A 230,686-nucleotide genomic window follows, 5' to 3' on the forward strand; every position below is an offset into this window, starting at 1 on the left:
TGCTTTATCTTGGGCTTCAAACCACTATAAGCACCATGCTAAAACAGATACAGATCAAGATCCGCATAGTCCTTTAAAATTTGAAAATAGGGTTTTAGGTTTTATTTGGTCTCATATAGGCTGGATGTTAGTTGGGCAAGGCAGCTATAAATCTATCGATCGTATTACTTGGGTTAAGCTTGGTAAAAACAGTTTATTAAAGTGGCAGCTAAGATATTATTGGCAGATAGCAGTCTTTATGAATGTAGCTGTACCATTAATTATAGGCTATCTAGTTGGCGGTACTCTACATTCGGCATATATGGGATTTTTATTCATGGGGCTTGGTAGATTCTTGCAACAACAAGCAACTTTTTGTGTAAATTCTTTATGTCACTTTGTCGGTAGTAAAAAATATTACAAAGGAACTGCTGGAGATATTTGGTGGATGGCTTTATTTTTACTTGGAGAAAATTGGCATAATTATCACCATGCTTTCCCTTCAGACTATCGTAATGGTGCAAAATGGTATCATTTTGATGTCCACAAATGGATAATATTCTTGATGAGTAAGGTTGGGCTTGCTTCAGAACTTGATCGTATTACAAAGGTAAGAATTCAAGCAAAAATGCAAGAAACATTAAGTTATCTTAGTGAAAAAGAGAAGCAAAAATTAAACTTAATGCAAGCTAAGGTAGAGCAGCTTTTAGAAAATTTATGTTTAAAAATAAAAGAGCTTGAAGAATCATCTACTACGATTAAAGAGCAATTTAGAAGATCCTTTATAGAAATACAAGAATCTCTTAAAAATTTAGCAGAACAAATAAGCTCTGCTGCACAAATAACTGAAGAGCCTTCAAAAAAATTATTGAAAGTAGTTAATAGAAAAATTAACGATGCTGAACAGTCTATTTACAAACTATATAATAAATTAAATGCAGTAAAAGTTTCTAATTAATTGCTTTATTTTCATTATTATCTAACAATTCTCTTCATTTACTAGTGGTTTATGCTGCTAATAAATGAAGAGTTGGCATATCCTTATCTAACTTTGTGCCAATTTTTCAAATTCTATTCAATTATAGAATCTCACACATCAATTCCACTTAATAAAACTATCAATTCAAGAATTATTTTATTTAATTTTTTTATATGATTCGAGCGGTTAAAAATTTTAATAATTTTTAATGCATACCGTAGATACTTCAAAGGTTAGAAATCAAGTGAGTGGTGAGTTAAGCTAGGCGTATAAAAATACGTGAGCAAACACGAATCCCAAATTGATTTAATAAATTTTGCAGTATCAAAGGTATAAATATATCAATGAAAAATATTATTAAACTATGAAACGAAAATTAACTGAAGAACATATCCGCAAATTAAAAAGAATCATGAGAGATCCAATATCATGTTTCAACGAATCAGATGAAGAAATACTGGCACAAGAGTTACCTAAAACATTAGAAGAAAGAAATAGACTTTCAGATGAAATAAACAAACATATTCCATTTCAAATATTTAATTCCACTGAAGAAATAATCTTTAACTACGGCACTATAGGAAATAAATTACTTAACCAAGGTAATATTCAAGAAGCAATGGCTGCTTATAAATTAGCTATAGAATACGGCAAAGATAATAAATTTTTTATAGATAATTATTATCCTATTCCTTACCTAGGATTAGGGCTTATTTTTGAAAATGAACAATCTGAAAAAGCACTAGCATTTTTTAACAAAGCTATAAATATGGCAAGTAATTTTTATATAGATACTAAAAATATCTATTATGAAGAAGAAATTAATAATTATAATGATGGACTTGCTAAAGCCTATCTGTATAAAGCGTATTTATTAGAAAAATTAAAACAATTTGATGAAGCTGCAATCAATTATGGTGAGGCTACTATTTACAATAAATATATGTATTCCGCTTATTTTGGTAAAGCAGCTTGTTTGGGAAAGTTAGGAAAGGCTTAAGAAGCTATTATGATTTATGATAAGCTTTTAACGCTTAATCCTCATCATTCACAAGATGAACATTGTATTTATGCTTATTATAAGAAAGCCCATCTTTTTAATACTCTCCAAAAATATGAAGAAGAAATAAACGCTTTAGATAAATTCATTAATTATAAAAATAAGTATGAAAAAAATGGTGAGCGGTTTATTAATATTAGCTTCGAAGAGAGTTATTTAGCTAAAGCAGCAGCTTTAAGCAAACTAAATAAAAATCAAGAATCTGATTATTGCAAAGGGCTAGCTGCATATTTTGCAGGAAAAAATGAAAAGGCTGTAGATTTTTTTGATCAAGCTTTAGAGCAAAATAGTAAAAATTCTAACCCCGATATTATTGCTGCCTGTTATTTCTACAAAGGATGTTCCTTAATTAGATTAAATGAACAAATAAAAGAAAATAATCTTAAAGCCATAGAATGTTTCAATAAGGCTTATGAAAATGTTAATTATCTTAGAGTAAAAGTATTTTTATTTGGATTTGTAAAAATTAACAAGGAAGTTGTAGAAGAAAAACATAGCCATGATCTAATAGTGGATAGAGATAATTTAATCAAAAAATTTATTAGCAATATAATGCTAGATGTCACTAGCTCAGATTCTAAAATTATCGGTAATCTCAATACACTTATTTGTGAAACAGTAAGCATTATTAAACAAACAGATATTATTACAGAGCAAAATAATGTTATAATTTCCGGTGAAGTTTCTGAAAATACATGACAGCGATAGCTTGTAGTGCGTTTCATATCTTATTCCCGCTTGCCTAGCGTGGATTAGTTTCCCGTCATTGCGAGCGAATGAAATGAGCGAGGCAATCCAGAAATAATAATAAAAAATGCTATAAGTTAGCATTTTTTAGCTGGATTGCGTACGTACAATTACTTCATAATTTCCTCGCAATGACGATTTGGTATCCACTCGGGCAAAGCCTACGGCATTGTTGCGTAGATCGAAAAACGTCCTCAGTGTCATCTAGTTACTTGACCACGGTAGTAAGTAAAAATAACTTTTAATACTAATAATTTTATTATTAAAAGCTGGATCACGTGAATAAATCACGGGATGACAACTGGAAAACTGATCTACGCAACAATGCCAGCTCATGACGACTTGGTATCCACGCAAGGCAAGCCTTACGCAGGATAACAGTACAACAACTTATTTCTTTTTCTTGCTTTTATTTTTATTCTTATTTCCGCCAGTAGTTTTATTAAATCTACCTAGGTTTTTAACGAATTTTTGTAAGCCATTAAGTTCAGTGCCGTATGTTTTCGTATATTCACTGATCGTTTCTATATCATGTCTATGTGAATCATCAATTACAACAACCTCTTGCATTAAATTATGGCTATCAAAGGTAATTTTTACTATTCTCTGTTTTACGATTTTAGGATTAAGCCAAGCTCTTTGTGACATCACTCGCTCAACATAATACCATGTATCTTGAGAATATTCTGGGATCATGGTAGGAGTGCCAATCAGCTCTACCACTTCTGTTTTACTTAGTTTTTTTGCTTCTAATTTTGTAAGTGCTGAGTCATCTATAGATTGCCCTCTATTTTCAATAGTTTGGCAACCGCTTAAGGAAAAAATGACGAATATACTGGAGACGAATATTAAGAAAAATTTCATAAGTTTAATTTTATCTAGATTTTATTATAAGATTATAATATACTGCTTCACTAATTTGACAAATACTTTTTAATAAAAGAGGTAAATAATGGCAGTTCCAAAGAAGAAAACATCAAAATCAAGACGTAATATGAGACGTTCACATTTAGCACTTGGTAAAGTTAATGTAATAGTTGACTCTCAAACTGGTGAATATAAACTTCCGCATCACGTTTCTTTAGTTGATGGTACTTATAATAATCGTCAAGTAGTAACGAAAAAAATCGAAGCTGAAGAAGAAGTAGCTTAAATCTAAATTTTTATGACCTGTAAAATTATTGGCTGCGGCGGGTATCTTCCGTCAAAAATTGTTAGCAATGATGAGCTTGCAAAATTTGTTGACACTAACGATGAATGGATTAGAACAAGAACCGGTATCTCACAACGTCATATAGCAGGTGATACTGAATATACTTCTCATATTGCTTTAAAAGCCGCTGAAAAGGCTATAGCAGATGCTGGCATTTCAGTAAATGAGATTGATTTAATTATTACATGCACTACTACTCCTGATAATAGCTTCCCATCAGTTGCAACTAAACTACAAGGTTATCTTGGTTTAACTAACGTTCCATCATTTGATTTACAAGCCGTATGTGCCGGTTTTGTTTATGGCGTGCAAGTAGCAAACTCTCTTATTTCTTCCGGTAAATATAAAACTATTTTACTGATAGGTGCTGAAAAGATGACATCTTTATTAGATTGGGAAGATAGAGCTACTTGTGTTTTATTTGGCGATGGAGCAGGCAGTGTAATCCTACAACGTAGCGATGATAACTCCGGTGTAATAGACAGTAATATTTTCTCAAGCGGTGCAGATTACGAAATACTATATACCAACGGCGGCGTAAGTATGAATGGCAGCAGCGGTAAAATAATTATGCAGGGGCAGAAACTATTCCGTCTTGCAGTAGAGAAAATGCACCAATCTATAGAGGAATTATTACGCAATAATAATTTCACTGTAAACGATATTAACTATTTTATCCCCCATCAAGCAAATGTACGTATCATTAATAAGCTTGCCGAGCTATTAAATGTCGAAGATCATAAAGTAGTAAAAACTGTAGAAAAACACGCTAATTGTTCAGCTGCTTCTATTCCACTTGCTTTAAGTACTCTCAAAGCTTCAAATAAAATTAAAAAAGGTGATATTATTTTATTCTCAGCTATTGGTGCCGGTCTTACTTGGGGTAGTGCTTTACTAAGATGGTGATATACTCGATGAATTTCAAAAATTGGCGTTGTCATTCTATAAGAGCTGTGATACTCACGTATTAACTATACGCTCCGTTCCTCGCCTTATGAACTCCTAGCTCTTTTGAAGTTGATCTTCGTCTATCTACTATAATTTAACATCCTTAAATATTGCTAATTCAAACCTATTATGACTTCTTTAAAGGGAGTTTTGGGGAAAGGTCAATGATATTTTTACCACATTTATATAGTACTATTTGTATTTTATAGTATTTTAGCCTTTAAACTCATAAAATAATCATATATACTAACCTCATAGTTTTAGTTAGTTTAAACTTGTTATCTAACTGAATAATTTAAATTTTAATAAATTATAACCTCAAGGAGTTTAATTATGAAAATAACAAAAATAACATTAGCTTTTCTTGCATTATTTGTGCTTGCAGGGTGTAATAAAACCAAAAGAGCGTCACATGGTTGTGGAATGAATCAATCAGAAGAAACATCTATAATGAAAGATTTTGAAAAGCAAGCAGGTAATGCTGTATGGTTTGCTTTCGATAGTTCTGCTTTATCTGAAAAAGCTAAAGAAGAATTACAAAGACAAGCTTGTTGGTTATCAAGACATCCTCATGTAAAAGCTACTGTCGAAGGACATTGTGATGAAAGAGGTACTAGAGAGTATAACTTAGCTTTAGGTGAAAGAAGAGCACAAAAAGCTGCGGAATTCCTAAAACATAAAGGAATCGAGCATCATAGAGTAAGCACAATATCTTATGGTAAAGATAGACCTGCTATGATGGGTAACACTGAAGAAGCTTTTGCTTACAATCGTAGAGCTGTAACAGTTGTACATCACTAAAAATCTTCTAAATCATTAGATTTAGTATTTATAGGAAAGGTCGAGTAATTATTACTCGACCTTTTTTATTTGTATACTCTTCTGCTTTGAAGAATTGGAGCTCTGCAAAACTTTTGGAAACTCACATGCTCACCTATTAAGTTAGGCTCTGCGTGTTCGCCTCTTATTTTATATTTCAATTTTCCAAATCATTTGAGTATACTACTAATAAATGAAGAGTTGGATAGACGAAGTTTTATTTGGAAAAGAGCAAGGAGTCCATAAGACAAGGAGCGGAGCGTATACTTAATACGTGAGCACCACAGTACTTATAGGACGACGTAGCCAATTTTTCAAATAAAACGAGTATATATCTATAGATAAATGAAAGCTAGTTTACTCGTAGCAAAAAATAGCTAAATTTAAAATATATATTAAAAAAATATAAAAATTTTGCTGGACTTATAGCCATAATAATTATATAAAATTCAGATGAACATGGGGCTGTAGCTCAGTTGGTTAGAGCACGCCGCTCATAACGGTGTGGTCGTAGGTTCAAGTCCTACCAGCCCCACCACACAAATTTATATGTGTCATCATAGTGGCTTAATCGCAGAACGGCTTTGTTGAGTATGTCAATTTTCTTGTCATTGAAGGAAATTACGAAGTAATTGACGAAGCAAGGAAATATAAAAAATGCCAACTTATAGTATTTTCTGGATTGCCACGCTCATTTCATTCGCTCGCAATGACGAGTTATATAAAAAATCATTATTAAATTGAATTTAAATGATTAATTTAAAAACACTTTCTTGGTATCTTGCTAAATTATATTTCAAGTGTTTTTTTATTATATTATCTATTTTAATTGGATTATTAATCATATCCAATCTCTTTGATCTCTTACAAAAATTCAAAAACATGTATGTGCCTTTTGATTTTTTTTGGCGATTTATATTATATAAAGTTCCATATCTTTTGAATCAAGTTTCTGCTTTAATCAGCTTTACTTCTATGCTTTTTTTCCTTAGAAACTTAACAAAAAATAATGAGTTAACTGCTATATTATCTAGCGGTATTCATATTTGGCAGGTATTGATAATTCCGTGTATCGTAACTTTAATTTTAGGTATAGTTTTTACGACTATATTAAATCCTATCGGGGCTTTAGGCTTACAAAAATATGATTTACTAGAAGCAAAGCTTACTAAAAAAACACATAATGAAGCAGTAATATCTAAATCAGGTTTACTATTTTTTGAAGCTTTAAATGGGAAAAATCAAATAATTCAAACGCAATTTATTAATATTTCTGAGAAAAAATTAAACAATATTACAGTTTTATTTATTGATAATAACAATAATTTTCTAAAAAGAATTGATGCATTATATGGCATCATTGAAAATAAATCACTGCATTTAAACAGGGTCAAAGTTTTTACAAAAGACAGTACCGAAGCACATAACAACTTAACTATACCAACTAATTTATCTGTTAACAGCTTGGTCAATAAGTTTACTCATCCTGAAATGGTTTCCATTTGGAATCTACCTAAATTAATCAATGAATTATTAAATTCAGGTCTACCTATTACTAATTACCAAGTTTATTATTATAAGCAACTATTTAAACCTGCAATGATGATAGCGACTATAATTTTAGCAAGCTGTTTTATTAGCCTAAAACAACGTGATAACTCGCAAGAAAAAATATTAATATTGGGATTATTTTCAGGTTTTATAGTATATTCATTATCAGAAATATTGCTTAAAGTACTGACCTATAATAATCTATCTTTAATTGCTGCTATTTTGTTACCAAGTATGTTAATATTTTTTATTAGTAACTTTATTATTTTACATTATAAAGAAATTTAAATTATACTCGTTTTATTTGAAAAATTGGCGGCGTTGTTTCATATTTTTTAATCCTCACGTATTAAGTATACGCTGCGGTCAAAAAATATGAAACGCCTTGCTCTTTTCCAAATAAAACTTCGTCTATAATTAATTTAGCATAGAAGAATTTTTAGAATTTAGAGAGAAAAAGAAAAATGATAATGAAATTTTTGGAAGGGTTTTCTTCCGGTATGGCTATTGATCTTGGTACGGCAAATACTATCGTATATCAAAAAGGACGCGGTATTGTTCTTCGTGAACCTTCAGTAGTTGCATTAATAAAAAAAGATGGCTCTTTTGTGCCTTATGCTTTTGGTCATGAAGCAAAAATGATGCTTGGTCGTACTCCAACTGATATTGAAGCTAAAAGACCTTTGAAAGACGGCGTGATTGCCGATTTTAAAGGTGCAGAAGAAATGATTAAGTACTTTATTAAAATGGTACATAATCGTCGTTCTTTTTTTGGTCCAACGATTGTTGTTTGTGTACCGTCAGGCTCTACCCCTGTTGAACGCCGTGCTATTCAAGAAGCAGCAGAAAGTGCGGGTGGTAAGGACGTATATTTAATTGAAGAGCCTATGGCGGCAGCAATTGGTGCAGGGCTTCCTGTAACAGAAGCAACTGGCTCAATGATTGTTGACATTGGCGGTGGTACTACAGAAGTTGCAGTTTTGTCACTAGGTGGCATAGTATATGCAAGGTCCGTAAGAGTCGGTGGCGACAAGATGGACGAGGCTATTATTTCATATATAAGAAGGCATTATAACCTGCTAATTGGTGAGGCTACAGCCGAAAAGATAAAGCAAGAAATAGGTACTGCTTATGTAGATCAAAATGCAGAACCAAGGGTTATGGAAATAAAAGGTCGTGATTTAATTTATGGTATTCCAAAAGAAATGGTATTGAATGAAAGGCAAATTGCTGATAGTCTAATAGAACCAGTAAGTCAAATTGTTGAGGCGGTAAAAGTAGCATTAGAGGCGACGCCTCCCGAATTATCTTCTGATATAGTGGATAAAGGAATAGTGCTAACAGGTGGTGGTTCATTACTTCGAAATCTTGATTTTGTTCTTAGTGAGGCAACAAAATTACCTGTGATAATTGCAGATGATGCACTATCATGTGTAGCACTCGGCACAGGAAAAGCACTTGAAGATTTTACAAAGCTAAAACATGTACTATTTAAACAGGATTAAAGATGGCGATACTTGCGAATAGAGTAAAAAATTCTTCAAGTTCCTTGGAGCTAGTAAGAACTATAATAGTTACTCTTAAACGCTTTTTTGTCATATTTTTTCTTGGATTATCTTTATATTTATTTCTTGTTTCACCTAAAAAAATATCCAATGTATCTATTGAAATAACAGGCAGCGTATTATCAGCTGGATTAGTATTTTATGAAAATATATTTGAAAGTGTAAATTCTATAAAACAAAAATTCGTTTATTTTCAAGATCTAGAAAAACGAAATATAGAGCTTGAGCTTGAAGTAGCAAGGCTCAAACATCTTCAGAGCGAAGTAGAATCAGTAAGGGCTGAAAATATTGCTCTGAAAGATCTCTTAACAGTTACCGAGGAAGAAGAATTTAAATATGTTACTGCTAAGTTATTAAGTGTGTCTTTTAGTCCTTTTTCTAAAACAGCATTAATTTCTGCTGGTAGAAAATACGGAGTTGAACTTGATCAAATTGTTACGACCAATTCACAAGGATTAGTCGGCAAAGTAATAGAAGTAAGTAATAATTATGCTAAAGTGATGCTAATTAGTGATGTTAACTCTAGAATACCCATTAAAACAAGTTCCTCGAGAGAACAAGGCATTTTAGCAGGTAATAATAACAATAGTAAAATTTTATACTTACCTAATAATCATTTAGTGCAGAAAGATGAAGAGATAATAACTTCTGGTCATGGCAGTACTTACCCAGCAGGTATCTTAGTTGGTTATGTCACTAAAGTTACAGAAAATGATGTTATAGTTAACATCGCTGCCGATCTATCTAAAACTGAGTTTGTGCAAGTATTATTGCCTAAAGAATAATGTATACTCGATGAACTTGAAAAATTGGCTACGTCGCCTTATAGGATCTGCGGTTCTCACGTATTATTATACGCTGCGATCCTTGACTTATAGTCTCCTTGCTCTTTTTAAAGTTGATCTTCGTCTACATACTGTAAATAATATTAAGAAAAAATATCTTGGTATTATCGCCGAATATATCTGTATAATAATCTATAAAATAAAATTTTATCAAATTCTTCATCATAGAAAACGTTATTATGTCGGTGAAATAGATATCATCGCATTGCGTAATAAAGAAATTGTTTTTATTGAAGTAAAAGCAAGAAGTTCTAACATTGATGATAGATTTGTATCTTTTAATCAGCAAAAAAGAATTAAGCGAGCAGCTGAAATGTTCTTAAGCAGCAATAGTAAATATAATAATTATAATATTCGCTTTGATTTAGTTATTGTCAGTCCGTATAAATTTCCTATAATTATAAAGAACTGCTGGTAAATGGCTCATATGTCATCCCGTGGCGGCATTTTTGTGTGGATCATTCTCCCCCTGTCATCCCGTGATTTGTTCACGGGATCCAGTTAAAAATACTAATAAAATTAGTATTTTTTATTATTTTCTGGATCTAGTTCCCAAGCCACGGTATGACACCGAGGGCGTTTTTCGATCCACGCAACAATACTACGCGGGGATGACACCAAAAGTGTTTTTCATCGTGATACAAATATTTAATCCAACTATTTGGAGCATAACAATATGGCACTTGCTACTAAAGTAAAAGAATTTTTAGAAGAAAAGTTAAAACAAGAAAAAATAGACCGTAAATATCTCGCTGAGGTTACCGATGTCCCTTACACTACCATTAGCAGAATTATGAGAGCGGAAGTAAATCGTGAATTTAATCCTGAAATAGATACAATTTTAAAAATAGCAAAATATTTTAGTTGTACTACTGATGAGGTAATAAAGAGAACTGTACCTAATACGAATAGTTAGTAAATATGACAAAAAATAAAGGGTTGATCATAATTTTATCTTCCCCATCTGGTGCAGGTAAATCAAGCTTAGCAAAGGCATTATTAGAAATCGATAATAATCTACGCTTATCAATTTCGGCAACTACTAGAAAACCACGACCAAATGAGCAAGACGGGGTGAATTATTATTTTAAAACTAAATCTGAATTTGAAGAATTAGTTAAACAAAATCAATTTCTTGAACATGCTAAAATATATGATAATTATTATGGTACCCCTAAAAAACATGTCGAAAATTTGCTAAATCAAGGGCTAGATGTTTTATTCGATATTGATTGGCAAGGTGCAAGGAGTATAAAGCAAAATGCAGTTAATGCCGTTTCTATATTTATTTTACCTCCTAACCTTGAAATACTGGAGCAACGTTTAAGAAACAGAGCTGCTGATAATGAAGAAGCAATACAACTACGCATGGCTTCAGCACAAGCGGAAATATCACATTCTAACGAATATGATCATATAATTACTAACGATGATTTTAACGATACTCTTCAACAAATACATGCAATTATTTTACAAGAACGAAAGAAGCGGAATTAAATTGCCATTCGCTTTAAAGCTGTCATCCAGTTGATTGTCCAAGGTATTTTAGGAGCAAACCACTGGGGGCGTTATTGCACGGATCAGTTTTTCCGTCTGAGCTAAGGAAATTACGAAGTAACTGACGAAGCAAGGAAGTATAAAAAATGCTAATTTATAGCATTTTTTATTATTTTTCTGGATTGCCACGCTCATTTTATTCGCGTAGCTCAGACGACTCTCAATCCACGTGGGCAATGCTGCTACGGGGTGACAACTAAGAAAGCATATTATATATTTCCTGCATATATTTATGTTTCAGCCAAAGCTCCGCATTACCGATAACATAGAGATTATTTTTAGCCCTACTAATACCGACGTTTAAGACATTCGGCTTGCTTGTCATGATGCTCCTTGCTCCCTTATCTTCAGGATGTTGAGCTCCTAGCATCATAATTACCGTATCGTTTTCTTTGCCCTGAAAAGCATGTATCATGCCGATATTGTTATTTCCAAATTCTTTAATTATTTTCTCAAATTTTGAATCCTCATATATTTCGCTCAATTTTCTACGGACAGATTCGCTGTAATCCTTATACATAGTTATAATGTAAATTTGTTTCAGTAAATTAGTCCAGTCTTTTTCTGCTAAAATCTGCATCAATATATGCAATAATTTTTGAAATTCGGCTTCTGATTCATATTTATAACGTTGGATTTTATTGTCCTTTACATCTATCCATTTTGAAACACCTAAAATATATCTAATGTCGGATTTACAGTTAGAAGTCGCAAAAATCATCTTATTGCCGTAAGCTATTTTATTACATATGCTGAACATCGGATTTTGACATCTTCTATGTACTAATAAAGGAAAGCCAACAGTTGTATCATCTATTTTGGTTTGATATAAAGAATTTCGATCGGCTAAATTTTGTAGCGAAACTTCTGACGGAGACCAATCATAATATGAAACTTTAAAATTTTCACATAATTTTTTGATTAAATCTTGTTTTAATATAGAAATAGGCTCTGTTTGTAGCGGATCACCAACCACTATAACTTTGTTTGATTTATAAATAGCACTAGCTGCATATTGCGGAGGTATCTGTCCTGCTTCGTCAATAAATAGCCACGGAACTTCGTTATGATCAGCAGTAGCAAACATTCTATCGAACGAGTGGAAAGTTGTAGACACAACAGGAATAACCATAAAAAAGTTTTGCCAAGCAATCTTGTTCATTTCAGGCTTACCTGAAGAATGTATAGCTACATCAAAAAAATATTTTAGACTATGCCAAAAAATATCAGCATTAGCATTAATAAATATCTCATGTAATTTAACGGCACTAATAAATAAATTTGATCTTAATATTTCAAACATGGGATTAAAATAAGGAGTGATTTTATTTAAATCGTTAAAATTTTCTTGCCAATTTTGCCAAAACCAATCTTCTTCAAAATTTTTGATATCAAAACCCTCTTCTTCTAAAAAATTATATGATACTGCTAAAGTTCCACATATAATTATCAATCTTTTGAAATCATCAATTTTTGTTATAATTGCTTTCTCGTGATTTATTTTTTCTTCTTGTTGATGCAACAAACTACTATAAGCAAGGTATTTCTCTGTTTTGAATAATTTATAAAAAACTTTGAAATAATCAAGATTATAATCATTAATTTTTGCCGTATTTATCATTATCTCGTTTCTTGTATGAGTTAAGATAGATTCTAAATAGGCTTTTTCGTCTTCGTACTCTTTTATATTATTTTTGTTAACAATATTGTGTTTTTTTAATATATCGTGCTTTTCCTTGTTAAGCTCAATAGCTGATGAAATATTATTGTAAATTTCATCATGTAGTTTTTTAAAGTAAGTGCAAGCTTCAGTCCATGCCTTATTTAGCTCTTCCGAAGAATTACAATATTTGGGTTTAAAATGTGCAGGTGCTTTATCCTTACAGCCATTATTATTTAGCAAGTTAAGATATTGCAGCATTGTGTAATCTTCATCTTTGCCGTTTTCTTCATCCTTATACTTCCAAAACTTTTCTACGAATCTTTTTTTATTTCTAAGATTACCTAAAGGCGTAGCAAACAAGCCCCAAATTTTTTTTTATCATCACCGCACACAAGTTTTTTAAAATAACTTAAATCTTCATGATATAATTCATATATTTTACTATATAGCGATATTTCATTAGAGATATTTTCAACAGCATTATTATTTGAAGATGCTACAACCATACCGTAATTCTGTAACTCCGGTATTAAAGAACTAATATGATAATCAAACTCCGGAGTACTAAGAGAAGTTTTTCCTTTTTGAAATCCACTTTTAGGATCTTTTAGACTTATTAAATTTAAAGCACGATCTACATAGATATTTGCTATAATATCAAAAAGTATGGTAGTTTTACCTGTCCCGGGTGGACCGTTAACGGCAAAAAGCTTTTCTGAAGTAGGAGACAATACTTCATTGATTGCAGCAGCTTGTAAAGCAGCAAGAGAGTTTTTAGGTGATGAACACCAACGTGTCGGCTGCATCTTAAGAGGTGATAATAGCTTTTGCAAAGCTTCTTTCTGCTTCAAAACATCTATAGAAGTAGGTTTATCTTCCTTTCCAAGATATTTTGCCGCTGCTGACTCTGGTTTGATATTTGTGTTATTAGTCCGGATAAAATCTAACGGCTTTAGAAAAAAACTATTAAACATTTCCAATGAGGGAGGAGTAAAATTATAAACTACCGGTTTATCTTTTTTCTTTTTATGCGAGGTAACTCTTCTTATGCATATTTCAGAGCGATTAAATAAATATTTTTCATTAATTTCTAACTTCTGTACTAAAAGGTCAATCATCAAATTAATCATTTCTAAATCTAGAGTTCTAACTAAGGAATCTTGCTTTTTATCCTTAAAATATATTTTCTCACTTTCAGAAAATACTTGATCTATTAAACTGTTATTATTATCTATAAAATTTGCTAAATCTTTTAACTCTTTTTCTTGAAAATCATCTTTCATGATTCTACCGAGAGCATAAGCAGCAGTGGAAATAACCATAGAACGTTCAACATATTTGCCGTTTTCATCAATAGTTAAGCCGGCAATAGGCGTGATAGTCGGTTGCTCTTGATATCCCTTAAAATTATTGTAATCATTTAAAAATTCTTGATCTAGCTTATTCATATTTTGAATTTTCTTTAAAATATCAATTTCTGCTTCCGACCATTTTAGATATCCTAAATAAATATGCCAATGAACAGCTACCTCGTATTTCTCAAGTTCAAACCCAAGTTTATTTTTGTCTAACTTTTCAAATGGTGCATCTTTTAAGAAAAAAAGAGTCTCTTTTTTATCAAGTTTGCAACTAAAACTACCTTTTTGGTCTGTATGCTCTCTGATAATCTCAAAATATCTATTTAAATTTTCATTTTTATTGGGAGTTAATACTTCAATAACTTTCCATACATCTAGAACATTTTTAACTTGCTCGTCCGATTGATTATACATAGACAAAATTTTATACTTAAAATAGAAAATATCCTAAGTATGAAAAGATAGGTTGTAAACAACTTTTTTATATTGCTATTTATAGTTCTAAAATTTGTGTATAATTCACACGCTTATCACTAAACTCTTAATAATTCTCAATAAATCTTTTTGTATTTTTCATAGATTCATTCAATATATTTCTTTTAATTTATTAAAAGGAGCAAATGTAATGGATAATAATAGGGAAGTCATTAAATATATAGCCTCTAGTGTCTGGTCTTCTTGGAATCCTATAAACTGGTCACCAACCATGCAATTAGCTGCCGTAAGTTATATATTTTCTTGTTTAATTGATGATACTAATGCATATCTGGTCAAGGATACGCACGAGCTGAGTAATAGTCAAAATTTTACTTTTCATAGCACAAAATATCCTGCTTCTCGTTATGTAGAGCTTGCTAAGGAAATACCTGTATGCTTAAAAATATTAAAAATATTTCATAAATTTGATCCTGAATATGTACCGGATAAATCACTAACTTCTCATAGATTCATCGATAACTTTTCTAATTTATTAGAGCATTTTAAGCTAACTTCTATTAAAGATTCTACTGATTCTAATCCTAACTATCTTATAGTGTGGAACTGGGCAAAAAATTTAGGAAATATTTTTGAGCATTTTGGTCAGAAGCTAAAGCGTGCTTGTAATAAAGTAGAAACAGCGGAAAATTATTGGGAGAATTACGAACCGGAAGCATTTTCTGATTTTTCTATATTTCGTGAGTCCATAAACATAATGACACACTGCGAGGATGCATTATTAGGTTGTAGAGATATTATATCAGATATATATTAAGATAGTTTATAGTCAATTACTGTTGAGTGTTGCTTATGTAGATTAGTTTTCCCATCATTGTGAGGAGATGCATAGCAGAGGGCGGAGGCAATCTCATAAAACAGTACAACACTCATGAGATTGCCACGCAGTCTCCGACCGTTTGCAAGGTTTGTTCGTGGATCGGAAAACGCCCTCGGTGTCATACCGTGGCGGCGTTGTTGCGTAGATCATTTTTTCCGTCATTGCCACGCGGGTCTACGACCGCTCGCAATGACGACTTGGTATCCACGCAACAGCGTCTCCCGTGGCTTGGGAACTAGATCCAGAAAATAATAAAAAATACTAATTTTATTAGTATTTTTTAGCTGGACCACGTGGACAAGCCACGGGGTGACAGGGGAAAATGATCCACGCAACAATGTCTGCTCGCAATGACGATACTGAACATCTAAAATGCTGATGCATCAAATATTATTTTCTACTTCTTGCTTCTTCTATGAAATATTCTTGAAGTTTATCAGCTATAAAATCATCTACCATAGAAATTTTTTTATTTTCACTTGGTTGATTTTTTATAAAAATTTTATGCATTTCATCAATCACATTATCAACATTTATGATACTAGTTTTCTTTTTATCAGTTTTCATATCCATATTTCAAGTAAATAAGTTTAGTATACGAAGATCAACTTGGAAAAGAACAAGGAGTCTATAAGCCGAGGAGCGGAGCGTGTACTTAATACGTGAGCACCGGAGGACTTACAAAGACGACGCCGCCAATTTTTCAAGTTCATCGAGTATACGCTTCAACGCACATAGCCATACCCATACCGCCACCGATACATAAGGTAACTAAGCCCTTTTTAGCCTTATTTCTTCTTAATCCATGTATTAAAGTAATAAGAACACGACCGCCACTAGCACCGATTGGATGACCGATTGCTATTGCTCCGCCATTCACATTAACCTTGCTCATATCCCATTTCATTTCACGATTAACATAAATACTTTGAGCGGCAAAAGCTTCATTAACCTCGATAAGATCTAAATCATTAACACTCCAGCCGGCTTTGCTTAAAGCTTTTTGAGAGGCAGGAACGGGAGCAGTCCCCATAATACTTGGATCAACACCGGCAGAAGCATAAGAGACAATACGAGCAAGCGGCGTTAGATTATGCTTTTTTAATGCTTCTTCGGATACTGCCATAAGACATGCAGCACCATCATTAATTGAGGAAGCATTACCAGCAGTAACTGTACCGTTTTTATCGAAAGCAGGGCGTAATTTACCTAAAATCTCAAGGCTGGTATCAGGTCTTACTGTCTCATCATGATCAAATAAGCTAGCAGTTTTTTTAATCGTCACTTCAATAGGTAAGATCTCATCTTTAAATATTCCGGCTTTTTGGGCTTTCGCAGCTTTTTGATGTGAGCTTAGGGCAAATTCATCTTGCTGCTCTCTAGTAATATTAAACTGCTTTGAAATATTTTCAGCAGTAATACCCATAAATACCCCTGAAAATACATCGGTTAACCCGTCATACTGCATGAGATCAACCATTTTAATATCACCAAATTTAGCTCCTGCTCTTATATAGCTGCCATGCATACCGAGCGACATATTTTCCTGCCCACCTGCTATCACAATATCGTTATCGCCAGTCATAATTGAGGCTGCTGCAAGTGCTACTGTTTTAAGACCTGAACCGCAAACCTTATTAATTGTATAGCCTGGTACTTCTTTAGGAATACCTGCATGAATTAGGGTTTGTCTTGCCGGATTCTGTCCACTACCGCCTGTGATCACCTGCCCGAGTATCACCTCATTTACTAAAGCTGGATCAATTTTACTATTCTGCAAAATATCTTTTATTAAGTGCGTCGCAATCATCGGTGCAGGAGTAGTACTAAGACTACCCATAAACGAGCCGAAAGCCGTTCTTTTCGCATGAGTGATGTAAACCGGTTTTATCATGATATATACTCCTTAAAATAATATTGAATTTAGCCTGTCATACCGCGGCTTGACCGCGGTATCTTAGGACATAATCTGTGACAAAAGACCCCGTGGACAAGCCACGGGATGACCTTAATGTTAAAATAAATCCGCTAGTTTATTATTTATCAAATAACTAATATGTCCGCCTGGTACTTCTATAAGAGTAGAGTTTTTAAACAATTTTTGCAAAGATAAAATAGAAGATTCAGGCACTATTTGATCATTTTTTGCAACTATAATATATACAGGGCAGTTAATTACGTTTGGATCAATTACTGTGTCATCTATTTTCCATTTCAAATTCACAAACATATTTTCGCCTAATATATTCTGCATAATCTGATTATAAGTGTCGCTCGGTATATCGTGACCGGACATTAGCCAGTTCTCAATTCTGAAAGCTAGTTCTTGCTCTTTTTCGGAGGTTAAGGAAAAAAATTTATCCAGCTTAACCTGAAAATAATCAGGAAATAGCAGAAAGAATAAAATTTGTATATGGATTTTAGGAATTAAGGGCAAATTTTCTACATAAGCATCTAGCTTCAAATATTGATGCAACATTTTTACATAAAAGAAGTGAGAAAAATCCCAAGGGCAGGTAAGTAAAGTTAAAGTTTTTATAGATTTAGATGCGATTATATTTGCAGCTATTGCAAGGTTACCGCCGATACAATGCCCTATCAAATTAATATTATTCACATTTAAATTATGTATTACTTCAACTATTTTATGTACATAATCATCTAATAAATAGTTTGATTCTTTAACCTCTAACCAATCTATTAAATAAACTTCACCTTGTTCTCTTAAATTTTCTATAAAGCTTTTATTGCGGCTTAAGAAAAATATTTCCGGTGAATTGAAAATAGAAGGGATGATTAGGAATGTTTTCCCGTCATTGCGAGGAGAGACGGAGTCTCGACGCGGCAATCTCAGGACATTTTTATGAGATTGCCACGCTTGTTTTTCTCGCTCGCAATGACGATCACCGGTCAAGCCAAGGGATGACATAGAGCAATAATACACCACCCTATAATATTTCGTTTCTGCTACTATTTCTCCCAGCTCTAAATATTTATTACCTAATTTATGATTTTTTGCGTAACTATTATATAGGTCAAAATATTTCTGATATTTATCGTTATTCTGCATCCTAACTTTCTTATATTATATTAATCTTTCTTGACATTGGACCAAAAATATTGTATAAACTTTCGCATCTTCAGAATGTAACAAAACAGTATATAGTCTCTAAATTTTTTAGAGAAAATAACTTTTCATAAAATCTCGAAGTGCTTAAATTTTTTTTTTGTCCCTAGGGCTTTATAATGCTAAGTACCTCATCATCGCGACCGTTTAAAAGCAAATTTAGAGCCGCTTTTTGGTCTATTCATAATTACGAACTCGGAAAATTTATTCCGATGAGTGCCTTAATGTTTTGCATTTTATTCAATCAGAATATTTTACGCATATTAAAAGATAGTATCTTAATTTCTGAAATTAGTGCAGAGATAGCTGGTTTTGCTAAAGTTTATTGTGTTACACCTGCAGCTGCTTTATTTGTAATTATTTATGCTAAAATGATTAATCATCTCACTTTTGAGAAGATTTTTTATTATTTAACTGCATTTTTTATCGGTTTCTTTGTTTTATTTGCTTTTGTTATCTACCCTAATATTCATGTTTTTCATGTACATCCGGACCATCTAGCTGATTGGATGGAACGTTACCCGCATTTTAAATGGTATATATCATTAATAGGCAATTGGGGTTATATAGTATATTACAGCCTTGCCGAACTTTGGCCTAATATTTTTTACGTACTATTATTTTGGCAATTCGCCAATGAGCTTACCACTACTGAAGAAGCTAAGAGATTCTATACGCTTTTCTCGTTATTCGGTAATTCATCTTTAATATTAGTCGGCTTCTTAATGATGAATTTATCATCTGAAGAAACTATTGTGAAGCATTTTATAAATATTTCTGACAGCAAAATCACTTTAGTACAAATATCAACTATTTTGGTTACAATCGTTGCAGTTATATGTTGTCTACTAATTCGTTTTATTAGCAGAAATGTTTTTACTAATCCTTTATTTTACGCTAAGGCAAAAAGTGGGCAATCAACTTCCGAGCGTATGGGGATCATTAAGAGCTTTAAATATATTGCAAAATCTAAATATTTATGGCTACTTTTAATCTGCTCGGCAGCATTTGGTTTTGCTATTAATTTGGTTGAAGCCGTATGGAAAGCAAAAATTAAGGAGTTATATCCAACTGTTAATACTTATGCTGAATTCAATAGTCTGTACATACTTTGGACCGGCGTTGCCATTATGGTTATGACTATTATCGGCAATAATGTTATGCGTATGCATAACTGGTTTGTTGCGGCTGTAATCTCACCTGTAATAATAATGGTTACCGGAGTTCTGTTCTTTGTGCTTATTGTATTTGATCAAAAAATCCTCTCATTATTTGATGGGGCAATTTTAATGTCACCTCTTGCACTCGCCGTATCTATCGGCGGAATCCAGAATATTTTAGCCAAAGGAACAAAATATTCTATATGGGATACTTCAAGAGAAATGCTATATATCCCTCTTGATCAAGAGTTAAAAACAAAAGGTAAAGCTGCTGTTGACGTGATAAGTGCAAAAGTTGGTAAATCATCAAGTGGGCTTGTACAATCTATTATATTTACCATAATCCCAACTGCAACTTTTACCTCTATTTCACCTGTTCTAATGGTGGTGTTTACTTTCGTATGTCTTGCTTGGATTTATGCGGTGAGAAAGATATATTTTGAATATCAAAAAATCGCATAGACTCGTTTTATTTGAAAAATTGGCTATGTTGTCTTTTGCTGATAATCCTCACGTACTTTTTGTACGCTGCGGTTATCAGCTTCAAGACGCCTTGCTCTTTTCCAAATAAAACTTCGTCTACTGTTCTCAATTGTAATGGCTTCGGTACTTCTTGCTTTTGATCCTCACGTATTAACGTATACGCTTCGGTCAAAAGCTCCGAGGTATCTCGCCCTTTTTCAAATTAAACTTTGTATGTCGATGAACTTCAAAAATTGGTGTCGTCTTCTTTGTCATCCCGCGAGCTTGTAGCAGGATCCAGTTAAAAATGCTATGCATTTTACTGGATTGCTTCGTCAATTACTTTGTAATTTCCTTAGCTCAGACGGAAAAAATCGATCCCTGCAACAAGACAGTTTTGGTTTTCTATAATTGTTTATCTAAATTGCAGTTAAAAGCTTACAAAATCAGATTGACTTATTTAAAGTTTTGTATTGTCATCCCGTGGCTTGTCCACGGGATCCAGTACTTAAAAAGCCTAAATACAGCAAATTTTAAAATTAAAAGCTCGATTTTTCTCGCTTTTTTCTGGATCCCGTGGACAAGCCACGGGATGACAACAAATGGCATAGATGCTTATTATACTCTAATTCGTAGTTTATTCAAATCGCCATGCAATAAGATTATACTTATAATTGATAAACAATTGCTAAAATCCTATTTAGGTTTATTTCGTTCTATTATTCTCGGTACTTTATCATATCTCAAGTTAATTAAAATTTTCATCTATGATGAAAATGATTTCGCTCTAGATATAAAAGCCTTAAAAAGTAATGAAAATTACTTCTGGTCTTATAAAATCAATTATTTTAAAAAGCTGATTAATGGGGAGTGATTAGTTTTGCCAGCATGGATCGAAAAACGCCCTCGGTGTCATGCCGTGGCTTGGGAACTAGATCCAGAAAATAATAAAAAATACTAATTTTATTAGTATTTTTAACTGGATCCTGTGAATAAATCACAGGATGACAGGGGGAGAATGATCCACGCGGGCAATGCCTTCCTGCGGAAGCAGGAATCCAGAAAAATAAATATAAAAGCAGCAAGTTTTTAAAATTAAAAGCTTAGGTATCTCGCTTTATGCTGGATTCCAGCTTCGGCATTGTTGCGTGGATTGAGAGTCGTCATTGCGAGGAAATTACGAAGTAATTGACGAAGCAATCCAGTAAAAAATGCTAACTCTATAACATTTTTTATTATTTTTTTCTGGATTGCCACGCTCCTTGCAGTCGCTCGCAATGACGATTTGGTATCCACGCAACAATGCCTCCCGCTTCCGCGGGAATGACATAAAAACTATCTGGTCTTATTGGTCAAGCAACTAGATGACTACCCTAGTGTGCTTTTTGATCCACGCAGGCAATGCAAAAAGTAAGGTGATGTTTATTTATAACTTATAAATCCCAGAGAATTCAGGGAGTTTACTGTTTCAAATAATGGTAATCCCATAACATTTGAATAAGAGCCGGAAATAAATGAAATGAAAGCTTCGGCGTAACCAGAGATTTTACATCCTCCAGCTTTATCAATCCCCTCATCTAGCGAGCAATAAAAATTTAGCTCTTCTTCGCTTAATCTTTTAAACTTAAGGACTGTTTGGACTATTTTCTGCCTAGTAACCAACTGATCTTTATCTTTTTTGATGATGCACAAACCGGTATAAACACGATGACGACGTCCGGATAATATATTCATACAATATCTTACTTCTTCAGGGCTACTTGCTTTTGGCAATATTCTTCTTCCAAGTGCCGTTACAGTATCTGCTGCTATGATAATAGCAGAATCTTCTATTTGAGAGGCAACTTTTGTAGCTTTTTCGTAAGCAAGCCTTGTCGCTAAATGATTTGGTGATTCACGTAGATTAGGCGTTTCGTCTATATCTGCTGGAATAATTTGTGCAGGTATAATTTTAATTCTTTTAAGAAGCTCAACCCTTGCAGGTGACTGTGATGCTAGTATTATAGGTAGGTTTTTTGATCGATATTGCATGCTTAAGATTGGTGACGAAGAATTACACGTCCCTTAGTTAAATCGTAAGGAGTCATTTCTACTGTAACTTTATCACCCAATAATATTCTAATACGATTTTTACGCATTCTACCAGCGGTGTGAGCAATAATTACATGACCATTTTCCAACTTCACTCTAAAAGTAGCGTTAGGTGCAAGCTCAATTACTGTACCCGTAAACTGAATGAGATCGTCTTTTGACATTAATTTATATTTATAAATGGTCGGGGCGGAGAGATTCGAACTCCCGACCCTCTGGTCCCAAACCAGATGCGCTACCAGGCTGCGCTACGCCCCGAGAGTTAATTTCTTATATTATATACTCCATTATTCGCAACAAATCAATTTGTTTATTTAAAAATATGTAAATATTAGCTTATTTAACAATAAAAACAGTAATTACTACCTTATCCACTCGACATCTTACTAAGTATAGATTAACTCATGTTAATAAAATTTTAACTATGGTTAAAATTAATTATATTTAAGCGAAAAAATTAAATTTTATTTAGGTTTTATGAAGTTATTACAAAAAATCTACAAAATTTAATTTTCTTTAATAAAAGAAAAACAATTATAAGTTGTTAATTGATTCTATAACTTCCTTTTAAATTCTAGCTTTATTTATGTATTTGTTACATATAATTAATAATTTTCAATTAAAAGTAGTGTGTTTTTTATAGAACAAATTTATGCACTAGGAAAATTTTATTGTTTTAACAATTATTAATTATTTCTGCTATTCCTTTTTTATTATTAATATTAATTAAAATACAGAGTAAAAATATTAATTTTATTATTAACCATTTCTAAGGTTAAACATAACAAAAACATTAACATTTTTATATTATCTTTTGCACGAAGTATTTACCAATCTTCACGCAATACAGAACAATATTTGCTGAGAAAATACAGATCTCAAATTTTAATTTAAAGATTAAGCAAACTTTAGGAGACGTTATGTCAAGTCAAAAAAATAACATAAAGGATTTCGTAAAAAAGGCACTAGTCAGTACCTCTATGGCTGCAACAATGCTCACAGCAGAAAGTGCTTTCGGTACATCAACGTTAATAAATCGTGATGTGACAGGAAGTACTGCAGATTTAAACAGCGGGGCGGGACTTGATGCAGGAGCACCACTTCTCCCTGGTCAAATGCTTACAGTTCCAATACAGTCCAACATCAATGTTAACACGCCCACGGTTAACGGAACATATCTAAGTGCTTCAGGTACTGTTATGACCTTTACAAATCCAAATACAACAATTGATGCTATTCAAAGCTCAAATGGTAACCCAAACGCATTAAGTATGGTTATAACGCCAGGAGTACACGTTACCCTGACAGGTGTAGGGTATCCCGCTGATCCAGATGCAAAAGATGCTTCTGGGAACTCAAATCCTTTTGCTGGTACTGCAACTAATCAAAGTGATATCGCAAGTATAGATTTCCAAAACGGTAATGGAATAATTGAGATGAATGCCAAAACTTCTGGCTTAATGGATTTTGCTACCGGCACTACACCTACTATTATTGCTAATGCTGCGGATGCTACTACAATAATCGGGGCTGGTACTACTATACAGGTAAAAGACAAAACTTGGACTAGTATGGGGACAATTGATATTGCTCCAGCTTTAACAGCAACAATAGGAACAGGATATAAATATATTAACGGCTTAACTGGTGATGTTAACGTATATCCAGCCGGGCAAACTTTTATATTTCGAGGTCAAACTTCTTCAGTTGATTTTAGTAATGAAAGCAGTCAAAGCTATGCATTTGTATCCGGTAAACCTATAGCACCTATCACTGATAACAGTGGAACAATAACAGACAGCTATGGGGCAGCAGCCTTTCACGTTTCTACCTCAGAAACAACTATTGCTGTAAATATCGGACTTAGCAATAAGCAAAGACTAAATACTTTTATTACTGATGGTAAGAATATAACAACTATTACCGGTACTATTTTTGCTCAAACTATTGGAATTAATCAAAACCCTTCAGACGTGCCTGCCGGTACTACACAGCTTAAATGGCAAACACCGATTGATACCGGAGCAGGAGGGGTAATAAAATTTGGTAGTTCTAGTATTTCAGAGTTCCAAGCAGCTATAACCTCTAATATGGATTTTAATGGAACGGGTGCAACAGCAATAATAGATTCCGAAGTTAATATAACGGGTAATATAATTAATTCCGTAGCAGGAGGAACTCAGAACTTGAATTTCGCTGGAGATAATACAGTTACCGGTAGCGTAGGGGGAAATGTTACAGGAAGTAATCCTATTTATGCGTTAAATATTCAAGGTGATAATAATACACTAGTTGATCTTCAGGGAGATGTGACTGTTGAAAATTTTAATTTTACTAGTGATGGTATGGCTGATGTAGGCGGAACATTAACTGCTATATCAGGAGTAAATTTTAATAACCAAAAAGGAACACTTATATTTGATGGGACAGGAGGATCTTATGTTTTTTCAAGCCCTGTTATTAGCCAATCAGCTGGTGGAATAACAGTAGCTACTAATCTTACAGTAACTGACCCTAGTATTGCTGACATTGGAGTTACTCAAATAGGATCAACAACGCTTCCTGGAGCACTGACTTACGCAATTAATCAACCAAATCTTACTCTTTTGGCAAATGGTAGTAAACTTACTTTTGCTCAAGCTAATTCTAGTCTAACTTTTGATGCTCCTACTCAACAAACTGTAGCCTTTGGTGATAGTATAGATGGTTTTACTGATGGTACTAGTAACATGGTCTTAAATGGTACTCAACCTTTAACTATTCAAGGAACTACCAATGATAAAACTATAGGGGCTACTAAAAAATTTAATAATTTAAATGTTATAGGAAATGTTACAGCTTCAGGTGGAGCAAGTCTAATTAATATTGGTGGCTTTACATCTCTTACTATCGCCGGGAATAGTAATCTTACAGATCAGGGTGTTACCTCGTCAAATATTGCTTCTATAATTATTGGTGACAGTAGTGGTGCTTCAGGCTATATACTTACTCCAACAGAAAATTTTAACCTTGCTTCAGACGGTCTGAAATTTGGTAATACCAATTCTCTATTAACTATTCAAAGTAATGGTGATGTAACAGCCAATTTAAATGGGGATTTAGATCCAGGTATCTCAGGCGGTGGTGCAATTTCATTAAATTCAACTGGTGGCACTTTAACAATAACAAACGCAAATAATTTAGGTATAGCAGGCTCTGGCAATCTTTTAAACACTATGGAATTTAAAGGGACAGGTAATATTACTGTAAATCCAACTATTAATACTGCAAATCCTATTACTACACTTTTAGATGGTCAATTAATACTCGGAAATGTCAATACTAGTATTAATTTTGCTGCTGCAACTAATCTCACAGTAAATATTAATAATAATGGAATAGTTGGCATTGTCACAAGTAGTATAGCTGGGACTCCTGCAGGTACTGTTAATTTTGTAGGAGCAGGAACAAGTACTGCCATTACTAATGTTACGGCAGTTAATTTTCAGGGTGCAGGTCTAGTTACCTTAACTTCGCCTTCCGATGCTGGTAATTTTACTGTTACAGCCTCAGGAGTACAAATTAATACAGCTGATGCCCCTGCTAATCTTACTACTCCTACTACCGGTATCGTTGCTGCTGGAGATGGAGCAGTGTTTGCTACTATTAACGGAAATGCTTCTGTTAATACCGGTTCAATAACTGGTAGTATAAGCAAGGATGCTACTATTACCGCTACTGGACAAATTACTGGTAATGTTGATGGTAATGCAACTGTAAACTCTGGTCAGCTTACAGGTAATACTGGCGGTAATGCAAGCGTAGGTGTAAATGGACAAATTATCGGTAATATAGGAGGTACTGCTACATATACGGGTGCAGGAACTATTAATACTACAACTATTGGCGGTCAAACCGATTTTGCAGGAAATGAGGGTAAATTAAATGTTAATGATGGAGGTAATTTAGGAATTATTACAAGTAGTATAGTTGGGACTCCGGCAGGTACTGTTAATTTTGCAGGAGCTGGAACAATTAATTCTATTCAGAACGCAGGAGCAGTTAATTTTAATGGACCTGGTCTAGTTACTTTGACTAATGCTTCTAGTGCCGGAACTTTTACTATCGCTCAAGGTGGAACAGTCGTTAATGATGGTAACGGAGTTACCGGTGATGTAGTTGCAGGTGACGGTGAATTTAATTCTAATATTGATGGAAATGCTTCTGTTAATGATGGAACAATAACGGGTGGTGTAAGCCAAAATGCAACTATTACAGGTGATGGACAAATTAATGGTAGTGTTGGTGGTAATGCAGCTGTAAATGCTGGTGAGCTTACAGGTGATGTAACTGGTAATACAACTGTAACTACAGGACAAATGACTGGTAATACTGGCGGTACTTTATCTTTAGGTGCAGGACATGTTGCCGGTAATGTTGGTAGTAGTGTCACGTTTACAGCTGCAGGAGGAGCTCTTGATACTACTACTGTTGGTGGACCAATCGATTTTGCGGGTAATAATAGTACAGTTACTGTTGCTGATAATGGTAGCTTAACAAGCGTTACAAGTAGTACAACAACTACTGCAGGTAATGTAGGATTTACAGCTAATGCCACTGTTACAGGTGCTATAAATAATATCTCGACAATAGTTATAGAGGGGGCAACAAATCAAAAAGTAACTTTTGGCTATGATATATCAGTAACCTCTCTTAGCTTTACTAACGGGGGAACAGCTGATTTAAAAGGATCGCTTACTGGTAGTCTTAATTTCGGTACTAATGGTGGTATTTTACAGTTCTCAGGAACAGATCCAGACGGCTATTCATTTAATAGTGCAGTTACAAATGGTCAGACTGGAACATTAAATGTTTATACTAATTTAACATCTACTGACGCATCTATTGGAGAGATAAAAACAATTAACATAGGTCAGCTAGGCACACCGAATGCTCTTAATATAGTAGTTAACCAACCAGCATTAAGTTTACTTGCTGCAGGTGGATCTATTAGTTTCAACGGGGTTCAACATTAAACATACTACCAGGACAAGCACAAGCTATAACTTTTGGAGGTAATTTAGATGGTACTACAGGAACAGGTGGCGGTATTTTAGACTTTGATGCAACTAATGGCGATTTAACGTTACAAGGTGCAACAGGTAATGAAACTGTAGGGGCGACTAATCAGTTAAAAGCTATAAATCTTGTAGGAGCTAATACTATTACATTACTTGGTGGAGCTAATCAATTAAGCTTTACAAACGGTGCAGCTGCTCTAACTATTGGAGCAGGTACAACATTTGTTGATCAAAGCGTTACTTCAGCTAGTATTCCAACAATAACTATAGGAGCTGCTGGAGCTACAGGTGCTGGTACTTATGTACTTGATGCAGTAAATGGTAATTTTAACATCACACCTGGCATAACTTTTGGTAATCAAAATTCTGTATTACAATTACAAACCAGTATTGGAACTAATGGTAGTAGCACGATTACTCTAGGTGGTGATATTGATCCTGGGACAGCAAATACTGGTATAATTAAAATAAGCTCAGTTAATGCTGGTGCAACCTTAACTGTTGCTGGTGCTTTTAATGTCGGTATCGCTGGAGGTAATACAGTACAATCAATAGACTTTAGTGGAGCTGGTTCAATAATAATGACCCAACCATAACTACACCTATTACTACAAGTGTAGCGGTATTACAACTTGGAACAGTTGGAGTTGGCGTTAATTATGCTGGACCTACTAATTTAACAGTAACTAATATTGCTGGAACAACTAATTTTGCAGGTCAAGCAGGTGCAGTAGTTCTTAAGGCAGGTGGTAGTTTAGCAACTGTTATGAGTAGCCAAGGAACAAATGTTGGTCTTTTATCTATAGCAGGAAGCGGAACAATTACAGGAACTGTAAATAATATTAATCAAATACAAGTTAACGGAATAGGTGGTACAACAGCAGAGTTCCAAAAAAATGTTTCAGTTGCATCAGTATTATTTGGTAATGGAGGAACAGCCGATTTTAAAGGATCTCTTAACACTGACCCTACTGGTAATATTGATTTTGGTCCTAACCCTAATGGCGGTATTTTACAATTCTCAGGAACAGATCCAAACGGCTACGAGCTTAGTAGCGTAATTAAAAATGGTGGGAACGGAACATTAAACGTTTTTACTAACTTAACAGCTATTGAACCATCAATCGGAACAATTCAAACAATCGCTATCGGTCAAAAAAATGCACCTAACACACTGACTGTAGACGTAACAAAAGGGTTATTAACTTTACTACAGTCACCTAGCAGCACTGTTACCTTTAATGATCCTGCTTCTACACTTGGTTTAACTACTAGTATTAATCAACAAGTTACTTTTAATAATAGCTTCCCCGGTATAGCAGGTGGTGGCGGTATTGTTGTTTTAGATAGCCAAAACGGTACTATACTTGAAATCCAAAGCTCTGGTGGTACTCAAACGCTTGGAACAAGTGCTGCACCTTTAGAGCAAATATATGTTACTGGTAATGTCGGAGTTATAGGAACTTCTACTAATAAACTCGATGTAAGTAATGCAAAAAATCTTACTATTGCAGCTGGCGGGATATTTGCAGATGCAACTCCAAATATTACTTCTGCTTTAATTCCACAAATTTTTATTGGTGATACTAGCGGTCCTGGTGTCTATGCACTTGACGCAGTAAATGGTAATTTCCCATTTGCTGCACCCGGTTTAGCATTTAAAAATGACTCATCAGTTTTAAAATTAATGACTAGTGCAGCAACTGGTATTACTAGTACTATACAATTAACAGGTGATATAACACCTCCTAATCCTAACACTGCTATAGTTGAAATAAATGCTAAAAATGCCGGATCTACATTAGTAATAGATGGTACTAGTAATGGTTACTCAATCGGAACATTAGCTCTTCCTATGAGTAAAATAAAATTCACTGGGGATGGAACAATAGAAGTAACAGCTATTAGTACTCCGGCTATAGAGGTGTCTGTTTCAAAACTTGCTATAGCGGAAGTGAATTCGGATGTGTTCTTTACTGGTCCAGCTACTCTTGCTGGCGTTCAAATTAATGGTGATATAGATTTTCAAGGTAATGCTGCAAATGTAGTACTTGCTTCTGATACAGTAAATAATTTACCGGCTCTTATTAGCGGTAATATAGCAAGCACCGGCACGCAAAACGGTACTATAGAATTTATGGATAATGGTACTATAGACACAGTAGATAGTAACGGAGTTTCAACAAACACGATTACGAACATTGCAATGTTAAAAGCTGGTGCTGATAATAGTACTGTTACAGTTAATTCCGGCGGTGATATGTCAATTGGTGAAATCCAAGGGACTGGTACTGGTACAATAGTACTTACGCAAGAAAACCCTACTATAAACACAAATATTAATGAGACAGGTGGTTCAGCCGTTAACTTAACTTTCAATAATGGTGGTAGTATCCTTGGTAATGTTGGTAGTAATACGCCGGTTGGAGATATTTTAGTTTTAGGAGGAACATTAAATCTTGGCATACCAAATAGTGTACCTGATAGTATTATGAACGGTAATACATTATATGTTGACTTCAATAATGCAAGTGTCGTTTTTAATACAAGCAATATTAATTTTCCAGGCGGAATAGCTCAAGCCCCTATTACTGCACGAGCCTTTATAGCACCTGCTCCAATAATTACAGGAGGAGGGGCATATTTTAAAGATTCCGATCCTGTGATAAATAATGATCCTATAGGTCCAACTGGTCCAATACCTATATATATTAGTGGTGGTGACGTAACCTTAACAAATGATACTATAAATATATCAGTTGTTAATTTTACTACTCCTAATGCTGATGATTTACACACAATTGCTATATCTGGTGACTTAACAACCGGTACTGCCCCATTTGGTGATCCTGTTAACAGCTTAAAATCTGTTCGATTATTAACAGGTGGTAAAATAAATATTCATAGTGAAGATTTCTATTCTGGTGTTACAACTAATACAAATAATATGGGTACTGTATTGTTTGATGCCGATAACGGCTTTACTGATGATTTAGGGGATAGCACTAACAGTCTTAAAACTGTACAATTTAGTAGTGTTGAGGGTACAGTTAAAGGGGATACCTATTCTGAAAATGTTACTATAGATTCAGGTAAATCGGCAATTTTCAGCGGTTATAATAGCAGAAGCACAAGTGTGCCTTCATCAACAGTTGGCGGGGTTACAGTTCCAAGATCAACACCACAATTTAATTATCAAACTGTAGTTTCTTCTAGTGATTTCCAAGGTACTGATAATACTACCTCTGCCAAGTTTACTAATGCTGCATTAGTACAAGCACCGATTAATAATGGTAATCTAACATTCGAAGATGACGTATGGCTACAAAAACCTGTAACAAATGTTAACACTATTACTTTTGCACCGCAGAAAAACGCATTGATAAGTGCAGGTGTAGGAGCAAATAATATAGTTGCTGATCAAACAACTATGGTGTTTGTTGGTGATAATGCAACTATTCCGGCACAAGGTAATATAACAGGAAGTAACGTTACCTTTGATCTTGGTAATAATACAGTTGTATATGATGGGACTGCTACTCCTACCGGTAATCTGATGTTTAATGTCTTATATGATACGACTAATGCAGGGAAAACAGCAAATACTAATAGTGGTAATATAGTTTTAGCAAATGGTGCTGTACTTGATTTATCAAAAGTAGACTCAATTCAAGTTATTCTAACTGCTCAGAATAACCCGAATGGTATAAGGCTCGGAAGTGCTTATCCTTTAGTCAGCTCAAAAGGTGGTAGTATAATACCAGGTGCTGCAGCAAAATTACCTTTCAATGTTATAGCTAATGAAAAGAACTTTGTCAGATGGGTTATAAATGATGATTCATTCATACTTTATACAGCAACAGCAGATATAATACCTACAATTTCAAGACCTTCAATTGCAATACATAGAATAATTCACAGCAATCCAAATATAATTATACCTGATATAGATATTATAAACCCAATCACTAATGGCTTTACTCCTGCAACTCCAGGCACAGGTAGCGTAACAGGTGGCGTATTTACTCCAGTTGATCCAAATTCCCAGGTAATAATGTTGTTGTAACTGGTAACAACCCAGTAATTGTTAATGGTGGGAATACACCATCAATAGGTAGTGGTGGCAATACTCCTAACGGACCAGTTACAGGCGGCTCTGTGATCGGTGGCGTATATACTCCAAGCAACCCAAGCAATAGCGTAGTGCCTAGCGGTCCGGGTACTGGTGGAAGCACTCCATCAATCGGCTCAGGTGGAAATACGCCATCAATTGTATCAGGTGGCAACACTCCGTCAATTAGAACAGGCGGTAATACACCATCAATAGGTAGCGGTGGTAATACTCCTAACAGTCCAGTTACAGGCGGCTCTGTGATCGGTGGTGTATATACTCCAAGCAATCCAAGTAATAGCGTAGTGCCTAGCGGTCCGGGTACTGGTGAAAGCACTCCATCAATAGGGACAGGCGGAAATACGCCATCAATTGTATCAGGTGGCAACACTCCGTCAATTAGAACAGGCGGTAATACACCATCAATAGGTAGCGGTGGTAATACTCCTAACAGTCCAGTTACAGGCGGCTCTGTGATCGGTGGCGTATATACTCCAAGCAATCCAAGTAACAGCGTAGTGCCTAGCGGTCCAGGTACTGGTGGAAGCACTCCATCAATAGGGACAGGTGGAAGTACAGGAAATAACCCATACACTCCATCCGTTGGAACAGGTGGCAATACTGGTAATAGTCCAAGCAACTACAACCCATCAGTTGGAACTGGAGGAAATACAGGTAATAGCCCAAGCAATTACAACCCATCCGTTGGAACAGGTGGCAATACAGGTAATAGCCCAAGCAACTATAACCCATCAGTAGGAACAGGTGGAAATACTGGTAATAGTCCAAGCAACTACAACCCATCCGTTGGGACTGGAGGAAATACAGGTAATAGCCCAAGTAACTATAACCCATCAGTAGGGACAGGTGGTAATACCGGTAATAGTCCAAGCAACTACAACCCATCATTGGGAACAGGTGGTAACACAGGCAATAGTCCAAGCAATTACAACCCATCAGTAGGAACTGGAGGAAATACAGGCAAAACAGCCCAAGCAATTACAATCCATCCGTTGGGACTGGAGGAAATACAGGTAATAGCCCAAGCAATTATAACCCATCAGTAGGAACTGGAGGAAGTGCGGGTAATAGCCCAAGCAACTACAATCCATCAGTAGGAAGTGGAGGAAATACAGGTAACAGCCCAAGTAATTACAACCCATCAGTAGGAAGTGGAGGAAATACCGGCAACAGTCCAAGTAACTATAACCCATCAGTAGGGACAGGTGGCAATACAGGTAACAGCTCAAGCAACTATAACCCTGCATCTGGTGGTAATATAGGTGCTACAGGTAATAATGCGTATGGTGGTAACACAGGCAATAGCTCAGGCAACTACAACTATAACTCATCAGCTGGTTCAAATGGTGGAGTAAGTAGCACTGGCAGCAGTCCGAACGGCTACAAATCATCTACTGGTTCAAGCTATAATGGTTCAGCAACAAATGGTGCAGTTGGTGTTGTTCCTGCTAACAATGCAAGCGGAAGCACTTACCAACCTTCAAATAATAATGGTTCTGCTTCGGATATATCTGCTATCGGTAGCAGCAGAGATAACCAAGTAGGTGCAGGTGGTAGTGGTAATGGCGGAAGTTCAAATAGTGGAATAAGTCGTTCTAATGCTAATGATGGCTTTAATGCTGCTAAAGATAATGCGAGCATTGGTAATCAAGAAATCAATAAGAGAATGGAAGCTGTTAAAAACGCAGACGGCACTAGCCCTGATTCGGAAGAAGCTGATTCACGTAAACGTGGTGCAGCAGTCGGAGGTGGTGATTGTGATGATTATAATACCGGTAATGTTTACGGTGTATGGATAAGTCCATATTACGGAAAAGCAGTACAAGAAAGCTCTAAGCGACGGATTTAGTGGTTATACAGCTAAATCTGAGGGTGGATCAGTCGGTGTTGATACTGTTATAAATGATAATATAGTCCTTGGTGCTGCTTATACTAGAATCGATACGAAATTACGTTATAAAGATTCAAAATCTGGTAATGTTACAAAAGTCGAAACTAATATGGGTTCTGTATACGGATTATACAATTTTGCAGATAATCTATTTATAGAGGGTATAACCACCTATTCACGTAGTAGAATTAAGACTAATGAGTTACGTGGTACTGTAGATGGTACTGAGAATGCGTATGGTAAATACAACTCAACTTCTTATAGTGCTCAAGTAGTAGGAGGTTATAACTACTTATGGAAAGATAGTTCTCTTGCACCAATGGCAGGTCTAAGATTCACTAGAATTAAAGATTCCGGATATCAAGAGCAGGGGACTACTTTCCAAAACTTAACTATTAAGAAGCGTCAATATAATAAGGTTGAGGGTATACTTGGTGCTGAAATTAAGACGACATTCTATAAGGATGATTTCATAATTAGACCACAAGCCCATGCGTTTATTAATTACGACTTTAGTGGTAAAACACCAGCAATCGTTGCAGAGCTTAATGGTATTAACGAGCCATTACCAGTACAAACACCTAAGGCTACTAAAATGTTATATGATCTAGGAGCAGGTGTAGTAGTTAAGAAAGGTAATATGGAGTATGGAGTACATTATGGTCTTAACTTTGCTAAAAAATACCATGCACAAAGTGGTACTTTAAGACTTAAACTAAACTTCTAAAAAACTAACCTCAAATAGATAAAGGATAAGATTTTTCAGATCTTATCCTTTACTTATTCTAAACGTAATATCCTGCTGAACTATTTTCTGCAAGCAACTCTATTACATCATCATGTCCATAATATTCGGCTAGCTTTAAAGGAGTTTGTCCTAAATAATCGGGTGTAAAATAATCAGCTTTTTTGGTTTGTAGTAATTTTATAGCAGGTATATGGTGACTATTTACAGCCCAATGCATAAGAGTAGAGCCTGATTTATCACAAGCATTAATATCAATATCAGCATTATCAATTAAGAACTCTATTAAATCTTTCCCCGCTCCCGCTTTAATTGCATGATGTAAAGAGGTGCGTCCAAGCAAGTCTTTAGTCCCAAGCTTAACTCCTTTATCGTGTAATGCTTTTACTAAATCTAGATCATTAGCATAGGTGGCTTTAATTAAAAGCTTCTGCCCAATTGTATTATCAATTTTAGTACAATCTGACTTCTCAATTAAAGTTTTAGCTAACTTTGTAATATTTATCTTCTTATCGTGGATTTGAACTATTTTCTCTAGTAGTGTTTGTTTAGAGTTTAAGTTTAAGAATTTATTAGTTAAGTACTCAATAAGGCTTACACTTTTAGAATCAATAGCGAGATTGAAAATTTGATATCCAAGCTCACTTTTAATGTCAAATTTAGCTTCTTTGCTAATTAATGTCTTAATTGATGAGATATTTTTAGATTCTACAGCAAGCTCTAATGGCGTTTTGTTATTATGATTTATATCAAAGAAAAATCTTTGTATCTGCTCATTACCAATTTTTTCTGCCCAATCTTGTAAGGTTAAACCATATTTATCAAACTTATTAAATTTAGTATTCTCATATAAATATTTTACTGTATCTAAATTACCAACTTTGATGGCTAAATGAATAGCAGACCAACCATGCATGTTAGGAGCAATTTGTCCGCCATTTTGAACTAGAAAATGTACCACATCTAAATTACCGCCAAGTATTGCTAGTTCTAAAGCAGTTCTACCTTTGGCATCTTTAATATTAATATTTTGCTTGTTACATACACTCTGTACTAACTCTATATTTTTATATCCTACTGCTAAATGCAAATCTGTCCATTTTTCAGAATCTATAATTTTGGGGGGTATTAAAGATTCAAAAAACTTTCTTATAGGAGTTTTTGAAATAGGCATATGCTTTGGTCTTAAATAGCTAGTATCTGGGCAATATTTGTGTCTGTAGTAGGCTGTAGTCATAGTTATTTTCATTAATTAATATATTTCGGGCGTAATTATTAAAATATATTAATGATAATGTCAATGAAAAACGTTATTGTACTAAGGCTAAATGATGTTGATAAGTAGAATAAAAATCTTCTCAATATAATCTTGTGTGCTTAAGCTTAAATATCATAGAAGACAGTAAAAAATATTAAAATTTTCAATATTTTATTTATTTTTTAGTATGGTTTTAGTAATATTAAGACAAGTTATGATTTAATTAGTAAAACCTCTTGTGGGTAGCATTATTGTATATATTAATTTTTTTATAGAATTATCTTATGTATTGGTTACTTCTTATTCTAGCAGGATTATTTGAAATAGCATTTGTTATTTCATTAAGATATTCAGATGGTTTGACAAAACTAAAACCTACAGTTGCCTTTATTTTTTTTGGAGCTTTAAGCTTTACCTGTCTTGCTAAAACCTTGGGTAAGATCCCAATGGGTACTGCATATGCTGTATGGACAGGCATAGGTGCGGCAGGTACAGTTATATTAGGTATACTTGTTTTCAATGAACCGGTATCTATATTATGCTTATTTTTTGTTACTACCTTAATAGTATCTATAATCGGACTTAAATTTTCTTAAAAATAATTATAACTTAATACCACTATCTTTTATTCAACTAATTTACCTTGTACGTAAAAATCGTATGCGGTTTGGTAAAAGCTAATTGCTTCCTCGGTAAGGCTAATAGAACTCGGGATTTCTTCTTTTTCTTCTCCTAATAATATATAGGTTTTTGGGTGTAGTTTAGGGCTTAAAATTACTAGCTTATCATCTTTTAAAAAGCCTAGTAACTGATAAGTGCTTATAAAAGCTCTATTTGCTGGATTATTTATTATATCCTGTCCCCATAATTTGCTTTTATATTCAAAGCCTAGCAAGCCGAAAATTGTTGGGGCTATATCTATTTGACTTGCTAGATTATCTATTTTTTTCGGCTTTAATATTTGTGGTGCATAGATAATTAGTGGTATATGATACTTCTCTACAGGTAGCTCCGTTTTACCGGCACTTGAAGCACAATGATCGGCAGTAATAACAAAGATAGTATCGTTAAACCATTCTTTAGTTTTAGCAGTTTCTAAGAACTTATTTATCGCATAATCAGTATATTTAACTGCTGCATTACGTCCACCACCTGATGGTAGATCAATCCTATTCTCAGGGAAAGTATAAGGTCGGTGGTTTGAGGTAGTCATAATTAACGAGAAAAATGACTTACCATTTTTATAATCTATATCAGCTTGCTCTATTGACTTGTTTAGAATATCCTCGTCTGCTACTCCCCATACATTTGCAAAGCTTATCTCTGAAGCTGTTAAGTTACCTCGGTCTATTATATTATAGTGATTACCGCCGAAATAATTACGTAAATTATCAAAATAGCTATAACCACCAAATATAAAGTTAGTATTATATCCTTGATTTCTAAACACAGTGCCGATATTAAATAAATTCTGGTTATCAGGTCTACGCACTATTGACGAGCCTGGAGTTGGAGGAATTGATAAAGTTATAGCTTCAAGTCCCCGCACTGTCCTTGTACCAGTAGCATAAATATTAGTGAAGAACATAGCTTTATTTGTTAATTCATCCAAGTAAGGCGTAATATTATCGCTATTACCAAAGCTTTGCATGAATTTGGCACTTAAGCTTTCTACTGTAATAAAGATTACATTATATTTTTGCTTATTCGAATTTTTAGAGATAATAATACGCTCGATAGATTCATTATCTACAAATTTATCACTATTATTTTGTAAGCTATCACGTACTATGCTTAAAGCCTGCTTATCATCTATAGTGGGATAAAAGCTATTATAGTTTAAGCTGTTATTAAGATAAGCCGAGAAAATCTCATAAGGACCGTTTTTAGCAAGCTCTTCTGCATATTTATTAGAGTGGAAATTTAGCTTTTCAGGGCTATAAAATTTAAATGCAATAAAACTAATTGCAGCTAGAATAATTGCTGTAGCTAAACAACATTTTCTATTTATATTATATGCTGCATCAATAACAGCTTTTCGTAAGATATAGGTAGTAATAGCACTAACTATCAGAATTCCGCTAATGATCTCTATATAGGGCATAGATTCTTTAACTGTGCCGATAATTTCATGAGTATATACTAGATAATCAACGGCAATAAAATTAAAGCGAGTACCAAACTCATCCCAAAAAGTAAGTTCAGCTGCTGTAATAAAGATTAGTGAGGCAATAAAACCGCAGTAAAATAAGTAACAAAGCGGCGTGTAGACTAGCCTAAATCTTGATAATGCTAAATTGCCTAGCAATATTAACACTAACATTATAGGCAAGAAATAAACTGTAGAAATAAGATCGTTAACTAATCCGAAAATGAACAGTAATGGCAATTCTATAAGCGAAACTTGTTTATAGAACAATGCATATATGCACAAAGCTATTCTAGTGATTGTTTGAAATATTAAGTAAGTCTTAGCAGTTAGTAATTTCATTGATTTTGTTTTAAATTGTTGATTCTATAATTTTTATATGTCATTCCCGCGTGGCATTGTTGCGTGGATCGAAAAGTACTTTCGGTGTCATGCCGTGGCTTGACCACGGCATCCAGAAAATAATAAAAAATACTAATTTCATTAGTATTTTTAACTGGCTCTAGTTTATAAATCACGGGATGACAGGGGGAAGAATGATCCATACAGGCAATGCCTTCCCGCATAGGAGACACATTCCAAACTCTACCTCTCCGGTAATAATATCTCTCTTTTACCCGTATGATTTGGTACGGAGACTATTCCTTCTTTTTCCATTTTCTCAACTAAATTGGCAGCTTTGTTATAACCGATTCTAAGCGATCTTTGAATATAGCTAATAGAAGATTTACGTTCATCACGTACTATCTGCACAGCTTTTTTATAAAGTACTTCGTCTGATGTACCATCACCGATATCAATACTAGTATCATCTTCATCAGGCTGCTCTGTTACAGCAGATATATATTCTGGTGTGCCTGTTTCTTTTAAATATTCCGTAATTTGCTCGATCTCAGATTCGTTAACAAAAGGTCCATGTACCCTAGTAATTTTAGAGGTATTACCCATAAATAGCATGTCACCCATACCAAGTAACTGCTCTGAACCCTGTTCGCCTAAGATTGTACGGCTGTCGATTTTAGAGGTAACCTTAAAGCTGATACGGCTTGGGAAGTTAGCCTTGATCACACCAGTAATAACGTCAACAGATGGTCTTTGGGTTGCCATAATAATATGGATGCCGGCAGCTCTTGCCATTTGAGCTAAACGCTGTATCAACATCTCGATATCTTTACCGGCAACCAGCATTAAATCAGCCATCTCATCAACAATCACCACTATGAACGGCAGCTTTTCCATATTCATTGCCACGGTTTCATAGATGGGTCTGCCGGTTTCAGGATCAAAGCCTGTTTGAATTGACTTCTCAATTATTCTTCCCTCTTTAACTGCTTCCTGAATCTTAGTATTATAGCCGGCAATATTCTTAACACCGATATTGCTCATCATTCTATAGCGGTTTTCCATTTCTTTAACTGCCCATTTCAGTGCCACCACTGCTTTAGCCGGTTCAGTTACCACGGGCGTTAATAAATGCGGTATTCCGTCATAAGCTGATAGCTCAAGCATTTTCGGGTCAATCATGATAAAGCGGCACTCTTCAGGGGTATAGCGATATAACAGCGAAACGATCATAGCGTTAATTCCCACCGATTTACCTGAACCGGTTGTCCCTGCAACAAGTAAGTGCGGCATTTTGGCAAGGTCTGCAATAAGCGGTTTGCCCGCTAAATCTTTACCTAAGACTAAAGACAATAAAGTAGATGTATCTTGGTATTCTGGTGTTTCTATAAGCTCTTTTAAGCAAAAGAATTCTCGCTGCTTATTAGGTAGCTCAATACCAAGCACATTTTTACCAGGTACTACTGCAATCCTTGTTGATAGGGCTGAGAGCGAGCGGGCTATATCATCAGATAACCCTACTACTCTTGAGGTTTTAGTGCCTGCTGCCGGTTCAAACTCATATAAAGTTACTACCGGACCTTGGCTTATATTAATTATTTGTCCTTTCACACCAAAATCATTTAGCACAGTTAGCAATTCTTCGGCTTTTTGCTTTAATTCTGACGATGAAGCACCTTTTATATGATGATTTTCAGGGTTACGTAGTAGCGAAATTGGCGGCAGTGCTGCTGCGTCATTTTGAGATATTTTAGGAGCAGCAGGTTTATTAAAGAATTTTATTGGATTTACAGGTGCTGGTTTAGCCATAATATGCTTTGGCTCTTCTGTAAATCTTATTTTTTCGCTTACCGGTTTTGTATAAGAAGGGGTAATCTTTATTTTATTATTTGCTTTACCGGAAAATAATTTTGGCAAAGTTAATTGTGAAAATAGATTATAGAAAAAAGTTTGTATTTTATATGCTAAGAATTTACCTAATTTAATGATAAAGCTGCTTAAAGAAGTAAATTTAATTTCAAATAAAACAACAAATATAATAAATGTAAAAAATACTAATAATAAATGAAGCTGATTTGTGAATTGTTTAAGAAAATGAAAAATAATTATACCGGCTGCTCCACCACCATTAGAGGGTACGAATTCTAAATCAAAATTAGATAGTAAAGCTGCGGTGCTGAAAAGAGCAAGTAGCATTACCGATATACGGATAAAGGATTTGCGATATTTCTGTTGCCAGCAATTCTTCCCCCAAATAAAACAAGAAAGCGGTATTATAAAAGCTGCTACCCCAAAAAATTGATATAAAAAATCAGATAAATAAGAACCAAAAATCCCTAATAAATTATTAGTATATCCAGTTGTTGCCGAATTAAAAGACGGGTCATCAAGCTTATATGATATAAGCACAAGAATAGTAGCAAGACCGATTATTCCTAAAATAACAGCTTGTACTTTACTATTTGAAAGAAATTTGTTTACGTAGTATAGCATTAGTTATTGATAAAAATTTACTATAACATACTATTTTGAAGTAAATTAAACAAGAAAATTTACACCTTGCGGAAAAATGTTATACTTAAACTCTATAAAAGGACATGTATTATTTTTATGATTTAAAAAAGCCTAAGCGGGAATGACGATGATATCCATTGAAGTAAAAAAATGTTACATGTAATATCTGTAAAATATATTGATGATTATTATTTACAATTGTCTTTTGATGATGGTACTAGAGGAAATATAAACTTATATAAGCATTTGGTTGGTTCAGTATTTGAACCTCTTAAGGACAAAAATTTATTTGCTAGAGTAACCCTTGACGAAGAATTGCAGACTATTGCTTGGTCTAACGGAGCAGATTTTGCTCCTGAATTCTTAAAAGCCCACCTAGAGAATATAAGGTAAATAGAATTTACACCTTTTAAAAAACTATGTTATAATATAGTTCTATAGAGAACACATAGTATAACATGACCATAAAAATTCATTCCGAGAAAGATTTTGAGAAAATGCGTGCAGCTGGCAGGTTAGCTGCTGAAACACTTGATTTTATAGAACCGCATGTAAAGCCGGGCGTTACTACAAATAGTTTAAACGATCTTTGTCATAATTTTATTATTTCGAATAATGCCATTCCTGCACCTTTAAATTATAAAGGTTTTCCAAAATCTATTTGCACCTCGATAAATCACGTAGTTTGTCACGGCATTCCAAACGATAAGCCATTACGGAATGGTGATATCATAAATATTGATGTTACAGTAATTTTAGATGGTTGGTATGGTGACACTAGCCGTATGTATTATGTTGGCAATGTAGCAATAAAGCCGAAACGCCTTATTCAAGTAACTTATGACGCAATGATGAAAGGGATTGAGGTAGTAAAGCCAGGAGCAAGGCTCGGTGATATAGGTCATGCTATTCAAAGCTATGCTGAGAAGCATAATTATTCTGTGGTGCGTGATTATACTGGTCATGGGATCGGTCGCGTGTTTCATGATGAGCCATCAATATTAAATTATGGTCGCAGCGGAACAGGGCTTGTTCTAGAAGAAGGTATGTTTTTTACTGTTGAACCAATGGTAAATGCCGGCGGATATGATACTATATTAAGTAGCCTTGATGGTTGGACAGTTACCACACGTGACAAGTCTTTATCAGCACAATTTGAGCATACTATAGGCGTTACTAAAGACGGCTTTGAAATATTTACATTATCCCCTAAAAAATTAGATCATCCTCCATATGTTAAACTATAAGCTAATGGAATTCTTTGACAGCGAACCTGAGATAGTTCCCGATATAGCTATAAAAGAAGAGGCAACCCCTCATTATATAGGTCATCGTAAAAGAGCGATTTGTGACTTCAGGAGCGGCAAATTTTTCCGATTATGAACTCTTAGAGCTGATGTTATTTTCTTCTATTCCTCGTAAAGATGTAAAGCCTCTAGCAAAAAAATTACTGGAAAGTTTTAATAGTATTACTGATTTAATCAATATTGATAAAGAAAGATTGCTTAGTATTAGTGGTACTAATGAGAATTTATATATCAATTTTGCTATAGTACGTGAATTAATAAATAGAGCATTAAAACAAAAGATAATAAATAAAAATATTATTGCTTCATAGGGTTCTTTGATTGATTATTTAAAAGTTAATATGGGTAATATGCGGCTTGAACAATTTCGGGTATTATTTTTGAACAAAAAAAATATTTTGATTGCTGATGAAGTTTTAAGCCAAGGAACTATTGATCAGGCTGCTGTATACCCACGAGAGATAATTAAAAGAGCGTTGTTTAATGAGGCGAGTAATATTATACTTGTTCATAATCATCCAAGTGGTAGCCCTGATCCTTCAAAAGCCGATATTGATATGACAAATATAATAGTAGATATGTGTAAAACAATAAATATTGTAGTGCATGATCATGTAATTATCAGTAATAATAAATATTTTAGCTTTAAATCTAACATGTTACTATGAATATAAATAGCTATATTGTATTATTTATTTTTTCTTTTATAGCAACTACTATATTAACATATATATTGACCAAATATTTTAAGACAATTGGTTTAGTTGATATACCTAGTCAGCGTCGTTCTCATAATAAGATTACCCCACGTGGTGGTGGTCTTGCTATCGTAATTGTTGTAATGATTGCTTTAAGCAGTTTTGAATATATAACAAGCGGTTTGCTTACTAACTCGGCAAAAATATTACCGCCATTATTTGTAATTGCGACAGTCTCTTTTTTAGATGATTTAAAACCTGTGCGGGTACTTATCCGTTTGATAACTCATTTAATTTGTTCTGCTTTTGCTATTTCTCTTTTAATTCCTCTAGATTTTGCTGTTAATATTCCTATCCCAATATATCTTATTTTCATTATACTAATTGTAGCTTTAAGCGGCTTCATTAATATATATAATTTTATGGATGGTATAGATGGCATGAGTTGTATAGAGTCTATTCATCTATCAAGTACTATACTTATATTATGTTTACTACAATTTCAGGTACTTGCTAATCCATATTTTATATTTAGTATGAATATTGTTATACTTGGTTGTTCTATTGGATTTTTAATATTTAATTGGCAGCCAGCAAAAATATTCTTAGGAGATGTGGGTAGCATTAGCCTTGGTTTTTTACTGGGTCTTTGTTTGTTAATGCTTGCTACTACAAATATTAACCTATTTATAGCTTGTTTTATCGCTAGCTTGTATTACTTAACTGATGCGGTACTGACTATATTAATTAGATTAGTAAATAAAGAAAAAATTTGGCAGCCTCATTTAAAGCATTTTTTCCAAAAAGCTGTCAAAAAAGGCAAATCCCATAAACGGGTAGTATCGATTATAGCGATTTGTAATGTATTTTTGATGATGTTATCAGTACTATCGTTATACTCACCTATAATATCTGTAATGCTTGCTTTAGGAGTAATTACTTTAACTGTCCAAAGTCTATTAAGATGAAGCTAATTAAAGATGATATTCATAAAATAGTTAGGCATATATTTGCAAGGCAGCATCCTTTGCTTCCTGAAATTATGTTTAATTGGAATAAAATAGTCGGATTTAAATTTAGCGATAAGGTATTACCTTTAAAAATAATTGCTGATACTAATAAAAAGCAAAAGATTAATACGCTATTTATACAAGCAGAAGATCATGCAACAGCTTTAGAAATATCTTTTTACCAAGAAATTATACTAGAACGTATCGCAGTTTATTTAGGCTTTAAGGCAATACACCAGATGCGGGTGACTGTCTATAAGCAAAAATAGTGGTGTTATGGCATTGACTGCGTGGACCGAAAAGCACCATCGGTGTCATCCCGTGGCTTGTCCACAGGATCCAGTAAAATAACTAAAAATATCAATAATATTGATATTTTTAACTGGACCCCGTGAATAAATCACGGGGTGACAGAGGTACAATTAAGCCACGTGGGCAATCTCACAAAATTGTATTAATTACAGTTTAGTGGAATATTTAATATATTATTCCAAACTGTATCCCAGCCTTTTGTATGGGTAATGTTAGGGAAGACCTTATAATTAACACAGTTAGATGAGCTAGCTTTTATATAAAGTTCTGTAATAAAAGTTGGAACTCTTTTGTCATCTGCTCCGGAGAGATGCAATTGAGGAATGTGGCTAATTTGCTTTGCGTAATTTATTGGATTTAATGATTTAGTTAGATAACCACGATAATTATGATGCTTGTCAAATTTCTCAGTATCTAAATTACCGGCAATCGTTATAATATCTTTCACATTACTATTTTGGCTAGCGATTAATATTGTAAGCCCGCCGCCACCTGAAAAGCCGACTAAGCTGAATTTCTGCCCGTTATTAATAGTATTTATAACATCATTAATTGAATTTACTACTTCATAGTTCATTCTTTTATCTAACCAATAATCATTAACACATTTTGCGTTCATCTCTAAAGGAGTATATTGACAAGGTCTTGCTATATAAACAATATTTGGTCGCTTATCGATTGTAGCAAGTCTTAACAACATTGGATTAACAGAGGTAGGGTTGTCAGAATTAACGCCTCCATCTGCAAGATGTCCATCCCCTTCAATGTAAAATACAAAAGGCTGATTACGATCAGTAACACGCTGATAAGTTGTAAGAGTAAAATCACCACCTTTTACAAGTTGTTGCTGAAAATTATTTTGTTTAGCTATGTCTTGCAAATGTTTCACTCTACTTGCCACATCATGGGTAGTAGAACAACCGGAAAGTAGAACAGAAACTAAAAATATTATCCAAATAAAATTTTTCATAATGTATTTAATGGTTATTTTCCTCGTCATTGCGAGCGACTATAAGGAGCGTGGCAATCCAGAAAAAATAACAAAAAATACTAATATTATTAGTATTTTTACTGGATCTAGTTCCCAAGCCACGGGATGACACCGTAGGCTTTGCCACTTCTCGCAATGACGTTACGATAATTAGAACGGTATTTCGTCATCTAAGTCGCTATGATCAAAAGAAGGCTTGGAATGCTTATATTCACTATGACCTGAATCTTGAAGACTAGAACTAGTAGAATTTTTGCTATCCAACAATATTAATTGTGAATTAAAATTTTGCAATACGATTTCTGTAGTATATTTTTCCACACCTGAACTATCATTCCATTTACGAGTTTGTAACGAGCCTTCAATATATAATTTACTACCTTTTTTAACGTAATTTTTTACAACAGATACTAACCCTTCGTTAAATATCACTACTCTATGCCATTCGGTCTTTTCTTTTTTTTCACCGGTAACACGGTCTTTCCAAATGTCGTTGGTGGCTAAAGAAAGATTCGCTATTTCCTTTCCTTCCCCCGTAGTTCTAATTTCAGGATCACGTCCTAAATTGCCTATTAATGTCACTTTATTTAAGCTACCTGCCATAGATTACCTATTTTAAAAATATTATTATTGCAATAATAAAATAAAAGAGCCTATAATACTACAGGTTTTTTAAAATATCCTAAAATTTTTCAGTAAGAGTGATATGAACCAAGAATATATCAAGGTACGTGGTGCTAAAGAGCACAATCTAAAGAATATAAATGTTGATATTCCAAGGAATAAATTTGTCGTTATAACTGGTCTTAGCGGTTCGGGTAAATCTTCCTTAGCGTTTGATACGATTTATGCAGAGGGTCAAAGAAGATATGTTGAGAGCTTATCTTCATATGCAAGACAATTTTTGCATTTGCAAAATAAACCGAATGTCGAGTCTATTTCTGGATTATCGCCAGCTATTGCGATTGATCAGAAAACTACTTCTAAGAATCCACGTTCTACAGTTGGAACTATAACCGAGATTTACGATTATCTCAGGTTATTATATGCAAGGGTTGGGATTCCTTATTCTCCGGCAACGGGTCTGCCTATACATAGTCAAACTGTTTCTGAAATGGTAGATATAATAAACGAATTACCTACGGGAACGAAGATATATTTACTAGCTCCGATTGTTAGAGGGCATAAAGGGGAATTCAAACGTGAGATTATGAATCTGAAAAAGCAAGGATTCCAGAAGTTAATTGTTAATGGGGAAACTTGTGAAATAGATGATTTGCCGAAGCTTGATAAAAATAAAAAACATAATATTGAAGTAATTGTTGATAGGATAGTTTTAGATGAGAATTTAGGCAATAGGCTAGCTGATAGTTTAGAGAGTTCATTAAATCTTGCTGATGGTATTACCTACCTAGAAATCGTAGAATTACCAACTGTAGCTAATACTGAATACGAAAAAAATCAGCGTATAACTTTTTCTGAAAAATATTCTTGTCCAGTGTCAGGATTTCAGCTTACAGAAATTGAACCAAGAATATTTTCCTTTAATAGTCCTTTTGGTGCATGTCCTAAATGTGAGGGAATTGGTAAAGAGTTTTTCTTCGATCGTGATTTAATCGTACCAGATCACAGAATATCTATTAAAGATGGTGCAATAGTGCCGTGGGGCAGTACGTCCTCAAAATTTATCCTAGAGACATTAAAAGCACTTGCTGAGCATTATAGATTTTCTATAGACTCACCTTTTTCAGCTTTATCTGATAATATTAAAACAATTTTATTTGAAGGTTCTGGAGAAGAAGCGATAAGATTTGAGTTTCATGATGGTTCTAAAACACAAGTAATTCATCAGCCATTCGCTGGAATAATACCGAGTTTGCAAGAAAAAGATCGCACTATAGAATCGGTTTTAATCAAGGAAGAGTTAGCTAAATTTAAGTCAGAACATAAATGTACGGCTTGTAATGGCTATAGGCTAAAAGATGAAGCTTTATGTGTTAAAATAGTAAATATTCATATAGGTGAAGTAGCAGATATGAGTATTGCAACACTGCAACAATGGTTTGCTCACCTAGAACAAAAATTAAATAAAAAACAATTATTTATCGCTGAACGTATCCTTAAAGAAATTAATGAAAGACTAAAATTTTTGATGAATGTCGGGCTTGATTACCTAACATTGTCAAGAGAGTCTGGTACTTTATCAGGAGGTGAAAGTCAGCGTATTCGTCTTGCTTCGCAAATAGGATCGGGCTTAAGCGGTGTTTTATACGTACTTGACGAGCCATCTATTGGCTTGCATCAACGTGATAATACTAGATTAATTGAAACGCTAAAAAGGCTAAGAGATCTTGGTAATACTGTTTTAGTGGTTGAGCATGACGAAGAAACAATGTATGAGGCTGATCATATTATCGATATAGGACCTGGTGCTGGTATTCATGGTGGTCGGGTTATTGCTGAGGGTAATGCCGAAGAAATAAAGAATTTTGAAGAAAGTATTACAGGAAGATATTTAAGCGGTCGTCAAACAATTAAAGTGCCAACACAAACACGAACAGGACATGATAATAGAGCAATAGAGCTTATTGGAGCTGTTTCTAATAATTTGGATAATGTCGATATAAAAATTCCGCTTGGTACATTTACTGCTATAACAGGGGTATCAGGAAGCGGAAAATCAAGTTTGATGATCCATACTCTATATAAGGCTGCTTTAAAGCACCTAGAGCCTACAGCAAAAGTATTTCCAGGAAAATATCAAAAATTAAAAGGGCTTGAATATATAGACAAAATTATCGATATTAATCAGTCGCCAATCGGCAGAACTCCGCGTTCTAACCCTGCAACTTATACCGGTGCGTTTACTCATATTAGAGACTGGTTTGTAGAACTGCCTGAGTCAAAAGCCAGAGGTTATAAGGTTGGTAGGTTTTCATTTAACGTTAAGGGTGGTAGATGTGAGGCATGTCAAGGTGATGGGCTAATTAAGATAGAGATGCACTTCTTGCCTGATGTATATGTAAAATGCGACATTTGTAACGGTCATAGATATAATAGAGAAACTTTAGAGATAAAATATAAAGGTAAATCTATTGCTGATATATTAATGATGACGGTAGAAGATGCGATGCAATTCTTTGAAAAAATCCCATTAATCTATGAAAAACTTATTACCTTAAATGAAGTGGGGCTTGGTTACATTAAAATCGGTCAATCGGCAACTACTCTTTCAGGAGGGGAGGCACAGCGTGTTAAACTTGCTAAAGAGCTATCAAGGCGTTCAACCGGTAAAACTCTTTACATACTAGATGAGCCGACTACAGGGCTGCATATTGACGATATCAATAAATTGTTAAAAGTACTGCATAAACTTGTTGATATGGGTAATACTGTTTTAGTTATCGAGCATAATCTAGATGTTATAAAAACAGCTGATTATATTATTGATGTTGGTCCTGAGGGTGGTGATAAAGGTGGTAAGATAGTGGTACATGGCACCCCTGCCGATATTGCTGCTTGCTCTGAAAGCCATACCGGTAGGTATCTAAAGCAGTATTTGAAATGATATAGTTTGTTAGATGCGTAGCATTGACGCGGCAATCTTAGGAATTTGGTACTATATTTATTAGGATTATATTAATTTTCGTAATAACGATTATTTTAATATTTTATCAGAGGAAATAATATTTTTGCAAGAGTAGTTTTCCCTGATTGTCTTGGTCCAGTAATACCTAAAACTGGGTAAAATTTAGAAAATTTTTCTAAAACTCCTTGTATAAAACGTTGATACATTTTAAATATTGCCTAATTGAATTCAGCAGTTTCAATTTAGCACTAATTAATTAAAAATTCAAGAAATTTAGTTTTTCTGTTTTTAGATATTACGCATTTAATATTTACAAACACCCTCTAACTTGGTTAATCATCTGTAGATATTGGTTCCGGTAGCTTTCGGAATCAATATTTTTGATATCCCAGTTTTCACTATTTAGTATTACTGTTTTAACATTTAATTTGTTATATAAGTTTGGATTTTGCTCAGTACTTAAAACAAGACATTTATTATTAGACTCTTTAATTAAAGAGTCTAATTTACTGAAATATCTTAAGCTTTTTTGACTGTCGCTATATAATTTTGTCGTACGGATATTTGTATCAACAAAAAAATACTCGCTACTGTCGCTTAATAAAATCACATCCTTTATATTAGCAAACTCGTTATTTTTAGCTTCTTGCAAATCTTGTAATTCTTTCATTGCTAGCTCAAGATTATTATTAATATCTTGTTGTAATTCAGGAAATTTTTCACTAAATATTTTAGTAAATTCCTGTAGTAAAACTTTTACGTTATCAAGATCAAGCCAAATATGCCAATTACCTTTTATGATGTTTAAATCTTTAATATCGCTGATTTTTATAATGGTGTTAGCATGATTATTAATTAACTTCTCAGCAAACCCATCAAATTCTTTATCTATATAAATAGCGATATTGGCGTTTTTGACTTTCGCTAGATCACTTGGTTTTAAATTATAATGATGCGGGCAGCCGTTACTTATGGCTAAACTCTCTATCTCCGCTTTATCTTTAACAAGCATTGCAGCTATACTTGCAATTGGAGTAATGCTCGTTACTATTTTAGGTTTAGCGTAGCTAGTAAAGCTGAAGAATATGAAAGAGAGAAGGATTATTGTCATCCCGCGGCTTGTCCAGCGTTGTGGAATGGATCTGATGTCATTCCCGCGTAGGCGGGAATCCAGAAAAAAGAAATTTTTATATTTCATAGTTTTGATTCCTAATTAATGACTGGATTCCCGCCTACGCGGGAATGACGTTATCATATCCAATAACTCCGACTTACTTAACTTAAAATCTTGATCTATCCAAATCTTTTTTAAGTAATTTAGTTTTTCGCCTATGTCTTTTTGTTCTATATTTATATTTAGTAAATCATGACCATTTATTGGGAATTTAGGTCGTTCTAATGAATCATATATATTTATAAATTTTGTTATTTGTGAATAATCTATTTTCCCTAATATACTTGCTGCTAATAAATATTCTTTATAGTTTTTATGCTCCAGCCAGATTTTTTTTATATCAAATTCAGTGATTATATTTTTATGAATAAAATCTAATATAGATAATATCTGGATAGTTTCATGTTTTGAGAATTTCCAATCTAGAAAATTTTTTAGGTTTAAATCTTTTTGATAATATAATAATAATGCATATCTAGTACTTAATTCTAGATTAAAGCTTTTGGCTTGCTCTGCAATTTTTATTTCATAATTTTGGATGGAAAATATCAATGCCAAAATCCTTATTTCAAACATGGCTTTTAAAACTTCAGGGCTATTACTAGAAACTATAATTCTATCAAATTCACTTTTTATGCGTTCTCGTGATAAACTCATTAAGCCGCTTTTTAGTTCATCGCATGCTTTAAATCCTTCTGGATCAAGCCTATTTGCATAATAGCTAGAAAAACGAAAGAATCGTAAAATACGTAAATAATCTTCTTTAATTCTTTGGTGAGCAGCTCTTATAAATACTACTTTTTGCTGCTTTAAATCTTCAAATCCATTGAAATAATCATATATTTTACCTTTAAAAGGGCAATAGCTTAAAGCATTAATAGTGAAGTCTCTTCTTTCTGCATCTTCAGCAAAATCATTTGTGAATACTACTTTAGCGTGTCTGCCGTTACATTCAATATCTTTCCGAAGAGTAGTGATTTGGAACTGTTCCTTTTCTAAAATAGCTGTAATTGTGCCAAATTTTAAGCCGGTTGGGATAGTTTTTATCTTAGCTTGGGATAAAATGCTTGTTACTTCATTTGGTAGTAAGTTCGTTGCTATATCAATATCATAGCTCTCTTTATCAAGTAAAGCATCACGAACTGAGCCGCCAATTAATCTTGCTTCTCCTTTTTTATTAAGAAGATTCAAGATTTTTTCATATCCTTTTGAAGGAATGTTTAATGTTTTATTAATAGTTTGCATGACTAGATTTTATTCTACATTTTTTAGAATTGCAAAATATAAGTATAACCGGACTTTTGCTTAAAAAATCTCTATTAATAGTCATCAGATTTCCCATGCATTTTGCTCTATGATTAAGATTGATATGAATTTCGGCTTCGTTGCAATAGTTATTTTTATTAAAGATAATTCTTTGCCCATAATTAGTTATGAAAAGATTATCTTGTAGCGGCAATAATATACTATCTTCTTGTCCAAACCAATTAGCCCAATAAATCCTATTAAATTTTGCCATCTTATCGGCATAAATTTCAAGCTTACCTTGCTTATTCTTAATACCAATTGCCATATTACTTGCATCAAATATTAATTCAGGTTTTGGCGAATAAAGCATAAATATAAAGGATATTACCATAATTACTAGTCCAAATAGTCGCCATGTAGTTTTCCATATACAAATCCAGAAAAATCCAAATAAAAAGAGTAAAATACTAAAATTTGTGATATAGCCGAAATACCAAACTGAGCCAGGTAAATTATTAAAATAGTGGGCTGATTTAATTATTATTTCAATAAAAAACCCTATAATCTCCAAAATATAACTATCAAACCCAATCATAGTAAAAGGCAAGGACAATAGAGCAAGAGGCATCAGAAAAAAAGACATTATAGGCACGGCAATAAGATTTGTCGGTACTGAGTAAGTAGAGAATATAAAAAACTGATTTATTACTACGGGGGCAGTAATGATGCTTGCTAAAAAACTAGAGTAAATATTTGATATGGTATAAAATTTTATTGCTCCAAAAATGCCTTTTTTCTCTCCAAGTAACCACGAATTTTTAAGATAAAACTCATAACCTGCCACAAGTGATAATACTGCAATAAAAGATAGCTGAAAACTCGGATGAAAAATATATTCGGGATTTAGCGATAATATTATAAATGCAGCAATAGCAAGAGAACGAATAGGAAAACCAGCTCTTCCTATAATAATCCCATAAATAAAAATCGCTGCCGTAATAAAAGCTCTGGTTGCTGCGATTTGCATCCCGCTTAGCTCTAAATATCCAAAGCTGCCGATTAATGCACAGTAAGCAGAAACCAATTTTATATTGTAATTATATGCCAAATAATTTGATATATTCAGCAAAAACCTTGTAGTAATGAAAATAATCATTACCACTAGCGACAAATGTAGCCCTGAAACGCATAATACGTGTGATATACCGCTTTGTCGCATATCTTGCATGATTTGCCTGTTTAAGCCTTTCGTCTCACCAAGTAATATCGCAGCTGCAAAATTTCCTTTATCACTACCAAGCTTATTTATTAAATTATTATAAATGAAAATACGTATTTTATAAATAAAGCTATCAATAGTAGTTTCATTGCGTGCTAAAATTTTAGGTTCTGACATCGCATAGCCATTTGCTCCTATATCAGCAAGATATGCATAAAACCCGAAATCATAGCCACCAGGTAATATACTATTTTGAGGTTTATAAAGCTTAGCAAGTAAAGTTATATAGTCATTTACACGAATTTCCTGTAAATATTTTTTCGGTATACTAATTTTTACCTTTTGTAAATCACGATTAATTTTCTCGATTTTTATTTCGCTTAATACTACTTGTCCTCCGATGATGGTTGGTTTGATAGATTCTATTTTGCCGCCAACTAGAGTAATTATAGGCTTATGAATGGTTTGACCATGCACACTTGCCGTGCGGTATTTTGCGACTAATAAACCAATTGCAAATGCAATAATAATACCATAAATAAACTTGATGATGATGCTATATCTTTTGCTAGTAGATAATATTAAAAGTACAAGTAAAATAATCCCAATAGTTGAAAATGAAAAATCAAAATTTAAAGAAAAATAAACTATAATTCCGCAGATGAAACTAATGAAATACCATAAATTAAGATGGTTATATTCGGCTTCAAAAATTGCTTTTAAATAATCTAGCATTTTCAATTATAAGTTAAAAACGCATTATACCCGCCCAGCGATCCTTTTTCAATAGCAAGATCAAATTATTAAAATAAATTAACTATATTATTGATTTTTATTAACCACATTACTATTATATGCGACTTTGGTAAGCATAACTAAATTTTAGGTATTCAAAATATGAGTAAAATAACCATAAATAATTCCGTAAAAAAACTAAGACTTTTAAAATATTCTTTACTTGCTTCTATATCAGCAGCAGCAATAATTGCAGTACCTTTTGAAGGAGTAGCAAGTAGCAAAGATACTTACCAAGATATAATGGAGTATAAGAAAGCATTAAATAGAGCTAGTAGTGTAAAACGTAGACCTTCAACAAAAAAAGGAAGAGAAAGCCTTAAAAGTAATGATTCAAGCCAAGATATAGAAGATTTTTATAAAAATAGCTCACCGGTACAACAAGAGCCAAACTCACAAAGTGATTTTAAGTCTGCACAGGCTAGCACGCCTAAAAAATGTGGAGTATTTTCTCGTCTTTTTGGTAAAGGTAAAAAAGATGATAATACATCAGCGGAAGAGCCAACAAAGCTTACAAAATCTCAAGAACAATTACAAAGAACTAAGGCTGCTAGGCAGGGTGTAGCTGATAAAAATAAAGCAACTACGGATGAAGTAAAAAGAAAAAGTGCAGAATATCAAGCACAGATAGAGCAAGATAATAACGAAAGAATAGAAAAAATTAAAGTTGATAAAGAAGCACAAAAAAAAGCACAAGAAGTACGAAAAAAACAGGCAGCTAAAGCATACGCAGCAGCAAAGAAAAAAAATAATATAGGAGAGGCACGGATACAAAAAAATCTATTAATGGTTGCATTAGGAGCGGAGATAGAAAAGAAAAGAGTATTATTAAATAACCAAGAGAGTGAACAGCAGGTTCAAGATGATTTAAACCAATTAGAAAAAATAAAAAAAATATTAAATCAAAATCCAGAATCTTTAGAGACTACAAGAGAAGGGATAGGACGAATAGAATCGTACGAAGATAAAACTGTAGCAGAAAAGAAATTATTAAAAATAGAAAAAAAACAAGAAAAGCAAGAAGACTTAAAACTAAAAATAATAGGAGAACTGGCTAAGGAAAAGCCAAATCATAATGATATAAAGAAATATTATGAGAAAGTAGAAAGGATTTCTGGAGAAATAAAAACTGAAATAGGACAAATTACTTTTCCACCGCAACTACCTGCTCGAAATAAAAATAACACTAATAATGTAAGCATTCCTGTAACACCTAGAGTGCAAAGGATTGTAGATAATAGCAAGTATGATTCAGGAGGATATTTAAAACCAAACCCGCCCTCAGTACAGGACTATATAGAAGTATTTCCAGATCCAGTTGTAAATGTGCAGCCTCAAAAAGAAGATCAGTCAAAACAATATCCTACGTTTACTCAAGCGGATTTAAACGTACGTATGTTGCCATTGGTTGAAACATATATGGAAGTAGGAGGACTAATAAAAAACCTACAAAAAACACCTAGTTCTTCTCAGCAAAAATTAATTGATACAAGTTTAGCAAGTATAAAAAAAGAGCAAAAAAACTTAGAAAATATAATTCAAGAATTAAATATATTAAGATTAAAGCTAGTTAACAAGCCACAAAATGAAATAAGCTATAATAGGCGAATTGAGGAAAAACTTGCTGAAGCAAAACAAATTGAAAGCAGGATAAATGGATACCAAGATAAGATAAAGACGAATGTAGGATTTATTGCAGCTAATAAAGAAGATACGCATATTGTTCCAAAAAATAATTTAGCTCTTTTAGGACATCAAAATATTGAGTACTCATTACATAGAATTAATAGTGCTAATAGTAATAAGCGTCCAGTATTGTTTGATAGATTACTTAAAGATTTAAATAAGAAAAAAGACGAAGCTAAAGCAGTATGGGAGCAATTTATTATATATAAAGAAAATAAAGATTTAAATGGTGATGAAAACAGGCAAATAGAAGCAGCTGAGGCATTATTAAAACAATATAATAATGATATAAAATTAGTTGAAGAAGCATTTGAAAATTACAAAGAAGATAGTAGAAAAAGTAATGGTATACAAAGTCCAGCATCATCTAATTTAGAATATTTAGCACTTGAAGAGAAATTTACCTCACTACGAAAACATGATGAGCTGGATGAAGAGCTTCAAAAAGTATCCACCAAAAAAAGTAATGTTGAAGCACAATATCATGAATTACGCCGAAAAAGATTAGACCCTGAAAATTCACAATCACTTCAGGATTTAGCCCAGGAAGCTCTAAATTTATCAAAACAAGAATCACAGTTACAACAAGATATAGAGGATTTAGGTTCAACTCCTAGCTCTAGTAATTCATCATATAGTGAGGTAGAAATAAAGGTTCAAGGATATAGTGCAAATCCACCTCAAAGATATGATTCAAGTTTTGAAAGTCTTAAGAATAATTCTGAAATACTAGAAAATGGAGAGATTATATCAGAAGTTAATGATGTAATAAAAGAAGCATATAAAAAGTTTGAAAAATTAGTAAAACCTACTCAAAAAGATTTAAGTATATTAGATTATTTAGATTTAGAGGATAAGGTTCAAAAGGCGGAAGAGAGCTATATTGCAGAACGTAGTGAGAAGCCCCAAAATCTGGAAAATGTTGAAGAGGATTCACGGCTTAAAAAGTTAGCTATGGAAGCACTTAATTTATCTGAGCAGTTGCCATTGCAAGCAGAGGTCAAGAGTCTAGAAGATGATAGCCTTAGTAATTCATCAGATAGTGATGTAGAAATAAAGGCTAAAGGATATAGTGCAACACCGTTAAAGAAATATGCTTCAGTTCATAGCATTAGTGATCTAGTTGGTAGTAAAGAAGACTTAAGCGTAGAATTTGAAAAATTAGTTGAAGCTGAAGGCTTAAACAATGAGTCTAAGATAGATAGAGATGCAGAATTTAAAGAAGTTCTAGAAGGCTTTGAAAAAATAACTGCAGATATAAATTCAGAACTTGAAACACTAACTGCAGCGAAAGGCTTAAACGATCAACCTAACGCAAATATTGGTACAAAAACTGAAGATGCTTCTGATCAACTATTATTATCAACTAATGAACATAGCTCCTTGGGAGTAAGTAATGGTAGAGAGGATAAACCTAGCTCATCAGAATCAAGTGATGGCGGAAAAAGTGAATATAACTTGTTAGGAGTAAGTGATGGTAAAGAGGAAGAAGATAGATTCTTAGGGCTAAGTGATGGTAGAGAGGATAAACCTAGCTCATTAAGGCTAAGTGATGGCAGAAAAAGTGAACATAGCTTGTTAGGAGTAAGTGATGGTAAAGAGGAAGAAGATAGGTTCTTAGGGCTAAGTGATGGTAGTGATGATGAGCATGGTCTTTTAGCATTAAGCGATGGTAGAGAAAATGAAAATGATTCTTTAAAATTAAAAGATGGTGATGATAAACGTAGTTTCTTAAGGTTAAAGAGTGGCGAAAAGGATGAAGATAGCTTTTTAAAATTAATAGATAGTGATGATGATTATGATTCAGGTATAGAAGAAGATTTAGAATATAGTAAACCGCTTAAAAAGATTGATGCAATTACAACTATCCCTCTTCCGCAAGCAGTAGAAGAAGTAAAAAAGAGTGTTGCAGCAATTGCTCCTACTACTAATCAACAAATTCAAACTGTTCAGAAAGTGACGAAAGATTCTATTTTTACTAGACTTGATTCTATTGCAGTAGTTAAAATTAATGAAGATAATAACGCTGCTATAGCAGCTGGTGATGAAGAGTCACCAGTTAAAAGAGGTCTATGGATGCGTACTATGTACGGTGTTAATAACCAAGGTAGAGTTAATAATATTAATGGCTATAGAGGTATTAATAAAGGTGGTACTGTTGGTTTTGACGTTGAGATCGATAATAATATTATAGGTATTGCTTATAGTAACGTTCATTCAGTATTTAAGTTTAAAAATAACAATAATAATGATAAAGAAATTATTAAAAGTCATATAGTTTCTATCTATGGGCAAAAAGAATTACCGAAAAATTTTGTATTGCAAGGTTTAGTTGTTGCTTCTAAGAACTTTATTAAAAATAAAACTACTTATTTATTTAATAATACTAAATTTAAGAGTAATGTAAAACATCGTAACCATAGCTATAACGCAGAAGCTTTACTTAATTATAATTATCTGGCTACAAATAATATAGTCATTACGCCAAATATCGGTTTAAGATACGGAAAATCACGAGATGGTGTATATAATGAAACAGGTATTAGTATTCAAGAAATAGCTCTTGCAACGAAAGAAAATAATATATTATCAGGAATTATCGGTGCTAAAACGAAAATACCTTTAAAAAATAATAATTTAGGGCTTACGCTGCATAGTTCCATAGAGCATAATTTCAATGAAAAAACTCAGAGAGTAAATAGAACTATTCAAATACAAGGTAATAAATTTACGCAAAATCATATAATACCGAAACAAGCAAAAACAGCCTATAATTTAGGAGGGGGTATTATAGGAAGTGTTAAGAATACGATTATTTCGTTGGATTATAACTATTATTTGAATAAACGTTATCATAGCCATCAAGGTAGTATTAAACTTAAAGTAAATCTATAATTTTGCTTGCAATACTTAAAAAGATATTGTATAAAACCTTTGAAGTTATTGTAATTAAAGTGCATTGTTATATTATCTGTTACTCCGTAAGGCTTGCTTAAGTGGATCGGTTTTTCCTCTGTCATCCCGCGACTTGATTGCGGGATCCAGAAAAAATAATGAAAAATACTAAAATTAGTATTTTTAACTGGATTCCGCTACAAGCTCATGGGATGACAAAGATAGGGCTAATACACCAAGGCAACGCCTTGCGGGGATGACAAATTATAATAATATTTCTTAAAGGTCCCTTCGTCTAGCGGTTAGGACACCACCCTTTCACGGTGGGAACACGGGTTCGAGTCCCGTAGGGGTCACCATCCTTATTTCTCGATTATTCCTTACTAAAAATATTGTTGTGCGACTCAAGAGTCGTTATTGTGAAAAAGTATTATTTGCGTATATAAGTTTTCCTTTGTCATCCCGTGGTGGCTTGTTCGTGTGCATCAGTTTCCCCGTCATTGCGAGGAGATACAAAGTATCGACGTGGCAATCTTGTCAAGCATCCTAAGATTGCGTACGTACAAGTTACTTCGTAATTTCCTCACAATGACGGGAAAATTGATCCATACGGCATGACACATATGTAACAAAAAACCTATATAGTTTGACTATGTAGGTTTTTTTGCTTTATAATGTACAAGATGACATTAAGAATCTTAAATAAAAAATTATGTTAAATAATATTAGAAAAACTGCCGATAGTTTTATAATGCGGGTTTTATTCGCAATGATCGTTTTTGCCTTTGTTGGCTTTGGCATTAAAGATGTATTACATGGAAGAGGTGGTGGCAATATCGTAACTTTTTCTCATGCGAAAAACATATCGCAAGAAGATTTTCTGCGGGCAAAATCTTTAGAAATTAACGCTATATCTAAACAAGTAGGAGTAAGCCTAACGGAAGAAGAAATAGCACAATTAAATATAGATAATAGAATCTTAAAAAGGCTTATTTTTGAGAATATCTTAGATTATCTAGTTAGCTATTATGATTTTGATATAAGCGATGATACTGTAAAAAATTTAGTAAAAGAATCACCGGTTTTTAAAAATGATCAAGGAATTTTCGATATAAAGCTCTTTAAAACTTATTTTAGAAATTCTTATACAGATGAAGAAAAATATTTAGTAAATTTTAAAGAAAAAGCCTTAAAAAATATTTTTGCTGGTACTTTTTTAGATAGCTTCTATGTTCCAAAAGCTATGACTGATAATATAGTAAATTATATGGCTGAAAAAAGAGAAGTAGAATTAGTGCAAATGAATCTACAAAACAAGCCAAAAGATTTACAAATTCCAGTTCCCTCTAATCAGGAATTAAAAGATTTTTACCAGAATAACAAATCTTCATTTGAAATACCTGAGAAGCGTAGCTTTTCATATATAAAAGTTACTACTGAAAACTTACAAAAGAAAATCCAAGTTACTAAAGAAGAATTATTAGAATTTTATAATGAGAATAAAGAGGAATTTGGAGAACAAAGTTTTGAGGATGTACAAAAACAATTATATGAACAAATAGAATCTCAAAAAATTGATATCCTAAATATGGAGCTTGCTAAAAACTTAGAAGATGATGTCGTAGCCGGTTCTAGCTTAGTTGAAATTGCAGAAAAATATGAGCTGCCTATTAACAATATTAATAATATAAGTTATGCCGATTTGATCGAAGACAAAATAATTGCCGAAAATGCCGATAGTATTTTTGAGCTTAGCGAGAGGGAATTATCTTATCCGATTGAGGCAGAAGATAAAAGCTATTTAGTACTTGTTGAATTAAAATCTATAAATCCAGCAAAAATACCTGAATTTGATAGTATTAAAGAACAGATAAATAGCACTTGGATAAAGCAATATCTTGCTGATCTTAATATAAAAATTATGAAAGATTTAGCAAAAGAAGATAATTTTGATACAGAAGATAACACATCAAGTGCTAAAATACGTAACAAAACTTATATAAGATCAGAAATGGAAAATGATCAGATGTTAACCCCTGAAATATTATTATCCATTTTTAACACTAAAATAGGTTCTAATACTCCTGTATTTCAAGTAGGCGATGAGCTATATTTTGCCCATATTAAATCTACAAATATAGATGAGCAGGTGGCTAAAAATATTAGAACTAATTCAGAAAAAAATATAGTACACACTATTAAAAATTCTATCATTGATGAATTGATTAACTATACGATCAAGCAAAATGATATGAAAGTGAAGACTATGTAAATGAGTTGTGTCGCCCTGTGACGGCATTGCCCGCGTGGATCGAAAAACGTGATCGGTGTCATCCCGTGGCTCGTCCACGGGATCCAGTAATAAAAAATACAAAAAGCTCGATTTATCTCGCTTTATGCTGGATCTAGTTCCCAAACCACGGGAGACCTTGTTGTTGCGTGGATACCAAATCGTCTGAGCTACGCGAATGAAATGAGCGTGGCAATCCAGAAAAAATAATAAAAAATACTAATAATATTAGTATTTTTTAGCTGGATTGCTTCGTCAATTACTTCACAATTTCCTCGCAATGACGGAAAAACCGATCCACGCAACAATGCCACCACGGGATGATGCCGATGCACACGTACGGTGAGGATTACATACGAGCTAAATAACACAAAATCTAATAAATAATATGAGCTTTAGAGATTTACCCGAGTTTTTGAAATTGTTAGAAAAAAACGGTGAATTAAAGCGTATTTCTGTTGAAGTTAAAACCGATCTAGAAATTACTGAAATCAGCAGAAGAGCATTGGAGCAAAATGGTCCTGCTTTGCTATTTGAGAATGTTATAAAATCTGACGGCAGTAAATCTACAATACCTGTTCTAACTAATCTTTATGCTAGTATCAATCGTATTTGCATGGGGCTTAAGCTTCAGAATATTCAGGAATTAAGAGAGCTTGGAGTTTTACTCGCATTTCTTAAACAACCGCAACCACCATCATCTTTTAAAGAAACATTATCGATGTTACCGCTAGCAAAGCGTATCTTTGCTATGTCGCCTAAAACTGTTTCAAAAGCCGCTTGCCATGAGATTATTATCGACAAGCCTGATCTTAATATATTACCAATCCAAAAATGTTGGTCTCTTGATGTTTCACCTTTAATTACTTGGTCTATAGTTGTAACTAAAGGACCAACCGATGAAAAGGTTGATAATTATAATCTCGGTATATATAGAATGCAGGTTATTTCGGAAAATAAATTATTGATGCGTTGGCTTAAGTTGCGAGGTGGTGCAGAGCATCATAAACGTTGGAAAGGAGCAAAAAGAGAACCTTTCCCAGCTGCTATAGTTATTGGGGCAAATCCGGCAATAACTATGGCATCAGTAATGCCGATACCGGAAAATATTTCGGAATATAATTTTGCTGGGTTGCTTGGTAATGAAAAAGTAGAATTGGTAAAGTGTAAAACCATTGATTTAAAAGTTCCAGCACATAGCGAAATAGTACTTGAGGGGTATGTTAGTCTAGATGAGTATTTACCCGAAGGTCCTTTTGGCGACCATACCGGATATTACAATGATGTTGAAGAATTCCCAGTATTTACTGTAACAGCAATAACGATGAAAAAAAATCCTGTATATTTGAGTACTTATACAGGCAAACCCCCAGATGAGCCATCAATACTCGGTGAAGCATTAAATGAGATTTTTATCCCTCTTATTCAACAACAATTTCCGGAAATTGTTGATTTTTGGTTGCCACCTGAAGGTTGTTCATATAGGGTTGCGGTAGTATCAATTAAAAAGTCTTATCCTGGTCATGCTAAAAGAATAATGCTTGGTGTTTGGTCTTATTTACGGCAATTTATGTATAGCAAATTTATTATCGTGGTCGATGATGATATCGATATTCGTAACTGGCAGGAAGTAATTTGGGCAATCTCAACAAGAGTTGATCCAAAGCGTGATACAACTTTCATAGAAAACTCCCCAATAGATTATTTAGATTTTGCATCCCCAGAGTCAGGGCTTGGCAGCAAAATGGGAATAGATGCAACAGATAAAATATACCCTGAGACAAACAGAAAATGGGGTAAAAAAATCGAAATGGATCAGGAAGTTATCGACAAGATAAATAGTATATGGGATAGTCTAGAGATATAGATGTCATTGCGAGCGACTGCAAGGAGCGTGGCAATCTCATGAAATAGAGTTATAAGATTCCTGAGATTGCTTTGTCGAAACTTACAGTTTCTCCTCGCAATGACTTAGTAACATCACCGGAACTAAAATATGTACAACATACCACATGAAACGATTATCAATAATTTTAAAGAAATAGCTGATAAATATCAAGAATTGATCATGCATTTAATGCAGGGCAAGGGTAGTATAATACCACAAAATTTAATTAATAGTGATAAGAATAGAATTATCGCCACCTTAATGGTAGAACAATTTTGGGCAAATCCTGAAAAATTTTGTAGTATTAATACCCAGTATATTGAAAAGCTAAGAGAGCTTACTACGAATGCCTTTGCGCAATTTGTTGGTAGTCCGGCGAAAGCTATATTTTCCCCAGATAATCGTGATAAAAGATTTAAAGATTCTTTATGGGAAGAGAATGCTTATTTTGATTTTGTTAAACAATATTATCTATTATCCGCTGAATGGCTTAAGAAAAATATCGATCAATATGAATTATCAGATGACCTTAAGCAACATTTAGATTTTTTAACTAGGCACTTTATTGATGCTTTTTCGCCATCAAATTTTGCTTTTTGTAATCCAAAAGTTTTACGTGAAACTTTGAAAAGTGGGGGGCAGAATTTAGTACAAGGGCTTGAAAATTTCCTAAGAGATATAAAAAATTCAGGTGATATATTAAATATTAGAACTACTGATAAATCAGCTTTTAAGCTTGGTGAGAATATTGCAACAACAAAAGGAAAAGTTATATTTCAAAATGATTTGATGCAGCTAATATGCTATGAGCCGAAAGAAAAAGTACATAAGATACCGATACTAATTATTCCCCCTTGCATAAATAAATATTATATTCTCGATTTATCCTCGCATAATTCATTAATATCTTTTTTAGTGGAAAATAATTTTCAAGTTTTCCTTATTTCATGGGTTAATCCGGATTCGTCTTTAGCAGAAAAAGGCTTTGATGATTATTTACAATATGGGATTTTAGCACCTATTGAATATATTAGAAAGCTTGGCTTTAAAAAAATTGACTTCGTTGGATATTGCATGGGCGGAACGTTTCTTGCCATTATTCTTGCATATTTAAAAGTAAAAAAACTAGATTGCACTAATAGTGCTACGTTCTTTACCACCTTGCTTGATTATACTAGTCCTGGTGAGCTTGGAGTATTTTTTAATGAAAATACGATGAAGTATATTAAAGAGGATATGGATTTGAAAGGATATTTTGATGGAAAATATTTATCAAATACCTTTAGTTTACTAAGAGCTAACGATTTAATTTGGACATTTTTTGTAAATAATTATTTACTTGGCAAAAATCCTATGCCTTTTGATTTGTTATATTGGAATGCTGATTCTACAAATTTACCGGCAAGAATGTATCAAGAATATTTACAAAATACCTATTATAATAATTTACTAAAAGAGCCTAATACTTTAGAAATATTAGGAACTAAGATAGATCTTGGTAAAGTTGATTGTAATTCTTTCTTTGTGGCAGCTAAGGAGGATCATATCGCACCTTGGCGTTCAATATATGATGGAATGAAATTGATAAATGGTGATAAGATTTTTTGCTTAACTGATTCAGGGCATGTAGCAGGGGTGGTTAATCCTCCAAAAACTACTAAATATAATTATAGACTTAATGATGATTTAAGTTTAAATAGTAGAGAATGGCTTTTGAAAGCTACAGAATATAAAGGCTCATGGTGTGGCTTGATTGGCTTATTAAAAATAATACTGAACTAGTAAAATCTTTGGATTATAAAAATTTAATAGCAATTGAAGAAGCACCAGGAAGTTACGTTAAAAAATAAAAAAGTTTGTGAAGAGAAAAAATAAAAAATTTACGGAAATATTTATTGCCTTTATTTTAGGCATATCAATAGGTGTTTTAGGATATTCAGATTATGGAACTGATCTAATAAATCAGTTCAAAATATCGCATACACCGCCTCCAAAAATAAAGCATTACAATATTTCGCAGCTTTCTAGAAGTAAAGTTAGTACATGTTTTACTCCCCCATCAGGTTGCATTAAATTTATAGCAGATCAAATTGATACAGCTAGAGAGTCAATTTATATGCATGCATATGGCATGAGCGATTCATTGATTACTGCCGCTTTAATTGATGCTCAAGCACGTGGTGTACAAGTGAAAATCTTACTGGATCGTAGTAATTTAAAGCAAAAATTTTCTAAGTTACACGAATTACAACGAGCAAAAATTGAGGTAGGTATAGATAAAGTTCCGGGTATTGCTCATAATAAAGTTATAATTATCGATAAAAAGAAAGTAATAACCGGTTCATTTAATTTTACTGCTGCTGCTGATAAACGTAATGCAGAAAATGTAATCGTTATAGAAGATGCTGAGCTTGCAGATTCTTATCTACAAAACTGGCTCAGTAGGAAAGCGAGGAATGGATAGGATTGTTATATGGTTTTTATGTCATTCCTGCATAACATTGTTGCGTGGATCGAAAAGCACTTTCGATGTCATGCCGTGGCTTGACCACGGCATCCAAAAAATAATAAAAAATACTAATTTTATTAGTATTTTTAACTGGATCCCGCGATCAAAGTCGCGGGATGACAACTGGAAAAACTGATCCACGCAATAAAGCTTTCCCGTCTACGCGGGAATGACATGTAGCTTAAAATCTAAGCAGGCTTTTTATTAAATACGTTTTTTTGTGCTTGCTGTGCCATATTCTGCATATTAGAAGAAGCTTGATGAACATTTTCAGAAATATTTTTGTTTACTGCTTCTAATATTTTTGCTGAAGATTCATAGGCAATATTTGCAATCTCTTTAGCATTATTCATAGATGTTTCATAAATAGATTTAAAACATTTTTGGTGACAATCGCTAGCTTGCTTAAAATCATTAGTACCCATTGCTTCTTTAGTAGAATTCAAAATGGTATTAACATTATGTTGTATCATTTCGGAGTTTTTCTTAAGCAAATTTTGCATGCTTTCAGTAGCTATTTGATTTGTTGTTACTAAAATATTTAAAGCTCTTTGCATTGTTCCGGTGGTAGATGAAAAATCTATATTAGGCATATTTTTTAAAGAACTCATATAAAGTTCAGGATTCATATAAGATTTCATAAAATCTAAAAATTGTGTATTATTTAACATTATTTTTCTCCTAAAAATAAATTAAACTTTGTAAAATATAAGTGACTGTGTGTTTTGTGGGTTTGTTAAGAACCCTTAACCCATTAGTCCATGCTAACATTTATAAAATTACGAGTCAATAATTGTTAGATGGTAAGTTAATATTAAAATTAATTAAGCTTTATAAATGTTAGATACACAAACACAAGAATTAATAATTAAGTGGCAAAAATACCTCAGCTTGCAAAAAAATTACTCTAATCATACCATGATTTCCTATAATAATGATCTTAAACATTTTCTTGAGTTCATGAATTATTATAATTCGGATATCGTCACAATGGATTATATTAGGGCAGCAGATATAAGATTGATGCGAAGTTGGCTTGCTAAAAGAAAATGTGATAATTTTGTTACTTCATCAATTGCCCGTGGTTTATCTGCCATAAAGAATTTTTATAAATTTTTAGAAAAGACGGCTGAATTACATAATCATGTGGTTTTTTCTATTAAATCTCCCAAAAAAAGTAAACTACTGCCAAAAGCCTTATCTGAAGAAGAGGTAAATATATCACTTGATCATATTGAAGAATATGGAAATAGTCAGTGGATAGAAATTAGAAATAAAGCATTACTTGTTCTTATATATGCTTCAGGTTTACGAATATCTGAAGCGTTATCGATTACAAAGCTTCATTTACAAAATTTAGAATTTATAAAAATAATGGGTAAAGGAGGTAAAGAGAGAGTAATTCCTTGGCTTGCTATTGCTAGAAATTTGATCACAGAATATTTAGAAAAATTACCATATGAATTGAAAGATGATGAACCAATATTTAGAGGGAAGCAAGGTAAGAAATTGCAACCTCCTGTATTTAACCGGGAGTTAATTAAGTTGAAACGGTTTTATGGTTTACCTGAGCGTTTAAGTGCTCATTCATTTAGGCATAGTTTTGCCTCGCATTTACTAGAAAATGGGGCAGATTTACGCTCTATTCAAGAGCTGTTAGGACATAAAAGTTTATCAACTACACAAAGCTATACAAAAACAAGTATAAAGCATTTAGAAACGGCATATGTTACCGCACATCCAATCAAAAAATAAAATGTTATTTAATATTAACAATCTTCTTGCGTTAATTTTAAGTTATATATTATATTAATTTAAAACCTTATAAGTATAGGTACTAAATAGATAATATTGAATTATGAATATGTTTAAAATTACTACATTGCCTGAAGAATATAAGCCGTCTAAAGACGAAGAATATATGTGTAAAAATCACTTAGAATATTTTAGGCAAAAACTTTTAAAGTGGAAAAATTCTTTACTAATTGAATCTCAAGAAACTTTAAATCATCTAAAAGAAGAAAATTGGAATGAATCAGACCCTAATGATCGTGTTACTACTGAAACAGAAACTGCTTTCGAACTTCGTACTAGAGACAGATATCGTAAGTTATGCGAAAAAATAGAGCAAGCATTAAAGCGTATTGAAGAGGGTGAATATGGTTATTGTGAAGAAACAGGCGATCCGATAGGTATAAAAAGGTTAGAAGCACGACCAATAGCTACATTATGTATTGAAGCACAAATGCGGCATGAAAATTATGAAAAAAATCATTTATACGAACCGCAGAGATAATATAAGTAGGTGAAATTAATTATAATGTCACCCCGTGATTTATTCACGGGATCTAGCTAACTAACCTTAGTTTATTGCAATGATTTCAGTTTGTCTAATACTTCCTGAGCATGTCCTTTAGCATTGACAGAACGCCAAATATGTCTAACCCCACTTTCTTTATCAAGTAAGAAAGTTGCTCTATCTATACCCATATATTTTTTACCAAACATGGATTTTTCTACCCATACCCCATATTGTTCGCATAAATTTGAATTTGCATCTGAAGCTAAATCGAATTCTAAGCAATATTTTTCTTTAAACTTATCATGAGAGTCGAGTTTATCTTTTGAAACTCCAATAATTACTGCGTTAAGCTTATCGAATTCTTGGTTTTAACTTATTGAAATCTTGTGCTTCTAAAGTACATCCTGGTGTGTCATCTTTTGGGTAAAAATATAGCACCACAAATTTGCCTTTTAAATCAGATAATTTAATTACTTTCTCTTTCCCTATTTCTAATGTCATAAAATTTCCATGTTTAATTATTAAGTTCAGAGGACTCAACTTAGTTAATCATCTTATATTAAAATATGCGTTTTTAAAATTATTTTTTATCATATTGCTTTTTTTATCGGATTATTTATTATGTAAATACAAAATATCTAGGTTTAATTTTTATTAACTATTTTTAAAAAAATAGTAAGAAATTTGAATGATATAATATAAACAATAACATTAATGATCGGAGAATATCATGAAAAAAATTTTAGTAACATTTGCAACTGCTGCTACATTATTAGTAACCCCTAATGCTTTTGCTGATGATGCTACAAAAAGTGAAATACAAGCACAAGAAGTAGCTCAGGAACAAACAAAAACAATTGCTCAAAAATTAGAAGAGCTAAAAGAAAATTTAAAAGATTTAGCAAAAAATGGTAGTGAAAAGTTTAATCAAACTTTAAGTGATACTTATAATCAAATGTCACAAGCTATTGCAGAAATAAAAGATGAAAAAGGTAAAGAGCTACAAAAAGCTTTAGATGATGCTAATGGAAAAATCAAAGAATATAAAAAAGCTGGTACTAAACAACAAGAACAAATGCGTCAAGCTATTATTGATAAATTAGATGCGTTAAATAAAAATATTAACGAACACAACGAAGAAAAAGCAAAATCATAAGTAATGTATTTCTAGTTGGACCTAGTTCCCAAGCCACGGGAGGCATTGTTGCGTGGATACCAAATCGTCTGAGCTACGCGACTGCAAGGAGCGTGGCAATCCAGGAAAAATAATAAAAATGCTATAAGTTAGCATTTTTTACTGGATTGCTTCGTCAATTACTTCATAATTTCCTCGCAATGACGACTCTCGATCCACGCAACAATGCCGGACTCAGTTAGCAAACCACGGGGTGACAGCGAGAAATAATCTCTACGCAGGAATGGCATAAAAACCGGCTAATTACATATATTTGACTTTAATAAGTTAAGCATGCTATAAGTTAATTACACTCATATAATTGATTCGTATGCTATGACTATTACTAAAGAAAAAATTGCTTTTATGCTAAACGCTGAATTAGGCTTTTCAAAAAGCTTATGCGAAGAGATAATTAATGCAGTTTTTACTAATATTTTAGATATCGCAAAAAAACAAAAATTAACTTTAAAAAACTTCGGTAGCTTTGAAGTTAAGCATAAAAATTCTCGTCCCGGAATAAATTTTCATACAAAATCTCAAATCACTATAGAGCCGAAAAATATATTACGTTTTGTCCCCTCTGCTAAGTTAAAAGCTTTGATTAATGAAAATGACTAAAAAATATTATTCAGCTAGCGAAATAACCAAGCTTTTAAACATTGCTTTATACCAGTTAAGGTATTTAGAAAAAAAAAATCTAGGCTTATCTAATTACAAAATAAAAAATAGAAAATATTACACTGCGAATGATTTTGAATTATTTCAAAAGCATTTAAATATTGATCAAAATATTTCTAGTTCCTTTCCAAATGTTAATATTAATGATAAAATAGATATACTGCTTATTAATTTCAATAATTTATCCCTCCAAATAAAAAAAATCCTTGCCGATGATTTTAGATTGTGTATTGTATTACAAATTTAATATTATATTCTAAGCAACTATGACTTTAGAGAAAGCTGTAAAACCTGTAATTATAGGCATATCAGATACTAAATTAACTGATAGAGAAAAAGCATTGTTACATGAGCATAGTCCGCTAGGGATAGCTTTATTTGCACGAAATATCAAAGCAGATGAAAAAGGAAAGCAAAATAAAGAAGCCCTTGCTCAGCTTATCACTGATATAAAAGAAATATTAGGGGAAAATTCTATTATTGCTATAGATCAAGAGGGTGGTAGAGTACAAAGGCTTACAAAACCAACTTTCTATAATGCACCTCCTGCTAAAGGTTTTGGTGATTTAGCAAAAGATCAAGGATTAGAAATTGCAATAGAAAAATGTAAACAAAATTACAGTAATATAGGTAAAGAACTTAAAGCATTTGGTATTAATTTAGATTTTGCACCGGTAGGCGATATAAGCCATAAAGGAGCACATGATGTTATAGGTAATAGAAGTTTCGGTGTAGAACCTGAAATAGTTGTGCCTTTATGTATAGCAGCTTTGGAAGGTTTGCAGCAAGAAAAGGTGCAAGGTTGTATAAAACATTTGCCGGGGCATGGTAGAGCTAAAGCTGATAGCCATAAAGAATTGCTGAAAGTAAGTAATAGTTTAGAAAAGCTAGAAAAAACTGACTTTAAGGTGTTTAAAGAACTTAGCTCTTTTGATCAAGTGAAGCTTGCTATGACAGCACATATAGTTTATGAGTGCATTGACCCTGATAATCCTGCTACATTATCACCAAAAGTTATTAAATATATTAGAAATGAAATCGGCTATAAAGGTCTTATTATTTCCGATGCAATAGAAATGAAAGCATTAAATGGCGACATGAAAGATATTGCTAAAAAAGCTTTAGAAGCAGGAGTAGATATAGTTTTAGAATGTACTGGTAAGTTAGAAAATATGATTGAAGTACTAGATAGTGTGTCTAAAATATCTATAAATAAATTCGCTAATTTACTACTAAACTAACACGTATAAGTTGCTTTAAGGAAACTATTTTATTAACTTAAGTTAAATTTAATTAAACAATATATTGAAAAAACTTGTTTTTAATATTTAGGTATGATAGCCTTATAACTTTAGTTTGAAAGCATTATAAGCTATTTACTAATAATTGAAGTTAAGAAATTCTTTTGTATATTTATTTAGTAAGTGGGAGAAAAGTGCTTGATTTATGATATAATTAATATAATTAAAGAGGACTTGCATAAAGCCGACATAGAGAACAAGATATTTATGCGTCTTAAAGAACCTTACTCTATTCTTAAAAAAATGAAAAGAAAAGAGGTAGCGGTTCATGAATTGAAAGATTTAATTGCATGTAGAATTATTGTTAAGTCTAAGGATCAATGCTATAATACTCTAGATATAATAAAGGATTCCCCGCATCTATCATTATTGCATACCAAAGATTATATTTGTAGACCGAAAAATAATGGTTATCAATCTATTCATAGTGTAATGCAGCTTCAATATTCTAAACGTAAATTTGAAATACAAATAAGAAGCGAAGAAATGGATAGAGATGCCGAACTTGGTAGAGCAGCCCATCTAAATTATAAAGCAGAACAAGATAAGCATTTGAAGAAAGTTTTTGATATTGCTAATGATACAATATTATATAGAGCTAGACAAATGGTAGAAAGCTTTAAAGGTTTAGAAGAGCAAATTATAGAATATGAAAAAGAAATTATGCGTGTTTGGCATACTAGATATGATGAAATGCTGAAATGGGAAAGTGGGGCTAAGTTATTAATATTTAGCCAAGAATAAATGTATACTCGTTTAATTTGAAAAATTGGCTACGTCGTTCTACAAGTACGCAGGTAGCCACGTATTAAGTATACGCTTCGCTCCTCGTCTTGTGAACTCCTTGCTCTTTTCCAAATTAAACTTCGTCTACCATATGGCAATCAATAGTATCGGACAGTTTTAAAAAAGGAATTGTCATTGCGAGAAAGTTATGTAGTAACTGACGAAGCAATCCAGTAAAATGCATAGCATTTATTAGCGGTATATATCAGTATCATTTTTCTCGCAATAACTTTTTCCCATCTCCAAAACCACAAAAAATATCATAAATTTTATCCCTGAAGGCTTTATTAACAACAATAAAGTTTAATAATTTATTAAGTTAAATTTCGTGATAAAAATATTACATTAGTTAAAACTTTATTAATAAAATATAACGCTTCTTTGTAATTGATTATTACCTATAATATAGTTAATCAGGTAGTTTAGTGGAGTTTCTTAACAAGCTTTAGTTTTTTCTGCGTTAGAAAATATACTTTTTTGTTTAATTCCAAATACTAAATTTTAACTTAAGAAATGGGAAAAAATTATGGCTCAAAAACCAAATTTTCTAAAAAGATTAATCTCAAAAAGGTTGATAAAAACAATTTCTACTGCAGCTTTTATTGCGGCTACCTCAAGTTCCGCTATGGGTGCTGGTGTTCAAAAAACTGTTAATGTTCCAACAGCAAGTTTTGGTACTGGAACAGATTGGCTTCCTGCTGTTGCTGTTGGGAACGGTGATTCCCTTTTATATAGTGCAACAGGCAACACGATAATAGGTAATGTTAATAATACTGTAACTATCAATAATAATGGTATTAATCCCATTTTACAAATAGGAACTGCTACTGCTGGTAATACTGTTGGAGTTGCAGGGGTTGTAGGTAGTAAGCAATTAACTATCATGATGATGAATGAAGCCTCTAATCTTATTTTAGGACCTAATGGTGTTGCTGCTGGAAATTTTGCTGTTGCTGGTGAAGTTGGTAGTTATGCTGGTTTATTAAATATAAATTTTTCCAATACAAATTCTAATATTTCAATTGAAACTGATGGCTTTACTTCAGATGTTACTTTTATTAGTAGTGGAGGTGTTAATGGTACTATTACCCTTAATGCAAAAGGTGTAACTCTTAATGGTAATATTACGAATCTTAAAGCTATTGATTTAAATAATAATAACTTAACATTTGGCGGTAATAATATTCAATTATTAGCTAATGGCAGTGCTATAACTTTTAGAGCTAATGAACAATTGACTCTAACTAGTGCAGCTGATATAGAAATTAATAGTAATATAGCTGTAACTAATGATCAGCAAGGTTCTATAGATGCGAGTGGTTTAGCAAGTGGACAAGGTTTAGTTATTAAGGGTGATATCGGTAATTATTCAACATCTGTAAGACTTGGACAGTTCAATATTGGTTCATCTGCAACTGATTTTAATGCTGGTAATGCTGCTATTGGTAACTTAATTTTTGGAAATAACGGAATAGCATTATTCGCTCACAATAACTATTTAATAACTAAAACTACAAATGCTAGCGGTCAAGGTACAATAATATTTAGACCTGTAGTTGCTGACAATACAAATCTTGTAGCTGGTACAAATTTGGGTAGTGCAGATAACCCGCTTGCAGAAATTAATTTTGCTGCTCCAGCTGGTACTAATACAGATACTATTCTTAACGTTGGTCAAGGCGTTAACTTATATGCTACTGAAATTACCATTGCAGGTGTTAACACTGGTTCATTTAACTTTAATGGTGGCGGAACAAGTATAGTAAGCGGTACTGTTGGTACAGATGCTAATAAATTTAACAATATAACATTAACTAATAATACTACTGTTAAATTCACAGATGATGTTATTTCTAATGGTGCTACTACAATCGGTGGTAATTCTACCTTACAAATTGCCAATGATTATATTGCAGATTCTATCCAAGCTAATGCTGCGGGTGATACAGGTACATTACAATTTGTTAATACTAAGGATATTCTTGTAACGTTAAAAGGTAATCCTAATCCTGATAACGCTTTAGCAGCATTACAAGTTTCAGGTAGTGCTGATGTAGCTATAGATGGTATCGTAAATGTTAACGGTGAAATTAGTCTTGGTGCAAATGTTTTAGGATTTACAAATGGTACTTCGACATGGGGAGATAATACGACTATTTCTACTACTTTGACATCAGATGAAGTTATGGGTAATATCGTTATCAGTGGTGGAGCAGACGTTAAGGTTGCAGGATTGAAAACCATTAAGGTACAAGATAATGCGAGTATAGACTTTATCGGTACAAGAGCCTATACTTTAATCCAAGGTGATATTAGTGCTGATAATGATGACATTGATCCTAACGTAGTTGGAACTAATCGTTATGTAATTTATGGTTTAAGCGGTAATAATGAAACATTAGTAACACGTACCATTGATATCGATAATATAGAAAATATACTTAATAATGATATTAGCGGTAATGGTAATCCAGTTATACGTCATAACCTTGTAACATTCTTAAATCCAAATAATACTGGTAATGCTGAACAAGCATATAACAATATCCTTTTAGCACAGAATACTAATGATGCAGCTACGTCGTTTGCTGCTACTCTTACCGATACAAGTACATCTGTTAATAATATAAATATAAATGTAGCGAAAGAAGAGCAGGGTTTAATTGGTTATAGAGTAGATGAGCTTAGATATCTTTGTACTCCTGAAAGCGATAAAATGGCATCAAGTGAAGGCGGTGTTGCTGCGGGTGATGAACCTATTGACAATGTAGCTTATGGTGTATGGTTTAAACCTTTATATGTAGATACGCATCAAAGCGAGAAAGGTGGTGTAGCAGGTTACAAAGCTAGAACTGTTGGTACTGTAATCGGTTTAGATACTCTAGCTAATGATAATTTAATGATAGGTGCTGCTATTGGTCTTGCTAAAACTGATGTAAAACACCAAAATTATAAAAGAGGTGACAAAACCACTATTGATAGCTTATCATTCTCTCTATATGGTGCACAGCAACTTGTTGCTAATTTCTTCATCCATGGTAATGCAATATTCAGCGTAAACCAAGTAAAGAACAGAAGCCAGCGTTATGTATTCGATAAGAACGGAAATAGAAGTACCCAAATTGCTTCTGCTAATTATAGCAATATGACCTTTGGTGGTAATTTTATGGTAGGTTATGATGCTAGTTTAATGGATGGTTACTCCAATGGCAGGTCTTAGTTACTTAAAATCATCAGATGAAAGCTATAAAGAAAGCGGTACAACATTTGCAAACAGACAAGTTTATAGTAAGTTTAGCGATAGAACTGATTTCATAGGCGGTGCTAAATTAATGGGTTACACCATGAATCTAACCGATCTTATAGTATATCCAGAAGCTCACGCTTTTGTGATTCAGAAAATAGGTGGTAGATTATCTAAAACACAGTATCAGTTAGAAGGACAAGTAAATCCATATATTACTCCATCAGATAAAACAGCCAGAACAACTTACAATCTAGGTTTAAGTGGAACAATAAGACCAGATACTAAAATGGAATACGGAATCGGTTACGATTTAAACATTGCAAAAAAGTTTATTTCGCACCAAGGTACTCTTAAAGTCCGCCTAAACTTCTAGTATACCTTTGATACTTCAAGATTTGAAAGCCAAATTTCGGGATTCGCCTGTGCTCACGTACTATTTGTACGCCTAGCTTAGCTCACCACTTATTTGACTTCCAACTCTTAAAGTATCTGCGGTATACGTAGATACAACTTCAAAAATTGGCTACATCGTCTTAATATATTTTTTAGAAAAAGTCCTCTTTGAAAAAAGGGGGCTTTTTTATTTAAAATAATTTTAAAAGAAGTGTATAATGATACGAAGAAACATAATTTTTTAGTATGATTAAACTTCTATATCCTAAATTTTGGCAAAAGCGGAATATTATAGCTTATATATTATTCCCTATAAGTCTGATATATCAATTTCTAGGATTTTTGCGGCATATTTTTGCACGTCCCATTATATTACCTGCTAAAGTTATTTGTGTCGGTAATTGCAGCGTAGGCGGTACTGGTAAAACGCAGATAGTTATGTATCTAGCTAATTTACTGAAGACCCAAAATATAGATTTTGTTATAGTCACTAAAGCTTATGGTAGTAACCTTAAAGAAGCAACTATTGTAAAAGCAGAGCATAGCACTCTAGAAGTAGGGGATGAGTCTGTAATACTTGCAAAGCACGGCACAATTATTGCTACTAAAAATATTAAGCAAATTTTACCTCTGATTCATGAACTTAAGCCCAGCATAATAATAGTTGATGACTTTCTACAAAATCCTTATTTTCATAAAGATATCACTATAGTTTCTGTAGATAGACAAAGGCTTTTCGGGAATGGATTTTTAATTCCTGCAGGTCCATTACGGGAATACCCAAATAGAGCTTTAAGTGTTGCTGATTTAATTTTTTTAGTGAGTAATAATTCTGATGAAATACCAGTTAGCTTAGCTTCTTATGCAAATAAGTTAATACAAGCACAAATAGTAGCTTCAAGCGATATAGACAAAAATAAAAATTATTTTGCTTTTAGCGGCATAGGTAATCCTGAACGTTTCTTCCTTACCTTAAAAAATCATGGTTTGAATATAGTAGGATATAAAATATTCCCAGATCATTATAACTATTTACAAGCAGATTTAGAAAATTTATATCTACTTGCTAAAACAAATAATGCTACTCTTATCACTACGAGAAAAGATTACGTTAAGATTGGTGATTCGAGTGATATTATTGTATGCTTAGATGTGAAGTTATCTATTAATAATCCTAATTTACTTTATGAAAAAATTTTTAAAAAAGATTAGATATCTAATTGAGTATGCTGTTGTTGTTATTTTTTTGAAGATAATTGGCATATTTGGTATAGATAAAGCAGCAGATATTTGTAGTTTTATAGCTCGCAAAATTGGTATATTATTTGCTGTTAATAAAATTGCCAGACGAAATATTAAAGCTGTTTTCGGTGATGCATTTGATGTAGAAAAAACTATAGACCAGACTTGGGATAATTTCGGTAGGTTCATAGGCGAGTTTGCTTATATTAATGAAATGGATGAGTTAGAACTAGAACGCCGGATTGAGATAATAGGTTTGGAAAATATTAAAAAGCTAAAAGGGCAGCCTTTTTTGTTTTTTACTGGTCATTTTGCTAACTGGGATATTGCTGTTAAAATTATTCATAAAATTTATCCTAAATTTGCTGTAATTTATCGTAAAGCTAATAATCCTTATGTTAATAAACTGATTAATGAGAGTCGTGCTAGTTCTAAGCTAAGACTTATTCCTAAAGGACCAGATGGTAGCAGAGCTTTAGTTAGAGCAATTAAAGGGCATGAATCTATTGCTATGCTTGTTGATCAGAAAATGAATGATGGCATCGAAGTGCCTTTTTTAGGTTATCCTGCCATGACTGCTAACGCTATTGCTAAAATAGCTTTGCAATATGGATATCCGATTGTGCCATGTCAAATTGTTAGGACTAAAGGTAGTTATTTTAAGTTAATAATCCATCCAAATTTAACCTGGGAGCAAACAGGCGATAGTAAAACAGATTGCTATAATATTATGCTTAATATTAACCAAATTTTAGAGGATTGGGTTAAGCAAAATCCTAGCCAGTGGTTCTGGTTTCATAATAGATGGAAAAAAATATAGTGAATTAAGAGACATCATTGCGAATGAGCGAAGTGAGTGCGGCAATCCAGGAAAAATAATAAGAAATGCTATAAATTAGTATTTTCTTACTAGATTGTTTCGTTAATTACTCGTAATTTCCTTGCAATGACAAGAAAAATGATCCATGCTGGCAATGTCTTCTTGTATAGGAATTGTTTTGCGGATCACCTCCAATCCTGTCATCTAGTTGCTTGACCGGCTTTGTTTTATGGATTATTTATGTCGTTCCTGCGGAAGCGGGAATCCAGGCTTTTATGTTGTCATCCCGTGGCTTGTCCACGGGATCCAGAAAAGCAACTTTTAATACTAATAATTTTAGTATTTTAAGCTGGATCCCGCGATCAAGTCGCGGGATGACAGAGGAAAAATTGATCCACGCAACAACGCCTTCCCGTGGAGGCGGGAATCCAGCATAAAGCGAGATACCTAAGCTTTTAATTTTAAAAACTTGCTGCTTTTATGTTTATTTTTCTGAATTCCTGCTTCTGCGGGAAAGCATTGTTGCGTGGATCGAAAGTCGTCTGAGCTATGCGAATGAAATGAGCGTGGCAATCCAGAAAAAATAATAAAAAATACTATAAATTAGCATTTTTTAGCTGGATTGCTTCGTCAATTACTTCGTAATTTCCTCGCAATGACAAGAAAAACTGATCCACGCAGACAAAGCCCCCATGAAGATGACAGGGGAATTTTATTCACCTGGGTAAAGCCAATTTAACACGTTATAAATTAATGGCAATTTAGCTTTAAAATTTCTATACTTCTTGGATGCTGTTCCCCAAATTTTTCTATATGATGATCACGGAAATTTTTATAAAAAGATTTGAGAGGTACATGACAACTTGCTTTAGCAGCGTTTAAATACATGATACTTATTGCATCTTCATTTTTATTAATTGATGCGAATGCATTTCCCTCAGCTACAAATGCTTTAGCTAAATATATGTCAGGTGAAGCAGCAACATCTTTATTGGATCTATTTGGATCTTTAAGGAAAGCTTCCACAGCTTTTTTAGCATATTCTAAAGCTTCATTATTATTTCCAAGTCCTAGTTTTACTATAGACATTTGGGTATAAATACGTCCAAATATCGGATATTCTTCTTTTTCTTTAGGTTTTTTCATATTATACACCTCTTCTAATAAAGGAAGAGCGTCATTATAATTTTTAAGGTTATTTAATATATCTATTTTAAGCAAATATAAGCCGGTAAGAAATACATCTTGAGGCTTCATGCCGTTATCAATACAAGCATCTATTGTAGCATTAATTTGCTTTAATGCTTCCTCATATTTACCTTGAGCAAGAAATAAGTGAGCTTTTGCATAATCTAATGTTGCAGCGTCTGTTTTATCTATTAGATTTTGATTAAACATATCTTGCATTATCTGGATATTTGCTTCTGCTTCCTTTAGATTTCCTAATTGAACATTAGATATAACTAAACCAAAAACTATATTACTTTTTGAGGTTCCATATTCTTTAACTCCCTCAAATACTTTTTTAGCTTTCATAAAATATTCAATTGCTTCTCTACTTTCCGAGTTCTTTGAATAATACCACCCTATGCGTCCTAAATAAGTAGCATACGCTCCTTTCTCGTCATTATCCATCATCAATAATTTAAAATTATTTTCTTTTTCGTTTTTGTCAAACCAATCAACTAATATTTTACTTCTTGTTAAATCACATGCTGTAACATATTGTATTAATAAGTTTAGTTTTAATTCTAAAATTTTATATATTGAGATATTATAATTTTCTGCATTTTGGGTAATTATTTCAATATTGTCCAACACAGTTTTATTTTTTCTAAAAACATTTCCTTTTATTAAACTTTTAGGGATAGTATTTAAAAGATTGGTGATAAGTTGATTGAGATTTTCTTTATTATCATTTTCATTAATCTGTAATATTTTTTCAACTATAACATCATGCATTTCAAATATTGGATTATTTTCATTTGGCTCAATATTAGTGATTAAAGCAAATTTGGAAATATTATAAATGTCATCATCTAAATGATCTTTATCCGAGGTGATAGAAATTAGAAATTCTTTTGAAAAACTTTGATTGTTAATTAAAGCTATTTCATTTAGTAATTTTTGGGCAGAAGGGCTTAACTCACTAATAGCAAGTGTAATATTTAGTTTAATTTTATCATCAGCTTCTTGTATTTTTTTCTTATATTCGTTTAAACTTAAACCTTGTACCTGATTCAATATTTGCGATCCTTGAACCATAAGAATTGGATAACCTTTAAATTCTTGGACTAAAAATTCTATCGATTCTGGATTATTACTTTCTAAAATATTTTCTACAAGCATTTTAGATTCTTTTTCCTCAAAAGCAGTAATTTTTACGATATTTGGTAATAATTCACTGTCCTGTGAACAAAATATAATATTGCCGTTATGTTCCCAATTAATAAAATTTGCTACTTTTTTATTCTGTCCTATTTTTAAATTATCAAATACTAGTAACCATCTGTTTTTACTGGTTAAATAGGTCATTAATTCTTTTCTTACTACATTGATATTTTCTGAAACTACCGCAGAATTTGCTTTTATATTAATAGCCTTTGCAAGATTTACTAATTGTCCATCAATATCTAAATTGCAATCTATAAACCAAATAATATCATAATCAGCCTTATTATCTTTATCATAAGCGTACATCCTAGCAATTTGAGTTTTTCCCATGCCACTGACACCTACCAAACTAGATTGTTTATATTTGATTAAGTTACTTTTAATCTTTTTTAGTTGTGATATATGATCTATAAAATAACTAACAGGTGTAACAAGATTGGATATTTGTTCCCTTGCAAACACATTATTGCTCATTAACAATATGATGATTATTGATATATATTTTTTCATAGTATTTTTGCTAATTATAATCCTTAGATGTAAAGGTTTAGGATTTTTTCGATCAAAAGTCAATAGAATTTTATTATGAAATGAAAAAGATAAGTATTTTAGATTAGGATTTACGGCAGTTAAATATAAAATCAAACGGATTTATCGGTTTATTATCTAATATAATTTCAAAATGTAGATGTTCACCTGTAGCATTACCGGTCTTTCCTTGAGTGCCTATAAATTGACCACGTGTAACTTTTGTTCCCTCTTTAACATGTATTTCTTTTAAATGAGCATATTTAGTGACAAATTTATGTGAATGTTTAATCTCAATGAAATTTCCGTAATCACGTACTCTAGCGGTCTTAATTACTACTCCGCTTGCTGATGCATATATCGGTGCTTCTTTTTTTGCTTGTAAATCAATGCCATTATGAAAACATTTTTTCTTCCGTTTCTTTTTATGCGGGCTTATTCTATTGCCATAATGGCTAGTGATTTTAGGTTCATATTCCGGCAACATAAGAGGTATTTTAGAAATTATTCTATCAAGTTTTGCTAACTCAGACATATTATTTCTGTGAGTGGTTTTTTTAGCAAAATAACTAGTTTCGGCGTTAGAAAGGAATTTATATTTTGAATTTAATTTCGTAACCAATTCTTTTATAGCAGATATTTTTAAACCAGCAGCGTTATTAAGTTCAGTAGGATTTTTGTTATGGAATTTCTGTAAGAAAATTTTATTTTGTTTAAGATCATTAATTATAACACCTAAATTTTTAGCATATAAACATTTATTGTTTTTATTTGTAAGATTATATTGAACTACTAATTCTGCATGATTTATATTATATTTTTTTTCTAATTGAGAAGAGGTAGTAGAAAGTAGGGTTTTATCATTAGAGAATTCAAGAGTACTACAGCTTTGAAGAAAAAAAAGGGTAATTAGTAAAAAAATATTTCTTCGGGTAAACATTAAAAGTCAATATAAGTAAATTTCAGATTTAAAGCATAACTTAGATATTTTGTTAACTCTTCTAATTCCTGTCTAATATTAGGCGGGTTAATCAACATCAATCCACATTTTACCATATTCTTATCACTAGATAAAAGTTCATATTCAATAATTAATGTTTCTTTAAATCCGATAGTTTTATAATTGTGGTAAAAATCACTTACTAGTAACAAATCCTTTATAGGATACCAAATCAAAGTAGAATTATTTAAAGCTGAAACTTTGATTTTTTTCAGTGCAATAATTAGTTTTTGAAACTCATTTTTTACTTCAAATGGTGGATCAAGAAATATTAATCCTCTATTTTCTTTAAAAGGCAGAAAAGCTTTTATAGCATTATATGCATCAATGCAGTGTGTATTATTTGGTAATAGCTTTTTTAAATCAAGGTAATCAGCCGGATGGAGTTCACAAGCAATTAAACGATCTTGAAGTCGTAATAATTTATTAATTATAAAAGGTGATCCAGGATAAAAATTCTGACCCACGGAATTTATTACAGACAGAAATATTTTTAATGATTTAGGAGTATGATCTAGAGCTTGTAATAATTTACCGATTCCGTTGTTATATTCTAAAGTTTTGGAAGCGGCTTCTGAAGCTAAATCGTATAGTCCAAGCCCTGCAAAAGCATCTAAAACGGCAAAAGGTTTTTCTTTGTTTTTCAGCTGCTCTAAAATCGTAATTAAAACTAGATGCTTAACTATATCGGCAAAATTGCCTGCATGATAAATATGACGGTAGTTCAAAGTTATAGACTATATTTTTATTTTAGTAACTTTTCTGCTTCTTCTGACGAGATGTAATAAATTATATCATATTATAATGTCTTATACAATTAATCATAAAAACTGTTTATTTCTTTACTTGATAAGTTATATTATTACCAGTGCTGGAATAATAAATTATTAAATTTAAATTATGAAAAAATTATATGTAGCATTATTAACTATAATACTAAGTAGTAGTGTTTATGCTAATAGTCCTCATAACCTTTTTAAAACCGCTCAATATATATTTGGTATTAACTTACATGGTATAATCCATATTGGAGCATTTTATGGTGGTGAAAAAGACTTTTATAAGACTCTAAATATAGAAAATGTATTGTGGATTGAGGCTGATCCAGATACATACAAAAAATTATTAGAAAATGTTAAGCCCAATGGTACTACATGTATAGCAGAAAACTTTGCTGTTACAAATGAAAATGGAATTACTAAATTTCATAGAACTAATAATGGGCAGTCTAGCTCTTTATTAGAGTTAAATTTACATAAAGTTATTCATCCAGATGTTTTGTTTAAAGAAACTATAGAGGTAACTCAAAAGCGATTAGATACATATTTTCAGGAATCGCAATATGATGTAAAAAAATATAATGTTATTTTAATAGATGTTCAAGGAGCTGAATTATTAGCTTTGCAGGGAGCGGTAAACACTTTAAAAACGATTGATTGTATAATAGCGGAGGTTAATTATGCGGAGTTGTATACAAATGGAACAAATAATATGGGATTTAGATAAATTTCTTGCTGATCAAGGGTTTTTAAGAATTGATACTGTTTCTGCAACATGTGGATGGGGTGATGCACTTTATATTAAAAGAAATTTATTATTAAAACATTCTGATTCTGTAAAATAAATTAAAAGCAGTGTACTCTCGTTATTAAAAAATTGACAACGATGCTTCCATATACCAATTATGTACTTTGCGGGCAAAAATCTGCATAAGGAGCAAAGACTTATTTTATTATAAAGTGTTGCTCTTTCTTATGCCTACATGATAGCTCATAAAATATATTTTTAGCACAAACTAATCACTTATGAGATTCATAATTAAGTTTATCATTAGCTCTTTTTGTTTAGGATCGCTTTCAGCAATAAGTAACGCCATTGAGATCATAGTATTAACCCCAACATTTTTTGTGCCAATTTTGGCTTTAGTAAGATAAATTAAAAAAAGTAGGCATCCTATTCGTTTATTGCCATCGTTAAACGGATGATCTTTTATTATGAAATATAATAAATGAGCTGCTTTCTCTTCTGCAGAATTATATAAAGATTTACCATCAAAAGTTTGGTCAATATTACCTAAAATTGCTTTTAAGCTACTACCTCTTTCAGCTCCAAATAAGTTACTTATCTCTGAATCCATTTGTTTGCTTAATTCTTGCTTTAACTTCATAATTGCTTCTAAAGATTCTTGATAGGTCAATAATTCATTACTTTCTGATTGTAATTTGATTGGTGGATTTAGCTTGTCTTCGTCATATTTAATTAATATATCCCAAGTTTTAGAATAATTTTTAATAAGATTAATTAACTCTTGTCCTGTACTATTTACTAAATTCTGATTTATTAAAGTATTTGTTAGAAGTTCTACCGTTTGATGTAGTTGATTTAATCTTTTTTGAGTGATTTTATCATGATTAATATTATAGCCTTTAATCAGATATTCTTTAAGCAAGTTAGTAGCCCATTTTCTAAAAGCTATACCTCTCTTAGAATTTACCCGATACCCTACTGATATTATCATGTCTAAATTATAATATTTGGTATTATATATTTTATCATCTAAAGCAGTATGTGCAAAATTTGCACATACTGTATTATCTAATTCTCTATCACTGAGAATTTTATTAATATGCTTTGTGATAACTGTTCTATCTCTATCAAAAAGTTTAGCTAATTGGTTTTGGGTTAACCAAACTGTATCATTATATAATTGTACATCAACATTAACTTCCCCATTCTCGTCTTGGTAAATTACTAACTGACTTTCTGCTGCTTTATTTATACTCATACTAGGTTCTGTAAACATTTCTCATTAATTTAATTTTAGTTCTTTGCAGCTAGCAGTTATAAGATTTTTTTGAAGTAATTACAACCTTTACTTTAATTTTTTTAAAAAATATGAATCGTAAGTAGAAACATTTATAGAACTTGAGCATTCCTTACGATTGTAAGCCATTCTGCTTCATCAATAATTTTAATTCCTAGCTCTTTTGCTTTTTTGAGCTTACTACCTGCATCCTCTCCGGCTATTACTAAATCGGTATTAGAAGAAACACTAGCTGCAACTTTTGCTCCAAGTTTCTCGGCAGTTGCTTTTGCTTCAGCTCGTGACAAAGTTGGCATGCTGCCAGTAAATACTACTATTTTACCTGTTAAGCTACTTTGCTCTCTAGTCTCTTTATAATCTTCAATATTTAATACTTCACTTAAATTTTTGATAAGCTCAATATTTTCCTTAACATCAAAAAAATCAATGATATCTACTAACATTTTGTCGCCGATACCGTCAAGATTGTTTAATTTTTGATAAATTTCAGGATCGTTTTCCTTTAGTAATTCCATTTGAGCTATAAAATTTTCATAGCTACCAAATTCTCTAGCGAGTAACTTAGCGTTCTGCTCACCTATATGCCTTATACCTAAGGCATATATAAACCTAGGCAAACTAACATTTTTTGATTTTTCAATATTGTTAAAAAGATTTTCTACGGATTTTTTACCCCACCCGTCCATATTTTCAAGCTTAGTTAAGCTAGCTTCGTTTTTTTCTTTTAAAAAGAATATGTCATAAGGGTTACTAATTAAACCTTTATCGATTAAAAACTCGACTTGTTTACGCCCAAGCCCTTCAATATCCATAGCGTTTTTTGATACGAAATGACGTATACGCTCATAATTCTGAGCAGGGCAGTTAAGACCATTATCACAACGTATTATAATATCTTCAGGAACATAATGTAATTTAGAATTGCAAGAAGGGCAAAATAAAGGAGGATCGAATGTTGTGGCATCAGCAGAACGTTTAGCAAGATCAACTCCGGTAATTTGTGGGATTACATCACCTGCACGTTGCAAAAATACATAATCGCCAACCCGTACGTCTTTTCGTGCTATCTCTTGATAGTTATGTAATGTTGCTCTGCTAACTATAACTCCACCGATTTCTATAGGCTCCAGCTCTGCTACTGGTGTTAATGTGCCGGTTCTGCCTACTTGTACTGTAATAGAAAGCAGTTTAGTTTGCCCTATTATAGCGGGGAATTTGTGAGCGGTAGCAAACCTTGGGGATCTAGCAATAAAGCCCATCCTATCTTGTAAGGCGAAGTCATTTAGCTTATATACTACTCCATCAATTTCATAAGGTAAATTTTCTCTGTTAGTTTTTAAATATTCGTAAAAGCTGAATATCTCTTCTTCGGAGTTTGCAAGTTTACCTATTTCATTAACGTTAAAACCAAGCTCTTTAAATTTTGCAAGTAGCTGATCTTGAGAGTTTGCTAGCTCCTCTTTTGCAGAACCTATAGCATAAACAAAATATTTCAGTGGTCTTTTTGCAGTAACGGAAGGATCAAGCTGACGAAGCGAGCCGGCAGCCGCATTACGAGGATTAGCAAATTTATCTTTGCCTTGCTGTTCTTGCTCTTGGTTTAAACTTGTAAAGTCGTTTTTTTCAATGTAAATTTCCCCCCGTACTTCTAAAAGTTCTGGAGCATTATTAATTTTGTGAGGAAAATCTTTTATTGTTTTGATATTTGCCGTTATATCCTCACCTATATAGCCATCGCCTCTTGTTGCACCTGTTATAAGAATGCCGTTTTTATAGGTAGCAGCAAATGATAAACCATCTATTTTAGGCTCGCAAAAGATAGGAGAGAATTGATTAAGACGTAAAAAGCTTTTAATACGGTCTAAAAAATCTTTCACATCCTCTTCATCAAATACATTACTAAGCGATAGCATCGGTACTTGATGTGTGACTTTAGCAAATTTATTTTCGATTTTAGCACCTACTTTTTTGCTAGGGCTATTTTCTAGTATGAGATGAGGAAATTTTTGCTCTAACTTTAGATTAGTGTTAAATAGCTGGTCATACTCGGCATCTGAAACTAGTGGCTTATCTTCTATATAATAAGCATGGTTATATTCTGCTATTTTATCAGCTAGCTCTTGTAATAATTTTTTTGCTTCTTCTTCAGATATTAAATCGATGTTTTGATATTTTTTGTTCATTGATTAGCTTATACTTCAAACGATCTTATAGGTATGATTCGAAAAGCCTACTCAGTGTCATCTAGTTGCTTGACCAGCGTTATTGCATGACGCCTCAATCGTCATTGCGAACGAACGAAGTGAGTGTGGCAATCCAGAAAAATAATAAAAAAATGCTAATTTATAGCATTTTTTAATTGGATTGCTTCGTCAATTACTTCGTAATTTCTTTAGCTCAGACGGAAAAATAGAGCCATGCAACAACGCCGATCCTATAGATCAATTATATCACCTGTTATTTTAGCTTTACCTTTCATTATGCCTATTATAGAGTTTTTAGATTTTTCTAAAGGTTCTAATTTTGCAATCGGTATATTTTTTTTTGTAATAATTACGGATTGATGAGTTTTGTGTAGATCTTCAATTATTTCTAAGCAATGTGATTGAAAATCGTCAATAGCCACTTTGTTAGACATATATAATCTGTTACGTTAAACTTATATTATATCATATAAATATGTAAAAGGATAAAAGATTATTTGAAATTTTTTTCTTCTTTTTTTCTAAGCAATCCAATCAAGAAACCGCTAACAGTAATGAATACTCCGAGCCAGATAAAGCTCATCATCGGTTTATAATATATTTTAGCATGAATTATATCGCCGTCTATATTGCTTAAGACAGTGTAAAGATCATATAGTAAATAAGAATATATATCGCTTTCTTGTGACAAGCCTTTCTCGACTATATAAAGCCTATTTTCTGGTTTTAATATGGTTATGTTATGGTTGTTATCCTCAAGCCAAAATTCAGCGATTTGCCTATAGTAATTTTTGCCTTGGGCGAACTTAACATTTTGCAAAGTTACTTTAAACTCATTAAATTTTGTACTTGTGCCAACGCTGCCGGTAAAGTCCATTTCACTTTGCAATAATGCATTCATAGTAATACTAAAAGCGATCAGTGCAAAGCCGAAATGCCCAAGGATCATGCTAGCAGTACTTGCTTTTAAAGATTGTCTAAAATAATTGGTTTTGACTATAAAATATAAAATGTTATGTAGCATTAAGAAGATAGAGGCGATCGTAGTTAAAACAGATATGACCCTAAAATTTACCCTAAGCGATATTAGATATGTTATTATTAAAGATAATATTAGGATAATAATATGTTTCTTAATTGAGCTTTTAGTAGTAAATAATCCGATAGTGAAAAGAATAGGTATAACGAAAATAAGAAAATTATTAATAAAGAATCTCTCATCGATAATAATAGGTTTATCGTCAAATAAAGAATAAGCTAAAGGATAAAGTGTGGCGGATATTAATACGATAAGGCTTAGAAAGAAAAGAGTGTTACCGATGGTTATACCCGTCATTGCGAAGCCACAATAGTGGCTGTGGCAATCTCGGACAACCTCCTGAGATTGCTTCGTCAATGCTAATGCACCTCCTCGCAGTGACAGCATAGCATACAACCCCAAAGCACCAATACCCATAATCAAAAATATAACAAGTAAATATATACCTCGCTCAGGTGAGAATGCAAAAGAGTGGATTGAGGTAATAAAACCAGATCGGACTAAAAAAGTACTGAATATTACTAATAAAAAAGTAACAATTGACAAAATCGACGTCCAGTTTTGCATATTTCCGGTTCTTGTCATGACTATTATAGAATGGTGCAGCATGATTCCGGATAGCCATGGAAATAGCGAAATATTTTCAACAGGATCGAAGAACCAGAATCCTCCCCAACCGAGTTCTCTATACGCCCACCATGAACCAAGAGCTATGCCGATTGTGGTAAATAAAATACCGATATTGGAGAATGTTTTAAGGAGGCTTATGTCATTCCCGCGAAAGCGGGAATCCAGTAAATAATTTGCAAAAGAACTGGATTCCCGCTTTCGCGGGAATGACATAGAGGAGCGGGATGACACTAACATTGCACAAACAATAGTAAATGGTACTACGTAGCTGACATAACCTAAATAAAGTAGAGGAGGGTGGATGCTTAGAGCGATATCTTGCAGCATCGGGTTTAGCCCCAGTCCTTCCTTAGGAGTAAAGGAAAATGTATTAAACGGATTAGAAGTGAAATAAATAAAGCTGCTAAAAAGTAGTTGTATAACTGACAGGATAATAATAGGTAATTTTTTATCTTCTTGGTTTTTAATTAGGAAGATATAACAGCAACTAACAATTTGTAATAAAGTAAACCATAATAATATTGAACCCTCATGGCTCGACCAACTACCGGCTATTTTATATATTAACGGCTTTAATGTACTGGAGTTTAAGAAAACATTTTGCAAAGAAAAGTCAGAAACAATAAAAGCATACACCAAGGTACAGAAAGCGAGCAGGGTGCATAAGATAGCGGTGTAGAAACAAATGTCATACCGCAACGTCATTGCGAGGAGAGGCAAAGCATCGACGCGGCAATCTCGTAAAGTTTTCTGAGATTGCCACGCTCCTTTTAGTCGCTCGCAATGACGAATGACAAGTGACAAGCCACTTAAGCACATAATAGCAATGAGGAAAAAATTACCAATTTCACTCACTGTCTGATATTTCCTCTATGGTAGGTAATATGATAATTCTTAAGCTATCGATTTTATTAGCGATTTTCTTTAAAATTATTATTTTGAAGTTAAATAACTCAATTACTTCGCCTCGATTTGGAATTCTAGCAATTTTATGGATTATTAACCCTGCTATAGTATTTGCATCATCATCCGGTAAGTTCCAATCAAGTTCTCGATTAACATCTCTAATAGTCGTGGTACCTTTTATAACATATTCAGTATCAGATTTTTTAATAATTTCATCACTATGCCTATCATGTTCATCAGTGATAGGACCAACTATTTCCTCTATAACATCTTCAAGAGTAATGATGCCTTGCAAATCCCCATATTCATCGACAACACAAGCAAAATGGTTATTACGCTCTCTGAAAGCATTTAGCTGATCTACAACAAGTGCATTTTCGGGAATAAACCATGGAGGTGTTAAAAGCTCATTAATATTAATCTTCTTTTGATCGTTATTATGTTCATAAAGCGATTTCAGCAAATCTTTTAAATTTAAAATACCGATTATATTATCTCGATTATCTTTCCATAAAGGTATACGTGTATGAGAACTTGATAACAAGGTTTTAATTATTACCTCGCTAGGTAGATCAATATTAATAGCTATAATATTACTCCTATGAGTCATAATTTCCGATACCGTCATATTACGTATATCTAAAATTCCGCCAAGCATATTACGATCGGTTTTATATACGCCGCCCTCTTGATGGTAATGCTCAATTACGCCTCTAACTTCCTCAGTACCGGATATTTGAGGATTTAAATTAATGTGGAATATGAAACAAAATATCCTTGTAATGTAATCAAGAGCAATATTAATAGGTTTAAAAAGCTTTAGAAAAATTACAATTGTTGAAGCCATTTTAAGAGCTAATTGCTCAGCTTTGGCAACAGCTATGGCTTTAGGTACTACTTCAGCAAAAACAATAATTATAAAAGCCATGACGGCAGAAGCAACCAAAGGACCATTATCACCAAGAAAGCTGATAAATAAAGTAGTCGCAATAGTAGTACAAACAGTGTTGATTAAACTATTACCGATTAGCAAAGTTCCAATTACTTTTTCTTTTTTCTTCAAAACCTGTAAAACAGTCTTAGCACGCTTGTCGCCAGCAATCTTAAGTTTATGAATCTTCCCAGGGGAAGAAGCAGTAATAGCAGTTTCGGTAGCAGCAAATAATGCAGATAAGGCGATCATTATTATAATAATGATCACAAATATAGTGGTCATTTGATGTTAAATTATAAAATTAACTATAAGTAATTATATTAGGAATTAAGCATTTTGCCTAATCTTTTTTGCATGCTTATTTTATTTGAAAAATTGGTGGTAAAGTTTTAGCTTTCAAAATTATAATCAACGTCGTATAGATGAGTCTCTTGTTTTTTGGCTCTTAATCATATCTTGGAATGTAGTATTCGATACGTTATTATTTGTTTTTATCTGTTGCCCGAGCCATTGAGCATCTTGTTTAAACATAGCGTCAGTTAATATCTGGGCGTGGTGTTCTCTTAATCTTAGTCCTTTTTCGCCTTTAGATTGTTCTGTGGAAAGTATTTCTTGCCCTTTAGCAATCTTGATACCATTATCTACAGTAAAAACACCACAAGCTGATTGATCGGTTTGTTGCTTCGTCTGCTCATCAATTATAATCGGCTTATTAGGAAGATTTCTTAAAGTTTTATCTATTAATTTCGGTAATTTCTGACCATCATAATTAATAGAGTTACCTAGTGAATCGTTAAAAGTTAATATTATTTGGTTATCTTTTTTGTTATATTTAGCTACTAAAACTGTCCAATGACCATAACCCATCTCAACAGGGATAACAGCAGCTTCTTTTCCATTATCTTTTATATCTTTAGTGGCTCTATTTAAAATATCTTCATTAATTTGTTGTTGAGCTTCTCCTCCTCTGATTAAATCATTTTTTAGCTTTTCACGTTCTGCATCTGAAAGTTTGAGTATTTCTTCCCTCTTCTTAGCATCACCTAATAATTTGAGTTCGTTCTGTTTTATCGGGAATAAGATTAGCAATCTTTATTGTGTCTTGAACCTCAGCTAAAATTTCATTCTTCTCTTCGCCTTTTGCTGTATAATCTTTAAGCATTTCTTCTGTTATAACTGTATTACGAAAAGTTATAGCTGGTTGCACTGAAAACTTTTTTTCATCTAGTTGTGCTGTTAAAAGATGCGTAATCTCATTTTCAGTATACCAATAATCTTTATTTTTTACATTTCTAATATTTTCTTCAGATATTTCATATTTAAAATCGTTTATATTGAAACTATTACTCATGTTAGGAGGATTTGCAGGAGCGTTATCTGATATCATTGCTTTATAAGCTTGCTCTGTCATACCAACTTTTTTCCAATCTTTTTGTGAGGAATTAGCATTAATTTGTTGTGCAGCTTGTTGCTGTGTTGCCGCTAAAGTTGGCGTAGTTTTTTCTTGTATTTGCTCCTTTGGTAATTTAATTAACTCTGCTTCTGTTTTTGTCGTAGGTTGTGGTTGAGGGGGTTGAGCTTCTTCTTTTGTACCAAAGTAACTAGTTATTACACTTTTAAAATAGTTAAAGACTCTTCTAAAAAAACTTGGCTGTTCTGGCTGTTTAGTTTCATATGATATGGTCGGTTCTTTTTTTGTATTATCAGGAATATTTTTCATAATTTGCTCTCTATCGAAATTAAAATCTATAGGATTTACTTCGGATTTTCCTAAATCTTTTTGAAATTGCCGTGATATTTGAGATACGTATTTTTTTAAATTTTCAGCAGCATTATTTGGATCTTTTAAAATTTCGGTAATTTCAAGTTTAAGACCATAAATTTGATCTTCAGAAGTAATACCAAATTTAGCCGTTATAAGATTTGCTGCTTGATCTAAGGATAAGGGCCAAGTTTTTACAATTACTCTTCCTCCTTGATTTTTAGTTGTTTTTATCAGCTTGTCTAATTCTGCTTTGTCAGGTATAGCACCGGAAAGTAATTTATTAACTTTTTTATCATCAGCAAGGTTGTTAAAAACCGATAACACGGAATCTATATCTGTAATAGTAGTAGCTTTACCTCTATTTATTGTATTTTCATTTATAGCAAGCTCCTTATCTTGCTCATTTGCAAAAAATACATGGCTGGTTTTTGTAAAAAGTTCTTTCCAATATGCTGCTAATGCAGGATTTTCTGCTAGTGAATTATAATGCTCGAAAGTAATAGTACTTTTTATATTTAAATTTTGTAGATTGATTAAATCTTGCAATTTAAAAATAGGGGCTGTGTTATTGTTACTGAGCTGAACATTAAAAATAGGGCTTTTATTTTGTTCTCTAGATTCTTTAAGTATTTCTGCAAAAATACGATCTTTATCTGGTATGCTTGATTCTTTATTAGTCTGAAGTGAGACAATTGTTGGTGGGTCTAGAACTGTTTCTTTTGATATTTTTTCTAATATTTGATTATTACCACCAAGTAAAAGAGTAAATATGATAGGTTCAGCCATCATTAACCTTTGTTAATAAAAGAGTTAATTATTATTATCCTTATTTTAAGGAGTTGGGTCAAGACATATTTAATGCTCCATGCTTTAACTTGTATAATTTATCCATTCTATGTGCTAATTCATGATTATGCGTTACCATTACAATAGCTGTATTTTGTTCCTTGGCTACTTTTAAAAATAAGTTAAATACTTCATTGGTAGTTTTAGGGTCTAAATTGCCTGTAGGCTCGTCTGCTAAGATAATTTTTGGCTTATTAATTAAGCTGCGTGCTATTGCGACACGTTGCTGCTCCCCTCCTGATAATTCACCTGGCATATTATGTAGCTTTTTGCCAAGATCCAAACTATTCAATATATTTTTTGCTGCTTCTATTGCTTCTTTTTGGTTAGAGCCATTAATAAGACGAGGCATAATAACGTTTTCAATTGCAGTAAAATCTTTTAATAAATGATGTTGCTGATAAATGAAACCCAAATAATTAAGACGGATTAGATGGTTTGTTTTATACTCGTTATTTGCAATAATAACTTCGCCGTTAGTTGGTTTATCAAGCAAGCCTGCAATATGTAGTAAAGTCGATTTACCACTACCTGAAGAGCCAATTACAGCAATTAGCTCGCCCTCGTTAATATCTAAATTAAGGTCGTCTAATACTCTGATAATAGAGTTGCCTTGCCTATAATGTTTAGAGACATTTTTTAAAGTTAGGATTTTATTACTCATATCTTAAGGCATCCACAGGATTTAATTTTGAAGCTTTGTAAGAGGGATAAATTGTTGCTAAGAAGCATAATATTATAGATAAAGAAGCGATTAAGATAATATCCTGACTTCTTACTTCTGATGGTAGGCTATAAAGAAAATAAACTGCTGCTTCAAAAATCTTAGTACCGGTTATATTTTCTAAAAAGTTTTTGATAGTCCCGATATTATAAGAAAAAGTAATACCAAGAATTAAACCAAGTATAGTACCAAGCAAACCAATAAACATGCCATTATAGATAAAAATTAGCATTATCTGATTTGTGCTTGCTCCCATTGTTCTTAAAATTGCTATATCGGAAGTTTTATCTTTCACTAGCATAAATAAGCTTGAGATAATATTAAAGGCAGCAACTGTAATGATTAAAGAAAGGATAGTAAACATGGCTGTACGCTCAACAGCCAAAGCACTTAAAAATTGTGAATTCAAAGTTTGCCAGCTAAATATTTGTAAACTTGTACCTAGTAATAGCTGCACTTTATGTGAATATGCAAGAGCCTTATCAGGATGCAGGGTATTAACTTCAATTAAGTTTATATTATTTCCAAGAGATAGAAAATTTTGTGCTGCTTCAAGTGGCATTAATATGGTTGCTGAATCATAATCATACATACCGCTATTAAAAATCGCTATAACTTTAAATTCTTTTGATCTTGGTACACTGCCAAAAGCGGTGGAAATGGAATTCGGTGAGATTAATTTAACTTTATCGTTAACTGTTACACCTAAATTAGCAGCTAAACCTTGTCCAAGTGCTATTACATTCTTACCGTGGAAATTATCAAAACTACCAAAATTAACATTTTTAAAGATTTCATTTTTTAATTTTAAATCATTTAAATCAATACCTTTAATAATAGCACCGCTATTATTATTTTTGCCTAGTGCTAAAGCTTGACCATTAGCAATAATATTTACATGTTTTACGTAATTTTGCTGCAATAATTTAGCTTTAATTTCTTCGTAATTATCAATACTGCTAGTTTGCGGGCTTATGACTATATCGCCGTTTAAACCGATAATATTTTTAGTTAGTTCTGTATGAAAGCCATTCATCACCGACATAACGACTATTAATGCCGCAACGCCGATCATTACTCCAAGCAGAGAAAAGCCTGAAATAATAGAAACAAATTTTTCATTTTTTTTAGCTTTGAAATATCTAAAAGCTACTGTAAAGATAAAGTTATTATTAATCATTTTTGTTGTTTTGTTATTTTGTCATTGCGAGGAGAATTACAGAGTAATTCGACGCGGCAATCTCAGGAAGCTTATACTACTTCATGAGATTGCTTCGTCGCTACGCTCCTCGCAATGACGATTATATCATCTACCCAACATTAGAAATCTCAAAGATTTTATCATATTTAAATAATTTAGGTAACGTTATTAAACTGAATGCTGTGATAACACATATGGTGATTCCAAGAGGAGCAAAAGTACCATTATATAACCAACCCACTAATTGTAATCCTACAGCAGTTATAATTAATCTAGCCGAGGTAAAAATAGCAGTCATACGGGCTTTACCGTCAGGGATTGCTTCTAGCAGCATTGGCCATAATATATTAATAGGATATATTACGCCAAGCGATAATAAAAGCGTCACAGCTGTTATTATTAATGGATCGTTTATGTTAAATATAGCTAATGTAATACTTCCAAGTAAAAACAATACTACACACATAATGCCAAAGTAAAAGCAGTGTTTAACACCAAATTTTTTAAAGCAATAGCCGCTAGTAAAGCTCATAATTGAAAATAAAGCTGCAATCGATCCTTGATATAACCCAAAATATTCTAAACTAACTCCTAAATCTTGCATATATAAAATAGGGGCAATTCCAATAAATATCCAATATCCTTGTGCAAGAAACATCATGGTAAGTATATAATATATGGCTTTTGGTGATTTGAAAATAGGATAATATTCTTTTAAGGAAATTTGTACTTTACTATTAGCTTGTCCTTTTGGAATAAAAAATATTGCAAGAACTAAGCTAATAAGCCCTAAAATAAATAATAAAACAAAATTAGCACGCCACCCCCAAAATAAATCAACATAGCTACCTATAACAGGAGCGGTTGCCATAGAAAGTGAAATAGTGCCATTTAGAATCCCCATTAATTTTTGTTGTTCCTGTACTGAATAAATATCAGCAAGTACTACATATACTAAAACAGCAACAGCTGATATTCCAGCACCTTGCAAGAATCTGCCAAATAATATGCTTTCATAATTATTGGAAAATACACAAAATAAACTGCCAAGATTAAAAATTAGTAATCCAAGTATGATTATTGGTTTGCGTCCGTATCTGTCCCCTAAATTACCAACTATAAGCGAGGTAATACAATAAGCAGTTAGATTTACCCCAAGTAGTAACTCTGTCATAAAGGGTGAGAGGTTAAACGTGTCTTGTATATCTGGGAAACTTGGAACAAACAAATCTACTTCTGCTCCGGCTAAAATTTCCATGATTATTACAGTAATAAATAGTCTCATAAAATTATATTATTAAATATTAGTTATAAGTTGTAACTTTGTTGTATGAGTCGCTTTTTTCCGTCATTGCGAGGAAATTACAAAGTAATTGACGAAGCAATCCAGTTAAAAAATGCTAACTTATAGCATTTTTTATTATTTTTTCTGGATACCGTGGACAAGCCACGGTATGACACCGAGAGCGTTTTTCGATCTACGCAACAAAGACGCCACGGGGTGAAAGAGAGAAATAATCCACGCAAACAAGCCTTAAGTGGGAATGATATTGAATGCTTTTGTAGAGCCGTACAATGATCACAGAACTCAAGAAATATCAAAATAGATGATATTACTTCTTTTTACAGTAAAATATAAGAATTTTTTATTATTTTTTGTATTTTTGTTTGCGGAAGTTTTTGGAGAAGAAATTATAAAAATAGGTTTAGAGTAAATATAAAACCACTCTAAACCTACCTAAAATTTAACTTTAATAAATCTAAAAGAATTATCAATTACATAGAAGCAGGCTTTGTTACTAATGCTTGAACTTCAGGTTTTAGCATATTATATTGATCCATTGTTAAACCGGTATTCATCCAGTTTTGTACATCTGATGGTAACTTACCATATTGATCAGCTGTTAAGCTTGCTAACCAACCATTTACAGCAGTAGGATCCATTGCTTTAATAGAATCTATAGTAACAGAAGCCGGATCAGGCATTTGTTGAGTTGTTGTTGAAGAAGCAAATACTGGTGCTGAAAAAGCTAGAATTAATAGAATTTTCAATAAATTTTTCATTTTATAAACCTTTTTTGTTTTGTAAAGTTGATTATAACAAAGCTATAACAGCTTTCAAGCTAAATTACACCAAACCTTTGAAAATTTTTATGTAAGCAAATTTATATTGTAGCAAATATATCATTAATTATAGATGTTGTTGTGTGGATTGGGTAAGGAGTCTGTCATTCCCGCCTATGCAGGAATGACATCTGAGCCTTAATTATATCAAACTAGCCAATGATAAATAATCGTTAGGGGTAAGGTTTTCTGCTCGGCAATTATCGCTTATATCTAGCTTAGCTAAAAGTTCAGATATGTTAGGGGCAAGGTTTTTTAGCGATGATTTAATCATTTTTCGGCGTCCTGCAAAAGCCATTTTAGTTATCAATTCAACTTTACTTATTAAATCACTGTTGGGAATATTTTCTAAAGGAGTCAACTTAACTATTGTTGAATATACTTTAGGGGGCGGGTAGAAAGCTGTAGGTGCTACATCAAAGCATTTTTCTACTGTTGCAATTAAGCTGCATATTACCGATAACCTGCCATATGCTTTAGTTGAGGGTTTAGCACAAATCCGCTCTACTACCTCTTTTTGCAACATCAATGTCATGCTAGTAACAAGGCTTGCTTCTTTTAACCATCTGATTACTAGTTCAGTTCCTATATGATAGGGTAGATTAGAAATGATAGTTATCTTATTATTATTTAAATCGCTTAATTTAAGTTTAAGAGCGTCCTGTTTGATTATATTTAGATTAGGGTGATATTGCTTAATCTCGTTAAGTAAAGGTATGCATCTTTCATCTGTTTCAATAACTGTTAAAAGTTTTGGATTTTTATGTAATATTGACCTAGTAAGTCCGCCTGTACCAGGACCTATTTCTAGAACGTTACTATTTTCTTCAAGTCCACTAGCTCGCACGATCTTATCACATAAGCTACTATCAAAAATAAAATTCTGCCCATGCTTTTTGAGAGGATGGATTTGATGACTCGCTGCATGTTTAGCAATTGATGGAAGCATATTTAAGTTATATAGTTTTATTTATTTTTTCGTCATTGCGAGGAGAAACGTAGTTTCGACGCGGCAATCTCAGGAATTTTATACTACTTCATGAGATTGCCGTGCTCCTTTACAGTCGCTCGCAATGACGATTTTAAGATGACTTAAAATTAGCAATTACCGGTATATGATCGGAGGGTTTTTCCTTAGTTCTTAAATTATAATCCATATAGCAATTTTCCAGGTAGTCAATGCTATTATTGCTACCAAGGATCATATCTATTCTCATACCTTTATTTTGTTCAAAACATCCAGCTCTATAGTCCCACCATGAAAATTCTTGTTTTTTGGGATGTAAGAACCTATAATAATCTTCAAATCCAGAATTTAAAATAGTCCGCATTTTCTTTTGTTCAATTTCTGTAAAGCAGGTAGTATTTGCAAGTGCTGTAGGTGAATATACATCAATATCAAAAGGTGCAATATTAAAATCACCACCTATAATGGTTTTTTCATCAAAAGATTTTTTGCTTGATAGATAATTAAAAAAACTATCATAGAATGCTAGTTTTGCCGTAAATTTATCGCTACCCACCATTGAACCGTTAGGAGCATATAAAGAAATGATATTACAAAATCCGATAGGTAATAATATTCTTGCTTCTATAAATCTTGCTTGATCAGAACAGTGATTATTTGGAAAATCCTTAACTATTTCATCAGCAGGAAATTTTGAAAGAATAGCAACGCCGTTATATGATTTCTGCCCATGAACATAAAAATTATAAGGTAGGTCAGATAACTCCTCGAAAGGGAATTTATCACTCTCGCATTTTAATTCTTGTAGTAATAAAATATCAGGATTTTCGTTTGCTAAAAAATCACGCAATATATTAATTCGCATTTTTATGGAATTAATATTCCAAGTAGCAATTTTCATTAAACCTCTCGTGCAAAACCTAATTTTTCTTTATAAAATAAGTTATGTAATAAGTCTATTTTATTTTTCTGCACCACTTTCTGCTTCGTTAGTTATTACTTCCTTATTGCGGAATCTCCACTCACGGAAACCAAAATGATAAAGTAAAAGATGGGTAATAAATGCACTGACAATTATTATGATCATAGAATATTTTATCGTATCGTAATTTGGATTAGCACCATACATATCTAACAATATACTAAAGACTAAAGCCCATATTAGTGTTATTTCAATACTAAGACCTTTTGGTACTCTTTTTACAGAATTTTCTCCAATAATAAAATCTCTAATTATAATTCCACCGTTAGAAGTAAGGAATGCGAATAATGGACCCCAAAAATTTAAAGGTTCAATTTTCTGAATAATAACCATTGCAACACCGATAATTATAAAAGCCGATTGTCCGAATGCATCACAAACTGCTATCGTATTGTTTAAAGAATTTTCTAAATAACTATCTTCGGTAATTTGTTTATTATAATAACTAAATAGTTTGACAGCGATAAAACCAAGTAGCACCACTGTAAATATATAATAAAAATAAGATGGGGTGAAATATAGATTTAAATGTCCTGTATCGTGATTTATTATTAGATCAAGCATTATACAGCTGCTAACAGATGGCAATATTGCCAATAAAAACGTACCGAATAAGGTACTATTATTTTTTATACCTAGAATAATTCCCGAAAAAGCAAAAGCAATGCTGCCAAGTAATCCTATTATATGACACCAATGTGAGTCGATAGATTTCGGCAGTAAAATATGATAAATGTAAGTTTTAACAATTTTTTTATATTCGTTACTTGCAAGAAAATCATCTATAGCAAAATTAAATTGTTCAACTACATTTAAAGATACGGTTTTTTTACTGAACATCAAATGTAACGGGGTTTTAATATTTAAAGGAACTTCTACTATTTTTCTATCTGTAGGTTTGCTTAAAATATTCACTGAACCGACTATTTTATCACTAATAAAACCATCAATCTCTTTTTTTACCATCCCATTTATTAATTCTACATTATTTTGATATATTTTAATTATATCTTGGTTTTTATCGTCAAATAAAAAATCTGTGAATTTTTGTTCTCCATATATTGTACCTTTTACTATTCCAATCTGAAGATTAAATAAGCGTATTTGTGCCATTAATTCATCACTATTTTGAAAACTTAGTTTTTTAGCTAATTGTTCGATAATAAATAAAGAGAATTCTTCCATGCGATATGGCTTTGAAAAATAAGCATAATTATTTCTCTCATCAGTATAAGTAGCACCTGCAGTCATGTCAGCAGCACCGCTTTGAATATCTAACTGATCTTGATACCAATTATCTTGGTGATACTCGATATTAATACCTATTTTTGCAGCAAGAGCATTAATTAATTCAATATCCATACCAGAAACATTAGCAGTACCGTTTGAAGTAACCATCCAGTATTGGTAAGGCTCATTTATATACCATGCAGTTGTTAAAGTTTTTTTATCAGGTAAGTTCTCGCATTCTAAAGCTGCTTCTTGTTTAGATATTGAATTGCTTAAGGAATAAAAACTTTTTAAAATAATTAGTATAAAAATAAAAAGTTTGAAAATTTTCATTTCTTCACACACCTTAAAATAAAATTAATCACGAACTGCTTTAATATTTCCATCAAAAAATTGTATATTTAAAACTTTTTCAGTAGTAGTTTTAGAAGATACAAAATTACCTGATTCCCCTTTAACTATAGCAAAGCCACGTTTTAGTACATTATGATAGTCTAAGCTTAATAGTAACAGACTATTTAATTCTAATTTATACTCAAAATTTTTCAAAGTATTATTTGCCGATTTTATGATATAAGCGGCTTTATGTGTTAATTCGAGTGTCTTATAAGTAATGATTTTATGAGGATGGATTCTTTCTTTTGAAAATGATTTAAGCTTTGTTTCTTTTAGACTAATTAGGCATGGTAAGGAGTCTAATAGGTTAAATCCCGTTTCATCGAGTAATTGTTGTTTATGATTCATATAATGAGCAAGATACCTATTTATTTTATCATAATTTGTAATAGCTTGTTCATGATTTTTAACTAACTGCTTGGTATTAGTTACTAATACTTTTTCATAAGATTGCAGGGTGCTATTTAAAATAGACCGCACAGGTACAGCAAATTCAGCGGCAGCAGTTGGGGTAGGGGCTCTTTTATCGGCTGCTAAATCTATCAAAGTATAATCTACTTCGTGACCTACAGCTGAGATAATAGGGATTTTGGAGTTGTAAGTAGCACGCACTAGTACTTCATCATTAAACGACCAAAGGTCTTCGATAGAACCACCGCCTCTTGCAACTATTATAACGTCCGGCTTATTTGCTTCTTCTAGCTTGTTAAAACCATCTATGGCTTCAGCAATCTCATTACCAGAATTCTCGCCTTGTACACTAACGGGCCATATTATTACATGAGTTGGAAAACGTTCACGGATTCGATGAATGATATCTTGTATAACAGCACCAGTTATTGAAGTTATAACGCCTATTTTACTAGGTAAAAATGGTATAGGTTTACGTATTTTGTTAAATAATCCCTCTTTTTCTAAACGTGCTTTACGTTCGTTTAGAATTTGTATCATAGCTCCGAGTCCTGCGGGCTGTAAATTCTCGACTGATAGCTGATAACGCGAATTGCCGGCATAACTCGAAAGCTTGCCGCTAATTACTACTTCCATCCCGTCATTTAACGGAAACTTGATTTTAGCAAGAATAGGACGCCAGCAAGTGCAAGCTAAAATTGCAGTGTTTTCTTTTAAGTTAAAATAAGCATGCCCTGAACTAGCTATTTTTAAGCCAGAAATCTCGCCTTTTACTTTAATATAACCAAAATTATTTTCTAATAATTCTTTAATTTTATTAGAAATTTCACTAACGGAAAATTCTTTAGTAGTTTGACTGGAAGTAAAATTATCTAGCATTTGGGTATTTTGTTTTTGGCTTATTCGTCATTGCGAGAAGAAACTGCAAGTTTCGACGAAGCAATCTCGGGAGGTTTATACGAGATTGCAGCAAGGCTTCGCTCCTCGCAATGACGTTTATCATCCCAATAGAATAACCCTCCAATACTCAAAAGAGCAAGCAAAATTTTTATTATTTGCTATATTAATAATAGCTTGCTATTATTTCCTACTATTTAAATATTTGGTTAATAGATAAATGCTACGGGTAATATTTCTATTTATTATCGTAATATCTCCTTTGTTTAGTTTCGCAAATAGCTTGACAAAAAGCAGCGGCGTTAAAATTAATAATTTAATTGCTGATTTTGTAGAATATAATGAAAATAAGGGATTAATATATGCTAAAGGTAATCTAAAAATTCTTACGGATGAGCATTTGCTAACAGCAGATAATTTACTTTATGACGTAAATAATGATATTTTATGGGTAGAGGGTAATGTAAGAGTTAAAGATAAAGACAATAGAATTACATTAGGTGATAAGGCAATCTTAAAAAATGAATTTAAACAAGGTGTAGTGTCTAAATTTATTATGCTTTTTAATAATAATAGCCTTTTAGTTGCTAAGCTCGCTGAAAGAATAGATGAAAATAATATACGGCTTCATTATGCTAAGTTTACTCCCTGCGAAGTTACTTGTAGTGGAAATCCCCTCTGGCAAATTTCTGCTAAAAATACTGATATTCATTCTGCAGAGCATAAAATAGTTTATAAAAATGTATTTTTCGAGGTATATGGTATACCAGTTTTTTACTTGCCATATTTTTTCCATCCAACTCCGTCAGCTCCTGCTTCCTCAGGGCTACTAGTGCCAGATGTGAAGAATGGAAGATTTGGAGTGCCTATATATTTACGGGCAAAGCCTAATATGGATTTTACATTAACTCCAAGAGTTTTTAATAAAGACCCAATTTTTGAGCTAGAAGGGCGTTATAGACCAAATAATACCGATAATATAAGTTTTGATGGTAGTTATGGTAGACTACCTTACCTTTTGGAAAAAAACGGAGATAAAATAAAGGATAAAAAAATCTCTTCCTATCATTATATTGTAAATGGTAATTTTTATAGTAGTGATAAAGTTTATAATTATGGTTTTAAAGCAGAGCGTACGTCTGATAAAGCTTATTTAAAAAATTATTATAATAACTATGCTTCATACCTAACTTCTAGGGTATTTTTAAATAAGATTCACAAGGCGGATTATTTTCAGATAGAAGCTTTAACTTCGCAAGGGTTAGGTAGTAATGATAGCAGATCTAACTATCCACTAGTATTACCAAAAATCACTACAAAAAATGTAATAAGTCTAAATGATGACGAAAGTAGGCATATCGTTATCGAAAATAACACTTTAATGTATAAAGAAAGGATAGGAAAGCAGCTTACTAGAACTTCTCTACAATTATCTTATATTCATAATCTTATGACTTCTTCGGGACAAATTTTTGAGTTTGTTGCTCGGGATAGAGGAGATTTTTATATAACAAAACAGGCTTATTTTGAGAGAACAAGAGCAGCTAAATCGCTTCAACGTAATATACCGGAATTTCAAACTTTATGGCGTTACCCATTCGCAGGTGCTATAACAAAAACAATAAATGTACTTATTGAGCCGATAGTTTCTTTTACTATAGGGCGTAAATTATCCAGTAAAGATATGAAGTTTGTTATAATTGACCCTATGAAATATGAGCTATCAGGAAAAAATCTTTTCTTATCCAATCGTTATAGCGGTATTGATTGCCATGATTTCGGTAATAGATTAAATTATGGTTTAAACGCTAGTTTTGCTAAAGAACAAAATTATTTAAGATTATTTTTAGGTCAGTCTCTTAATACTAGATATAGTGTATATCAGAAAGCAAGTGATACTGAAAATATTGGTAAAATTTCAGGAAATATTTATGATAATTTAGAATTATTTTATGATTTTCGAAAAAATAGATATTTTAAGCCTATACGTGATGAGGTAGGAGCTAATTTATATTATGGTAGAATAAGTTTAACCGGGAGTCTTATTCAGCTTACAAATCTTAAAAAGTATTATAGAGCAGAAGATATGCAGCTTTCAAGTAATCGAGCAAGACAATTTTACGGAAATGTCAATTACCAATTGACAGATAATTGGTCTGTTGGAATTGGTGGACGTATTGATCTTTCAAAAGGCTCAGCAGATTTATTGACTAGAACTATTAGAGTGACATACGCTAAAGATTGTGTTAGAATCGCAGCTAAGATTTATTCTGATTATTTATCCGATGAAAGTAGAGGAATTAAAAAAACTAAATCCTCGCTTACTATTTCTGTTGGTTTAAGAGTCCTGAATATGTAGTATACTCGTTTTATTTGAAAAATTGGCTACGTTGTCTTTTGCTGATAATCCTCACGTACTATATGTACGCTGCGGTTATCAGCTTCAAGACGCCTTGCTCTTTTCCAAATAAAACTTCGTCTACTAAATTGTATTAATATTACATAATATTACAGAGTTAAATATGAAAAAATTATTACTAATAATTACTGTTTTTTTTACATGTAGTGCGGTTGCTGAAACATCAAACATAGTGGCACTTGTAAATAATGAACCGATTACTCTTAATGAGTTTCGTGCCAGAAAAAAAATGATCATGGCATTAAACAATGTTGAGGAGGTAACACCTGCTCAGGATAAGCAGTTAAGTGATATAGCTATAAAAAGCTTGATTGATGAATCTTTACTTTTCCAATATTATGGTGATAAAGAAATTTCACAAGAAGAAATAGATAACGCTATCAAATCTATTGAAGATCGTAACAAAATGCCTCATGGTTCTCTTCTTCAATATTTAAAAAGTAGATCGGTTAATCCTGATAGCTTTATTTCCCAAATTAAGTCTGAACTAATCAAGATGAATGTTTTATCAGGTTTATCAAGGTCAGTACAAGTAAGTAATAAAGAAATAGATGTAGCAATTTTATCTAGCGACCAAAAAGAAGTAGAAGTGTCAATGCAGATTTTTACCTCTAAAGATAAGAGTGATAAAACTTTTGCACAGATGAATAATTTAAAAAGTAAGTTAAAGAACTGTTCAGATGTTAAGAAATCTCTTTATGAGAATTTCGCAACAATGACAGTAATTACTGATAAGCTTAGTAAAATAGAAGAAGCCAAGCAAACTATAGTAAAAGATTTGAGTCCTAATCAAGCAAGTAATGTTTTTGAAAAATATAATGAGTTTGAGATAGTACAGGTATGTACTAAAAAAATCTTAAACATTAGCGAAGATGAAAATAATTATGTGGTAAATTTTCTAACAAATAAAAAGATTTCTCAAAAAGCTCAGAAGTTTTTCGAAGATATGCATAAGAAGGCATATATAAAAATAACTCTTCCTTTGTAGGATTTGTGCGGTGTTATCCCGTGGACAAGCCATGGGATGACACCGAAGACGTTTTTCGATCCATACAAAAATGACATCAATAACCTCACATCAAAAGATAAAAATATGTCTCCAAAATTCATGAAGTTTTATGAAAAATACATGACTGTAGTAGGTACAGTTGGTAATTTCATGTTTTACGTACAAGCTCATAAAATTTTTACCTGTAAATCGGCAGCATCTGTATCACTTCCTGCTTTTACTATAAGTGCTGTTGCTTTAAGTAGCTGGTTATTATACGGTATTTTAATAAAAAATACTCCTATCATAATTGCAAATATAGTGGGCTTTATCGGTGCATTACTTGTTTTGGTAGCTATAATATTACATTAAATATAATGACTAAAAAGATTATTGCCTTAGTAGGGCGTCCAAATGTTGGTAAATCAACGTTGTTTAATCGCTTAAGTACACGTAAAAAAGCTATTGTTCATGATCTACCCGGTGTTACTAGAGATAGGAAATATACGGATGGTAGAATAGGCTCGTTTGAGTTTTCGCTTATTGATACGCCAGGGCTTGAAGAAAATCCTGATAGCTTTGGTAAAAGACTAATGGAGCAGACTACTAAAGCGATAAATGAAGCAGATTTAATTTGCTTTATGGTGGATAGTAGAAGCGGAATATTGCCTGATGATAAATTACTTAGCGATTTTGTTAGAAAATATAATAAGCCGGCGGTCTTAGTAATTAATAAATGTGAAAAGGCTTTTGATTTTGATAAGGAATATTACAAGCTTGGATTTGATAGTATGGTTGCTATCTCTGCCGAACATGGCACAGGAATGATTGATTTATATGATGAAATTATTGCCAAATTACCCGAAGAAAATTCAGAAGAAGCAGAAATAAATGACCCAATTAAAGGGGATTGTCTGCAAATAGTAGTAAGCGGTAGACCTAATGCCGGAAAATCTACTTTTATAAATGCTTTGATTAACGATGAAAGATTGCTAACTGGACCGGAAGCAGGGATTACTCGTGAATCAATTGAAATTGATTGGCAGTATAAAGGTAATCATATCAAATTGATTGATACGGCAGGGCTTCGTAAAAAAGCCGCTATTACAGAATCTTTAGAAAAACTATCAGCATCAGATGCCATTAATAGCATTAAATTTGCTAATACTGTGATTTTAATGATTGATGCTTTATCGCCTTTGAAACAGCAGGATTTAAACATTGCAAGCCATGTAGCAAATGAAAGGCGAAGTATTGTTATAGTAGTTAATAAATGGGATTTAGTTAAAGAATCCGAGAAAGAAGCGTTTAAAGAAGAGTTTTATTATCAGATTAATACTCATCTGCCTCAGATTAAAGGCGTTCCTGCCTTATTTATCTCAGCAAAAAATAAACAAAATATAGCCGATGTATTAGATAGCTGTATTAAGATTTACAAAACTTGGAATAAAAAAATAACTACCAGCAAATTAAATGAATGGCTTAATTTTACTACCGAAGCACATCCATTGCCTTTGCAAAAAGGTGGTAAGCGAGTGCGTGTAAAATATATGACGCAAACAAAAACTAGACCGCCTACATTCAAATTATTTTCCAACAACCCGGAAAAAATAACCGATAGCTATACAAGATATTTAGTAAATAATATGCGTGAAGCTTTCGACATGCCAGGCGTTCCTATTAGGTTTATCTACATAAAAACCAAAAATCCGTATACGTAGATAGAACTTGAAAAATTGGCTATGTCGTCTTTGTAAGTTTTTGGATGCTCACGTATTAAGTAACTGCTGCCGCTCCTCAGCTTACAGACCGATTACTCTTTTCCAAGTTGACCTTCGTATACTAACTTTTTATTTAATGAAGTGTATATTAAATTTGTTTTCAAAACAATAAACCATTCCATAAGTCTGATAAAAATTCTCTATTATTTTTTCTTTAGAAATATTTAATTTTAATACTAATTTAGCATGCCACTACAAATTAGTATTACTATTTTGTAGTATAGCACCAAATAGTATCCTAATATTTTACTTGCTCCCTTTTTGGGATCTTAATATTATAAGATACAATCGACTTTGCTGCATGGCTCGAGAAAATCTCACAATGTCATTCCTAGCTAAAAGCAGGAATCCAGAAAAAGTACAAATGAGCAAGTTTTTGAGGTTAAAAGCTCAATTTTATCTCGCTTTATGCTGGATTCCTGCTTTCGCAGGAATGACATCATAAGAACGTCTTCACCGAGCCATCCAGAAAACTAGGAAAACTGTCCGATACTATTGATTTGTAGGAACTCATGCAGAATATAGCTTCAATCGATAAGGTTTATACATGAAATTTTGCGAGTCTCGATTGTGCTCACGTATTTTTATACGCTCCGCAATCTCGCTCGGTATTGTTGCGTAGATCGAAAAACGCCCTAAGGTAGTCATACCGTGGCTTGGGAACTAGATCCAGAAAATAATAAAAAATACTAATTTTATTAGTATTTTTAACTGGATCCCGTGAATAAATCACGGGATGACAGGAAGGAGAATGATCTACGCAACAATACCATCTCGCTCGTAAATTTAATGTCTAAACCTTATTGCTTTTTGCTATATGATAAAATTAATGCTAGAGAGGTTTAAGTGGAATTACATATCATAAAAACAGAAGAAGAATATAATGAGGTTTTGAGAGAAATTGACAAGCTATTATATGCACCTGTAAACTCAGCAGAAACAGAAAAGTTAGAAATATTATCTTTATTAGTAGAAGATTATGAGAATAAGCATTATAAAATAGAAATTCCTGATCCTATCGAAGCTATAAACTTTAGATTAGAGCAATTAGGACTTTCTCGTAAAGATTTAGAAAAAAGCATAGGTTCTAGAAGTAGAGTATCAGAAATTCTTAACAAAAAAAGAACATTAACTCTACCTATGATTAGAAAGTTACATAAAGAATTACATATACCGGCTGATATTTTAATTCAAGAATGTGAAAAAAAACGAGCTTAAGTAAGTTGTAAATTGGGAAAATTATAACATATAAATTATTATCAACCTTGCAATTTCATAATAAGATTTTGAATTTACAAGGATAATTTTAACAAAATAATAACAAAATTAATTTTTTATGCTCCTCTACTAGTTTGCTTACCAACATTGTTTTGTCTTTCTTCTAATACCTTATTTGTGTGAGGTCCTACCGGTTTTTTACTAAGTGTACTTGTTCCTAAATTAACTATACTTTTTGCGACTAATCCTAGAACTTTTGGGTCTGCTAATAATTTAAACGCCGGTACTATAACCCCACCATATTCATGTTTATTTATCTTATCGGCAATTTTAATTAATTCAGGTGCATGTTTACCGGCTAGTTCTACTAACTTTTTACCTTCTAATTTTAGTTTTTGTCCTATTGGTTTTGTATCTAAAAATTCCTGTACAATAGGTCCTAAAGTTTTTGCATGTGTTGTTAATAAGTCAGGTATATCTTTCTCAATTATCTTATTTATTTCAGGGTTATTATTTTTTATTTCTATTAAAGTACGAAGTAATACTTTTTCTTCTTTTGGAAGTGACTTAATTAATGCAGCTTTTTGCATTATATCGGCAACTTTATCACTATCGGCAAGGGCGAAATTAGCAAGTTTAGTAATTGATGGCATAGCATCCTGTAAGAAAGGCATTGACGCTTCTGCTGCTTTATGTATAAATTCTGGATCTTTTCCTGAGGATTTTATTCTTTCTGTCACTGTAGAATGTTTTAAAACAGCTAATATATTTTCTTGATTATCCTTCAAATATTTTGGCAATTCTTTTTCTAAAACAGGAGATAAATTATCTATAATAATCTTAGCATTTTTAACCAATTCTACTACTTCAGGCTTTTTTGCTGCTAATAAATCTTTTTTGCTTGTAGTATCTAATCCTGCCATATTTAGGTTGGTATTAGACCAACGCTGATTTGCTTTAAATTGATTCAAAGCATCTATAGCGGCAGGGGCACTTTCGATGAATTTATCACTAGAATTTGCAAGTAATGCTACTGTATTTATAATTAATTCAGGCTTAGCAAATTTTTGTGCTTTATTATTTATTATATTTTCTGCAAACTGAGCTATTTCTTTCTGACTCTCAGGCTTTTTTAGAAAATTTACTAGATCTTTCTTAAGAACAGGGCTTAATTGATCTGAAGTAATAATCTCACGTATATTTTGTAATATATTAGCTTGGGATGATTCATTTTTTTGTTTAATATTCTTATATATTCCTTGCACTTTTGGATTTAGATCATTTTCTAATGCTTTAGATATTATATCTACTCCAAGTGTAGATAATTCTCTAATAAATTTAGGGCTGATGCCATCCAATACATTTATTTTTTCTGTTTCGGAAGTTTGAAAATTCTTAGTTATTTTACCAAATCGCTTATTTAAAATAGGCGTAAGAACATATGGAATAACAGTAGATTCTAAAATAGCTTCCTTAGAACTATTTGATATACTTGTTGAATGTAAAATATCAGCACATTTTTTTATAAGCGGTTCAGCATCTTGTATCATTTTGCTACCAGCTTCAATAGAGCCGGCACTATCAGCAGCGTTCTTGGCAGCTTTTAAGTTATTAAATTCTGTCACAAGATCAGGTAAAACTTGAGCCGCTTCCCAAGTAAATTGTAAAGCACTAGCACCATCACTAACAGCCTGGGTAACTGTTTGTATTATACCCAAATTACCCTTATTAAGATCTAAATATTTCTTATTTAATTCATCATATTTTTTATTACCGGTTTCGATCCCAAGAGCTGCCCAGCCTGTTTCTAGATAAGTAAGATTTTGATATTCTTCATCAAGCTGCTGCTTTATTTTATCGAGGGATTCCTGATCTTGGTTCTTAGACATTCCACAACCTTTGCATAATTTAGTTAATATTAGTTTACTATAATTATTTAAAGGTTTATAAAAATTTATATTTTAATTTTTATTAATCTTTAGGAGTATGGTTATATTACAATAGTTTAAATATTTCTAATTCAAGTAAGTTGTAAATCAGATAATTTTTCTATTCCGATTATGGTTATGTTTTCGGTTTTTTTATATGTGCTGTTGCCACTCGTTACTATATATAGATGTTCTAATTTTAGATCAGTAAGAGCAATATGCATAGATTTAGTAATTTCAGGAGTGTCAGAGTTTTTTACTTCAAAACCATATTTTTTACCATTCTTAATAATTAATAAATCTAATTCAGCTCCTGTTTGTGTTCGCCAAAAAAAACATTCTGCATCTATTTTAAATTTACGTATTAGTTCCTCTATTACAAATCCTTCAAAGGATAGACCTCGCTTAGGGTGAACATACCAATCATTTTCGTTAACTCCTAGTAACGCATGTAATATCCCACTATCTCGTATGTAAACTTTTGGTGCTTTAACTTGACGTTTTGAAATATTTTCATGCCAAGGTTTTAACAGTCTAATCATGAAAGTTTGTTCTAATATTTCAGTGTAACGTCTGATAGTCATATCAGTTAAGCCAAGCGATCTTCCAAGTTCGCTATAATTTAGTAACTGTCCGTGATTATGGGCAAGCATCATCCATAATTGCCTCATTAGATGCGGATTAAGGGATATTCCAAGAGCCGGTAAATCACGCTCGATAAAGCTAGTAATGTAGCTGTTACGCCATCTAAGGCTTAAATCATGATTTTTTGCTAAATATGATTTTGGAAATCCGCCTCTTAGCCATAATTCTTTAAAGTCAGTTATTTCTGTTAAACTGAACGGCGTAAGTTCTGTATATTCAATGCGACCTGCTAATGATTCTGAGGATTGTCTAAGTAATTCACCTGATGCACTGCCTAAAATTAAGAATTTTTTATTTGAATAATCAGCAAGAACACGTAAATAAGGGAAAAGTTCCGGCTGCCTTTGAATTTCATCGATAACTATTAATCCATCTAGTGGGTCTAGAGTTGCTTTAGGATTTTTAAGCTGATCTAAATGGGATGGATCTTCTAAATCAAAAAAATAATTTTTATCATTAAGTTGCTTGATATAGCTATGTGCTAAGGTAGTTTTCCCGCACTGTCTTGGTCCAAGAATGGCACATATAGGGAATATATCAAAAGAATCTTTGATGTATTCTAAGTAATAATTTCTTTCTATCATCCTTGCAATTTCATAATATGAATTTGAATTTACAATATAACTTTAACAAAATAATTACAAGATTTTTAGTCTAATTCATCTACTTTATCATATAATTTTTCTAAATGATGCTTTACTAGACGTAATATTTTTGCTTCAGGGCTAAGGTTTTTGATAGCCCATTTTTTAATCCAAGGTTCAGCAAGTTGCCACATATTAACGTTTTCGTCCAATTGTCTACCTATCCCTTCGACCATTATTAAAGTTTTTTGTAATAATAATAGATCCGGCTGCACTTCCATACCAAAATCCTCGGTGATTTTAAATAAATGAGCAAGCAACTTACCAACTGAAATATTTTTAGTAGGTGCACCCACAACCGGTTCGGTAACAGCTCTGCAACTTTGGGTAAATAAATCTAAATCGGTATTAATAGGGACGTAACCAGCTTTTAAATGTACTTTGGCAACTAATTTATAATCACGATTTAAAAAACCAAATAAGCTTTCGGCAACCGCTAAACGATCTTTTTCTTTAAGTCTACCCATAATACCGAAATCAAGCAGAATGAGCTTACCTAGTTTATCTACTAAAATATTTCCTAGGTGTAAATCAGCGTGGAAAAAGCCGTCTCTATAAGCTTGGTTAAAGAACATTACGGCAAAGTTTTGGGCTATTTTTGCAGGCTCTAGCCCCATTTCTTTTAATAGCGGAGTATCATATATAGAAGTGCCTTCTAACCACTGCGTAGTTAGTATATTTTCTGATGTTAGATCCCAATATATTTTAGGGATTATTACGTTATGATCTTTACGCATATTATCAGCAAGCTCTGAAGCAGCAGCAGCCTCGAGGCGTAAATCAAGCTCAAATTTCATAGTTTCATGAAATTTATCAACTACTTTAAGAGGTTTTAGCCTTTTTGCTTTAGAAAATTTTGAGGCAATTTTTGCAAGGAAATATAATAGCCTGATATCCCTATTATATTTTTTATGAATATTAGGACGCAATATTTTCACCGCTACATATTCACCTGTTGTAAGCTGTGCCTTATGTACCTGCGAGATCGATGCAGCAGCTATAGGCGTGTCATTGAAGTGTAAGAACGGGAGGGGGGCGTTATTGCGAGCAGTCGAAGACTGCGTGGCAATCTTTTTCTTGCTTGCTGAGATTGCTTCATCGACATAAATGTCTCCTCGCAATGACGTTACCATCCTCCTAGCCACCTTACTGTCAAATGGTGGTAATTTATCCTGTAACAATCTTAAGTAATCTGCTATTTGTGTTCCTACTAAATCAGGTCTAGTGGAAAGCGTTTGCCCAAATTTTATATAAATCGGTCCAAGGCTGCTTAAAGTTTCTATTAAGTGTTTGCCGTAATCTTCTTTTGATTTTCTAAATAACGATAATGGAGCAAAAAATAATGCTAATATATAGCCAATAAATCTAATATCTTTAGGTATTTTAACATTAGAAGTATTAGTCAAAATTTGTTTTTTGCTAATGATATGAAAAATACGTAATAAATTAAAAAAATTACAAATCATAACTTATATGCACTATGAATGGCAACAATGCCGCCGCTTAGGTTTTTATAGTTAATTTCTTCAAAGCCTGCCTCTTTAATCATTATTCTAAACTCGTCTTGCGATGGAAATAAGTCTATACTTTCAACTAAATAGTCATAGGCTTCTTTATTGCCGGTAATTATTTGACCAATTTTAGGGATAACATTAAACGAATAGAATTTGTAGAAATCTTGTAATAAACTTTCTTTTACCTTGGAAAATTCAAGACAGACAAACTTACCCATAGGTTTTAAAACTCTATAAGCTTCTTTTAGAGCTTTATTAATATCAGGAACGTTTCGAATCCCAAATGCAATGGTATAATAGTCAAAGCTATTATCAGGAAATGGTAATTCTTCGGCAGTTGCTACAGTAAATTTAAGATTCTGAAATAAGTTTAGATCAATTGATTTTTTCTTAGCCTGCCTTAGCATTTCTTCATTAATATCGCTTAAAGTTAAAGAGATGTTACTACCCCTATCTTTCGCTTTTTTAGCAAGCTTCAAAGCAATATCGCCGCTACCGCTAGCAACATCTAATATATTAGAGTTAAGATTTGGGACTTGTCTAATAAACTCATCTTTCCATAAGCGATGCATTCCAAAGCTCATAAGATCATTCATTAAGTCGTATTTATCAGCAACGTTAGAAAAAACGCTATTTACGAGCGATTGTTTTTCGTTTGCTTTTATTTTCTTAAATCCAAAATTTGTTTGGTTCATTTGGTTTATATGTTATATGGATCGGCTCTGTCATCCCGTGGCTTGTCCACGGGATCCAAAAAAACAATAAAAAATACTGACGTATTTTTAACTGGATCCCGTGGACAAGCCACGGGATGACATTAACAGTTCGCATAATAGTTTCCATTATGTATATTCAATTAAATATAGTATAAACATAAAATTATTAAAATAATAGTAAAAATGCCGGAACTTCCTGAAGTAGAAACTTTAAAAAATTCCCTAGAAAGTAAATTAATAGGGCTTGTTATAAAGAAAGTGGAGTTTAAAAGAGATAATCTACGTTATAAATTATCTGCTGATTTAGCTGACCAAATCGTAAATACGAATATAATAAATGTTAGGCGTCGTGCCAAATATTTAATAATCGACTTTGATAATAATCATTCTTTAATAGTTCACTTAGGTATGAGCGGTAGGTTTACACTGCAATCTACAGGCTACGAAGCCAAAAAACATGACCATGTAGTTTTTAACTTAAGTAATAATGAAAAGCTGATTTTTAACGATACTCGAAGATTTGGGATGATTTACAGCTTTCGTACCGAGCTTTTGGAGAAAGATTTTTTTGCTAATCTAGCGTTAGAACCTCTATCTGATTTATTTGAGCTTCAATATTTAAAAAGTAAGCTAATGAATAAAAAAGTACCGATAAAAAATTTACTCATGGATAATAGAATTGTCGTTGGAGTCGGCAATATTTATGCTTCTGAAAGTCTTCATTTAGCTAAAATTCATCCTGATAAATTCGGAAAAGATTTAAACGATGATGAGATAAAGAATTTAATTGCAGCAGTTAAGAATGTTCTATCTAAAGCTATAATTGCTGGCGGCACTACTCTTAAAGATTTTGTTAATGGTGATAATAAACCAGGCTATTTTACACAGCAACTTATGGTTTATGCAAGAGACGGGCAAGAGTGCCTAAGCTGCTCTAATAACATTATTAAGACAAAACACTCAGGAAGAAGTACTTTTTATTGTAAAATCTGTCAAAAAGCTTGACTTATTTTTTAAAGCCATCTATAAAGCCTGTCATTATTTATTCAATCAATAGTTGAAATCATATGAAAGTAAAGCCGGTTATTATGGCAGGTGGTAGTGGTAAGAGGTTATGGCCTCTATCTGCCAGTAATAAACCAAAGCAATTTAAAAAAATATTAGGTGATTTAACTTTATTACAGCAAACTTTAATCAGAAATAAATTTTTAGGGAAACCTACAATAATTACCTCTAACCAATATGAAGAAATTACTAAACAGCAAGCAGCAGATATAGAAATAGAATTTGAATTCATCACCGAACCGGAGCAGAAAAATACAGCAATTTGTGCAATTATTACGGCTCTGTCAGCTAAGGCACAAGGGTTCGATAGGTTAGTATTACTACCGGCGGACCATCATATAGAAGATGAAGAAAATTACTTCAATACTATAAATAAAGCTTTATGTTTTGTTGAGCAATATGGAATTTGTATTATCGGTATTCCAATAAATAGCGTAAATACCGAGTATGGCTATATAAAATCGGGAATTTCGATTGCAGAAAATATTTACCAAGTTGACAATTTTATTGAAAAACCTGAATTTAAGGAAGCAGAAAGATATTGTAGTAGTAATGAATATTTTTGGAATTCAGGAATTTTTATATATGATATTAGTTTTTTCTTAAGTTTAGCGATGGGTATACAACCTCAATTATTTAAAATTGCAGCTGCGGCATATGATAGTGCTATAAAAACTAAAAATAATATAGTAATAAACTCGCCTATATATAACGAAGCCGAATCTATTTCGATAGATCACGCTATAATGGAATATATTTCTCAAATGGTTATGGTCAAAGCGGATTTTATTTGGAATGATCTTGGCAGCTGGTCTTCTTTATTGGAATTAAAGCAACAAAACATACAGGATAATTACTGTGAGGGGAATGTAATAATTAGTAATACCACTAATTCTTTCATTAGTTCTAATAGCAAAGTAACGACAGTGATAGGGCTTGACAATGTGATGGTTATCAATACTATACAGGGTCTTTTAGTTGCCAATAAATCAAGAATGACAGAAATAAAAGAATTAGTAATGAAAATGGGAGAAATTTGAAGTGAGTAGATGTAGTAATTTGGAAGTATTTAATAATTTAATACATAAATCGTATAAGTTAAAGCCTCACAACAATATACAGCAAGCTAAAATCTTATTTAAAGCTCTTCTTAATGCCACTTTAGATTCATCCATGATAGATTATAAAAGTTTTGCAAATAACTTTATAGTAAATATTTTATCCCTTGAAGGAGAAGTTAATAAAATATTAGAAAGTTTTAAAGCTGATATTATGAATAAAAATACTGAAGCTTGTTATGTTCTTGCTAAGGTTTATGAGATAGGCTTTTTTAATCAGCCAAAAGATGAATATAATTCTATGTTATTAACATTGATAGGTTATAAATTAGGAAATAGAGATTGTAGAAAAATTATTGAATCTGAGCCATCAAAATATACAATATTAGAATATACAGCTAATAATTTTATTGAGAATTATTTAGGAAAAAATTTGCTTATTTGTCTTGATGATGCAATATCGTCAGCTCATTTACCTTCTTTATATAATTCAGCTATTAGCGATGGTTATGATAATAGTTATGGGAACGGATATAATTTTAGCTCACATGATTATATTCATTCTTCTGATCTACTGGGAAATTAAGCTTGAGAAGTGTAAAATAATCAATTTACTAATAAAATATTTATAATTTAATAGTTTAATTATTGACTTGTTTATATATTCCCTATATATCCCTAATAAATGAAAGGTATAAAAAATTAAAATCTTCTTTTAAAAGTAGCATGTAATGCTGTTTTTAAAAGAAAAAAAGTATGTACCTTAATTTGTTTAAAATAATGATGTTTAAGCTCCGTCATTAACATAAGTCTATTTATACGTTAAGTAACAGCGGAGTTAATTTAAATCACAGAATTGATTTCTATGTTACTAAAAAAACTAAATCATATTGTGAGTTATAACATGGAAAATACAACAGAAGAACAAATATTATTATCTGAATCTGAAATTGATGAAGAAGAGAAACGACTAAGAGCAGAAGATTCACGCAAACAACTCAAAGCAATATTAATAACTCTTGCAATTATTCTAACTAGTTTTTTAACTTTTACTTATTTCTTTTTTAATTATATTGAAGAAAAAGCAGAAGAATATAAAAAACAACAAGAGCAAGAAGCACCGCAAGTTGAAGCTCAAAAGATAAAAGAGACAAAATAAGGCTTAATGTCATTCCAGCAGAAGCGGGAAGGCATTGCCCGTGTGGATACCAAATTGTCATTGCGAGTGAGTAAAGCGAGTGCGGCAATCCAGAAAAAATAATAAAAAATACTAATTTTATTAGTATTTTTAACTGGATCCCGTGGTCAAGCCACGGGATGACATCGAGGGTGCTTTTCGATCCACCCAACAATCCCTTTGTAGGAATGACATAGAATAAAAACTGTCGGGTACTATTGAATGACATATATGGCATTTTTCGAGCCATGCAATAAAGCCGTAATTTTCTTGCAATGACGGAAAAATGATCCACACAACAAAACTAATTACTTTCCATTAATTAATTTTTTTAAGTAATTGATTTTATAAGACCAGAAGTAATTTTCATTACTTTTTAAGGCTTTTATATCTAGAACGAAATCATTTTCATCATAGATAAAAATTTTAATTAGCTTGAGATATGATAAAGTACCAAGGATAATAGAGCGGAATAAACCCAGGAAAGATTTTAGCAATTGTTTATCAATTATAAGTATAATTTTATTGCATGGCAATTTGAATAAACTACGAATTAGAGTATAATAAGCATAAGATTTATAAGGTTTCTTAGCTAAAATAAATTCTATCATTAAATCCCTATCTATCCCATCTGGATAGATTTCCCGCAATAATTCTTCGCTTTTAATAATAAAATCTAAATATGGCTCGATAAGGGCTATTCTTTTTTCTACAATATTGTTCATAACGGTTTAATCTCCTTTAAATTAATTTAATTTTGATCACCAAGAAGCAAAGCTTGTTTGGTGACCGGGGAGTTCGAAAACCGTCGACAAGAACAGCTGAGTAGCTTTTAGGCTTAAAGTATTAACTTTAAGCCCTGAACATGGCTACAACCTCCCCGACCCTGATATGATCGAGGAAAATCATTTAAAGGCTGATTTAAACCTCTTGCCGTTAGGGTTTCGACACCCAAGAACAGCCTTTAGCTGCTCCAAAATGATTCTAGGCAAAACTTTAAATAAGTCAATCTGATTTTATAGGCTTTTAAGTGCAATGTATAGTAAACTGATTTGAACGCATGTAGCAGGTCGCTCGTTGTCTCGCCTATTATTATAGGATCTACCATCATGCCTGTCACAAAATTCAATGGAATTGACTATAGTTTTATCTGTCATTGTGAGGAAATTATGAAATAATTGACTAAGCAAGGAAGTATAAAAAATACTAAATCATAGTATTTTTTATTATTTTTTCTAGATTGCCACGCCCTTTTAGCTATGCATATCCTGGCAATGACAAATTCTTTTTTAATAATTATCCGGTACTAATAAGAAAGTATTTTAGTTATTTTTTCTTTTTAGTTTTTGGTTTGTTTTTTTAGATTTTTTAAAATATGGATCAGGATCAAACCAACTAATGTCAGTTATACTTTGTTTTTTGTAAAATGTATCAAATTTATTTAGATAACTCTCAAAATCTTTATTCTCTTCAGCTAGTCTATTAGCTATGTTCCAATCAACCTCGGACTTTTCTTTAGCCGGAATTAATATATTACTATTTTTAGGATCTTTTTTGTCTAATAAAATGAAGCCTATATCATGCCTTGCACATAGCATTTCTAATTCATGTCGAGTATCATTTTGTTTACTTTCAATTAAATCAGCAGCAACCAAATACCCAAAGTGAGCCCAAGAGGAATTTGACAAAGCTTGAAAAAAAGACTCTCGTAAATTACTGCGTGTAATTTCTGTTTTTACTTCGAAAGACCAAAGTTTTGCTTGTTTTCCTACAGAATGTTTAGCACATTCTTTAATTATTAATCACTAGAATTTACGTAATTTATAAATTTAGAAAATAATGTTTTGAAGTTATTAGTAGTAGCATTTGCTACTTCTTTGGAGGGGATATTTTTGAGTTCGGCGACTTTCTCAGCAACATATCTAACGAAAGCCGGTTCGTTTTGTTTGCCACGCATAGGGGTAGGGGCTAGATAAGGTGCATCGGTTTCAATCAGTAACCTATCAAGTGGCACATATTTAACTATTTCCTGCAAATCAGTTGCATTTTTAAAAGTTATAATACCTGACATTGAAATATATAAACCGATATCTAGCATTTTTTCCGCTAGCTTTTTTGAAGAAGTAAAGCAATGTATCAACCCAGGAAATTTATTATTACGCATTTCCGAGGTTAAAATATCTATAGTATCATGGTCTGCTTCTCTTGTGTGAACAATAAGCGGTAACTTTGTCGTAGCCGCAGCTTCTATATGATGTAATAAGAAATTTTTTTGTAGTTTTTTATCATAAGGCTCGTGATAATAATCAAGCCCAGTTTCACCTATTCCAATGATTTTGGGGTGATTAGTAAGTTCTATAATTGTTGTAGCGTCATTGCGAGGAAAGGCGAAGCCTTGACGTGGCAATCTCATTAAAATTTCCTGAGATTGCCAAAGCACTTGCAGTGCTTCGCAATGTCGTTCTTTATTTACCTCGCACGGATGTACACCGACAGATGCAAAAATATTTTTATATTTTTCCGCTATTTCTAAAATAACCGGAAAGTCATCAAGTTTAGTGCAAATAGTTTGCATATATTGCACGTTATTTTCTATAGCTTGTTTGATTATGTTGTCTATTTCTACATCTTTTAGTAAGTTAAGATGGCAATGTGAATCTATTAGCATATGTGTTTCTAATAAGTGAAAGGGGGTAGAGACCGTCATTGCGAGGAAAAACTATAAGTTTTGACGAAGCAATCCAGTAAAAAATGTTAACTTATAGCATTTTTTATTATTTTTTCTAGATTGCCACGCTCCTTGCAGTCGCGTAGCTCAGACGATTTGGTATCCACGCAACAATGCCTTTGCGAGGAGAGGCAAAGCCGAGGGCGGAGGCAATCCAGTGAAGCATCCTGAGATTGCTTCGTCGAAACTTTCAGTTTCTTCTCGCAATGACGTGAAATATTACTCAAACCTTGGAAATACTATAACCGGTTCTAGAATATCGCTAGCTGGTGTTAAAGCAAACTCAAGCGATAAATGCTTAAATAAACGCTCTTCTGCGTTTACCCCTAGCTGATCAAGCATTTTACCAGCAGAACTTGGCATAAAAGCCTGAAGCATTATGGCGATATAACGCAAAGTTTCTAGCAGAGCATATAACACCTCTAGCATTTTCTCAGGGTCTGTTTTTTTCAAATTCCAAGGAGCTTCGCTATCAATATAAATATTTGCTTCTTCGGCTAAATTAATAATATTATCAAGAATCTTGTTAATTTCGGTTTTTTCCATTAGCAGAATATTCTGTTTAGCAGAGTTAATTGCTGTTTTTAAAAGCGGTAACTCATATATTTTATTAATTGCATCTTGCGTGATTGCCGGCACTTTACCATCATTATTTTTATAAACAAAAGAAGTAGTACGTTGCAATAAATTACCGATCTTATTGGATAATTCGCTATTAATACGGGTAATTAGATTGCTGCGGGCAAAGTTACCATCTGCTCCAAATGTTATCTCACGCATTAAAAAATATCTAACCTGATCAACACCAAACTCTTCTATCAGCTTAATCGGATCAATGGTATTCCCAAGTGATTTAGAAATTTTCTGTCCCTCATTAGTCCACCAACCATGTGCCATAATTGTCTTAGGCAGTGGAACTTCAGCAGCCATTAAGAAAGCAGGCCAATAAACGGCATGGAAACGTAGAATATCTTTGCCGACTACCTGTAAATTTGCTGGCCAAAACTTGCCGTAATTGCTATTTTGATCAGGATAACCAAGGGCTGAGATATAATTAGCAAGTGCATCAAGCCATACATAAATCACGTGCTTATTATCGTTTGGGACTTTGATACCCCAGTTAAAAGTGGTGCGTGATACGGACAAATCTTTTAGACCTGACTTAACAAAGCTGATGACCTCGTTACGTCTTGATATAGGTCTGATAAAATCAGGGTTTAGCTTATAAAACTCAAGCAATTTATCTTGCCATTTTGAAAGATTAAAGAAATAGCTAGGTTCTTTAACCCATTCCACAGTTGCACCGGTTGGGGCTAATTTGTCCGCTGTTAGCTCAGATTCATCATAAAAAGCTTCATCACGAACGGCATACCAGCCCTCATAAAAACCCTCATAAATAAAGCCGTTATCTAGTAATTTCTGCCAAAACATAGCTACTGCTTTTTTATGCCTTTCTTCCGTTGTTCTGATAAAATCATCATTTGAAATATGCATGGCAGTCATAAGATGACGAAAACTTTGAGAAGTCTGATCAGTAAATTTTTGCGGATCAATATTTTTATTAATAGCAGCTTTTTCTACTTTCTGCCCATGTTCATCAGTGCCTGTTAAAAACATGACTTCACGACCGCTAAGACGCATAAAGCGGGCAATCACGTCACTTGCAACGCTGGTATAAGCATGCCCAATATGCGGGACATCATTAACATAATATATGGGAGTGGTAATATAATAGGTATTATTCATATTAAATTTAAGTGTTTTTTTATTAACTTGTGTACTTGCGTAGGATCAAGATCGGAAGCCTTAATTGTTACTATTCTCTCAGGAAATTTTTTACTTAATCCTTTAAAGCAATCATAAATTTTATTGTAAAAATCTAACCCTCTTACGTCAAATTTATTGCTCATATTTCGTGAATTTACCCGCTCAATGGCAATAGAAGATTCTACATCAATAAAAAAGGTAATGTCCGGCATAAGAGGCGGCATTAAGTCTTTGTACAGATTATATACGAGTTCTATACCGTTTTCTAGCTCTAATCCTTGATAGCAGGCTGTTGAGTCAATAAACCGGTCGCATATTACTATTTTCCCTGCCTGTAAAGCCGGTATAATTTTTTTTACCATATGGTCATAACGTGCTGCCATAGCTTGCAGTAGTTCAGACATCGGCAGTAGATCGGTATGCACTAGGATCTCACGCATCTTTTCTGCTACGCTAGTGCCGCCAACTTCACGGGTTAAAATTACGGGAATATTTTGGGATTTTAGATATTCGTATAACATTTGACATTGGGTAGATTTGCCAATTCCTTCCCCTCCCTCAAAAGTGATAAATGTTCCTTGTTTCAATTTGCTCATTAATTGCAATTATTTTTAACTATAACTTTCTAATAATATCTTTTAAAAAAATATTTACAAGGATTGTATATCGCTAATAAATGAAAAGTGGATAGAGTAGTTTATACGTCGAGTATATGCTTTTTTCAAGGTAGAAAAATTACACCCCTAAAGTTTTTTTGCCTTTAGTTTGCTCTTGCTCTACAGATTGAGTATGGGATTTGGCATGAGGGATCGCCAGATCAACTATATGTTCATAGCGTGCTCCGTTTTCAAGTAAAACACGACCACATTTATTCACTAAAGTTATATCATCTTTAGTAAATTTATTGAGAATAGTTTCTGTAATGTCATAAAGAAATTTCCAAGATAATTCTATTCGTTCTTGTAAGGTGAGTTTTTTATTATCCTGATTTTTGTTATTAAGAGCAAAAGTTTCCTCAGAATTATTTTCTCCAGAAGTCGTAATATTTTTTTTACGTGATGCTGTTTTATATATTAAATATATTACTAATACTAATAAACATCCTATAGCAATTAAAATATGAGTATTAAGCACTTTTTGACCTGCCTTGTGTTTGATTTAAGTTTTGTGATTTGGAAAGCACTGTAATTATTGCCTTACCTACTTTAACTAACTCTGCTACCTCAGGAGCTAATTTAGCTATTGTTAAAATCGGCTTAGGTATTAGGTTAGTTGTTATTATCCCGCTTATAACGCTTTCTAATTTTTGTCCCCCTGGTATTACTCCTGCTATTTTTTTCACATCACTTGCAATTTTGGTAGCTGCTTCTGCTGCTTTAAATAAAGAAGTTATTTTATCAACAAAAGGAGTTTCAGGGTTTGCTGCTTTTAATAATTCTGTTTTTGTACTATTTAATCTATCACTAATAGTATTTTTGATGGAATGCAATTTTTCATCTTTTATCTCTTCAGGAAGTGCTTTTTCTACATCACTTTTTATTTTTGATATTTTTTCTTCTACCTCTTTAGTAGTTTGCGGTATAGCTTTGTTAGCTTCTATCACGTAATCTAACGATGATTCATTATTAGGATTTTTTGCTATTTTAATTACTTTCTCAATAGATTCTTTTGATATTTCTGAAACTTTTGAAATTTCAATAATTTTCTTAACAGGATCTTTGGATATTTCTGAAATTTCGGCAACTTGTTCAGCTTTTTTATAAACGTCCTTAAGGTTTTTATTATCCTTTATTTCTTGTTGCATATTTTTAATATCGTTATGCCATTTTTTTATTTTTGGCAATAGTTTTTCATGGTCGATGAGATTATTGACTTTTTCAAGTATACCGCTTGCTTTTATGAACGTTGAAAGAATAGGTAGTTGAGTTGCAATTACAGTAATTAATATATTTTCTAATGATGTTATAATTTTCTTAGAAGCACCAGGATAAACTTCATCTAATTCTTTTTGAAATTTTAGAACTTGTTCTAAAACACTTAAACATTTTTCTACGATAATTCCGTCAAATAGAAATATATCTTTTGTCTTTAACTGATCTTGATAATTCACTAAGAGATGTTTTTACTGTTTTGTTAAAAAGTTTTTCTATCTTCTCTAAATCTAAATTTTCAGTTTGTGCTAATTCTTTTAAGGAGCTTTTTAAAATAATAAGAATATTAGCTTCTAAATCTTTTATATTAGTTTTTAAAGAACCAGAAAAACTATTTAGTCTTTTTAAAAGGTTTAATAACTCTGTTTCTTGTTCTTTACTTAAACCAACAAACTGAGAAAAATCTATTAGAGTTTTAGGCATATATGTTATTTATTATCAATTATTAATTAATTGTAACGCTTTGTGTAGAAAAATGAAATATAAAATAGTTATCATTGCCCTTAGAATTAATTTTTGTTATATTACGTGCTAACATTGTTACATAGTATTATATTATCTAACTTAAAAATAGCTATATTCTTGAAAGATTAAACTAATCTTACTACCATATTACCAACTCATTTAAAAAATTTATGCGTAAGTTAACTATATTTATTTTCTCATTATTACTAACTTCTCCCGTTATTGCAATAGATTTGCAAGAAGCTTTAACAGAAGGGTATAAAAATAACAATGATCTGAAGACTGCAAGAGTTAAATTTGTTAATTCTATTGAGCAATTTCCTCAAGCTTTTTCAGGATTTATGCCTAATGCAGCGTTGAGTGTTAACAGAAATAATAGTAAAACCAAATATGCTAGGAGATATGCTCAACAACTTAACAGCCCCCCGGAAGTAGATAATAATCAAGCGACAGTGGTAATTGAACAATCTTTATTTAATGGTGGTTCAGATGTTGCTGCTCTTAGATCTGCACAGGCAGCTTTTAGATCGTCACGTGGTCAATATTATTCTAGTGAGCAAAAAGTATTATTAGATTTAATCACCGCTTATCTTGATTATTTTGAAAGTAAAGAGAAATATGATATTTCAGAAAGTAGAGTTCGTACTAATATCCAACAAGTAAACACTGTAGAAGAAAAATTAAGGCTTGGTGAAGCAACTGAGATAGATATAGCAACTGCAAGAGCAGGGCTTGCAGCAGCAGAAACGAATAAGCTAACCGCTTATGCTGATTTCCAAGCAAAAAAAGCAAACTTTATTAGGGTATTCGGTATAGAACCTACTGATATAGCTATGCCTATTTTACCTCAAGGATTGCCAAATTCATTAGATGAGCTAACAAAAAGAGCTGTTAATTTAAATCCTGATATTAATTCAGCAAGACATAGCGTAACTTCAGCAAAAGCACAAGAGTTAGTAGAAAAGGGAAAATTATTGCCGCAAGTAAGTGTAAAATTGCAATCTGGTAGAACTAATTATAATCCGCAAAATTTAAACACTGAGCAAATAAATACTAGAAATGTTACTACTACGTTATCTGTTAATGTTCCTATTTATCCAAATGGAGGAGCTCAATATTCAAAAATTAGATCAGCTAAAAATCAAACAAGAAATAGTGCGATACAGCTTGATGGTGCAATAAGACAAGTGCAGGCGTATGTTATAAGTATATGGGAGGGTTTTGAAGCAGCAAAATCTCGTATTATTGCAGCAGATCAAGGAGTAGCGGCAGCTCAGATATCTTATGATGGTACAGTACAAGAGGAAATAGTAGGTTCTAAAACAATGTTAGATGTTTTAAGTGCTGAAGAAAAGCTCTATGATGCAAAAATAACACGTGTTGATGCTTATAAAGCCTCTATACTTACTGCATATCAAATGAAATCATTAACTGGTGAGTTAACTGCTCAAAGTTTAAAGCTTAAGGTAAAATACTTCAGTCCTGAAGAGGAATTTAAGACTATTAAAAAGAAAATGTTTATAGGTTTCTAAGTGAGTAAGGAAAGCCAAGATATGTCGATAGAAGACATTCTAAAATCTGTTAAAGGAGTAATTAACGAGCGTAAAAATTTAAACAATGAGGACGAAGATATACTTGAGTTAACAGAAATAATAGACCAAGATGAAGAGGAGCTAATATCAACTAAATCTGCTGAAAAAGTAAATGATATTTTAAAAGATTTCACCTCAACTATTAAAGATAAAAATTTAGATAATAATGTTTCATCTAAAAATGCTCTTGAAGAATTAGTAATCGAAATGCTAAAGCCGGAACTTAAAACATGGCTTGATAAAAACCTACCTTCGCTTGTAAAAGAATTAGTAGAGAGTGAAATAAAAAAATTAGTACAAAATAGTAGGAAGTAGAGAATGTTAGGTTAAGCGTCATTGCGAGGAGAAACGTAGTTTCGACGTGGCAATCTTGTTAAACATCCTGTAATTGCACACGTACAAAAATTACAGTTTTTCCTCGCAATGACGGAAAAATTGAGCCACGCAGGTAAAGCTGCTACAAGATGATAAACTCAAATAACTATTTAATAGGGAAATATATGTTAAATAAATTATGCAGGATATTATTTTTTATAAGTCTATCCCTAGTTGCGTTGCAAAGCTATGCTGCTGCACCGCCGCCATTACCTATGCCATCACAAAATTCTGATATAAAAAGCAAAGATGAGCAGCCTACTTCTGACTCTAGATCATCTATGTCCATTTTTGATAAGATTAAACAATTTTTCCATAAATCACCAAAAAAAGCTCCATTGCCTAACCCGCAAGCACAACAAGATAAGCCAAGTGATAAATTAGTTTCACAAGAATCTAACAAAAACGAAGTACAATTGCCTAATGCAAGCAATGAAACTCATCAAACTGATACAAACTTAGTTTCACATAATGATACAAATAGCGAGAAAGAGGCATCTGAGCCTTTTATAGATATGGGTAGTGCAACACTGTCTAGTGCAAGCAATCAGACTCATCAAGCTAATGCAAATTTAGCTTCACATAATGATACAAATAATGAGAAAGAAGCATCTGAGCCTTTTATAGATATGGGTAGTGCAACACTGCCTAGTGCAAGTAATCAGACTCATCAAACTAATATGAATTTAGCTTCACATAGTGATACGAATAGTGAAAAAGAAGCATCTGAGCCTTTTATAGATATGGGTAATGCAACATTGCCTAGTGCAAGCAATCAGACTCATCAAACTAATACGAATTTAGCTTCTCATGATGATACAAAAGATGTGGCATCTTCTAATAACAAAGAAGCAAATAGTACGCCTTTGCCTAATACTGCAAATAATGAAGAAACACAGCCCGAGCTTAAAGTAGCTGGATCTCTTATATCTAATCCACCTCTTCGTCCAGGCAGCTATGTAGTACCACCTGCACCACGTACCCAAGTATATCAACCTATTGCTCTGCCACCTACGCATCAATATATAAAGCTTACTCCTCCACCAGAGGCGAATGAACAGCAAGATAATGTAACTGCACCGCCCCCTCCTCAAGTGGTAGCACCAACAGTAATGCCAGCTACTCCTGTTCCTGTAGTTAATCAGCCTACAGCAAGTGACGTAGTAACACCGCCAGTAACAACTCCTGCACCTGTACCGGCAACACCATCTACGCCTAATACGCCTGTACCTACAGTTAATCAACCGACAGCACCAACTGCACCTAGTAATACGCCTATACCAGCGGTACAGCCTGTAGTTCCGCCTGCAACAATGCCAACTACAACCGATTCTTCAGCCAAAACTGATAATTCGAAAGAAACATTTACTGCCGATGTAAATTCGCCGAAAAAACAAGATTGGAATACTCCATTAAAACCTGTTGAAGTGTTATCTGCAAATCAGAATCAAGGTTCTAATAATACTAATGCTGCTAACAATTCAGCTCCAGCTAATCAAAAACAGGTACAACCACAAAATACAAGCACTCCAGTAAGTTCTTCAAATGTAGTTGTTAAGAAGCAAGATAATATCGTTAATACAGAACTAACGGAATCAGCAACGAAATTTGCTAAAGACGAAAGCCAAATGTTATTATTACCTGATGATGATATTATACTTGGTAAGTTAACCGAGCAGGCTACTTTAGATCAGATGGATATATATTCATATATTAAGCTATTCCAGAAAAAAGCAGAATGGATAGCAAATGCTGATAGAAGAAAAGCTGTAGAAAGTTTCGTTAAATATGACAACGATCTAAATAAGAAAAAAGATATTACCGCTACCTTATCTTATTGTAGTGCAATAGATAACTCTTTTAGAGCAATCGATAGAAATAACCTTTCTAAATTACGTGTTTTACTTGATGTTTACCCTATATTACAAGAAAAAAATAATAAAGGTGATACATTACTTACTGCTGCTGTTTATAAAGATAATTATTATCTAGCAAAATATTTAGTAATACGCGGCATAAAAATTTCTACTTTAAACTCTGAATGTCAATATCCTCTAGATATCGCCATAGCACGTGGAAACACTAATATAGCGTGTATGCTGACCAAAGCTAAGGGTTACTAATACTCGTCTTACATTATTATTAATTATATATTTTCTTCAAACCATAATTGCTTTTCTATACTAAATAGTTTAATTTAAAGAAGTATAAAAAATTCTTTTTTAATCGTAATTCTAACTTATGAGCGATCTATTTAGCTTCAACAAAGAAAAAAAACCTAAGATAGTTAACAATACATATAGTGCAAAAGATATTGAAGTATTAGAGGGGCTTGAACCTGTTCGTAAAAGACCTGGTATGTATATTGGTGGCACAGACTTAAATGCTATGCATCATTTAGTCTCTGAGGTGCTTGATAACTCTATGGATGAGGCTGTAGCCGGTTTTGCAAGTATTATCACGATAAAAATGCATCAGGATCACAGTATAACCATATCGGATAATGGTCGTGGAATCCCTATCGATAATCATCCTAAATTCCCTAATAAATCAGCATTAGAAGTTATTTTAACTACGCTTCATTCTGGCGGTAAATTTTCAAGCAATGTTTATCAAACTGCTGGTGGGTTGCATGGTGTTGGGGTATCAGTAGTTAATGCCTTAGCAGAACATCTAGAAATTAAAGTATATAAGCAGGGTAAATTATATAAGCAAAGCTATGCAAAAGGTGAAAAATTAACCGAATTAATATGTGAAGAAACACCTAAAAGGCTAAAAGGTACATCGATAAACTTCATCCCTGATCCAGAAATTTTTGGCGAAAAACTACATTTTAATCCTAAAAAAGTTTATGAGCTTGCAAGATCGAAAGCTTATTTATATCGAGGTGTTACTATAGAATGGGAGTGTGAAATTGAAGCATCTAGCGATGTACCTAAGAAAGCATTAATAAACTTCCCAAATGGTTTAAAAGATTATTTAAGCTCAAAAATAACACCAGATGATTTAATTACGCCAGAAATCTTTTCTGGGAATGTTGAATCAGAGCAAGACGGCATAAAGCTTGAATGGGCAATTTGTTGGCAAAATAATGATAGCTCGGCATTTATTCAATCTTACTGTAATACAGTCCCAACACCCTTAGGCGGAACTCACGAACAAGGTCTTAAATCTGCTTTACTACGCGGACTTAAAGCATATGGTGAAATGGTTGGGAATAAAAAAACCGCTAATCTAACTATTGAAGATATTTTAGAAACTGCAAGTGTTGTACTATCTATTTTTATAGCCGAGCCTACTTTTCAAGGGCAAACTAAAGAAAAATTAGTATCTCAAGGTGTAAGCAAACCTGCTGAAAATATTATAAAAGACCATTTTGACCATTTTCTTAGTAGCAACAAAATTATAGCTAATAATTTGCTTGAGCATTTTATAGCCATTGCTGAGTTTAGATTAAATAAGAAAAATGAAAAAACTATTTCTCGTAAAAATGCTACGCAAAAATTACGTCTGCCCGGTAAGCTTGCTGACTGCACAAGAACTTCACCAGAAGGTACAGAATTATTTATTGTAGAAGGTGATTCGGCAGGTGGTTCAGCTAAACAAGCACGTAATAGAGAAACGCAAGCGGTATTGCCGTTATGGGGAAAAGTCTTAAATGTTGCAAGCTCTACGCTTGAAAAGATAGTTAATAACCAAGCTATACAAGATTTAGAAATAGCTCTTGCTTGTGGTAGTATGAAGAATTATAAAAAAGAAAACTTGCGTTATGAGAAAATAATTATTATGACTGATGCCGATGTTGATGGTGCTCACATAGCTTCATTATTAATGACTTTCTTCTTTTTAAGAATGCCAAAATTAGTAGAAGATGGACATTTATATTTAGCAAAACCACCACTTTATCGCTTAACGCAGTCTAATAAAACTTATTATGCAAATGATGAAGAGGAAAAAGCCAAACTAACAGATAAATTATCCAAGAGTAGTAAAGCTAAGATTGAAGTTGGTAGATTTAAAGGACTCGGTGAAATGATGCCTATGCAGTTAAAAGAAACTACCATGCATCCAGAAAAAAGATCATTATTAAAGGTTACTTTAGAAGATTTTCAAAATGTTGATAAAATAGTAGATGATTTGATGGGCAAAAAGCCGGAAAAAAGATTCCAATTTATTTATGAACAGGCTTTAGTTAAAATGGATAAGATTATTAACGAGTTGGATATTTAAGATAAGCGTCATTGCGAGGAGCGAAGCGACGAAGCAATCTCATGAAGTAGTACAAGACTCCTAAGATTGCTTCGTCGAAGCTTACAGTTTCTCCTCGCAATGACGGGATGACAATGAAAATGGAGTATTATGTATTTACGTTTAATTATAGCATTATTTTTTACTATAAATTTTGTTTCTGTATTTGCCGCTACTAAAGAAGAAACGAAAGAGCCTCAAAATAAAATAACAAACGAAGAAGCTTATAAGCAGTTTCAGGAAATATTTGAACGTGTTGAAAAAGAATACGTAGAAATACCAGATAAACAAAAAATGATAGATGAAGCGATTAACGGCATGTTAAATTCGCTTGATCCGCATTCAGGTTATTACACAGGTGAGGATTTTGAAGATATTTTTACATTTACTAAAGGTGAGTTTGGCGGAATTGGAGTTACCATAATGTATGATAGCGGGGCTATAAAAATAATATCTCCTATTGATGATTTGCCTGCATTCAAAGCTGGTCTAAAAGGAGGGGATTACATAGTTGGGGTGAATAACGAGTTAGTATCTACAATTGGTCCTAACAAAGCCGTGAAAGAAATGCGAGGTACGCCGGGGACTAAAGTTAAATTACTGGTTATAAAAGCCGATGAGGTAAAACCACAAGATATAGAGCTTACTCGTGAAATAGTGAAAATGAACCCAATAAAAGCACATTTGGAAAAAAATAATATTGCTTATATACGTATTATTACTTTTAACGAATCAACAATCTCTGAATTGAAAGCAGCAGTAAAAAAGCTTAAATCTGAAAGTAAAGACGATATTAAAGGTATTATTCTCGATATACGTAATAATGCAGGAGGTATACTAGAACAGGCAATTGCTGTTAGTGATTACTTTATTGATTCCGGTATAATATTGACGACAAAAGGTAGAGCTAACTTGATCGATACTGAAACCAAAGCAAATGAGTTTTCACTGAAAGCTCCAAAAGTTCCTATGATAGTCCTGATAAACGGCAATTCTGCTTCAGCTGCGGAAATAGTAGCAGGAGCGTTGCAAGATCATAAAAGAGCGATAATACTTGGGACTAAATCTTTTGGTAAAGGTTCAGTTCAGGCTTTGACTCAAATTAATCAAAGAGCAGCTGTAAAACTTACTATCGCTAAATATTACACACCAAGCGGTCGTTCTATTCAAGCAGATGGTATAGAGCCTGATATTATAATTGAACCAGCAAAAGTAGAATATCCAGAGGTTAAAAAAATAGATAAACGTTTTTCTGAAAGTTCTTTAAAAAATTATTTGAAGAATGATGCCGAAAAAGATAATTCATCCAAAAATAAAGATAGTAAAAAAGAAACAAAAGATAAAAATAACAAACAAGAAGATAACGAATTATCTGAATTATACAAAAAAGATTACCAATTTGCTCGTGCTTATGATGTAATTACAGGGTTAATTATTAATAAGAATCTGGAAACAAAAGGGGAAGTTAAATAAGAGTGAACCAGCCCCACCTATGTCACCCCACTAGGTCCAGTTAAAAATATCAATGATATTGATATTTTTAATTGTTTTTCTGGATCCCGTGGTCAAGCCACGGGATGACAGGGGGGGAGAATGATCCACGCGGGCAATGCCTTGCGAGAAGCGAAGCGAAGTGACAATCTTATGAAATAGTACAGGATTTTTGAGATTGCTGCGTCGATTCTACGAATCTCTTCGCAATGACGTGAGACATTACACTACTACTAAATGAAGAGTTGAGTAGACGAAGTTTAATTTGGAAAAGAGCAAGGCGTTTTAAAGCTTTTAACCGCAGCGTATACTTAATACGTGAGGATTAAAAGCAAAAAACAACGACGCCAATTTTTCAAATTAAACGAGTATACAGAAAAATAAGGTGATAATGAACCATAATAAATATATAGTCAGATTATCATTTGTTGTATTATTTCTTAATATTGTCATAAATATGATGTTTTATCGTTATTTTATGATAAAAGAGATGATAGTAAAACAGGTAGCTTTACAAAACACTAAAATTGCTTGTCTTTATACCCGCAATATTTGGAATGCTCATGAAAATGTAATTAATAAATTACATAAATTTGGCTATTTAAAATTATTACAAGATCAAGAATTCATTGATTTTGTCATTATTACTGCTGATTGGTTTACTAATCTTGATATTAACATTTCTCTGTATGATCTTAACGGTAATAAATTTATTACCAGTAATATGCTAAATATGTATAGTGTGGATAATTATCCAGATGATAGTTTAGTTGAAATATTCACCGCAAAAATTGATAAATATTTTTTTAGATCTCTTACTGCAAAAGCACCTTTGTTAAGTGCTCTTGAAGGTGTTACAAGTCATATATTACTTCCTAGGGTTATAATTCAGAATGAAAATGATTTAACAGAAAAAAAAGCTTCTTTTATTACTAGCTATATACCTATTATAGGTAGTGATTTAAACAATTTTCCAGTAGATGCAATACTTGAGATTAATACTAATATTACTAATCAGTGGCAAAATATAATATCTCTTGAGCAAAAAGTTTTCATAACTTTTATTATTATTTTTATAATATTTTGTACTATAATTGTTAGTAATACCAATTATGCTAGGCATATTATCGAAGAGCAGCTAGTAACAAATAGAAATTTAAAAGCTGAAATAATAAAGGTAGAAAAGACTAGCTCCTCAAATACAAAATTCTTTGCCAATATTAGTCATGAGTTACGAACCCCTCTTAACGCTATAATAGGCTTTTCTGAAATTTTAATGTCAGAAAAAGATCCAGAAAAAAGTAGAAATTATATTAAAGATATTAATGATGCCGGTAAGCATCTACTTAGTATGATTAACGATATTTTGGATCTTTCTAAGGCTTCTGCGGATAAGCTAAAAGTAGATAGTATTGATCTTGATTTAAATAAACTGGTTAGCTCATCACTTATACTTGTTAAGCCTCGTGCTGATCAAGCTGGAGTAGAATTAGTTAACAAGTCACCGAAAGAGCATATTGTTATAAAGGCAGATCCAAAAAGACTTAAGCAAGTATTTTTAAATCTTCTATCAAATGCTGTAAAATTTACAAATGCCGGTGGAAGTGTTACTATTACAATGGAAAAAGATGAGCTAGCTAAATTAGTATATATAAAAGTTATAGATACCGGTATTGGTATTGAAGAAAAAGATATACCAAAAACTTTGTCAACATTTGGACAGATTGATAGTGAACTTAGCCGCAAATATGAAGGTACAGGGCTTGGACTGCCGCTTACTAAAAAGTTAGTTGAGCTTATGAATGGTAAATTTGATCTGCAAAGTAAAATAAATGAAGGAACTACTATTATACTGACTTTTGCTTATGACGGCAGCATCGAAATATAAAATATACTCGATGAACTTCAAAAATTGGCTACGTCGTTCTATAAGTACTGCGGTGCTCACGTATTAAGTAACTGCTGCCGCTCCTCGTCTTATGAACTCCTTGCTCTTTTTGAAGTTGATCTTCGTATAGGTCAAATTTTAGGATCCGCCTGTGCTCACGTAGTTATCTACTGCTTGTGCAGGCTTACCACTTACTTGACTTTCAAATCTTAAAATATCTGCGGTATATGATAGATTATTGTAAGATTTTTAAAAACATGTGGAATGTTAGAAAATTTTCAGTATTATAAGAAACATTATTGTAAAAATAAAAAATAATATGAAGCTAGTTATTTTAATATTTACTCTTTTATTTTCATTATTAACGTTTGCAGAAAGTGGCACTATAAAGGGACAACCTTTAAAATATGCAGCAAGTAATGATTTTGAAAGTAGATTGGATGAACAAGAACAAGAAATTAGAAGATTAATTGGTAAAATTGAAGTTCTACAACATAAAATTGATATATTAAGCAAAAATTCTAATATTCCACAATTAAGTGAAAATGTTGAAGCCTCAGAAACAGAACATCAAAATACTCCTGATGTCTTTGACGTGAGCCTACTTAAAGATATGCCTAATAGCGTAGAGGAGGTAAAAACTGCTCCTGAACCTAACAAGGATGTTGCACCTGATAAACAAGCTTATGATTTAGCTCTTGCTTCTTACAAAGATAATAAGACTGATGATGCTAAAAATAAATTCAAAAACTTTATCCAAAAATACCCTAAGAGTTCAATGATTAGTAATGCTTATTTTTGGTATGGAGAATGCTTTTTTAAACAAAAAGATTATAATACAGCTGCTGTTAATTATCTAAAAGGTTATAAAGAATCGCCAAAAGGAGCAAAATCCTCTGATGGTCTATTAAAGCTAGCACTTTCACTTGGTGAATTAAAGAAGACTACAGAAGCTTGCAATATGCTTGATAAGCTGAATAAGGAATTTCCAAGTAATAGAACAGCTGCATCTAAAAAAATGGCGGAAGATGCTAAGTTTAAATTTGGCTGTACCACTAAATCAAAATAAAAAATATGACAGATATTCTAGACGAAGTATTAAATGATCAAAATGAAGAAAAAAGGCTGATTTTTTTTAAAAGACTTTTACCTATAGTAATAATTATTGCCTTAATAGCTATTACTATAATGGTCATTAACAATAACAATAAAAATAAGCAAATTGAAAATAACCAAAAAAATGGTGACATTTTTGTTAAAGCAGTTAATTTAGAAGTTGTGCAAGGTAATAGGGAACTTGCTATTAGTACCTTAGAAAATTTAGTTGGCATTAGTGATACTAAGATAAAAGAGATTGCTTTACTAGAGCAAGTTGCTATAAAACTTTCAGGGCAACAAAATTCAGAAGCCAAAGATTTACTTGGTAAGATTATTGAAAATAAGGAATATTCAGAAATCGTTACTTCATATGCTCGTATTGCATGGTGTAGTCTCGTTATCGATGATGAAAATCTAGATATTGCTGATAAAGAAAAATTAGTAAAATATTTAAATTATTTTGATGATGAAAATAAGCCTTTTTGGGCTACAGCAAATATTATGAAAGCTATTTGGGATATTAAGAGCAATATGCTTGCAGAAGCAGAAAAGAATTTAAGAATTTTAGTAGCATCAAATAACACTTCAGATTTACTAAAAGATCAGGCAAAAGCTTTGCTTGCAGGCTTAGATAGAGCTAAATAATAGAATTAAAGGAGAAATATGATCAAGAAAATAGTAAGTTTATTATTACCGCTCATTATTTTAAGTGCATGTAACGCACTTGGTCCAAAAAGAGTAAAAAATATAGTTGAATTAACTCCTAAATTATCTCTGCAATCTAACGAACCAATATATTTAGGAAATAGTGCAAATATATATGCATTTAATCCAAATATGTTAAAAAACAAGCGATATGATTTTGTTAAAAATAAAACCATTACAGAGCCTGTTTTTGTTGGTGATATGATTTATGCGTTAGACATTAGGTCAAATGTTTCAGCATTCTCTATAGAAAAGAATAAAGTTATTTGGTCTTATAATTTAAGCCGAAATAAAAAAGATAATTATATTGGTGGTGGCATCCTACATTTTAACGATAAGTTATATGTAACATATGGTTCAAGATTATTAGTAGTACTTGATGCAAAAACAGGTTATGAAATAATTAGAAAACAGCTTCCTGATATCATCCGAACAAAACCGGTTATGCTAAATGATAGCACGGTTTTAGTCCAAACAATCAGCAATCAAACAACAGCTTTAAATGCTGAAACTTTAAAAAACGTTTGGGAGCATGAGAGTTTAGCTGAAGTTCTATCAGCAAGCTATTTCATGACACCGATAGTACATAAAGATAGTGTAATAATAACTTATAATTCCGGACAAATACTTGCATTAAATACAAAAAATGGTGAAGTAAAATGGAATTTTGAATTTGCAAGTTTCGATCATGTAGCTATACCAAATTTTGAAGAAGCTAGCATTTTATGTACTCCTATTTATGATAATAATAATTTATATATAGCAACAGGACTCGGTAAACTTATTAAATTAAATCTCGATACAGGAGCAGCTATTTGGCAAGTAAATGCTGAGGATATTCAATCAACATCCTTAATCGGTAATAGTTTATTTGTCACAAATAATGCAAGGCAGATAGCTGCTTTTAATCCTGAAACAGGCTTAGTAAAATTTGTAGCTGATTTAAATGATGGAAAAGATTCCAAAAAACTCAAAGCTTCTACTTTCTTAGCACCTTTTATAGCAGAGAATAACGGCAGTCGCAGCCTAGATATTATTTCTATGAGTGGTGTTTTATATAGCTTTGATTTAGATAATAATGATCATTTAGGTACAGTGCCAAATATTACTAAAATCATTAATAATATCCATTATTATGGTTTAACTGCTAATAAAAACTTATATTTTTCTACCGATAGAAAAATAATATAAATATAACTTGACAAACTACTGGTATTAATGCTATTAAATATGGCTTTAGATCTTTATTCAAAAATTTTAATTAAAAAGATATTGTTGTGAAAACTTATTCTGCAAAACCATCGGAAATTGAAAAAAAATGGTGGGTTATAGACGCAAAAAATGTTGTACTTGGAAGACTTGCAAGTAGAGTTGCTAATATGCTTCGTGGTAAACATAAACCTAGCTTTACTCCTCATATGGATTGTGGTGATAATATAATCATAATCAATGCAGAGCATGTAACATTAACCGGTAAAAAAGCAAATCCTAAAGATGGGAAGATATATTATAGACATACGGGATTCCCAGGCGGTATTAAGGATACTACTGCAGGTAAAATTTTAAGTGGTAAACACCCTGAGCGAGTCATTAAAATGGCAGTTAAAAGAATGATTACAAGAAATGCTTTAGGTGCTAAGCAAATGAGTAATCTATATATTTATGCAAATAATGAACATCCTCACGCAGGACAGCAGCCTGTAGTTTATGATTTTGCAAGCCAAAATCCAAAAAATAAGAAGTAATCAACTATGACAACGTTAAAGATTAAAACAGACAAAGTAGAAAAGCCGCTAAATAAGGAAGCTTTAATTGCTGACAAACAAACAGTTAAAACTCCTAAAGAGAAAATGGATAATTCAGGTAGATTCTATGCTACTGGTAAAAGAAAAAACGCTATAGCACGAGTTTGGCTTAAACCAGGAAAAGGGCAAGTAATTGTTAATAAAAAAAGCTTAGATCAATATTTTGCTTCTGAAACGCAAGTCAAAACTATATTGCAACCTTTTACTTTAACGAAAACTAATAATCAGTATGATATAGTTTGTACAGTTAGAGGGGGTGGTATTTCAGGGCAGAAAGGTGCTATCTTGCATGGTATATCTAAAGCATTAGCACAATCAGCTCCAGACTTTCATGCTGTTTTACGTAAAGGTGGCTTCTTAACACGTGATTCTAGAGTAGTAGAGCGTAAGAAATACGGGCAACATAAAGCACGTAAGAAAACACAATTCTCTAAACGTTAATTTATTGTTTTATTTCGTTTTCGTGTAGGTGAAGCATTATTGCGTGGGTCGAAAAACGCCCTCTGCGTCATCCCGTGGCGGCATTGTTGCGTAAATCAAGAGTCGTCATTGCGAGCGACTGCAAGGAGCGTGGCAATCCAGAAAAAATAATAAAAAATGCTATAAGTTAGCATTTTTTACTGGATTGCTTCGTCAATTACTTCGTAATTTCCTCGCAATGACGAAAAAACTGATCCACGTGGGGCAAGCCTTAGGCGAGAATGACATTGAAGCCATGCAATAACTAGGTACAAGCTAACTAGGTGTCACCGAACACGCTTTTAGATTGGACGCAATTAAGACTAACTGAAGAACAATAAAATATCGCATTTACAGCAAAATCCACAATAAAAACACATCTTTGGCGGGGTAGCTCAGTTGGTTAGAGCGACGGAATCATAATCCGTGTGTCGGGGGTTCAAATCCCTCCCTCGCTACCATTTCTTCTTTTTTTAATATTCTGTCTACAGTAAAATAGCACTAGATAATTTAAAAAAATCAGTGCCATTGTGAAAAAAAATAATATTATTAGATAGCTTTTATATCATTCCCGCTTAAGGCTTGTCCCACGTAGAGCGGAAAATATTCTTGGTGTCATTCTTAGCTAAAAGTTTGGCTTTATTGAATGGCTCGATTTTTTTTGCTGTCACCCCTTGGCTGGATTATAATACCGGACAGTTATTATTATATGTCATTCCCGCGTGGTATTGTTGCGTGGATCATTTTCCCCTGTCATCCCGTGATTTATGAACTAGAGCCAGCTTAGTATTTTTTATTATTTTCTGGATCTAGTTCCCAAGCAACTAGATGACACCGATCACGTTTTTTGATCTACGCAACAATGCTTTCCCGCCGTTGCTAAGAATGACATATAAGGTCACCTACGCCTGATTAAAATATAACATTTTTTTAAAACTGTCCGGTATTATAGGCTCTGACCATGAGAGCCAGAAAGAACAAGATCAATCAAGCTTTTAAAATAACTAATTACTCATTGTGAATCAGGAATATCTCCTAACTGTAATACTTCAGGATTGAAAAATTTAAACATTGCAAGATGACAAGAATCATAATCCCCTGTTTTGTTATCATTATACTTTTTAATCGTGTTAATACTTTTAGAATCCTCTGCAATATTATACAAATTCCTAATCACTAAATCGTTACTTGGGGATGGATTAATGAATTTATAATTACTTCTATTATGAGTAAATTGTATTTTTGTTGCTGATTCTAGTGTTAACTCACTTATATCTAGGTCATTCTCAGTTTGTTCAAAGTTTTTACCATTTGCAATATTAATAGAATTCACTTTACTATATGCACATAAATTATCAAATATTGTATTGGCATTAACAAAAATATTTTCTAAATATGAGCACTGATTTAATATTAAAGGGTTATTGTTAGTCAAACTATTTTCTTCAATAATAAGGTCGATCGATTTTCCTCATGATTATATATAATAATTTCTGAGTCCAAATTAATCTGAGTAACAGTGCAATAGTTTCCGAATTTAACAGAATCCCCAAAACCATTAATATTAACCATACCACCCTGAATTTCAACAATAATTCCATTATCATAAGAAATCATAGTATAATTTAAATTGTGATTATTGTTATAGGTAATTTTAAAACCATCAGCAGGTATAATAGCTTCTTTAGTTTTGATCTTAAGCTCTCCTGCAAAGTTATTAAAAATAATTCCTTCATTATTAGTTTCAATCTCAACATTCTTACTGCAATCATTATAAAAAATTTTAGTATAACTCAAATCTCTACCCTTACTGTTATCATTAACAACTGTAACATTATTTTCTGGTATAACAGCAGATTTAAATGTAAATGTACATATATGTTCAGAATCACTAATGCTTATAGGACCTAAATCATTATTAGAATTAGTTATTGTTAACCTACTCATATTTTAACCTATTGTTAATTGTTGGTAGCAAAAACATTACACATAATAAAATTAATTATCAATTAAAAATTTAAGTTACCTACTAAAAAATTAATTGATTTTTTAATAATTTACGTATATTGATAGATTAACTTTTAATTAATCTTTATAAAATAAATGCCTAATAAAATTATACCTACCCCTTTTGAAGCTATTCAAAATAATGACATGAAAGCATTAAAAGCTTGGCTTGAGTCAGGAGGAAACCCTAATGCTGAAGACGAAAATGGTAATAGTCTTGTTGAATTGCTTGCCACTCGGCATAATTTAGAAGGGATAAAAATACTTTCACCTTATAACCCCGATATGAGCGTAAAACGCAATAGTGTTGGTGAGTTTAGTAAGAATATTGTAAGTTTAGTAAGTACAGGAAGTGAAGAGCTAAGAAATTTTATTGATCTCGAAGTAGCATTTTATGAGGAAGATTTTAGTTTAACTGAAATTGCATTTGGTGAATTATTTTTGCATTCAAAACCAGTATATAGACAAAATAAAAATTTTCATAGCCAATATAATCAGATAATAGACTTTATAAAGTATAAATTAACAACTTTAAATATTAATTCTATAAAAAACAATCTGAATGCTTTAGAAGAGCATATGAAAAAATTATATTATCTTCACGAATTTGTAAACGATAAGCAATATTTTACAAATAAACTTGTTACAATGTTTCTAGAAAAAAAAATTAATGAATATACAAATACACAATATGTAACTGATGAAAGTTTTGTAGATTTTGAAAATAACTATTACGAGGATGAGAAAATTAAATTATTAGGGTATAACATTCATTGAATTAAAAAAATATTTTTTAACTTATTTTCTTCCTAAATAATTACTTTTATTAGTATTAATATTATTAGATTTAATATAACTTTGCCATTTGTGAGTTGGCGTATAAACATATCTATTTACTACTCGATTACCAATCTCTCTTAAATTTTGTTGAGAGGTTTAGTATCCTATATTATTATTATTTTCTTGATTATTTAGTTTTAATTCTTCAGTAATAAAATTTATTATTCCTTTCTTATTAACTATTAAATTATTAATAGGTATTTTTTGTAATTCTTCTGATAAAATATTTTTTATTTCTCTACGTACTTCATTATTAATCGGGCTTACCTTATCGATCGCTTCTATTGCTGAATTTATTATCTCTTTTGATAATTTATTTTCAATTCCACGATTCGATTTAAAAAAATCATATTTAGGAGGGTTGATATTTGAATTAATATCTGCTGATAATACCCAAGCTTTTTTATTTAAGCTTTCTAATTTAGGTAAACGCGGCGGCTTTGGGGGAGGCAGATTATATGAGGAATTATTTTTATCAAGTTTATTTAATATTCTTTGAGCATTAATTTCTGTTTCTAAAAACACTTTTACTTTTGTATGAGCATAATGCTCTGCAATAGATAAAATAGTATTCCTACTATCTTCTATTTCTAAATTAGCTCCATTTCTACAAGCATTTTTACTAGTTCCAAATTACCGTTTTTGCAAGCTAAACGCAAGGGTGTATCATTCTTTACATTATATTCATTTATATTAGCTCCATGCTTTAATAATAGTATAGCTGTTTCTAAATCTCCTTTTTTGCACGTAGCCATCAATGGAGTAGTTCCATCAATATTAGCTAAATTAGGGTTAGCTTTATGATTTATTAAAAGCTGAAATATTTTTACATTACCTTCATTATATGCACTATACAAAAGAGTAGTGCCTGTTTTTCTATTTATAACGTCAGGATTAGCTCCTTTTTCTAATAACAAATTTGCTATACCTACAAGATTTTTAACACAGGCAATATATAAAAGTGATTCTCCATCAGCCTCAACAAAATGAGGATCTGCCCCTTTTTCTAGTAAAGTTTGTGCTATTTCAGAATTCTTATTATGAATTGCAATAAATAAAGGAGTAATACCTATACTGTGATTTATCAATTCAGGTTTTAAATTATCCAGAATATTATTTAGGGCTTTTGTTGTTTCATTTTTAAGTTTTATATCTAAGTTAAAAAGTGAATCAATTAAACCTATTATTGTAACGCTAATAAAATCTCTCGTATTTTCATTATCAACATTACTAATATATTCATGAAATTTTCCTATATCTCTTATAGATATATAATTCTTAAATAACTCACAAAAATTTTTCCCTTCAATCTCTAAATAGTTCTGTATTTCTTTTGTCAATTTTTCTTCAGTTATATTTATTTGTAAAATATTCGAAATTCTAGTAGTAATTGAATAATCTTGTGGAGTACGAATAGTCTTAAATTTTACAATATGCCTCTCACTTTCTATTTGACTAAAAGTTGCACCCTGATAATTTTCAAGTTGATCATAAAGATATTGCAAATAAGGTGATAAACTATTTTCATTCATATAACGAGTAAGTGAACGAATACGAATAAATTTTTCAAGGTCTGTAGATGAAAGGTAGCTAGATTTTATATGAGTTACTACTATGCTGCCAATATTTAAAGCTTCTATGTCTTTATTGGCAGTTCCTCCATAACATGACCATAAATGGATATATAAAGGATTATTTGGCAAGAGTTGTTGTAATGATATTAGAAAATCTTTTGTTTTAGTATATTCTTGATCTAATAATATCTTATGTTCTTTATTAGATCTAGTGCCATGAGCTGAAATGTCAATTCTTGTATTAGCTCCTATTTGCAGATTAAGAATTTGTAATGTTTTATATATTTCGGTTATTTTAACTGGGTTTGTCCCATCTCCTATTATTAAACAATCTTCTCTATCGTATAACTTTGAAATTTCAGAATCAATATCATTGTCAGGACCTACTATAAAAAGTGCTTTTAGCTCTCTAGGTTCTGCTTTTTCACTAATTATAGCTTTAGACATATTTTTAATAATATTTAATTCTTATTAATTAATAAGAACATATTTTATTAAAAAAATATAAGTAATTGGTAAAAATTAGTTTAAAAAGCGGTATTGTTGTAATAAAAAAGTTGCAATTAACTCGTAAATTAAAACCATTATCATTTTATGAAAGCTCTATAAATATTTTTATTCATAGTAGAAAACTAATTTACTTCTTATATTTTTAGTAGTACTTGTATTGTACACAAAATATAAAAAGGATATTAATTATGCTAAAGAATGACACATATATACCTTTAATACTTCAAGATTTGGCAAGCCAAATTTCGGGATTCGTCTGTGCTCACGTAGTTTATCTACGTTCCGCAGACTCACCGCTTATTTGACTTACCAACTTTTGAAGTATTTGCGGTATAAAGAAAACTTAAATGCAAATATTAGGGATTCGTTATTACAAGATATTAGAGAAGTTATCGAATATAAAAAGAATGATATTACTTATGGTTTACTTACAGGTAGTTTTGGTATTCACAACTATAGAATGCAAGACATAAATAGCTTTATATTTGATGAAATAGCAAAAAAATACCGTATTAATAATAAAGATGAATTTAAGAAAGGTATTTCTTTTATAAAAGAAAATGCTCACTTATATGCTCCGTTAATCGATCATGACAAAACTAAATTCAGCAATCTTGTCCATGATGATTGTTATCAGGAACTAACGAAAATTATAGGTATGACACCTGAGGAGTATCTCAATTCACTTTAGGCTTAACACACCATAAAGCTACTAGTGATATCATGGTTATATAAATGGCAATCGATATACTGCTATTTGTGATATGCCAAAGCATTAAGGAGGTAGACGGGGTAAGCCGTCCGATTAGTGAAGAGCCGATGCTGCTGCCGATACCAACTAGCATATATTTATCGGCAGTTTTAAACAGATCATTTAGCCAGCAATTTAATGGGGCAAGAAAGCTAACTCCAGCTAATATAATAAATATACGAACAAAATTAACATACCATATTGATGAGTTGTTTAAAAACCACCATAGAGGAATTAAGCTTAAAATCATTAATATAAGAGTGCCTCTTAATATTTTAAGATAATGAAATTTTTTGGTTAGATTCCCGATTACCGTAATCATAATCATGTCAAAAATCAGAAATTCCGTATTAAACTTCATCATTGTTTCTAAAGAAATACCAGTAATTAGAGGAATAAAGCTATTCATAAAGACGAACGGCACTATGTAAGTCATATATGAAAAGCCTATGGCAAAGCTGATTCGTATGATATTTAGTTTATTATTCCATATTGTGAGTAGGTCATTTATTATGTCATTGCGATGAAAAATAGGCGTTACCCTAGTGTCATCCCGTGGCTTGACCACGGGATCCAGTAAATTAGCAGATGGTAATGCGGTAGCTGGTTTTCTGGATCCCGTGGACAAGCCACGGGATGACAAAGGTGAGGAACTCTTCCTTAAAAAATAACCGACAAGTGCAGTAAGCCCGCCAAATATAAAGCATATCCGCCAGTAATCATTATAATCAGTATTTAAAACTATAGTACTGATAAAGGATGCAAAAATAATCCCAAACATGGTAGAGGTATTATAAAGATAAGAAGCTTTAAAGGCTTTTTTTTCTTCTTTATTCTCTAAAATAAATAACTTAGCAATAGCACATTCTCCTTCAGAATATATACCCTGCATAGTCCTAATTACGACTAATAATAGCGGTGCAAGCCATCCTATTTGGGCATGTGAGGGTATTAAGCCTATCAAAGCAGTGGTTAAAGCAACGCCGATTAAAGAGTGAGATAATGCAAAAACCCCTCCGTATTTTTTAGCAATTACTCCAAAAAAGTAAGAGCCTATAGGACGAGTAAATAGGGAAGTAGCAAGAACGCTATAAGTTAAAATTAACGCTACTATTTTATCGTGATTCGGGAAAAAAATGCCAGCAAGCAGCGGAGCAAGAAACCCATAAAGTGCAGTATCAAAATGGTCTAACGCATTACCGATTAATATTGAGATGTCTCTTTTATTTAAGGAGTTTTTCATTTTGTAGGCATATTATATAATCTATAGCTAATAAGATACCATAGATGATAAACGACGAAGCTACCAACTACAGCAGAAATAGAAAATAGGAAATCACTGCCATTAACTGTGCCATACGGAACGCTAGAAGATAAAGCACCAGCATAAATACCTACACTGCACATAGAAAAGTATGAAAATAATGCTGTTCTAAATTCATACCCTTTAAATTTATCAATCAGTATTAAAATATTGCAGATAAAAATCGATCCTAAGCAACTTCCGATCAATATAACATATAATATATTTAAGTTTTTATTACCACCATGTAGCGATAATAAGATAAAGCATATTAGTAGGATTAAAGTTAATATAAAATTAGCTAAATATTTATTTGCTTTATTTATTAAATAACAAATAGGTATTATGGAAAAAAATATTCCTGTAAAAATATATTTTAATATTAGTGATAGATTAATTAATGCTAATTCTTTTTTTAACGCAAATGCTTCATAATACCAAAATATATCTAAGGTAACATAAGATACTACAAATCCCGTTAATATCTGTAACTCTACATTTTTTATCAAAGATGAAAACTTTGAATCTAATTTCAAAGTGTGAATAGTAGGGTTAGAATGTAGAAACTTAGTTAAAATATTAATACAGTATAATAAAGCACAAATTATTATGGTATTATTTGTTGGGTTAATGAATTGACTTGTTAAGTTTATTATTAAATTGCCGCATGCCCACAATAATATTATACAAGCTAAGAAAAAATATTTTTTCTCGCCGGAAGTTTCAATAATTTCTAGTACTGTTGAGGTGAAATATGCAAATATTCCTGCGTTGATTATAATAAAATTAATTTTAATGAAAGTAAAATCATCTAGCAAAACTAAGTTAATAGTACAAAGAATAAGTAATATTAAACTAGTAATAATAATTACTTTATTACTTAATTTATTGATTAGCTGGGTTAAAGCGAAAGCAGCAATTATTGAGCCTAGGAATTTAGTTTGATTGATATTATTTATCTCTTCTCCACCTAAACCTTTATTTATAAGTAAGAAAATTTTAGAAGTATAAAAATTTGTAGCATTAATACAAGAAAAAATAAATATTCCCAAAAGTGAAAATAAAATTGTCTTATAATCATTTTTTAAAGTCATAAATTAAGTGTTTGCTAAACATACATACATGGTATATAACTCATAGTTAATAAGTTTACTGTATCAAGATACGATACAAAGGTTAAAACTATTTTAGATATACAGAGTTTAGTATAAATAGTTATTCTAAATAATTAAAGAGATTTGTAATTTCATTAAGATATTTATAGTTAATATTTTAGTATGATGAGCTTATATAGCATTAGATATATAAAATAAATATCTAATGTAGTTTTTATATATGATAAATAATTTAATGTAAGAAAAATAATAATATAATTCGCTACTTAATTTACCTATGGTTATGCACAGAATCCAAAGAAAGATAGGTATTTATTTAAATAGATTAATACAAGATATGCTTAAGGTGTTATATTAATTATTTATTCTTCGAGTTAGTGAGCGAGATTAATGAATAAAAAGATAATAATTGATGCTAATTTCTCAAATGAAACAAGAGTGGTTTTATTGGGACAAAGCAATAATATAGAAGATATTGAATTCCAAACAACAAGAAAACAACAAAATAAAGGTAATATTTATTTAGCAAAAGTAACAAGAATAGAGCCATCTTTACAAGCTGTGTTCATAGAATATGGTATGGATAAAAGCGGCTTTTTGCCTTTTAGCGAAATACATCCCAATTATTATAATTTACCTGCGTCAGAGAAAAATTTTCCAATTAATGCATTTCCTGAGATAGTACCGCCTAATATCATTCTTGATGATGAGGATGAGGTGCGGGCAGCTACTTCATATGACCCCTTAATCGATGGTGAAGAAATTGATCTAAAGGCTATAGAGGATTTAGTAGAGAGTAAATTTCAGTCAGAGCTTAATTTAGAAGCAGCAGATGATATTGAAATTATCCAAAGCGATAAGGAAGAAAATATTCCTCAATATAAGCAATATAAAGTACAAGACGTAATAAGAAAAAACCAAATATTATTAGTTCAGGTTACTAAGGAAGAAAGAGGAAATAAATGTGCAGCTTTCACTACTTATGTATCTTTAGCGGGTAAATATTGTGTCTTAATGCCTAATAAAGCAGCACAAAACGGTATATCTCGAAAAATATCAAATGGTGATGAAAGAAAAAGGCTTAAGAATATTTTAAATAAGGTAGTAAACGGCGATAAAAGCCCTTATAGCGTAATTATCAGGACAGCAGGTAGAGGTTGCAGTACTTTGGACCTGAAAAAAGATTATAGCTATTTATCAAGGTTATGGAATAAAATCCGTAAAAGTACTATTAAATTTCCAGCTCCTTGTTTTATTCATGAAGAAGATAGCATAATACGTAAAACTATACGTGATATGTGTGACCATAATGTTAAAGAGGTCATAATTCATGGGCAAGAAGCATATGAAGATGCGGCAAAATTTATGCAAGATTTGTTACCTTCAGAGATGACAAAACTTAAAGAGCATAAAAGTAAAACGCCTATATTTACTAAGTTTCAAGTAGAGGAACAGTTAATTAAGCTATACCAGCCTGTGGTAACTTTACCTTCAGGAGGATATATTGTTATTAATCCAACTGAAGCTCTTATTTCTATAGATGTGAATTCCGGTAGATCAACTTCAGAAAAAAATATTGAAGAAACAGCCTTAAAAACTAATTTAGAAGCAGCAAAAGAAATAGCAAGACAAGTTAAGCTTAGAGATTTATCAGGTTTAATAGTCGTTGATTTCATTGATATGGATGAGACAAAAAATCGTAAAATTATCGAGAGATCTTTTAAAGAATTCTTAAGTCGTGATCGGGCACGTATACAAACCGGTAATATTAGCCAGTTTGGATTGCTTGAATTTTCAAGGCAGAGGTTACGTTCTTCTTTCCTAGAAACTAACTCCTCAATTTGTTCTCATTGTAATGGCAAAGGCGTTGTTAGAGCAGATGAGTCGAATGCTATGCTAATCTTGCGTACTATTGAAAATGAAATTTTCGAAGATAGAATTGATATAATAAATGTTTTTGCTAATGTTTCTTCGGTTATTTATCTACTTAACAATAAACGTAATGAGATAAAATTTATTGAAGAAAAATATAATATAAGGCTTAATTTTTATTCTGATCCTAACGCTACATCTGATAGCTATTCAATCGAGAAAGTAAAATTATTAAAGAAAAATAATAATAATCTCAATGCTGGTAAGCCGGTGATTCAAAATCATAGTGCTGATTATACCGAAGAAGAGCCTAAAAAAGAGCAGCTGCGTAAGAATAAGCATAAATGGAAAACAGGCAATAATAACAATGTTGTTAGTGAAGAAAAGAAAAAAACGCCTGAAGTAAAAGAGGTAAAAGATCAGGTAGTAAGTGTTGTAAAGGAAGAAGTAGAGATTACGGATGATGGTGTAGTAGTAGAAGAGAAACCGCTACCAAAAAAGACAAAACGCAGATATCGTAATAAAAAATCGAATAAAAAACGTACTTCAGAAAATAAAGAGAATTCTGTTGCAGAAAATAGCGGGGGCGGTGAGGGGTAATATAGGTCATTGCGAGGAGATGTGTATCATCCTAAGGTAGTAAGCCTGTAGGGTATTGTTGCGTGGATCAGTTTTTCCGTCATTGCCACGCTCCTTACAGTCGCTCGCAATGACGATTTGGTATCCACGCAACAATGCCGCCACGGGGGGTGACACCGATCCTTAAATTGACACACATGTGCCTATGTAGGAATGACATAAGAAGTAGGTAACACCACCTTGGCTATAGAAAATAAATATTTCAATGAAAACCGAACTACCTGAACGCTCTTTACATATTAGGGGCAGGCTAAATTTTATAGTGCAACAAATTTTAGAACTTGCTCAAGATAAAATTGCTATGATTATCTTATATGGCTCTTTTGCTAGAGGTGATTGGGTACGTGATCTACCTAACGGCTATCATAGCGATACAGATATTTTGATTATTTTGAAAAAAGGTAAGTATAAAGGTCATGCTACTTTAAATTTAGAAGATAATATATATAAAAGATTAATAAAGACAGGAGTAATAAACCCTAAACAAATTATTCCGTATGATTCACGGATATCTATAATTCTTGAATCAATAGAAGAAATAAATAGACAGTTAGAAAAAGGACGTTATTTCTATACCGATCTTAAAAAAGAAGGCATTCTTTTGTATGATAGTGGAGAGTATGTTTTAAGTGAGGCTAAAGAGCTGCCTTGGAGCGAGATGAAAGAAATAGCTCAAGATGATTATGATTATTGGTTTGAAAAAGGATGCGGTTTTTTTATTGATTGTAAATACCCAATTGAGAGAAACCATCTCAATATAAGTGCTTTTTATCTTCATCAAGCTACCGAAAGTTTCTATAATGCTATTTTATTAGTTTTTTCTAATTATAAGCCGAAGTTACATGATTTAGAAAAACTAAGTAGTATGGCAGAAAATTATAGCAGTGAGTTATTGCAAGTTTTTCCTATTGCAACGCCTGAACAAAAAGAATGTTTCGAGTTGTTAAAAAAAGCTTATGTTGATGCAAGATATGATAAAAATTATAAGATTACGAAAGAACAACTGCTTTATCTTATTGAGCGAATAGAAAAATTAAAAGAAATTACTGAAAGGATTTGTATAGCAAGGATTAGTAGGTAGCGTGTCATCCCGTGGTGGCGTTGTTGCGTGGATACCAAATCGTCATTGCGAGCGAATGAAATGAGCGTGGCAATCCAGAAAAAATAATAAAAAATACTAATAATATTAGTATTTTTTAGCTGGATTGCTTCGTCAATTACTTCGTAATTTTCTCGCAATGACGGAAAAACCGATCTACGCAACAACGCCACCACGGGATAACATCGAACGCTATCTTTGATCGTGTAGCTTATGACGATTAATTATAAAAAAATCTCTATTGTTTTATGTTCTCAAATTTGTTTCTAGACTCTCATCTACGCAGGAATGACACTGAAAGAGTCACAAAATGGCTATTTACTTGTTGTATAATGGTCGTGGTGATGATTATTGTAGGCGGGATAACAAGGCTTACGGATTCCGGTTTGTCGATAGTTGAGTGGCGTCCGGTAACGGGTATTTTGCCCCCTTTTAGTTATGATACTTGGCAAGCTGAATTCGCTAAATATAAAGCATTTCCGGAATATAATGCAGTTAATTACGGGATGACTTTATCAGAGTTTAAATTCATCTATTTATTAGAGTTTGTGCATCGCTTGCTTGGTAGGGCTACAGGTTTGATATATGTATTACCTTTAATATATTTTTATTTTAAAGGGATCATAAAAAATCGTGATATATTATCCTATATAATTGTTTTGCTGTTATTCTGCATGCAAGGCTTTATGGGGTGGTATATGGTAAAAAGCGGTTTAGTTAACCACCCATCTGTTAGCCATTTTCGTCTAGCTTTTCATCTAATTATTGCCGTAATTATTTATCATTTGCTTTTTTACAAGCTATTCAAAAATTGTTGTGATATTTTACTAATTCCATCACAAATAAATTTAAAATTACCGCTAATATTTTCTGTTGCTGCTATTGCTATGATATACGTACAGATTTTTTTAGGTGCTTTAGTGGCAGGGCTTGATGCAGGGCTAGTATATAATAGCTTTCCATTGATGGGTGGCAATTTTATTCCTATAGAAATAAAAGATAATTTCATTAGCTTCAAAAATTGGTCTGATCCGGTTTTTGTCCAGTTTATACACCGTCTAGGTGCTTATAGTTTGTCTATAATCATCATGGCTTTGATTATTTCTTTGTTAAAAGTTAAAAATCCAAAATTAAATAAAGTAGCATTTTATTTGGCTATTGCTTTATTAATACAATTATCCACCGGCATAATTACTCTTTTATATTACGTTCCTATAATAGCAGCTTCTATGCATCAATTTTTTGCTATAGTGCTTTTATCTGTAGTAATTTGGTGCTATTCTCTAATAAAAAATTCTTAATGATCATCACTGTAAACAGCCCTATTGCCTCAAGGTTAGATAAATATTTAAGGCGTTTATATCCTCTTTTGACCCAAGGAGTGATAGAGAAAGCATTACGTCAAAAGCAAATAATCGTTAATTCTAAAAAAGCAGAAGCAAGTTTAAGAGTGGTGGAAGGTGATGAAATTTTTATTCATGATAAGTTTAATTTACCTATAGCTCAACCAACTAAACTAGTTTTTACTGATGCTGAAATTACATTAGCAAAGAAAATTACCACTGAATATTTAATATATGAGGATGATAATATAATAGCGATTAATAAACCTGCGGGTCTTGCAACGCAAGGCGGTAGTAAAATTAATTTATCGGTCGATTCTGCATTAAAATATTTAAACAGCCAAGGAGCTGATTTTAAGTTAGTACATAGACTCGATAAAGAAACAAGCGGTTTACTTTTAATTGCTAAAAATTATGTAAGTAGTGTAAAACTTCATGATGCTTTTAAAGAAAAATTGGTTGAAAAGACCTATCTCGCTGTAACCTATGGAAAACCAATTAAAGATCAAGGAGAGGTCAAAACTAACATAGAAAAAAGTAAGGGGAGTATACCTAAAATTACTGATATTTCAACGAATAATGGTAAACTTGCCATTACTTATTATAAATTACTTAAATCACTTACCAATAACTTGTTTTTGGTTGAATTTATTCCGATTACGGGTAGAATGCATCAATTAAGATTGCATGCTAAATTACTAGGTTGTCCAATATTTGGTGATAATAAATATGGCAATGACAAATTAATGCCGTATAGTAAATATATGTTTTTGCATGCTAGTAATATAGTATTGTCTAAAAAAGTTTTTGGCAAAGAAGTTAATTTAGAAGCAAAATTGCCTTCTTATTTTAATAAAGTTTAAGTTTTAGTTGGTATAGAGTTAAAGTTATTATGTTCCGTAGTTATATTTTTTTGTTGGTGCTTTTAGTCATTAATTGTGTTGATAGTTTTGCAGATATTCAGCAAAGAATTAGTGAAGCAGAAAAAGAATATATAAGCAATAGGTTTGTAAATGCTGTTTTTATGTTTGCCGATGACTATAAGCAGCTATTAACCGGAGCTAAAGGAATTTTTGCTTTAAACGGGGAGCAGTTAAAAGCAAATGAAATGATGCCTATTGCTTCTGCTACGAAACCCATAACTGCGGCAGGAATTTTAAGGTTACAAGAGCAAAAATTATTAAATGTTAATGATAAGATATATAAATATATTGATTTAGAAATGTGGCAAGGTAAAGTACCGGATTGGGCATATAAAATATCAATTCATAATTTATTAACTCATAGTAGTGGTATTGCTGAATATTTTAGTTTTGTAAAACTTGATTTAAATATGACTAGAAAAGATGCCCGTAAAAAAATATTACAATATGTTGCGTCTAAGCCTTTAGAAGTACCTATAGGGAAAAAGTTTAAATATAGTAATACTAATTTCGTTATACTTGGTATGATTATTGAAAAAGTAACTAAAAAAGATTTATGTAATTTTTTTCAAGATGAATTTTTTAAACCATTAAATATGAAATCTACTAGTTTTGCTTCATATAGTGAAGCGGCTAGAATTCAAAGAAATGTGGTTAGTTCTAATTACCCAGTAAGATATTTTATAACGCCAAATAATAGTAATAAACCTATATTTACTCCTGCAACTGCTGATTTTGTAGCACTTCCTTGTGCTGATGGCGGGATTATATCAACTCCAAGCGACCTTATTAAATGGTATAGAGCGTTAAATAGTGGCAAAATTCTTTCTACAAAGTCCTATAAGCTTATGACTACTAAGTATTTTCCTGCAAAAGAAATAGATGGGCGTAAAACTTACATGGGCTATGGTATCTATATTACTGACCTTGATTTTAAACATACAATGATTCATTTTTCTGGTAAAGCTTTAGGAGTGCAGAGTGAAATGGGATATATTTTGCCTAATAATCTTTATTTTGCTATACTAAGTAATACTATGGTAAAAATTCCTGAGGAAATGCAAGATAAAATTGATCTAAAAAATCCTCTAAACCAAATTGGAATAATTTATTTCAGAGACGCAATAGTAAATGCAGCTATAAAAGATGATAAAACCTAAATGAAGATAGTTACGTGGAATATTAATTCGCTACGTTTACGTATTGATTTATTAAAAAGATTGGCATATGAACATCAGCCTGATATTATTTTATTACAAGAGACAAAAGTAGATGATCCTTTATTTCCTCTTGAAGTAATTAAAAATATAGGCTATGAACATGTAATATATTCGGGGCAGAAATCATATAACGGCGTTGCTATTATCTCAAAACTTCTACTGCAAAATGTTTTTTCGCTTGAGCTATATAACGGTGATAAAAGGCATATAGCAGCTACTGTTAATAATATTGAGATACATAATTTTTATGTTCCTGCCGGTGGTGATATACCTGACATAGAGCTAAATTCGAAGTTTAAGCATAAGCTAGAATATATAAGGTTGATGCAAGAATGGCTGACTAATAACCGCACCAGAGATGATAAGATTATAATTGCAGGTGATTTAAATATTGCACCGCACCCGCATGATGTATGGTCTAGCAAGCAGCTGCGAAATATTATTAGCCATACTGATATTGAGCGTTCTTTATTGGTAGAATTGCAAAACTCGTTAGAGTTTATTGATAGTAGTAGGCATTTTGTGCCACTTGATGAAAAATTTTATACTTGGTGGAGTTATAGAAACGTAGATTGGAAAAAATCTAACAGAGGTAGACGGCTTGATCATATTTGGGTTAGTAATAATTTAAAAGATGAGTTATTTTCTATACATTTATTATCAGAAGCAAGAGATTGGAGGCCACCTTCTGATCATGTGCCGTATTTTGTAAGTTTGAAAAAATTGTAGTGTCCCGTCATTGCGAGGAGAAACTATCAGTTTCGACGAAGCAACCTCAGGATTTTTCATGAGATTGCCGCGTCGGCTTCGCCTCCTCGCAATGACGTTTAAGATTATAAGGAGTAATTAGTGGATATTAAATTAGGAAAATATAAACCGGTAAAAGAAGAATACGTAAAGAGCTTCAAAGATATGTTATTGCTTAGGCGTTTTGAAGAAAAATGTGGGCAGTTATATGGTATGGGTGAAATAGGGGGTTTTTGTCATTTATATATCGGACAGGAAGCAGTAATTTCTGCTGTAGATATGGTTAAACAAAAAGAAGATAGTATGGTTACCAGCTATCGTGATCATGCTCATATTATTTTAGCAGGTACAGAGCCTAAATATGTGCTTGCGGAGCTTATGGGGCGTGCTACAGGCTGTTCAAAAGGTAAGGGTGGCTCGATGCATTTGTTTGATGTGCCAAATAAGTTTTATGGTGGACATGGTATTGTAGGAGCTCAAGTGCCAATAGGTACAGGGCTTGCTTTTGCTGAGAAATATAATGGCACGAACAATATTTGTTTTACTTTTTTAGGGGATGGAGCTGTTAATCAAGGTCAAGTATATGAAGCCTTTAACATGGCTGCTTTATGGGGTTTACCGGTAGTTTATATTATCGAAAATAATGAGTATTCTATGGGTACTTCGGTTGCTCGTTCTACCTTTATGCGTGATCTTTATAAAAAAGGTGAGTCGTTTGGGATTAAAGGATTCCAGCTAAATGGCATGGATTTTGAGGAAATGTATAATGGTGCTAAACAAGCAGCGGAATATGTTAGAGAAAATAGTATGCCTCTGATATTAGAGGTAAAAACTTACCGCTATCGTGGGCATTCAATGTCCGATCCGGCAAAATATCGTAGTAAAGAAGAAGTAGAGACATATAAAGAACGTGATCCTATTACTGAAATACGGAAGATAATATTAGAAAATAACTATGCAGGTGAAGCTGATTTAAAAGAAATAGAGCAGTCAGTTAAAGAGATTATTAAGGAAGCTGTGGAGTTTTCAGAAAACTCACCACTGCCTAATGAAGAAGAGCTATATACACAAATTTATGTTTGAGTGTCGTCATTGCGAGGAGAAACTGCAAGTTTCGACGAAGCAATCTCAGGATTTTTCATGAGATTGCCGCGTCGGCTTCGCCTCCTCGCAATGACGCAAGAATATTCAATTTAACTAAAAAGAAAGATGCAAATAACTGTACGGGAAGCATTGCGTGATGCGATGCAAGAAGAGATGATAAGAGATGACAAAGTTTTTGTCATGGGTGAAGAAGTCGCTGAGTATCAAGGAGCTTACAAAGTAACGCAAGGATTGCTTGAGCAGTTTGGTCCTAAAAGGGTAATCGATACACCAATAACGGAGTATGGTTTTGCTGGGCTTGCCGTTGGAGCAGCCTTTGCAGGGCTTCGTCCAATCGTTGAGTTTATGACCTTTAACTTTGCTATGCAAGCGATGGATCATATAGTTAACTCGGCTGCTAAAACGCATTACATGTCAGGTGGTCAGGTCAGATGTCCAATAGTATTTAGAGGTCCAAACGGAGCAGCAAGTAGAGTAGCAGCACAACATAGCCAGAACTACGCAGCTTGTTATGCTCATATACCTGGGCTGAAAGTAGTAGCCCCATATAGTGCTGAAGATCATAAAGGGCTAATGATTACAGCTATTAGAGACGATAATCCGGTTATTTTCTTAGAAAATGAGATTTTATATGGTCACAGTTTCGATGTTTCTGAAAATGTTGAGCCTATCCCTTTTGGTAAGGCAAAAATCTTAAAAGAGGGCGATAGTGTTACTATAGTGACATTCTCGATTCAGGTGAAACTTGCATTAGATGCTGCAAATATTTTACAAAGCGATAATATTAATTGTGAGGTCATTGATTTACGTACCATCAAACCGCTTGATATAGATACTATAATAGAGTCGGTAAAAAAAACCGGTCGTTTAGTTGTAGTTGAAGAAGGATGGTTTTTTGCCGGTATCGGTGCAACTATCGCATCCATCGTTATGAAAGAAGCATTTGATTATTTGGATGCACCGGTAGAGATCGTAAGCGGTAAAGACGTCCCGCTTCCTTATGCAGTAAATCTAGAAAAATTAGCTTTACCTAGTGAGGGGGATGTAATAGAAGCCGTTAAAAAAGCTTGTTATATATAAATATAAAGTTTAATGATTAAAAGCTTAACATCTTTTCGTTTTATAATAGCTTTTATTATTTTTTTATTTCATTGTAGAATTCATTTTGATTGGAAATTAGGTCTAGAGTTTATTGATACCTTTTTTCTTAATGGTGCTACTTTTATGACAGGGTTTTTTGTGTTATCTGGCTTTATTATGGCTCATGTTTATAATAAAACAGATTTTACAAAAAGAGAAAATATCCTTAATTTTTATTTAAAACGTTTTGCTAAAATCTATCCTACATATCTATTTGTAACAATTATATATTTTATATTTTTAAATAATCTTACTTTCAATCAGCTTATACGAAGCTTAATTAATGACATGTTCTTGATACAAAGCTTTTTTCCTAGTATGTTTCCATTAGGCATAAATGGTGGAACTTGGTCTTTAACAGTTGAAATGTTCTTATATTTTCTATTTCCTTTTTTAATGCTAATTTTTGCCGGTGAAAAAGGTAAAAAAACTATATTAGTTATTGTTGCTATTATGCTTGTACTTATAAGTTATAATGCATATATAAACAAATCTGATTACATATACGCTAATCCGGTTTTTAGAACTTTTGATTTTATGTGCGGAATAGGTTTTTATTTTGCAAAAGAAAATTTTACCAAGGTTAAGTTTGCTAATTTTATAAATTTACTAATAATAGCTTTATTAGCTTTCATTTGCATAAATTGTGAAAGGCAATATCAGTATATGAACGGACAGTTTATAATTACTCCTTTGCTTGGGTTATGGATTGTAACAGTCTATCATTCTAAATCCAAGTTTTATAATAATAAAATTTTGGAATATTTAGGAAAAATTAGTTATTCTTTTTATCTATGGCAATTTGTTGCGATGGAAGTTGGAAAGAAATTAATTCAGAATTATCCAGATATTAGCTTTCATTTTGTAGTTATAATAGCTTTTATTATCAATTTTATAATTTCTGTTGTGTCATATCATCTATTGGAAGAAAAAACTCGAAATTTTATAGTAAAAAATTTTCTTATAAAAAAAGCTTGTTAAATCTTTCTAAAAATAATCAGAAAATTATACTCGTTTTATGGTTTGGTAACTAGAACCAAGAGTGAATTAACTATAAATTATGTCCACTTAAAACAATCTCTACTCCATCTTCATCTATAGATGCATTATTTGTATTAGAAAATGCAATAAGTGACTTATTTAACTCATTATATGAGGTAGTAGTTGTTGTTTTGCTTGTAGAGTTTAGATCGTTATCTAATCTCTTATTTTCAATAGATGAATATAAATTATGATGTGAGTCATTACTGATAGTTTTATGTTTCTTTGTATTATTATATTCCATACTATTTGTTTTACGCTTGTGTCCAGGAGGTGCTAGATCTCTAAATGAGGAAGTTTCATTTATATCTTTAGGCAAGGTTATGCGAGGTAGTAAAGGCTTAAAGTTATTAATAGGTATATTTATATCAGGTAAAATTGGTACTGAAGGCTTATGATGCATAAAATGATTAAAAGTTGCAACATTATAGTTAAAATCTATAACAGGCTTAAAAATATACTCTAAATTAATCAGTACCCCCATAAATTGCGATGATATTTCGTCCTTATTTTTAAAATTAACTATATTTAAAAGAGTATTTTTAGCCTTTGTAAAAGTTGGATAACTTTGAGCATATATTAATTTTTTATAAGCAAGATGAAGAGGGGTATCTCCATCTTTGTTTGGTATTCCTAGATTAAAGCCAATAGATGGAATATGCTTTAGAAAATCAATTTTATCGTATCTAACACATTTATGAATAACATTTTCACCTTGTTCATCAATAATATCAGTACTAACTATATTTAATGGGTATCTTTGCCACTGTTCTAACTGCATAAATTTAAAGTGCTTTAAAAAAGCAGCACTAATAAGATCATTAGCTTGCTCTATACCTAAAGTATTTAATATATCTATAATAGCTTTATCTTCTCCAACTATATTTTGATGTATTACTTGCAAGAACTCATCAAGTATTTGTGTGCATTTTTTTGGCATCTTTATTCCTAAAATATAATAATGCTTAGATATTAATAAAAAATTGAAAAAGTAAAAGAGTTTTTTATAAAAAAATAGTAAATTTTTATTTATTAACTCTGCTAAGGCTCATCATTATATTGATATATCTAAATAAATAACTTATTATAAAAATAAAAATCTTATGTTTGATTTCTCTGCTTATATAGATTTACCGCTTGTTTGGGGCGGTCTTATAGCTACTGCTATTTGTTTATATGTCTTGTTAGACGGTTTTGATTTAGGGATCGGTATATTATTCCCGTTCGCTCCAACTGATGATTGTCGTCATAAGATGATCAATTCCATTGCTCCTTTTTGGGATGGTAATGAAACTTGGTTAGTGCTTGGTGGCGGTGGGTTACTTGCTGCTTTCCCTCTTGCGTATTCTTTGCTATTACCGGCCTTGTATATCCCTATTATCCTGATGTTACTCGGTCTTATATTCCGCGGAGTTGCTTTTGAATTTCGGTTTAAAGCACATATAGGACATCGTTATATTTGGGATTATGCTTTTCATTTTAGTTCTATGCTTGCTGCTTTTTGTCAAGGTTTAATGCTTGGCACATTTGTGCAAGGTATAGAAGTAGAGGGACGGGAATTTGTAGGGAACGCATTTGATTTTCTGACTCCTTTTTCAGTGATGACGGGAATAGCATTGATATTTGGTTACGCTCTCTTAGGTGGTACGTGGCTTATCATGAAAACCGAAAAAGAAACGCAAGATTGGGCGTATAAATCTACACTATATATCTTATTTTATGTCGCACTTTTTATGGGGCTTGTAAGCCTTTGGGTGCCTTTCTTGAATGATCAAATACGTCATCGTTGGTTTAGTATACCAAATATTTACTACTTATCTGTTGTTCCTATTTTAACCTCTATAGTATTTATTAGGTTAATTAAAGCTGTAAGAGATAAAAAAGAAGTAGCTCCATTTATATATACTATTTCTTTGTTTTTATTAGGATATTTAGGGCTTGCTATAAGTATATGGTCATTTATAGTGCCTTATAAGGTAACGCTTGCAAAAGCAGCAGCAGCACCGGAGTCGCAATCTTTACTATTAGTTGGGGCAGGGATATTTTTACCTGTTATACTTGGTTACACTTTTTATTGTTATTATATATTCCGTGGCAAATCTTCGCATCACCCTATGTATTAAAAATTTATATTTCAAAATGACTTCCCGTTTGAATAGATGGCAGTGGTTTATTGTCCTATGGCTTACGGGATTACTATCAACATTCCTGCTATCTTGTTTGGTTAAATTGATATTTTGGCAATAAAGTTGCTATAATTACTTTTTCCTGCTATGTGGTTTTTATACCATCTCTTCTTCTCTATATTTAATTATAAGAATCAGTATTATCTCCATTTCGTTAATAACTATTAAGTTAAATTTCCAACTGTAATTTCAACTTTCTGTATATTTTTATTTTAGGCTTGTTGAATAACTTGTAATATAAATATTATATTAATTAATATTAAACATATCGGAGTGTTATTATGTATATGGGAGAAGAAAAGCAAGATTATGAACAAAAACCAAATATAATTCTAGAATTTTTGGAAAATAATGTAAAATTCACGTTGGCAGAAATATTAGAAAAAAATTCAGCAAATAAGGTTATAACCGACTGGATTTCTAATATGAGTATAGAAAAGCAAAAACAACTTACAGACTTGATAAATTCTGAATTTTGTTCGGAGTTAGAATATATAATTGGTGAAGAATTAGGGGAATATGCTGATTTTGGAACAGAGGTAAAGGAAATTACGGAGGCAGACGTTGTAAATGTATATAAAAAGATTGTTGATAATTCTAATGATTATTTAGCAATAATTGATAACATCTTGATTATAGACAGGCAGCACAATAATTTTGTGTTAGGTGTCTATGCTGAAGATAAAGTGGAACAATTTTTATCAAAAAAAGAATATAATATTACGATTGAAACTATACAATATAGTATAAATTATAACTATTGGAATGAGAAAGAAAATGTCATTGTTTCCACATGGCTTAAAAATTTAGACTCAGAAAAAAAAGAACAAATATTACTAACAGTAATAAAAAAAGAATTGAAACTGTAAAACAAAAAATAATACCAAATATCTTTAAAGAAAAATATGATGTTAGCCTATCTGAAGAAGATATTGCTGCAGAGTATAAAAAAATTAGCGATAAAGAAATTAATCAAATAATTAGAGATTGTTGTAAATTACCTATTACATATTTTGCCGATAGTTGTAATGAATGGTCTGGATCAGAAGAACTAGCTCGTAATACTTATAAAGATCATATATCGGTAGATGATACAACTATATTAGGAAATAATATACATTAATATTGTACAAATTGTAAATCCAATTTCTAATTTGTACAATATTATAGTTAAATTAATAATCTGGATAATTAATTTGATATAAAGTTTAAGTGATGATTTTGTTAATTTTATTCCAAGGTAAAACTTCTATATTTCCTCTTATTTGCTCCGTATCGCCTGTATATACTAAATAACCTTTTTCTTGATTTGCTAAGCTGCTCCAATAGTTAATTCCTTTAAAAAATTCTTGAATTATAGTTTTACTTGCTTTGACTTCAATTGGAGTTAGCTTATCACTTTCAATTAATATATCAAGTTCATGACCATGGCTATCTCGCCAAAAATATATCCCCTCTTCTTTGCCTTTATTAAGACGATTTTTAAGTATCTCAATTATTATCATATTTTCAAACAAGCTTCCTTTGGCATAATACTTTTCTAACTGCTCCATCGATTCTAATCCCAGTAAAGTACAAGCAAGACCAGTATCGTAAAAATATAACTTTTCTTGCTTAACTAAGCGTTTATTATAATTTTTATGATGCGGTTTAACTAAATAAATTATAAAGCTTGTTTGCAATAAAGAAAGCCACGACTTTACAGTGTTATAGCTAACCCCGCATTCAGTAGCTATAGATGAGAAATTTACTAATTGTCCGATACGAGTAGCACAGATTTTTAAAAAAGTCTGAAATGTGGAAATATCACTAATATTTTTAATTTGCCTTACATCCCTTTCTATGTAAGTACGGATGTAGTTTCTATACCACACACTAGGTAATAAATCTTGAGTATAAAGCTTAGGATAAAAGCCTTTAAATATAAAATTTAGAGGATCACCTGTAACAGGTAGTTTTTTACTTATTTCGTTATAGCTAAGAGGAAGTAAATAAACTATAGCTGCTCTACCCGCTAAGGATTGTGAGATGCTTTCAAGCAATAAAAAATTCTGTGAACCTGTTAAAATAAACTGTCCAGCAATTTGGTCATTATCTACTTTCGTTTGTATATATGAAAATAAATTAGGGCAGTATTGTACTTCATCAATGATTGCACCTTGACTATAAGTAGATAAAAAACCTCTAGGGTCATTTTGGGCAAACTCTCTTATATCTATATCCTCAAGTGAGACATAGGGTTTATCTGAAAAAATCATTTTTACTAAAGTAGTTTTACCGGATTGGCGTGGACCTGTAACAGTAACCACCGGATAATACTTTGCCGAATATTTTATATAATCGGTTATATCACGATCAAACATAATATAAATTTGCTAATATTACTTATTGTACAAATTATAAATCCAATTTCTATTTTGTACAATATTTTTATATCTTAATCCTCTAGAAACTTAAAAATTTTCTACATACCTAATGACAAAATCAAAATATGAATATATTATTTAATTTTAAGATAATTAAATAATATATTCAATGAGTGCAGATACTAATATTAGCGATGGTTTAGAAGTCGCTGTGCAAGATCATTTATCGATTTTTTCTTTAATAAGTTCATCTGATATTATCGGTAAGTCAGTTATGTTAATGTTGCTTATCGCTTCTATTTGGTCGTGGGCTATCATTTTGGATAAAGTATTTAAGCTAATGCAAGTGCAACGAAAAATGCGATCATTTGAAAATACTTTTTGGTCAGGTGGTGTTTTAGAGCAGTTATATGATAGCATAAAAAGGTCAGTTAATAATCCGCTAGCTTTAATATTCATCTCAGCTATGGATGAATGTAAAAGTATAAATACTAAGGGACTTCCTGAGCTATTAAAAAATAATCATAAAGAGCGTATTACAAATTCTATGTATCTTGCTCAAAACCGAGAAATCGAAAAACTTGAGAAGAACTTAAGCTTTCTAGCAACTGTCGGCTCTAGTAGTCCTTTTATTGGGCTATTTGGTACTGTCTGGGGAATTATGCATAGTTTCCAATCAATTGCTACTTCTAAAAATACCTCACTTGCAGTAGTAGCACCTGGTATTGCTGAGGCGTTACTTGCAACCGCAATAGGCTTATTTGCAGCTATTCCAGCAGTAATTTTTTATAATTATCTTATTTCCCGTATTACTCTGATCAATAATAAAATGGAAGATTTTATTAGCGAGTTAAACTCCATACTTTCTAAGGCAATAGATCAGGAGAAAATGTAATGGCTATTAAGCTTGCTGGAAGTAATAGAAAAAGTAAAAGAGCTGTAGTTAGTGAAATCAACGTTACGCCGCTTGTCGATGTGATGCTTGTGTTACTAATTATTTTTATGATCACTTCCCCAATGTTAGTTTCAGGTGTAAATGTCGACTTACCTGAAACAAATTCAAGCCCAATTTCAGGACAAAATGAGCCTTTAGTTGTTACTATCAATAATAAAGGGGAAGTTTTCTTGCTTGAAACACCTATTGAAAGAAAGCATTTAACTGATAAGCTTGTAAATATCACTAAAGAGAAAAAAGATACTAGGATTTTTGTAAGAGGTGATAAAAACGTTTCTTATGGTGAAGTGGTAGAAGTAGTATCAGAAATTCATGCAGCCGGATTTTCTCGTGTAGCTCTTATTTCAAATATTAAAAATAATGAAAAGTAACGATACAAACAATAAGGATAATTTCACAGTTTTCTTTAGCTGCTCTATTGCACTGCACTTACTTCTTTTATATTTTTTTCTATTTGGTATGCCATCTCTTTTTGAAAAATTACCAGAAGAACAAACCATAACTTTTGAAATGTTGCCTATTAGTGAGAAAGCTAATATCATAACGCAAACGAAGCAAAAAGAAGCTCCGATAGAGAACGAAGATGCTAAAAAATCAGAGCAGACTAAACCTAAAGAAGAGAAGCCTAAAGATTTACCTAAAGAGGAAAAAGCAAAAGAACCTGAAATCAAACCAGTAGAAGAAAAGCCAAAAATAGAAGAAAAAAAGCCGATAGAGGAGAAAAAACCAGAAGAAGTAAAGGAAGCACTACCTAAGAAAAAAGAGGAAATAAAAGAAGAAAAGCCTAAAGAAGAGGAAAAAAAACAGGTAGCAGAGGCAAAAAAAACTGAAGAAAAGAAAGAAGAAAAAAAGCCGATAGAGAAACCTAAAGAGGAAAAAAAGCAAGAACCTAAAACTGATGAGCTTGATTCTTTATTAAAGAACTTGGAACAGTCTTCAGAAAGTGATAATGTAAAATCGAATAAGCATAAAAGGTCAGAGAAAGTTGATAATAAGAAAGAGGCTAAGGGAGTTTATTCAGAAGGATTACCTCTTTCAGATAATGAAAGTTCATCAATAAGGCGTCAGATTGAAAGAAATTGGAGCAATATTCCGGCAGGTGCTAGGGGTAATAAGAATCTAATAATATTTATTCATATTGTTTTAGATAAAGCAGGTAATGTAGAACAGGCAAAAGTTGTAAAAAAAATTTGCCCTGGGATTCCAAGTAGTATTTGCGAAGCATTAGCAGATAGTGCAGTTAGGGCAGTATGGAAAGCAAGCCCTATCGAAAATCTTGATCCTGCAAGATTTAATCATTGGAAAGAGTTTGAGTTTACCTTTAATCCGGGTAAGTTGTAATTTGTCATCCTGTGGCGGTATTGCCTGCATGGATCATTTTCCCCCTGTCATCCCGTGAATAAATCACGGGATGGCTACCTTAGGGCGTTTTTCGATCCATGCGGGCAATTCTAGCCACGAGGTGACGCCACCACACAAAGGAGTAATTTAGTGAAAAACATTATATATTTTGTTTTACTATTTTTTAGTTTTAATAGCTATGCTATTGAGACAATCAATATTGAATATGGAACGGCTGACCCAACTCCGATAGCGGTGAATAATTTTGAGGCTGATTCTGCTTCAGATAATACAGTAGGTCATGAAATAGTGAAAGTTATATCTAATGATCTAAAACTTTGTGGGTTGTTTCGTCCTATTTCTTCGGCTTCTTTTATAGAAGAAAAAACTGGTATTGGGTATAAACCGCTTTTTGCTGCATGGCGTCAAATTAATGCTAGTTTACTGGTTAATGGGGCAGTAAAAAAGCTTGAAAATGGTAAGCTTAGAATCAGTTTTATATTATGGGATACATTACTTGAAAAACAGCTCGGCGGTGAAGTACTTGAACTACCTGAAAATTTATGGCGAAGAGCAGCCCATAAAATTGCTGATAAAATCTATGAAAAAATCACAGGTGATACTGGTTATTTTGATAGTAAGATAATATATGTAGCTGAAAGTGGTCCTGATTTAAAAAAGGTAAAAAGAATTGCTTTAATGGATTATGATGGGGCTAATAATCGATATATTACCGATGGTAAATCGTTAGTTTTAACTCCAAGATTTTCTGGTTCAGCAGATAAGATTTTTTATGTTTCCTATGCTACTAAAAGACGAACTCTTGTTTATGAAAAGGATTTAAAAACAGGCAAAGAAAGTATAGTTGGTGATTTTGCTGGAATATCCTTTGCACCAAGATTTGCCCCTGATGGTAAAAAAGCTGTAATGTCTATAGCTAAGAACGGCTCAACTCATATTTATGAGATTGACCTTGCAACAAAAAGGCTTCATAAACTGACTGATGGTTTTGGCATTAATACTTCCCCGAGCTATTCACCGGATGGACGTAGAATTGTCTTTAATTCTGATAGAAATGGTGTTCCTCAACTATATATAATGAATTCTGATGGTAGCAATGTCCAGCGTATTAGCTTTGGTGGTGGTTCTTATATGGCTCCTAGCTGGTCGCCTCGAGGGGATTATATAGCATTTACTAAAATTATTAGAGGTTCAGAAGGTAAAACTTTTAATATCGGTGTTATGAAGCCATATCCGCAAGATGATGAAAATAGTGAAAGAGTAATAGCAAGTGGTTATTTAGTCGAAAGCCCTTGTTGGTCGCCTAATGGACGGGTTATTATGTTTGCTAAAGGTTGGTCATCAAACGGCAAATCTTCCGGCAAAAATAGAATTTATGCAATTGACTTGACTGGTCATAACGAGCGAGAAATCAAAACACCCGGTGATGCGTCCGATCCTGAATGGTCAAATTTACTAAATTAACATCTTATGAATTCCCTAATCTAATATATTTACTTTATATTAAATTTGTGTTAAAATACTCCAGTTTTAATAATTTAGGCTTAATTTTTTATGAAAAATAAAGCCAAAAAGCTATTAATGACGCTCGTTGCAAGCAGTACATTAATTACTAGCAGTAGTACACTAGCTACTCCTCCTCAAACCTTTTCAAATGTTTTTACTTTTGGTGATAGTTTTTCTACGCCAGCTAATAGTTGGTCAGCTTTAAGTAACCGAACATTACGGTTTTAAGTATGTAAACAATCAAACAAATTTTTCATTAGGCGGAGCCTCAACTAACAGCTTAAGTCCTGAATTAAGTACTTATAAAGCAAATGTAAAAACATTTGACCCTAACGCTCTTTATATGATGTATATGGGACCAAATGATGCGGACTCCATACTTATTGCATTACGATCCGATCTAAGTGAATTATTATTTACCCGTGGTTTAACTTTTGAGCAGATTATGAGCGGCGTTAAAGATGGCTCTTTAACTTCTAACGATTTTCCCGATACTACTGCAGAAGTAGTTTCTAGAGGGAATAATGTTAGTGAATTCGTTAAAAATATATCTGATGGCGGGGCTAAATATATAGTAGTCTTAAATCATTTTAATGAGTCCTACAGGCAATTTATATTAGGTGGTACTGATGAAGAGGAAAATTTTGCAGGGGGATTTTTAAGTAATTCATTTAATCAAGCTATTTACAGTGCGATAAATAAATCCGCTCCATCTGCAAATGTAATATATGCAGATTATGGAAGGTTAGTAGCAGAGCTTGCCACTAATCCATCGAGCTTCTTTACTGCAAATGAGCTGGAAAACACAATAGAAGATGAAGGTGTATTTGACCTTACTGCTCATCCAACGCCAGCAGCACATAAAATTACTGCCCAATATATTCTTTCTGTAATTGAGTCACCGAGCCGCATCGCTTATGTAAGAGAAATACCAATCGCAATTGGTGAAAATGTAGCTCAAAATATTCGTTCTAAATCTTATGATTTAACAATGAATGAAAGTGAAATGTTTAGTGGTGATATAAATGGCAATTACCTAGATTTCCATACTAAATCCAAAACTGTCAAAGATATTGGGATTAAAAAATCAGATACCTCTGAAATCGCTGCAAATTTTAACTATAAGCTTGCAGATAATTTAGTAGTAGGTTTTGGTATCAATGGTGATAAATCTAATATGAGCTTTAAAAATAATAATGGTAAAGCAGAGATTAAAGAATTATTACTAACATTAAATGGTACTTATAAATTTGATAACCCTATATTTGTGTATGGTGCTATCGGTAGTGGCTGGATTAAATATGATATCAAACGTCAAATTAACCTTGGTCAAGCTATAAGAATAGAACAAGGTAAACCAAGAGGTATGCATTATATCGCTACTATCGGTACGGGATATCAATATAATGCCTTTGCAGAAACAAATCTAACACCTTTTATAAATGTTAATTATCAAAAAGTTTCCTTAAAGTCATATACTGAGAAAGGTGAAATCAGTAGTACTACTATGAGTTTTAATATCCCTGATCGTAAATCTGTAATAACAGAAATAGGTGCTAGAATTGATGGAAACGTTAATGTGAAAGAAAATATTTCTGTTACTCCGTCATTCACATTGACATATGGATATGATTTTATAAACCCAATTAAGAAACAAGCTAAGGCTAAAGTATCTGATATGCCAAAGCAATTCGAAGTACCTACTTATAAAACAGACAAATCATATGTTGGTATTAGTGGTGAGTTATCAGCTCAAACTAATAATATAAATTATGGTGTCAGAGCTGGAAGTAGATTAAGTAAGAATACAAAATTCTGGTTCGCTGGTTTATTTTGTAAATATTCGTTTTAATTGATTATTGTGTGGATCAGTTTTCCAGTTGTCATCCCGCGACTTGATCGCGGGATCCAGTTAAAAATACTAATAAAATTATTATTTTTTGGATGCCGTGGTCAAGCCACGGTATGACTACCTTAGGGCGTTTTTCGATCCACGCAGGCAATGCCTTCCCGCGTAGGCGGGAATCCAGAAAAATAAACATAAAAGCAGCAAGTTTTTAAAATTAAAAGCTTAGGTATCTCGCTTATGCTGGATTCCCGCTTCCGCGGGAATGACGTATAAGTCATGCAACTTAGTGCTATGACTTAATTACGTAGATAATTTTTTATTAGGTCAAATTTATAACCTTTTTTATGGAGCTTAGTAATTAACTGTTGTAATTGTTCTGGACCATTGAATTGCTCTTGAAACATTTCATCATGCATAAGCAATATTAATTTATTAGGTAAAATCGTATTTCCGGCATTAAATTTATCTTCTATTTCTTGTACTAAATGTGTAACTGACTGGATTGGTTTACCATGTATATTATGAGCCCATTCTAAATCCCATCCAAAGATATAAAAACCATTTTTATATATCGCATCGTCATTGTCTCTACCACATCTTCTGCTTTTGTAATATATGGATCATCTTTTTTAAGATTAGGGGTCGGAATACATCTCTTCCTGGTAACCTTGTAATAATATGGTCACCTTTTAAACCTAAAGTAATATTATTTTTCTTTAAATCTTGAATTACATCCGAGCAATGATGATAAAAATACCTATAATGATTGTGTGCATGAGTATAGCTATGATTTCCTACATCAATAAGAGGAGATTTTCTAGCATTATTTATAAAATTTCTTACATCTTGTTTTGCATTATCATAATGTAACCCCACCATAAACAGCGTAATAGGAGTTTTATTTTTCAACATAACATTAATCAAATTCTTTGTACCTGGTAACGGTCCATCATCGGATGTTATATAAATGGTACGAGCATTTGGTAATGATCCATATGATGTACTTACGATAGTTAATAAGTAACCTAATATAATTATTTTTAAAATTTTCATAATGTTAACCCCTTTTAAAGTTATATCTATTGATTATAAAAAGTTTATTGTCGTTTTATTTGAAAAATTGGCAATAATATTTCTTATTTTTGATCCTCAAGTATTAAAACGTACGCTGAGGTCAAAAATTTAGATGCTTCTTGCTTTTTTTAAAGTTGATTTTTACTTATTAGGAGGGTTATCTTTCTGCTCTAAACTGAATAAAGTAAAGCCTGTAAAGATTTTACTTTCTTTTTTACCGGTTGCATATTCTTCTAAAGACACTTCAACAATTTCTTTAGGACCTATTGGGGTTGCATGCCTAAAATAAAGCTTATCGTTTTTGGTAAATACAAACCCAACGTGAGCTATATTATGTTCTGATTTTGTTAGCTCTAATAGTTTTGGGTTGTCCATTGTCATAACCATAAGATATATTTTTCCTGCAAATTGCTTTGTCAGTTCTTGCTTATGCTCTAAGAAATCAGTAAAGCTTATATAACTAATATCAGATTTAAAAGGTTTGATGGATTTTATCTGATTATATTTTTCACCAAATGAAAAGCATTCATCTCTAGATACATTATCTTTAATATAATTATTAATTTGTGTTTCAAGTAGACCTGCTTTATTAATCATCGCAGTTTTAACTTTAGCATATGGAAGATTTGCAAATACATTTTCCATTGTAAGATATTTACTATTATTCTTTAACCATTCATCCATAAAATGATTTCTGTTAACATATGATATATCGTCAGAAGGAAACATAATTTTTGCTAGAGCTTCTGCTAACTGCTCTTTAAATTTTACAGGATCCACATTTGGTTCTTTTATTTCTGCTAATGCTATAACCATTTCTATATAGCTAAAGCAGTCAAAAGTTTCTAGATTAATTAGCTCATTCTTATCTCTATTCTTATCCCAAATAATTAAATTTGTGCCTAGTTCCGTATCATAAGGCTTACCTATGAAATAGTCAGAATATGCCAATATTTTATTGGAAAAATTCTCGTTTTTTAATGATATTGCTAGCTTGTGAAGATTTTGCATATTAATAGGAGAGATTTTATTTGTTTGTGTATTTTCACTTTGGACTTTATCCGTAGTAGTAGGGGATTCATTAAAAGCATAACTATTAAAGGAAATAATAGAACAAATGCTTAAAGTTAAAATTAATTTCTTTCTCATCATAAACCTCTCCTATTTAATAAAAGAGGTATTATAAAGAAAAATTAACTATCCATCAAGAATTAGTTAATAAATATTTACTATTTGAGAACTTTCATTAGCTCTTCCCATTCTCGTTTAGTCATTCCGCTAGTTTCATGGGTAACTTTTTCACCGCTTATCATTTTTTTAATCACTTCTAAACCTTTACAAGAAATATTTGCTCCGCACATACGATATTCTTCAAAAGCTTCATAAGTAAAAGGTACCCAAGCTTTAACTATATCAAGCATCTTTTCGGCATAAACTCTAATTTCATATTGAGCGTGCGGATCAGCTCGTAGCCTTAAGAAGTGAAGCAAGTTATGTAAATTAATTTTCCAATACCATTCCGTATAATAATTTAATGTCAAATTCATACGAGCAAGCTCCCTAGCTATACCGGTAGTATTTTCGTCTATGACATTACCATCTTCGTCGGTATTCATTAATTCCGTATAGTGCTTATAACAATTTCGGGCATCTTCTTCTAATATGTTAAGGACCTTTTCGGCTACTTCTTTTGGTAGGCTATCGCTTTCTCGGCATTGTTTATTAGTACTAGATTGCGGGGCAATATTTTGTGGTTCAGGTAAATAAAACTCATTACCTAATATTGAGTATCTAGCAGAATATTCGTTAACGCTGGCTGTTCTATGCCTAATCCACTGTCTTGCAATAAAGATCGGTAATTTAATATGAAACTTAATATCACACATCTCAAAAGGCGTAGTATGATAGTGACGTAGCAAATAATTGATCAACCCTTTATCTTGGTTTAGCTGTTTTGTGCCTTTGCCGTAAGAAACACGAGCAGCTTGTACTATAGCACTATCATCACCCATATAGTCGATTACTCTAATAAAACCGTGATCTAATACCTTTATAGGCTCGTATAAAATTTCTTCAAGTGCCGGAACTACTACTCTTTTTGTTGCGTTATTCATTTATTCCTCTGTGTTTTTTGATTATCATAATAATGATTCCATATCTTTAGTACTTTTATTCTTTTGTTTTTTTCATCAACTTCGTAGAATAATCTATGCTGTATATTAATCCTTCGAGAATACATTCCTTCATATATACCAGAAAGTTTTTTATATGGTGGTGGTATTTGAAATGGATTTTGAGCAATTAAATCAAGTAGTTGTAAGCAACTATCTTTATGATGTGATTTTTCAATTTTCTTAAAATCTTTTTTTGCATCATGGGAATAATATAATGTATACACTTGGGCTAATCTAATTTGGTACTACATTCAGTATAAGGTGTATTCTTGCCTTTAATTAAAGAATTACTTAATTTTTTATTTGATGCTACTAATAAAGTTTCTTGTATATCTTCCCAATCTTCTTGAGAAACAAGTATAGCACTATTCCTTTTTCCTTTTATTAGGGTTGGTTGATGGTACAACGTAACCTCATCAATAAGCTTATCTATATGTTTAAATTCTTCACTTGTAACTAAATTGTGCATATGTTTTACCTGTTTTTATAATAAATAACTATATAGATTTCTGCCGTTTCTTTTTAGCCATAATTTAGCCGGTTGGTATTCGGGATAAATATCCTCAACTAGCTGCCAAAAATTTTTGCTATGGTTCATTTCCTTTAAATGTGCCATTTCATGAGCTACTAAATATTTTAGGACCTCATAAGGAGCAAAAACTATTCGCCAGTTAAAAGAAAGATTGCCGCAGCTAGAGCAGCTGCCCCATTTCGTAGTTACATTTTTCATTATTCTAATATTAGAATAAATTAAATTATGCTTTTTGGAAATGGTTTCTACTATAGCTTTTATTTCTGATAGTAATTTCTTTTTCAAAAATACTTCAATGCTAATTTTTTTAAGTACTTTGCTGCAATATACTTCCAATGCGTCATTTTGTAATTTTACCTGATTTTCAGGTGAATCAGTATGAATTATTTGATAATCTTTGCCTAAAATGGAAATCTTATTGTCTTCATTGGCAGGTTTAGCCATGTTACGGTGTAATTTTTGCCTAACCCAATGTTCTTTACTTAGCAAAAAATTATAACCCTTTTCAGCTTTTACCTTAAGGGGTAATACAAGCTCAGCCCCTTTATGTGTAATTCGGATAGTTATATTCTTAGCCTGAGTGCTTCTTCTGACTGTTACATTCTGAGGATCACCATATTTAGTTAAAGTAATAAGTTCCATTTTAGAATGCGATATATTTAGTTGGATCAACTGCTACTTTGCCTTTACGCATAGCTAGATACAGCTTATCTTCCACATGCCCGATTATGCTAGTTTTAGTAACCTTATCGCCTTTTTTAACTGATAAATCTTTTAAGCCGGCATAAGCTACTTCTAGATCATCTTTATCTAATTTAACGATTACTAAATTACCGAATTGTGCATTATTTCCTGAAAATATAACAGTTCCTGAGCCTATAGAATTAACACTGCTTTCTTCTAAAACAGCAATATCTATGCCTTTATTCTTCCCCTCTTTAAACTCGGTGACAATCTCGCCGTCCAGAGGTTTTTCAAAAATTAACTTTGTTATTTCTTCATCATGTTTTGTGGTAGGAATCACTACAGCATCATTATCATCTTCGGTAGTTTCTATTGCAGGCTCTTCTAAAGAGCCGCTTACTTCTAATTTAGGAGCTTCTTCTATAGTGCTACTAGTTATTATCCCCTCATCATTATCAATAACATTACCAGAATTACTAACGGTAATTCCTCTTTCTTTATACTCGATTGGGGCAGGAGGTTGATCAACGCAAGCAGTTAGAAAAAAGCATAATATAGTACTAAGTGTACACCGAATCAGTAGAGAATTAGCATACGAAGTTTTATTTGGAAAAGAGCAAGAAATTTGTAGCCCGAGGAACGGAGCGTACACACTTAGTACGTGAGTACCGAAGGAGCTGCAAAGATGACGTAGCCAATTTTTCAAATAAAACGAGTATGCAACAGGGTATTTCATATATTTAATAAGATTATTATATTGTGTTGGTCAATAAATTATACTTATTATATAATTCTTATCATTCATTTTCCATTAAAAAAATTAATTATGAAAACTTACGATATTGTTATAGCAAGTGATCACTCCGGTTATGAACTTAAATCCATAATTATCGAATATTTACAAAAAAAATCTTTGAGTGTTTACGATTGCGGAACACATAATACGCAATCCGTTGACTATCCTGATTATGCCAAAAAAGTAGTAAATAATATTATTGAAAAGCTCGTTCGCATTGGTATTTTAATCGGTGACACGGGCATTGGTATGTCGATTGCTGCTAATCGTAGTTCAGAAATAAGAGCGGCTTTATGTGTTAATGTGTCAACAGCTGAGAGTGCTAAAGCTCATAACGATGCTAATATTTTGGTGTTGGGTGCAAAAATCCTAGATCAAGGAGAGGTATTTAATATTATAGATAAATTTCTAGCTACTAAATTCGAGGGCGGTAGACATAGCGTTAGATTGTTGAAGATTAAATAATGATGAAAACTTGGTGTTATTTATTGTATTACTCTGTTATCTCGTGGTGACATTGTTGCGTAGATTAGTTTTTCCGTCATTGCGAGGAAATTACGAAGTAATTAACGAAGCAATCTAGTTAAAAAATGCTAATTTATAGCATTTTTTATTATTTTTTCTGGATTGCCACGCTCATTTCATTCGCTCGCAATGACGACTCTCGATCCACGCAACAATGACATATAATTCTTAATTTATTAAAAACATATTTTTATGCAAGCTCTAAATACAACTTATATTTTGCTCATCACAACAATAATGATTTTCTTATTCTGCTCTAATAAACGAGTCATGTATTCGGTTATGAGCATTACGGTCTTATCAGCTTTTTATCAAGGCATAATAAATATTATCGGGCTTGGTGCGTTAGCTGTTTTTTCTGCTATCACTTATACTTATTTCAATTTCCCACAGCTGAATAAAGTAATAAGAACATTATTATTTATATTAACCTCGGTTTGCTTTGCGGCATTTACTTTCCATAAAGTTCTTGGATTTTTTAACGTAATTGCGATTAGTAATTTACAATTATCTAAAGCTTCCATGCCATTTTCAATGTATTTGAATTTTGATAAGGTAATGCCGGCATTAATAATTTTTGCTATGAGTAATCTATATATTTCAGAAAAACAAGGAAGTAACGAAATAATAGACCTATTGGATAACGTAGCTAATAAAGAGGAATTTGTAGGAGACACGAAGCACAGCACCGCAGCGTACACATTAGTACGTGAGGATAAGGGGCTAGGATCGACACCCAAATTACCTTTAGAAGCAAGTTATGCAATAGGTCTAATTAAATATACATTATTTTCGCTATTGTCATGTATAGTAATAATTATAACTCTAGTATTAGTAAGCGGTTATGTTTTATTTGAGCCTAAACTTCCAGATATATTACTGATATGGATGATTAATAATTTCTTTTTTATCTGTTTTAGTGAAGAAGTATTTTTTAGGGGATTTATACAAAGAACTCTGCAAAATCTTTTACCGAAACAACAAATGTTAGCACTAGTTATAGCATCTTTAATATTCGGAGTGGCACATTTTCAAGGTGGTTTGACATATGTAATTCTAAGTAGCACTTGTGGATTTTTCTATGGCTATGCATACTATAAAACCAATAAAATATTATGCTCTATGATGGTTCATTTCGGTCTAAACCTGTCTCACTTATTACTATTTACTTATCCTGTTCTAATTTAAAAATTTATGAAAAGTAATCCAATACTTAATTTTATATTTGAAGTTTGTAAGCCTTTTAAATGGTTAATTTTAGGGCAATTTGCCGTTGCTATTATTTGGGCAATCGATATGAGTCTTCGCCCATATATATTAAAACTGATGCTTGATAAAATTCCATTATTAAATGCTGAAAATATAGTAAGTGAGTTATCAGGATTGATGATTTTTTATCTTAGCATGTCGTTAGTCATAATCCTTATGTGGAGGTTTTTAGATTATATCGGCATTAAATTATATTCGCCTATGCAGCGTTATATAGCAGATATTCTGATGGAGAAAATGATGCAACATTCGCAAAATTTATTTCAGAATCATTTTGCCGGCAATCTTGCTAATAAAGTAAAAGACGTAATGGGTAATATACCCGATTTACTATATGCGGTAATAAATCAGTTTTTTGGTAATTTTATAGCAATAATAATAGCCATTTTTACAGTCTCTACAATAAATTATAAATTTGGGATTTTATTAGGTATTTGGGTAGTTATCTTTACAATCTCTGCTGTTTGTTTTGCCAAACGTGCTAAGAAATTATCAGCAGAATCTTCGCAAATACGCTCAAAACTAGTCGGTTATATTGTCGATATTTTAAGCAATATTATCAGCGTGCATTTATTTGCTTCAAAAAAGATAGAGTCAAAAAGATTAAGCGGTCAACTTAATGAATATGTAAAAGCTAGCCAAAAACGTGACTGGTGGTTTTTATATATGTTTGCTTTTCAAGGCGTATTATTTGTTATCTATCAGATAATTGGTTTTATTCTCCTAATATCGGGCTTTAAGCAGGGAGTCGTTACTACTGGTGATTTTGCTCTGCTTATAACTCTTAATATTTCGATTATAGATATTTTATGGTCTTTATCTCGCGATATTTTAAAATTTTCTAGAGCAGTAGGTGAAACGAGGCAGGGGCTTGATATTGCTTTAACTCCGCTTGAAATAATTGACAAACCTAATGCCAAGAATTTGATAATTAAAAAGGGAGAGATAATTTTTAATAAAGTAAAATTCCAATATAAAAATACTACGCCGTTATTTCAAAATAAATCGTTAGTAATCAAGCCAGGAGGAAAAGTAGGACTGGTAGGTTATTCCGGAAGTGGCAAGACAACTTTTGTTAATTTGATCCTTAGAATGTATGATATAGCAGAAGGAAAAATAGCTATTGACGATCAAGATATTAAAGAAATTACGCGAGAGTCGCTACGTAATAATATAGGCGTAATACCGCAAGAAGCTTCACTTTTTCATCGCAGCCTTATGGAAAATATTAGATATGGTAGACCTGATGCTTCAGATGCAGAAGTAATAGAGGCTGCTAAAAAAGCTTATGCACATGAGTTTATTAAAAAATTATCCTTGGGCTATGAGTCGTTAGTTGGTGAGCGAGGTATCAAGCTATCAGGCGGACAAAGACAGAGAATAGCAATCGCTAGAGCTATCCTTAAAAATGCTCCAATTTTGATTTTAGATGAAGCCACTTCACAACTAGATTCTGTGACTGAGGAATATATTCAAAAAAGCTTATGGGATTTAATGCAGGGAAAAACAACTATAGTAATTGCCCACCGTTTATCAACGCTCTTGCATATGGATAGGATTATTGTTTTTGATAAAGGTAGAATTGTCGAAGACGGCAGCCATAACGAGCTACTAGATCGTAACGGGTTATATAAGACTTTATGGGACTCTCAAATTGGGGGCTTTTTGCCTGATAAAGAATTGTAAAGCTGTTGTGTAGCTTGAAAAGCATATATACCGCAGATACTTCAAAAGTTGGTAAGTCAAATAAGCGGTGAGTCTGCGGAGCGTACAGAAGTACGTAAGCAAAGACGAATCCCGAAATTTGGCTTGCCAAATCTTGAAGTATCAATGGTATACATCCAGCATAAATCGAGATAAATCAAGTTTTTTGTATTTTTTTACTGGATCCCGTGGACAAGCCTATAGTACCGGACAATTATTAAAAAAATGTTATATTTTATTCAGATGTAGGTGACTTTGTATGTCATTCCCGCGAAAGCGGGAATCCAGGAAAAAAAAAGTCTAAATACAGTAATTTTTTAGAATATAAAAGCTCGATTTATCTCGCTTTATGCTGGATTCCCGCCGTTGCTAAGAATGACATAGAATAATAACTGTCCGGTACTATTGGACAAGCCACGGGAGGCATTGTCACGTGGATCGAAAAGCACTTTCGATGTCATCTAGTTGCTTGACCACGGCATCCAAAAAATAATAAAAAATACTAATTTTATTAGTATTTTTAACTGGATCCCGCTACAAGCTCGCGGGATGACAACTGGAAAACTGATTCACGCAACAATGCCGCTACGGGATGACACCAAGAATGTTTTTCGATTTATGCAATAATAATTCTTTACTTCCCAGCTCTTTTACGATCATTGGGGTCGAGTAGAGCTTTACGTAAGCGGATAGATTTCGGTGTTACCTCAACTCGCTCATCATCCTGTATATAGCTGATTGCTTGCTCTAAAGTTAAAAGCATTGGTGGGGTTAATTTAATAGCCTCATCTTTACCGGATGCTCTGACGTTGCTTAGCTGTTTAGCCTTAAGCGGATTTACCTCCAAATCGTTATCACGGCTATGTTCACCGATAATCATCCCTCTATATACTTTGTCACCTGGATTGATAAACATTTTTCCCCTATCTTCCAGATTCCATAAAGCGTAAGCAACAGCGTCACCATCGCCGTTAGAGATAAGTACGCCCTTAGTCCTCCCTTCGATAGTGCCTTTATAATCAGCATAGCCATGGAAAATACGGTTCATGATACCAGTACCACGAGTTTCAGTTAAGAATTGGCTGTGATAACCAATTAAACCTCTTGATGGACCGATAAAGGTAACACGGCTTTTGCCGCCACCTGATGGTCTCATATCGGTCATTTCGCATTTTCTAAGCGATAAGGAGCTTACGACCACACCAACATAATCATCGTCAACGTCAACTTGGATTTCTTCCATAGGTTCTTGTTTATTGCCGTTTTCGCCTGTTTGGAATAATACTTCTGGTCTACTGATTGATAATTCAAAGCCTTCACGACGCATAGTCTCGATTAAGATACCAAGCTGTAATTCTCCACGTCCTGCAACTTGGAAAGCGTTTGATCCAGGTGCTTCGGTTACTTTAAGGGCTACGTTACTCTCAAGCTCACGCATCAATCTGCTGCCAATTAAGCTTGATGTAACTTTCGTACCCTCTTTACCTGCAAGTGGTGAGTCATTAACGCTAAAGGTCATAGATAGGGTTGGTGGATCAATCGGTAGTGATGGCAGTGCCTCAGTTACTTCAGGTGCACATATCGTATCGGCAACGTTAGCATTTTCAGCACCAGCAATGGCGATAATATCACCGGCTGTAGCCTCATCTATAGCGATTCTCTCGAGTCCTCTAAAGGCTAATATTTTAGTGATTCGCCCATTTTCAAGTACTTTATTTTCACGGTTTAGTACTTTAATATTTTGGTTAACCTTAACGCTACCGCTTTGTACTCTACCGGTTAAAATTCTACCGAAGAAAGGGTTGAATTCTCTAGTAGTAACAAGCATAGAAAAAGGTGCTTTAGCATCAGCTATAGGAGCGTGTACATGCTTTACTATTAGGTCAAATAAAGGTGCAAGATCATCTGCTAAATTGTCTAAAGGATTTATCGTTTCATCAAAATTTAATGAAGCTCTTCCTGCTCTACCTGAAGCATAAACTATTTTATCTATGAAATTAAGCTGATCATCATTTGCTTCTAACGCTACAAATAGCTCGTATACTTCATCAATAACTTTATTTATTCTTTGGTCATCTCTATCGATCTTATTGATAACAACGATAGGTTTTAAACCAAGCTTTAAGGCTTTAGAAAGCACAAATTTTGTTTGTGGCATTGGTCCTTCTGATGCATCAACAAGTAGCATAACGCCGTCAACCATGCTAAGTATGCGTTCTACTTCACCGCCAAAGTCAGCGTGTCCTGGTGTGTCTACTATATTGATACGTACATCACCCCACATAAGGGCAGTACATTTTGCAAGTATGGTAATCCCACGTTCACGCTCAAGGTCGTTAGAGTCCATAGCACGTTCGGCTACTTGTTGGTTAGCTCTAAAAGTGCCACTTTGTTTAAGCATGTTGTCAACAAGCGTGGTTTTCCCATGATCAACGTGGGCAATAATTGCTATATTACGAATAGATGTCATCTTTAAAAATTCTCACAAGTTTACAATAGTTTTCTGCATTATATACCAAAATAGCAAAAATTGGAATAAACTTCTTGTAAAACTCATGAATTCAATTTAAAGAACAATATATATTAACTTTTACAATTCCATTTATGAAGCAAAAAAAACTATTATGTCTTGATGTTGACGGAACAATATTTTTCAAGAGTTTACATAATTACCTTGGTGAGAAATTAACTATAGATCATAAATTTGGAATATCTATCACCGAAAAACTAAAAATACAGTATACAGATGAGTTTTTGAGAAATCCGTCTTTAGGTTGGAGGAATGAAAAAAGACTAGTAACTTTAATAAAAAAGGCTTGGTTATCTGAGTATGAGGTGGCTTTAGTATCATTTAACGATTACCCACAAGCAGTAGAATATGCTATGACAAAAATACTTAAAGAAGATGTGGAAAAGCTACATATAGTGTCTTATTTGCCAGAAGCTCTAAAGCAATATTATATGGTTCATCCTGTTTGTGACAAACAGAAGCATATAGAAGAAGCTATGCAAAAAGTAGGAGTAACAAATCCGGCAAATGTATTATTAATTGAAGATACATTATATAATGTAGAGGCTGCAAAGAAAGCTGGAATGAAAGCTGTATTAATAGAGTCGAAAGATACAAGTTTTAAGATTGCTTTTGACGCTTTAAGGGAGCTTAATAAAATTCATATGGTTGATAATGTTAACTTGGAAGAACCTTTGACAGAACCAGAGCTTGAAGATAGTAATAGTGATAAGGATGTTAGTATGGGCGATGATCAAGGAAGTTATAAATCTGATGATGGAGAATGGCAGCAGGATGTGCCAATGTTAGCAGAACATTCAGACTAGACAAATCATATTATGTTATTTATTCTTGATTAGTGGAGTGTTTTAGATTATTCGTTATTGCGAGGAGAAACTGTAAGTTTCGACGTGGCAATCTCAGGAGGTTTATATTGCTTTATGAGATTGCCGCGTCGATGCGTTGCATCTCCTCGCAATGACAATAACGGTCTATTTAATAAAAACAGAGTTATATCGTGCAGTATAGATTATTAGGGTTGCTTTTAATAATAAGTTTTTCATATTTTGCTCAAGCAGAGTTGCCAAATAAAGAAGATAATTTTAAAGTTAGAGTGGCTATTGTTGATGTTCAATCGATTTTAGAAGGGTCAATGGCTATAAAAAATTTGCGTAATAAAGTTGAAAAAATTAATCAAAAAATTCAAGAAGATATTAACACAAAAGAAGCAGAATTTAAGCCTATGGAAGAAAGCGTGATGAAAGAACGTTCTTCTTTAAGTGAAGATGAGTTTGAAAAGAAAGTAAGCGAATTTTATGAAAAAGTTACTGAAGTAAAAAAAGAAATTCAGAGTAAAAAAGCAAGACTTGAGCAAGCTCATGCTGAAGCTATGAGTAAAATTCATGAATTAACGATTACAATAATTAGTGAGCTTGCAGAAAAATATAGCGTTAATTTAGTCATTCCAAGTGCTCAAATTTTATATGCAAAAGATAATTTAAATATAACTTCTGAAGTAACTTTTATATTGAATGAGAGATTAAAAGAAGTCCAAATCAATTATAATTATTAATAAGTATCAATATGGCAGAATTTACACCGATTACAATTGCATATGGGGATGGTATAGGTCCTGAAATAATGGAAGTCGTGCTTTATATATTACGTAAAGCTGAAGCACGAATCCGTTTAGAAACTATAGAAGTAGGGGAAAAACTCTATGTAAAGCATTATAGTTCAGGTATAAGTGAACAAAGTTGGGAGTCGATAGAACGCACGGGAATTATACTTAAAGCTCCGATTACTACGCCGCAAGGAGGAGGATATAAAAGCCTAAATGTTACGATTCGTAAAACATTACAACTTTTTGCTAATATTCGCCCCTCTGTTTCGTTTCATCCTTTTACTAAAACTCAGCATCCAAATCTAAACCTAACTATCATACGTGAGAATGAGGAAGATTTATATGCCGGTATAGAATACCGCCAGACGCATAATATGTATGAATCAGTTAAGCTTATTAGCCGTACCGGTTGCGAGAAAATTATCAGATATGCCTTTGAGTATGCAGTAAAAAATAACCGCAAAAAAGTTACTTGTTTAAGTAAGGATAATATCATGAAATTTTCCGATGGGATTTTTCATAAAGTATTTAATGAAATTGCCAAAGAATATCCGCAAATCAATAATGAACATTATATTATCGATATCGGCACTGCAAGGCTTGCGACTAAACCGGAAATATTTGATGTTATCGTAACTTCTAATTTGTATGGTGATATTATTTCTGACGTAGCAGCTGAAATTTCAGGTTCGGTAGGCTTAGCTGGTTCTGCCAATATCGGAGAGCATTATGCAATGTTTGAAGCAGTACACGGAAGTGCTCCTGATATTGCAAGTCAAGACATCGCAAACCCATCAGGGCTATTAAATGCTGCTATAATGATGTTAGTGCATATAGGGCAGGGTGATATTGCCACTCTAATCGAAAATGCTTGGAAGAAGACTATAGAAGATGGCATGCATACAGCAGATATATATAATAAAGACCATTCTACTAAAAAGGTCGGCACAAAAGAATTCGCCGAGGAAGTAGTAAAAAGGCTAGGTCAGAAGCCAGAGAAATTAGCTAAAGCAGATTATCCGTTAGTTACTAAAAAGCAGGAAAGTAATACCACATATAAAATCAACACTAAAGAATCGAAAAAATTAGTCGGCACGGATATATTTGTAAATATGAATGTCGCTTCTGCTCATGATATAGCTGATAAGGTAAATAAGCTTGATCTCGGTAATTTTGAGCTGAAAACAATCTCTTCTAAAGGACTGAAATTATGGCCTCGTGATACAAGATTCGAGACCATATCCGATCATTGGTGTTGTCGTTTTATGGCTAAAGACGGAAAAGAATTAAAGCATTTAGATATAACAAAATTACTTGAGACCTTAAGCAAAGCAAATATCGACTTTATCAAAGTAGAAAATCTTTTTGAGTTTGATGGTAAAGCTGGATATAGCTTAGCCCAAGGGGAATAAGGGTTCTCAAAATGTCATCCTGCGACTTGTCCAGCACCGTCATTGCGAGCGAATGAAATGAGCGTGGCAATCTCATGAAGTAAGACTCCTGAGATTGCCGCGTCAAGGCTTTGCCTTTCCTCGCAATGACGGAAAAACTTAAACACATAAATAATAATATATGCACAACATCACCTCCTCATTTCCAGTTGCTAGCTCAGCTTCAGAAATTCTTGAGTTAATAAAAAATATCCCCGCCGAGGCATTAATTTTTCTAGATGTAGACGATACTATTATAACACCGAAATCAGTTACTTTTAGAAAACCGCCCTATAATCAAATGCTTGATAGAATTAAGGCAAACAAAAGTAATTATGATAATTTTGAAGAGATTGTCAGTAATTGGCGTTTGCAGCGGAAAGTGATACTGATTGATGAAGAATGGGTGCAGGTTTTAAATACTCTTAAAAAAAATTATTTCGTTTATGCCCTTACACAGATGAGTACAGGGAAATTTGGCAATATTCCATCCATGCAAGAATGGCGATATGAAGAATTAAAAAGTTTAGGTATAGAATTTTCTGACAATGAAAAATTGGCAATTTTTAGTCCAGCTAAAAAAGATGAGGCAGTTTTTTATAAAGGAATATTTATAACAGGTAACCATTCAAAAAGTGGTACTTTAGCCAAATTTTCTAAAGAGCTACAAGCTAGTTTTATCGTGTTTGTTGATGATCGCAAAAATCATATAGAAGATATGCAAAATTATTGCGAAAAGAATAATATCGGCTTTTTAGGTATTTTGTTTGAGGGACTTAAAAATTTATCAGGGGAGCCTGATCCAAAACTTGCCAAGTTTCAAGAGCAATATTTGATAGAAAATGCTGAATGGCTTGAGGATAATGAAGCTCATAAGCTTATGGCAGAGAGTAGTTAGGTTATTCATGCATAGGTCTTGTTCCAACCCTGTCATCCCGTGGTGGATGAATAAAATTAAAAGAGATAATAAAATGAGTGTAGTTTATAAGGTGGAAAATTTGGAAGATGCACGAGATTTTTTATCTTCTGCACAAGGTGAGTATATATTAACAAATTCTGAAAGCAGTGTAAAATATTATGGTATGTTAGTAGTTGATCATATGCTTGAAACTTTACAAAAAGAATTTCCTAAAAAAGTTATAGATGTTATTGTGGATATTGATGATGACCATGCAGCTTTGTTTACTGCAATGAAACTAAATTATAAAAATATAGTATATACGGGTAACTCAGACGAGGCGAAGAAACAGCTGTATCTGTCATCCCACGACTTGATCGCGGGATCTTATAACCTGTAATAAAAGACCCCGTGGTCAAGCCACGGGGTGACATTAAGTAATAAAAAAACCATGAACATAAAAGATATAGGAGTAATAATTGCTAAAAAACCATTAAAGGAAAATACGTTTATTATTACAGTTTTTACCAAAAATCATGGTTTATATTCAGGTGTTGCAAAAGAATCTTCGAAAAAAAGCAAGTTTATATATCAAGAAGGTAATGTAGTAGATTTTTTATGGCAAGCAAGACTTCATGAACATATCGGAATTGCCAAATGCGAGCTTGTCAAATCTTATACCGGTCATTTTATTATAAATAAAGCTAAGCTATATGCTTTTAATTCCGTCATATCTTTAATCAAAGAGTTATTTCACGAAAGAGAAGAGCATTATAATTTTTTCTCATTGCTAATAAACTATCTGGATAATCTAGCAAAAAATTTTTGTTTTCATGATTATATTAATTTTGAGCTAGCACTGCTTGCTGAAATGGGCTATGAACTTGACTTTACTAAATGCGGTGTTAGCAATACTACACAAGATTTAGCTTATCTATCACCTAAATCAGGCAGAGCTGTATCATATGAGGTAGGAACACCTTATAAAGATAAATTATTACCTTTGCCAAAATTTCTGCTATCTGGTAATGACAAAATTACCTTAGAAGAAAAAAGGCAAGCTTTAAGCTTAACAAGTTACTTCTTTAATAGATATTTATTCCATAATCACAGACAGCTTGAGATAAGACAAGTTTTTGTAGAATATATACTTGTTGCTACTACTGCTTAAGAGCTGCTTGCTTGGATCAGCTCCATTTCTGTCATGCCGTGGCTTGGGAACTAGATCCAGAAAATAATAAAAAATACTAATTTTATTAGTATTTTTTAACTAGATTGCTTCGTCAATTATTTGATAATTTCCTCGCAATGACGAGACTTTTTTAAAACTGTCCGGTACTATAGAATAAATCACAATTTACAATAAATTAACGTACTCTACCAGTTGCTGGGCTTTTTTGTAATGAATCACTAACTGCTGCCCCAAAATCCTTTACACTTGTAGCAAGCTTACCATTGGCTATAGCAGAATTTACAGCTGCACTAACAGTAACTTTTATTACTTCACATCCAGCAAGTACAACTCCCCATGCAGCTTTCAAAATCTTATTTTCACCTACAAAACCATGCAATTTTTCTTGTGCTTTTTCTGCTTGATCAGTTACAAACTTTTGTAACTTACCAAGCGGAGTATTTTTTTCTAAATGTTCAGCTAAATTTTTTATAGGTGACGAGATAATTTCATCAATATTATTTTTGACATTTTCAGTATGATTTTTGAATTCTTCACTAATAATATTAAAATCTTTCATAGCATTTAAAAGAGCTTTGTTTGTTGGATCTTTACTTATTGCTTTTTTTAAACTCTCTATTATTTTATCAAAATTATTATTAACTTCTGTTAATTTTATCCCGATATCATTAAATTTTATTTCTTCTTTATTTTGTTTTTCGGGTTCTTGTCCCCCTATAGTAATTTCTCTTACCATTTTTTTACTCCAAAATTATTTACTTAAAGATAATTAAGATTTCAGAAATGTCAACAATACTCTTTATAAACTTTTTGACTTTAATAACAAAATATTTGTACTAAGTAACGGGGCAAATACATTTTTGACTTCGTTTAATAATGCTTTATTGCTTATATCTTTATTTAATTCTTTACGCACTATATCAAATATCTCTCCTAAGCTTCTTTCCTCTGCCATATATTTAAATATGTATTTAGTATTAGCTAATATCGACATTGAGATATTAACATTATTTAATACGCCATTATTAATAGTAAAATTAATAACATTACTTATTGTTGAAGCATTAGATTCTAGATACTCATAAATTTGTTTAGCAAAATTAGTGATATTATAGAAATAAGGCACATTATCAAGATCATCAAGTGATGCTACACTATCTTTTTGATTTGATATATAAAAAGAGTGTTTAGTAATATTACCAGTAAGTATTTCACAAATTGCTTCTTGAGCTACTTTATCCATTTTCTTAATTTTTTGCAAAAGGGATGAATCTTTTATATAATTTTCTGGTTTTAATAAAACTTTCTCAATCGGATCAAGATAATCAACAAAATTTAAACTGGCATTTTCTACAAGTTTATATAACTCAGGAATAGAATAGGCTTTATCTCGTTTATGCAAAAACATGTCATAAACTTCAGCTTCACTCAAATTTTTATAATTTGAAAATAATTCCCAACCTCTTTTATGCCAATTGGTAGCAGGCAAATTATCTAAAATTAATTTTCCGTTTATCACCTCTTCGACACGGTTTTTAGCATCTTTATTCACCATATTCATTAAATCTTGAATCTGATAAACACCGGTACGACCATATTTTGCGTATACCATCAAACCCATACCACCTTCTGGCTTTAAAGAATCCTTTAGATTTTTTAATCCCATATCGGGATTTGCTAAATGATTAAGTGCATCGGTACAATTTATGTAATCAAATTTTCCAAGTTTTAGATTAGGTATATTTAATATAGAATCGTTAACCCATTTGATGTTTTTAAGACCACGTATTTCAGCACGTTTTTGTGCTACTTCCATACTAGACTTGTTTAAATCCAAATATATTATCTCGGCATTTTTATTTTTCAGCTGATCTGCAAGATAAATAGCCGAATCACCTGTACCGCCACCAGCTATTAGACATCTAAAATCATTATCAAAATTTTCTTTACCTTTATATAAAAAATGATTTAACTCTCCTAAAAACTCACCGCAAACATTAAGTAAACGTTCTTTTTCTTGATTTGGATCTCTAAATGGATGGGGATAGTTTTGATAATGCTCTTCGACTTTGGCTAAATCTTTTGAAATTTTTGTAGAAGCATCTTTTATTTTTTTAAAATTGCTTATAAACATCATTTTTAAGTTATTATTACATCTTTTATAATTAACTGAATAGTATAATTATTTTGCCAATTATTTGTCTTTAATGTTCCTAATACTGAAATATTATGTGCTTTAGGACTAAGTAATACCTCTTCAAATGAAGTACCTAACGAATTAAAAGCAATAGCTTGTAATGCTTTACTACTGGAACTTTTTTTATTCGGAGCAAACAAGCATCTAATATGCTTACTTCCCACTATATCCGCTTTTAATACAAATAAATTATCAAATTTAAATATAGGTTCATAATTACCTTGACCAAAAGGCTCCAAAGTACTTAATTCCTCCATTAAAGGTAAGCGGACGCTACTAAGACTTAAATCAAGATCATATTCTGCTTGCTTATAATTTTCTAGTCTATTTAGACTAATTCTAAAAGCGTTATTTAAAAATTCTTGTAATTCTTGTATTTTTTCGGCAACTACTGTAAAACCTGCTGCCATGGCGTGTCCTCCGCCTGTAATTAGTAAATTTTTGACTTTAGCATTAATAATCTCAGCACCAAAATCAATACCTAAAATAGAGCGACATGATGCTTTACCAATTCCGTCATTTAGGGCTATAACTGCTACCGGCTTATCAAACTTCTCTTTAAGTCTTCCTGCAACAATACCTATAACACCGGGATGCCATCCTTCTTTAACAATAAATAATAAACTATTATCTTGCTGTGTCTTAGCCATTTCCATTGCTTCTTCTATCATCAGCATTTCAATGACTTTACGTTCATTATTATGCTTCTCAAGCTCCTCAGCTAATTTAAGAGCTTCATTAGAGCAATTGGTAGATAATAGATTAGCACCTAAACTTGATTTTCCTACTCTACCGCCAGCATTAATACGCGGGCCTAAAATAAAACCTAAATGATAACATTTTGGGATTTCATTAAGCCCTGCCATATCATATAACGTTTTAATGCCGATATTTTGCCTTTGATGCATTATTTTTAAGCCGCTCGATACAAAAGCACGGTTTAACCCAATAAGCTTTACCATATCGCACACAGTACCAAGAGCCACCAAATCCAAATATTTCATCAAATTAGGCGGAAGAGTTTTCTCAAAATAATTTTGCTTCTTTAAATCTGATAATATCCCAGTTGCAAATAAAAAAGCAACCCCTACAGCTGCAAGATGTTTACATTCACTTGTCTCATCAACACGATTCGGATTCACTATAGCTACCGCTTCAGGTAATATTTCAGTAGCTATATGATGATCAATAACGATTACGTCAAGCCCTGCATCCTTTGCGTATTTCAAGGCTTCATGAGCCATCGCACCACAATCAACTGTTATTAATAATTCAGTGCCGTTATCTTTAATTTTTTGCATAGCAGAAGGAGTAGGACCGTACCCTTCAGCTATACGATCAGGGACATAAATATCACAAACAATATTTAAATCTTTGAAAACATTTTTAAGTAATGCTGACGAAGTAGCACCATCGACGTCATAATCGGCAAATATACATATTTTTTGCTTATTTAAGATAGCTTTAATAGCTCTATCTACTGCCTTTTGCATATCAAGTAGATGGAAAGGATCAGGAAGCAAATTCTTGATTTTCGGCATTAAAAAATCTTCTGCCTTAGCTATATCATCAATCCTTAAAGATATCATTCTAGCAAGCAAATCACTGATTTTAAAACTACGGCATAATTCTATGACTATCTCCTCGTTAACGCTTCTACGCTGCCATATTTTACCATTTATAGATGCTTGCGATTTCATTAATTACCTAAATTGTTTAAACGTTTTCATATGATGTTAGGTAATTATACAACAAAAATCATCATTTTTACCCATACAATCAAACGTACCACAATCACTTTCCTTTTCTGAATCTAAAATTTTTGTTTGACTATTATTATCACTATCCTTGTGCTCTTTTAATGAGTCTGTATCAGCAGTGATACTAATTATTTCTAAATCTTCATCATTATACTTATCTTTTTTATTTAACAAGTTTAATTCATTACTATTTAAACTGTTATTAGAATCAGCTTTTTCTATTCTTACATTTCCAATTGACACGCTAGACATTCTACCTTGAGGATCATATGTATATATCGTTATATCATTTTCATCTTTATCCATACTTCACCTCTTATAGATTTGTTCTATTTTTCATATAATTTTAGAACTAAATTCTTGACTCATTCCAGCTAAAATTAAATGGCTTTCCTCTTCCATGTCTAAATAGTTTATATTTAGACAATTATCATTTTTTATTTTTTGTTCTCTTAAGTGCTTCTTATAAGCATTAATATCTCCTTTACCATCTTTATCAATAAATCCAGCTTTCTTTGCTGATTTCTCTTCTCTATAACCCGCATAGGCTGATAAAAGTTCTTCTTTATTATCAGAATTTTTAAAACCAAGTTTTTCTGCTTTAAACTGTAATCTTCTAATTTCTAATCTTTCTTTTGCTAACTCTTTGCTTGTTTTATTCTGAGATTCTTTCAATAGTTTACGTTTACCCATATGAACCCTTTATATATCTGAAAGCTTCTTAGCCTCATCATTTGCAATTAAAGCCTCAATAAATTCATCTAACTGTCCGTTAATTACCTCATCTATTTTATAAAGAGTAAGATTTATTCGATGATCCGATACACGTCCTTGTGGAAAATTATAAGTACGTATACGCTCCGAACGATCCCCAGAGCCTATTTGCTCACGTCTATTATTGGCTCTTTCTTGATCTTTTTTCCTACGTTCTTCTTCATATATTCTAGCACGTAAGATCTTTAATGCTTTAGCTTTGTTTTTATGTTGGGATTTTTCATCTTGTAGTGCTACAGTAATACCGGTAGGTATATGTGTTATTCGGACAGCAGAATCAGTTGTATTAACGTGCTGCCCTCCTGCTCCTGAAGCTCTATAAGTATCAATTCTTAAATCTTTTTCCTCAAGTTTAATATCAACATCTTCTACTTCAGGAAGTACAGCAACAGTAGCGGCTGAGGTATGAATACGCCCCTGCGATTCAGTTTCCGGAACACGCTGCACTCTATGGACTCCTGATTCAAATTTGAGCTTAGAGAATACATCTTTACCTTTTATAGATGCTGAAACTTCTTTGTATCCCCCTATGCCTGTCTCATCAATAGATAATATCTCAAAACGCCAGCCCTTTAATTCAGCATATCTTTGATACATATTAAACAGCTTAGCAGCAAAAAGTGCTGCCTCTTCACCGCCTGTGCCTGCTCTAATTTCAATAATAGCACTTTTACTATCCGCTTCATCTTTTGGCAGTAATGCTATTTTTACGGAACGCTCAAGAGTTGGCAACGAATCTTCAAGATTGCGTATTTCTTCCTCAATCATTTCTAGAGTTGCCTTATCTAAACTAGGATCTTGCTTAAAATTATTTGCTTCTTCAAGTTCAGCTTTAGCTTTGTTATATTCTTTAATTTTTTGGACAATATCTTCAAGGTCAGCATATTCCTTGGAAGCTTTAACAAACTCCTCTCCTCCTATTCCTGAGGATAGTTTTTCACTTAAATCCTCATATTTACCTAAAATTTTTGTCAGATTGTCCGAAAAGCTTGAAATGTTCATATTATTTTATTCGTGATTTATTTGTGGTGAGGTATCGTCATTGCGAACGACCGCAGGGAGTGCGGCAATCTCATGAAACAATATTAGGACTTCTGAGATTGCTTCGTCGAAACTTTCAGTTTCTTCTCGCAATGACGGTGAATGAGATTACAACAATAATAGGGCAGGGCTTTCTATAAACCTCTTAAACGCAGCTAAAAATTCTGCTCCAACTGCTCCATCTACTACTCTGTGGTCAGCAGAAAGAGTTACGTCCATAATTGTTGATATACTTATTTGATCATTTTTGACTATAGCACGTTTTGAGCTACTGCCAACGCCCATTATACAACTTTGCGGCGGGTTAATTATAGCATTGAAATTTTTAATACCATACATACCAAGATTTGAAATAGTAAACCCTCCGCCTTGGAATTCTTCGGGAGTTAGTTTATTTTCTCTAGCTTTCTTGATTAACCCTTTCATTTCACTAGACAGCTCTACAATATTTTTCTGGTTAGCATTTCTAATTATCGGAGTAACAAGTCCATTTTCAATTGCTACCGCTACTGAAATATCAACATTATTGTAGTATCTAATAGCATCATCCCCCCACGATGCATTAGCGTTCGGCACTTCTTGCAAAGCTTTAGCAACAGCTAGGATAATAAAGTCATTAACTGATATTTTTGCTGATTTATCATCACCAAAAGACTTATTAATATCTTCTCTTATATCTAGTAACTTATCAACATTAAATTCTATTGATAAATAAAAATGTGGAACTGTTTGTTTTGATTCAAGAAGACGCTTAGCTATAATTTTACGTATATTGTTATTAGGTGCTAAACGATATTCTTCAGGATTTCTACTAACTATTTTATTATTTAAGGTTTTTGAGCCGCCTTTATGCGATAATACATCTTGTTTGATTATTCTGCCATGCGGTCCACTACCTTTAATTTCTTCAAGTTTCACATTTTGGATTTTTGCAAGTCTTTTAGCAAGCGGTGAAGCAAATACCTTAATATTGTTTTGATTTGAAGCGGTTGCGATATTTTCTTCCTTAACGTTCTGAGGAGCTATAGTTTCAGCAGGTTTCGATATTTCTTCTTTTTTAGGTGAGTTACTGTTGTTTTTCGCTATAAATTCTTCAATTTCGGATGATTCTTCCCCCTCTTCGATTAATACCGCTATTAACGAATTCACAGGCACGTTCTGACTACCTTGAGGAATAATTATTTTAGCAAGAGTACCCTCATCTACTGCCTCTACTTCCATAGTTGCTTTATCGGTTTCGATTTCAGCGATTACTTCTCCGGGATTGATTTTATCCCCTTCTTTTTTTAACCACCTTGCTAAATTCCCTTCCGTCATAGTTGGAGATAAAGCAGGCATTAAAATTTTGATTGGCATAATTTGTTATAGTTTTGATTTTTTATTAGTATTTTTGGTTTATAGTAAATCAACATCGTCATTGCGAGGAGATGCGTAGCAGAGGGCGAAGGCAATCTCAGGAGGCTTAATAAGATTGCCGCGTCGGTTATTAAAATAACCTCCTCGCAATGACGTATTACATTACACACTTATTGTCAGGGCTAACTATCATTATCATTTGTTTGCCTGCCATTTTAGCTTGCTGATCGATCTTAGCAAGTCCCTCTAATCCTACTTCTATACGTTTAAATAATTCCTCACCAACATCCTTATGAAGAATTTCTCTACCTTTAAACCATAAAGAGATTTTTACTTTATCACCATCTTTTAGAAATTCTTTTATTTTCCTTAGTTTAGTTTCAAAGTCACCTATACTAATATTAGGTTTGAATTTCATTTCTTTAAGTACGACTATTTTTTGCTTTTTACGTGCTTCATGCAAACGCTTTTTGCTTTCGTACTTAAATTTACCGAAATCTAAAATTTTACATACAGGAGGCTCAGCATTAGGCGATATCTCAACCAAATCAAGACCGACTCTTTCAGCCATATCAAGTGCTTGCCTAATATTTACGATGCCATGCATCTCACCATTTTCGCCTACTAAACGAACCTCTCTAGCTCTGATTTCTCTATTAGCTTTAGGAAAATTATTTTTAGAAATAAAACTACTCCGTCTTATGTTGTTTCATATTGCATTTAACTTATTTTACTCTAAATTACAAGTAAATAAAATATTTTATCTTTATTTTTATATATTCTATTAAAAAAATGGGAAAGATATAATTAAACAAATACCGAATACCAATACAGCAACAATACCAAATATTGTTAGACAAATTCTAGTTAATTTAGCAACTTTTTCCTTTATTTTTAAATTTTGTAATTCTATCTCATGTTTATGAGCTTGCTCTTTTTGTGCCATATTCACTAACTTTTCTAAAGTACCTGGATAAATATTTTCATATTCGGTAACTGTATCAATTGGCAGCAATATATGCTCAAACTTTTTACGATAAAAATTTTTATCTATTTCATTAGAATGAAAACTCTTAGCATAGCCCTTGTTTAATCTATTATTTTTTGTAAAAAAACTTTTAGTCTCTTTCATATTCTCTTATTATTTTTTGAAACGTATATGCTAAATTATCTCTTACTATCTCAAAATAGTCAAACAATGCTACTTCTTTCTTTTGTTCTATATTGTTGCTTGTTTTGAATATAGTTTTTAATTCATTAAAAATCACTTTTATAAAGCTTTGTTTCATTATTATATTAAATGTGAATTTATAAAATCTTTGTCAGGTATTAGCGGTTCGCCTCTAAAATTTATAGCATTATTAAATTTATTGCAACAAGTTATAAAATTTTTATCACATCCTGATATAATTTTTACTTCTCTAGCATCCTTAGCATAATCAGGTATAACATCTTCTAATATAACTAAATCACCGAAACTACTTAAAACTTTACTACTAAAGTTATTATCACAAAATATAATTTGACCACCGTTATAATAGCCATTTTCTTGATCTAAATTTTCTATTCTTAAACTTTCTTTTAGAATTTCTTTAATCTTATAGACTCCACTATATAAGTTTTTATCTATTTTGCATTTATTATCCCCAAAACTCACTCTGTATGTTTTACTATATCTATTAATTATAGTTTGGTTATATTTTATTGTTTCAGGCTTTAAATGCATTTTAAAGTTCAAATCATATTTTGTATATAAAGTGCAATAATATGTAATAAAATGCTCAAAAACACCATTATTATATAATATTATTTTAACAGCAGCATTATTTAAATTCATTTCTGCCGTGATGCCTTTTTCTTCAAAAATACCCTCAATAATTACTTGATTTTGTGCGGAATCATTAAATTCTGCTTCTTTCAAATCTAAACCGGAATTCGGTAAAAAAATTATATCTTCATTTTTTATAATATGATCGTTACCCGTTAGATTTAATTCCTTACCATTTGCTAACTTAATTTGAAAGCAATAAGCAAAATTTTCTAACTTTGTAATTATCTTTTTAATTAAAATACTCATACTATTACTTCCATCAATTCTATATCTGATAACTCTATAGAGCCATCACTACAATAAGAATACTCAAAGCTATCTACACTAAATCTAACTGCTAAATCGAAAACAAAATCTGCTGTTAAAATTTCATCCTGATTTAAAGGGTTTGGTAAAGTTATAGCTCCGTCATTATAATCTATTACTCCCATAGTTCTGATATTATTAATATATAATGTAACGCTGTTATTAACAGGCTTAGTAATTACTCTTTCATATGGCAAAATAGGATCAGCATATATTTTCTTTAGCTGAAATTTATTTAAGTTACCACCCCCTTTGGCAATAATCCCTTCAGTCACTTTATAATCAGCATAGTCTCTAAATCTAAAAGCAAAGTTACTACCCCGCCTTGCTTTGAAGAAACTATTAAATTGCTCAAATTCAGCTGCACTTAGTTTAGCGTTTTTAATTAAATATTTCTGACAAACATTTTTGCGGTCTAAATGCCTTGCTTCTCTACCGGATTTAGTCATAACATGAGAGGTAGCAAATTCAGGCTTTCCAACCGCAAAGCTCTCGATAAATTCCGGCATACGGATATCATGAAAATTCATAAAATACCTAAATTACTATTCAAAAAGCACTAAATCATTTTTAATCAAAGAACGAAAATCTTCGTTCATATCTATATTCCATCTTTTTATATCTATATGTATTGACACATCAGACTCGTCTAGTGCTTCCTTAATTTCAAACAACACTTCATAATTAATATTATCCATAATACAAAGGTCAAGATCGGAAAATTTTTTTGCCTTACCCTTAACTCTTGAGCCGTAAGCATAAAATTTATAAGGATATTTCTTAAGTATAGAACGTAATATTAACAAATCTTGCTTTTTAATCTGAACCACTATATTTCTCCAAATTATTTATAAGCTCATTTAAAGCATCAGAAAAATCATCAAAAATGTTAATTACTAGTTCTAAATTTTTTTCATTATAAGTATGAACTGTAATATTACGAATCTCTATAAACTTAAACCATCTTGTTGGATCTGAAATCAAACCACTAACCGCTGCTTCACGAAATACATCCTTTAAAATATAAGGGGTTTTACCGGATTTTTCACAAAAGCGTTTCATTGTTTTCCAAGCTAATTCATAACAAAATTCAAAGGCTTTAATGCTACCGGCTTTATTCTGTTCGGTCTCTAGATGTTTACGGAATTCTTCAAATTTATTCCTTGATTTTAATAAGCTACTTATATCTAGCCCTGCGATTAAATGCATTTCATACTCCTATTCTTTGCTTTAATAATGTCTGGTAATTCATTACTAATTTGTTACTCACTAAATCTTTACTAGCTTGGAACTCGATTTTATTGGCTTTTATTCCCGCAACATTTTCAAATGAATGATGCTTTATTTTATCCTCTATTTCACTTGCAAGCTTTAATGCCATATTACGATTCTTATCATTAGTAAAAATACATATTTCAAACTCTAACTGCACTATATTTTGTACTTTAGTTGATATATCATTAACATTTAATATATTAATAAGTAAAAACGGATATTTTGCATCCTGAGCTATTGAAAAATATATCTTATTAACTTTAGTTTTTATATCATTATCGTTTATAAGTAATTTATACAAACTTAATTGAAAATTATAGATAAAATCATGATACATATATTTCCAGTGCTATAATATTTAAAAATTTGCTCTTTTCTTCAACATTAATAACTCGCTTAATCTCAAATTCTCGCTCTTTAAATAGAATACGCATTTTGGTCGTAATATTTTTGATAAATCTTATTTTAAATAAAAAATATCCTTCCGTTATGACATGCCCAAAGCTTATATTCTCTAATGCTAAAAATTTATTATCACATAAAGGTATAATCTCGGCATAAACTGTGAGCTTCTCTATCCATCTATCTTCTTCCATAGGCTCTAGCGTAATATTTTCCAAAAACTTAATCTGATGCCTAAAATTTCTTATAGCTGTTTTTTGCATATTTTAACCTTTCACATTCTTATATTTCTGTAAGGTAAATACAGGTTTTTCACCTCCTTAGAGAGACCTACACAGTTTTGTGCTTGCCGGTCATACATCTCGGCTATATGCAGCATAATCCCGTGTTTTATGGCATGCGGTATATTATCTTTATCGTAACCACTTATATACTCCACTGTAAGCTCTTCATTATTTAAGGATTTAGTTAAAGCTAAAATATTCTGATCTATTACATAATCATCGAGAGTTAGTTCATTTTCCTGATCTTTGAATTTTTTTGTTACTTTCAATATCCTAAGCACAGGGTTATATTTTAATAAAAACTCTCTTTTGCCATAAATATTGCAAACAAATTTTATTTGTTTAGATATGAAATTCAGCTTAGTAAAATTTTCAGCTGCTGTTATTGCTGCGTCAATCAAACCTAATATCAAATCATCATCATAATTTGCTTCCACCCGCATATAATTTTTGACCTGCTCTAAACCCCATACTTCTTGCAGAAATATTTTAGTAATCTGAAAATTGTTTTTTTGTGGCATATGTAACCTTTTTGTCATTAAACGTCATTGCGAGGAAAAACTGTAAGTTTTGTACGTACGCAATCTCAGGAGTTTTATACTACTTCATGAGATTGCCGCGTCGATTCTACGAATCTCCTCGCAATGACGAAGTATTTAACTAAAAACTCCCACCTTAATAGCCTCCGGATTCACTACATCCCCACCAACTCTCTTCACTGCATAGAATTTGACAAAAGGCTTTTCGGTGTAGGGATCACGCATGATATTAATACCGCTTCTATCTACTATTTTGTAACCTGATTTAAAATCACCTATTGCAATAGCTGCTGTATCTTTATCAACTGGTTTCATGTTAGAGCTACAAACCACGGGAATACCGAATATAGTTTGCTTAAAGGACTCGGAAAGAGATTGCTGCCAGATAAAACGCCCTTGATTATCTTTAAGTTTCTGCACTTCTGATAAAGTTGCTCGGTTCATTAACAGCGTTGCATTGGCTAAATATTCCTCTTTGAGAGAATTTATAAAATCTAATAAGTTATCTGTTGTAATTTTATTACCCATTTTAACTTTTTCGATTTTATCATGATCAGGAGACAAGATGCCCCTCGGTTTTTTTACCCCATCACCATTTATAAATGCCTCATTTTCCGCTTTAACAAAGCTATCACGTAATCTCTCACTTAGCCAAGTCTCTATTTTAATAGTTGCATCATCGAGCAAAGCTTGGCTAGCTTTCGGTTGAGCATATAACTCATGAACAAATATCCGTTGTTGCTTTAATTTTGCTGCATTTGTTTCATCTCTTGCTTCTACTTCACCAATCCATCCACTATTAAATTTGCCGTCTTCGCTTATTATATCAAGAGCGTTTGTAGAAATTGTTTCAATTGAAGCAAGTTGCCTCATAGGCGATCTGGCATTTACTTCTGTAATGATACTATTATACAGGGTTTGTAATATTAAAAACCCACCTGCTTCAGCACCGCTATTTAAAGATGATTTTTGAGTAAAGCTATTTTCTTCACCTTTACGGACATAATTGATAAAAGCTGTTTTTTGTTCTTGGTCTTCGATATTTATATTATTTGGTCTTTCTAAGATATTTTGGATATTATGGACTTTTTCTTGTAATTCAGTGATTTGATTCGAATACTCCGTATTACTCTCTACCTCTTGTCCTTTAGTGATATATAAAATCTTAGCACTTTGATTAGCAGGAAAAGTAACAATACTTATTTCTAACAAATCAGCTTCGGTAATTACTCTCTGTTTTGCATCATTAAAAACCGAATTTTTTATATAAAAGCCGATCGATAAACCATCTATCGCCCCTTGCTTTATTAACTCTATTGCTTCACGACCAGCTTTAACCTTATTATTTATCACTGCTTCCATTTTTAAACCGTGATCATCTTCCACAAGATGACTAATAATTCCGATTGGTTTTTTACTATCATGCTGCCAAAGGAATTTTATATTTTGATGAGCGACATTTGCAAAAGCCCCTTTAACTATTAAGTCATTGTGATGATCGGCAATATTATAGACACTTGCATAGCCATTAATTACTACTTCACTATTAGTTGAGGATTTTATTTCTATATTGTCAAAAGTTTGATTACTGTAGATTATTTTTTTCATATGTTTATTACCTATTCTTCGTTGTCACTCTGCGGCTTGTATCTGCTAGATCTATTAAAAGTTGCAGTTCTGAAGTTAAAAATACTATAACTGAAAAAATGCTAGCACTAAGAGAGGATATAAAATTTGACTAACATATAAAGCTCCTCTATTATCTTAATCAATATATAATCACAAATAGAGTTCTAGTTATGAACAAAAATATAAAACTATTTTTTGCAGCAATTTTTATCGTATTCAGTGTAGGAAATAATATTATTTTGGCTGACGATTATCCCAAAAGTGAACAAGAACAGAAATGGGATGAAGTAGGTTCGATAGCTGGGGAAGAAGGGCTAGTTTTTAGACCAGGCAGAATTAAAAATGAATCTACTAAAGCAGCTGGTTGCTCAATTAATAAATATCTATGGCAAGCATCAATAAACACTCTAAGTTTTATTCCTCTTGCATCAGCTGACTCAAATGGCGGCGTTATCATTACAGAATGGTATAGCCCTCCCGCTACACCCAATTTTCGTTTTAAAATAAACATATTTATTAAGGATGATGTGATACATCCTGACGCAATTGAAGTAAAAGTATTTGAAGAAGTGCTGAAAAATAAACAATGGGTAATGAATGACAATACTTCGAATCTTGCTATCACACTTGAAGACAAAATTCTAAGAAAAGCAAGGGAAATATATATTAATAGTGCGAAATGATATGTCATTCCCACTCCTGTCATCCCGTGATTTATGAACTAGAGCCAGTTAAAAATACTAATAAAATTAGTATTTTTTATTATTTTCTGGATCTAGTTCCCAAGCTACGGTATGACATCAAGGCGTTTTTCGATCCACACAGAATGACATACATACCAAAAGAAATAAAAAACATGAATATCGAACAAAAATGGCAACAAATTTGGCAAGAAGAAAAAGCCTTTGAAGTACCAAATGAAAGCAGCAAACCTAAATATTACGTTTTAGAGATGCTACCTTATCCATCCGGTAAAATTCACGTAGGTCACGTACGTAATTATTCTATAGGTGATATAGTTGCTAGATTCATGACTATGCAAGGCTTTAACGTACTTCATCCTATGGGCTGGGACTCTTTCGGCTTGCCAGCAGAAAATGCTGCAATAAAAAACAACTCTCATCCAAAAGAGTGGACTTATTCAAATATCGAGAATATGAAAAAGCAGCTGAAATCGATGGGCTTTTCTTATGATTGGTCTAGAGAGATAAATAGTTGCGACCCTGATTATTATAAACATGAGCAAAAATTCTTCTTAGAGCTTTACGAAAGAAATCTTGCTTATCAAAAAGAATCTCTTGTTAACTGGGATCCGGTTGATAATACTGTACTTGCAAACGAACAGGTTGTTGATGGGCGTGGTTGGCGTTCAGGTGCGATAGTTGAAAAGCGTTATTTAAAGCAATGGTTTTTAAAAATCACGAATTACGCTGAAGAGCTATTAAATGAAATTCCAAATTTAACGGAATGGTCTGAAGCAGTTCGCTCTATGCAAGAAAAATGGATCGGCAAATCAATAGGTGCTAACTTTCGTTTCAAAATTAAAGATAATGAAGATGCTATAGAGGTTTTCTCAACTAAGCCTGAAACTATCTTTGGAGCTAGCTTTGTAGGTATTGCTTTTAACCATCCAATAATAGAAAAATTAGTTTCTAAAACTCCTGAAATAGAAAATTTCATAGCTAAATGTTCAAATATAACTGGCTCTGCTGAACTTGACAAAGCTGAGAAAGAGGGAATATTTACCGGTCTTTACGTTGTTCATCCTTTTGACTCAAATATAACTATACCTGTTGTTATTACTAATTTCGTGTTGATGGATTACGGCACAGGTGCAGTTTTTGGCTGCCCTGCTCATGATCAGCGTGACCATGAGTTAGCTGTTAAAATGAACTTACCTATAAAGCAGGTAATTGAAGCGGATATTGATGTGCAGAAAACCGCCTATACTGAAGATGGGATAATTATTAATTCTGGTTTTCTAAATGGCTTATCTACTAATGAAGCTAAGCAAAAAGTCATAGAAGAATTTGAGAAATTAGGCATAGGCAAACGCACAATAAATTATCGACTGAAAGATTGGGGAATTTCAAGACAACGTTTTTGGGGCTGCCCTATCCCTATAATCCACTGTGAGTCTTGCGGTTTAGTACCTGTACCTGACTCGGATTTACCGGTTACGCTACCTGATGACGTGAAATTTGATGGTCAAGGCAATCCTTTAGACAATCACCCAACTTGGAAGCATGTTAACTGCCCGAAATGTAGCAAGCCTGCTATTCGTGAAACTGATACTTTTGATACGTTTTTCGAATCTTCTTGGTATTTCACAAGATATTGTAATAGCCAGGCTCTAGAAATGACCGATAAAAAAGCTTGCGATTATTGGTTGCCGGTTGATAAATATATTGGCGGAATTGAACATGCGGTAATGCATTTATTATATGCAAGGTTTTTTACCAAAGTAATGAACGAGCAGAATTATGTTAGCGTCCGTGAACCTTTTAAAGGGTTATTCACGCAAGGTATGGTGCTGCACGCTACTTATAAAGACGAGCATAATAATTGGCTATATCCTGAGGAAGTAATTAAAAAAGGTAATGAATTTTTCCATAAAGATAATGGTGGTTTGGTTACACAAGGTCGCATCGAGAAAATGAGTAAATCCAAAAAGAACCTCATTGATCTTGAAACTATGCAACAACAATATGGTGCAGATGCAATAAGATTTTTTGTATTATCTGACAGCCCACCGGAAAAAGATTTAGAATGGTCAGCAAGCGGTATTGAAGGAAGTGCACGTTTCATCAATAAGCTTGAACAAATGCAAGAAGCGATAATAAAGCTTTCAGATAATGACAATACTAATAAAGAATTAAAGAGGTTAATCCATTTCACCATTAAATATGTTGCTGAGGATATAAAACATTTTGCTTTAAATAGAGCAATAGCACGTATGCGTGAACTTTTTAATGCTATATCGAGCGAGATAAATAAAGAAGAAATTGACGTGCAGAACGCAAAACACGGCTTTAATGTACTAATTCAGCTATTAAATCCTTTCATTCCACATATTACAGAAGAAATTTGGCAAAAGCTTGGTCACAAAACATTTTTATATAATGCGGCATTTTCTACTTTTGATGAATCGATGCTAGAGCTAGACACATATGTTATAGCAGTTCAGGTTAACGGCAAACTTCGTGATACTTATGAGTTTAATACATCCGCAAGTGAAGATGAAATAAAGCAAATTGTTATTAACTTACCGAAAGTTCAAAAATTTTTAGAAAGCAAAGAACCTAAAAAAATTATCCTTGTTCCTAAAAAGATCATAAATATTATTTGTTGAAGATTCTCATTACGCAACTCCTGTCATCCCGTGACTTGATCACGGGAACTTATATCATATTCTGTGTCCTGAGATCCCGTGGACAAGCCACGGGATGACATCTTATAATAACCTAACAAATTGTCATATTTTACCTAAATATTAAACTATCCATAAACATTGTGACAAAAATGTTATAAAAAAATGTTGCTTTCTTTTAGATTCGGCATTAACGTATATATTTATGTCAACATTTTAGGGTAAGTCATAATGTCACTGATAGATGTTTTAATAGTAGACGATGAAGAAGATATACGGAATATCATTGCTGCAATTTTAAAGGATGAGGGTTTTAATCCTAAAGTTGCAGCTAATAGTACGCAAGCTCTTAAAATACTTGCTGAAAAGCCAGTATCTGCAGTGATACTTGATATTTGGCTTCAAGGAAGTGAGATGGATGGTCTTGGTATCTTAGAGGTGATTAAAAAACGCTACCCTTTAATGCCAGTAATAATTATTAGTGGTCATGGTACAATAGAGACAGCAGTAAATGCTATAAAAATGGGAGCTTACGACTATATAGAAAAACCTTTTAATAATGATAAGCTAGTTATTTTACTCAAAAGAGCTTGTGAAGTTACAAAGCTAAAACGTGAGAATATAGATTTAAAATCAAAAGTTATAGATAAGACTGAGCTAGTAGGCAACTCCACTATTACTTTAAAATATAAAGCAGAAATAGACAAAGCGGCAAGCTCCAGTAGCCGTATTATGATTCATGGTAAAGTAGGTAGTGGTAAAGAGTTAACAGCAAGGTTAATTCATAAAAAATCAAAGAGAGTTAATAATCCATTCATTATTTTCAGTCCTACATGCATGACTTTAGAAAAAATCAATCAAGAGTTATTTGGGGAAGCAGAAAAACAAGAAAGCAATAATAACAGTAACAAACGACCTACTATTTTAGAATTTGCTAATAACGGCACTTTATATATAGACGAAGTTAGTAATATCCCAGTTCCAATTCAAATAAAATTATTAAAATTTTTAAAAGATCATACCATAAAAAAACCTTGTGGGAAAATTGTCAAAGTTGACATAAAAATCATCACTGGTACTTCTAAAAATATTCAGGAAGAGGTTAATAACGGTAGGTTTTTAGAAGATTTATATTATCGCCTAAATGTATCGTCATTAAAAGTACCATCATTATTTGAGAGAAAAGAAGATATACCACTGCTAGTCAAATATTTCGTTAAACAACTTTCAAAATTTTCAGGTTTAAAGGAACGTATTTTTGCCGATGAAACTATTGCTGCATTACAATCTTACGAGTGGCCAGGTAATATTAGACAGTTACGCAACGTTGTTGAGTGGACTTTAATTATGAATCCTATCACTTCAGGAAATAATGAAATCATTAAACCCTATATGATACCTTCAGAGATTCTAGCAAACAGCGTTAATCTAACTAAACTTGAAGATAGCTTTGATATGCTATCTATGCCCCTTAGAGAAGCTAGAGAAGTTTTTGAACGCCAATATCTATCAGCACAAATGAGTCGTTTTAATAATAATATCTCGAAAACATCTTCATTTGTTGGTATGGAGCGATCAGCATTGCATCGTAAATTAAAACTATTAAGCTTGCATATACCTCCGACAGGCAGAATAAACGAGGAGGAATATGAAGAAGCAAACGCCTAACCTACTTCTAGTATTTACTTTTTCGCTATTCTTAACTAACTGCTCTGAACCTACACGTGATGCGAATGGTTTATTAACTGATAGCCAAAGTACTGTGATTAGGAATTACATAATATCACAAAATGCTAAAAACCTTAAAGTTAACCTTAAAGGACAATTTGGCTCAAATCTAAGAGGATTAAAACTAATTGGAGTAAAATTAATAGACGAAGATTTATCAGAGGTAGATTTAACTTCATGCGAAATATTACGTGCTGATTTTACTGGAGCTAATTTACAAAAAGCTATCTTAACAAATGCTATCATACAAGAAAGTAATTTTGCAAATGGGACAATACAAAATGTTTCAGGATATAACTCTGATTTCCAAGGCTCTATTTTTGATAATATTACTCTGCAAGATATAAATTTTGTTCAGGCAAATTTTAGTAATACTGCTTTTAGTAAAACTACTATTAAAAATGTAAATTTTGAAAATGCTAAGCTTGAAAATATATTATGGAATAACAATACTCTTGATGGGGTTAATTTTCAAAAAGCCGTTCTTAAAAGCAATAGTTTTAAAAATACTAATATAGAAAATTCAATATTTTATGGTGCAGATTTAGAGGGGAGTATCATAAATAATACTAATTTTACTAATAATTATTTTGAATCTAGTGACTTAAGTAGAGCGAAATTAACTGCCGTAATAATTAAGGATTCTAATTTTACACAAAGTATATTTAATGAGATAAATTTTAACAATGTACAGTCTAATAACTCTATTTTTTCTTATACTACTTTTCAAGGTTCAACCCTGCAAAATATCAGTATAGTTAAATGTGATTTACAAAGTAGTGTAATTAGCGGCTCTACTTTAACTCAGTTTAAAGTAGATACTAGCTTATTAAATAATGTAAGCCTAAATGATATTAAGTTTAATAATTTATCGATAAAAAATAGTAACGCTAATTTTGCAAGATTTAATAAAATGGCTGGGGTAAATATTACTTTCAACAATTTAAGTTGGACTAATAATATCTTTAGCAATAATGATGTTAAGCAGTTCACAGTAATTAATACCGACTTAAATAATAGTGAATTATCAAACTCGAATATAAGCAATAGTCAGTTTAGTAATGTAAATTTTTCTAAAACATTAATGCAAAATGTAAATTTTTCGGATGTAAAAATTACTTCAGGAAATTTAAATCAGATAGCTTTAATAGGATCTAATTTAACGAATACTACATTTAACAATTCTTCTTTTTATAATTCGCAAATAAATAACAGCCACTATATAAATTCGACTTTTGTTAATACCAACTTTGCAAGCAATATCATTTTAAATAGTGAAGATTTTAGTAAATTTCCATCAAATATATTAATTACTTCAGTAAAGGATTTACCAAAAACTACTAATTTAACAAATATGAATTTAGCAAATTTTGACTTAAGTAATTTAATATTTAACGCAGTTAACTTTTCTGGTGCTATTTTTAAAAATGCTAATTTAGCAAATACAGCAATTAAAAGTTCTATTATAGAAAAAGCAGATTTTTCTAATGCAATAGTTAGTAAAACAGACTTTTCAAACTCTACATTAACGGATAGTATATTTAAATCGGCTAAAATTGATCAAGCTAATTTCACTGGTAGTAACTTAACTAATGCTGACTTTACTGAGGCAGAAATTAAAAATACTCAGCTTGATAAAGCTACAACTACCGGAGTAAAGGGGATAGATAATTCTAATTGATAGAATGAGAAATTAGAATTTTATCTCAAGAGTTAACGATTAGGTAAAAATCCGTATAGTACCAGATAGTTATTAAAAAAATGTTATATTTTATTCAAATATAGGTGACCTTATATGTCATTCCCACATAGGCTTTGCCTGCGTGAATCATTTTCCCCTGTCATCCCGTGATTTATTCACGGGATCCAGTTAAAAATACTAATAAAATTAGTATTTTTAATTATTTTTCCTGGATTGCCACGCTCATTTCATTCGCTCGCAATGACGATTTGAAAACCTAATAAAAACTATCTGGTACTATTAAAAATTCGTTAGAATCGATAGAAAGGAGTATTAACTGTTAAAAAAATTTTTGATTTTCAGCTTATCTTCTTTAGATAAATCAGGTTTGAACCTGTATATGTCCTTTTTGTTTGGGCTTTCGGGTCTATATTTAAATTCACCTCTAGCAGTTTTGATTGTAACGATCTGATCAGGAGCACCCCATTTAGGAAAGTCATAATTTATCACTACATCACCATTTTGTAAACCCGATTTATAAGCATTACTGTTTTCATCAATATTTTTTATCATATTATTATTTAATAAAGCATCTCTATCAAAACCACGATCATACGCCCCCATTTTTGTTTTCTCAATCGGTAATATTTTAGCTACATCACTTAAATCTATAGTATTACCTTGCTCTATATATTCGTTTATTTCTTTATCTATTCCTTTTGGAATATAATTTTTAGTGATCTGTTTAAAATAATCTGTAGAAAATTCTTTTTGCTTTGCTGTTTTAAATAAATCAAGCATAACATTATCTAACGATTTACTTTTACTATTCTCTTTTATAAGGTTATTTAGATAAAGTGCAAAAATAAATCCACGATAATAAGGCAATTTACTTACGGCGTAATTTCTCCAAGAATCTTCTTCAATTTTGCTATTAGGTTCATTTATTACTGGTGATAAATAATAATCCTTAAAAAATTGGTTAAATTCTTCTACAAATTCTTCCACAGTTATAACTCCAGAACGCAAAGCCAAAACTCTAGAATAATAATCAGTAAATCCTTCGCTCCACCAATAATTTAAATCTGAAGTATTACGTATTTTCTTACCTATCCAATTATGCAAATGCTCATGAGCAAGTAAAGTCGTATAATCCTGCTTATTCAAACCTTGTGGAATAAAAGCGGTAAAACTATGAGTTAAGGCTGTGCCGCCCATATGCATTGGTTGATCGCCCTCAACTAAACTTATTAAATAATATGGAAAATCATTATCATGAAAAAATGCTCGCTGACCTTTAATAATTTTATTTGTATAAGAAGCTATTTCTTGGTCTTTCAAATCGAACTGACCATGCAAAGAAAGATAAACAGGATTTTTTTTATTAACTATTTTATAAATACGTAAATCTCCTGCCGCATAAATAGCATCATATAGCCCAATTGGCGTAGCTTTAAACTTGATATTTTTACCAAGACCATAATCGGATATAGCCTGCCAAGCTTCGGGAATATTATTCCACTCAACATTATATTCTACTATATCCTCTTTCTTTAGATCTCTAGGAGTAGCAAAAAGTCCCCAACCGGGTGAATGGATTAAATTTTGTCTAATTATAGCCTCATGAACTTTTGAAGGGTTACCGGTTTTTTGGTATATTTCATAGCTTAAACGAATAATATTGATTTTTCCTATATTAAAAATAGCTTCATTAGAGTTTTGATTTCTAAATTTTAATTTCCCGATCGGATATTCTAGCTTAACATTTTTGATTTGCTGATAGTAAGAAGCACTAGCCCAAGCATATGGTAAATCTAAAATAACTTCACCGTCGATATCGCCTATTATTTCCGTTTCAACCTTGATAGCGGAAACAGGACGATCATTTAAAGGGGTTATTTTATAATTTATCTGCCGATAAGTATTTGCTAGTACCAAAGTTGGAATTAGAATTATAGATATTATTAAAAATTTTTTTATTAGATTCATTTACAAAACTCATAGACCTAGTTAGCAAGCCACGAGGTGATAGGGGAAAATGATCCACGCAAGCAATGCCGTCATGGGGTGAAAATGGTTAAGACTGATACATATAACAACCTTTAAGCATAATGACAGATTTAACATTTTAAGAACTACCTAACAATAATTTCAAATCCTTTAAGTGAGCTATTGAAGATATAAAATCATGAGTTAAATTTTCTGACCTGGAACAAATAATATTATTAAATCCAAGCTTTAAAGCCTCTTTTATTCTTGCTTCGGCTTTGGCAGTTTTTCTTATTTCACCCGATAGGCTTATTTCACCAAAAAATACGCTATGCTCCGGTAGAGGCTTATTTGTAGCTGCGGAAATAAGGCTAGCTGCTACCGCTAAATCTGATGCAGGTTCGTTTATTTTAAGTCCGCCTGCAATACTTAAATATACTTCATAATTGGCAAGATTTAGTCCTATTCTGCTACTTAATACCGCAAGCATCATTGATAACCTGTTAACGTCCCAGCCGACAGCAGAGCGTCTAGGCGTTACCATATTTGACGGCACTATTAAAGCTTGCACTTCCATAAGTAGTGGTCTTGAACCTTCGATTCCAGCAAAAATTGCTGTACCTATCACATTTTGCTCTCGCTTCATCAAAAATAACTCGGATGGGTTAGTGACCTCGATAAGCCCGCTACTGCTCATCTCAAACACACCTATTTCCCCAACTCCGCCAAAACGGTTTTTATAAGAGCGTAAAATACGGAAATGGTTATTATGATCACCCTCGAAATATAGTACAGTATCAACTAAATGCTCAAGCAATTTAGGACCTGCTAACTGCCCATCTTTGGTTACGTGACAGCTAAGTAGAATAATGATATTATTTTGCTTGGCATAATTAACAAACTCATGAGCACATGTACGAATTTGGGAAACAGTACCAGGAGGGGAAGATAGTTCCCGTGTTGCAATTGTTTGAATAGAGTCGATAACCACTAAATCGATATTACCTTTATTCGCCTCAAGGCTTGCTATAATATCTTCTAAATTATTAGCAGCTAAAATATTTGTTTTATCATTAACTAAATCTAGTCTTAAAGCTCTTAGCTTTATCTGATCAAGCGACTCTTCACCTGTTATATATAAACATTTTACTTTTGAAGCAAAACTGCCGGCAACTAGCTGCAACAATAAGGTAGATTTTCCAATACCAGGATCGCCGCCTATTAATATAGCTGAACCGAGTACTAAACCGCCGCCTAGGACCCTATCTAACTCACCAATTGGCGTAGAAATACGCACCTGATCAGTTACATTACTAGATAATTGTTCGAAATCTTGTTTACTTCCTATTTTGGCAATATTCTTATTTGAAATTACTTTTTCTTCAACAATACTACCCCATACCCCACAATCAAAGCACTGCCCCGACCATTTAGGGCTAGTATTCCCACAATTAGAACAAATATAGTGCTTTTTCTCTTTGGTCATGTTATTTCTCATCAAGTAAAAATAATATAGTCAATTAAGAAAATAATTTCAATTTAAGAATTTATAAACGCTAGTATAGGATAAGATTTTAAAAAACCTTATCCTGTATTCATTCGTATTATAAAGATTGGGTTAATGCAGTTGAATTTAATTATAAGCTGTAAGAAGAAGCATCCTTATTATGTAGTGATTCACCGTAACTTTCTGCTTCTGATGCTCCTAAAATTGATACTCCATCATTTATAGGAGTTTTAGCTTCATCTTCTCTAGAAATTTCTAGAAAACTAAATATTTCTTTTTGCTTAGTATCCATGTTTTTATGAGAAAGTAGCATTTTAACTATATTAGTTTTTTCATTAGAAAAAGCTATCAATAAAGCGGTTTCTTTACCTTTGTTTAATTCATTAATTTTAATATCTTCACGAGAAAGTAGCACTTTAACTATCTCAGGCTTATCGTTATCAACGGCTTTATGTAAAGGAGTCTTTCCTTGGTTATCTTTTTCATTTACATCAGTTTCTTTACGAAGAAGTAGCATTTTAACTATCTCAGGTCTATTACTCTTAACCGCTCCATGTAAAGGAGTCTCTCCTTGGTTATCTTTTTCATTTACATCAATCTCTTCACAAAGAAGTAGCATTTCAATTATCTTATGGTTGTAACTACGTATAGCTTTATGTAAAGGAGTATCTCCATATTTATCTTTTTCATTGACATTAATATTTTCACAGGAAAGTAACATTTCAACTATCTCAGGGTTACTACTCTTAATAGCTAGATGTAAAGGAGAATTTCCTCCTAAATCTTTTGTATTAACTTCAAGATTTTTATAAGAAGTTAGGAATTTAACTACCTCAGTTTTTCCCTGATCAATAGCTGCATGTAAAAGTGTATTACCATTTTCATCTTCTGCGTTAATATCAAACTCTTCAAGATTTATTAGATATCTGAATATGTCTTCATCAAAATTAACTATTACTTTATTATCTACAGATCTAGAATAGAAATCTATTTTTTCTTCCATTAATGTTCGTATGATATCATTTTTATCAAAAAATGTAGCTATAGGAAAAATCTCTTTTCCTAACTCTGTAACGTTTATAAATTGTATAAGATCATCTAATATAAATTCTATGAGTTCATATATTGTACTATCTTGACTTTCATGCAATCCCAATAATATCTTAGTTAATTCATTAGATATTTTAATTCCTTGATAGTTACTTAAATTTTTGGTATCTTTTTCAAAGAATGCAGCTATTAGTTCTAACTCTTTTTTATCAAAATTATCTATTTTGCCAAGCTCAATAAGTTTTCTTAAAGTTAAAGGACAGATACCTGCAATAACGCATTCTATAAGTTTAAAATTAGATTTTATATCTATCTCATTTATTTTATATAATTCTCTGCTTTCTATGTAGTTTATATCAATAAAGCTAATTTGTTTGTCACTAAGCAGTTTTAAAATATTATCTTTTAATAAATCCACTGATTTTTCGTCTGGTATATCCATTAAATCTTTCAATCCTTGTAAAGGCTTATCAGGATAAAAATTACGAGCTGCTTCAAATAGCTTTTTTACCAAAGAAACTCCATCATCATCAGTCATATGACTATGCTCTGCTAAGGTGCATAGTAAGTCATAATTACTTAAATAAGGTTCTATTTCTTCTTTTGTCACTATTCCTTCTTTTACTAATTTATGTTCTTCAACATTAGTTACCTCTTTTCTTCCTCTTAAATTACTTTGCTGTTTTTGTAAGTTTTGAAAGTTTTGTTTGTTAAGATCTTGAAGAGAGGTTTTATACTCATTAATTAAAGCTTTTTTTTCTTCAATAGAAGTAATTTGATTTGGGTGCTAGGCGAAGTGGATAAATTACAGTTGGTGAGAATCCAATCTACGTAAAGTTTAGCCAGCAGCGTAGAACCAAATCTCACATGTAAGGAGGTAACGAATTATGTGAAGCTGAGAGGCGGGATGTATTGGGTTGTAACGCAAGTGAAGGATATAAGCTCCGAAATGTACAATATTGTAGAGGTTGACATGTTGTATCACATGGAAAGCAGAATGTGTAGTTGCGATAAGGCAAGCAACTATTGCTCTACCGGAGTCTCAGGCCACGACACGATACAAGATGGAATTTATCTAAATCTAGGAGATCCATTGTATTCTTACGTAAGTGAGTACTTTGAAACAAGTTGTCAAGAGCAAGGATTAAAGGAAGATACAATGGAAGTCGGACTGACTAATAGTACTTTGAGCATGGGAAAGCCATGTACATGGGGAAGTGGTCAGCAATATAGCGTTAGTTTAAGTACGCTTAATTCACTAATACACGGAGGTTAGAGAGTAGAATGGAAAGTAAACTTAAACTTATATCTGCGAAAGCTAAGGAAGATAAGAGACTAAAATTTACGGCATTAGTGCATCATGTAAATAAGGAAAATCTTATTGAATGTTACAAGGAGCTAAAGAAAAATAGAGCTTGTGGCATAGATGAAGTAACAGTTGAAGAATATGGCAAGAATCTTGAAGAGAATATAGACAATCTGCTACATAGACTGAAGGATAAAAGCTATAGAGCCAATGCTGTACGACGGGTAGAAATACCTAAAGCTAATAGTAAAGAAAAGCGAGGGCTTGGCATTCCGACAGTTGAAGATAAATTAGTGCAGCTAGTAGTTAAGAAGTTATTAGAAGCAATATATGAACAAGATTTTCTAGAGTGCTCTTATGGATTCAGGCCTAACTTAAGCTGTCATGCAGCAATAAAAGCGTTAGATACAGTAGTAATGAAAAAGCCAATTAACTATGTTGTAGAAGTTGATATTAGAAAATTTTACGATAACATAAATCATTACTGGTTGCAAAGGTGTTTAGAAGAGAGAATATTAGACAAGAATTTTATATGGCTAATAAGAAGGCTTTTAAAAGCAGGAGTAATCAAGGATGGTGTTGTTAGTACCAGCGATCAAGGTACATCGCAAGGCTCAGTGGCAAGCCCAATTCTTGCAAATATCTATTTACATTATGTTTTAGATTTATGGTTTGGGAAAGTTGTTAAACCAAAAGCTAAAGGCTATGTTGAACTAATCAGATATTGTGATGATTTTGTGGTGTGTTGCGAAAGTCAGAAGGATGCGGAAGAATTTTTAAGCCTACTACATGATAGATTAAAAAGTTTTGGATTAGCTATATCAGAAGAGAAAACAAGGATTGTTAAGTTTGGTAGACGTCCTTGGCAACTCGCCAGTAAAAATAAAGAGAAATTAGAGACATTTAACTTTCTGGGTTTTACCCATTATTGCGGGAAAAGTAGGCAAGGATACTTTATAATGGGTCATAAGACTATAAAGAGTAGCTTTGCAAGAAAACTAAAAGAAACGCAAGAATGGTTAAAAGCAATAAGATCTCAAGCAGTTTTAAAAGACTGGTGGCCAATACTGAAATCAAAATTAACAGGACATTATTTCCTTCAATTATAGAATAAAGTTCTTTAGCTGGTAATAAGTTAACTTTTGCTTTCATGTTAATACTTTATTAAAATTTTTGATGTATTTTAATAAATAATTATTAATTTGTCAATAATTTGTGTTGAGTAAATTAAGGGATATCGTTTAAAAGTGCTGTTACGTGAATTAGCTCAGCTAATGTCACCCCGTGGCTTGACCCTATAGTACCGGACAGTTTTAAAAAAGTGTTATATTTTATTCAGGTGTAGGTGACCTTATATGTCATTCCCGTCGTTGCTAAGAATGACATAGAAGCTATGCGATAATACTCGGCAGGCAAATGACATAATCATATTATAACATCTTTATAGTATTACCTCAAATAGAATGATAACATATATAAAATATTATATAATTTCAAGAAAATCTTTAGTTTATTTAGCACTTAAAAAAGATACTATTAATTACATAATTTTCTTATAAAAAAAATATTACAAGCCATAACTTTCTTGATCTTCTTCTAATCCTCCTAAAACAGATGTATCTAGTTCTATATTAGAAATCGGCACAGAATCATTTTGCACTTTTTCAGTAAGCTTAGCTTCATGTAAACGTAAAATTTCAGCTATTTCAGTTTCTTTCCACCAAATAGCACACTCTAAGAGAGTATTGCCAGTACTATTTTTTTCATTTACTTTAATATCCGGGTGAGAAAGCAAAAGCTTTACTAGTTCAGTTTTACCCTCTCTGATAGCCTTTTCTAAAGGAGCTCGATTCCATTTGTCTTTTTCATTAACTTTAATATCTGGATGAGAAAGTAATAATTTAACTATTTTAGATTTACCACTATCGATAGCTTTCTCTAAAAGAGTTTCTCCCAGCTGATTTTTTTCTTTAACGTTAATATCTTTATGTGAAAGCAAAAGCTCTACTATTTCAGTTTTACCATGACTAATAGCCTGCTCTAAAGGAGTTTTATCCCATCCATCTTTTTCATTTACTTTAATATCTGGATGTGAAAGTAATAGCTCTACTATTTCTTTTTTATCCAACCAAATGGCTTGATTTAATGGGGTATTTCTGGCGTTATCCTGTTCATTAATATTAACCTCTGAAAAAGAAAGCAGTTTTTTCACTATAAATGTTTTACCAAGATTAATCGCTGAATGAAAAACAGTATTACCAGAACTGTTTTTGTCATTAATTTTAATATTTTTATAGGAAAGTAAACTTTCTACTAATTCAGATTTATCATAAAAAATTATACTATTTAAAATATTGTTACCATATTGATCTTTTTGATTAATATCAATGCAGTTATGAGAAATTAAAAGTTCAAATATTTCCAGTTTAATAATAGCAAAATTTAAAAGCGAATAATTATTTTGATTTTCTTTATTAACATCTAGATGAGAAAGTACTATTTTAACTATTTCAGGATTATTACTATTGACAGCTTGATATAAACATTCTTTTTCCTCATTGATATTCATATTCGGATGAAAAATTAATTTCTTAACTATCTCAACTTTATTACCTTTAATAGCCAACATTAAAGGAGTATTTCCCCATTGATCTTTTGCATTAAGTTTAACATCGTTATGGGAGAGTAACTTTTCAACTATTTCAAGTTTGTCATTATTGATAGCTCGATGTAAAAATGTTCTATTTTCTTGGTCTTTTTCATTAACATTAATATTCGGATAAGGAAGTAGCATTTCGACTATTTCAGCTTCAGCACAAATAACAGCTAACTCTAAAAGAGTACTTCCATTCTGATTTTTTGTACTTAAATCAATATCTGGATGAGAAAGTAATGCTTCAACTACTTGATATTTATTGCTACTAACCGCACACACTAAAGGAGTATTACCATTCTGATCCTTTTTATTAATTTTAATATCTTTATGAGAAACTAGTATTTCAACTATTTCGATTAAGCTATTAGTAATAGCCTGATGTAGAGGAGTATTACCATGTTGATCTTTTCCATTAACTTCAATATTTGGATGTGTAAGTAGGAGTTTAGCTATTTCAAGCTCTCTCTCTTTAATAGATGCTTCTAAAAGAGTCTCGTCGTCTTCACCTAGTTCATTAACATTTAACCCCTCAAAACCTAATAAATATTCAAATATTTCTATATTATCAAAATTGAATTCTAAAGACTTAATTAAAGCTTTAGAAGAAGGGTTAATTTTGGCTTCTTTTAATTTTTTTATTATATTTATATTTTCATAGCATGCAGCCGCTACAACAAGTTCTTCTGCTACATTTTGTACATTTATAAAAGGTATTAGATCATCTAAATCATAGGCAAGTTCTTCATTTAAATTTAATAATAGTTTACTTACCTCATTAGATAATTTTGTTTCTTGAGATTTATTTAAAGCATCAGTATCTTTTTCAAAAAATGCAGCTACTAGCTCTAATTCATTTCTATTAAAATTATCTATTTTATCGTCTTCAATAAGTTTTTGTAAACTTAAAGGGCAGCCACCTGCAATAATACATTCTAAAAGCTTAAAATGAGCTTTTATTTCTATCTGATTTATTCTATGTAATTCTTTGCTTTCTATATAATTTATATCTACAAAGCTAATTTGTTTGTTGTCAAGCAATTCTAAAATATTATCTCCTAATAAACTACTTGCCTTTTGGTATGGTAACTCCATCAACTCTTTTAACCCTTGTGATGGATTAGAATAAAAATTTCTAGCTATTTCAAATAATCTTTTTACCAGAGGAGTATTTTCTTCATTCGTTAAACTGCTGTTTTCGGCTAATAAATTAAGCAATTCATAATTGCTTAAATAAGGCTCTATTTTTTCTTTTGTTACTATTCCTTCTTTTACTAATTTATGTTCTTCAACATTAGTTATTTCTTTATTATCTCTTAAATCATCTTGCTTCTTTTGTAAATTCTGAGCTATTTGCTTATTAAAAGCTTCAATTTCTAGTTTGTATTGACTAATTATGACTTTCTTTTCATCAGGTGAAGTAGCTTGATCTAATCTATTTAAATATTCTTTTTCTAATTCAGTACTTGGTTCTAATTTAGTATTTTGTTTTATATTTTTTAGAATTCCATTTTTTATTAATTCTGCAGTTTGCGTATATATATTTTTTTGTTCTTCTTTAGTAATTTTTTTATATTTACAGTAGTCTATAATTGCCTGATTAATTTCCTCAATTTCATCATCTAATCCCGAATAATCGCTATTTTTTTGGATTAAACCAATGCTTGTTATTTGCTCTACAATATATTTAATAATATCTTCTTGCTTATTTGATTCTAGCGGGAATATATTTTGTATTATTGATTTTAAGTTTATTAAAATCATCCCATAAAGTTCTTGATAAATTATCTTTTTCTTTCATGTTACTAACTTAATTAAAAATTCTTAACTCGTCAATAATTTATTAACTATTTGAGATAGGATAGATTAAGAAATGTCGCTCGTTAATCAAAAAATACTCTATATGTCATTTCCGCGGAGGCTTTGTTGCGTGGATCATTTTTCTCTGTCATCCCGCGACTTGATCGCGGGATCTTGTGCTATAGAATGTGCCTGAGATACCGCGGTCAAGCCGCAGTATGACAGACTTTTTCCTGGATTCCTGCTTCCGCAGGAATGACATATAGAGATGAAGCAAAATTAGTCAATCAACTATATGACAATTATACTTCAAAACCAATAATTTAGTATTGCCATATAGTTTCTCACGTATAATTTCGATATTTTCGTCTAAAACGTAATCATCTGTTTTAGACATTTCAACCACTATTATAGCGTTTGTATTGAGCCAGTTATTCTTTATAAGCAGCTCATTACTTTCGGCACTATTTTGTTATGATAAGGGGGGTCAACGAAGATAAGATCAAAAACCGTATTTGCTTTCGGCAGATTTAAGGCATTAATATTAACGAAATTAACTTTATCCTGAATATTTAAGGTCTTAGCAAATTCTTCTGCTATTTTTAATGAATATAGATCAATATCAATTAAAGTAGCAAAGCCTGCTCCTCTTGATAAACTTTCGAAAGCTAGGCTACCGCTACCAGCAAATAAATCTAGTACTTTAATATTTTCATTGAATAATTTATTACCTATAAACTTACCGGAAGTTAATATGCTAAATATTGCTTCCTTAAGTTTACCAGTATAGGGACGATATTTAATATTTTTAGCAATAGGTATTTTCTGATTTTGAAATTTACCTAATATTATTTTTAACACTTATATAATTTTTTAGTTACTTCTCGGTATTCATTCGGCTTAAGATTATCAAGTTTAAAATCACCATACTCAGTTCTAATTAACTTATTAACTTTTAATCCAAAATGCTCGAATATTCTTCTAATTTCCCGATTTTTGCCCTCAAACAAAATAACTTCAAGCCATGAGTTAGTGGAATTTTTCCTAAGCAACTTTATTGATTGTGGATTATAAAATATTCCGTCAATTTCTAAATTTTTATAATTACTTTTTAGTAGAAGATCAGGATTTCCATAAGCTCTAACATGATATACTCGTTTTAACTTACTTGAAGGTAGTTCAAACTGCCGAGCTAAATCACCATTATTGGTTAGTAGTAATAAACCCTCGCTATTTAAATCTAACCTACCTATCGAAATTACACGCGGTAACCCAGTTAATTGTTCAAATACAGTTTTACGAGATAGTGGATCTTTATGAGTAGTAATTAAACCAACAGGCTTGTAGTAAATCCATAGCCTTGATTTTTGAGAAGAAGTAATTAATGAACCTGATACCTCAATTTGATTATCGATATCAACATTTGTAGCAGGTGACGTAACTATTACCCCGTCTACTTTCACTTGTCCATCAAGAATTAGCTTTTCGGCATCTCGCCTAGAACAAACTCCTGCATTACTAATTAATTTGGCTAACCTTTGCACTTTACTATTTTTTTATGCTGAATTTATTTTGGTTTATGATTTGCTGCCACGCAACAAATAATCTAATTTACGGCTAGCTTATATTTTAAATTAACCAGTTTTATATGACAATTGATACTACATTTATTGTTTGCTAACTTAGTAGAAGAAGGTTTTTTAGGGCTTTTAGCAAGAGTCTTAGTTTGTGGTTTTTTTATATTAATATTCTTTAAAAATTTTTCTGTTTCAGCATGTAAATATTCTATTTTTACTTTAGCTAAACCTTGCTTTTTAAAAGCTAAAACCTCTGCTGCTTTTGCAGATACGTCTATTATACGATTTGGTTTATAAGGTCCACGATCATTAACCATTAAAATCACTGATTTATTATTAGCTTTGTTAGTTACTTTAACTAAACATGGAAGAGGAAGAGTTTTGTGAGCAGCAGTTAATAAATTTTTATTAAAAATATCCCCATTAGCAGTTTTTTTACCATGGAATTTGTCTCCACCTCCACCATACCAAGAAGCATAACCTGTTTCAGTAAAGCTTTTTGGAGCATGAGGTTTATAAGTTTTGCCCTTTATTTTATATTGGTTACCAACCTTATAATGTCCTTTATAAACTAAATTATGGGGATCGTCTTTTGATAGTTCCTTATGTGAATGCTTACGAGAACATGGTAGCTTTTTTGAATTATTACAACCACTTAAAAAAAAACAATAAAAGATTAATAAAATTAGTAAAACAAATTTATGATTCATCACCCTCAGTGTTACTATTAAAATTATCTGCTATTTTAGCATAACACACAACTTTTTCAACACCTTTTATTTTTGAGGCAAGATCAGCAAAGTTTTCTAGCTCTTCTTCTGACCTTGCAACTCCAAATAAATAAACCACATTATCTACTGTTAAAACAGTATAATTAGCAAATTTAATGTCCTTTCTGACGAGATTCTTAGCTTTAATCTGTGCTGTTATCATACTATCTCTAGTATATTGTGCTAAGTCAAAGTGATTACTATTTTTACTTACTTTTAACTCATTAATTACTTCAGTTACGCCTTTTTGATTCCAAGCAATTTCTACTGCTTTCAACGCATCTTCCTCTTTCTGAATATTTCCTGTTAACAGCACTCTACCTTCAGACACCTCAACTTTGATTTTAGCCCCTAATTCTTTAAAATTATTTTTTACTAGACCAGCTTTAATACCGGCTGAAATTCTTGAATCATTTAATGTTCCAGATATTGGCTGATCTTTTGAAGCAACAATACCAGTAGTAGTTGCTGCGGTAAAAATAGCCGGTAAACAACCTGAAAGATTAAAGACTAGAGTTATGAAAACTAAAATTCTTAATATAGTATTATTAATAAATGAAAAGTTGGTAGACAAGTATACCTTTAATACTTCAAGATTTGGCGAGCCAAATTTCGGGATTCGTCTTTGCTCACGTAGTTTATCTACGTTCCGCAGACTCACCGCTTATTTGACTTACCAACTTTTGAAGTATTTGCGGTATATATAACTATATTTTACTATCGGGTAACTTATTTTTCAATAGTAGAGGCAATTGAAGTAAAATGAATACAAAAGTAATCGGCACTACGCCGAATACTTTAAACTTAACCCATGTTTCATCTGGGAAATTACGCCAAACTATTTCGTTAACTATAGCCATGAAAAAGAAAAAAGTTGCTGTTCTGTAGCTTAAAGTAATCCAACTTTCTTCTTTGAGGCGGATTATACTTTCTAAAGCATATTTAATAAAAGGATTTTTCTTAATACCGCTTGTAAGGAAAATTATTCCAAAAATAACATATAATATAGTCGGTTTGATTTTTATATACATCGAATCACCACTAATTAAAGTTATAATACCTGAAACAAGTAATACAGCTGTAGAAATAATGGAAAGCTTTGACACTTTTTTATCTATAATATAACAAAGGGTAATACAAATAACAGAAGTAATAAGCATATAGAGGGTAGCACTCTGTATGCCGCCACCATAAAAAAATCCTGCGAAGAATGCTACTACTGGACCAATTTCTGATAAAAGTTTAAACATATTTTGATATTTCTTAACTTATTTGTTGTGTATTTTCTTTTGGTAATGGTGCTAAGATATTTTTAGAGTATCTTAGTCGCACTTGTATGAAAATATTTATTAATAATATAGTGGTAAAGTAAGCAAGCACTTGTAAACCATTAGGTCTTGCAATATAACCAGTAACAATATGTAAAATTTTGCCGATCATACTTCTATCTGCTACTAACCAAGAGCTATCCCAAACTTGATCAGATAAGAACATAACTAAACCAGATGAGGTTAAAATTCCTGCCGCACTCGCTGCAAAACCACCTGCGATCAACATTAATAATATAGTAGAAATTTTAAAAATATATTTTTGATTAGCTATTTTAATTAAACCAAAATATATTATTAGACCAAGTAGAAAGCCGCTTGTAGCACCTATGATTAAGCCATGTATATAGTTACTACTTGTTATAGTTTCAACTGAAGAAATACTATATACCAAAATAATAATTTCTGCACCTTCTCGCAATATAGTGCTAGCGACTAAAAAAACCAACATTAAATAGCTGGAATTACCTTCATGAATTTTTGTTGAAATATTGTTTATATGTTGTTTAACTTTCGTTCCATAGCCTTGCATCCATATTATTGTCCAGCTAAGTAAAATAGTGATCAATATCATAATTCCGGAGTCAAATAATTCATCCCCCATGCCGCCGAAAGATAAAGATAACTTACGAGTAAAAAAGGCAAAAATTGAAGCGGATACTACCCCAAGCACTCCACCAGCAATAATATAAATACGTGATTTTTCTATATGCTTTGTTACGGCTAGTATTATACCAACTAACAAAGATATTTCCAAACATTCACGAAATACTATTAAAGCAATTTTAAACATATTTTTACTTAATCCTTAACAATTAAAAACCCTTGTGCTGTATCTTGGTGAAAATCTCCAAAAAAATCATATTTTCCCGGCTTTAAAGGAGCAAGTATAATTTTTATAGAATCATGTGGCATCACGATTTTTTCCCGATGTAAATCATGACTTTCAAATTCTTCTACAGTATCATCTTCATTATGAATAACTAGCCTTATTTTAGTAGATTTTGGCACTTCTACTATGTCTGGAACAAATTTATGATCCTTTATAACTATTTTTATTTCTAATATCTCATCATTATTATTGTTAGAATTTTTATTTGCTAAAATAAAAAGACTTATCCCTGCTATTAATAAAAATATTAAACTCGCCAATATAATAATATTTTTATTTTTTTGATTCGTTTGCATATTAAACTCCCAGCTTAAATAAAGTTTAAAACAAATTTTTGTTTATAAAATTTTTAATATTCTCACATATCAATTAAATCTCATATCTTTAATAATTATAAAATTCACCCTGCAAATTTTATTAAAGCTATAAGATATACAATAATTATCATAATGACAAGCACAGATAATAAAATATAATTTTTTTGTTTCTTAATATCAGATATTTTACGTTGTTTCATATTTATTATTTAAAATCATTAATTTCAAGCATTAGATATTCATTTAAAGGTAGTGATTCTTGTGAAATTATCTTATTTATATTAGACCCTAATGCCTTAAAAGTCTGTCCTTTAGCAATAACAGTTCGAGTACCAACTGGTACTTTACCTTGCAAAGCATAAGAAAAAATTAGAGGATAGGTAATATCACCAATTTTCATATCGACTTTTTGCCCTTTAGCTTTTGAGTCATATAACACTTCGCCATTTGCAAGGCGAGTAATTTTAGCATTAAAAGTTATCTTTTCATTACATAATAAAGGAATACGATAAGCTATTTCATTATCATAAATTTTAACTTCATTACTGTTAATAAAATTTTGTGGCAATATAGATTTGAGCATTACATTAACTCTATATGCACTATCGGCATTATCATTATTAGCACCAACACTAGCAGCATATTTAGCAGGAATAATAGCTTCTCTTGCTTGCCCTACATTCATTCCTACTATTACGTTATCAAGACCAAGCATTACAGCACCCGAACCTATAGTAAAAGTTTTAGTATCTTCTGAGATTAAATTATTACTCATATCCGATATTTGATAAAATACTGTAACTACATGACCACAAGAGGCAGGACCAACGTTCCCAGTACCAATTGTATTAATTTTAAATAGAGAGGTTATTAAGTCTTTATGTACAGGAATGGTATAATCTTTAGTATCTATAGGTTTATTTAATGGCTGTAAAATATTTTCGAAGAATGCTTTACCTTCCTCAGTTTTAAGAGCATTAATTACTATTTTGGAAATTGTTCGTTCAAATAAATTGCCATTTAGAGAGACAGGAGGCTCGTTATTAATACTAACTTGATTTTCGTTATTAGCTGAGTTATTTACACTTGCTTGTTCTATAATCGTAGCATTATTATCATCAGAAGAGATTTTTAACTTTGCTATATTATAAAGTACTAAAGCTACAATTATTAAAGATAGAAGTTTTTGCATATTAATAATATTAGTATTACAATTAAATTTACTATAACAATCAATTATTTAATAATCAAATGAGAATAAAAATAATTTGATTAATATGAATAATTGTTTTAACTTGATTATAGTATAGATCGGGAGTCGTCATTGCGAGGAGCGTAGCTTTGATGCAATCTCATGAAAGAAATATAAAATTCCTAAGATTGCCGCGTCGATGCGTTGCCTCTCCTTGCAATGACAAAAAATAACAAAAAATAAAGTGGTGAAAAGTGAAAAAATTTATATTTTGTTTTTTATGTTTCTGGACATTAAATATATTTGCTGCTTCCAAAGGCTATCCTAATAAGCTTAATCGTTGTAAAATTACAAGAAATATATTTAATGATTATGAACCAAAAGTTTTTGAGTCTACCAATAATTTATTACGTAAGACAGGGCAGATATCTAGATTTTATGGTGAAAAAATCATAATAAAAGGAATAGTACTAGATCAGAATTGTGTACCAGTTGCAGATGCTAAAGTTTATTTATGGCAAGCAGGTAGCGGTGGTAAATATCCTTATGAACCTTTAAAAACACGTGTTGATAAAAGAAGATTTACCGGTAAAAAAGATTCTAGCTTTACTGGTAGCGGCACTGCTACTACTAATAATAAAGGGGAATATTACTTTGTCAGTATGTTACCTTATAAATCTGCTGGTAATTTAAAAAGTGTTAATATAAGAGTAGAACATCCAGATCTTAAAACATTAGACACACGTTTAGATTTATCTAATAAAAATATATGCAGCAATGAATGTGGTGAGATTAATCCCGCTTTGATTGAGCCTCAACAACATCTGAAATCATTTTGTTTTGACTTAGTATTACAAGGTACGACATTGAAGAGATATTGATATCTGTCATGAGCTACGCAACTGCAAGGAGCTTGGCAATCTCATGAAACAATACTAAATTCCTGAGATTGCGTGCGTACAATTACTTTGTAATTTCCTCGCAATGACGTCATTGTCATCAGTCGGTGGTTCTAAAGGTTTTTTTATGCCGCAGCTACATAACATAGTGCATAAAAGTAAAAGTACAACGAAATCAAATTTTTTCATTACAATAATAAATTATTTTATGGGTTTAAGTAATTATAATAAATATTTTTTGACCATTACAGTATTTTTATTATTAATAATAGTTTTTACTCCTAAAATTTATGCAAATCCTAAGAATGGCTCAAATGTTCCTGATGATATAATTTTTTTTGATGAAGAAAAAAATCAATATTCTCTTGATCAGTTCGAGGGAAAAACTATATTATTAGTATTTTGGGCTACTTGGAGTGCTAATTGTGTAAAAGAGATGCCCGATCTTGATACATTACAGAAAGATTTTAGAAAGTTGCCTTTTTCAGTGATTCCAGTTTCAGAAGATTATCAAGACGTAAAAGTTATTATAGAGTATTATAAAAGTTACCAGATAAGATATTTACCAATTTATCAAGATTATAGAAATCAGCTATTTAAGGCTTTAGGAGTAATTAGTTTACCTACAAGCATATTAATAGATCCAAATGGTAAAATAGTAACTAGTTTTATTGGTAACACTAATTGGTATGATGAAAAAATTAGAGAAACTATTTTATCTGCTATACCAGGAAATTATCCAGAACCTAAAAATAGCTATAATGGGCAATCTTTGAATAAACCAGCAAAGCCTTTGCAGCCTATAAAAAAAGGAACAGTAAAAGATCTAATAAATCCTTTAGAAGCACCTGCTGAAGAAGCACCAAAAGATAACAATGAGCAAGATAATGAATGAAGTAAATAAATCAACTATTGCGAATGCAGAGTTTGAACCAATAATAGCTAAGCCTCAGATAAGTAAATTAGAGCAATTATTTGCTTCGATCTTTGGTGATTCTAAAGAAGTAGTTGCCGTTTTACGTTTAAACGGTGTTATAGGTAAAGTTAGTACTGTGCAGTCAGGGCTTACTTTAGAGTCACTAAATGAGCTAATAGAAAAAGCTTTTAAAATAAAAAAGCTAAAAGCTTTGTGCCTTATTATCAACTCCCCAGGTGGATCGCCTGTACAATCGGAACTTATTGCAAAACGTATCCGCACGCTTGCTAAAGAGCATAAAATCAAAATTTATAGCTTTATAGAAGATATGGCCGCCTCAGGTGGTTATTGGCTAGCTTGTGCTGGTGATCAAATATATGCTTTGCATAGCTCGATTATAGGTAGTATTGGTGTAGTCTCAAGCGGCTTTGGCTTTCATGAAGCAATTAATAAGCTTGGAATAGAAAGAAGAGTTTATACAGAGGGGAAAAATAAAGCAGTTTTAGATCCTTTCAAACCTATTAACAAAGAGGATGTAAAAATTATTAAAGATCTACAAAAGCAAGTTTATGAGCATTTTGTTGATTATGTAAAAACAAGAAGAGTCGGTAAATTAACTCAACAAGACGATATTTTATTTAATGGCGAATTCTGGGCAGGACGAACAGCTCTTGATTATGGTTTAATTGATGACCTTGGCGATATGTATAGTACTATGAAAGCTAAATTTGGTGATAATATTAAATTTCAATATCTTTGTGCTAAACAGCCATGGATTAAAAGAAAGCTTGGTATGGCAAGTAAAATACTAACTGATAATTTTGCTGACTCCTTAATTAATGCAGTTGAAAATAAGATTATTAACGATAAATTTGATATAAAGTAACATGACTATAACACAAGTTAAAATTAAGAAATTAGATAATTTTTTTGGCAAATTACCTGAATATGCTACGGATCATAGTGCTGGTATGGATTTAACGGCAGCAAACGAGCAACCTATAACTATAAAAGCAGGTGAGATACAGCTAATTCCAACTGGTATAGCTATTGCACTACCGGAATTATTCGAAGCACAGATAAGACCACGTTCGGGTCTTGCCGCTAAAAATGGCATTACAGTTGCTAATTCCCCCGGTACTATTGATGCTGATTATCGTGGTGAGATAAAAGTTATTCTTATTAATTTAGGCAAAGATGACTTTGTTATAGAAAAAGGTATGAGAATTGCTCAAATGATAATATCAAAATATGAGCGTATATCATGGAAAGAAAGCGAAACTCTTGAAGAGACTGCAAGAGGTAGTGGCGGCTTCGGTTCTACAGGAGTATACCTTTGATACTTCAAGATTTGGTAAATACTCAGATAGAACTTCAGAAATTGGTGACAATGTTCTATAAGTACTGCGATGCTCACGTATTAAGTAACTGCTGCCGCTCCTCGTCTTATGAACCGATTACTCTTTTTGAAGTTGATCTTCGTATAAGTCAAATTTCGGGATTCGTTTTTGCTCACGTAGTTTATCTACGTTCCGCAGACTCACCACTTATTTGACTTACCAACTTTTGAAGTATCTGCGGTATATAAATTTAGTCATTATAACTCATGAAAATTCTAGCATTTGATACGGCAAATAATACGGCATCGGTAGCACTTTCAGATAAAGACAATATCTTAGCGTATGCGGAAGAAGTACGCCCGTCTATGCAGGCAGAAAATCTAATGCCGATGATAGAGCAGATAATGAAAGCTGCTCAGTGTTCGTATGATGAGCTGGATTATTTAGCTGTAACAAACGGTCCAGGTAGTTTTACAGGAATTAGGATAGGGCTTGCTTGTGCTAAAGGTATATTATTTGCTAAAGAGAATATTAAAGGTGTAGCGGTTAGTAATTTTGAGCATGCTTATTTTAGAGCTATAGGGCAGGTTAAAGATTATGATAAGATATATGTATTCTTAAACGCCTATCGTAGTCAGCTTTATTTACAGATTTTTGATAAATCAGGTAAAACAAATGAGCCGTTATTAATAGATTTTGACTCTGCTATAGGACTACTTAAAAACGAAAAAGGGAATATAATTTGTTGTGGTAGCGGTCTTGAATTTATATATACTCAAGTTAAAAATCTGCCGAATATAATAATTCTGCCACGCTTTGCTAGAGTTAAAGCTTTTATTATTTGTAGATATGTAGCAAGCTTACTTGCAAATAAGGCGGAGTTAAATAGTGCTATAGAGCCGCTTTATATCCGCCCACCTGATGCTAAAATAAGCGTCATAAATAGCAAATTACAGAAGTAATTTAACTAAACCAATATTGCTTTAGAACAATACACATCATCAATACCTAACGTTTCAATAAGAGGCATAGAATCTTCAATATAACTTGTATTGTGATATAAATTAGGTATCTGGATATTTTTTTCAATAGAGATATTTTGCATCACTTGGGGTAAATCGTGATTTGAAATAGTAGTTTTTAATAATCTTTCATCTGAGGTTGTATCTAAAGCTTTTTCTAAATAAATAGCAGGAAGTATACTTTTCAATTTAACTATAATAAAAAACTTTATTTTATCAGAAGTCATATTTTGTTTTTTAGATTGTTCAGCTTTATTAAATTCAATTATATTCTCTTCACCGAATATAAATTCATCATTAGCCTTAAAGGAAGCAGGTTTAAAGGATTTGTTTCTTCCAAACGAGTTAAATATTTTTGTTAATCTACTTATTGCTATTATCATAATTCTATCTTATTTATTAATTTTAATAATCAGCGTTGCAATATATTAGGAATTACAGAATAATCAAGAAAAAAGTTAATATAATTTAATATTTTATTACAAAATTACTTGAAAGCCTAGTAAAATAAGCATTTAGTAAAATACAAGTTTTAATAAAAATTTTAATAAAAAACAGTTAATATTCCTCAATAATTATCCTTGCATTATTTTTTGGATAAAATTATAAATTCTATTTCATTAAATTAAGAGGAGTTATGCCTATACATCCGAATACGTTGCTTAATTATTAACATTTCCCTTGCTAGTATTATTATATAGCCTTAAAGTTAAATATTAATATTAGTGAGAGATATATGAATTTACTAGCAAGTATTACCGGCAAGAATTATGTAAACGGGCAGTTTATAACGGCTTCAAAGCAAATCTCGGTTGTTAATCCTTCGACTTTAAAAGAGATTGCGACTGTGCCGAATTTGGAATTATCAGAAATTAATTCTGCAATAGATAACACAGTGCAAACCTTTTCAGCATGGTCGCAAAGTTCTTTTGAAGAAAGGATAGCGATTCTCCGCAAATGGCATGCTTTAGTAATCGAAAATATTGATGAGCTAAGTCATATATTAACCTTAGAGCAAGGGAAAATACTTGCTGAATCAAAAAAAGAGATCCTATATGGGGCATCTTTTATTGATTGGTATACATATGCAATTCATAATATTCATTCTGTTGTAAAGCCTGGCAATAATAAAAACCATAAAATCGTTACGCATTATGAGCCGGTAGGTCCAGCTGCTGCTATAACACCTTGGAACTTTCCAAATGCCATGATTACCCGCAAGGTAGTTCCTGCAATAGCAGCTGGTTGTAGCGTTATATTAAAGCCGTCAAGCCTTACACCGCTTTCAGCATTAGTACTAGCAAAGTTAGCTTACGACGCCGGATTGCCGGCAGGAGTGTTTAACGTTATTACTGGTGATTCTAACATTATCGGTAAGGCTTTTTGTGAAGATTTTAGACTGCGTAAATTATCGTTTACTGGTTCTACAAATGTTGGCAAAATTCTATACCAAGCTTCGGCAAATACTGTAAAGCGTTTATCTTTAGAGCTTGGCGGTAATGCTCCTTTCATTATAACAGCTGATAATGATCTAGAAAAAGTTGCAGATGATTTGGTTATTTCTAAGACTCGAAATAGCGGACAGTCTTGTACTTCCCCTAATAGAATATTTGTAGAAGAATCTATATATGAAAAATTTATAGAAATTCTAACTCCTAAATTTAACAAACTTAAAGCAGGTGACGGATTTGATAACGCATCGGATGTAGGTCCACTAATTAATTCTGCTGCTATAGAGAAAATCCAAAAATTGCTTGCCGATGCTCAAAATAGAGGGGCTAAGTTAATTTGCGGTGGTAAGGCTAATAATAATTTCATTGAGCCAACTATTATTATTGATTGTTTAGATAATATGGATATTTTTAAAACGGAAATATTTGGACCAGTAATTGCTTGCTATAAATTTAAGAGTTTAGACGAGGTAATAGAGCGTGCCAATAATACCGAATATGGTCTGCAAGGATATGTATATTCACGAAATTTAAGTGTTGCTAAGATGATGGCAACAAAGCTTGATTTCGGTATGATATCGATTAATGATCCGCTGCCAGCTAATGCTAAAGCTCCTTTTGCAGGACGTAAGGCTTCAGGTTTTGGAGTTGAAGGGTCATTTGAAGGGATATTTGAATATTTAAACACCAAATATATAAATTTACAACAAACATAGAATGAAAATATATGCCTACATTTAGCTCTCTTAAGCCAGAGCTAAAAAAGGAAATAGAAGATATCATTAATTTAGCCATACAAGAAAATATTAATAATGAAGAATTGACTATAAAATGTAAAAGTTTTTTTGAGTCAGTATTTTCAGATAATAACAAATCTTGTATTGATGAATGTTATCAAATCTTATTTAATTGTGTGAGACAGAATTTTAAAGAGTCTATTTCTATACCTGATCCCATTACAATTTTAACAGTTCAATTATCATGTTTATATGATCCTTCTTCTCTGCCTTTAGGTGTAACTAATTTAGATAATAACGAGGAGTAAAAATTATGCCGGTACTTATGGATAATTTTGAAAAAAAATTAAAGAAGTTAGTGAAATATTAAATATAAATAATAGAGAAATAGTTGATTTAGAGTTACGAGAAGCATCCAATGATTTTGCTCAATTATTAGATCAATATAATTTGGTTTCTAGAGAGCAATTTTATCCTCTTAAAATACTAATAGAATTATTTGATGAGAAAAAAATAATAATACCGACAGAACTCAGTAACGCTTTGTTTTATCTACTAATTGATATTCAAGATAATTTTATTGATTCAGAAGACTTTGTAGAAGATGTAGATAATTGTTTAGAGATTGTTGATGCTTTAGGTGATTATTATTAACTTTATATATAACTAATTAATAGTATGAGAAGTAAAAATTATGCCGGCACTTATAAATGAATTTGACAAAGAATTAAAAGCAATTTATGAAAAATTTTATTTAATAAAAAATAAAGACTTTACGTTACCGGAAAATCAAAAAGATATACAAACTTTCTTGATGTTAGTATCTGATTATTTAGGAAGAAATTTAGAGGAAAAGACAAAATTGTCAATTGGTTACTTACCAATTCTAATAAAATTAATAAAAATATTTTTTGAAATAAATAAAAAATTATCTGATGAGCTTGAAGAGTCTTTGGATAAAGTTTTAAATCTATATAAAGCCAAAGAGGATACTAAAGAATTCCAAATAGAGATAGAAGAAAGCTTAAATATTGTTAGGACGCTAGGATTGTTATGTGATGAAAATATGGAAGATTTTTGAATTGATTGATTTTTTAAGAATATATTGACAGCTTGTTATATCTCCGTGTATTAAATTAATATAAATCTCGGAGTTTTTATGACCATAACTTTTCAACTTATACAAGAGTTTAATTTTACTGAAGCAGTTAAAGAATTAACAAGAGAGAACGTAAACGAGCGAGGAGATATCGTTGTTACATTAAATTTTAACAATAAACAATTCAATTATGCAGCGAAGAACGTTAATACTTTAGAAGCTTTATGTTTTATGAGTTCGGTATTATCTTTAACTTCCACTTCTCAACAGCAATTAAAAGACAGATTAAATATATTAAAAAGTTGTATCAAAACTGCATATAATAAAATGCACGAATATGATAATGCAATTTGGAATGGAAGAGATGATAACAATAACAGCACAGCAATATGGCTTGCTTGGGGAGGAGTCTCAGAAAAGCTTAAGGATTTGTTAGATAAGCACCCTAAATTGATAGAGGATGAACAAGAACTTACCCGTAATGCTTTTGACGTAACAATGGAAGTGGGGCATTTAAATATAGAGCAAAAAACAGAATTAGCTAAAGTTTTAATTCCTTTAGGAATACAAATTAATAATTTAAATACATATAACATCATATTGCAAAATGAAAATTATTTAGCAGCTTTTAAAAATATCATAGAAGATGCTAGTAATTTATCTTCAGAAATATTTAGTAAATTTTTAGATAATGTAATTAGCAAAATAGGTATTTTAATTAGTAATTCTAAAGCCCAAAAAATAGATAATTCTGTTATTAAAAATGCTATAACAAAATGTTATGAAATAATTGAACAAATATTTAAGCATGAAGAAAAAATAAATATTAAAGACATATTAGAAAAAGATTTAAGTACTTCAAATACTTATGTTTCTCCATTTTTACACTGGTTATTAGAATTGGGTAATAATAAATTGACTTCTATTTTACAAAATTATGATCAAAATAAAAAGTTTGATTTTTATGTAAAAGATTGGAATGGTAAGGAAGCATACAGAAGTGCATTAGAATGGTTAGCTAGTTATAAATTTGATCTTTTAAAAGATAAAACTTTTACAGCTTATTTAAATCCATCTAAGAAACAAGAAAATGAAAAGATACTAATAAGTTTAGTAAGTAATAATACTAAAGTAAATAGTGAAAAGCCAATAGCACCTTTCTTTGAAGAATTATTAAAGCATAGGCCTCCTTTATTTGGTAATGATCTTAAAGGTACAAAACAAGCTATTTGCAATAAAATGTTTCAAGAATCAGTAAATGCTAAAAATATTGAACCTACGTTGTATACAGATCAAACGCTAGATTTTGCTACATGTTTAATTGCTATACAATAATTTGAAAAAGAAATGGTGGATAGTCTAGGCGTTGCTAATCTTAACCCGTACGATTAAAGTTTTGTTACGTGGATTCTTTCCTACCTGTCACCCCGTGGCTTGCTAACTAGGTCCAGCTAAAAAATACTAATAATATTAGTATTTTTTATTATTCTTCTAGATCTAGTTCCCAAGCCACGGCATGACAGCGTACGTGTTTTTCAACCCACGTGGGCAACGCTTATGCGGTGATGACACCGTCTTCATAGGTAATAAAACTACTTCCATACTTACTTTACCCTTTACCCTCACAAAGTTATTGTTTGTTTTACTTTTTGTGATTATTATCGCATAGAAAATTAACTTAATTCTATGCCAAATATAGACATTCTTATTTTTACTAGTTTTTTAGCGATTAATTTAATCGTTGGATTTGCGGATATTAAAAATATAAAAAATATTCGGGAATATGCGATTGGGAAAAGAAATTTCTCGACCGGTACGATAGTTGCAACTCTAATTGCTACTTGGATCGGCACTAGCACTTTCCTAATCGATAATTCACGAATATATATTGACGGGTTGTTTTACTTGCTTCCTAGCATACTCGGTAGTGTTGTTAGTTGGCTATTAATTGCCTATTTTCTTGCTCCTCGTTTCGAACATTTTTTAGGCAGTATGTCAGTGGCGGAAATAATGGGGGAGGCTTACGGCAATAAAGTTCGAAATCTTACCGCTATTGTTAGCATATTAATGGCTATAGGCAGGATTGCTATTCAGTTTCATATAGCCAGTCTAGTGCTAGAGTTATTTTTTGGTATTTCAAATTTTTACGTAGATTTGTTTTTAGCGACTTTCATAATAAGCTATTCGGCTTTCGGCGGCGTTAAATCGGTTACTTTTACCGAAGCCGTACAGTTTTTTACCTATAGTGCCGTTATTCCAGTAATAGGGATTATAGTGTGGAATGTTTTTAGTGATCCTATTATTTCTATCGACTCAAATGTGCAGCATCGTCTTACCGATTTAGGTATGGTATTTAATTATACGAACCCTAAATTTTGGATATCCCTAAATATCTTTATATATTTTGCCATTCCCTCACTTGGTCCTTCAATTTTTCAAAGAATATTGATGGCAAAGGATATACACCAGATATCAAGAACCTTTTTTATTTCAGCAATTATTTGCCTTTGTTTATCTGTCTTATTCATTTGGATTGCGATATTATTGCTTTCCCAAAATGCTGTCGATAGTAGTCAATTATTTTCTCAGATTACTAAAAGCTATATAGGATTTAAAGGCTTAATAGTTGGCGTTATTATGGCAATGATAATCTCAAGCACTAACTCTTATATTAACGTTGCAACAGTAAGCTTTATTAATGATATCTGTAAAAAAACCTCGCTGCAATATAGCTATGTAACTGCGATTATCATAGGCTTGATAGGGTTCGTTATCTCACTTTATACGAAAGACCTAATTAATATATTCTTATTACTCACCAGCGTCTATTTGCCTATAATTACCTTACCGTTAATTCTCTTAATATACGGCTTTAAATCAACTGCTAAAACCTTTGTTATCGGTACAGTAGCAGCATTATTAACCATCATAGCATGGCAATTATTTTCTTTAAGGCAGATTATAGGAATTTATCCGATCTTGCCGGCTGCGATCATAAATTTACTCTTTTTCCTTGGTAGTCATTATATTTTAAAACAGCCAGGCGGTTTTGGTTCGTTAAAAGAGCCGCTGAGCGTAAGGCTGATAAAGCAAGAGCGAAGAAGAAGATTCTGGGGTTTATTCCGCTTAATCAAGAATTTTAATCCTTTGATATATTGGAATAATACATTACCACGCCAAGAAATCACTTATAGCTATGTTGGGATATTTATTTTAATCTCTATCTTTTCATCCTTATATCTTACGCCTAACAGTAGGATAATGAACCATCTAAATATATATAATATCATTTATCACTGTACGCTTGTAACTTCTGCAATACTTATCACTTATCCGTTATGGCCTTTGAGATTTCAGAAGAAATATATTATATCGTTGTTCTGGTTTATTGCTAATTTTGGGATATTGATATTTTTTAGTAGTTTGCTTGTTTTATCAAGCAACTTCTATCAATTACAATTGATGAGTTCAATAATTAACCTACTAATAATTGCGACATTGTTTAGATGGCATACTACTTTACTTATGACTATTATTGGCGTATTTGCTAGCATAGAGTTTTATAAATATTTTATGGATGAGAAGCTGTTAATTAATATAGATAGCTTCCAGTTCAAAGTGATATATTTCCTTACTTTATTCAGTGGGTTGTTAATCGTTTTCTTAAGACCAAGGCAAGAGCAGGAAAGATTAATTAACCTAAAAAATACTCATTTAGGGGATAGGGTTAGTTTTAGAGAGCAGGAACTTGAAAAATTACTTGATTTAAAACATGAATTTTTACGTAATATAAACCATGAAATAAATACGCCGCTAACCGGTATTATTAGCCTTGGTGAAACTTTATGGGCTAATTACGATAGATTTAGTGATGATCAACGTCGTAATGCAGTAGAGATAATAGCTAAAAGCTCTAGTAGGTTAAATAGTTTGATAGGCAATATTTTAGATTTCTCAAAACTATCTAGTCTTGGTTATGAGTTAAAAAAAGAAAGCATAAATTTAAGCGAGCTATTGCATGAGCGAATAAAAATATGTAAGAAATTATATTTGAACAATAAGAAGTTAGAATTTATAGCTGAAATTGAAGAAAATATAGTGCTTAAATGCGATCCTCATTATATTAGCCATACATTCGATAATTTGATAATTAACGCTATTAGCTATTGTAATGACGGCATAATAAAAATTGATTTACAAAAGCAAGAAAATAATATTTTATTTACTATTAAAGATGATGGAATAGGCGTTCCAAAAGAGGAACTACAAACTATATTCGGTGTGTTCGTCGTAAGCTCGAAAACCCGCTCACCTGCAGGTGGTAGAGGAATGGGGCTTGCTTTGTGTAAAAAGGTAATAGAGCTGCATGGCGGAAAAATCTGGGCAGAAAATGATGAGCAAGGGAAGACGACTTTTGTTTTTACTATGCCCCTTTAATGTCATACCGCGAGCTTGTAGCGGTATCCAAAAAAACAATAAAAAATACTAACGTATTTTTAACTGGCTCTAGTTCCCAAGCCACGGGATGACAATGAAACAATAACAAAATAATAAGTATATGAAAACAATTTTACTTATAGCATTACTTAGCACGCAATATAAAGGTGATAACGATAATGTTTTAGCAATTACTGAGGCTTTAAAACAACAATATCAAAAGGAAAACTTACAGATTGATATAGTTAATTTGGAAATCGATAAGCTAGATCCTAATCAGATAGAAAAATATCCAAATCAGGTAATTATTATAGGTGCAGGGCTTGATGGTATTAAAGCATTTACTATTTTAAACTCTAACAAAGGCACTAGTAAATTTATTTGGAGTGGTCATCAATTAATAAATGAAGTAACAGAAAATTTAAAGATTCTAGATAATATAGTGTTACCATCCTATGCTTTAAATCAAAAGCAAATTAAACAAATTCAAGAAGCAAAGGTTAAGTTAATAGAAACTACAGGCATACCTCATACTCTTACAAAAGAGGATTGTATAAAGGAGTATAAAGATTTA

Annotated in this window: 199 protein-coding genes, 4 tRNA genes and 14 pseudogenes (2 of these 217 only partly in view); 116 read left to right on the forward strand and 101 right to left on the reverse strand. The window is 32.1% G+C overall.

All coding sequences use genetic code 11. The features are described 5' to 3' along the window. From AAGD49_RS00575 to AAGD49_RS00585, 3 genes are all read left to right on the forward strand, one after another. On the forward strand, positions 1-937 hold the 3' portion of the coding sequence (locus AAGD49_RS00575; RefSeq protein ID WP_341788701.1) for a fatty acid desaturase. It extends 257 nt beyond the left edge of the window; only the last 937 of its 1,194 coding nucleotides appear in the window; the start codon falls outside the window, past its left edge; its stop codon occupies positions 935-937. A gap of 385 nt (positions 938-1,322) precedes the next feature. Next, positions 1,323-1,958, forward strand: a complete 636-nt coding sequence (locus AAGD49_RS00580; RefSeq protein ID WP_341788702.1) for a hypothetical protein — start codon at positions 1,323-1,325, stop codon at positions 1,956-1,958. Positions 1,959-1,967: 9 nt separating this feature from the next. Beyond that, the gene (locus tag AAGD49_RS00585) at positions 1,968-2,717 is read left to right on the forward strand and encodes a hypothetical protein (protein WP_341788703.1); all 750 of its coding nucleotides are present in this window, start codon (positions 1,968-1,970) and stop codon (positions 2,715-2,717) included. Between the two features lie 438 nt (positions 2,718-3,155). On the opposite strand, the gene AAGD49_RS00590 is transcribed toward AAGD49_RS00585, so the two are convergent. Next, the gene (locus AAGD49_RS00590; RefSeq protein WP_341788704.1) at positions 3,156-3,629 is read right to left on the reverse strand and encodes an outer membrane protein assembly factor BamE; all 474 of its coding nucleotides are present in this window, start codon (positions 3,627-3,629) and stop codon (positions 3,156-3,158) included. Positions 3,630-3,717: 88 nt separating this feature from the next. Between AAGD49_RS00590 and rpmF the strand changes: the two genes are divergently transcribed. The 10 genes from rpmF (at position 3,718) to gmk (ending at position 11,203) form a co-directional block, all read left to right on the forward strand. Next, on the forward strand, positions 3,718-3,918 hold the full coding sequence (gene rpmF, locus AAGD49_RS00595) for a 50S ribosomal protein L32 (RefSeq protein ID WP_341788705.1): 201 nt from the start codon (positions 3,718-3,720) through the stop codon (positions 3,916-3,918). 12 nt (positions 3,919-3,930) lie between these two features. Continuing rightward, on the forward strand, positions 3,931-4,884 hold the full coding sequence (locus tag AAGD49_RS00600) for a beta-ketoacyl-ACP synthase III (protein WP_341788706.1): 954 nt from the start codon (positions 3,931-3,933) through the stop codon (positions 4,882-4,884). A 375-nt stretch (positions 4,885-5,259) separates the two neighbouring features. Then, on the forward strand, positions 5,260-5,727 hold the full coding sequence (gene pal / locus AAGD49_RS00605; protein WP_016948649.1) for a peptidoglycan-associated lipoprotein Pal: 468 nt from the start codon (positions 5,260-5,262) through the stop codon (positions 5,725-5,727). A 479-nt stretch (positions 5,728-6,206) separates the two neighbouring features. After that, positions 6,207-6,283, forward strand: a tRNA-Ile gene (locus AAGD49_RS00610). Between the two features lie 212 nt (positions 6,284-6,495). Further along, positions 6,496-7,584, forward strand: a complete 1,089-nt coding sequence (locus tag AAGD49_RS00615) for an LptF/LptG family permease (RefSeq protein WP_341788707.1) — start codon at positions 6,496-6,498, stop codon at positions 7,582-7,584. 176 nt (positions 7,585-7,760) lie between these two features. Further along, positions 7,761-8,801: a rod shape-determining protein gene (locus AAGD49_RS00620; protein ID WP_341788708.1), complete on the forward strand. Its 1,041-nt coding sequence runs from the start codon at positions 7,761-7,763 to the stop codon at positions 8,799-8,801. Positions 8,802-8,803: 2 nt separating this feature from the next. Continuing rightward, the gene (mreC, locus tag AAGD49_RS00625) at positions 8,804-9,646 is read left to right on the forward strand and encodes a rod shape-determining protein MreC (protein WP_341788709.1); all 843 of its coding nucleotides are present in this window, start codon (positions 8,804-8,806) and stop codon (positions 9,644-9,646) included. A gap of 82 nt (positions 9,647-9,728) precedes the next feature. Further along, on the forward strand, positions 9,729-10,124 hold the full coding sequence (locus AAGD49_RS00630; protein WP_341788710.1) for a YraN family protein: 396 nt from the start codon (positions 9,729-9,731) through the stop codon (positions 10,122-10,124). Positions 10,125-10,382: 258 nt separating this feature from the next. Next, positions 10,383-10,622: a helix-turn-helix transcriptional regulator gene (locus tag AAGD49_RS00635; protein WP_012152230.1), complete on the forward strand. Its 240-nt coding sequence runs from the start codon at positions 10,383-10,385 to the stop codon at positions 10,620-10,622. 5 nt (positions 10,623-10,627) lie between these two features. After that, entirely contained in the window at positions 10,628-11,203 is a 576-nt protein-coding gene (gene gmk, locus AAGD49_RS00640; RefSeq protein ID WP_016948508.1) for a guanylate kinase, read from the forward strand. A gap of 256 nt (positions 11,204-11,459) precedes the next feature. Here the strand turns inward: gmk and AAGD49_RS00645 are convergent, their stop codons facing one another. Further along, on the reverse strand, positions 11,460-13,286 hold the full coding sequence (locus tag AAGD49_RS00645; RefSeq protein ID WP_341788711.1) for a DEAD/DEAH box helicase: 1,827 nt from the start codon (positions 13,284-13,286) through the stop codon (positions 11,460-11,462). After that, a complete protein-coding gene (locus AAGD49_RS00650; protein WP_341788712.1) occupies positions 13,268-14,698 on the reverse strand; it encodes a hypothetical protein in 1,431 nt (476 codons plus the stop codon). Before AAGD49_RS00650 ends, AAGD49_RS00645 begins: the two co-directional genes overlap by 19 nt. Positions 14,699-14,909: 211 nt before the next feature. Here AAGD49_RS00650 and AAGD49_RS00655 point away from each other — a divergent pair, with 211 nt between their 5' ends. Continuing rightward, positions 14,910-15,536: a hypothetical protein gene (locus tag AAGD49_RS00655; RefSeq protein WP_341788713.1), complete on the forward strand. Its 627-nt coding sequence runs from the start codon at positions 14,910-14,912 to the stop codon at positions 15,534-15,536. 453 nt (positions 15,537-15,989) lie between these two features. Here AAGD49_RS00655 and AAGD49_RS00660 read toward each other — a convergent pair whose 3' ends face one another. The 3 genes from AAGD49_RS00660 to AAGD49_RS00675 all read right to left on the reverse strand — a co-directional run bounded on the left by AAGD49_RS00660 (position 15,990) and on the right by AAGD49_RS00675 (position 18,669). After that, complete coding sequence (locus AAGD49_RS00660; protein ID WP_341788714.1) at positions 15,990-16,166, reverse strand: AbrB/MazE/SpoVT family DNA-binding domain-containing protein; 177 nt, start codon at positions 16,164-16,166, stop codon at positions 15,990-15,992. Positions 16,167-16,308: 142 nt separating this feature from the next. Beyond that, on the reverse strand, positions 16,309-17,493 hold the full coding sequence (locus tag AAGD49_RS00670; RefSeq protein ID WP_341788715.1) for an acetyl-CoA C-acetyltransferase: 1,185 nt from the start codon (positions 17,491-17,493) through the stop codon (positions 16,309-16,311). A 120-nt stretch (positions 17,494-17,613) separates the two neighbouring features. Then, positions 17,614-18,669: an alpha/beta fold hydrolase gene (locus tag AAGD49_RS00675; RefSeq protein ID WP_341788716.1), complete on the reverse strand. Its 1,056-nt coding sequence runs from the start codon at positions 18,667-18,669 to the stop codon at positions 17,614-17,616. A 176-nt stretch (positions 18,670-18,845) separates the two neighbouring features. On the opposite strand from AAGD49_RS00675, the gene tlc5 reads away from it, so the two are divergent. Continuing rightward, positions 18,846-20,348 carry a GTP/GDP exchange transporter Tlc5 gene (gene tlc5 / locus AAGD49_RS00680; protein ID WP_341788717.1) on the forward strand — a complete coding sequence of 501 codons (1,503 nt, stop codon included), beginning with the start codon at positions 18,846-18,848 and terminating at the stop codon, positions 20,346-20,348. 592 nt (positions 20,349-20,940) lie between these two features. Continuing rightward, on the forward strand, positions 20,941-21,222 hold the full coding sequence (locus tag AAGD49_RS00685; RefSeq protein ID WP_341788718.1) for a hypothetical protein: 282 nt from the start codon (positions 20,941-20,943) through the stop codon (positions 21,220-21,222). A 548-nt stretch (positions 21,223-21,770) separates the two neighbouring features. On the opposite strand, the gene AAGD49_RS00690 is transcribed toward AAGD49_RS00685, so the two are convergent. The 3 genes from AAGD49_RS00690 to AAGD49_RS00700 all read right to left on the reverse strand — a co-directional run bounded on the left by AAGD49_RS00690 (position 21,771) and on the right by AAGD49_RS00700 (position 22,697). Then, positions 21,771-22,379 (reverse strand): nucleoside triphosphate pyrophosphatase, encoded by a 609-nt coding sequence (locus AAGD49_RS00690; protein WP_341788719.1) that lies wholly within the window; start codon positions 22,377-22,379, stop codon positions 21,771-21,773. A gap of 2 nt (positions 22,380-22,381) precedes the next feature. After that, positions 22,382-22,603 carry a translation initiation factor IF-1 gene (gene infA / locus AAGD49_RS00695; RefSeq protein WP_011476840.1) on the reverse strand — a complete coding sequence of 74 codons (222 nt, stop codon included), beginning with the start codon at positions 22,601-22,603 and terminating at the stop codon, positions 22,382-22,384. 17 nt (positions 22,604-22,620) lie between these two features. Continuing rightward, positions 22,621-22,697 (reverse strand) — tRNA-Pro (locus tag AAGD49_RS00700). Positions 22,698-23,359: 662 nt separating this feature from the next. On the opposite strand from AAGD49_RS00700, the gene AAGD49_RS00705 reads away from it, so the two are divergent. From AAGD49_RS00705 to AAGD49_RS00715, 3 genes are all read left to right on the forward strand, one after another. Next, the gene (locus tag AAGD49_RS00705) at positions 23,360-27,454 is read left to right on the forward strand and encodes a hypothetical protein (protein WP_341788720.1); all 4,095 of its coding nucleotides are present in this window, start codon (positions 23,360-23,362) and stop codon (positions 27,452-27,454) included. An 811-nt stretch (positions 27,455-28,265) separates the two neighbouring features. Continuing rightward, positions 28,266-31,565, forward strand: a complete 3,300-nt coding sequence (locus tag AAGD49_RS00710; protein WP_341788721.1) for a hypothetical protein — start codon at positions 28,266-28,268, stop codon at positions 31,563-31,565. A 92-nt stretch (positions 31,566-31,657) separates the two neighbouring features. Then, positions 31,658-32,677, forward strand: a complete 1,020-nt coding sequence (locus AAGD49_RS00715) for a hypothetical protein (RefSeq protein WP_341788722.1) — start codon at positions 31,658-31,660, stop codon at positions 32,675-32,677. Positions 32,678-33,101: 424 nt separating this feature from the next. Here the strand turns inward: AAGD49_RS00715 and AAGD49_RS00720 are convergent, their stop codons facing one another. Beyond that, positions 33,102-33,272 (reverse strand): hypothetical protein, encoded by a 171-nt coding sequence (locus tag AAGD49_RS00720; protein WP_341788723.1) that lies wholly within the window; start codon positions 33,270-33,272, stop codon positions 33,102-33,104. 25 nt (positions 33,273-33,297) lie between these two features. Here AAGD49_RS00720 and AAGD49_RS00725 point away from each other — a divergent pair, with 25 nt between their 5' ends. Then, complete coding sequence (locus tag AAGD49_RS00725; protein WP_341788724.1) at positions 33,298-33,480, forward strand: hypothetical protein; 183 nt, start codon at positions 33,298-33,300, stop codon at positions 33,478-33,480. Further along, on the forward strand, positions 33,437-34,249 hold the full coding sequence (locus AAGD49_RS00730) for an autotransporter outer membrane beta-barrel domain-containing protein (RefSeq protein WP_341789253.1): 813 nt from the start codon (positions 33,437-33,439) through the stop codon (positions 34,247-34,249). The genes AAGD49_RS00725 and AAGD49_RS00730 overlap by 44 nt, the downstream gene beginning before the upstream one ends. A 58-nt stretch (positions 34,250-34,307) precedes the next feature. Here AAGD49_RS00730 and AAGD49_RS00735 read toward each other — a convergent pair whose 3' ends face one another. Next, on the reverse strand, positions 34,308-34,880 hold the full coding sequence (locus AAGD49_RS00735) for an ankyrin repeat domain-containing protein (protein ID WP_341789254.1): 573 nt from the start codon (positions 34,878-34,880) through the stop codon (positions 34,308-34,310). A gap of 93 nt (positions 34,881-34,973) precedes the next feature. Continuing rightward, a pseudogene (locus tag AAGD49_RS00740) lies at positions 34,974-35,516 on the reverse strand (ankyrin repeat domain-containing protein); the annotation flags it as partial. Positions 35,517-35,809: 293 nt separating this feature from the next. Here AAGD49_RS00740 and AAGD49_RS00745 point away from each other — a divergent pair. After that, complete coding sequence (locus AAGD49_RS00745; protein WP_341788725.1) at positions 35,810-36,121, forward strand: multidrug efflux SMR transporter; 312 nt, start codon at positions 35,810-35,812, stop codon at positions 36,119-36,121. Between the two features lie 29 nt (positions 36,122-36,150). On the opposite strand, the gene AAGD49_RS00750 is transcribed toward AAGD49_RS00745, so the two are convergent. Further along, the gene (locus AAGD49_RS00750; RefSeq protein WP_341788726.1) at positions 36,151-38,016 is read right to left on the reverse strand and encodes an LTA synthase family protein; all 1,866 of its coding nucleotides are present in this window, start codon (positions 38,014-38,016) and stop codon (positions 36,151-36,153) included. Between the two features lie 243 nt (positions 38,017-38,259). After that, entirely contained in the window at positions 38,260-40,509 is a 2,250-nt protein-coding gene (locus AAGD49_RS00755; RefSeq protein WP_341788727.1) for a DNA translocase FtsK, read from the reverse strand. A 171-nt stretch (positions 40,510-40,680) separates the two neighbouring features. Here AAGD49_RS00755 and AAGD49_RS00760 point away from each other — a divergent pair, with 171 nt between their 5' ends. The 6 genes and pseudogenes from AAGD49_RS00760 to AAGD49_RS00785 all read left to right on the forward strand — a co-directional run bounded on the left by AAGD49_RS00760 (position 40,681) and on the right by AAGD49_RS00785 (position 43,814). Further along, positions 40,681-40,923 carry a DUF2442 domain-containing protein gene (locus AAGD49_RS00760; RefSeq protein ID WP_341788728.1) on the forward strand — a complete coding sequence of 81 codons (243 nt, stop codon included), beginning with the start codon at positions 40,681-40,683 and terminating at the stop codon, positions 40,921-40,923. A 65-nt stretch (positions 40,924-40,988) separates the two neighbouring features. Beyond that, positions 40,989-41,777, forward strand: a complete 789-nt coding sequence (gene map / locus AAGD49_RS00765) for a type I methionyl aminopeptidase (RefSeq protein ID WP_341788729.1) — start codon at positions 40,989-40,991, stop codon at positions 41,775-41,777. Continuing rightward, a pseudogene (locus tag AAGD49_RS00770) lies at positions 41,764-42,148 on the forward strand (UPF0758 domain-containing protein). The gene map and the pseudogene AAGD49_RS00770 overlap by 14 nt, the downstream one beginning before the upstream one ends. 6 nt (positions 42,149-42,154) lie before the next feature. Next, entirely contained in the window at positions 42,155-42,505 is a 351-nt protein-coding gene (locus AAGD49_RS00775) for a RadC family protein (protein WP_341788730.1), read from the forward strand. Continuing rightward, positions 42,502-43,503: a glycosyltransferase family 4 protein gene (locus AAGD49_RS00780; RefSeq protein WP_341788731.1), complete on the forward strand. Its 1,002-nt coding sequence runs from the start codon at positions 42,502-42,504 to the stop codon at positions 43,501-43,503. The genes AAGD49_RS00775 and AAGD49_RS00780 overlap by 4 nt, the downstream gene beginning before the upstream one ends. Then, a complete protein-coding gene (locus AAGD49_RS00785) occupies positions 43,500-43,814 on the forward strand; it encodes a DUF721 domain-containing protein (protein ID WP_016948096.1) in 315 nt (104 codons plus the stop codon). Before AAGD49_RS00780 ends, AAGD49_RS00785 begins: the two co-directional genes overlap by 4 nt. A 185-nt stretch (positions 43,815-43,999) precedes the next feature. On the opposite strand, the gene AAGD49_RS00795 is transcribed toward AAGD49_RS00785, so the two are convergent. Next, positions 44,000-44,827, reverse strand: coding sequence for an alpha/beta hydrolase (locus AAGD49_RS00795; RefSeq protein WP_341788732.1), 828 nt, complete (start codon positions 44,825-44,827; stop codon positions 44,000-44,002). A gap of 171 nt (positions 44,828-44,998) precedes the next feature. After that, positions 44,999-45,451 (reverse strand): single-stranded DNA-binding protein, encoded by a 453-nt coding sequence (ssb, locus tag AAGD49_RS00800; RefSeq protein WP_341788733.1) that lies wholly within the window; start codon positions 45,449-45,451, stop codon positions 44,999-45,001. Between the two features lie 103 nt (positions 45,452-45,554). Here ssb and uvrA point away from each other — a divergent pair, with 103 nt between their 5' ends. After that, positions 45,555-48,416, forward strand: coding sequence for an excinuclease ABC subunit UvrA (gene uvrA / locus AAGD49_RS00805; RefSeq protein ID WP_341788734.1), 2,862 nt, complete (start codon positions 45,555-45,557; stop codon positions 48,414-48,416). Between the two features lie 95 nt (positions 48,417-48,511). Here uvrA and AAGD49_RS00810 read toward each other — a convergent pair whose 3' ends face one another. The 5 genes and pseudogenes from AAGD49_RS00810 to AAGD49_RS00830 form a co-directional block, all read right to left on the reverse strand. Then, positions 48,512-48,643, reverse strand: coding sequence for a hypothetical protein (locus tag AAGD49_RS00810; RefSeq protein ID WP_341788735.1), 132 nt, complete (start codon positions 48,641-48,643; stop codon positions 48,512-48,514). 104 nt (positions 48,644-48,747) lie between these two features. Beyond that, positions 48,748-49,548, reverse strand: a complete 801-nt coding sequence (locus AAGD49_RS00815; RefSeq protein WP_341789256.1) for a metal ABC transporter substrate-binding protein — start codon at positions 49,546-49,548, stop codon at positions 48,748-48,750. Positions 49,549-49,650: 102 nt separating this feature from the next. Beyond that, entirely contained in the window at positions 49,651-50,856 is a 1,206-nt protein-coding gene (locus AAGD49_RS00820) for a CCA tRNA nucleotidyltransferase (RefSeq protein WP_341788736.1), read from the reverse strand. Continuing rightward, positions 50,843-52,078: a ComEC/Rec2 family competence protein gene (locus AAGD49_RS00825; protein WP_341789257.1), complete on the reverse strand. Its 1,236-nt coding sequence runs from the start codon at positions 52,076-52,078 to the stop codon at positions 50,843-50,845. The genes AAGD49_RS00820 and AAGD49_RS00825 overlap by 14 nt, the downstream gene beginning before the upstream one ends. A 228-nt stretch (positions 52,079-52,306) precedes the next feature. After that, positions 52,307-52,813: pseudogene (locus AAGD49_RS00830) on the reverse strand (hypothetical protein); the annotation flags it as partial. Between the two features lie 162 nt (positions 52,814-52,975). On the opposite strand from AAGD49_RS00830, the gene AAGD49_RS00835 reads away from it, so the two are divergent. The 6 genes and pseudogenes from AAGD49_RS00835 (at position 52,976) to AAGD49_RS00860 (ending at position 64,096) form a co-directional block, all read left to right on the forward strand. Next, positions 52,976-57,454: an autotransporter domain-containing protein gene (locus tag AAGD49_RS00835; protein ID WP_341788737.1), complete on the forward strand. Its 4,479-nt coding sequence runs from the start codon at positions 52,976-52,978 to the stop codon at positions 57,452-57,454. 284 nt (positions 57,455-57,738) lie between these two features. Next, positions 57,739-57,813 (forward strand) — tRNA-Glu (locus AAGD49_RS00840). 353 nt (positions 57,814-58,166) lie between these two features. Then, positions 58,167-59,726, forward strand: coding sequence for a SurA N-terminal domain-containing protein (locus AAGD49_RS00845; protein ID WP_341788738.1), 1,560 nt, complete (start codon positions 58,167-58,169; stop codon positions 59,724-59,726). Between the two features lie 406 nt (positions 59,727-60,132). Then, positions 60,133-61,611 carry a UbiD family decarboxylase gene (locus AAGD49_RS00850; protein ID WP_341788739.1) on the forward strand — a complete coding sequence of 493 codons (1,479 nt, stop codon included), beginning with the start codon at positions 60,133-60,135 and terminating at the stop codon, positions 61,609-61,611. Between the two features lie 282 nt (positions 61,612-61,893). Further along, a pseudogene (locus AAGD49_RS00855) lies at positions 61,894-63,210 on the forward strand (PHA/PHB synthase family protein); the annotation flags it as partial. A gap of 280 nt (positions 63,211-63,490) precedes the next feature. Further along, positions 63,491-64,096 carry a phospholipase D family protein gene (locus tag AAGD49_RS00860; RefSeq protein WP_341788740.1) on the forward strand — a complete coding sequence of 202 codons (606 nt, stop codon included), beginning with the start codon at positions 63,491-63,493 and terminating at the stop codon, positions 64,094-64,096. 233 nt (positions 64,097-64,329) lie between these two features. On the opposite strand, the gene AAGD49_RS00865 is transcribed toward AAGD49_RS00860, so the two are convergent. Continuing rightward, complete coding sequence (locus AAGD49_RS00865; RefSeq protein WP_068041350.1) at positions 64,330-64,812, reverse strand: phasin family protein; 483 nt, start codon at positions 64,810-64,812, stop codon at positions 64,330-64,332. A 166-nt stretch (positions 64,813-64,978) separates the two neighbouring features. Here AAGD49_RS00865 and AAGD49_RS00870 point away from each other — a divergent pair, with 166 nt between their 5' ends. Together AAGD49_RS00870 and dksA are read left to right on the forward strand one after the other, a co-directional pair. Further along, the gene (locus tag AAGD49_RS00870; protein WP_341788741.1) at positions 64,979-65,896 is read left to right on the forward strand and encodes a tyrosine recombinase XerC; all 918 of its coding nucleotides are present in this window, start codon (positions 64,979-64,981) and stop codon (positions 65,894-65,896) included. A 109-nt stretch (positions 65,897-66,005) separates the two neighbouring features. Continuing rightward, positions 66,006-66,437 carry an RNA polymerase-binding protein DksA gene (dksA, locus tag AAGD49_RS00875; RefSeq protein ID WP_341788742.1) on the forward strand — a complete coding sequence of 144 codons (432 nt, stop codon included), beginning with the start codon at positions 66,006-66,008 and terminating at the stop codon, positions 66,435-66,437. Positions 66,438-66,508: 71 nt separating this feature from the next. On the opposite strand, the pseudogene AAGD49_RS00880 reads toward dksA, so the two are convergent. Beyond that, positions 66,509-66,944: pseudogene (locus AAGD49_RS00880) on the reverse strand (peroxiredoxin). Positions 66,945-67,173: 229 nt separating this feature from the next. On the opposite strand from AAGD49_RS00880, the gene AAGD49_RS00885 reads away from it, so the two are divergent. The 8 genes and pseudogenes from AAGD49_RS00885 to AAGD49_RS00920 all read left to right on the forward strand — a co-directional run bounded on the left by AAGD49_RS00885 (position 67,174) and on the right by AAGD49_RS00920 (position 76,087). Next, on the forward strand, positions 67,174-67,599 hold the full coding sequence (locus tag AAGD49_RS00885) for a hypothetical protein (RefSeq protein WP_341788743.1): 426 nt from the start codon (positions 67,174-67,176) through the stop codon (positions 67,597-67,599). Between the two features lie 354 nt (positions 67,600-67,953). Next, complete coding sequence (locus AAGD49_RS00890; RefSeq protein WP_341788744.1) at positions 67,954-68,238, forward strand: HU family DNA-binding protein; 285 nt, start codon at positions 67,954-67,956, stop codon at positions 68,236-68,238. After that, positions 68,225-68,545, forward strand: a complete 321-nt coding sequence (locus AAGD49_RS00895; RefSeq protein WP_341788745.1) for a hypothetical protein — start codon at positions 68,225-68,227, stop codon at positions 68,543-68,545. Before AAGD49_RS00890 ends, AAGD49_RS00895 begins: the two co-directional genes overlap by 14 nt. A 19-nt stretch (positions 68,546-68,564) precedes the next feature. Continuing rightward, positions 68,565-69,539, forward strand: coding sequence for a beta-N-acetylhexosaminidase (gene nagZ, locus AAGD49_RS00900; RefSeq protein WP_341788746.1), 975 nt, complete (start codon positions 68,565-68,567; stop codon positions 69,537-69,539). A gap of 198 nt (positions 69,540-69,737) precedes the next feature. After that, complete coding sequence (locus AAGD49_RS00905; RefSeq protein WP_341788747.1) at positions 69,738-70,343, forward strand: bifunctional (p)ppGpp synthetase/guanosine-3',5'-bis(diphosphate) 3'-pyrophosphohydrolase; 606 nt, start codon at positions 69,738-69,740, stop codon at positions 70,341-70,343. A 931-nt stretch (positions 70,344-71,274) separates the two neighbouring features. After that, positions 71,275-74,005 (forward strand): annotated as a pseudogene (locus AAGD49_RS00910) (autotransporter outer membrane beta-barrel domain-containing protein). Between the two features lie 266 nt (positions 74,006-74,271). Then, entirely contained in the window at positions 74,272-75,237 is a 966-nt protein-coding gene (gene lpxK, locus AAGD49_RS00915; protein WP_341788748.1) for a tetraacyldisaccharide 4'-kinase, read from the forward strand. Beyond that, positions 75,212-76,087: a lipid A biosynthesis lauroyl acyltransferase gene (locus AAGD49_RS00920; protein WP_341788749.1), complete on the forward strand. Its 876-nt coding sequence runs from the start codon at positions 75,212-75,214 to the stop codon at positions 76,085-76,087. The genes lpxK and AAGD49_RS00920 overlap by 26 nt, the downstream gene beginning before the upstream one ends. A 750-nt stretch (positions 76,088-76,837) precedes the next feature. On the opposite strand, the gene AAGD49_RS00925 is transcribed toward AAGD49_RS00920, so the two are convergent. The 3 genes from AAGD49_RS00925 to rlmJ form a co-directional block, all read right to left on the reverse strand. Beyond that, positions 76,838-78,991: a tetratricopeptide repeat protein gene (locus AAGD49_RS00925; protein ID WP_341788750.1), complete on the reverse strand. Its 2,154-nt coding sequence runs from the start codon at positions 78,989-78,991 to the stop codon at positions 76,838-76,840. A gap of 103 nt (positions 78,992-79,094) precedes the next feature. Beyond that, the gene (locus AAGD49_RS00930) at positions 79,095-79,949 is read right to left on the reverse strand and encodes a M23 family metallopeptidase (protein WP_341788751.1); all 855 of its coding nucleotides are present in this window, start codon (positions 79,947-79,949) and stop codon (positions 79,095-79,097) included. Further along, the gene (gene rlmJ / locus AAGD49_RS00935) at positions 79,949-80,737 is read right to left on the reverse strand and encodes a 23S rRNA (adenine(2030)-N(6))-methyltransferase RlmJ (RefSeq protein WP_341788752.1); all 789 of its coding nucleotides are present in this window, start codon (positions 80,735-80,737) and stop codon (positions 79,949-79,951) included. The genes AAGD49_RS00930 and rlmJ overlap by 1 nt, the downstream gene beginning before the upstream one ends. Positions 80,738-80,909: 172 nt before the next feature. On the opposite strand from rlmJ, the gene AAGD49_RS00940 reads away from it, so the two are divergent. Together AAGD49_RS00940 and AAGD49_RS00945 are read left to right on the forward strand one after the other, a co-directional pair. Then, positions 80,910-81,515 carry an FkbM family methyltransferase gene (locus AAGD49_RS00940; RefSeq protein ID WP_341788753.1) on the forward strand — a complete coding sequence of 202 codons (606 nt, stop codon included), beginning with the start codon at positions 80,910-80,912 and terminating at the stop codon, positions 81,513-81,515. Further along, positions 81,487-81,633 carry a hypothetical protein gene (locus AAGD49_RS00945; RefSeq protein WP_341788754.1) on the forward strand — a complete coding sequence of 49 codons (147 nt, stop codon included), beginning with the start codon at positions 81,487-81,489 and terminating at the stop codon, positions 81,631-81,633. The genes AAGD49_RS00940 and AAGD49_RS00945 overlap by 29 nt, the downstream gene beginning before the upstream one ends. Positions 81,634-81,804: 171 nt before the next feature. Here AAGD49_RS00945 and AAGD49_RS00950 read toward each other — a convergent pair whose 3' ends face one another. The 16 genes from AAGD49_RS00950 to AAGD49_RS01025 form a co-directional block, all read right to left on the reverse strand. Continuing rightward, complete coding sequence (locus AAGD49_RS00950) at positions 81,805-82,812, reverse strand: virulence protein RhuM/Fic/DOC family protein (RefSeq protein ID WP_341788755.1); 1,008 nt, start codon at positions 82,810-82,812, stop codon at positions 81,805-81,807. A gap of 113 nt (positions 82,813-82,925) precedes the next feature. Beyond that, entirely contained in the window at positions 82,926-85,016 is a 2,091-nt protein-coding gene (gene ligA, locus AAGD49_RS00955) for an NAD-dependent DNA ligase LigA (protein WP_341788756.1), read from the reverse strand. 251 nt (positions 85,017-85,267) lie between these two features. Beyond that, positions 85,268-85,471 (reverse strand): type II toxin-antitoxin system Phd/YefM family antitoxin, encoded by a 204-nt coding sequence (locus tag AAGD49_RS00960; RefSeq protein ID WP_341788757.1) that lies wholly within the window; start codon positions 85,469-85,471, stop codon positions 85,268-85,270. A gap of 59 nt (positions 85,472-85,530) precedes the next feature. Then, positions 85,531-87,411 carry a heme lyase CcmF/NrfE family subunit gene (locus AAGD49_RS00965; RefSeq protein WP_410525913.1) on the reverse strand — a complete coding sequence of 627 codons (1,881 nt, stop codon included), beginning with the start codon at positions 87,409-87,411 and terminating at the stop codon, positions 85,531-85,533. Positions 87,412-87,553: 142 nt separating this feature from the next. Beyond that, positions 87,554-88,828, reverse strand: a complete 1,275-nt coding sequence (locus tag AAGD49_RS00970) for an HlyC/CorC family transporter (RefSeq protein ID WP_341788758.1) — start codon at positions 88,826-88,828, stop codon at positions 87,554-87,556. A 126-nt stretch (positions 88,829-88,954) separates the two neighbouring features. After that, positions 88,955-89,635 (reverse strand): hypothetical protein, encoded by a 681-nt coding sequence (locus AAGD49_RS00975; protein ID WP_341788759.1) that lies wholly within the window; start codon positions 89,633-89,635, stop codon positions 88,955-88,957. Further along, positions 89,586-91,100: a hypothetical protein gene (locus AAGD49_RS00980; protein WP_341788760.1), complete on the reverse strand. Its 1,515-nt coding sequence runs from the start codon at positions 91,098-91,100 to the stop codon at positions 89,586-89,588. The genes AAGD49_RS00975 and AAGD49_RS00980 overlap by 50 nt, the downstream gene beginning before the upstream one ends. A gap of 55 nt (positions 91,101-91,155) precedes the next feature. Beyond that, the gene (locus AAGD49_RS00985) at positions 91,156-91,821 is read right to left on the reverse strand and encodes an ABC transporter ATP-binding protein (RefSeq protein WP_341788761.1); all 666 of its coding nucleotides are present in this window, start codon (positions 91,819-91,821) and stop codon (positions 91,156-91,158) included. Further along, positions 91,814-93,061, reverse strand: coding sequence for a lipoprotein-releasing ABC transporter permease subunit (locus AAGD49_RS00990; protein ID WP_341788762.1), 1,248 nt, complete (start codon positions 93,059-93,061; stop codon positions 91,814-91,816). The genes AAGD49_RS00985 and AAGD49_RS00990 overlap by 8 nt, the downstream gene beginning before the upstream one ends. Positions 93,062-93,191: 130 nt before the next feature. Then, positions 93,192-94,367, reverse strand: a complete 1,176-nt coding sequence (locus tag AAGD49_RS00995; protein ID WP_341788763.1) for a multidrug effflux MFS transporter — start codon at positions 94,365-94,367, stop codon at positions 93,192-93,194. 491 nt (positions 94,368-94,858) lie between these two features. Beyond that, complete coding sequence (locus AAGD49_RS01000) at positions 94,859-95,146, reverse strand: DUF2673 domain-containing protein (protein ID WP_341788764.1); 288 nt, start codon at positions 95,144-95,146, stop codon at positions 94,859-94,861. Positions 95,147-95,348: 202 nt separating this feature from the next. After that, entirely contained in the window at positions 95,349-96,155 is an 807-nt protein-coding gene (gene rsmA, locus AAGD49_RS01005) for a 16S rRNA (adenine(1518)-N(6)/adenine(1519)-N(6))-dimethyltransferase RsmA (RefSeq protein ID WP_341788765.1), read from the reverse strand. Positions 96,156-96,288: 133 nt separating this feature from the next. Next, positions 96,289-97,074, reverse strand: coding sequence for an exodeoxyribonuclease III (gene xth / locus AAGD49_RS01010; RefSeq protein ID WP_341788766.1), 786 nt, complete (start codon positions 97,072-97,074; stop codon positions 96,289-96,291). Positions 97,075-97,134: 60 nt separating this feature from the next. Further along, complete coding sequence (locus tag AAGD49_RS01015; RefSeq protein ID WP_341788767.1) at positions 97,135-98,718, reverse strand: transporter substrate-binding domain-containing protein; 1,584 nt, start codon at positions 98,716-98,718, stop codon at positions 97,135-97,137. 24 nt (positions 98,719-98,742) lie between these two features. Continuing rightward, positions 98,743-100,071, reverse strand: a complete 1,329-nt coding sequence (gene xseA, locus AAGD49_RS01020; protein WP_341788768.1) for an exodeoxyribonuclease VII large subunit — start codon at positions 100,069-100,071, stop codon at positions 98,743-98,745. 20 nt (positions 100,072-100,091) lie between these two features. After that, a complete protein-coding gene (locus AAGD49_RS01025) occupies positions 100,092-100,223 on the reverse strand; it encodes a hypothetical protein (RefSeq protein WP_341788769.1) in 132 nt (43 codons plus the stop codon). An 86-nt stretch (positions 100,224-100,309) separates the two neighbouring features. Here AAGD49_RS01025 and AAGD49_RS01030 point away from each other — a divergent pair, with 86 nt between their 5' ends. The 5 genes from AAGD49_RS01030 to AAGD49_RS01055 all read left to right on the forward strand — a co-directional run bounded on the left by AAGD49_RS01030 (position 100,310) and on the right by AAGD49_RS01055 (position 106,495). Beyond that, complete coding sequence (locus AAGD49_RS01030; protein ID WP_341788770.1) at positions 100,310-102,448, forward strand: LPS-assembly protein LptD; 2,139 nt, start codon at positions 100,310-100,312, stop codon at positions 102,446-102,448. Positions 102,449-102,611: 163 nt separating this feature from the next. Then, a complete protein-coding gene (locus AAGD49_RS01035) occupies positions 102,612-103,496 on the forward strand; it encodes a SurA N-terminal domain-containing protein (RefSeq protein WP_341788771.1) in 885 nt (294 codons plus the stop codon). A 105-nt stretch (positions 103,497-103,601) separates the two neighbouring features. Then, positions 103,602-103,868, forward strand: a complete 267-nt coding sequence (locus tag AAGD49_RS01040) for a SemiSWEET family sugar transporter (RefSeq protein ID WP_341788772.1) — start codon at positions 103,602-103,604, stop codon at positions 103,866-103,868. Positions 103,869-103,873: 5 nt separating this feature from the next. Then, complete coding sequence (der, locus tag AAGD49_RS01045; RefSeq protein ID WP_341788773.1) at positions 103,874-105,217, forward strand: ribosome biogenesis GTPase Der; 1,344 nt, start codon at positions 103,874-103,876, stop codon at positions 105,215-105,217. A gap of 906 nt (positions 105,218-106,123) precedes the next feature. Next, positions 106,124-106,495, forward strand: a complete 372-nt coding sequence (locus AAGD49_RS01055; RefSeq protein ID WP_341788774.1) for a type II toxin-antitoxin system HigA family antitoxin — start codon at positions 106,124-106,126, stop codon at positions 106,493-106,495. A gap of 116 nt (positions 106,496-106,611) precedes the next feature. On the opposite strand, the gene AAGD49_RS01060 is transcribed toward AAGD49_RS01055, so the two are convergent. The 4 genes from AAGD49_RS01060 to ubiE form a co-directional block, all read right to left on the reverse strand. Continuing rightward, positions 106,612-108,384: a hypothetical protein gene (locus tag AAGD49_RS01060; protein WP_341788775.1), complete on the reverse strand. Its 1,773-nt coding sequence runs from the start codon at positions 108,382-108,384 to the stop codon at positions 106,612-106,614. 131 nt (positions 108,385-108,515) lie between these two features. Then, positions 108,516-109,652, reverse strand: coding sequence for an ATP-binding protein (locus AAGD49_RS01065; RefSeq protein WP_341788776.1), 1,137 nt, complete (start codon positions 109,650-109,652; stop codon positions 108,516-108,518). 65 nt (positions 109,653-109,717) lie between these two features. After that, complete coding sequence (gene ubiB, locus AAGD49_RS01070) at positions 109,718-111,178, reverse strand: 2-polyprenylphenol 6-hydroxylase (RefSeq protein ID WP_341788777.1); 1,461 nt, start codon at positions 111,176-111,178, stop codon at positions 109,718-109,720. After that, positions 111,175-111,921 carry a bifunctional demethylmenaquinone methyltransferase/2-methoxy-6-polyprenyl-1,4-benzoquinol methylase UbiE gene (gene ubiE, locus AAGD49_RS01075; protein ID WP_341788778.1) on the reverse strand — a complete coding sequence of 249 codons (747 nt, stop codon included), beginning with the start codon at positions 111,919-111,921 and terminating at the stop codon, positions 111,175-111,177. Before ubiE ends, ubiB begins: the two co-directional genes overlap by 4 nt. 204 nt (positions 111,922-112,125) lie before the next feature. Between ubiE and mutM the strand changes: the two genes are divergently transcribed. The 5 genes and pseudogenes from mutM to AAGD49_RS01095 all read left to right on the forward strand — a co-directional run bounded on the left by mutM (position 112,126) and on the right by AAGD49_RS01095 (position 115,224). Further along, positions 112,126-112,947, forward strand: coding sequence for a bifunctional DNA-formamidopyrimidine glycosylase/DNA-(apurinic or apyrimidinic site) lyase (gene mutM, locus AAGD49_RS01080; RefSeq protein ID WP_341788779.1), 822 nt, complete (start codon positions 112,126-112,128; stop codon positions 112,945-112,947). Between the two features lie 68 nt (positions 112,948-113,015). Further along, positions 113,016-113,786: pseudogene (locus AAGD49_RS01085) on the forward strand (mannose-1-phosphate guanylyltransferase); the annotation flags it as partial. Further along, complete coding sequence (locus tag AAGD49_RS07550) at positions 113,778-114,047, forward strand: hypothetical protein (RefSeq protein ID WP_410525923.1); 270 nt, start codon at positions 113,778-113,780, stop codon at positions 114,045-114,047. The pseudogene AAGD49_RS01085 and the gene AAGD49_RS07550, both read left to right, overlap by 9 nt. Before the next feature lies 1 nt (position 114,048). Continuing rightward, positions 114,049-114,651, forward strand: a complete 603-nt coding sequence (locus tag AAGD49_RS01090; RefSeq protein WP_341788780.1) for a hypothetical protein — start codon at positions 114,049-114,051, stop codon at positions 114,649-114,651. A gap of 318 nt (positions 114,652-114,969) precedes the next feature. Beyond that, positions 114,970-115,224 carry a hypothetical protein gene (locus AAGD49_RS01095; protein ID WP_341788781.1) on the forward strand — a complete coding sequence of 85 codons (255 nt, stop codon included), beginning with the start codon at positions 114,970-114,972 and terminating at the stop codon, positions 115,222-115,224. A 326-nt stretch (positions 115,225-115,550) separates the two neighbouring features. On the opposite strand, the gene AAGD49_RS01100 is transcribed toward AAGD49_RS01095, so the two are convergent. From AAGD49_RS01100 to AAGD49_RS01135, 7 genes and pseudogenes are all read right to left on the reverse strand, one after another. Continuing rightward, positions 115,551-115,967: a hypothetical protein gene (locus AAGD49_RS01100; RefSeq protein WP_341788782.1), complete on the reverse strand. Its 417-nt coding sequence runs from the start codon at positions 115,965-115,967 to the stop codon at positions 115,551-115,553. Positions 115,968-116,564: 597 nt separating this feature from the next. Next, entirely contained in the window at positions 116,565-116,930 is a 366-nt protein-coding gene (locus AAGD49_RS01105; protein WP_341788783.1) for a hypothetical protein, read from the reverse strand. 110 nt (positions 116,931-117,040) lie between these two features. Next, a complete protein-coding gene (locus AAGD49_RS01110; protein ID WP_341788784.1) occupies positions 117,041-117,910 on the reverse strand; it encodes a TatD family hydrolase in 870 nt (289 codons plus the stop codon). Between the two features lie 279 nt (positions 117,911-118,189). After that, positions 118,190-119,716: a methionine--tRNA ligase gene (gene metG / locus AAGD49_RS01120; protein WP_341788785.1), complete on the reverse strand. Its 1,527-nt coding sequence runs from the start codon at positions 119,714-119,716 to the stop codon at positions 118,190-118,192. Further along, complete coding sequence (tmk, locus tag AAGD49_RS01125) at positions 119,713-120,333, reverse strand: dTMP kinase (protein WP_341788786.1); 621 nt, start codon at positions 120,331-120,333, stop codon at positions 119,713-119,715. The genes metG and tmk overlap by 4 nt, the downstream gene beginning before the upstream one ends. Before the next feature lie 139 nt (positions 120,334-120,472). Further along, the gene (locus AAGD49_RS01130; protein WP_341788787.1) at positions 120,473-120,871 is read right to left on the reverse strand and encodes a DUF2660 domain-containing protein; all 399 of its coding nucleotides are present in this window, start codon (positions 120,869-120,871) and stop codon (positions 120,473-120,475) included. Beyond that, a pseudogene (locus tag AAGD49_RS01135) lies at positions 120,864-122,091 on the reverse strand (hypothetical protein). Before AAGD49_RS01135 ends, AAGD49_RS01130 begins: the two are co-directional and overlap by 8 nt. 212 nt (positions 122,092-122,303) lie before the next feature. Between AAGD49_RS01135 and AAGD49_RS01140 the strand changes: the two are divergent. The 13 genes and pseudogenes from AAGD49_RS01140 to AAGD49_RS01200 all read left to right on the forward strand — a co-directional run bounded on the left by AAGD49_RS01140 (position 122,304) and on the right by AAGD49_RS01200 (position 136,255). Further along, on the forward strand, positions 122,304-123,665 hold the full coding sequence (locus AAGD49_RS01140) for a TolC family protein (RefSeq protein ID WP_341788788.1): 1,362 nt from the start codon (positions 122,304-122,306) through the stop codon (positions 123,663-123,665). Positions 123,666-123,686: 21 nt separating this feature from the next. Continuing rightward, a complete protein-coding gene (locus AAGD49_RS01145; protein ID WP_410525924.1) occupies positions 123,687-124,040 on the forward strand; it encodes a DUF2497 domain-containing protein in 354 nt (117 codons plus the stop codon). Positions 124,041-124,225: 185 nt separating this feature from the next. Further along, positions 124,226-126,223 carry an ankyrin repeat domain-containing protein gene (locus AAGD49_RS01150; protein ID WP_341788790.1) on the forward strand — a complete coding sequence of 666 codons (1,998 nt, stop codon included), beginning with the start codon at positions 124,226-124,228 and terminating at the stop codon, positions 126,221-126,223. Between the two features lie 118 nt (positions 126,224-126,341). Continuing rightward, positions 126,342-128,330: a DNA topoisomerase IV subunit B gene (gene parE, locus AAGD49_RS01155; RefSeq protein WP_341788791.1), complete on the forward strand. Its 1,989-nt coding sequence runs from the start codon at positions 126,342-126,344 to the stop codon at positions 128,328-128,330. A gap of 129 nt (positions 128,331-128,459) precedes the next feature. After that, positions 128,460-129,821: a S41 family peptidase gene (locus AAGD49_RS01160; protein ID WP_341788792.1), complete on the forward strand. Its 1,362-nt coding sequence runs from the start codon at positions 128,460-128,462 to the stop codon at positions 129,819-129,821. A gap of 409 nt (positions 129,822-130,230) precedes the next feature. Continuing rightward, on the forward strand, positions 130,231-131,727 hold the full coding sequence (locus tag AAGD49_RS01170) for a HAMP domain-containing sensor histidine kinase (protein WP_341788793.1): 1,497 nt from the start codon (positions 130,231-130,233) through the stop codon (positions 131,725-131,727). Positions 131,728-132,046: 319 nt separating this feature from the next. Beyond that, positions 132,047-132,796, forward strand: coding sequence for a tol-pal system protein YbgF (ybgF, locus tag AAGD49_RS01175; protein WP_341788794.1), 750 nt, complete (start codon positions 132,047-132,049; stop codon positions 132,794-132,796). Between the two features lie 5 nt (positions 132,797-132,801). Beyond that, positions 132,802-133,470: a DUF2659 family protein gene (locus tag AAGD49_RS01180; protein WP_341788795.1), complete on the forward strand. Its 669-nt coding sequence runs from the start codon at positions 132,802-132,804 to the stop codon at positions 133,468-133,470. An 18-nt stretch (positions 133,471-133,488) separates the two neighbouring features. Continuing rightward, positions 133,489-134,721, forward strand: a complete 1,233-nt coding sequence (locus AAGD49_RS01185) for a PQQ-binding-like beta-propeller repeat protein (RefSeq protein ID WP_341788796.1) — start codon at positions 133,489-133,491, stop codon at positions 134,719-134,721. Positions 134,722-134,807: 86 nt separating this feature from the next. After that, positions 134,808-135,275, forward strand: coding sequence for a 50S ribosomal protein L13 (gene rplM, locus AAGD49_RS01190; RefSeq protein WP_016948207.1), 468 nt, complete (start codon positions 134,808-134,810; stop codon positions 135,273-135,275). A 6-nt stretch (positions 135,276-135,281) separates the two neighbouring features. Then, positions 135,282-135,776: a 30S ribosomal protein S9 gene (gene rpsI, locus AAGD49_RS01195; RefSeq protein WP_011476917.1), complete on the forward strand. Its 495-nt coding sequence runs from the start codon at positions 135,282-135,284 to the stop codon at positions 135,774-135,776. Positions 135,777-135,870: 94 nt separating this feature from the next. Next, positions 135,871-136,007, forward strand: a pseudogene (locus AAGD49_RS07555) (lytic transglycosylase domain-containing protein); the annotation flags it as partial. Between the two features lie 171 nt (positions 136,008-136,178). Next, positions 136,179-136,255: transfer RNA gene (locus AAGD49_RS01200), tRNA-Met, on the forward strand. A gap of 551 nt (positions 136,256-136,806) precedes the next feature. Here the strand turns inward: AAGD49_RS01200 and AAGD49_RS01205 are convergent. Further along, a complete protein-coding gene (locus tag AAGD49_RS01205; protein ID WP_341788797.1) occupies positions 136,807-137,229 on the reverse strand; it encodes a hypothetical protein in 423 nt (140 codons plus the stop codon). After that, positions 137,226-137,741 (reverse strand): hypothetical protein, encoded by a 516-nt coding sequence (locus AAGD49_RS01210; protein WP_341788798.1) that lies wholly within the window; start codon positions 137,739-137,741, stop codon positions 137,226-137,228. The genes AAGD49_RS01205 and AAGD49_RS01210 overlap by 4 nt, the downstream gene beginning before the upstream one ends. 156 nt (positions 137,742-137,897) lie before the next feature. Between AAGD49_RS01210 and AAGD49_RS01215 the strand changes: the two genes are divergently transcribed. Then, positions 137,898-138,578, forward strand: a complete 681-nt coding sequence (locus AAGD49_RS01215) for a hypothetical protein (RefSeq protein WP_341788799.1) — start codon at positions 137,898-137,900, stop codon at positions 138,576-138,578. A 159-nt stretch (positions 138,579-138,737) separates the two neighbouring features. On the opposite strand, the gene AAGD49_RS01220 is transcribed toward AAGD49_RS01215, so the two are convergent. From AAGD49_RS01220 to AAGD49_RS01230, 3 genes and pseudogenes are all read right to left on the reverse strand, one after another. After that, positions 138,738-139,166 carry a hypothetical protein gene (locus AAGD49_RS01220; protein WP_341788800.1) on the reverse strand — a complete coding sequence of 143 codons (429 nt, stop codon included), beginning with the start codon at positions 139,164-139,166 and terminating at the stop codon, positions 138,738-138,740. Positions 139,167-139,231: 65 nt separating this feature from the next. Next, a complete protein-coding gene (locus tag AAGD49_RS01225; protein ID WP_341788801.1) occupies positions 139,232-140,662 on the reverse strand; it encodes an ankyrin repeat domain-containing protein in 1,431 nt (476 codons plus the stop codon). A gap of 270 nt (positions 140,663-140,932) precedes the next feature. Further along, positions 140,933-141,060 (reverse strand): annotated as a pseudogene (locus tag AAGD49_RS01230) (palindromic element RPE5 domain-containing protein); the annotation flags it as partial. Between AAGD49_RS01230 and AAGD49_RS01235 the strand changes: the two are divergent. Further along, the gene (locus tag AAGD49_RS01235; RefSeq protein ID WP_341788802.1) at positions 141,051-141,416 is read left to right on the forward strand and encodes a hypothetical protein; all 366 of its coding nucleotides are present in this window, start codon (positions 141,051-141,053) and stop codon (positions 141,414-141,416) included. The pseudogene AAGD49_RS01230 and the gene AAGD49_RS01235 sit on opposite strands and share 10 nt — an antisense overlap. Here the strand turns inward: AAGD49_RS01235 and AAGD49_RS01240 are convergent. Both AAGD49_RS01240 and AAGD49_RS01245 read right to left on the reverse strand, forming a co-directional pair. Next, positions 141,403-142,719: an MFS transporter gene (locus tag AAGD49_RS01240; protein WP_341788803.1), complete on the reverse strand. Its 1,317-nt coding sequence runs from the start codon at positions 142,717-142,719 to the stop codon at positions 141,403-141,405. The genes AAGD49_RS01235 and AAGD49_RS01240 overlap by 14 nt on opposite strands. Then, positions 142,716-143,873, reverse strand: a complete 1,158-nt coding sequence (locus AAGD49_RS01245; RefSeq protein ID WP_341788804.1) for a hypothetical protein — start codon at positions 143,871-143,873, stop codon at positions 142,716-142,718. Before AAGD49_RS01245 ends, AAGD49_RS01240 begins: the two co-directional genes overlap by 4 nt. Before the next feature lie 411 nt (positions 143,874-144,284). Here AAGD49_RS01245 and AAGD49_RS01250 point away from each other — a divergent pair, with 411 nt between their 5' ends. From AAGD49_RS01250 to AAGD49_RS01290, 9 genes are all read left to right on the forward strand, one after another. Further along, complete coding sequence (locus AAGD49_RS01250) at positions 144,285-146,366, forward strand: Rne/Rng family ribonuclease (protein ID WP_341788805.1); 2,082 nt, start codon at positions 144,285-144,287, stop codon at positions 146,364-146,366. A gap of 244 nt (positions 146,367-146,610) precedes the next feature. Next, a complete protein-coding gene (locus tag AAGD49_RS01255; RefSeq protein ID WP_341788806.1) occupies positions 146,611-147,486 on the forward strand; it encodes a HEPN domain-containing protein in 876 nt (291 codons plus the stop codon). A gap of 266 nt (positions 147,487-147,752) precedes the next feature. Continuing rightward, positions 147,753-148,805 carry a COX15/CtaA family protein gene (locus AAGD49_RS01260; RefSeq protein WP_341788807.1) on the forward strand — a complete coding sequence of 351 codons (1,053 nt, stop codon included), beginning with the start codon at positions 147,753-147,755 and terminating at the stop codon, positions 148,803-148,805. Beyond that, positions 148,805-149,710 carry an RluA family pseudouridine synthase gene (locus AAGD49_RS01265; protein WP_341788808.1) on the forward strand — a complete coding sequence of 302 codons (906 nt, stop codon included), beginning with the start codon at positions 148,805-148,807 and terminating at the stop codon, positions 149,708-149,710. The genes AAGD49_RS01260 and AAGD49_RS01265 overlap by 1 nt, the downstream gene beginning before the upstream one ends. A 29-nt stretch (positions 149,711-149,739) precedes the next feature. Beyond that, a complete protein-coding gene (locus AAGD49_RS01270; protein ID WP_341788809.1) occupies positions 149,740-150,930 on the forward strand; it encodes a serine hydrolase in 1,191 nt (396 codons plus the stop codon). Next, positions 150,931-151,719, forward strand: a complete 789-nt coding sequence (xth, locus tag AAGD49_RS01275) for an exodeoxyribonuclease III (protein WP_341788810.1) — start codon at positions 150,931-150,933, stop codon at positions 151,717-151,719. Between the two features lie 120 nt (positions 151,720-151,839). Beyond that, entirely contained in the window at positions 151,840-152,820 is a 981-nt protein-coding gene (pdhA, locus tag AAGD49_RS01280) for a pyruvate dehydrogenase (acetyl-transferring) E1 component subunit alpha (RefSeq protein WP_341788811.1), read from the forward strand. A gap of 126 nt (positions 152,821-152,946) precedes the next feature. Then, on the forward strand, positions 152,947-153,921 hold the full coding sequence (locus AAGD49_RS01285; RefSeq protein ID WP_341788812.1) for a pyruvate dehydrogenase complex E1 component subunit beta: 975 nt from the start codon (positions 152,947-152,949) through the stop codon (positions 153,919-153,921). Positions 153,922-153,933: 12 nt separating this feature from the next. Then, positions 153,934-154,962: an acyltransferase gene (locus AAGD49_RS01290; RefSeq protein WP_341788813.1), complete on the forward strand. Its 1,029-nt coding sequence runs from the start codon at positions 153,934-153,936 to the stop codon at positions 154,960-154,962. A 70-nt stretch (positions 154,963-155,032) separates the two neighbouring features. On the opposite strand, the gene AAGD49_RS01295 is transcribed toward AAGD49_RS01290, so the two are convergent. Continuing rightward, positions 155,033-155,962, reverse strand: coding sequence for an ankyrin repeat domain-containing protein (locus AAGD49_RS01295; RefSeq protein ID WP_341788814.1), 930 nt, complete (start codon positions 155,960-155,962; stop codon positions 155,033-155,035). Positions 155,963-156,125: 163 nt separating this feature from the next. Between AAGD49_RS01295 and cydB the strand changes: the two genes are divergently transcribed. Together cydB and AAGD49_RS01305 are read left to right on the forward strand one after the other, a co-directional pair. Further along, on the forward strand, positions 156,126-157,145 hold the full coding sequence (gene cydB / locus AAGD49_RS01300; RefSeq protein WP_341788815.1) for a cytochrome d ubiquinol oxidase subunit II: 1,020 nt from the start codon (positions 156,126-156,128) through the stop codon (positions 157,143-157,145). A gap of 344 nt (positions 157,146-157,489) precedes the next feature. Further along, positions 157,490-158,077, forward strand: a complete 588-nt coding sequence (locus AAGD49_RS01305) for a hypothetical protein (RefSeq protein WP_341788816.1) — start codon at positions 157,490-157,492, stop codon at positions 158,075-158,077. A 339-nt stretch (positions 158,078-158,416) separates the two neighbouring features. Here the strand turns inward: AAGD49_RS01305 and AAGD49_RS01310 are convergent, their stop codons facing one another. Next, a complete protein-coding gene (locus AAGD49_RS01310; RefSeq protein ID WP_341788817.1) occupies positions 158,417-159,571 on the reverse strand; it encodes an ATP-binding protein in 1,155 nt (384 codons plus the stop codon). A gap of 172 nt (positions 159,572-159,743) precedes the next feature. Here AAGD49_RS01310 and tolQ point away from each other — a divergent pair, with 172 nt between their 5' ends. The 6 genes and pseudogenes from tolQ to AAGD49_RS01340 all read left to right on the forward strand — a co-directional run. Beyond that, complete coding sequence (gene tolQ / locus AAGD49_RS01315; RefSeq protein ID WP_341788818.1) at positions 159,744-160,469, forward strand: protein TolQ; 726 nt, start codon at positions 159,744-159,746, stop codon at positions 160,467-160,469. After that, positions 160,469-160,900: a protein TolR gene (gene tolR / locus AAGD49_RS01320; protein WP_341788819.1), complete on the forward strand. Its 432-nt coding sequence runs from the start codon at positions 160,469-160,471 to the stop codon at positions 160,898-160,900. Before tolQ ends, tolR begins: the two co-directional genes overlap by 1 nt. Then, positions 160,890-161,870 carry an energy transducer TonB gene (locus AAGD49_RS01325; protein ID WP_341788820.1) on the forward strand — a complete coding sequence of 327 codons (981 nt, stop codon included), beginning with the start codon at positions 160,890-160,892 and terminating at the stop codon, positions 161,868-161,870. Before tolR ends, AAGD49_RS01325 begins: the two co-directional genes overlap by 11 nt. 150 nt (positions 161,871-162,020) lie before the next feature. Then, the gene (tolB, locus tag AAGD49_RS01330) at positions 162,021-163,355 is read left to right on the forward strand and encodes a Tol-Pal system beta propeller repeat protein TolB (RefSeq protein WP_341788821.1); all 1,335 of its coding nucleotides are present in this window, start codon (positions 162,021-162,023) and stop codon (positions 163,353-163,355) included. 90 nt (positions 163,356-163,445) lie between these two features. Continuing rightward, a complete protein-coding gene (locus tag AAGD49_RS01335; protein ID WP_341788822.1) occupies positions 163,446-163,625 on the forward strand; it encodes a hypothetical protein in 180 nt (59 codons plus the stop codon). A 52-nt stretch (positions 163,626-163,677) separates the two neighbouring features. Further along, positions 163,678-165,249 (forward strand): annotated as a pseudogene (locus AAGD49_RS01340) (autotransporter domain-containing protein); the annotation flags it as partial. A gap of 585 nt (positions 165,250-165,834) precedes the next feature. Here the strand turns inward: AAGD49_RS01340 and AAGD49_RS01345 are convergent. The 7 genes from AAGD49_RS01345 to AAGD49_RS01375 all read right to left on the reverse strand — a co-directional run bounded on the left by AAGD49_RS01345 (position 165,835) and on the right by AAGD49_RS01375 (position 170,446). After that, positions 165,835-166,299 (reverse strand): polysaccharide deacetylase family protein, encoded by a 465-nt coding sequence (locus AAGD49_RS01345; protein ID WP_341788823.1) that lies wholly within the window; start codon positions 166,297-166,299, stop codon positions 165,835-165,837. 162 nt (positions 166,300-166,461) lie between these two features. Then, on the reverse strand, positions 166,462-167,472 hold the full coding sequence (locus tag AAGD49_RS01350; RefSeq protein WP_341788824.1) for an N-acetylmuramoyl-L-alanine amidase-like domain-containing protein: 1,011 nt from the start codon (positions 167,470-167,472) through the stop codon (positions 166,462-166,464). Between the two features lie 77 nt (positions 167,473-167,549). Beyond that, complete coding sequence (thyX, locus tag AAGD49_RS01355; RefSeq protein ID WP_341788825.1) at positions 167,550-168,434, reverse strand: FAD-dependent thymidylate synthase; 885 nt, start codon at positions 168,432-168,434, stop codon at positions 167,550-167,552. Continuing rightward, positions 168,431-168,718 (reverse strand): Txe/YoeB family addiction module toxin, encoded by a 288-nt coding sequence (locus AAGD49_RS01360; protein WP_341788826.1) that lies wholly within the window; start codon positions 168,716-168,718, stop codon positions 168,431-168,433. The genes thyX and AAGD49_RS01360 overlap by 4 nt, the downstream gene beginning before the upstream one ends. 5 nt (positions 168,719-168,723) lie before the next feature. Then, positions 168,724-168,963 (reverse strand): type II toxin-antitoxin system prevent-host-death family antitoxin, encoded by a 240-nt coding sequence (locus AAGD49_RS01365; protein ID WP_341788827.1) that lies wholly within the window; start codon positions 168,961-168,963, stop codon positions 168,724-168,726. Between the two features lie 15 nt (positions 168,964-168,978). Further along, positions 168,979-169,668, reverse strand: a complete 690-nt coding sequence (locus tag AAGD49_RS01370) for a M48 family metallopeptidase (RefSeq protein WP_341788828.1) — start codon at positions 169,666-169,668, stop codon at positions 168,979-168,981. A gap of 1 nt (position 169,669) precedes the next feature. Beyond that, on the reverse strand, positions 169,670-170,446 hold the full coding sequence (locus AAGD49_RS01375) for a murein hydrolase activator EnvC family protein (protein ID WP_410525914.1): 777 nt from the start codon (positions 170,444-170,446) through the stop codon (positions 169,670-169,672). Between the two features lie 90 nt (positions 170,447-170,536). On the opposite strand from AAGD49_RS01375, the gene rpiB reads away from it, so the two are divergent. The 4 genes and pseudogenes from rpiB to AAGD49_RS01400 form a co-directional block, all read left to right on the forward strand. After that, a complete protein-coding gene (rpiB, locus tag AAGD49_RS01385) occupies positions 170,537-170,971 on the forward strand; it encodes a ribose 5-phosphate isomerase B (protein WP_341788831.1) in 435 nt (144 codons plus the stop codon). 342 nt (positions 170,972-171,313) lie between these two features. Then, positions 171,314-172,219, forward strand: coding sequence for a type II CAAX prenyl endopeptidase Rce1 family protein (locus AAGD49_RS01390; protein ID WP_341788832.1), 906 nt, complete (start codon positions 171,314-171,316; stop codon positions 172,217-172,219). 6 nt (positions 172,220-172,225) lie between these two features. Beyond that, positions 172,226-173,986, forward strand: a complete 1,761-nt coding sequence (locus AAGD49_RS01395) for an ABC transporter ATP-binding protein (RefSeq protein ID WP_341788833.1) — start codon at positions 172,226-172,228, stop codon at positions 173,984-173,986. 26 nt (positions 173,987-174,012) lie between these two features. After that, positions 174,013-174,139 (forward strand): annotated as a pseudogene (locus AAGD49_RS01400) (palindromic element RPE5 domain-containing protein); the annotation flags it as partial. Between the two features lie 499 nt (positions 174,140-174,638). Here the strand turns inward: AAGD49_RS01400 and typA are convergent. Then, entirely contained in the window at positions 174,639-176,474 is a 1,836-nt protein-coding gene (gene typA, locus AAGD49_RS01405) for a translational GTPase TypA (RefSeq protein ID WP_341788834.1), read from the reverse strand. A gap of 134 nt (positions 176,475-176,608) precedes the next feature. Here typA and AAGD49_RS01410 point away from each other — a divergent pair, with 134 nt between their 5' ends. The 6 genes from AAGD49_RS01410 to recO all read left to right on the forward strand — a co-directional run bounded on the left by AAGD49_RS01410 (position 176,609) and on the right by recO (position 181,636). Then, positions 176,609-177,340 (forward strand): hypothetical protein, encoded by a 732-nt coding sequence (locus AAGD49_RS01410; protein ID WP_341788835.1) that lies wholly within the window; start codon positions 176,609-176,611, stop codon positions 177,338-177,340. Positions 177,341-177,531: 191 nt separating this feature from the next. Next, entirely contained in the window at positions 177,532-178,086 is a 555-nt protein-coding gene (locus AAGD49_RS01415) for an OmpH family outer membrane protein (RefSeq protein WP_341788836.1), read from the forward strand. 11 nt (positions 178,087-178,097) lie between these two features. After that, positions 178,098-179,549, forward strand: coding sequence for an NADP-dependent isocitrate dehydrogenase (locus AAGD49_RS01420; protein WP_341788837.1), 1,452 nt, complete (start codon positions 178,098-178,100; stop codon positions 179,547-179,549). 160 nt (positions 179,550-179,709) lie between these two features. Continuing rightward, positions 179,710-180,465, forward strand: a complete 756-nt coding sequence (locus AAGD49_RS01425) for a DUF2608 domain-containing protein (RefSeq protein WP_341788838.1) — start codon at positions 179,710-179,712, stop codon at positions 180,463-180,465. A 73-nt stretch (positions 180,466-180,538) separates the two neighbouring features. Next, complete coding sequence (locus AAGD49_RS01430) at positions 180,539-180,865, forward strand: hypothetical protein (protein ID WP_341789261.1); 327 nt, start codon at positions 180,539-180,541, stop codon at positions 180,863-180,865. 51 nt (positions 180,866-180,916) lie between these two features. Continuing rightward, entirely contained in the window at positions 180,917-181,636 is a 720-nt protein-coding gene (recO, locus tag AAGD49_RS01435) for a DNA repair protein RecO (RefSeq protein ID WP_341788839.1), read from the forward strand. Between the two features lie 196 nt (positions 181,637-181,832). Here the strand turns inward: recO and AAGD49_RS01440 are convergent, their stop codons facing one another. The 18 genes from AAGD49_RS01440 to AAGD49_RS01525 all read right to left on the reverse strand — a co-directional run bounded on the left by AAGD49_RS01440 (position 181,833) and on the right by AAGD49_RS01525 (position 195,030). Continuing rightward, positions 181,833-182,393, reverse strand: a complete 561-nt coding sequence (locus AAGD49_RS01440) for a hypothetical protein (protein ID WP_341788840.1) — start codon at positions 182,391-182,393, stop codon at positions 181,833-181,835. Positions 182,394-182,456: 63 nt separating this feature from the next. Beyond that, positions 182,457-183,791 carry a class I SAM-dependent methyltransferase gene (locus AAGD49_RS01445; protein WP_410525925.1) on the reverse strand — a complete coding sequence of 445 codons (1,335 nt, stop codon included), beginning with the start codon at positions 183,789-183,791 and terminating at the stop codon, positions 182,457-182,459. Between the two features lie 5 nt (positions 183,792-183,796). Further along, positions 183,797-185,554 (reverse strand): single-stranded-DNA-specific exonuclease RecJ, encoded by a 1,758-nt coding sequence (gene recJ / locus AAGD49_RS01450; RefSeq protein ID WP_341788841.1) that lies wholly within the window; start codon positions 185,552-185,554, stop codon positions 183,797-183,799. Positions 185,555-185,590: 36 nt separating this feature from the next. Next, positions 185,591-185,920, reverse strand: coding sequence for a hypothetical protein (locus AAGD49_RS01455; protein WP_341788842.1), 330 nt, complete (start codon positions 185,918-185,920; stop codon positions 185,591-185,593). A 30-nt stretch (positions 185,921-185,950) separates the two neighbouring features. Next, positions 185,951-186,307 (reverse strand): hypothetical protein, encoded by a 357-nt coding sequence (locus AAGD49_RS01460; protein ID WP_341788843.1) that lies wholly within the window; start codon positions 186,305-186,307, stop codon positions 185,951-185,953. Positions 186,308-186,316: 9 nt separating this feature from the next. After that, on the reverse strand, positions 186,317-187,390 hold the full coding sequence (gene prfA / locus AAGD49_RS01465) for a peptide chain release factor 1 (protein ID WP_341788844.1): 1,074 nt from the start codon (positions 187,388-187,390) through the stop codon (positions 186,317-186,319). A gap of 147 nt (positions 187,391-187,537) precedes the next feature. Beyond that, positions 187,538-188,785, reverse strand: coding sequence for a pyruvate dehydrogenase complex dihydrolipoamide acetyltransferase (locus AAGD49_RS01470; protein ID WP_341788845.1), 1,248 nt, complete (start codon positions 188,783-188,785; stop codon positions 187,538-187,540). Between the two features lie 157 nt (positions 188,786-188,942). Continuing rightward, positions 188,943-189,488: a translation initiation factor IF-3 gene (infC, locus tag AAGD49_RS01475; RefSeq protein ID WP_341789263.1), complete on the reverse strand. Its 546-nt coding sequence runs from the start codon at positions 189,486-189,488 to the stop codon at positions 188,943-188,945. Positions 189,489-189,569: 81 nt separating this feature from the next. Beyond that, on the reverse strand, positions 189,570-189,917 hold the full coding sequence (locus tag AAGD49_RS01480) for a DUF2335 domain-containing protein (protein WP_341788846.1): 348 nt from the start codon (positions 189,915-189,917) through the stop codon (positions 189,570-189,572). Beyond that, complete coding sequence (locus AAGD49_RS01485; protein ID WP_341788847.1) at positions 189,904-190,074, reverse strand: hypothetical protein; 171 nt, start codon at positions 190,072-190,074, stop codon at positions 189,904-189,906. The genes AAGD49_RS01480 and AAGD49_RS01485 overlap by 14 nt, the downstream gene beginning before the upstream one ends. A 2-nt stretch (positions 190,075-190,076) precedes the next feature. Beyond that, positions 190,077-190,862 carry a DUF2163 domain-containing protein gene (locus AAGD49_RS01490; RefSeq protein WP_341788848.1) on the reverse strand — a complete coding sequence of 262 codons (786 nt, stop codon included), beginning with the start codon at positions 190,860-190,862 and terminating at the stop codon, positions 190,077-190,079. After that, entirely contained in the window at positions 190,859-191,452 is a 594-nt protein-coding gene (locus AAGD49_RS01495) for a TIGR02217 family protein (protein ID WP_341788849.1), read from the reverse strand. Before AAGD49_RS01495 ends, AAGD49_RS01490 begins: the two co-directional genes overlap by 4 nt. Positions 191,453-191,467: 15 nt before the next feature. Beyond that, positions 191,468-191,752, reverse strand: coding sequence for a nucleotidyltransferase domain-containing protein (locus AAGD49_RS01500; protein ID WP_341788850.1), 285 nt, complete (start codon positions 191,750-191,752; stop codon positions 191,468-191,470). Continuing rightward, positions 191,739-192,131 (reverse strand): HI0074 family nucleotidyltransferase substrate-binding subunit, encoded by a 393-nt coding sequence (locus tag AAGD49_RS01505; RefSeq protein ID WP_341788851.1) that lies wholly within the window; start codon positions 192,129-192,131, stop codon positions 191,739-191,741. Before AAGD49_RS01505 ends, AAGD49_RS01500 begins: the two co-directional genes overlap by 14 nt. Position 192,132: 1 nt before the next feature. Next, the gene (locus AAGD49_RS01510) at positions 192,133-192,534 is read right to left on the reverse strand and encodes a hypothetical protein (protein WP_341788852.1); all 402 of its coding nucleotides are present in this window, start codon (positions 192,532-192,534) and stop codon (positions 192,133-192,135) included. After that, positions 192,524-192,862 (reverse strand): phage head closure protein, encoded by a 339-nt coding sequence (locus AAGD49_RS01515; protein ID WP_341788853.1) that lies wholly within the window; start codon positions 192,860-192,862, stop codon positions 192,524-192,526. The genes AAGD49_RS01510 and AAGD49_RS01515 overlap by 11 nt, the downstream gene beginning before the upstream one ends. Positions 192,863-192,873: 11 nt before the next feature. Beyond that, on the reverse strand, positions 192,874-193,404 hold the full coding sequence (locus AAGD49_RS01520; RefSeq protein ID WP_341788854.1) for a head-tail connector protein: 531 nt from the start codon (positions 193,402-193,404) through the stop codon (positions 192,874-192,876). 135 nt (positions 193,405-193,539) lie between these two features. Next, a complete protein-coding gene (locus AAGD49_RS01525; protein ID WP_341788855.1) occupies positions 193,540-195,030 on the reverse strand; it encodes a phage major capsid protein in 1,491 nt (496 codons plus the stop codon). Positions 195,031-195,221: 191 nt separating this feature from the next. On the opposite strand from AAGD49_RS01525, the gene AAGD49_RS01530 reads away from it, so the two are divergent. From AAGD49_RS01530 to AAGD49_RS01545, 4 genes are all read left to right on the forward strand, one after another. Next, the gene (locus AAGD49_RS01530) at positions 195,222-195,734 is read left to right on the forward strand and encodes a DUF3576 domain-containing protein (RefSeq protein WP_341788856.1); all 513 of its coding nucleotides are present in this window, start codon (positions 195,222-195,224) and stop codon (positions 195,732-195,734) included. Positions 195,735-195,907: 173 nt separating this feature from the next. Beyond that, positions 195,908-198,403 carry a leucine--tRNA ligase gene (leuS, locus tag AAGD49_RS01535; RefSeq protein ID WP_341788857.1) on the forward strand — a complete coding sequence of 832 codons (2,496 nt, stop codon included), beginning with the start codon at positions 195,908-195,910 and terminating at the stop codon, positions 198,401-198,403. Between the two features lie 249 nt (positions 198,404-198,652). Then, the gene (locus AAGD49_RS01540; protein ID WP_341788858.1) at positions 198,653-200,089 is read left to right on the forward strand and encodes a sigma-54 dependent transcriptional regulator; all 1,437 of its coding nucleotides are present in this window, start codon (positions 198,653-198,655) and stop codon (positions 200,087-200,089) included. Then, positions 200,070-201,830 (forward strand): pentapeptide repeat-containing protein, encoded by a 1,761-nt coding sequence (locus AAGD49_RS01545; RefSeq protein WP_341788859.1) that lies wholly within the window; start codon positions 200,070-200,072, stop codon positions 201,828-201,830. Before AAGD49_RS01540 ends, AAGD49_RS01545 begins: the two co-directional genes overlap by 20 nt. Positions 201,831-202,163: 333 nt before the next feature. On the opposite strand, the gene AAGD49_RS01550 is transcribed toward AAGD49_RS01545, so the two are convergent. The 3 genes from AAGD49_RS01550 to AAGD49_RS01560 form a co-directional block, all read right to left on the reverse strand. After that, a complete protein-coding gene (locus tag AAGD49_RS01550; protein WP_341788860.1) occupies positions 202,164-203,819 on the reverse strand; it encodes a M1 family aminopeptidase in 1,656 nt (551 codons plus the stop codon). A gap of 139 nt (positions 203,820-203,958) precedes the next feature. Beyond that, positions 203,959-205,305 (reverse strand): DNA repair protein RadA, encoded by a 1,347-nt coding sequence (gene radA / locus AAGD49_RS01555; protein WP_341788861.1) that lies wholly within the window; start codon positions 205,303-205,305, stop codon positions 203,959-203,961. A 151-nt stretch (positions 205,306-205,456) separates the two neighbouring features. After that, complete coding sequence (locus tag AAGD49_RS01560) at positions 205,457-206,986, reverse strand: ankyrin repeat domain-containing protein (RefSeq protein WP_341788862.1); 1,530 nt, start codon at positions 206,984-206,986, stop codon at positions 205,457-205,459. A gap of 674 nt (positions 206,987-207,660) precedes the next feature. Between AAGD49_RS01560 and ltrA the strand changes: the two genes are divergently transcribed. After that, complete coding sequence (gene ltrA, locus AAGD49_RS01565) at positions 207,661-208,791, forward strand: group II intron reverse transcriptase/maturase (RefSeq protein ID WP_341788863.1); 1,131 nt, start codon at positions 207,661-207,663, stop codon at positions 208,789-208,791. Between the two features lie 458 nt (positions 208,792-209,249). Here ltrA and AAGD49_RS01570 read toward each other — a convergent pair whose 3' ends face one another. The 9 genes and pseudogenes from AAGD49_RS01570 to AAGD49_RS01610 all read right to left on the reverse strand — a co-directional run bounded on the left by AAGD49_RS01570 (position 209,250) and on the right by AAGD49_RS01610 (position 218,211). Beyond that, the gene (locus AAGD49_RS01570) at positions 209,250-212,099 is read right to left on the reverse strand and encodes an ankyrin repeat domain-containing protein (RefSeq protein WP_341788864.1); all 2,850 of its coding nucleotides are present in this window, start codon (positions 212,097-212,099) and stop codon (positions 209,250-209,252) included. 319 nt (positions 212,100-212,418) lie between these two features. After that, positions 212,419-212,996: pseudogene (gene rsmD / locus AAGD49_RS01575) on the reverse strand (16S rRNA (guanine(966)-N(2))-methyltransferase RsmD). Further along, positions 212,990-213,679: a pseudouridine synthase gene (locus AAGD49_RS01580; RefSeq protein WP_341788865.1), complete on the reverse strand. Its 690-nt coding sequence runs from the start codon at positions 213,677-213,679 to the stop codon at positions 212,990-212,992. The pseudogene rsmD and the gene AAGD49_RS01580 overlap by 7 nt, the downstream one beginning before the upstream one ends. A 62-nt stretch (positions 213,680-213,741) precedes the next feature. Then, positions 213,742-214,401: pseudogene (locus AAGD49_RS01585) on the reverse strand (septal ring lytic transglycosylase RlpA family protein); the annotation flags it as partial. A 10-nt stretch (positions 214,402-214,411) separates the two neighbouring features. Continuing rightward, the gene (locus AAGD49_RS01590) at positions 214,412-215,023 is read right to left on the reverse strand and encodes a BON domain-containing protein (RefSeq protein WP_341789264.1); all 612 of its coding nucleotides are present in this window, start codon (positions 215,021-215,023) and stop codon (positions 214,412-214,414) included. Positions 215,024-215,189: 166 nt separating this feature from the next. Further along, complete coding sequence (locus tag AAGD49_RS01595; RefSeq protein WP_068041770.1) at positions 215,190-215,732, reverse strand: septation protein A; 543 nt, start codon at positions 215,730-215,732, stop codon at positions 215,190-215,192. A gap of 13 nt (positions 215,733-215,745) precedes the next feature. Continuing rightward, on the reverse strand, positions 215,746-216,603 hold the full coding sequence (locus tag AAGD49_RS01600; protein WP_341788866.1) for an FTR1 family protein: 858 nt from the start codon (positions 216,601-216,603) through the stop codon (positions 215,746-215,748). A gap of 8 nt (positions 216,604-216,611) precedes the next feature. Further along, positions 216,612-216,998 carry a cupredoxin domain-containing protein gene (locus tag AAGD49_RS01605; protein ID WP_068041767.1) on the reverse strand — a complete coding sequence of 129 codons (387 nt, stop codon included), beginning with the start codon at positions 216,996-216,998 and terminating at the stop codon, positions 216,612-216,614. Positions 216,999-217,224: 226 nt separating this feature from the next. Further along, positions 217,225-218,211 carry an FKBP-type peptidyl-prolyl cis-trans isomerase gene (locus AAGD49_RS01610; RefSeq protein WP_341788867.1) on the reverse strand — a complete coding sequence of 329 codons (987 nt, stop codon included), beginning with the start codon at positions 218,209-218,211 and terminating at the stop codon, positions 217,225-217,227. Between the two features lie 254 nt (positions 218,212-218,465). Here AAGD49_RS01610 and AAGD49_RS01615 point away from each other — a divergent pair, with 254 nt between their 5' ends. From AAGD49_RS01615 to tsaB, 5 genes are all read left to right on the forward strand, one after another. Next, a complete protein-coding gene (locus tag AAGD49_RS01615) occupies positions 218,466-219,092 on the forward strand; it encodes a dioxygenase (RefSeq protein WP_341788868.1) in 627 nt (208 codons plus the stop codon). A gap of 226 nt (positions 219,093-219,318) precedes the next feature. Next, the gene (locus AAGD49_RS01620) at positions 219,319-220,005 is read left to right on the forward strand and encodes a TlpA disulfide reductase family protein (RefSeq protein ID WP_341789265.1); all 687 of its coding nucleotides are present in this window, start codon (positions 219,319-219,321) and stop codon (positions 220,003-220,005) included. Then, on the forward strand, positions 219,998-220,912 hold the full coding sequence (locus AAGD49_RS01625; protein ID WP_341789266.1) for a S49 family peptidase: 915 nt from the start codon (positions 219,998-220,000) through the stop codon (positions 220,910-220,912). The genes AAGD49_RS01620 and AAGD49_RS01625 overlap by 8 nt, the downstream gene beginning before the upstream one ends. A 1-nt stretch (position 220,913) precedes the next feature. After that, entirely contained in the window at positions 220,914-221,366 is a 453-nt protein-coding gene (gene dut, locus AAGD49_RS01630) for a dUTP diphosphatase (RefSeq protein WP_341788869.1), read from the forward strand. A gap of 266 nt (positions 221,367-221,632) precedes the next feature. Beyond that, positions 221,633-222,328, forward strand: coding sequence for a tRNA (adenosine(37)-N6)-threonylcarbamoyltransferase complex dimerization subunit type 1 TsaB (gene tsaB / locus AAGD49_RS01635; RefSeq protein WP_341788870.1), 696 nt, complete (start codon positions 221,633-221,635; stop codon positions 222,326-222,328). Between the two features lie 5 nt (positions 222,329-222,333). On the opposite strand, the gene AAGD49_RS01640 is transcribed toward tsaB, so the two are convergent. Further along, positions 222,334-222,771: a hypothetical protein gene (locus tag AAGD49_RS01640; RefSeq protein WP_341788871.1), complete on the reverse strand. Its 438-nt coding sequence runs from the start codon at positions 222,769-222,771 to the stop codon at positions 222,334-222,336. Between the two features lie 353 nt (positions 222,772-223,124). On the opposite strand from AAGD49_RS01640, the gene AAGD49_RS01645 reads away from it, so the two are divergent. The 7 genes from AAGD49_RS01645 to AAGD49_RS01675 all read left to right on the forward strand — a co-directional run. Beyond that, positions 223,125-224,555, forward strand: coding sequence for an NAD-dependent succinate-semialdehyde dehydrogenase (locus tag AAGD49_RS01645; protein WP_341788872.1), 1,431 nt, complete (start codon positions 223,125-223,127; stop codon positions 224,553-224,555). 11 nt (positions 224,556-224,566) lie between these two features. Continuing rightward, positions 224,567-224,884, forward strand: coding sequence for a hypothetical protein (locus AAGD49_RS01650; RefSeq protein ID WP_341788873.1), 318 nt, complete (start codon positions 224,567-224,569; stop codon positions 224,882-224,884). 142 nt (positions 224,885-225,026) lie between these two features. After that, entirely contained in the window at positions 225,027-225,230 is a 204-nt protein-coding gene (locus AAGD49_RS01655) for a hypothetical protein (RefSeq protein ID WP_341788874.1), read from the forward strand. A 40-nt stretch (positions 225,231-225,270) separates the two neighbouring features. Then, a complete protein-coding gene (locus AAGD49_RS01660) occupies positions 225,271-225,657 on the forward strand; it encodes a hypothetical protein (RefSeq protein ID WP_341788875.1) in 387 nt (128 codons plus the stop codon). Between the two features lie 78 nt (positions 225,658-225,735). Further along, positions 225,736-227,010, forward strand: a complete 1,275-nt coding sequence (locus AAGD49_RS01665; protein ID WP_341788876.1) for a hypothetical protein — start codon at positions 225,736-225,738, stop codon at positions 227,008-227,010. A gap of 351 nt (positions 227,011-227,361) precedes the next feature. Then, positions 227,362-230,112: a sodium:solute symporter family transporter gene (locus tag AAGD49_RS01670; RefSeq protein WP_341788877.1), complete on the forward strand. Its 2,751-nt coding sequence runs from the start codon at positions 227,362-227,364 to the stop codon at positions 230,110-230,112. Between the two features lie 121 nt (positions 230,113-230,233). Further along, on the forward strand, positions 230,234-230,686 hold the 5' end (the start) of the coding sequence (locus AAGD49_RS01675) for a hypothetical protein (protein WP_341788878.1). It continues 738 nt past the right edge of the window; only the first 453 of its 1,191 coding nucleotides appear in the window; the start codon lies at positions 230,234-230,236; its stop codon lies off the right edge, out of view.

This window comes from Rickettsia endosymbiont of Lasioglossum villosulum (genome assembly GCF_964026455.1).
Lineage (GTDB): Bacteria > Pseudomonadota > Alphaproteobacteria > Rickettsiales > Rickettsiaceae > Rickettsia.

Excerpts from the sequence above, each read along its gene's own strand:
- metG (WP_341788785.1), bottom strand. The coding sequence starts at position 119,716 with ATGAATAATACCTATTATATTACCACTCCCATATATTATGTTAATGAT.
- AAGD49_RS01420 (WP_341788837.1), top strand. The coding sequence starts at position 178,098 with ATGGCAGAATTTACACCGATTACAATTGCATATGGGGATGGTATAGGT.
- AAGD49_RS01470 (WP_341788845.1), bottom strand. The coding sequence starts at position 188,785 with ATGCCAATCAAAATTTTAATGCCTGCTTTATCTCCAACTATGACGGAA.
- AAGD49_RS01350 (WP_341788824.1), bottom strand. The coding sequence starts at position 167,472 with ATGATGAGAAAGAAATTAATTTTAACTTTAAGCATTTGTTCTATTATT.
- pal (WP_016948649.1), top strand. The coding sequence starts at position 5,260 with ATGAAAATAACAAAAATAACATTAGCTTTTCTTGCATTATTTGTGCTT.
- AAGD49_RS00870 (WP_341788741.1), top strand. The coding sequence starts at position 64,979 with ATGTTAGATACACAAACACAAGAATTAATAATTAAGTGGCAAAAATAC.
- AAGD49_RS01100 (WP_341788782.1), bottom strand. The coding sequence starts at position 115,967 with ATGAACAATATTGTAGAAAAAAGAATAGCCCTTATCGAGCCATATTTA.
- mreC (WP_341788709.1), top strand. The coding sequence starts at position 8,804 with ATGGCGATACTTGCGAATAGAGTAAAAAATTCTTCAAGTTCCTTGGAG.
- AAGD49_RS00815 (WP_341789256.1), bottom strand. The coding sequence starts at position 49,548 with ATGACAATAATCCTTCTCTCTTTCATATTCTTCAGCTTTACTAGCTAC.
- AAGD49_RS01245 (WP_341788804.1), bottom strand. The coding sequence starts at position 143,873 with ATGACTTTAAAAAATGATTATAAGACAATTTTATTTTCACTTTTGGGA.
- AAGD49_RS01040 (WP_341788772.1), top strand. The coding sequence starts at position 103,602 with ATGTCTCCAAAATTCATGAAGTTTTATGAAAAATACATGACTGTAGTA.
- radA (WP_341788861.1), bottom strand. The coding sequence starts at position 205,305 with ATGACCAAAGAGAAAAAGCACTATATTTGTTCTAATTGTGGGAATACT.
- AAGD49_RS00760 (WP_341788728.1), top strand. The coding sequence starts at position 40,681 with ATGTTACATGTAATATCTGTAAAATATATTGATGATTATTATTTACAA.
- AAGD49_RS01170 (WP_341788793.1), top strand. The coding sequence starts at position 130,231 with ATGAACCATAATAAATATATAGTCAGATTATCATTTGTTGTATTATTT.
- AAGD49_RS01620 (WP_341789265.1), top strand. The coding sequence starts at position 219,319 with ATGGGTTTAAGTAATTATAATAAATATTTTTTGACCATTACAGTATTT.
- der (WP_341788773.1), top strand. The coding sequence starts at position 103,874 with ATGACTAAAAAGATTATTGCCTTAGTAGGGCGTCCAAATGTTGGTAAA.
- AAGD49_RS00990 (WP_341788762.1), bottom strand. The coding sequence starts at position 93,061 with ATGATTAATAATAACTTTATCTTTACAGTAGCTTTTAGATATTTCAAA.
- AAGD49_RS00690 (WP_341788719.1), bottom strand. The coding sequence starts at position 22,379 with ATGCAATATCGATCAAAAAACCTACCTATAATACTAGCATCACAGTCA.
- AAGD49_RS00745 (WP_341788725.1), top strand. The coding sequence starts at position 35,810 with ATGTATTGGTTACTTCTTATTCTAGCAGGATTATTTGAAATAGCATTT.
- AAGD49_RS00780 (WP_341788731.1), top strand. The coding sequence starts at position 42,502 with ATGAATATAAATAGCTATATTGTATTATTTATTTTTTCTTTTATAGCA.
- AAGD49_RS00585 (WP_341788703.1), top strand. The coding sequence starts at position 1,968 with ATGATTTATGATAAGCTTTTAACGCTTAATCCTCATCATTCACAAGAT.
- AAGD49_RS00675 (WP_341788716.1), bottom strand. The coding sequence starts at position 18,669 with ATGCAGAATAACGATAAATATCAGAAATATTTTGACCTATATAATAGT.
- AAGD49_RS00995 (WP_341788763.1), bottom strand. The coding sequence starts at position 94,367 with ATGAGACTATTTATTACTGTAATAATCATGGAAATTTTAGCCGGAGCA.
- parE (WP_341788791.1), top strand. The coding sequence starts at position 126,342 with ATGAGCGATCTATTTAGCTTCAACAAAGAAAAAAAACCTAAGATAGTT.
- AAGD49_RS01570 (WP_341788864.1), bottom strand. The coding sequence starts at position 212,099 with ATGATTTTAATAAACTTAAAATCAATAATACAAAATATATTCCCGCTA.
- AAGD49_RS01250 (WP_341788805.1), top strand. The coding sequence starts at position 144,285 with ATGAATAAAAAGATAATAATTGATGCTAATTTCTCAAATGAAACAAGA.
- AAGD49_RS00660 (WP_341788714.1), bottom strand. The coding sequence starts at position 16,166 with ATGAAAACTGATAAAAAGAAAACTAGTATCATAAATGTTGATAATGTG.
- AAGD49_RS01530 (WP_341788856.1), top strand. The coding sequence starts at position 195,222 with ATGAACAAAAATATAAAACTATTTTTTGCAGCAATTTTTATCGTATTC.
- infA (WP_011476840.1), bottom strand. The coding sequence starts at position 22,603 with ATGTCAAAAGACGATCTCATTCAGTTTACGGGTACAGTAATTGAGCTT.
- AAGD49_RS00720 (WP_341788723.1), bottom strand. The coding sequence starts at position 33,272 with ATGCTCGCATTATCTTTAGCAGCATTAAAGCCATCATTAGCATTAGAA.
- AAGD49_RS00865 (WP_068041350.1), bottom strand. The coding sequence starts at position 64,812 with ATGTTAAATAATACACAATTTTTAGATTTTATGAAATCTTATATGAAT.
- ltrA (WP_341788863.1), top strand. The coding sequence starts at position 207,661 with ATGGAAAGTAAACTTAAACTTATATCTGCGAAAGCTAAGGAAGATAAG.
- AAGD49_RS01345 (WP_341788823.1), bottom strand. The coding sequence starts at position 166,299 with ATGAAAATTTTAAAAATAATTATATTAGGTTACTTATTAACTATCGTA.
- AAGD49_RS01660 (WP_341788875.1), top strand. The coding sequence starts at position 225,271 with ATGCCGGCACTTATAAATGAATTTGACAAAGAATTAAAAGCAATTTAT.
- AAGD49_RS01145 (WP_410525924.1), top strand. The coding sequence starts at position 123,687 with ATGTCGATAGAAGACATTCTAAAATCTGTTAAAGGAGTAATTAACGAG.
- AAGD49_RS00980 (WP_341788760.1), bottom strand. The coding sequence starts at position 91,100 with ATGATGGCTGAACCTATCATATTTACTCTTTTACTTGGTGGTAATAAT.
- AAGD49_RS01515 (WP_341788853.1), bottom strand. The coding sequence starts at position 192,862 with ATGCAAAAAACAGCTATAAGAAATTTTAGGCATCAGATTAAGTTTTTG.
- rpiB (WP_341788831.1), top strand. The coding sequence starts at position 170,537 with ATGAAAACTTACGATATTGTTATAGCAAGTGATCACTCCGGTTATGAA.
- AAGD49_RS01030 (WP_341788770.1), top strand. The coding sequence starts at position 100,310 with ATGCTACGGGTAATATTTCTATTTATTATCGTAATATCTCCTTTGTTT.
- AAGD49_RS01225 (WP_341788801.1), bottom strand. The coding sequence starts at position 140,662 with ATGTCTAAAGCTATAATTAGTGAAAAAGCAGAACCTAGAGAGCTAAAA.
- AAGD49_RS01485 (WP_341788847.1), bottom strand. The coding sequence starts at position 190,074 with ATGAAACAAAGCTTTATAAAAGTGATTTTTAATGAATTAAAAACTATA.
- AAGD49_RS01240 (WP_341788803.1), bottom strand. The coding sequence starts at position 142,719 with ATGAAAAACTCCTTAAATAAAAGAGACATCTCAATATTAATCGGTAAT.
- lpxK (WP_341788748.1), top strand. The coding sequence starts at position 74,272 with ATGATTAAACTTCTATATCCTAAATTTTGGCAAAAGCGGAATATTATA.
- rpsI (WP_011476917.1), top strand. The coding sequence starts at position 135,282 with ATGACAACGTTAAAGATTAAAACAGACAAAGTAGAAAAGCCGCTAAAT.
- AAGD49_RS01000 (WP_341788764.1), bottom strand. The coding sequence starts at position 95,146 with ATGAAAAATTTATTGAAAATTCTATTAATTCTAGCTTTTTCAGCACCA.
- AAGD49_RS01410 (WP_341788835.1), top strand. The coding sequence starts at position 176,609 with ATGAAGCAAAAAAAACTATTATGTCTTGATGTTGACGGAACAATATTT.
- AAGD49_RS00940 (WP_341788753.1), top strand. The coding sequence starts at position 80,910 with ATGAAAAAATTATATGTAGCATTATTAACTATAATACTAAGTAGTAGT.
- xseA (WP_341788768.1), bottom strand. The coding sequence starts at position 100,071 with ATGCTAGATAATTTTACTTCCAGTCAAACTACTAAAGAATTTTCCGTT.
- ybgF (WP_341788794.1), top strand. The coding sequence starts at position 132,047 with ATGAAGCTAGTTATTTTAATATTTACTCTTTTATTTTCATTATTAACG.
- AAGD49_RS01150 (WP_341788790.1), top strand. The coding sequence starts at position 124,226 with ATGTTAAATAAATTATGCAGGATATTATTTTTTATAAGTCTATCCCTA.
- AAGD49_RS00930 (WP_341788751.1), bottom strand. The coding sequence starts at position 79,949 with ATGTTTACCCGAAGAAATATTTTTTTACTAATTACCCTTTTTTTTCTT.
- tmk (WP_341788786.1), bottom strand. The coding sequence starts at position 120,333 with ATGAGCAAATTGAAACAAGGAACATTTATCACTTTTGAGGGAGGGGAA.
- leuS (WP_341788857.1), top strand. The coding sequence starts at position 195,908 with ATGAATATCGAACAAAAATGGCAACAAATTTGGCAAGAAGAAAAAGCC.
- AAGD49_RS01375 (WP_410525914.1), bottom strand. The coding sequence starts at position 170,446 with ATGAAATACCCTGTTGCATACTCGTTTTATTTGAAAAATTGGCTACGT.
- AAGD49_RS01265 (WP_341788808.1), top strand. The coding sequence starts at position 148,805 with ATGATCATCACTGTAAACAGCCCTATTGCCTCAAGGTTAGATAAATAT.
- AAGD49_RS00960 (WP_341788757.1), bottom strand. The coding sequence starts at position 85,471 with ATGTCTAACAAAGTGGCTATTGACGATTTTCAATCACATTGCTTAGAA.
- AAGD49_RS01305 (WP_341788816.1), top strand. The coding sequence starts at position 157,490 with ATGTATATGGGAGAAGAAAAGCAAGATTATGAACAAAAACCAAATATA.
- AAGD49_RS01510 (WP_341788852.1), bottom strand. The coding sequence starts at position 192,534 with ATGTATCATGATTTTATCTATAATTTTCAATTAAGTTTGTATAAATTA.
- AAGD49_RS01610 (WP_341788867.1), bottom strand. The coding sequence starts at position 218,211 with ATGCAAAAACTTCTATCTTTAATAATTGTAGCTTTAGTACTTTATAAT.
- AAGD49_RS01295 (WP_341788814.1), bottom strand. The coding sequence starts at position 155,962 with ATGCCAAAAAAATGCACACAAATACTTGATGAGTTCTTGCAAGTAATA.
- tlc5 (WP_341788717.1), top strand. The coding sequence starts at position 18,846 with ATGCTAAGTACCTCATCATCGCGACCGTTTAAAAGCAAATTTAGAGCC.
- xth (WP_341788810.1), top strand. The coding sequence starts at position 150,931 with ATGAAGATAGTTACGTGGAATATTAATTCGCTACGTTTACGTATTGAT.
- AAGD49_RS00885 (WP_341788743.1), top strand. The coding sequence starts at position 67,174 with ATGAAAAAAATTTTAGTAACATTTGCAACTGCTGCTACATTATTAGTA.
- AAGD49_RS01595 (WP_068041770.1), bottom strand. The coding sequence starts at position 215,732 with ATGTTTAAACTTTTATCAGAAATTGGTCCAGTAGTAGCATTCTTCGCA.
- AAGD49_RS01335 (WP_341788822.1), top strand. The coding sequence starts at position 163,446 with ATGAAAAATAAAGCCAAAAAGCTATTAATGACGCTCGTTGCAAGCAGT.
- xth (WP_341788766.1), bottom strand. The coding sequence starts at position 97,074 with ATGAAAATTGCTACTTGGAATATTAATTCCATAAAAATGCGAATTAAT.
- typA (WP_341788834.1), bottom strand. The coding sequence starts at position 176,474 with ATGACATCTATTCGTAATATAGCAATTATTGCCCACGTTGATCATGGG.
- AAGD49_RS01495 (WP_341788849.1), bottom strand. The coding sequence starts at position 191,452 with ATGAATTTTCATGATATCCGTATGCCGGAATTTATCGAGAGCTTTGCG.
- AAGD49_RS01160 (WP_341788792.1), top strand. The coding sequence starts at position 128,460 with ATGTATTTACGTTTAATTATAGCATTATTTTTTACTATAAATTTTGTT.
- AAGD49_RS00970 (WP_341788758.1), bottom strand. The coding sequence starts at position 88,828 with ATGACCACTATATTTGTGATCATTATTATAATAATGATCGCCTTATCT.
- AAGD49_RS01430 (WP_341789261.1), top strand. The coding sequence starts at position 180,539 with ATGAGTGTAGTTTATAAGGTGGAAAATTTGGAAGATGCACGAGATTTT.
- AAGD49_RS01640 (WP_341788871.1), bottom strand. The coding sequence starts at position 222,771 with ATGATAATAGCAATAAGTAGATTAACAAAAATATTTAACTCGTTTGGA.
- AAGD49_RS01310 (WP_341788817.1), bottom strand. The coding sequence starts at position 159,571 with ATGTTTGATCGTGATATAACCGATTATATAAAATATTCGGCAAAGTAT.
- recJ (WP_341788841.1), bottom strand. The coding sequence starts at position 185,554 with ATGAAATCGCAAGCATCTATAAATGGTAAAATATGGCAGCGTAGAAGC.
- tsaB (WP_341788870.1), top strand. The coding sequence starts at position 221,633 with ATGAAAATTCTAGCATTTGATACGGCAAATAATACGGCATCGGTAGCA.
- AAGD49_RS00705 (WP_341788720.1), top strand. The coding sequence starts at position 23,360 with ATGTCAAGTCAAAAAAATAACATAAAGGATTTCGTAAAAAAGGCACTA.
- AAGD49_RS01180 (WP_341788795.1), top strand. The coding sequence starts at position 132,802 with ATGACAGATATTCTAGACGAAGTATTAAATGATCAAAATGAAGAAAAA.
- AAGD49_RS01035 (WP_341788771.1), top strand. The coding sequence starts at position 102,612 with ATGAAAAAATTATTACTAATAATTACTGTTTTTTTTACATGTAGTGCG.
- AAGD49_RS01455 (WP_341788842.1), bottom strand. The coding sequence starts at position 185,920 with ATGGATAAAGATGAAAATGATATAACGATATATACATATGATCCTCAA.
- AAGD49_RS00835 (WP_341788737.1), top strand. The coding sequence starts at position 52,976 with ATGAGTAAAATAACCATAAATAATTCCGTAAAAAAACTAAGACTTTTA.
- AAGD49_RS00795 (WP_341788732.1), bottom strand. The coding sequence starts at position 44,827 with ATGAAAAATTTTATTTGGATAATATTTTTAGTTTCTGTTCTACTTTCC.
- AAGD49_RS00825 (WP_341789257.1), bottom strand. The coding sequence starts at position 52,078 with ATGCGACAAAGCGGTATATCACACGTATTATGCGTTTCAGGGCTACAT.
- AAGD49_RS00635 (WP_012152230.1), top strand. The coding sequence starts at position 10,383 with ATGGCACTTGCTACTAAAGTAAAAGAATTTTTAGAAGAAAAGTTAAAA.
- AAGD49_RS01260 (WP_341788807.1), top strand. The coding sequence starts at position 147,753 with ATGTTCTCAAATTTGTTTCTAGACTCTCATCTACGCAGGAATGACACT.
- AAGD49_RS00710 (WP_341788721.1), top strand. The coding sequence starts at position 28,266 with ATGAGTAGCCAAGGAACAAATGTTGGTCTTTTATCTATAGCAGGAAGC.
- dut (WP_341788869.1), top strand. The coding sequence starts at position 220,914 with ATGACTATAACACAAGTTAAAATTAAGAAATTAGATAATTTTTTTGGC.
- AAGD49_RS01625 (WP_341789266.1), top strand. The coding sequence starts at position 219,998 with ATGAATGAAGTAAATAAATCAACTATTGCGAATGCAGAGTTTGAACCA.
- AAGD49_RS00895 (WP_341788745.1), top strand. The coding sequence starts at position 68,225 with ATGAAAATGACTAAAAAATATTATTCAGCTAGCGAAATAACCAAGCTT.
- AAGD49_RS01605 (WP_068041767.1), bottom strand. The coding sequence starts at position 216,998 with ATGCAAACGAATCAAAAAAATAAAAATATTATTATATTGGCGAGTTTA.
- AAGD49_RS00750 (WP_341788726.1), bottom strand. The coding sequence starts at position 38,016 with ATGAAATTACTAACTGCTAAGACTTACTTAATATTTCAAACAATCACT.
- AAGD49_RS00845 (WP_341788738.1), top strand. The coding sequence starts at position 58,167 with ATGTTAAATAATATTAGAAAAACTGCCGATAGTTTTATAATGCGGGTT.
- AAGD49_RS01460 (WP_341788843.1), bottom strand. The coding sequence starts at position 186,307 with ATGGGTAAACGTAAACTATTGAAAGAATCTCAGAATAAAACAAGCAAA.
- AAGD49_RS01440 (WP_341788840.1), bottom strand. The coding sequence starts at position 182,393 with ATGGTAAGAGAAATTACTATAGGGGGACAAGAACCCGAAAAACAAAAT.
- AAGD49_RS01185 (WP_341788796.1), top strand. The coding sequence starts at position 133,489 with ATGATCAAGAAAATAGTAAGTTTATTATTACCGCTCATTATTTTAAGT.
- AAGD49_RS01525 (WP_341788855.1), bottom strand. The coding sequence starts at position 195,030 with ATGAAAAAAATAATCTACAGTAATCAAACTTTTGACAATATAGAAATA.
- AAGD49_RS00985 (WP_341788761.1), bottom strand. The coding sequence starts at position 91,821 with ATGAGTAATAAAATCCTAACTTTAAAAAATGTCTCTAAACATTATAGG.
- AAGD49_RS00820 (WP_341788736.1), bottom strand. The coding sequence starts at position 50,856 with ATGCAAACTATTAATAAAACATTAAACATTCCTTCAAAAGGATATGAA.
- AAGD49_RS01665 (WP_341788876.1), top strand. The coding sequence starts at position 225,736 with ATGACCATAACTTTTCAACTTATACAAGAGTTTAATTTTACTGAAGCA.
- thyX (WP_341788825.1), bottom strand. The coding sequence starts at position 168,434 with ATGAATAACGCAACAAAAAGAGTAGTAGTTCCGGCACTTGAAGAAATT.
- AAGD49_RS01290 (WP_341788813.1), top strand. The coding sequence starts at position 153,934 with ATGATTAAAAGCTTAACATCTTTTCGTTTTATAATAGCTTTTATTATT.
- AAGD49_RS00965 (WP_410525913.1), bottom strand. The coding sequence starts at position 87,411 with ATGACGTTGCGGTATGACATTTGTTTCTACACCGCTATCTTATGCACC.
- AAGD49_RS00600 (WP_341788706.1), top strand. The coding sequence starts at position 3,931 with ATGACCTGTAAAATTATTGGCTGCGGCGGGTATCTTCCGTCAAAAATT.
- ligA (WP_341788756.1), bottom strand. The coding sequence starts at position 85,016 with ATGAACAAAAAATATCAAAACATCGATTTAATATCTGAAGAAGAAGCA.
- AAGD49_RS01520 (WP_341788854.1), bottom strand. The coding sequence starts at position 193,404 with ATGCCACAAAAAAACAATTTTCAGATTACTAAAATATTTCTGCAAGAA.
- AAGD49_RS00810 (WP_341788735.1), bottom strand. The coding sequence starts at position 48,643 with ATGTATCAACGTTTTATACAAGGAGTTTTAGAAAAATTTTCTAAATTT.
- ubiE (WP_341788778.1), bottom strand. The coding sequence starts at position 111,921 with ATGAACCAAACAAATTTTGGATTTAAGAAAATAAAAGCAAACGAAAAA.
- AAGD49_RS01325 (WP_341788820.1), top strand. The coding sequence starts at position 160,890 with ATGAAAAGTAACGATACAAACAATAAGGATAATTTCACAGTTTTCTTT.
- tolR (WP_341788819.1), top strand. The coding sequence starts at position 160,469 with ATGGCTATTAAGCTTGCTGGAAGTAATAGAAAAAGTAAAAGAGCTGTA.
- AAGD49_RS01505 (WP_341788851.1), bottom strand. The coding sequence starts at position 192,131 with ATGCATTTAATCGCAGGGCTAGATATAAGTAGCTTATTAAAATCAAGG.
- map (WP_341788729.1), top strand. The coding sequence starts at position 40,989 with ATGACCATAAAAATTCATTCCGAGAAAGATTTTGAGAAAATGCGTGCA.
- prfA (WP_341788844.1), bottom strand. The coding sequence starts at position 187,390 with ATGAACATTTCAAGCTTTTCGGACAATCTGACAAAAATTTTAGGTAAA.
- recO (WP_341788839.1), top strand. The coding sequence starts at position 180,917 with ATGAACATAAAAGATATAGGAGTAATAATTGCTAAAAAACCATTAAAG.
- AAGD49_RS01550 (WP_341788860.1), bottom strand. The coding sequence starts at position 203,819 with ATGAATCTAATAAAAAAATTTTTAATAATATCTATAATTCTAATTCCA.
- AAGD49_RS00725 (WP_341788724.1), top strand. The coding sequence starts at position 33,298 with ATGGAAGCTGTTAAAAACGCAGACGGCACTAGCCCTGATTCGGAAGAA.
- AAGD49_RS01285 (WP_341788812.1), top strand. The coding sequence starts at position 152,947 with ATGCAAATAACTGTACGGGAAGCATTGCGTGATGCGATGCAAGAAGAG.
- AAGD49_RS00950 (WP_341788755.1), bottom strand. The coding sequence starts at position 82,812 with ATGTTTACAGAACCTAGTATGAGTATAAATAAAGCAGCAGAAAGTCAG.
- AAGD49_RS00890 (WP_341788744.1), top strand. The coding sequence starts at position 67,954 with ATGACTATTACTAAAGAAAAAATTGCTTTTATGCTAAACGCTGAATTA.
- AAGD49_RS01365 (WP_341788827.1), bottom strand. The coding sequence starts at position 168,963 with ATGCACAATTTAGTTACAAGTGAAGAATTTAAACATATAGATAAGCTT.
- AAGD49_RS00580 (WP_341788702.1), top strand. The coding sequence starts at position 1,323 with ATGAAACGAAAATTAACTGAAGAACATATCCGCAAATTAAAAAGAATC.
- AAGD49_RS00755 (WP_341788727.1), bottom strand. The coding sequence starts at position 40,509 with ATGCTATACTACGTAAACAAATTTCTTTCAAATAGTAAAGTACAAGCT.
- AAGD49_RS01140 (WP_341788788.1), top strand. The coding sequence starts at position 122,304 with ATGCGTAAGTTAACTATATTTATTTTCTCATTATTACTAACTTCTCCC.
- AAGD49_RS00785 (WP_016948096.1), top strand. The coding sequence starts at position 43,500 with ATGAAGCTAATTAAAGATGATATTCATAAAATAGTTAGGCATATATTT.
- AAGD49_RS01600 (WP_341788866.1), bottom strand. The coding sequence starts at position 216,603 with ATGTTTAAAATTGCTTTAATAGTATTTCGTGAATGTTTGGAAATATCT.
- AAGD49_RS01255 (WP_341788806.1), top strand. The coding sequence starts at position 146,611 with ATGAAAACCGAACTACCTGAACGCTCTTTACATATTAGGGGCAGGCTA.
- tolQ (WP_341788818.1), top strand. The coding sequence starts at position 159,744 with ATGAGTGCAGATACTAATATTAGCGATGGTTTAGAAGTCGCTGTGCAA.
- rsmA (WP_341788765.1), bottom strand. The coding sequence starts at position 96,155 with ATGCTTCCATCAATTGCTAAACATGCAGCGAGTCATCAAATCCATCCT.
- AAGD49_RS01490 (WP_341788848.1), bottom strand. The coding sequence starts at position 190,862 with ATGAGTATTTTAATTAAAAAGATAATTACAAAGTTAGAAAATTTTGCT.
- AAGD49_RS01210 (WP_341788798.1), bottom strand. The coding sequence starts at position 137,741 with ATGAGTAGGTTAACAATAACTAATTCTAATAATGATTTAGGTCCTATA.
- nagZ (WP_341788746.1), top strand. The coding sequence starts at position 68,565 with ATGACTTTAGAGAAAGCTGTAAAACCTGTAATTATAGGCATATCAGAT.
- AAGD49_RS01540 (WP_341788858.1), top strand. The coding sequence starts at position 198,653 with ATGTCACTGATAGATGTTTTAATAGTAGACGATGAAGAAGATATACGG.
- AAGD49_RS00620 (WP_341788708.1), top strand. The coding sequence starts at position 7,761 with ATGATAATGAAATTTTTGGAAGGGTTTTCTTCCGGTATGGCTATTGAT.
- AAGD49_RS00670 (WP_341788715.1), bottom strand. The coding sequence starts at position 17,493 with ATGATAAAACCGGTTTACATCACTCATGCGAAAAGAACGGCTTTCGGC.
- AAGD49_RS00945 (WP_341788754.1), top strand. The coding sequence starts at position 81,487 with ATGGAACAAATAATATGGGATTTAGATAAATTTCTTGCTGATCAAGGG.
- AAGD49_RS00685 (WP_341788718.1), top strand. The coding sequence starts at position 20,941 with ATGACAACAAATGGCATAGATGCTTATTATACTCTAATTCGTAGTTTA.
- AAGD49_RS01060 (WP_341788775.1), bottom strand. The coding sequence starts at position 108,384 with ATGTCTAAGAACCAAGATCAGGAATCCCTCGATAAAATAAAGCAGCAG.
- dksA (WP_341788742.1), top strand. The coding sequence starts at position 66,006 with ATGTTTAAAATTACTACATTGCCTGAAGAATATAAGCCGTCTAAAGAC.
- AAGD49_RS00655 (WP_341788713.1), top strand. The coding sequence starts at position 14,910 with ATGGATAATAATAGGGAAGTCATTAAATATATAGCCTCTAGTGTCTGG.
- AAGD49_RS00615 (WP_341788707.1), top strand. The coding sequence starts at position 6,496 with ATGATTAATTTAAAAACACTTTCTTGGTATCTTGCTAAATTATATTTC.
- AAGD49_RS01480 (WP_341788846.1), bottom strand. The coding sequence starts at position 189,917 with ATGAAAGAGACTAAAAGTTTTTTTACAAAAAATAATAGATTAAACAAG.
- mutM (WP_341788779.1), top strand. The coding sequence starts at position 112,126 with ATGCCGGAACTTCCTGAAGTAGAAACTTTAAAAAATTCCCTAGAAAGT.
- AAGD49_RS00650 (WP_341788712.1), bottom strand. The coding sequence starts at position 14,698 with ATGTATAATCAATCGGACGAGCAAGTTAAAAATGTTCTAGATGTATGG.
- uvrA (WP_341788734.1), top strand. The coding sequence starts at position 45,555 with ATGAACCAAGAATATATCAAGGTACGTGGTGCTAAAGAGCACAATCTA.
- AAGD49_RS01270 (WP_341788809.1), top strand. The coding sequence starts at position 149,740 with ATGTTCCGTAGTTATATTTTTTTGTTGGTGCTTTTAGTCATTAATTGT.
- AAGD49_RS01395 (WP_341788833.1), top strand. The coding sequence starts at position 172,226 with ATGAAAAGTAATCCAATACTTAATTTTATATTTGAAGTTTGTAAGCCT.
- AAGD49_RS00590 (WP_341788704.1), bottom strand. The coding sequence starts at position 3,629 with ATGAAATTTTTCTTAATATTCGTCTCCAGTATATTCGTCATTTTTTCC.
- AAGD49_RS01095 (WP_341788781.1), top strand. The coding sequence starts at position 114,970 with ATGGAAAATACAACAGAAGAACAAATATTATTATCTGAATCTGAAATT.
- AAGD49_RS01110 (WP_341788784.1), bottom strand. The coding sequence starts at position 117,910 with ATGCTAATAGATTCACATTGCCATCTTAACTTACTAAAAGATGTAGAA.
- AAGD49_RS01015 (WP_341788767.1), bottom strand. The coding sequence starts at position 98,718 with ATGAAAATTTTCAAACTTTTTATTTTTATACTAATTATTTTAAAAAGT.
- AAGD49_RS01650 (WP_341788873.1), top strand. The coding sequence starts at position 224,567 with ATGCCTACATTTAGCTCTCTTAAGCCAGAGCTAAAAAAGGAAATAGAA.
- AAGD49_RS01645 (WP_341788872.1), top strand. The coding sequence starts at position 223,125 with ATGAATTTACTAGCAAGTATTACCGGCAAGAATTATGTAAACGGGCAG.
- gmk (WP_016948508.1), top strand. The coding sequence starts at position 10,628 with ATGACAAAAAATAAAGGGTTGATCATAATTTTATCTTCCCCATCTGGT.
- AAGD49_RS00850 (WP_341788739.1), top strand. The coding sequence starts at position 60,133 with ATGAGCTTTAGAGATTTACCCGAGTTTTTGAAATTGTTAGAAAAAAAC.
- AAGD49_RS01390 (WP_341788832.1), top strand. The coding sequence starts at position 171,314 with ATGAGCATTACGGTCTTATCAGCTTTTTATCAAGGCATAATAAATATT.
- ssb (WP_341788733.1), bottom strand. The coding sequence starts at position 45,451 with ATGGCAGGTAGCTTAAATAAAGTGACATTAATAGGCAATTTAGGACGT.
- ubiB (WP_341788777.1), bottom strand. The coding sequence starts at position 111,178 with ATGATTTGTAATTTTTTTAATTTATTACGTATTTTTCATATCATTAGC.
- AAGD49_RS01215 (WP_341788799.1), top strand. The coding sequence starts at position 137,898 with ATGCCTAATAAAATTATACCTACCCCTTTTGAAGCTATTCAAAATAAT.
- AAGD49_RS01545 (WP_341788859.1), top strand. The coding sequence starts at position 200,070 with ATGAAGAAGCAAACGCCTAACCTACTTCTAGTATTTACTTTTTCGCTA.
- AAGD49_RS07550 (WP_410525923.1), top strand. The coding sequence starts at position 113,778 with ATGGTCAAAGCGGATTTTATTTGGAATGATCTTGGCAGCTGGTCTTCT.
- AAGD49_RS01425 (WP_341788838.1), top strand. The coding sequence starts at position 179,710 with ATGCACAACATCACCTCCTCATTTCCAGTTGCTAGCTCAGCTTCAGAA.
- AAGD49_RS01065 (WP_341788776.1), bottom strand. The coding sequence starts at position 109,652 with ATGATAGAAAGAAATTATTACTTAGAATACATCAAAGATTCTTTTGAT.
- rpmF (WP_341788705.1), top strand. The coding sequence starts at position 3,718 with ATGGCAGTTCCAAAGAAGAAAACATCAAAATCAAGACGTAATATGAGA.
- AAGD49_RS01445 (WP_410525925.1), bottom strand. The coding sequence starts at position 183,791 with ATGTTTATAAGCAATTTTAAAAAAATAAAAGATGCTTCTACAAAAATT.
- cydB (WP_341788815.1), top strand. The coding sequence starts at position 156,126 with ATGTTTGATTTCTCTGCTTATATAGATTTACCGCTTGTTTGGGGCGGT.
- AAGD49_RS01670 (WP_341788877.1), top strand. The coding sequence starts at position 227,362 with ATGCCAAATATAGACATTCTTATTTTTACTAGTTTTTTAGCGATTAAT.
- AAGD49_RS00920 (WP_341788749.1), top strand. The coding sequence starts at position 75,212 with ATGAAAAAATTTTTAAAAAAGATTAGATATCTAATTGAGTATGCTGTT.
- AAGD49_RS01370 (WP_341788828.1), bottom strand. The coding sequence starts at position 169,668 with ATGGAACTTATTACTTTAACTAAATATGGTGATCCTCAGAATGTAACA.
- AAGD49_RS00925 (WP_341788750.1), bottom strand. The coding sequence starts at position 78,991 with ATGAAAAAATATATATCAATAATCATCATATTGTTAATGAGCAATAAT.